General features: G+C 36.0%; 166 protein-coding genes, 2 tRNA genes, 1 other RNA gene, 4 pseudogenes, 2 riboswitches and 1 other annotated feature. Of the genes and pseudogenes, 102 read left to right on the top strand and 71 right to left on the bottom strand.

Annotated elements, in window-relative coordinates; translation table 11 throughout:
- From VIG73_RS01130 to metG, 10 genes and pseudogenes are all read right to left on the bottom strand, one after another.
- A pseudogene (locus VIG73_RS01130) lies at positions 1-220 on the bottom strand (pur operon repressor); the annotation flags it as partial.
- Between the two features lie 178 nt (positions 221-398).
- Positions 399-1,250 carry a 4-(cytidine 5'-diphospho)-2-C-methyl-D-erythritol kinase gene (gene ispE, locus VIG73_RS01125; RefSeq protein WP_331638511.1) on the bottom strand — a complete coding sequence of 284 codons (852 nt, stop codon included), beginning with the start codon at positions 1,248-1,250 and terminating at the stop codon, positions 399-401.
- An 88-nt stretch (positions 1,251-1,338) separates the two neighbouring features.
- Positions 1,339-1,515 carry a small, acid-soluble spore protein, alpha/beta type gene (locus VIG73_RS01120; protein WP_331638509.1) on the bottom strand — a complete coding sequence of 59 codons (177 nt, stop codon included), beginning with the start codon at positions 1,513-1,515 and terminating at the stop codon, positions 1,339-1,341.
- Positions 1,516-1,646: 131 nt separating this feature from the next.
- Positions 1,647-1,898, bottom strand: a complete 252-nt coding sequence (gene veg, locus VIG73_RS01115; protein WP_331638507.1) for a biofilm formation stimulator Veg — start codon at positions 1,896-1,898, stop codon at positions 1,647-1,649.
- A gap of 169 nt (positions 1,899-2,067) precedes the next feature.
- On the bottom strand, positions 2,068-2,943 hold the full coding sequence (gene yabG, locus VIG73_RS01110; RefSeq protein WP_331638505.1) for a sporulation peptidase YabG: 876 nt from the start codon (positions 2,941-2,943) through the stop codon (positions 2,068-2,070).
- A 313-nt stretch (positions 2,944-3,256) separates the two neighbouring features.
- On the bottom strand, positions 3,257-4,135 hold the full coding sequence (gene rsmA / locus VIG73_RS01105) for a 16S rRNA (adenine(1518)-N(6)/adenine(1519)-N(6))-dimethyltransferase RsmA (RefSeq protein ID WP_331638503.1): 879 nt from the start codon (positions 4,133-4,135) through the stop codon (positions 3,257-3,259).
- Positions 4,125-4,697, bottom strand: a complete 573-nt coding sequence (gene rnmV, locus VIG73_RS01100) for a ribonuclease M5 (protein ID WP_331638500.1) — start codon at positions 4,695-4,697, stop codon at positions 4,125-4,127. Before rnmV ends, rsmA begins: the two co-directional genes overlap by 11 nt.
- A 74-nt stretch (positions 4,698-4,771) precedes the next feature.
- A complete protein-coding gene (locus VIG73_RS01095; protein WP_331638498.1) occupies positions 4,772-6,034 on the bottom strand; it encodes a ubiquitin-like domain-containing protein in 1,263 nt (420 codons plus the stop codon).
- Positions 6,035-6,277: 243 nt separating this feature from the next.
- The gene (locus VIG73_RS01090; protein WP_331638496.1) at positions 6,278-7,066 is read right to left on the bottom strand and encodes a TatD family hydrolase; all 789 of its coding nucleotides are present in this window, start codon (positions 7,064-7,066) and stop codon (positions 6,278-6,280) included.
- A gap of 65 nt (positions 7,067-7,131) precedes the next feature.
- Complete coding sequence (metG, locus tag VIG73_RS01085; protein ID WP_331638494.1) at positions 7,132-9,081, bottom strand: methionine--tRNA ligase; 1,950 nt, start codon at positions 9,079-9,081, stop codon at positions 7,132-7,134.
- A gap of 367 nt (positions 9,082-9,448) precedes the next feature.
- Between metG and VIG73_RS01080 the strand changes: the two genes are divergently transcribed.
- Entirely contained in the window at positions 9,449-9,742 is a 294-nt protein-coding gene (locus VIG73_RS01080) for an AbrB/MazE/SpoVT family DNA-binding domain-containing protein (protein ID WP_331638529.1), read from the top strand.
- Between the two features lie 51 nt (positions 9,743-9,793).
- Here the strand turns inward: VIG73_RS01080 and rsmI are convergent, their stop codons facing one another.
- The 15 genes from rsmI to dnaX form a co-directional block, all read right to left on the bottom strand.
- Positions 9,794-10,660, bottom strand: coding sequence for a 16S rRNA (cytidine(1402)-2'-O)-methyltransferase (gene rsmI, locus VIG73_RS01075; RefSeq protein WP_331638491.1), 867 nt, complete (start codon positions 10,658-10,660; stop codon positions 9,794-9,796).
- 2 nt (positions 10,661-10,662) lie between these two features.
- Positions 10,663-10,926: a GIY-YIG nuclease family protein gene (locus tag VIG73_RS01070; protein WP_331638489.1), complete on the bottom strand. Its 264-nt coding sequence runs from the start codon at positions 10,924-10,926 to the stop codon at positions 10,663-10,665.
- Positions 10,916-11,656 carry a tRNA1(Val) (adenine(37)-N6)-methyltransferase gene (locus VIG73_RS01065; protein ID WP_331638487.1) on the bottom strand — a complete coding sequence of 247 codons (741 nt, stop codon included), beginning with the start codon at positions 11,654-11,656 and terminating at the stop codon, positions 10,916-10,918. The genes VIG73_RS01070 and VIG73_RS01065 overlap by 11 nt, the downstream gene beginning before the upstream one ends.
- A 79-nt stretch (positions 11,657-11,735) precedes the next feature.
- The gene (gene yabA, locus VIG73_RS01060; RefSeq protein ID WP_331638485.1) at positions 11,736-12,080 is read right to left on the bottom strand and encodes a DNA replication initiation control protein YabA; all 345 of its coding nucleotides are present in this window, start codon (positions 12,078-12,080) and stop codon (positions 11,736-11,738) included.
- Between the two features lie 14 nt (positions 12,081-12,094).
- Positions 12,095-12,922: a stage 0 sporulation family protein gene (locus VIG73_RS01055; RefSeq protein ID WP_331638483.1), complete on the bottom strand. Its 828-nt coding sequence runs from the start codon at positions 12,920-12,922 to the stop codon at positions 12,095-12,097.
- Positions 12,923-12,934: 12 nt separating this feature from the next.
- Complete coding sequence (gene holB, locus VIG73_RS01050; protein ID WP_331638481.1) at positions 12,935-13,915, bottom strand: DNA polymerase III subunit delta'; 981 nt, start codon at positions 13,913-13,915, stop codon at positions 12,935-12,937.
- Positions 13,916-13,932: 17 nt separating this feature from the next.
- Positions 13,933-14,376: a YaaR family protein gene (locus tag VIG73_RS01045; protein WP_331638479.1), complete on the bottom strand. Its 444-nt coding sequence runs from the start codon at positions 14,374-14,376 to the stop codon at positions 13,933-13,935.
- 18 nt (positions 14,377-14,394) lie between these two features.
- Positions 14,395-14,724, bottom strand: a complete 330-nt coding sequence (locus VIG73_RS01040; protein WP_331638477.1) for a cyclic-di-AMP receptor — start codon at positions 14,722-14,724, stop codon at positions 14,395-14,397.
- A gap of 3 nt (positions 14,725-14,727) precedes the next feature.
- Positions 14,728-15,378 (bottom strand): dTMP kinase, encoded by a 651-nt coding sequence (tmk, locus tag VIG73_RS01035; protein ID WP_331638474.1) that lies wholly within the window; start codon positions 15,376-15,378, stop codon positions 14,728-14,730.
- A 233-nt stretch (positions 15,379-15,611) separates the two neighbouring features.
- Positions 15,612-15,809 carry a sigma factor G inhibitor Gin gene (locus tag VIG73_RS01030; RefSeq protein WP_331638472.1) on the bottom strand — a complete coding sequence of 66 codons (198 nt, stop codon included), beginning with the start codon at positions 15,807-15,809 and terminating at the stop codon, positions 15,612-15,614.
- 77 nt (positions 15,810-15,886) lie between these two features.
- Complete coding sequence (locus VIG73_RS01025) at positions 15,887-16,153, bottom strand: pro-sigmaK processing inhibitor BofA family protein (RefSeq protein WP_331638470.1); 267 nt, start codon at positions 16,151-16,153, stop codon at positions 15,887-15,889.
- A gap of 112 nt (positions 16,154-16,265) precedes the next feature.
- Complete coding sequence (locus VIG73_RS01020) at positions 16,266-16,487, bottom strand: YaaL family protein (RefSeq protein ID WP_331638468.1); 222 nt, start codon at positions 16,485-16,487, stop codon at positions 16,266-16,268.
- 15 nt (positions 16,488-16,502) lie between these two features.
- Positions 16,503-17,099 carry a recombination mediator RecR gene (gene recR, locus VIG73_RS01015; protein ID WP_331638466.1) on the bottom strand — a complete coding sequence of 199 codons (597 nt, stop codon included), beginning with the start codon at positions 17,097-17,099 and terminating at the stop codon, positions 16,503-16,505.
- Positions 17,100-17,111: 12 nt separating this feature from the next.
- Positions 17,112-17,429 (bottom strand): YbaB/EbfC family nucleoid-associated protein, encoded by a 318-nt coding sequence (locus VIG73_RS01010; RefSeq protein ID WP_331638464.1) that lies wholly within the window; start codon positions 17,427-17,429, stop codon positions 17,112-17,114.
- Between the two features lie 96 nt (positions 17,430-17,525).
- Complete coding sequence (gene dnaX, locus VIG73_RS01005) at positions 17,526-19,211, bottom strand: DNA polymerase III subunit gamma/tau (protein ID WP_331638462.1); 1,686 nt, start codon at positions 19,209-19,211, stop codon at positions 17,526-17,528.
- 186 nt (positions 19,212-19,397) lie between these two features.
- Between dnaX and VIG73_RS01000 the strand changes: the two genes are divergently transcribed.
- Complete coding sequence (locus VIG73_RS01000) at positions 19,398-19,610, top strand: hypothetical protein (RefSeq protein WP_331638460.1); 213 nt, start codon at positions 19,398-19,400, stop codon at positions 19,608-19,610.
- A gap of 48 nt (positions 19,611-19,658) precedes the next feature.
- Here VIG73_RS01000 and ffs read toward each other — a convergent pair.
- From ffs to VIG73_RS00985, 3 genes are all read right to left on the bottom strand, one after another.
- An RNA gene (ffs, locus tag VIG73_RS00995) (signal recognition particle sRNA large type) lies at positions 19,659-19,923 on the bottom strand.
- Positions 19,924-19,984: 61 nt separating this feature from the next.
- Complete coding sequence (gene tadA / locus VIG73_RS00990) at positions 19,985-20,452, bottom strand: tRNA adenosine(34) deaminase TadA (protein ID WP_331638458.1); 468 nt, start codon at positions 20,450-20,452, stop codon at positions 19,985-19,987.
- A gap of 38 nt (positions 20,453-20,490) precedes the next feature.
- Entirely contained in the window at positions 20,491-20,628 is a 138-nt protein-coding gene (locus VIG73_RS00985) for a hypothetical protein (RefSeq protein ID WP_331638456.1), read from the bottom strand.
- Here VIG73_RS00985 and hmpA point away from each other — a divergent pair.
- Positions 20,624-21,808 (top strand): NO-inducible flavohemoprotein, encoded by a 1,185-nt coding sequence (hmpA, locus tag VIG73_RS00980; RefSeq protein WP_331638527.1) that lies wholly within the window; start codon positions 20,624-20,626, stop codon positions 21,806-21,808. The two genes, VIG73_RS00985 and hmpA, sit on opposite strands and share 5 nt — an antisense overlap.
- Positions 21,809-22,158: 350 nt before the next feature.
- Here hmpA and VIG73_RS00975 read toward each other — a convergent pair.
- A tRNA-Arg gene (locus tag VIG73_RS00975) sits at positions 22,159-22,230 on the bottom strand.
- 154 nt (positions 22,231-22,384) lie between these two features.
- Here VIG73_RS00975 and VIG73_RS00970 point away from each other — a divergent pair.
- On the top strand, positions 22,385-23,020 hold the full coding sequence (locus tag VIG73_RS00970) for a deoxynucleoside kinase (protein WP_331638454.1): 636 nt from the start codon (positions 22,385-22,387) through the stop codon (positions 23,018-23,020).
- Between the two features lie 23 nt (positions 23,021-23,043).
- Complete coding sequence (locus tag VIG73_RS00965) at positions 23,044-23,715, top strand: deoxynucleoside kinase (protein ID WP_331638452.1); 672 nt, start codon at positions 23,044-23,046, stop codon at positions 23,713-23,715.
- A 69-nt stretch (positions 23,716-23,784) separates the two neighbouring features.
- Here VIG73_RS00965 and VIG73_RS00960 read toward each other — a convergent pair.
- From VIG73_RS00960 to guaB, 5 genes are all read right to left on the bottom strand, one after another.
- Positions 23,785-23,877, bottom strand: a tRNA-Ser gene (locus tag VIG73_RS00960).
- A 159-nt stretch (positions 23,878-24,036) separates the two neighbouring features.
- Positions 24,037-25,311, bottom strand: a complete 1,275-nt coding sequence (gene serS / locus VIG73_RS00955; RefSeq protein WP_331638450.1) for a serine--tRNA ligase — start codon at positions 25,309-25,311, stop codon at positions 24,037-24,039.
- A gap of 60 nt (positions 25,312-25,371) precedes the next feature.
- Positions 25,372-25,586, bottom strand: a binding site (T-box leader).
- A gap of 57 nt (positions 25,587-25,643) precedes the next feature.
- Entirely contained in the window at positions 25,644-26,522 is an 879-nt protein-coding gene (gene pdxS / locus VIG73_RS00950) for a pyridoxal 5'-phosphate synthase lyase subunit PdxS (protein ID WP_414648347.1), read from the bottom strand.
- 13 nt (positions 26,523-26,535) lie between these two features.
- Entirely contained in the window at positions 26,536-27,858 is a 1,323-nt protein-coding gene (locus VIG73_RS00945) for a serine hydrolase (RefSeq protein WP_331638446.1), read from the bottom strand.
- A 246-nt stretch (positions 27,859-28,104) separates the two neighbouring features.
- Complete coding sequence (guaB, locus tag VIG73_RS00940) at positions 28,105-29,574, bottom strand: IMP dehydrogenase (RefSeq protein ID WP_331638444.1); 1,470 nt, start codon at positions 29,572-29,574, stop codon at positions 28,105-28,107.
- A 166-nt stretch (positions 29,575-29,740) separates the two neighbouring features.
- Here guaB and VIG73_RS00935 point away from each other — a divergent pair, with 166 nt between their 5' ends.
- Positions 29,741-30,697 carry a YaaC family protein gene (locus VIG73_RS00935; RefSeq protein WP_331638442.1) on the top strand — a complete coding sequence of 319 codons (957 nt, stop codon included), beginning with the start codon at positions 29,741-29,743 and terminating at the stop codon, positions 30,695-30,697.
- A 1,040-nt stretch (positions 30,698-31,737) separates the two neighbouring features.
- Here VIG73_RS00935 and gyrA read toward each other — a convergent pair.
- The 7 genes from gyrA to dnaA all read right to left on the bottom strand — a co-directional run bounded on the left by gyrA (position 31,738) and on the right by dnaA (position 41,035).
- Entirely contained in the window at positions 31,738-34,233 is a 2,496-nt protein-coding gene (gyrA, locus tag VIG73_RS00930) for a DNA gyrase subunit A (RefSeq protein ID WP_331638440.1), read from the bottom strand.
- A gap of 93 nt (positions 34,234-34,326) precedes the next feature.
- The gene (gene gyrB, locus VIG73_RS00925; RefSeq protein ID WP_331638525.1) at positions 34,327-36,231 is read right to left on the bottom strand and encodes a DNA topoisomerase (ATP-hydrolyzing) subunit B; all 1,905 of its coding nucleotides are present in this window, start codon (positions 36,229-36,231) and stop codon (positions 34,327-34,329) included.
- Positions 36,221-36,505: an extracellular matrix regulator RemB gene (gene remB / locus VIG73_RS00920; protein WP_331638438.1), complete on the bottom strand. Its 285-nt coding sequence runs from the start codon at positions 36,503-36,505 to the stop codon at positions 36,221-36,223. The genes gyrB and remB overlap by 11 nt, the downstream gene beginning before the upstream one ends.
- 16 nt (positions 36,506-36,521) lie before the next feature.
- Positions 36,522-37,634, bottom strand: coding sequence for a DNA replication/repair protein RecF (gene recF, locus VIG73_RS00915; protein WP_331638436.1), 1,113 nt, complete (start codon positions 37,632-37,634; stop codon positions 36,522-36,524).
- A 31-nt stretch (positions 37,635-37,665) separates the two neighbouring features.
- Entirely contained in the window at positions 37,666-37,884 is a 219-nt protein-coding gene (gene yaaA / locus VIG73_RS00910; protein ID WP_331638434.1) for a S4 domain-containing protein YaaA, read from the bottom strand.
- A gap of 502 nt (positions 37,885-38,386) precedes the next feature.
- A complete protein-coding gene (dnaN, locus tag VIG73_RS00905) occupies positions 38,387-39,523 on the bottom strand; it encodes a DNA polymerase III subunit beta (RefSeq protein WP_331638432.1) in 1,137 nt (378 codons plus the stop codon).
- A gap of 168 nt (positions 39,524-39,691) precedes the next feature.
- Positions 39,692-41,035: a chromosomal replication initiator protein DnaA gene (dnaA, locus tag VIG73_RS00900; RefSeq protein WP_331638428.1), complete on the bottom strand. Its 1,344-nt coding sequence runs from the start codon at positions 41,033-41,035 to the stop codon at positions 39,692-39,694.
- A 716-nt stretch (positions 41,036-41,751) separates the two neighbouring features.
- On the opposite strand from dnaA, the gene rpmH reads away from it, so the two are divergent.
- The 10 genes from rpmH (at position 41,752) to VIG73_RS00850 (ending at position 51,310) form a co-directional block, all read left to right on the top strand.
- Positions 41,752-41,886: a 50S ribosomal protein L34 gene (gene rpmH / locus VIG73_RS00895; RefSeq protein WP_146937224.1), complete on the top strand. Its 135-nt coding sequence runs from the start codon at positions 41,752-41,754 to the stop codon at positions 41,884-41,886.
- A gap of 68 nt (positions 41,887-41,954) precedes the next feature.
- The gene (gene rnpA, locus VIG73_RS00890) at positions 41,955-42,299 is read left to right on the top strand and encodes a ribonuclease P protein component (protein WP_331638422.1); all 345 of its coding nucleotides are present in this window, start codon (positions 41,955-41,957) and stop codon (positions 42,297-42,299) included.
- A gap of 95 nt (positions 42,300-42,394) precedes the next feature.
- Positions 42,395-43,162: a YidC family membrane integrase SpoIIIJ gene (gene spoIIIJ, locus VIG73_RS00885; protein ID WP_331638420.1), complete on the top strand. Its 768-nt coding sequence runs from the start codon at positions 42,395-42,397 to the stop codon at positions 43,160-43,162.
- Positions 43,162-43,782, top strand: coding sequence for an RNA-binding cell elongation regulator Jag/EloR (jag, locus tag VIG73_RS00880; protein WP_331638418.1), 621 nt, complete (start codon positions 43,162-43,164; stop codon positions 43,780-43,782). Before spoIIIJ ends, jag begins: the two co-directional genes overlap by 1 nt.
- 370 nt (positions 43,783-44,152) lie before the next feature.
- Entirely contained in the window at positions 44,153-45,529 is a 1,377-nt protein-coding gene (gene mnmE / locus VIG73_RS00875; protein WP_331638415.1) for a tRNA uridine-5-carboxymethylaminomethyl(34) synthesis GTPase MnmE, read from the top strand.
- A gap of 167 nt (positions 45,530-45,696) precedes the next feature.
- Complete coding sequence (gene mnmG / locus VIG73_RS00870; protein ID WP_331638413.1) at positions 45,697-47,580, top strand: tRNA uridine-5-carboxymethylaminomethyl(34) synthesis enzyme MnmG; 1,884 nt, start codon at positions 45,697-45,699, stop codon at positions 47,578-47,580.
- Positions 47,581-47,639: 59 nt separating this feature from the next.
- Positions 47,640-48,356 carry a 16S rRNA (guanine(527)-N(7))-methyltransferase RsmG gene (gene rsmG, locus VIG73_RS00865; RefSeq protein ID WP_331638411.1) on the top strand — a complete coding sequence of 239 codons (717 nt, stop codon included), beginning with the start codon at positions 47,640-47,642 and terminating at the stop codon, positions 48,354-48,356.
- 329 nt (positions 48,357-48,685) lie between these two features.
- Entirely contained in the window at positions 48,686-49,534 is an 849-nt protein-coding gene (gene noc / locus VIG73_RS00860; RefSeq protein ID WP_331638408.1) for a nucleoid occlusion protein, read from the top strand.
- 182 nt (positions 49,535-49,716) lie between these two features.
- Positions 49,717-50,490, top strand: coding sequence for an AAA family ATPase (locus VIG73_RS00855; RefSeq protein ID WP_331638406.1), 774 nt, complete (start codon positions 49,717-49,719; stop codon positions 50,488-50,490).
- Positions 50,471-51,310, top strand: coding sequence for a ParB/RepB/Spo0J family partition protein (locus tag VIG73_RS00850; RefSeq protein WP_331638404.1), 840 nt, complete (start codon positions 50,471-50,473; stop codon positions 51,308-51,310). The genes VIG73_RS00855 and VIG73_RS00850 overlap by 20 nt, the downstream gene beginning before the upstream one ends.
- A gap of 72 nt (positions 51,311-51,382) precedes the next feature.
- Here the strand turns inward: VIG73_RS00850 and yyaC are convergent, their stop codons facing one another.
- Positions 51,383-51,985: a spore protease YyaC gene (gene yyaC / locus VIG73_RS00845; RefSeq protein ID WP_331638402.1), complete on the bottom strand. Its 603-nt coding sequence runs from the start codon at positions 51,983-51,985 to the stop codon at positions 51,383-51,385.
- Between the two features lie 87 nt (positions 51,986-52,072).
- Here yyaC and VIG73_RS00840 point away from each other — a divergent pair, with 87 nt between their 5' ends.
- The 6 genes from VIG73_RS00840 to rpsR all read left to right on the top strand — a co-directional run bounded on the left by VIG73_RS00840 (position 52,073) and on the right by rpsR (position 55,916).
- Complete coding sequence (locus VIG73_RS00840) at positions 52,073-53,074, top strand: hypothetical protein (RefSeq protein ID WP_331638399.1); 1,002 nt, start codon at positions 52,073-52,075, stop codon at positions 53,072-53,074.
- 137 nt (positions 53,075-53,211) lie between these two features.
- Complete coding sequence (locus tag VIG73_RS00835; RefSeq protein WP_331638397.1) at positions 53,212-53,409, top strand: DUF951 domain-containing protein; 198 nt, start codon at positions 53,212-53,214, stop codon at positions 53,407-53,409.
- A gap of 167 nt (positions 53,410-53,576) precedes the next feature.
- Positions 53,577-54,677 carry a redox-regulated ATPase YchF gene (gene ychF / locus VIG73_RS00830; RefSeq protein WP_331638395.1) on the top strand — a complete coding sequence of 367 codons (1,101 nt, stop codon included), beginning with the start codon at positions 53,577-53,579 and terminating at the stop codon, positions 54,675-54,677.
- A gap of 146 nt (positions 54,678-54,823) precedes the next feature.
- Positions 54,824-55,114, top strand: coding sequence for a 30S ribosomal protein S6 (gene rpsF / locus VIG73_RS00825; protein ID WP_331638393.1), 291 nt, complete (start codon positions 54,824-54,826; stop codon positions 55,112-55,114).
- Between the two features lie 18 nt (positions 55,115-55,132).
- A complete protein-coding gene (gene ssb / locus VIG73_RS00820) occupies positions 55,133-55,639 on the top strand; it encodes a single-stranded DNA-binding protein (protein ID WP_331638391.1) in 507 nt (168 codons plus the stop codon).
- Positions 55,640-55,682: 43 nt separating this feature from the next.
- Positions 55,683-55,916 carry a 30S ribosomal protein S18 gene (gene rpsR / locus VIG73_RS00815; RefSeq protein WP_331638389.1) on the top strand — a complete coding sequence of 78 codons (234 nt, stop codon included), beginning with the start codon at positions 55,683-55,685 and terminating at the stop codon, positions 55,914-55,916.
- 63 nt (positions 55,917-55,979) lie between these two features.
- Here the strand turns inward: rpsR and VIG73_RS00810 are convergent, their stop codons facing one another.
- Genes VIG73_RS00810 through modA form a run of 3 tightly spaced genes read right to left on the bottom strand, consistent with a single transcriptional unit; the run spans position 55,980 to position 58,115 of the window.
- A complete protein-coding gene (locus VIG73_RS00810) occupies positions 55,980-56,606 on the bottom strand; it encodes an ATP-binding cassette domain-containing protein (RefSeq protein ID WP_331638387.1) in 627 nt (208 codons plus the stop codon).
- Positions 56,607-56,617: 11 nt separating this feature from the next.
- A complete protein-coding gene (modB, locus tag VIG73_RS00805; protein ID WP_331638523.1) occupies positions 56,618-57,301 on the bottom strand; it encodes a molybdate ABC transporter permease subunit in 684 nt (227 codons plus the stop codon).
- Positions 57,302-57,323: 22 nt separating this feature from the next.
- Entirely contained in the window at positions 57,324-58,115 is a 792-nt protein-coding gene (gene modA, locus VIG73_RS00800) for a molybdate ABC transporter substrate-binding protein (protein WP_331638385.1), read from the bottom strand.
- A 265-nt stretch (positions 58,116-58,380) separates the two neighbouring features.
- On the opposite strand from modA, the gene VIG73_RS00795 reads away from it, so the two are divergent.
- On the top strand, positions 58,381-59,298 hold the full coding sequence (locus tag VIG73_RS00795) for a substrate-binding domain-containing protein (protein ID WP_331638383.1): 918 nt from the start codon (positions 58,381-58,383) through the stop codon (positions 59,296-59,298).
- Positions 59,299-59,438: 140 nt separating this feature from the next.
- Here the strand turns inward: VIG73_RS00795 and VIG73_RS00790 are convergent, their stop codons facing one another.
- Complete coding sequence (locus VIG73_RS00790) at positions 59,439-59,921, bottom strand: DUF1189 family protein (RefSeq protein ID WP_331638381.1); 483 nt, start codon at positions 59,919-59,921, stop codon at positions 59,439-59,441.
- Positions 59,922-60,175: 254 nt separating this feature from the next.
- Here VIG73_RS00790 and VIG73_RS00785 point away from each other — a divergent pair, with 254 nt between their 5' ends.
- The 12 genes from VIG73_RS00785 (at position 60,176) to VIG73_RS00730 (ending at position 75,510) form a co-directional block, all read left to right on the top strand.
- Positions 60,176-61,120 (top strand): YybS family protein, encoded by a 945-nt coding sequence (locus VIG73_RS00785; protein WP_331638379.1) that lies wholly within the window; start codon positions 60,176-60,178, stop codon positions 61,118-61,120.
- Between the two features lie 80 nt (positions 61,121-61,200).
- The gene (locus VIG73_RS00780) at positions 61,201-63,165 is read left to right on the top strand and encodes a DHH family phosphoesterase (RefSeq protein WP_331638377.1); all 1,965 of its coding nucleotides are present in this window, start codon (positions 61,201-61,203) and stop codon (positions 63,163-63,165) included.
- Positions 63,162-63,608, top strand: coding sequence for a 50S ribosomal protein L9 (gene rplI, locus VIG73_RS00775; RefSeq protein ID WP_331638375.1), 447 nt, complete (start codon positions 63,162-63,164; stop codon positions 63,606-63,608). Before VIG73_RS00780 ends, rplI begins: the two co-directional genes overlap by 4 nt.
- Positions 63,609-63,653: 45 nt before the next feature.
- A complete protein-coding gene (dnaB, locus tag VIG73_RS00770; RefSeq protein WP_331638373.1) occupies positions 63,654-65,027 on the top strand; it encodes a replicative DNA helicase in 1,374 nt (457 codons plus the stop codon).
- A gap of 146 nt (positions 65,028-65,173) precedes the next feature.
- Positions 65,174-66,457, top strand: coding sequence for an adenylosuccinate synthase (locus VIG73_RS00765; RefSeq protein WP_331638371.1), 1,284 nt, complete (start codon positions 65,174-65,176; stop codon positions 66,455-66,457).
- 258 nt (positions 66,458-66,715) lie between these two features.
- The gene (gene yycF / locus VIG73_RS00760) at positions 66,716-67,411 is read left to right on the top strand and encodes a response regulator YycF (RefSeq protein ID WP_331638369.1); all 696 of its coding nucleotides are present in this window, start codon (positions 66,716-66,718) and stop codon (positions 67,409-67,411) included.
- 12 nt (positions 67,412-67,423) lie between these two features.
- Positions 67,424-69,271, top strand: a complete 1,848-nt coding sequence (gene walK / locus VIG73_RS00755) for a cell wall metabolism sensor histidine kinase WalK (RefSeq protein ID WP_331638367.1) — start codon at positions 67,424-67,426, stop codon at positions 69,269-69,271.
- Complete coding sequence (locus tag VIG73_RS00750) at positions 69,261-70,583, top strand: YycH family regulatory protein (protein ID WP_331638365.1); 1,323 nt, start codon at positions 69,261-69,263, stop codon at positions 70,581-70,583. The genes walK and VIG73_RS00750 overlap by 11 nt, the downstream gene beginning before the upstream one ends.
- Before the next feature lie 2 nt (positions 70,584-70,585).
- On the top strand, positions 70,586-71,518 hold the full coding sequence (locus VIG73_RS00745; RefSeq protein ID WP_331638363.1) for a two-component system regulatory protein YycI: 933 nt from the start codon (positions 70,586-70,588) through the stop codon (positions 71,516-71,518).
- Positions 71,515-72,300: an MBL fold metallo-hydrolase gene (locus VIG73_RS00740; RefSeq protein WP_331638361.1), complete on the top strand. Its 786-nt coding sequence runs from the start codon at positions 71,515-71,517 to the stop codon at positions 72,298-72,300. Before VIG73_RS00745 ends, VIG73_RS00740 begins: the two co-directional genes overlap by 4 nt.
- A 73-nt stretch (positions 72,301-72,373) precedes the next feature.
- Positions 72,374-73,561 (top strand): S1C family serine protease, encoded by a 1,188-nt coding sequence (locus VIG73_RS00735; RefSeq protein WP_331638359.1) that lies wholly within the window; start codon positions 72,374-72,376, stop codon positions 73,559-73,561.
- A gap of 233 nt (positions 73,562-73,794) precedes the next feature.
- Entirely contained in the window at positions 73,795-75,510 is a 1,716-nt protein-coding gene (locus VIG73_RS00730) for an ABC transporter ATP-binding protein (protein WP_331638357.1), read from the top strand.
- Between the two features lie 735 nt (positions 75,511-76,245).
- Here VIG73_RS00730 and VIG73_RS00725 read toward each other — a convergent pair.
- On the bottom strand, positions 76,246-76,791 hold the full coding sequence (locus VIG73_RS00725) for a GNAT family protein (protein ID WP_331638355.1): 546 nt from the start codon (positions 76,789-76,791) through the stop codon (positions 76,246-76,248).
- A gap of 150 nt (positions 76,792-76,941) precedes the next feature.
- On the opposite strand from VIG73_RS00725, the gene dacB reads away from it, so the two are divergent.
- The 7 genes from dacB to VIG73_RS00695 all read left to right on the top strand — a co-directional run bounded on the left by dacB (position 76,942) and on the right by VIG73_RS00695 (position 82,582).
- Entirely contained in the window at positions 76,942-78,504 is a 1,563-nt protein-coding gene (dacB, locus tag VIG73_RS00720) for a D-alanyl-D-alanine carboxypeptidase/D-alanyl-D-alanine endopeptidase (RefSeq protein ID WP_331638353.1), read from the top strand.
- Positions 78,505-78,725: 221 nt separating this feature from the next.
- Entirely contained in the window at positions 78,726-79,205 is a 480-nt protein-coding gene (gene rlmH / locus VIG73_RS00715; protein WP_331638350.1) for a 23S rRNA (pseudouridine(1915)-N(3))-methyltransferase RlmH, read from the top strand.
- A gap of 269 nt (positions 79,206-79,474) precedes the next feature.
- A complete protein-coding gene (locus VIG73_RS00710) occupies positions 79,475-79,735 on the top strand; it encodes a hypothetical protein (protein WP_331638348.1) in 261 nt (86 codons plus the stop codon).
- Positions 79,725-80,306, top strand: coding sequence for a hypothetical protein (locus tag VIG73_RS00705; protein WP_331638346.1), 582 nt, complete (start codon positions 79,725-79,727; stop codon positions 80,304-80,306). The genes VIG73_RS00710 and VIG73_RS00705 overlap by 11 nt, the downstream gene beginning before the upstream one ends.
- A 140-nt stretch (positions 80,307-80,446) precedes the next feature.
- The gene (locus VIG73_RS15675; RefSeq protein ID WP_414648346.1) at positions 80,447-80,614 is read left to right on the top strand and encodes a recombinase family protein; all 168 of its coding nucleotides are present in this window, start codon (positions 80,447-80,449) and stop codon (positions 80,612-80,614) included.
- Between the two features lie 1,034 nt (positions 80,615-81,648).
- Positions 81,649-81,879: a hypothetical protein gene (locus VIG73_RS00700; RefSeq protein ID WP_331638344.1), complete on the top strand. Its 231-nt coding sequence runs from the start codon at positions 81,649-81,651 to the stop codon at positions 81,877-81,879.
- 202 nt (positions 81,880-82,081) lie between these two features.
- Complete coding sequence (locus VIG73_RS00695; protein ID WP_331638342.1) at positions 82,082-82,582, top strand: NUDIX hydrolase; 501 nt, start codon at positions 82,082-82,084, stop codon at positions 82,580-82,582.
- Between the two features lie 318 nt (positions 82,583-82,900).
- Here the strand turns inward: VIG73_RS00695 and VIG73_RS00690 are convergent, their stop codons facing one another.
- Positions 82,901-83,317 carry a flavoprotein gene (locus VIG73_RS00690; RefSeq protein WP_331638340.1) on the bottom strand — a complete coding sequence of 139 codons (417 nt, stop codon included), beginning with the start codon at positions 83,315-83,317 and terminating at the stop codon, positions 82,901-82,903.
- 1,178 nt (positions 83,318-84,495) lie between these two features.
- On the bottom strand, positions 84,496-85,335 hold the full coding sequence (locus VIG73_RS00685) for a malate synthase (protein WP_331638338.1): 840 nt from the start codon (positions 85,333-85,335) through the stop codon (positions 84,496-84,498).
- A gap of 704 nt (positions 85,336-86,039) precedes the next feature.
- Between VIG73_RS00685 and VIG73_RS00680 the strand changes: the two genes are divergently transcribed.
- From VIG73_RS00680 to fdhD, 8 genes are all read left to right on the top strand, one after another.
- On the top strand, positions 86,040-86,774 hold the full coding sequence (locus tag VIG73_RS00680; RefSeq protein WP_331638336.1) for an SDR family oxidoreductase: 735 nt from the start codon (positions 86,040-86,042) through the stop codon (positions 86,772-86,774).
- Positions 86,775-86,911: 137 nt separating this feature from the next.
- Complete coding sequence (locus tag VIG73_RS00675) at positions 86,912-87,328, top strand: MarR family transcriptional regulator (RefSeq protein ID WP_331638334.1); 417 nt, start codon at positions 86,912-86,914, stop codon at positions 87,326-87,328.
- Positions 87,329-87,581: 253 nt separating this feature from the next.
- On the top strand, positions 87,582-87,806 hold the full coding sequence (locus tag VIG73_RS00670; protein WP_331638332.1) for a DUF2892 domain-containing protein: 225 nt from the start codon (positions 87,582-87,584) through the stop codon (positions 87,804-87,806).
- A 495-nt stretch (positions 87,807-88,301) separates the two neighbouring features.
- Positions 88,302-91,373, top strand: coding sequence for a formate dehydrogenase-N subunit alpha (gene fdnG, locus VIG73_RS00665; RefSeq protein ID WP_331638330.1), 3,072 nt, complete (start codon positions 88,302-88,304; stop codon positions 91,371-91,373).
- 3 nt (positions 91,374-91,376) lie between these two features.
- Positions 91,377-92,225, top strand: a complete 849-nt coding sequence (locus VIG73_RS00660) for a 4Fe-4S dicluster domain-containing protein (protein ID WP_331638328.1) — start codon at positions 91,377-91,379, stop codon at positions 92,223-92,225.
- The gene (locus VIG73_RS00655) at positions 92,218-92,904 is read left to right on the top strand and encodes a formate dehydrogenase subunit gamma (protein WP_331638326.1); all 687 of its coding nucleotides are present in this window, start codon (positions 92,218-92,220) and stop codon (positions 92,902-92,904) included. The genes VIG73_RS00660 and VIG73_RS00655 overlap by 8 nt, the downstream gene beginning before the upstream one ends.
- Positions 92,905-92,961: 57 nt before the next feature.
- The gene (locus tag VIG73_RS00650) at positions 92,962-93,180 is read left to right on the top strand and encodes a twin-arginine translocase TatA/TatE family subunit (protein WP_331638324.1); all 219 of its coding nucleotides are present in this window, start codon (positions 92,962-92,964) and stop codon (positions 93,178-93,180) included.
- Positions 93,181-93,457: 277 nt separating this feature from the next.
- Complete coding sequence (gene fdhD / locus VIG73_RS00645; RefSeq protein WP_331638322.1) at positions 93,458-94,294, top strand: formate dehydrogenase accessory sulfurtransferase FdhD; 837 nt, start codon at positions 93,458-93,460, stop codon at positions 94,292-94,294.
- A 57-nt stretch (positions 94,295-94,351) separates the two neighbouring features.
- On the opposite strand, the gene VIG73_RS00640 is transcribed toward fdhD, so the two are convergent.
- From VIG73_RS00640 to VIG73_RS00630, 3 genes are all read right to left on the bottom strand, one after another.
- A complete protein-coding gene (locus tag VIG73_RS00640; protein WP_331638320.1) occupies positions 94,352-95,386 on the bottom strand; it encodes an Rpn family recombination-promoting nuclease/putative transposase in 1,035 nt (344 codons plus the stop codon).
- Between the two features lie 171 nt (positions 95,387-95,557).
- On the bottom strand, positions 95,558-96,094 hold the full coding sequence (locus tag VIG73_RS00635; RefSeq protein WP_331638318.1) for a phosphoribosyltransferase family protein: 537 nt from the start codon (positions 96,092-96,094) through the stop codon (positions 95,558-95,560).
- An 18-nt stretch (positions 96,095-96,112) separates the two neighbouring features.
- Positions 96,113-97,183 (bottom strand): NCS2 family permease, encoded by a 1,071-nt coding sequence (locus tag VIG73_RS00630; RefSeq protein ID WP_331638316.1) that lies wholly within the window; start codon positions 97,181-97,183, stop codon positions 96,113-96,115.
- 78 nt (positions 97,184-97,261) lie between these two features.
- A riboswitch (purine riboswitch) is annotated at positions 97,262-97,363 on the bottom strand.
- Positions 97,364-97,594: 231 nt separating this feature from the next.
- Between VIG73_RS00630 and VIG73_RS00625 the strand changes: the two genes are divergently transcribed.
- The 3 genes from VIG73_RS00625 (at position 97,595) to VIG73_RS00615 (ending at position 99,178) form a co-directional block, all read left to right on the top strand.
- Positions 97,595-98,077 (top strand): DUF2975 domain-containing protein, encoded by a 483-nt coding sequence (locus VIG73_RS00625; protein ID WP_331638314.1) that lies wholly within the window; start codon positions 97,595-97,597, stop codon positions 98,075-98,077.
- 10 nt (positions 98,078-98,087) lie between these two features.
- Positions 98,088-98,309 (top strand): helix-turn-helix transcriptional regulator, encoded by a 222-nt coding sequence (locus tag VIG73_RS00620; RefSeq protein ID WP_331638312.1) that lies wholly within the window; start codon positions 98,088-98,090, stop codon positions 98,307-98,309.
- Positions 98,310-98,407: 98 nt separating this feature from the next.
- A complete protein-coding gene (locus VIG73_RS00615; RefSeq protein ID WP_331638521.1) occupies positions 98,408-99,178 on the top strand; it encodes a DUF817 domain-containing protein in 771 nt (256 codons plus the stop codon).
- A 51-nt stretch (positions 99,179-99,229) separates the two neighbouring features.
- Here VIG73_RS00615 and VIG73_RS00610 read toward each other — a convergent pair whose 3' ends face one another.
- Positions 99,230-100,177, bottom strand: coding sequence for an Rpn family recombination-promoting nuclease/putative transposase (locus VIG73_RS00610; protein ID WP_331638310.1), 948 nt, complete (start codon positions 100,175-100,177; stop codon positions 99,230-99,232).
- A 328-nt stretch (positions 100,178-100,505) separates the two neighbouring features.
- Here VIG73_RS00610 and VIG73_RS00605 point away from each other — a divergent pair, with 328 nt between their 5' ends.
- The 10 genes from VIG73_RS00605 (at position 100,506) to VIG73_RS00560 (ending at position 111,176) form a co-directional block, all read left to right on the top strand.
- Positions 100,506-100,859, top strand: a complete 354-nt coding sequence (locus VIG73_RS00605; RefSeq protein WP_331638308.1) for a virulence RhuM family protein — start codon at positions 100,506-100,508, stop codon at positions 100,857-100,859.
- Positions 100,816-101,013, top strand: coding sequence for a RhuM family protein (rhuM, locus tag VIG73_RS00600; protein WP_331638306.1), 198 nt, complete (start codon positions 100,816-100,818; stop codon positions 101,011-101,013). The genes VIG73_RS00605 and rhuM overlap by 44 nt, the downstream gene beginning before the upstream one ends.
- A gap of 312 nt (positions 101,014-101,325) precedes the next feature.
- On the top strand, positions 101,326-102,831 hold the full coding sequence (locus tag VIG73_RS00595; RefSeq protein ID WP_331638304.1) for a malate:quinone oxidoreductase: 1,506 nt from the start codon (positions 101,326-101,328) through the stop codon (positions 102,829-102,831).
- Positions 102,832-103,031: 200 nt separating this feature from the next.
- Entirely contained in the window at positions 103,032-104,843 is a 1,812-nt protein-coding gene (locus VIG73_RS00590; RefSeq protein WP_331638302.1) for a PD-(D/E)XK nuclease family protein, read from the top strand.
- 375 nt (positions 104,844-105,218) lie between these two features.
- Complete coding sequence (locus VIG73_RS00585; protein WP_331638300.1) at positions 105,219-106,217, top strand: ABC transporter ATP-binding protein; 999 nt, start codon at positions 105,219-105,221, stop codon at positions 106,215-106,217.
- Entirely contained in the window at positions 106,214-107,239 is a 1,026-nt protein-coding gene (locus VIG73_RS00580; RefSeq protein WP_331638298.1) for a dipeptide ABC transporter ATP-binding protein, read from the top strand. The genes VIG73_RS00585 and VIG73_RS00580 overlap by 4 nt, the downstream gene beginning before the upstream one ends.
- A gap of 32 nt (positions 107,240-107,271) precedes the next feature.
- Positions 107,272-108,885, top strand: a complete 1,614-nt coding sequence (locus tag VIG73_RS00575; RefSeq protein ID WP_331638296.1) for an ABC transporter substrate-binding protein — start codon at positions 107,272-107,274, stop codon at positions 108,883-108,885.
- Between the two features lie 122 nt (positions 108,886-109,007).
- Entirely contained in the window at positions 109,008-110,012 is a 1,005-nt protein-coding gene (locus VIG73_RS00570) for an ABC transporter permease (RefSeq protein ID WP_331638294.1), read from the top strand.
- A gap of 100 nt (positions 110,013-110,112) precedes the next feature.
- Positions 110,113-110,946 (top strand): nickel transporter permease, encoded by an 834-nt coding sequence (gene nikC, locus VIG73_RS00565; protein ID WP_414648348.1) that lies wholly within the window; start codon positions 110,113-110,115, stop codon positions 110,944-110,946.
- Positions 110,947-111,038: 92 nt separating this feature from the next.
- Positions 111,039-111,176 (top strand): hypothetical protein, encoded by a 138-nt coding sequence (locus VIG73_RS00560; protein ID WP_331638290.1) that lies wholly within the window; start codon positions 111,039-111,041, stop codon positions 111,174-111,176.
- Positions 111,177-111,539: 363 nt separating this feature from the next.
- Here the strand turns inward: VIG73_RS00560 and VIG73_RS00555 are convergent, their stop codons facing one another.
- The 3 genes from VIG73_RS00555 to VIG73_RS00545 are packed head-to-tail and all read right to left on the bottom strand — an operon-like array spanning position 111,540 to position 115,203.
- Complete coding sequence (locus tag VIG73_RS00555) at positions 111,540-112,694, bottom strand: Ger(x)C family spore germination protein (RefSeq protein WP_331638288.1); 1,155 nt, start codon at positions 112,692-112,694, stop codon at positions 111,540-111,542.
- Positions 112,691-114,130 carry a spore germination protein gene (locus VIG73_RS00550; protein ID WP_331638286.1) on the bottom strand — a complete coding sequence of 480 codons (1,440 nt, stop codon included), beginning with the start codon at positions 114,128-114,130 and terminating at the stop codon, positions 112,691-112,693. The genes VIG73_RS00555 and VIG73_RS00550 overlap by 4 nt, the downstream gene beginning before the upstream one ends.
- Positions 114,127-115,203, bottom strand: a complete 1,077-nt coding sequence (locus VIG73_RS00545) for an endospore germination permease (protein WP_331638284.1) — start codon at positions 115,201-115,203, stop codon at positions 114,127-114,129. The genes VIG73_RS00550 and VIG73_RS00545 overlap by 4 nt, the downstream gene beginning before the upstream one ends.
- A 247-nt stretch (positions 115,204-115,450) precedes the next feature.
- Here VIG73_RS00545 and hprK point away from each other — a divergent pair, with 247 nt between their 5' ends.
- The 4 genes from hprK to VIG73_RS00525 all read left to right on the top strand — a co-directional run bounded on the left by hprK (position 115,451) and on the right by VIG73_RS00525 (position 118,271).
- Positions 115,451-116,362: an HPr(Ser) kinase/phosphatase gene (gene hprK / locus VIG73_RS00540; protein ID WP_331638282.1), complete on the top strand. Its 912-nt coding sequence runs from the start codon at positions 115,451-115,453 to the stop codon at positions 116,360-116,362.
- A 191-nt stretch (positions 116,363-116,553) separates the two neighbouring features.
- Positions 116,554-116,880 (top strand): PadR family transcriptional regulator, encoded by a 327-nt coding sequence (locus VIG73_RS00535; RefSeq protein ID WP_331638280.1) that lies wholly within the window; start codon positions 116,554-116,556, stop codon positions 116,878-116,880.
- Positions 116,873-117,433 (top strand): HAAS signaling domain-containing protein, encoded by a 561-nt coding sequence (locus VIG73_RS00530; RefSeq protein WP_331638278.1) that lies wholly within the window; start codon positions 116,873-116,875, stop codon positions 117,431-117,433. Before VIG73_RS00535 ends, VIG73_RS00530 begins: the two co-directional genes overlap by 8 nt.
- Positions 117,426-118,271, top strand: a complete 846-nt coding sequence (locus tag VIG73_RS00525) for a DUF4097 family beta strand repeat-containing protein (RefSeq protein ID WP_331638275.1) — start codon at positions 117,426-117,428, stop codon at positions 118,269-118,271. Before VIG73_RS00530 ends, VIG73_RS00525 begins: the two co-directional genes overlap by 8 nt.
- A 96-nt stretch (positions 118,272-118,367) precedes the next feature.
- Here VIG73_RS00525 and VIG73_RS00520 read toward each other — a convergent pair whose 3' ends face one another.
- The 5 genes from VIG73_RS00520 to VIG73_RS00500 form a co-directional block, all read right to left on the bottom strand.
- On the bottom strand, positions 118,368-119,570 hold the full coding sequence (locus VIG73_RS00520) for a M20 family metallopeptidase (protein WP_331638273.1): 1,203 nt from the start codon (positions 119,568-119,570) through the stop codon (positions 118,368-118,370).
- A 13-nt stretch (positions 119,571-119,583) separates the two neighbouring features.
- Entirely contained in the window at positions 119,584-120,447 is an 864-nt protein-coding gene (locus tag VIG73_RS00515) for a MetQ/NlpA family ABC transporter substrate-binding protein (RefSeq protein WP_331638271.1), read from the bottom strand.
- A gap of 50 nt (positions 120,448-120,497) precedes the next feature.
- Positions 120,498-121,160, bottom strand: coding sequence for a methionine ABC transporter permease (locus VIG73_RS00510; protein WP_331638268.1), 663 nt, complete (start codon positions 121,158-121,160; stop codon positions 120,498-120,500).
- Positions 121,141-122,175, bottom strand: coding sequence for a methionine ABC transporter ATP-binding protein (locus VIG73_RS00505; protein ID WP_331638266.1), 1,035 nt, complete (start codon positions 122,173-122,175; stop codon positions 121,141-121,143). Before VIG73_RS00505 ends, VIG73_RS00510 begins: the two co-directional genes overlap by 20 nt.
- Positions 122,176-122,270: 95 nt before the next feature.
- A riboswitch (SAM riboswitch) is annotated at positions 122,271-122,380 on the bottom strand.
- A 141-nt stretch (positions 122,381-122,521) separates the two neighbouring features.
- Positions 122,522-124,000: an aldehyde dehydrogenase family protein gene (locus VIG73_RS00500; protein ID WP_331638264.1), complete on the bottom strand. Its 1,479-nt coding sequence runs from the start codon at positions 123,998-124,000 to the stop codon at positions 122,522-122,524.
- A 194-nt stretch (positions 124,001-124,194) separates the two neighbouring features.
- On the opposite strand from VIG73_RS00500, the gene VIG73_RS00495 reads away from it, so the two are divergent.
- Positions 124,195-125,055, top strand: coding sequence for a CvfB family protein (locus VIG73_RS00495; RefSeq protein ID WP_331638262.1), 861 nt, complete (start codon positions 124,195-124,197; stop codon positions 125,053-125,055).
- A 35-nt stretch (positions 125,056-125,090) separates the two neighbouring features.
- Here the strand turns inward: VIG73_RS00495 and VIG73_RS00490 are convergent, their stop codons facing one another.
- Positions 125,091-125,300 (bottom strand): hypothetical protein, encoded by a 210-nt coding sequence (locus VIG73_RS00490; protein WP_331638260.1) that lies wholly within the window; start codon positions 125,298-125,300, stop codon positions 125,091-125,093.
- 260 nt (positions 125,301-125,560) lie between these two features.
- Here VIG73_RS00490 and VIG73_RS00485 point away from each other — a divergent pair.
- The 4 genes and pseudogenes from VIG73_RS00485 (at position 125,561) to VIG73_RS00470 (ending at position 128,804) form a co-directional block, all read left to right on the top strand.
- Positions 125,561-127,107, top strand: a pseudogene (locus VIG73_RS00485) (BCCT family transporter).
- Between the two features lie 149 nt (positions 127,108-127,256).
- Positions 127,257-127,856 carry a class I SAM-dependent methyltransferase gene (locus tag VIG73_RS00480; RefSeq protein WP_331638258.1) on the top strand — a complete coding sequence of 200 codons (600 nt, stop codon included), beginning with the start codon at positions 127,257-127,259 and terminating at the stop codon, positions 127,854-127,856.
- A 117-nt stretch (positions 127,857-127,973) separates the two neighbouring features.
- Positions 127,974-128,411: a DUF6526 family protein gene (locus VIG73_RS00475; protein WP_331638256.1), complete on the top strand. Its 438-nt coding sequence runs from the start codon at positions 127,974-127,976 to the stop codon at positions 128,409-128,411.
- 105 nt (positions 128,412-128,516) lie between these two features.
- Positions 128,517-128,804, top strand: a complete 288-nt coding sequence (locus VIG73_RS00470; protein WP_331638254.1) for a hypothetical protein — start codon at positions 128,517-128,519, stop codon at positions 128,802-128,804.
- 9 nt (positions 128,805-128,813) lie between these two features.
- Here the strand turns inward: VIG73_RS00470 and VIG73_RS00465 are convergent, their stop codons facing one another.
- The gene (locus VIG73_RS00465; protein ID WP_331638252.1) at positions 128,814-128,993 is read right to left on the bottom strand and encodes an H-type small acid-soluble spore protein; all 180 of its coding nucleotides are present in this window, start codon (positions 128,991-128,993) and stop codon (positions 128,814-128,816) included.
- Between the two features lie 336 nt (positions 128,994-129,329).
- On the opposite strand from VIG73_RS00465, the gene VIG73_RS00460 reads away from it, so the two are divergent.
- From VIG73_RS00460 to VIG73_RS00420, 9 genes are all read left to right on the top strand, one after another.
- Positions 129,330-130,448: a VanZ family protein gene (locus VIG73_RS00460; RefSeq protein WP_331638250.1), complete on the top strand. Its 1,119-nt coding sequence runs from the start codon at positions 129,330-129,332 to the stop codon at positions 130,446-130,448.
- Between the two features lie 179 nt (positions 130,449-130,627).
- Positions 130,628-131,746 carry a response regulator gene (locus VIG73_RS00455; RefSeq protein WP_331638248.1) on the top strand — a complete coding sequence of 373 codons (1,119 nt, stop codon included), beginning with the start codon at positions 130,628-130,630 and terminating at the stop codon, positions 131,744-131,746.
- A gap of 253 nt (positions 131,747-131,999) precedes the next feature.
- Entirely contained in the window at positions 132,000-141,074 is a 9,075-nt protein-coding gene (locus tag VIG73_RS00450; protein ID WP_331638245.1) for a Cna B-type domain-containing protein, read from the top strand.
- Positions 141,075-141,296: 222 nt separating this feature from the next.
- The gene (locus VIG73_RS00445) at positions 141,297-146,210 is read left to right on the top strand and encodes a SpaA isopeptide-forming pilin-related protein (RefSeq protein WP_331638243.1); all 4,914 of its coding nucleotides are present in this window, start codon (positions 141,297-141,299) and stop codon (positions 146,208-146,210) included.
- A gap of 152 nt (positions 146,211-146,362) precedes the next feature.
- Positions 146,363-147,493 (top strand): response regulator, encoded by a 1,131-nt coding sequence (locus VIG73_RS00440; protein ID WP_331638519.1) that lies wholly within the window; start codon positions 146,363-146,365, stop codon positions 147,491-147,493.
- Between the two features lie 256 nt (positions 147,494-147,749).
- Positions 147,750-151,538 carry a prealbumin-like fold domain-containing protein gene (locus VIG73_RS00435; RefSeq protein ID WP_331638517.1) on the top strand — a complete coding sequence of 1,263 codons (3,789 nt, stop codon included), beginning with the start codon at positions 147,750-147,752 and terminating at the stop codon, positions 151,536-151,538.
- Positions 151,539-151,649: 111 nt separating this feature from the next.
- The gene (locus tag VIG73_RS00430) at positions 151,650-153,446 is read left to right on the top strand and encodes a SpaH/EbpB family LPXTG-anchored major pilin (RefSeq protein WP_331638241.1); all 1,797 of its coding nucleotides are present in this window, start codon (positions 151,650-151,652) and stop codon (positions 153,444-153,446) included.
- Between the two features lie 83 nt (positions 153,447-153,529).
- Positions 153,530-154,363: a class C sortase gene (locus VIG73_RS00425; protein ID WP_331638239.1), complete on the top strand. Its 834-nt coding sequence runs from the start codon at positions 153,530-153,532 to the stop codon at positions 154,361-154,363.
- Entirely contained in the window at positions 154,350-155,069 is a 720-nt protein-coding gene (locus VIG73_RS00420) for a class C sortase (RefSeq protein WP_331638237.1), read from the top strand. Before VIG73_RS00425 ends, VIG73_RS00420 begins: the two co-directional genes overlap by 14 nt.
- Before the next feature lie 59 nt (positions 155,070-155,128).
- Here the strand turns inward: VIG73_RS00420 and VIG73_RS00415 are convergent, their stop codons facing one another.
- Entirely contained in the window at positions 155,129-158,185 is a 3,057-nt protein-coding gene (locus VIG73_RS00415) for an ATP-binding protein (protein WP_331638235.1), read from the bottom strand.
- 170 nt (positions 158,186-158,355) lie between these two features.
- On the opposite strand from VIG73_RS00415, the gene VIG73_RS00410 reads away from it, so the two are divergent.
- The 5 genes from VIG73_RS00410 (at position 158,356) to yhbH (ending at position 164,294) form a co-directional block, all read left to right on the top strand.
- Positions 158,356-160,251: a PrkA family serine protein kinase gene (locus tag VIG73_RS00410; protein ID WP_331638233.1), complete on the top strand. Its 1,896-nt coding sequence runs from the start codon at positions 158,356-158,358 to the stop codon at positions 160,249-160,251.
- A gap of 234 nt (positions 160,252-160,485) precedes the next feature.
- Positions 160,486-161,595, top strand: coding sequence for a PDZ domain-containing protein (locus VIG73_RS00405; RefSeq protein WP_331638231.1), 1,110 nt, complete (start codon positions 160,486-160,488; stop codon positions 161,593-161,595).
- Positions 161,596-161,643: 48 nt separating this feature from the next.
- Positions 161,644-162,363 (top strand): response regulator transcription factor, encoded by a 720-nt coding sequence (locus VIG73_RS00400; RefSeq protein ID WP_331638229.1) that lies wholly within the window; start codon positions 161,644-161,646, stop codon positions 162,361-162,363.
- 129 nt (positions 162,364-162,492) lie between these two features.
- The gene (locus tag VIG73_RS00395; RefSeq protein WP_331638227.1) at positions 162,493-163,038 is read left to right on the top strand and encodes a hypothetical protein; all 546 of its coding nucleotides are present in this window, start codon (positions 162,493-162,495) and stop codon (positions 163,036-163,038) included.
- 92 nt (positions 163,039-163,130) lie between these two features.
- Positions 163,131-164,294, top strand: a complete 1,164-nt coding sequence (gene yhbH / locus VIG73_RS00390; protein ID WP_331638225.1) for a sporulation protein YhbH — start codon at positions 163,131-163,133, stop codon at positions 164,292-164,294.
- 524 nt (positions 164,295-164,818) lie between these two features.
- On the opposite strand, the gene VIG73_RS00385 is transcribed toward yhbH, so the two are convergent.
- Positions 164,819-165,166: a hypothetical protein gene (locus VIG73_RS00385; RefSeq protein ID WP_331638223.1), complete on the bottom strand. Its 348-nt coding sequence runs from the start codon at positions 165,164-165,166 to the stop codon at positions 164,819-164,821.
- Between the two features lie 129 nt (positions 165,167-165,295).
- Here VIG73_RS00385 and VIG73_RS00380 point away from each other — a divergent pair, with 129 nt between their 5' ends.
- Positions 165,296-166,690 carry a SpoVR family protein gene (locus VIG73_RS00380; RefSeq protein WP_331638221.1) on the top strand — a complete coding sequence of 465 codons (1,395 nt, stop codon included), beginning with the start codon at positions 165,296-165,298 and terminating at the stop codon, positions 166,688-166,690.
- A 169-nt stretch (positions 166,691-166,859) separates the two neighbouring features.
- Here the strand turns inward: VIG73_RS00380 and VIG73_RS00375 are convergent, their stop codons facing one another.
- Positions 166,860-167,489 (bottom strand): peptidylprolyl isomerase, encoded by a 630-nt coding sequence (locus VIG73_RS00375; RefSeq protein ID WP_331638219.1) that lies wholly within the window; start codon positions 167,487-167,489, stop codon positions 166,860-166,862.
- Between the two features lie 215 nt (positions 167,490-167,704).
- Between VIG73_RS00375 and VIG73_RS00370 the strand changes: the two genes are divergently transcribed.
- The 3 genes from VIG73_RS00370 (at position 167,705) to VIG73_RS00360 (ending at position 171,257) form a co-directional block, all read left to right on the top strand.
- Positions 167,705-168,871 (top strand): TraB/GumN family protein, encoded by a 1,167-nt coding sequence (locus VIG73_RS00370; protein WP_331638515.1) that lies wholly within the window; start codon positions 167,705-167,707, stop codon positions 168,869-168,871.
- A gap of 232 nt (positions 168,872-169,103) precedes the next feature.
- On the top strand, positions 169,104-169,529 hold the full coding sequence (locus VIG73_RS00365; RefSeq protein WP_331638217.1) for a DUF5392 family protein: 426 nt from the start codon (positions 169,104-169,106) through the stop codon (positions 169,527-169,529).
- Positions 169,530-169,994: 465 nt separating this feature from the next.
- Positions 169,995-171,257, top strand: coding sequence for an MFS transporter (locus tag VIG73_RS00360; protein ID WP_331638215.1), 1,263 nt, complete (start codon positions 169,995-169,997; stop codon positions 171,255-171,257).
- 254 nt (positions 171,258-171,511) lie between these two features.
- Here the strand turns inward: VIG73_RS00360 and VIG73_RS00355 are convergent, their stop codons facing one another.
- Both VIG73_RS00355 and VIG73_RS00350 read right to left on the bottom strand, forming a co-directional pair.
- Entirely contained in the window at positions 171,512-172,123 is a 612-nt protein-coding gene (locus tag VIG73_RS00355; RefSeq protein WP_331638213.1) for a hypothetical protein, read from the bottom strand.
- Between the two features lie 246 nt (positions 172,124-172,369).
- The gene (locus VIG73_RS00350; protein ID WP_331638211.1) at positions 172,370-172,732 is read right to left on the bottom strand and encodes a DUF2089 domain-containing protein; all 363 of its coding nucleotides are present in this window, start codon (positions 172,730-172,732) and stop codon (positions 172,370-172,372) included.
- A 228-nt stretch (positions 172,733-172,960) separates the two neighbouring features.
- Between VIG73_RS00350 and VIG73_RS00345 the strand changes: the two are divergent.
- The 8 genes and pseudogenes from VIG73_RS00345 to VIG73_RS00310 all read left to right on the top strand — a co-directional run.
- Positions 172,961-173,110: pseudogene (locus VIG73_RS00345) on the top strand (transposase); the annotation flags it as partial.
- Positions 173,111-173,125: 15 nt separating this feature from the next.
- A pseudogene (locus VIG73_RS00340) lies at positions 173,126-173,320 on the top strand (helix-turn-helix domain-containing protein); the annotation flags it as partial.
- Between the two features lie 253 nt (positions 173,321-173,573).
- On the top strand, positions 173,574-175,454 hold the full coding sequence (htpG, locus tag VIG73_RS00335; protein WP_331638209.1) for a molecular chaperone HtpG: 1,881 nt from the start codon (positions 173,574-173,576) through the stop codon (positions 175,452-175,454).
- Between the two features lie 432 nt (positions 175,455-175,886).
- Positions 175,887-176,432 (top strand): biotin transporter BioY, encoded by a 546-nt coding sequence (locus tag VIG73_RS00330; protein WP_331638513.1) that lies wholly within the window; start codon positions 175,887-175,889, stop codon positions 176,430-176,432.
- A complete protein-coding gene (gene bioB, locus VIG73_RS00325) occupies positions 176,432-177,439 on the top strand; it encodes a biotin synthase BioB (protein WP_331638207.1) in 1,008 nt (335 codons plus the stop codon). The genes VIG73_RS00330 and bioB overlap by 1 nt, the downstream gene beginning before the upstream one ends.
- 410 nt (positions 177,440-177,849) lie before the next feature.
- Complete coding sequence (gene cyoE, locus VIG73_RS00320; RefSeq protein WP_331638205.1) at positions 177,850-178,752, top strand: heme o synthase; 903 nt, start codon at positions 177,850-177,852, stop codon at positions 178,750-178,752.
- 177 nt (positions 178,753-178,929) lie between these two features.
- Positions 178,930-180,654, top strand: coding sequence for a methyl-accepting chemotaxis protein (locus VIG73_RS00315; RefSeq protein ID WP_331638203.1), 1,725 nt, complete (start codon positions 178,930-178,932; stop codon positions 180,652-180,654).
- Between the two features lie 222 nt (positions 180,655-180,876).
- On the top strand, positions 180,877-182,232 hold the full coding sequence (locus tag VIG73_RS00310; protein WP_331638201.1) for a sodium-dependent transporter: 1,356 nt from the start codon (positions 180,877-180,879) through the stop codon (positions 182,230-182,232).
- 51 nt (positions 182,233-182,283) lie between these two features.
- Here the strand turns inward: VIG73_RS00310 and VIG73_RS00305 are convergent, their stop codons facing one another.
- From VIG73_RS00305 to VIG73_RS00295, 3 genes are all read right to left on the bottom strand, one after another.
- On the bottom strand, positions 182,284-183,309 hold the full coding sequence (locus VIG73_RS00305; RefSeq protein ID WP_331638199.1) for a DUF916 and DUF3324 domain-containing protein: 1,026 nt from the start codon (positions 183,307-183,309) through the stop codon (positions 182,284-182,286).
- A gap of 65 nt (positions 183,310-183,374) precedes the next feature.
- Positions 183,375-184,070 carry a WxL domain-containing protein gene (locus VIG73_RS00300; protein WP_331638197.1) on the bottom strand — a complete coding sequence of 232 codons (696 nt, stop codon included), beginning with the start codon at positions 184,068-184,070 and terminating at the stop codon, positions 183,375-183,377.
- Positions 184,071-184,109: 39 nt separating this feature from the next.
- Positions 184,110-185,381 (bottom strand): Ig-like domain-containing protein, encoded by a 1,272-nt coding sequence (locus VIG73_RS00295; RefSeq protein WP_331638195.1) that lies wholly within the window; start codon positions 185,379-185,381, stop codon positions 184,110-184,112.
- A 417-nt stretch (positions 185,382-185,798) separates the two neighbouring features.
- Between VIG73_RS00295 and VIG73_RS00290 the strand changes: the two genes are divergently transcribed.
- The 4 genes from VIG73_RS00290 to pstB all read left to right on the top strand — a co-directional run bounded on the left by VIG73_RS00290 (position 185,799) and on the right by pstB (position 189,632).
- On the top strand, positions 185,799-186,815 hold the full coding sequence (locus tag VIG73_RS00290) for a PstS family phosphate ABC transporter substrate-binding protein (RefSeq protein ID WP_331638193.1): 1,017 nt from the start codon (positions 185,799-185,801) through the stop codon (positions 186,813-186,815).
- Positions 186,816-186,922: 107 nt separating this feature from the next.
- On the top strand, positions 186,923-187,864 hold the full coding sequence (gene pstC / locus VIG73_RS00285; protein WP_331638191.1) for a phosphate ABC transporter permease subunit PstC: 942 nt from the start codon (positions 186,923-186,925) through the stop codon (positions 187,862-187,864).
- Positions 187,865-187,886: 22 nt separating this feature from the next.
- A complete protein-coding gene (gene pstA, locus VIG73_RS00280; RefSeq protein ID WP_331638189.1) occupies positions 187,887-188,771 on the top strand; it encodes a phosphate ABC transporter permease PstA in 885 nt (294 codons plus the stop codon).
- Between the two features lie 21 nt (positions 188,772-188,792).
- Positions 188,793-189,632: a phosphate ABC transporter ATP-binding protein PstB gene (gene pstB / locus VIG73_RS00275; RefSeq protein WP_331638187.1), complete on the top strand. Its 840-nt coding sequence runs from the start codon at positions 188,793-188,795 to the stop codon at positions 189,630-189,632.
- The last annotated feature ends 255 nt before the right edge of the window (positions 189,633-189,887 follow it).

Below are 189,887 nucleotides of genomic sequence, written 5' to 3'. Positions count from 1 at the left end.
AAACAACTGGAACAAACATAACCCCACCAGTTGGGCCAATGACACGTTTTATATAACCAATCCCCTGTTTCATAAATATGTCATCGATGATATTGATATCTTCACTAATTGTCGTTTTACCTGAATTAAATTGCTCAGCGAAAAAAGCTAATCGCTTGAGTTTACGAGGGTTCTCCAGGAAAAAATTAACCATACCTACAATTCGCTCTTCTCTTTTCATACACACACCTCATAATAAATCCGAATGATATCTTCAAATATATCATTATTGTACGTGTTTCAGCAAGATTAACAAATTGACTTATCCATCACTTGCAGCTTTAAGGTCAGTTTGAAGTGGAACTCTTCTCGCTTAAAAGCGATAAAAAGGTCGCCCCATTTAATGATTAGGACAGACCTTAACTAAAAATTCGCACGAGAAAAACATCCTTACAAAATCCCCGCATGCCATTATAGATACGTTTAGCCTTTCTTTCTTGTTCTACCAAGCCATAAATGGTTGGACCACTGCCACTCATTAATACACCTGTAGCACCTGCTTTTATCATTTTTTCTTTTAATCGTTTCACTTCTGGGTACATTCGCATCGTTATATCTTCTAGCGCATTACCTAAATGCTGACACATCTTTATAAAATCACCTGTATGTAAAGCATGAATAACATCTTCCGTATTCGGATGATGAAGCTTTTCTAATTCGATTTGTTGAAACACCGTTCGAGTCGATACACCAATATCAGGCTTTGCTAAAATGACCCAACACGGTGGAGGATCAGGTAGTGGCTCAATTTTTTCACCACGACCTCTTGCAACAGCCGTTTTGCCGTATACACAAAAAGATACATCAGAACTTATCGTCGCCCCTAGATGAGCTAATTCTGCCATCGACACATTAACATTCCATAAGCGATTCAAACCACGTAGAACAGCAGCTGCATCTGCACTTCCACCACCAAGTCCGGCACTAACTGGTATACATTTATCAATTTTAATATGAACACCTTTATTAATATTATATTTTTCCTTAAATACTTTGGCCGCTTGATAGGCTAAATTCCGCTCATCATTTGGTACAAACTGACTCCATAATGTAACCTCAATTTGATTGTTTCTTAATGGAGTTAACTCTATACGATCATATAAATCAATTGTGGTCATGACCATTTCCACATCATGATAACCGTCATCACGTTTTTTTATAATATCTAGTGAAAGATTAAGCTTTGCAGGTGCTTTTTCATAAATAGCCATTAAGTTAGGTCACCTTCTTTTATCGTATTAAAATTGTACCATAATGATTTATTACAAGCGACCATCTTTATGAAAAAAGGCAGACCACCTAGGGTCTGCCTTTTTTCATACTTTCCTCAGCTATTTGGATTGCTCGCTTTACCATGTTCCCTGCATCACGCGCCTTAATTCCGCCCCAGCCTTCCTTTTGAACCGTGTCGTAAAATCCTAACTCTTTCGCTATTTCCTCTTTCAACTCGTTCGACATGATTCCACGTCGTGCCATGTGAAAGACCCTCCCTTTTATAATAAAGAGTATGTTACGACATGTTTAGTTTGGCTAGTGAATGAAAGCATATTCATGTTAAACATAACCAATTGATTTTTAAACAAAAAAAAGAGTAGTAAGTCGATCCACTACTCTGCAACTGCTTTATCATCAAAAAACAACTCTACTGTTTCTGTTAACACATCGGCATAGCTATATGAAACACGCTCAAAAGCGTTCTCATCTTGATCTAGCTCTACAACGAAAACAGATGGATAAATTTCCGCTAAAACGCCGTTGCGTTCGATTGTTCTTCTTCTACCGCCATTTGCTTTTAAGCGTAACGGTTCTCCAATCTTATTTTCTAAACCACGCTTGATTTCGAGTAATGTTTTTGCCACTACACTCCACCTCACTATACATAATATAACACAGCTACACAAAAAAGTCAAATAAAATATTATATTATAACAAACAAATGCTTAGTGGTGCAATAGATAAATCTATTATTTTGTTATTAGTATGGCTAATTGTTAACATTCTATGTATGAAAAAATCATACATCATGGTTTAATCTTTCTCTGATTGGATATAGGGCATACCAGTTCTGAGAAGTCCCTTTGTTTCAATTCCACCTAATCCTTTTTCACCCGATAATGTATTGCGTAAGACATCCCACACATTAATCTTATCCATAAATGATGTATATGCCACTTTAGCAACAATATATACTGGATCTAAAGCATGTATATTAATTCTCGAAGGTGAACTAGCAAAATTTGCTCCTGCACGAATAAGCGATTCAAAATGAGATTGACAAGCACCTGCAAAGATAACAAGTTGATCTAAAGAAGGAATGACTTTACGTGCTTCTCGTACCGCTTCTACAAAGTATTTGGAATTTCGATAAGCACGCAAGTCATTTTTATCTCCCTTATGCCTTGAAAAAGAATCATGGCCAGTTATCGTCATAATATGAGGTTGAATTTTGTTTATAAGTTCAGGGATTTGAAATGGCATATCTTTTTCTAGTAGGTGGAGTCCATGTACTTGAAGACCAAGTCGTTCGTAGAGATTAATACACTTTTTTAAATATATGGGATCCCCATCGATATGGAGCACACGTGGTGGTATTTGAAAAAAATCTACTTGCTTGTAACTGTCACTTGCCATATAATCACGTTTTTCTTTCATTAACAAATAATCTTGCTTAAATAATCGATATGAGTTTTCTACTTTTTCTTTAGCCTTTTTTCGGTGTTTCTTTAGTTCGCGTTCTTCTGTATGAACTAAATCTGTTAAAGGAGCATCTGCAATTAACCGAATCTCTTCTCCGTGTAAGGAGCCCTCCTCATCTTTCAGTGAAGCTATTCGAAACAACACATCATTACCATACGATTTTCTCGTCACGAGATCTCCTATTGAGAACCTACTTTTTGCATTCATCCTTCCACCTCATCATTGACATATGATCTATATCATAGCCTATGCGAGATTGTTTTTTTATGTACTTAAAAAGATAGAGCATTTTAAACATCATGCCCTATCTATATCACTTACATGACTGTATCAACTTTTTTATTGTCAGGCTTTGTCGCATCGATCATAAGGAAAACAGCTGAAAGAATATGCATGACCATGCCAACAAAAGGAATCCAACCAATGCAGTCAATATATCATTACTTTCCGAGGAATTCGATTTATATAAAAATAAGGAAGCTATCCATGATATTTTAACAAATAGAATAGCTTCCTACACTTATATTTCTTTATAAAAAGCATTCGCCAATAAGGCAAATTCTTCAATTGATAAAGTTTCTCCACGTCTGGAACCATCAATCTCGATTGTTTCTAGTACATTTGTGATAGCCTCTTTTGTAAGCGTCCCTTTAAATTTTGTTGTCAAGTTATTACGCAATGTCTTCCGCCTTTGGGCAAAACTTGCTTGGACAATTTCAAAAAAGAAATCTTCATTAAGAACATCAACAGGTGGCTTTTCTCTCTTTGTTAATTGTAAAATACTTGATTCCACATTTGGTTGTGGCATAAATACCGTTTTTGGAACAGACATGACAATATCTGCTTCTGTGTAATATTGAACGGCAATCGTTAAGGAGCCATAACTTTTCGTCTGTGGTACAGCAGCCATTCGTTCAGCTACTTCTTTTTGAATCATGACGGTTATTTGTGAAATCGGTAAATCTTCTCTTAATAATTTCATTAGAATCGGTGTTGTAATATAATACGGCAAATTAGCAACAATTTGTATCGTTTGTTCTTCTTGAAAATACTGACTTATGATTGCCTTTAAATCCGCTTTTAGAACATCTTCATGCACTATATGAACATTATGATAGTTGGCTAATGTGTCATTTAAAATAGGAATAAGACGTTGATCAATTTCTAAAGCAACAACTTGACCTGCATGAATAGCCAACTGTTCCGTTAATGCACCAATACCTGGACCAATTTCAATTACCCCTGTCGTATCATCAATACCCGCATGATAAATAATTTGATCGAGTATATTGACATCAACTAAAAAGTTTTGTCCTAAACTTTTTTTAAAGGCGAAGGCGTATTTTTGTAAAATCTCATTTGTTTTTGTCGGTGTTGCGATATATTTTTTATTCGGCATCAGCTTTTTCTTCCCTTTCTATATCCCGTAAAGCTTGTTCGACTTCTGCTTTGGTGATTTGAAACATCGATAAGCGTTTTAGGAGCTGCTTCCCATTAACATGCCCAATTTTTAAAATTTCTCCAAGGCGTTTACGACGTTTGTTAGCTCCTTTACCACCGATTAGTCCATATTCTAGTAAATCTTGTTGATCAAAAATGGGTGTATTTGTTTCAGTTAATTCATAGACATGCCGTAAAGCCTCTTGAATATCTTCAATAGATGCATGTTCGATTCCAAGGCTTTTGTTCTTTGGATGTTTCGCTTGAGCTTGTTCTCTTGAAAGAAAGGCATGTTTACACCCTGGAACAGCTTGATCAATAATATGGCGAATCCGTTTTCCCGGATAATCCGGATCAGTAAATATGATTACACCACGCTTTTCTTGGGCATGGCGAATAGCTTCTAATATAGCATCATTAATCGCAGAACCATTTGTTTCGATCGTATCTGCTTGGACCGCTTGGTTGACTTTGACTGTATCGTCTTTTCCTTCAACGACAATAATTTCTTTAAGTTGCAAGTTTTTCACCTTCTATAAATAAAACAATGCTCTTACCATAATAGCATGGTAAGAGCATTGTTTTCACTTAATAATTAATCAAGAACAATTACTTTTACTTTTTTTCTGCCAAATGCATAGGCCGCCTTTTTATTAGGGAAATGTAAATCGATACGATGGCCTCTAATCGAACCACCTGTATCTCCTGCAATTGCTTTCCCGTAACCTTGGACCCATACAGTAGAACCTAATGGAATAATGCTCGGATCAACAGCGACCACTTTGATGTGCGGATTAGCCTTTAAATTAATTCCTGTTGCTGTGTAACCTGAGCAACCATTACATTGTGCTGTATAAGCACTCGCATCCATGTAATAAACTTTTCCAGACTTTTTATCACTTTGAGATGGTTTTGCCTGTGTCTTAGTGTTAGTCTTAGTTACTAAAGTCGCTTTCGGTTTTGAACCATTTGTTTTAACAATTTTTAAAGGTTCTTTTGTTCCAACCTTAACGACACGATCGACTGGTTCTTCTTTAACCTTTTCACTTATGATCTTTTTATCGACAGTTTTACCATTTTCTTTCGTAATTTTAATCTTCTTCTGAAGGATTCCCTTTTTCCCCTCTTCTGATACTTCTTCTTTTCCTTTTTCAAGAGTATCATCTTCTTTTCTAACAGTTTTAAAATCAATCACTTCTTCTTTTTCAACTGTTTGAATGTCAACACGTGTCACTTTAATCGTCATCTCTTCAGTAACCGTTTTATTTAGTTTGTGATTGATTTTATCATCACTTTTCGGGTCAAAGGAAATATTTGCTTGTGCTAGGACATCTTTGACTGTACCACCAGTTGTCATCACATGCTTTGATTTTTTCTTCCCATCTTTTACTTTGACTTGAAATGCTTTCTTTAGATTGATTGTCATATTCTCAACGATCTTATCATTTGCTTGATGGGATAAATCATCATGTTCTGAAACTTCAAGTCCTTCTGCTTCTAGAAAATCGCCCACTGTTTCATGTACCGTATAATATTGTTTCTCAACATCATCAACGGTCACTTTGACTACCTTTGCTCGTGTATAGGCAATTTCCATTCCATTTTCTACTGTTGCGTTTATATCATGTGATAGTTCATCATGTTCTCCAACTATAATTCCAATTTCTTCTAGTAAATCTTGTATTGTATTAGCATGTGTTTTGATTGTTTGATTTTTGCCATTATCGGCAAATACTACTTCCACTTTTGATGTTTCGTAAAGAACCACGACTGAAAACAACGTTAGTGCGATAACACCAATTGTTGAAACCAATGGCCTTAATTTTGCAGATGGAAATAGCTTTGAAAAGTTTCGCATGCATCTTGCCTCCTTGATTCGTGATTGATTATATAAAGGGGCAAATGCAAAGTCAAAGTTATTCCGATTACGAATAAGTTACATTTAGATTACAAACAGGAATGAACCTTTGATTTGATATTTGATCAGCCGTTCAAGTCAATGGTATCAATATCAAAACAAGTAGTCTGAAAATTATTGAGATTAAAATGTGTGGGCTATTTTCCAATTTTCCTTGGAATAACTGAAAAAATAAATTCCTTTTTATTCCATTTCAAGCTTACTTTTATTAATTTTAAACAGTGAAAAGGCATTTTTTGTTGTGATTTCAGCGACCTCTTTCACCGAAATCCCCCGCAACTGAGCAATTTTCTCAGCAACTAATGTGACATATGCCGGTTCATTACGTTTACCACGATTTGGGTGTGGTGCTAAATAAGGGGCATCTGTTTCAATTAGCAAGCGGTCTAATGGAACGATTTTAGCAACTTCTTTCGGATTAACTGCATTTTTAAATGTTACTGGACCACCTAAAGAGATATGAAAATTCATATCTAAGATTTTAGGGACATATTCAGTCGTATCACTATAACAGTGCATAATACCACCAATCTCTTTCGCGTTTTCCTCTGCCAAAATCTGAAGCACATCTTCAGTTGCCTCACGGTTATGAATAATGATTGGCATGTTGACATGCTTAGCAAGTTGGATTTGCTGGCGGAATACATCTTTTTGAACGTTCTTGGGAGATTTATCCCAATGATAATCAAGTCCCATTTCTCCTAAAGCAACTACTCTCGGGTGTGCACTTAATGTTTCAATCCACTTTAAATCTGCTTCCGTCATATCAATTGCATCAACAGGATGCCAGCCAACAGAGGCATACATGTTTTCATATTGATTAACGATTTCAAGTGCTAATTCGATTGTTTCACGATCAAATCCGACCACATTCATATACTTGACCCCTGCATCATGGGCCCGTGTAATCACTTCATGACGATCTTCCTTAAATTGATGTGCATTTAAATGAACATGTGTATCAAATAACATAAAAATACTCCTTTATTAAAGTTAAGGTCAATCTCCTTGAAAGAGATTGACCTTAACTTTTCTAATTATTTTACAACTGAGCCATTTGGTAGTGATGAAGCAACAGATACTAGTGAAAGTTTTCCAGTTGTTTCATCTTCTCCTGATAAAATCATTCCTTCTGACCATTCACCACGTAATTTAACAGGTTTTAAGTTTGTCACACAAACGACCTTTTCCCCAATTAATTGTTCTGGTTTATAATATTCAGCAATACCAGAAATAACTTGCCGTGTCTCTGTTCCAAGGTCGAGCTGGAACTTCAGTAATTTATCTGCTCCTTTTACTTTTTCACATTTAAGAACTTCGGCAACACGTAAGTCCAATTTTACAAATTCGTCAAACGTTATTTCAGGCTTTTCTTCTTTTTCTTCTTGTGGTTCTGCTTTGGAACCGCCCATCATAGCAACAATCTGCTCCACTTCCTCTTCCATATCTAGGCGTGGGAAGAGTTGCTCACCTTTCTTAACCCTTGTTCCTTCTGGAATAATACCTTGTTCATAGATTGTATCCCATGCTTTATAACGATCATCTGTTAAGCCGAGTTGAGTGAAAATACCAGCCGTCGAATTAATTAAAAATGGTTGTAACATAACTGCAACAATTCTTAAAGAATCAGCTAGATGAGCCATCACATTACCTAGGCGATCCTTTTTCGCTTCATCTTTAGCTAAGACCCAAGGCTCGTTTTCATCAATATACTTATTTGTACGGCTAATTAACTGCCATATTTCAGAAAGGGCGACATGAAATTGCATTTTATCCATCGCTTGCTCTACTTTTTCCACCGTGTCATTAACAACAGATTCAAGGTCTTGATCAACTGCTGTTTCGCCTTTTTGATAAGGTGGGATAATTCCTGAGAAGTATTTATCAATCATCGCAACTGTTCGATTTAGTAAGTTTCCAAAATCATTGGCTAAATCATAGTTTACACGTTCAACAAAGTTTTCTGGCGTAAATACACCGTCATGACCAAATGGAATCTCTCGGAGTAAATAGTAACGTAAAGCATCGAGACCATAACGATCAATCAGTTTAACAGGATCAATCACATTCCCTTTAGATTTAGACATTTTACCGTCTTTCATTAATATCCAACCGTGGGCATACACTTTCTTAGGTAATGGTAAGTCAAGTGCCATTAAAATAATTGGCCAATAGATTGTATGGAAACGAACAATTTCTTTACCGATAAGATGAACATCAGCCGGCCAATACTTTTGATACTTTTCATCGTTATCAGTTGTATAGCCTAATGCTGTAATATAGTTCGTTAAAGCATCGATCCATACGTAAACAACATGTTTCGGATCATTTGGTACTTTAATGCCCCAATCAAATGTTGTCCGTGATACGGCTAAATCTTCTAAGCCAGGTTTTAAGAAGTTGTTTAACATTTCGTTTTTACGACTTTCGGGCTGAATAAACTCTGGATGATCTTCATAATATTGAATTAAACGATCGGCATATTTACTCATTTTAAAGAAATAAGATTTTTCTTTTACCTTTTCAACGCCACGGTGGCAGTCCGGACATTTACCTTCTTCTAATTGTCTTTCTGTAAAAAACGATTCACAAGGTGTACAATACCATCCTTCATATTCATCTAAGTAAATATCCCCTTGTTTAACAAGATGGTCGAAGATTTTCTGAACGGCTACTTTATGATGTTCATCAGTCGTACGAATAAAGTCATCATGTGTGATCTCAAGTTTTTTCCATAGCTCTTTAATAGACTTTACAATACCATCAACATATTCTTTTGGTTTCATACCTTTTTCTTCGGCTGTACGTTGAATTTTCTGACCATGTTCATCCGTGCCTGTTAAATACATGACGTCAAATCCACGCATTCGTTTATAACGTGCCATCGCATCACCAGCCGTGGTTGTATAGGCATGTCCTATATGTAATTTATCACTTGGATAATAAATCGGTGTCGTAATGTAAAATGTTTGTTTGTTTTCCGACATTTTCTTTCCTCCTCGGTTTATTTACATAAATCCGTATTAATCCTATTGTAGCGATTTTATTTCAAGATTTCCATTAACAGTCCATAATGTCAAATTATTTTTTGCCCTTATAACAAATGATATACTTGCTTCCTTGTTTTTATTAGCTGTATAATATAGTTAATGCTTCCTATAATTTTCCAAACAAAATGAGCAGAAATCCATTTAAAGGCAGAAAGTGAAAGGAAATGGATACCCTTCGTCATCGTGTTAATTTTTTAAATATTTGCATTTATCATTCGTGAATATTGATTAACGATGGATGACATGAGGCTAGTTCAAACAGTACGAATTTATTTCTGATTACCTATGGAGGGGAAGATTGAAAATGAAATCAATTGGTGTCGTACGAAAAGTAGATGAACTTGGCAGAATTGTTATTCCAATTGACATTCGCCGATCTCTTGGAATTAATGTGAAGGATCAAGTTGAAATTTATTTAGATGGTGATCATATTGTACTCAAAAAGTATCAACCAGAGATGGCTTGTCATGTTACTGGAAAAGTATCCGACCGAAATATTTCTATTGCGGGAGGGAATCTCGTTCTCAGCCCAGAAGGTGCAGAACTGTTAATCAAAGAAATACAAACCAGTTTCGCCAAAAAAGACGCTCAAAAATAACATAAAATAAAAACGCTTGTTTCTTCGTTAGATACAAGCGTTTTATTATCTTCAATTATGATACGCTTGATAAATCGTCCGTTTCGGTAATTGCCTATCAGAAGCAGCATGTTTAATGGCTTCTTTTGTCGAAAATCCCTCTCTAACATAGTGATCGACATGTTGTTGAATCGTTAAATTACTCCACCATAAAGACAACTGTTCATCTTTCGCCTGACCTTTTTCTACAATAATGCAATACTCACCTTTTAATTCTTGCGTTTCAATCCATTCCAGGACCTCACGAACGGTCCCACGTGTATATTCTTCAAATCGTTTCGTTAATTCACGCGCTAAAACAATGTGATGTGATTCGTCGAATACATCTTGGATTACTTTCACCGTCTGTTTGACACGAAAAGGCGATTCATAGAAAATCAAAGTCGTTGCATAATCGCGAAGACGTTCAAGCTCAGCCTGTTTCTCTTTTTTCTTTCTTGGGAGAAATCCATAAAATGTAAATTGATTTGTTGAAAGTCCTGAGCCAACCAGAGCACAGAGCGCTGCGTTTGCTCCAGGGAGAACGACGACAGATATATGTTCTTTTATTGCAGCTTGAACAATGTCATGCCCCGGGTCAGATATAGCCGGCATCCCAGCATCACTGACGATGGCGATGTCTTCCTTATCTTTAAGATGTTGAAGCAACATTTGTTCACGTGCGTTTTTATTATGCTCATGATAACTAATAAGAGGTGTATTGATATTAAAATGACGTAGTAGATTTTTTGTATGTCGGGTATCTTCAGCTGCAATTAATGAAACATTTTTTAACGTATTTATTGCACGAAAAGTCATATCCTCTAAATTTCCAATTGGTGTCGGGACAACATATAACGTACCGGTTTCTCTTTGCTCGAAACTCTTTTGGATATCCATGTTTACACACCTTCCTCTCGTTCATTAATGAGTTTGAATTTCTCCATTCGGGAAAGTTGCTTGATGGCATATTCACGACTCATCGCTTCCTCTTTTGTTGCAAATGTTTCTACATGCATCAATTGAAATGGTCCACGACCCCGTGTATATTTAGCACCTTTTCCAGCCTCATGAAGATGAATACGCCGCTTCAGATTATTCGTATAACCTGTGTATAATGTATCATCGTTACATTTTAAAATATAGACAGTATGCTCATGTACCATAAATAATATCCTCAGCTTCTTCCGTATAACTTCCATCCGCTTCATAAATATAAAGCGGTGGTAATAGTTTTAGATCCGCCTTTCCATCTCGGACACCTTCAATTAATAAAATGTTTGCTTCACGATCTTTTCTAGGATAAACAAGACGCACTCGCTTCGGTTCCAAACGGTATTTACGAAATAATGTGATGATATCAACAAGACGTCCTGGTCGATGGACCATAGCTACTTTACCACCTGGCCGGACATGTAATTTGCACGCTTTAACAACATCTTCTAATGTACAATACACTTCATGACGTGCAATCGTTAAGTATTTATTTTCATTATGTTCAGTTGAGGCTGGGGTAGGAAAATAAGGCGGATTACATGTCACCACATCAAACGTACTATGTCCTAAGATGGGTAACATTTCTTTTAAGTCACCATGAATCATCCCTATTTGTTCTGACAGACCGTTCAATTCGATACTACGCTTTCCCATTTCATAAATACGTTCTTGGATCTCGACTCCTGTTATCTTTGCTGCCGTTCTTTTTGATAATAACAACGGGATAACAGCATTTCCAGTACATAAATCGAGAATCTTGCCACGTTTAATCGGAATTCTTGCAAAATGTGCTAGTAACACAGCATCTAAAGAAAAAGAAAAAGCGGTGGGACTTTGAATAATCTGCATACTCTCATCAGCTAATAAATAATCAAGGCGTTCATCACCATATAAATCCATCAGCCTAAACCCTCTCTATCTCTATTTATTTTGTCATATAAAAACTGTCTCCTACCAAACCATGGGGAGACAGCTTTGTTCATTCATTTTTCTTACTTAATAAATCCAAACAGAAGATGCAATCCTCATCTCTCGGAGAACCAAATTCATAATTGCATATATGAAATCCTTCTTCATATATTCTCGCTAAATTATCGTATCCTTCTCCAGGTGCAAGATCTGTATCATCGTTGTCAGATTCATTTTCTATATCTTCTGTTTGCTTCTCAAGCCGTTGACGCAAGTGATGGTTTTCCATTTCCAAACGATGGTTTTCTTCTAATAGGGTACTTAAATTATTCTTTAGTTCGCCTAATTGTTCATAAAACTCACCGATTTGCTTCTTCATATCCATCACTTGATCAAATATTTGTCGTTTTTTCACGCTTTATCACCCTACTATTCTGTAGATTGCGTTATGATGATTCCTTGTTCCATCATTTCGTCTATCGTATATTCAACGACACGTTCTAATTCAAGGATTTCAATTTGTACTAATTTCTCTAATATATTTAAACCAACAACTTTACCTTTTCCGTATGGTGTTTCGATATATTCACCGATATCTGGTAAGTCACGTTTTGCCTCTTCATATTGATCATTTTCATATTTTAAACAACACATGAGGCGACCACATAATCCGGAAATTTTTGACGGATTTAATGACAGATTCTGATCTTTGGCCATTTTGATTGAAACAGGTTCGAAATCTCCTAGAAAGGTTGAACAACAAAGCATGCGGCCACATGGTCCAATTCCACCGAGCATTTTAGCTTCATCACGAACCCCTATTTGCCGAAGCTCAATTCTTGTTTTAAATTGAGCAGCTAAATCCTTAACTAAATTCCGAAAGTCAATACGTCCATCCGCTGTAAAATAAAAGATAATTTTATTCCGATCAAATGTATAATCAACTTCGATTAATTTCATTTCCAACTCATGCTTATCAATCTTATCAGCGCAAATTTCCAAAGCATCTTGGGCATATTTTTCATTACGATGGACGACTAGTTGGTCCTGTTCATCAGCAATCCGAATGACTTTTTTTAGTGGTAAAACAACATCTTCCTCATCCACTTTTTTATCAATCAACACGACCTGACCATATTCAATACCACGAACGGTTTCTACAATAACATAATCATGAAGCTCCATAGCAAATCCGTTCGGGTCAAAATAGTATATTTTTCCCGCCTTTTTAAAGCGGACACCTATCACTTCTAACAAACTTGATCACCTCTATATTTGCAATGTGAGCTGTTCCATCACGAAAGTGGGTTGCACATACTGCTTTAACTTTCGCTTCGCTTCCAGTATATTTTCTAGCATGACAATCACTTGTTCTTCAGTAAAATGTAGCATGTATTCCTCTAAACGTTGATCACCCTGCTCAAAAAAGACGATGTTATTTATTCCGATATGAACATAGAGTATATCTCGAAAAGCAAGCAACAATAAATCTAACGCTTGTTCTTGCTGTTGTCTTTCTTTAAAAAAGGGAATCCAATGTTGATGAATAAATAAATATGCATCATCAGAATCCCGACTAAACACTTCTATTAATTGTATCACTAATTTTCTCGCTTGTACAAAGGACTCGTCTTTATATAAGTCGATAGCTTCTTGTACATTATTGGTTAAGGAACCCATTAATACAGCCCCTGCTTTAGACAAGCCTTCTTTCATTAAATGCTCTTGGAACTGTTTAGTATCTAATGGTTTTAGATCCAATACCTGACATCGGGAACGGATTGTCGGAATAATCATCTGGCTATTTCCTGTTAACATAATCGCTGTTGTTTCTAGACTTGGTTCTTCTAAAAACTTTAAAATTCGATTGGCTGCATTAACCGTTAATGTATCAGCATCTTTAATAATATATATTTTCCGATTAGACTCTAATCCTGTGTAAGCAAATTCCTTTTGTAAATGTTCAATTTGGGCCATCTTAATTGATTGCCCATCTGGTTCAACCCAATGAACATCAGGGTGATTTCGGGATTCAATTCGTTTACACATAACACATTGATGACATGGTTCAACATTGGTCTTCTCCTTGCAGAACAACGTCTTTGCTAACAAAATCGCTAAGCTCTCTTTACCCGTTCCACGGCTCCCCTGAAATAAATAAGCATGTGAGAGTCTTCCTCTTTTAATACTGTTCATTAATATTTTACTAACAAGTGGTTGTTTTTCCAGAGCTCTAGACCATGTTTCCATTCATATCCACATTCCTTCTAAATATATAAATTAACGAGTAATCCTTTAATTTCACCAATCATCTCTAACAAATCGACCCCTCTTTGGCCTCCTTGTAGTACTTCTTCCGTTAAAAGAAGTAATTTAGCATCTACTTCTTTGACAATCGTTAACTGACGACTTTCACCAAAAGCACTAAAACTATGCGACTTCTTTAATTCAAGCCCATCTGACACCGCTTCTTTTAAAAACCCACGAACGAGTCTTTTAAAGATCGCCAAGTCGCGAAAAGAACGATGACGCACTAAACGATCGCCTTGTAGATTAATATCTTCCATTAACTTAGATAATTCATGTTGCTTTAATTGTTGTGCTTGTGACTGAACAAGTTTATGAAAAGATGAATGTTTTTGTTCAGTCATTAAACGCGTGTTTTTCTTAGTAGGCTCAATTTGTGATCGTAAGTCTTGTGTAATCTTCATCGATAGTAACCCCTATTATTAAAATTGAAAGAAAGATTCGATTGGTAAGACGAATACGGTTGCTCCACCAACTTCTACCTTAACAGGTTTCGGGATATATGAATCGGCATTTCCACCCATCGGCGAAATAGGTGCAACCATTTGTTCACGCTGTGAGCAATTATCACGGATGATATCTAATGCTGTTTCTACTTCATGATCCTCACATCCGATCATCAATGTTGTATTACCTTCTTTTAAAAATCCTCCAGTCGAAGCAAGCTTTGTTGTTTTAAAATGACGATTTCCCAAAGCTTGTATCAACCGATTTGAATCTTTATCCTGAACAACCGCAATGAGTAACTTCATGATTCAATCCCTCCCAATAAATGAATTGTTTTTTAAAAACGCTATAATCTGCAAAAGCGCCTCGTTTTCAACACGTTCTAAAGGTTGGTTAGCTTGAATGACTTTAATTCGGTCGGGGAATTTCTCCACCAATAGATGATATGCTTCATATACTTTTTCATGAAAAGATAGAACTTCTAAATCCAAGCGATTCCTTTCTCTATCTTTATTCGCCGCAATTCGCTTTAATCCTTCTTCAGGCTCAATATCAAAAAATAATGTTAAATCTGGCATCGCATCCTGAATCGCAAATTGATTCATTTGAAAAACTTCATCCATGCCTAGACCACGTGCATAACCTTGATATGCTAAACTAGAATCGATAAATCTATCACAAAGGACGATTTTACCCGCATCTAACGCAGGTAATATCTTTTCAACAAGATGTTGCCGTCTAGCTGCAGCATATAAAAGCGCTTCTGTACGACCATCCATTTCCGTATGTTCTGGTGTCAGTATAATGTTACGAATCCGTTCAGCAATCCGAATGCCACCAGGCTCTCTTGTTGTTAATACATCATAACCTTTATTGATGAGTTGTTTTCTAATGGTCTGAAGAACGGTCGTCTTTCCCGCTCCTTCGCCACCTTCAAAAGTTATAAATAGTCCTGCCACATTCCATTTCTCCTTCAGTACACACTAAACACTATTATCTATGTTCAATCGCAATGCTACGATTTTTATATTATTTCCACTGCCTTTTTGTAATGCTATAAAAGGTGGCTTACCTTCATTGTAGCATGTCTGACACTTAATTTTCACGAAACTTCTATTCCCATTAAATAACTTGACGGTTATTTAACATCATATAACAAAAAAGCCCTTGCTATAAAGGGCAAAGACTCATTCTATGAATAAAGTTTCGGTTGATTAATTTGTTCTAATTTTCTAAGATAATAAAGATATTTCTCATCAGTTGGGTCTGTCGTAATTATTTTTTGTTCACACGCAATACATATATACATCTGGTATAAGTAGTACCCTTCTGTTTTTTCTTGGTCACAAATGCCGCATGTTTCCCATTTTAATGGACGATTTTCCTTCATCTCCCCACCTCCGTTAGTATATTATCTCCTAGACTAACGGAAGATATACGGAAGTCTTTGAAACTTTTTTCATAGGATTAGGACAATATTAAGAGATGAATAGCTGTTAACGATACAATACCAAACAGCCCCAGAAATCCTGAAACAATGACCGTAAATAGATTAATTGGTACATGTAGTCCAATCCAGCCACCGAACAGATTAATAAAGAATAATAAGAGAAGACCGATGGCTACTTTCACCATGCTTTGTCCAATTAAATGCATGATGCGGAGTGGGGCACCAACAAAGAGTACTAAAATAATTAATCCTATAATAATTGAAATCACAAGTATCGGACTCACAGGACTCGCTCCTTTTCAATCTCGTCTTACCCATACATATGAAATGGAGCCAGAAAATATGTTATTTGATACCTTACTAAAAAAACGAGGAAATGACGATTTTCCTCGTTTTTTATGATTGACCATATCTTAGTGCATTAATCTGTCTGCGTTTAGCTTCGCGTAATAAAAACATATATTTTGCTTGGGCAATTGCTACTCTGTTTTGTCCATCAATAGTTGGTTCGATACTTTGCTCAACAATCGACTGGACGCGTTTCCATTCTCTCTCGACCGTAAAAATCGCCCCTAACAATTGTTCATCAACTTGACGTTTTCTCTTTTTTCGTCTCATGCTGTCACCTAAATTCTAAAGTTCTCGTCTGCCTTCCAATGCTTTTGATAATGTCACTTCATCTGCATATTCTAAATCGCCACCTACTGGTAACCCGTGAGCAATACGTGTCGTTTTTATTCCCGATGGTTTGACTAAACGAGAAATATACATCGCAGTAGCTTCTCCTTCAATATTTGGGTTCGTTGCTAAAATTAATTCTTTGACATGCTCGTCTTTTAAACGATTTAGTAAAGAAGGAACATTAATATCTTCTGGGCCGATGCCGTCCATTGGAGAGATGGCACCATTTAAGACATGATATTTTCCGTGATATTCCTTCATTTTCTCCATAGCAATCACGTCTTTAGAATCTTGTACGACACAAATAATCGATTCATCGCGTGATGAGTCTTGACAAATAGCGCAAGGATCTTGGTCAGTAATATGGCCACAAATCGTACAATGCGTTAATTTTCTTTTCGCATTAACGAGTGCTTGCGCAAATTCGATGACATCATCTTCCTGCATATTTAAAACAAAAAATGCCAGACGTACGGCTGTTTTTGGTCCGATTCCTGGCAATTTTGTAAAACTATCAATCAACTTGGAAATTGGTTCCGGGTAGTACATGATTTATGCCTCCTAGAACAATCCACCAGGCAATCCTTTTGTGAACTGTCCCATTGTTTCAGCTGTTTTATCATCAATTTGCTTCAAAACATCATTTGTTGCAGCAATAATTAAATCTTGTAGCATTTCAATATCATCTGGGTCAATAACTTCTTCTTCAATCTTGATATCTGTAATTTCTTTTTTTCCATTCGCAGTGATTGTAACCATTCCGCCGCCTACAGATGCTTCAAATGTCATTTCATGTAGTTCATCTTGTGCTTTCATCATTTTCTTCTGCATTTTCTGCATCTGTTTCATCATATTTCCCATATTTCCCATACCTCTCATGGAAAACGCCTCCTTCTTTTTAATTCAATTCAATGTCATCTCTTATTTTCAACTAATCATTATACGAGAGTTTATCTCAGTAATCCAATTATATTCTTATTCATGAACTTTCACAACATCATCACCGAACAACTTCTTCGCCTCTTCAACTACTGGCTCGGTTTCGGTTTCTGTTTCTTGGTTCGTTGCTGCGTGTTCTTGATTTTTCACATATTCTTGCCGTAATGATTTCCAATCCGCAGCCGGAATCGGAATGATAGTCATTTCTTTTTGCGTCACGCTCGCTAATACAGACTCGGCTAAAGACTGGTTATCCAAAAATAAGGAACAATGGATTTCATATTTAAATGCGACAACAACTGCCTTTGGTGATGCCGCTACTGGTTTAGAGTCCTGAATTGTCGCATGGGCTGGCGCGCTAGTAGCCTTTAATTGTGATAAAAACGTCGCCCAATCCGCTTGGACTTTACGAAGCATATCTTTTTGTGCTTCCTGTAATGTAAGACGAATACGCTCAAATGGCACTTTATAACTGTTCTTTGATGGCCTCATTTGCCTTTTTTGCGGTTTTTGAACGGCCACTTCTTGTTGTGGCGATGTCGTCGTTGTTTCCTTTAATGATTGAACTTCTTTTTCTAATTGGTTGATTTTATGAATGACTGGAGAAGCACTTGTATCTTGCTCTGTCGCTTGATTTTGATGGCGATTCGTAATAGAAATGAGAGCAATCTCAATAAATACTTTTGGATTATTCGTCCACTTTATTTCCTGCTGACAATCATTCATGCGCATAATAGCTTCTTGAATCCACGCTACTGATATAGCTTCAACTAGTGTCCTAAAAGTTTCATCGACCGTTGCACGTTCTAATAACGTTTCTAATGTCGGTGCGCTTTTATAAAGTAATAGGTCACGTAAAAAGTAAATCATATCGTAAACAAAGCGACCGGGGTCTTTCCCGTGCTGGATCAACTCATCAAAGAGTGACAAACTGGTTTGAATATCTTGCTCATACATCGCTGTCACAATATCTGTTAAAATATGTTGCGACACACCACCTGTGACAGCCAACACGTCCTCTAGTAACACTTCACCATCACTATAAGAAATGGCTTGATCGAGTATACTAAGCGCATCACGCATTCCACCTTCAGCCGCTAGAGCAATCGCTTGTAACGCTTCTTCTGAAACAGGTGTTTCTTCTTCACTTACAATATGATGCATACGCTGAACAATCGTTTGCGATGAAATGGGTTTAAAATCAAAACGTTGACACCGAGAAATAATGGTTAGCGGAATTTTATGTGGTTCCGTCGTCGCTAAAATGAAAACAACATGTTTAGGAGGTTCTTCTAAAGTTTTTAATAACGCATTGAACGCACTCGTTGATATCATATGCACTTCATCAATAATATAAACTTTGTATGGAACTGATGTTGATGCATACTTGACATGATCACGAATATCACGAACATCTTCAACACTTGTGTTTGAAGCCGCATCCATCTCGATGACATCAGAAATTGAACCATCTAAAATACCACGACATGCTTGACATTCATTACAAGGTTCTTCACTTGGTGCCTGCTCACAATTGATCGCTTGAGCGAAAATTTTGGCAGCACTTGTCTTCCCTGTCCCACGTGGGCCAGAGAATAAATAAGCATGCGAAAATTGATTATTTAAAATGGCATTTTGTAATGTTTTTGTTATATGTGATTGACCAACTACATCTGCAAATGTCCGTGGACGCCATTTTCGATATAATGCCTGATAACTCATTTCACATGTTCCTTTCCATCGTCTCTTCTTAAGTATATCTTAAACATTGGGTGATTGTGAACTATTATCGAATGATTTTCTGTTTTACTATTTTTAGATGATTCCTTTGATATAATAGAAATTAGAATTGTTAATGTGTGCGATTACAAAAAATTGATGAAGACTTATGATAAAAGAGGGGTCTAAGTGGATAAAATTGCTAAAACAATTTATTTAATTAGCTTTATGATTCTCTTTGCCATTCAATATAAAATTGTTGGTCTAATTAATGATGCTTTTCTTCATTTTACGGGTGTTTTTCTTTTTATTCTCATGTTTTGTGTTGTTCCTGGAATTGTATTAGTTTCTCTTACATTAGCACGGAAATTGACAGACCTGTATGTCAACCGAAAAAATTAACCCCTTACTACCAAACAGGTACAAGGGGTTTCGTTTTATCTATGTATGCCGTGCACCCGCAGTCGATGGAACGGACCTATGCGTTACTTAAGTTCATGGCTCAGCTTCGGTAACCCCACGGCACACAGAAATGACCACTTACTGCTGCTTCCTTCCGGACCTGACAGGGTTCATGGGTTTCTGTTGCGCAGGACCTAAGCGTCAACACCAATTCCTTAAGGCAGACCATAAATCCGGCCACCTCGATTGGGAATTCAGTCTCGCTATAGCGGATTGCGAGTACAGGGTGCCGCTAGCTCCCCACTTAGCACGGTAATACTCATTATACTTTTTTTTCTTATAAAATGCAATGGGATTTATTTATTTGGATAAATTTACTTAAGTTTCTTCTTAGCTTGACGTAAATGTCGGAAAAAACTTGTTAAAAGCATACGACATTCCTCTTCTAGTACACCATGTGTGACATCAACTTGATGATTAAAACGTTCTTCCTCTAAAAGATTCATTAATGTCCCGGCACAACCTGCTTTCGGATCTGTTGCCCCATAAACAACGCGATTTATGCGTGACTGGACAATGGCCCCAGCGCACATCGGACATGGTTCTAATGTGACATATAAAGTACAGTCCTCTAAGCGCCAACTCCCTAACTTCTTATTCGCCTCTTGAATCGCTATAAGTTCTGCATGTGATAATGTTCTTTGCGTTGACTCACGTACATTATAGCCCTTACCAATTACTTCCCCGTTATAAACAATCACTGCTCCAATAGGCACTTCATTCATTTGTTCTGCTTTCTTCGCTTCTTCTATCGCTAAAGACATATATTGTTCATCTGTCATATTTACCACCATCATTTATTTTTTATTAACTTGTAGAATTAATCGTCAAATCCCATTAAGGCAAGTAGTTCTGGTTCATTTACTATTAAATCGTTTAATGTATATTGATCAAGAACTTTATGAAATGCTCCTAATGCTTTATTTAAAACATGTTTTAATTTACAAGCAGATATCATTAAAGCGACTGTTCCCGTATTACAAAAACATGGTACTGAAATTACGGCTCGCTTCTACCAATTAATGTTCAAAAACCATCCCGAATTAAAAAATATATTCAATCAAACAAACCAACGTAAGGGCGATCAATCACGTGCACTTGCCAATACTGTCTATGCCGCAGCTCTTCACATCGATCGTCTTGAAGATATTTTACCACATGTCATGCCGATTGCTCATAAACACAGAAGCTTAAATATTAAACCTGAGCATTATCCAATTGTTGGAAAACATTTATTATTAGGAATGAAAGATGTGCTAGGGGAAGTAGCAACACCTGAAGTGATTGAGGCTTGGGAAAAAGCTTATAATGAAATAGCCAATGTATTTATCTCAGTTGAAAAAGGAATGTACCAACAAGTTGAAGATAAACCAGGTGGATGGGCAGACTACCGCGATTTCAAAGTAACGAAAAAGATAGTTGAAAGTGATGTTATTACATCATTCTATTTAGAACCTGCTGATGGAAATCCATTTCCTAACCATAAACCAGGTCAGTATTTAACAATTAAAGCGGAGATTGATGGACAATCATATACACATTTACGCCAATATACGATTTCATGTGCGACTGGAGAAGGGGTATATCGCATTAGCGTTAAACGTGAAGATGCGACAGATAATAGTCCACGTGGTATTGTGTCTAACTATTTACATGAATATGTTCATGAAGGAAGTATTATTCCGGTCAGTGCGCCAGCAGGTGATTTTATTCTTGACATCGATGACACAAGACCTCTTATTTTATTAAGTGGTGGAGTTGGGTTAACACCGATGATGAGTATGTTAGAAACTGTTATTAAAGAACAACCAAACCGCGAAGTGCTCTTTATCCATGCGGCAAGAAATGAGAAGGTACACGCGATGAAAGAACGCGTTCAAGACATTGTTAAAGAACTTAAACAAGTATCTAATTTTACAGTTTATAGTGAGCCGGAGAAAGCGGATCACTGTGATAACGTCGGTTATATTGATTACGATTGGTTAACGCCTATCTTACCAACAAATGATGCTGCCTTTTATTTCTGTGGGCCTGAAGGGTTTATGGAAGCAATGTACCGTCATTTAAGACAATTTCATGTATCTGAAGCAGATTGCCATTTCGAATTCTTCGGATCTGCAAAAGATATGACAGCTTAAATCAATCAAACTTAAAAAGAGTCTGAGACAAATAGATGCTCTATCAAAGAAAATCCGAACGTAGTGCATATTCATCGCTTCGGAAATATACTTCGCTTTCACCACTCCGGGTACAAGTGCGACATCTCCTTAGGCTCACTTTGTTCGCCTTCGGAGTGTCTTCTTTGCCGCTTAGCGGCTGGTGAGCCTCCAACGCACAGGACGTCCTAGTGTCGGTGTATGCCACAGGACGTGACCGTACCTAGCCGACCAGGAGGCTACGTATATTTCCTACGCTAAAATAGTACAATGTTCGTCTTTGAGTTGAGCATATTATTTTTGTCCCATCTCTTTTTTTAATGACACACTAACGTCCCTGACAGGAGTCGAACCTGTGCACATAGCTTAGGAGGCTACTGCTCTATCCACTGAGCTACAGAGACAAACAAATAATATTATACACTAGAATTGCCATTCGGTGAACTACATTTTTTTCGTTAATTAAGGACTAAAAGCCCGTTCATTTTACATGGTACAAGCCTATACTCTATGCTAGAATAATAAATTATAGGTAGCTTGAACAAGGAGGGATTGCTAATGAAAGATGTCCCTTTTATAGCCATAGAAGGACCCATTGGGGTGGGAAAAACATCTTTAGCAGAAAGACTGAGTTCCCATTACGGTTTCCATCTTTTAAAAGAAATCGTCGATGAAAATCCGTTTCTTGGGAAATTTTACGATGATATCAGAGAATGGAGTTTTCAGACGGAGATGTTCTTTTTATGCAATCGTTTTAAACAATTAGAAGATGTGGAAAACGACTATTTAAAAAAACAGAAACCAGTCATTGCTGATTACCATATCGGAAAAAATATGATTTTCGCCCAAAGAACATTACAAGGAGATAAATTAAATAAATATAAACAAATTTATCAGATTATCACAGAGGATATACCTCTACCGAACATGATAATTTATCTTCATGCTAGTCTAGATACACTTTTGGACCGTATCGAATGCCGCGGGAGAGAAATTGAAAAAAATATCCAACCCGACTATCTTGAACAGCTTTCTCAAGATTATGACGTGTTTATGAAGCAGTTTGGACAAAAGAATCCACATATCCCTATCATTCGAGTGAATGGTGATGAAATGGATTTTGTAAATCGAAAAGAAGATTTAGAAGCAATCATTAAACAAGTTGATGAAAAATTAATAGCTTACTCGCATTAATTTTTATACAGGAGGACATCAAGATGAATTTACGGGAAAAATATAATATCCCAAATGACAGTATCATTACCATCGCTGGAACGGTAGGGGTTGGAAAGTCAACAATGACCAAAGCCTTATCACAAGCTCTTAATTTTAAAACTTCATTTGAAAAAGTGGATAATAACCCATATTTAGAGAGATTTTATAAAGATTTTAAACGTTGGAGTTTTCATTTACAAATTTATTTTCTAGCAGAGCGTTTTAAAGAACAAAAAAGAATGTTTGAATATGGTGGGGGTTTTGTGCAAGATCGTTCTATCTATGAGGATACAGGTATTTTTGCAAAAATGCATTATGAAAAAGGAACGATGTCACCAGAAGACTACGAAACATACAAGAGTTTATTTGAAGCCATGGTCATGACACCATATTTCCCACATCCAGATTTACTCATATATTTAGAAGGATCATTAAAAGATATATTAGAAAGAATCGAAAAACGTGGTCGCGATATGGAAAAAAGTACCCCAACTTCATATTGGAAAGAAATGCATCGACGATATGATGATTGGATTAACAGTTTTAATTCTTGTCCCATTTTACGAATTGATATCAATGATTACGACTTGGTTCATGATAAACAATCGATTGAACCAATCATCGAGAAGATTAGCCATTCCATCAACCAAGCAAGAAAATGGAAAAAAAAATAAAAAAAATCGCTACACCCTGATGTAGCGATTTTTTTATATCTCCAAAATTTTATGCGCTAATAAATTAAATGGAGGAGGTAGAGGGATTCGAACCCCCGCGGGCTTTGACACCCCTTTCGGTTTTCAAGACCGACCCCTTCAGCCAGACTTGGGTATACCTCCATAATCAACATTATTAAATATACACGAATTCTTATGAGATGTCAATATAAAAATAAAAAAAACTTTACTTTAAATTAACATTTATACTTATGTCGAGTAATTAAGGGACTATCCGAAATAGTGGGATTGCCATTCAATTTCGGACAGTCCATCTATACATTATTTAATTACTTCCAAACCACCCATATAAGGACGTAAGACTTCTGGCACGATAACAGAACCGTCTTCTTGTTGATAGTTCTCTAAAATCGCGACAATTGTTCGACCAATCGCAAGACCAGAACCATTTAATGTATGAACAAATTCTGGTTTCCCTTTCGCACCGCGACGGAAACGAATACTTGCACGCCGAGCTTGAAAATCCTCAAAGTTAGAGCAAGAAGAGATTTCGCGATAGGTGTTCTGATTTGGTACCCATACTTCAATATCATATTTTTTTGCAGCGGTAAAACCTAAGTCACCTGTACACATACTCATCACACGGTATGGAAGCTTTAATAATTGCAATATTTTCTCCGCATGCCCTGTTAGTTGTTCTAAAGCGTCATATGAATCTTCTGGTTTCACAAACTGAACGAGTTCGACTTTATTAAATTGATGTTGGCGAATTAATCCTCGAGTATCACGACCAGCAGAACCTGCTTCAGAACGGAAACAGCCACTATAAGCAACATATTTCTGTGGTAAGTCCGCTTCTTTTAGAATTTCTTGGCTATGATAATTTGTAACAGGAACTTCTGCTGTCGGAATTAAATAATAATCCCATTCTTCAATATGAAAGGCATCTTCACTAAATTTTGGAAGCTGTCCTGTTCCTGTCATACTGTTACGATTAACTAAATAAGGTGGTAACATTTCTTCATAGCCATGATGTTCAGCATGGTAATCCATCATAAAATTCCAAAGTGCTCGTTCTAATCTAGCACCTAACCCTTTATAGAAAACGAAGCGACTACCTGCCACTTTTGCTGCACGCTCGAAATCTAAAATGCCAAGGTCTGTCCCTAAATCCCAATGTGGTTTAATTTCAAATGGGAATTTAGGAATTTCCCCCCAGCGACGGACTTCTACATTATCTTCTTCATCCTCACCGATTGGCACACTTTCATGAGGTATATTTGGGATAGATAACATCACATGCTTTAATTGCCCCTCAATCTCCCGTAATTTCTGATCTAATTCAGCGATACGATCACCAACTTCTCGCATTTCAGTGATAACAGGTTGAACATCTTTGCCTTCTTTTTTTAGAATCGGGATTTGTTTTGATACTTCATTACGCTTCGCCTTTAAATTTTCGGTTTCTACAATCAATTGTCGACGATTTTGATCTAATTCTCCAAATCGTTCTAAGTCAGATAAATCTTCACCACGATGCTCTAGTTTTTTTGTGATTTCTTTAAAGTTATTTCGCAAATACTTTATATCCAACATAATAATCAACCTCCTAATGATAAAATTGTTATATAAAGATTAAAAAACTCCCGTCCCTATAAAAGGGACGAGAGTTTGAATTCCCGCGTTGCCACCCAAATTGAAGTTACAATAACTTCCTGCTTCAAAATATAACGGCATTGTACCGGGTCTACTTACTGTCAATTCGGTAAACCAGTTCAAGGATGGATTCACAGTATTTCCTATCGGTTTGCACCAACCACCGACTCTCTTAAAGAAAATAAGCTGTTACTATTTCCTCTCATTACTTTTATGTTTGTTATTTAAGCTTATCATAACGAACTTTCTCATAAGTTTCAAGTCTTGAGAAATTATTCGCTACGATCTTGCATCATTTCATTTGGAGATAAAGTTTTCATATCAATACCTTTCATTGCCGTTCCTAAATTCTTAGATAGTTCAGCAATAAGGGCGTAGTCTTGATAATTCTTTGTTGCTTGAACAACTGCTTTAGCAAATTTCTCAGGGTTTTCTGACTTAAAGATACCTGAGCCAACAAAAACACCATCTGCACCTAATTCCATTAATAACGCAGCATCACTCGGTGTTGCTACACCACCTGCAGCATAGTTCACTACCGGAAGTCGTCCTTCCTTACGTATCGCTAATAACACATCATATGGAGCGGCAATGTTTTTGGCATATGTCATCACTTCATCTTCAGACATACTCATTAATTTACGAACATCGGCTTGGATTTGTCTCATATGACGAACCGCTTCCACAATATTTCCCGTTCCCGGTTCTCCTTTTGTTCTAAGCATAGAAGCACCTTCTCCAATACGGCGAGCGGCTTCTCCTAAATGACGAGCACCACAAACAAATGGCACAGAAAAATCGGATTTCTTAATATGATATACATCATCTGCAGGTGTTAAAACTTCACTTTCATCAATATAATCGACACCAATTGATTCAAGCACTCTTGCTTCAACAATATGACCGATACGAACTTTTGCCATAACTGGAATGGATACAGCGTTCATAATCTCTTCTGCTTTTAGTGGGTCAGCCATCCGTGCGACACCACCTGCCGCTCGAATATCAGATGGCACACGTTCTAGTGCCATCACAGCAACAGCACCTGCTGCTTCTGCGATTTTTGCTTGTTCTGCGTTAACGACGTCCATAATGACGCCACCTTTAGGCATGACAATTTGCTTTTGTTTATCTTGTTGCATCTTATTCATTCCCCTTTTTTATTTAGTTAAACCAACCTTTAATCATATCTACAATACTTGAAAATAAGTTAGAGAAAAACTCACCAATTGCTCGTAACATTAACATGAACCAATTGCTTTTCTCAACGGAATCCTTCGTAATGACATCGACTTGTTGCTTTTCAGATTCAACGATATAACCGAGATCATCACCATCATAAACAAGTTCGGCTGTACCTATTTTCTCACCTTTTTTCACGGGTGCTTCTAATTCACCGGAGTCCGTCAATTTCTTTTTATCCAGTTTATAAGTCAAACTATATTTATCTTCTGTACCTTTTTTAATTGGAATAACGATGGCATCTTTTATTTCGATATCGACTGTTTTATCTTTTCCTTTTATGACTGGTAATGTGGATTCATCTTTAATTTGGTAGCCTTTTGAAAATAGTTCTACATCTTCAAAATTATTGTAACCATAATCCATTAATTTAATTGTTTCTTTAAAACGGGTTGCTTCGCTATCTGTTTTCATTACAACAGAAATCAAACGTTTACCGTTTCTTTCAGCTGTTCCTGTGAAACAATATCCTGCAAGATCTGTATAGCCTGTCTTAAGGCCGTCGATTCCTTCATAATAAAATTGTTTAAAGTTTACACTATTATGTGGTAACATCCAATTCCAGTTCGTAATCATCTTTCCATCAAACTCGATTTCCGGAATGCTAGAAATTTCCAACGCTTCTGGATAATCATTAATTAAGTGATAAGCAAGTAACGCGGCAGACCGAGCAGATAAGAGGTTAACACCTTTTGGATCTGTCCCTTCAGGATGGTTTTTTCCTAATGATTCATTATCCAATCCACTAGAATTCACAAATTTAAATTCCGTTAATCCCATTTCCTCGGCTTTCTTATTCATCATTTTTACAAATTCGCCTTCTGAACCCGCAATCAATTCAGCAAGTGCAATCGTTGCAGCGTTATCTGAGTTAATAGCCATGGCATGATATAACTCTTCGACTGTATAATCTTTATCCTGTGTTAAACCGATTCCTGAAAAGCTCGGATCGGCTGAAATACTATAGGAATAATCACTAATTTGTGTTGTTGAATCCCAATTTATTTCTCGTTTATCTATCGCTTCTAAAACGAGATATTCTGTCATCATTTTTGTCATACTAGCAGGTGGAAGAGAAACATCGGGGTTTTTAGAGTACAATATTTTCCCTGTCCCGGCATCTACTAAAATAGCAGATTCTGCTTTTAACTTTAATGTTTTCGCTTCTGTTGAATGTGGTCCGACAAACGAAATAGTCAAGATGACCACAAAAAGTATAGCTATCTGTTTATATATTTTCTTCAACTTCTTCTACCCCTCTTTTACAGTTTGTATATATTAAAAAACGATTAAACTCAAGTTCATAGAATAATAGGCACCCTTGTATTTTATCATAAAAACAAATAAAAAAATAGATTAGTTTCGTTAATTACCTTTTCAAAAATTGAATATTTAATTAAAAAATTCAATGATTATACAATGTAAAAGTGGGATATAAAAAAAGCGGATACCACCGAATATGACATTCTTAGTATCCGCCTTATTATCATTTTATAAAGAATAGTTTGGTGCCTCTTTTGTAACTTGAACATCATGTGGGTGACTTTCGCGTAACCCAGCATTTGTAATACGAACAAACTGTGTCTCTTTACGAAGAGCTTCAATATCCTTTGAACCACAATACCCCATACCAGCACGTAACCCACCGATAAGTTGATGAATCGTATCAGCTAAGGCTCCTTTATAAGCAATGCGTCCTTCGATTCCCTCAGGAACAAGCTTTTTCACATCGTTTGAATCTTGGAAGTAGCGGTCTTTCGATCCAGCCTTCATCGCTCCTAGTGATCCCATACCGCGATATACTTTATAGCTTCTACCTTGGTAAATTTCCATTTCACCAGGGCTTTCTTTCGTTCCAGCAAGTAAACTTCCAAGCATAACAGCATTTCCACCAGCTGCTAATGCTTTTACGATATCGCCTGAGTATTTAATGCCACCGTCAGCGATAATAGCGACATTATGTTTCGCAGCCTCTCTAGCACAATCATAAACAGCTGTGATCTGTGGAACACCTACACCGGCTACAACGCGTGTCGTACAAATTGAACCTGGTCCAATACCGACTTTTACGACTGTTGCGCCAGCTTCAATCAATGCTTTTGTTCCTTCTTTTGTTGCAACATTTCCTGCAATTATATCGAGGTCCGGATAAGCTTGACGCACTTTTCTTACCTGGTCGAGAACACCTTGAGAATGGCCATGCGCTGTATCAATGACAATCACATCGACACCGGCTTCTACCAATTTTTCAATGCGTGTCATCACATCACTTGTTACCCCAACAGCTGCACCAACTAATAAGCGGCCTTGTGAGTCTTTTGCAGCATTCGGATATTCAATGACTTTTTCAATATCTTTAATCGTAATAAGTCCTTTTAAAATAAAATCATCATCTACAAGTGGTAGTTTTTCAATTTTATATTGTTGAAGTAGCTTTTTCGCTTCTTCTAAAGTTGTCCCAACAGGAGCAGTTACTAAATTTTCACTCGTCATCACTTCGTGGATAGGAATTGAATAATTTTCAATAAAACGCAGATCACGGTTTGTTAAAATACCAACAAGCTTTTGTTCCTCAATTGAATTAACAATTGGTACACCAGAAATACGGAATTTCCCCATTAAATGTTCCGCATCATAAACTTGATGTTCCGGTGTTAAGAAGAATGGATTTGTTATAACACCACTTTCTGAACGTTTGACACGGTCTACATGTTCTGCCTGCTCTTCGATAGACATGTTTTTATGAATAATTCCTAGACCACCTTGACGGGCAAGCGATATAGCCATTTCAGCTTCTGTCACTGTATCCATTCCTGCACTCATGATAGGGATATTTAATTTGATTTTTTCTGATAAAACCGTACTGACATCCACTTCCCTCGGCAAAACTTCAGAATGATCTGGTACTAGTAAGACATCATCAAATGTTAATCCTTCTTTAGAAAACTTATCCTCACGCATGGCGAACCTCCTATTTTAATATTTTACGTTAATTTGGCCAAGCTAAGCGGTAAATCTATTTCTAATTACAATACGTGATTAACTTTGAATTTTCAACAACATTGGGTTAGAAAAACAAAGTAATTACATTCCTAATTTTCTCATTTTTAGTCTTGAGGTGAAAAAATTGCATATAGATGATGAGACGATATTAATATATTTAACCTCTCAAGAAACTGCTCAATCCTTTCTCCACCGTGTATATGAGCGAAGTGAAGCACTCAAAGAAATTGCAGATGTCAAAAGCTATGAAAACTGTCATTCCTTTATGTATTATTTAGACCATGGAAGAAAATTATTCAATGCTGGTCATCAAGTTGATATCATTTTTCAGCCAACTCTCTATTTTTATGGTATGGGGCATTTTATGAAAGCCTTAATCCTTACTGAACGCCCTCATTATCCAGAATCCACCTCCATGATGGCCCATGGTGTTTCGAGTAGGAAACGAAAGAAAAAGGCTTATACTTTTTTAGATGATGAGGTTAAAATACAACATCAAGGGTTATTACCCTATTTTTCAGAGCATGTTTTGTCAATGAATCGATTGCCTTTTGAAAAAATCAAGATGCTTTATTTATGTTCTTTAGTCCCTGAATTACAATCACTTTTTTTATTAACTCAAGATCCTAAACTGGTGAAAATTCCATTTAAAAAACAAAAATTAACGTTTCCAAGCATGTTGTTAGACCGCTACCATATGACAGCACATACCTTTATCAATCGTATAAAACCTTTTCTACCACATATTTTAGAAACAAATATAACGAAATCAACGATAGAAATAACACTAGCCAAACAACTATCTGAGTATAATACGCCATTTTTCTTCGATAAAAATGAGCAAATATACTTTCCTGCTTCGCGAGATATTTTTTATCCAATTTCTGAGATTATTATACATTACTTATTATTGTATAATCTGAGTATGTTAAGTCGTTATGAAGCGGGCTGGTGGGGCGACTTAATAGTGACCAAAGCGGATATTGATTACCCTTTTATTGTTAAATTCCTTGAAATTACCGCCTGGAAAGTCCCCTACTTATTTGAAAAAGCACTGCAAAACAAATTCTTTAATCCATAATTTTACCTTCTTTAGAAATGTGGTAGGAAGAAAATGAATTGAACCTGCTTAGAGCGTCAGGGTTAGCAATAAAAGATAGTCATAAACAAAGAGACCGCGACAAAATAACATGAACTGCCCACTGTTAAGTAGACAGCGGAAATAATAAAACGGTTTTGGCTCTGTATTAAAGAAGGAGCTAAAGCCGTTTAATCATTCTTTAGACGAAAATATATGGATCCATTGTTTTGCGAAATGCTCAGCAATGGTGTCTTTTGATTTGTACGTTTATCCCTTGTCTTCTCTATAATATTGCATTGGAGTGGGTAATGATAGGTAAGTCAGCGTTGGGTGCGTGTGTTACTTCACATTGAACACGTCAATGGTAGGTAAGTCAGTCAGATTTGCTCGAGATACCTCGCATTGAACAAGTCAATGGTAGGTAAGTCAGTGCGGGTTGCTTGAGATACCTCGCATTGAAGCCGTCAATGGTATGTAAATCGGTGCGGGTTGCTTGAGTTAGCTCGCATTGCCCCCGTCAATGTTATGTAAATCAGTGCGGGTCGCTTGAGTTAGCTCACATTGCCCCCGTCAATGTTATGTAAATCAGTGCGGGTCGCTTGAGTTAGCTCACATTGAAGCCGTCAATGGTATGTAAATCGGTGCGAGTTGCTTAAGATACCTCGCATTGAACACGTCAATGATAGGTAAGTCAGTCAGAGTTGCTTGAGATACCTCGCATTGAACACGTCAATGATAGGTAAGTCAGTCAGAGTTGCTTGAGATACCTCGCATTGAACAAGTCAATGGTAGGTAAGTCAGTGCGGGTTGCTTGAGTTAGCTCGCATTGAACACGTCAATGATAGGTAAGTCAACTGAACCCTCATCTACTTAGCTCGCATTAAGGTGTCACTTTGACACAGGTAAAAAGAGAGACTCTTGACAGTAAAAAAACTATAAAGCATGTTTATTTGTAAAAAGTAAAAGCGCATGAAATCAAATGTAAAACCCTTGATTTCATGCGCTTTTATAATTTTTACTGGGTTTGTCCCAGTCTCTTATCATTTGTCATCATGATTCTCCTCAAGACTTTCTTCGTCATCATTCGTTTGTTCATCATCTTCATCAAGATCTTCTTCTTCAACCTTTGCAACTGTAGCCACTTCTTCATTATCTTGAATACGGATGAGTCTTACTCCTTGCGTATTACGACCGGTTTCTGAAATTTCTTCAACTGGTATCCGGATTAGTACTCCGTCGACCGTGATTAACATAATATCTTCTTCACCGTTTACGGCTTTAACCGATACGACATAATCCGTCTCGTCTGGAAGTTTACACGTAAAGATTCCCTTTCCACCACGGTTTGTGACACGGTATTCTTCTTCTGGGGTTCGTTTTCCGACACCTTTATTCGTTACGTGGAGAATTTGTGAATCTGCTTCTAAAATATCCATTGACACAACCTCATCATCTTCACGTAACGTAATACCTTTTACTCCAGCGGCTGCCCGCCCCATTGATCGCACTTGATTTTCCGAGAAACGAATAATATAGCCCTTTTTCGTCGCGATAAAAATTTCCTTGTCACCATCTGTCATTTTCACAGAAATTAATTCATCATCATCACGCAAATTAAGAGCAATTAAACCGCCTTTACGGATGTTGGCAAATTGGGAGATTTGCGTTCGCTTAGATATACCATGCTTAGTCGTAAAGAAGAAATACCAGTCATCACTAAATTCATTAACAGGCATGACAGCATTGACCCATTCATCTTGATCGACTTGTAACAAATTAATAATTGGTATCCCTTTAGCTGTTCGACTAAATTCTGGAATTTCAAATCCGCGTAATTTATATACCTTTCCTTTATTAGTGAAAAAGAGAATCGTATCATGTGTTGAAGTTGATACTAAATGTTCAACAAAATCATCTTCATGAGTTCCCATTCCTTGAATACCACGTCCACCACGACGCTGGGTCCGATATGTTGAAGATGGTAGACGTTTAATATAACCCCGATGTGTTAAAATGATGACAATATTCTCTTCCGGAATCAAATCTTCATCCTCAAAGAAATCGACACCACCTAAAACAATTTCTGTTCGGCGTTCATCATTATATTTTTCTTTTATCTCTGTTAACTCTTCACGAATAATGTCTAAAATCTTTTCTTCATCCGCTAAAATAGCCTTTAGTTCGGCGATTAGTTTAATTAAATCATTGTATTCTGTTTCAATTTTTTCACGTTCTAAGCCTGTCAAACGTTGGAGTCGCATATCTAAAATAGCTTGAGCTTGCTTTTCAGTTAGGCCAAAACGCTCCATGAGACCGACTCTAGCAATATCTGCCGTCTTTGAGTTGCGAATCAGTGTGATGACTTCATCGAGATGATCTAGTGCAATACGTAAACCTTCTAGTATATGAGCACGTGCTTCTGCTTTTCGTAATTCAAAGGCAGTGCGTCGTTTTATAATTTCTTTTTGATGATTTAAATAATGTGACAATGATTCTTTTATATTAAGCACTTTTGGTTGACCATCTACTAACGCAAGCATATTAACACCAAAAGTTGTTTGCAGAGACGTATATTTATATAAATTATTTAAAACAACATTCGCATTGGCATCGCGACGTAATTCCATGACAATTCGCATACCTTCACGGTCTGATTCATCACGAAGTTCCGTAATACCATCAATTCGTTTTTCACGGACGTGTTCAGCAATTTTTTCAATTAATTTTGCTTTATTGACTTGATACGGTAATTCAGTAACAATAATGCGTTCGCGCCCGCTTTTTTGTTCTTCTATCTCTACCTTAGCACGTAGCGTAATTGAGCCTCGACCTGTTTCATAGGCTTTACGAATACCGCTTCGTCCTAATATTTTACCCGCTGTCGGAAAGTCTGGGCCTGGTAAATAATCTTCCATAATTTCTTCGATTGTTAGATCTGGATCACGGCTTAATGCTAGGACAGCATCGATTGTTTCCCCCAAATTATGTGGTGGAATATTCGTAGCCATTCCTACTGCAATACCATGTGCACCGTTAACAAGTAAGTTCGGAAATCGTGACGGAAAAACGACAGGTTCACGTTCTGAACCATCATAGTTATCGGTATAGTCAATCGTATCTTTATTAATATCACGTAACAATTCCATAGATATACGTGACATTCTTGCTTCTGTATAACGCATCGCCGCAGCAGAGTCACCATCAACAGAACCGAAGTTACCATGACCATCAACTAACATATAACGATAGCTAAAATCTTGAGCCATTCTTACCATGGCATCATATACGGCAGAATCACCATGTGGGTGATATTTCCCGATGACTTCACCAACGATACGAGCTGACTTTTTATATGCCTTTCCAGCGTGCATGCCCAAGTCATTCATAGCATATAAAATTCTTCGATGTACCGGTTTAAGGCCATCGCGTACGTCAGGAAGGGCACGAGACACGATAACACTCATCGCATAATCTAAAAATGATGTGCGCACTTCTTGACTGATATTAACATCCTGTACATTTGGACGTTCATTCATATTGATAACCTCCTAAGGATAAAGACAGCATCATGTCTCTATGAAACAGTTCCAAATTCATCATATCTGTTCTTCTATTAGTAACAGATATAATTAAATATCTAAATTTTTCACCGATAAAGCATTCTCTTCAATAAAATGACGGCGCGGTTCTACCTTATCCCCCATCAATACGTCAAAAGTTTGATCCGCTTCAATCGCATCAACAAGTTCAACACGTAATAATGTTCGGCTTTCCGGTGCCATCGTTGTTTCCCATAATTGTTCAGCATTCATTTCTCCAAGACCTTTATAGCGTTGTAGGCCAGGTTTTGGTGATTTAGGTAGTTCGGCCAACATGTCCTCTAACTGACGATCATCATAGACGTAATAAGCCTTTTTACCTTGTTGAACTTTATATAAAGGTGGCTGAGCAATATAAACATAGCCATTTTCAATTAAAGGACGCATAAACCGATAGAAAAATGTTAATAATAATGTTCGAATATGAGCCCCATCAACGTCGGCATCTGTCATGATAATAATCTTATGATATCGAGCTTTTTCAATATCAAATTCTTCGCCAATCCCTGTACCAAGAGCCGTTATAATGGCGCGAATTTCATTATTTGATAAAATACGGTCTAAACGTGCTTTTTCAACATTTAATATTTTACCACGTAGCGGAAGAATCGCTTGGAAATGGCGGTCACGTCCTTGTTTAGCTGACCCACCTGCAGAATCCCCCTCAACAATGTAGAGTTCACTAATTGTGGCATCACGTGATGAACAGTCTGCTAATTTTCCAGGTAAATTTGAGACTTCTAGAGCATTTTTTCTCCGTGTTAAATCACGCGCTTTTTTAGCCGCCTCACGGGCACGTGAAGCCATTAATCCTTTTTCTACAATTATTTTTCCAATAGTTGGATTTTCCATTAAATACTTTGAAAAAACATCACTGAAAACGGAATCAGTAACTGCCCGGACTTCACTATTTCCTAATTTTGTTTTCGTTTGTCCTTCAAATTGTGGATCAGGATGCTTGATTGAAACAATCGCAGTAATCCCTTCACGAACATCATCACCTGATAAATTTGATTCGGTTTCTTTTAATAAATTGTTTTTTCGCGCATAATCATTAATCACACGAGTTAATGCCGCTTTGAAGCCAGATTCATGTGTTCCACCTTCATGTGTGCTAATGTTGTTTGCAAAGGAAAATATATTGCTAGTAAATCCCGTATTATACTGAAGAGCTATATCAACCGTAATATCATCTTCAATTCCTTCAGCAAAAAATGGTTCATGTAGGACTTCCTTATTTTTGTTAATGTATTCGACATATTCACTAATTCCACCTTCATAATGGAAAGTGACTGGCTCCTTATCAGAACGCTTGTCTTCTAGTGAAATTTGAATTCCTTTATTTAAAAATGCCAGCTCACGTAACCGCTGACTTAATATATCAAATTCATACACGAGTGTTTCTGTAAAAATATCTGGATCAGGTTTAAAGTGAACTTTTGTCCCTGTCTTGTCTGTTTCTCCAATGACTTTTAATTCATCAGTTACAATACCTTTCTCAAAACCGATGTAATAAATCTTACCATCTAAATGGACATATACATCTAAATGAGTTGACAAAGCATTAACGACAGCTGCACCAACACCGTGTAGACCGCCTGAAACTTTATAGCTGTCACCATCAAACTTTCCACCTGCATGTAAGACAGTCATAATGACTTCAACAGCTGGTTTACCCGTCTTCTTCTGGATGTCAACCGGGATACCACGTCCATTATCTGTTACGGTAATACTATTATCTTCTTCAATTGTTACCTCAATATGATCACAATAACCTGCAAGAGCTTCGTCAATACTGTTATCGACAATTTCCCATACAAGATGGTGCAATCCTCTGGAACTCGTTGAACCGATATACATTCCAGGTCTTTTACGAACAGCCTCTAGTCCCTCTAATACTTGTATTTGATCTGCGGTATATTTTTTATCTTCCATTCGTTTCTTCCACATCCATTTCTACCTGATAGTTAGGGAAAGTTTCCCCTTCATGGACACGCTTTGTTAATGTATCAACAGACAAAGCACTTAAATAAATCGCATCAGTTGCAAAGATAATTGATTTGGCATCTTTTTCTGATCCGACTATATTTCTTTTATGAGTCATCAACATGTCTTCCATCATATGAGATGATGATACAACATCATAATTAATGATCGAGATAATTTGTTCAGATTGAATCATTGATTCATTTCCGATATGAATAAACACAATTGCCTCCTATTTGTTAAGTCTGAATCTGACCTTGACTAACATGAAATATGGTTGCTTTATTTAATGTATCGTGATGAATCCCATCAACTGTTGTTGTCGTCACAAATGTTTGTACTTTTCCTTGAATTGTATGTAACAAGTGTGACTGGCGATAATCATCAAGTTCACTTAGGACATCATCAAGTAATAAAACAGGGTACTCGTTAATTTCGTTTTTTATTAATTCAATTTCTGCTAATTTAATGGACAAAGCGGTTGTTCGCTGTTGCCCTTGAGAACCATAAGTCTGAACATCTCTACCATTTACGATAAATGCAAGATCATCACGATGTGGACCAACGAGTGTTGTTCCACGTTCAATTTCCTGTTCTTGAATATCCCTAAATTTTTCCATATATATTGTTTCTATTTTTCCCTTATTCGCCTTTTCTAATACGTTGATCGTTGGGACATATGTGATTTCTAACTGTTCTTTCTGGCGACTGATTTGAAGATGAATTTCATGTGACCATTCTCTTAACCGTTCAAGAAATTTAAAACGACGCTCTAAAATAGTTGCGGCGTGTTCAACAAGTTGTTCCGTCAATATGGTTAACATCATATAATCATCATGTTTTCGACGTTGTAATTGTTTTAGGAGATGGTTTCGTTGACGTAAAATTTTTTGATATTGCCCTAAATGATAAATATAGGTTGGTTGAATTTGTCCTAACTCCATATCGATAAACCGACGTCTATGCTGTGGCGAGCCTTTAACAAGAGCTAAATCTTCTGGAGCGAACATCACAACATTCAGTGCCCCAATATAATCACTTAAGCGTCTCTGTTCAAGACGATTCCATTTGGCTTTTTTCCCTTTTGGTGAAATAACGATTTCAAGTGGCATGGATTGATTTCTTTTCCTTAATATTCCCTCTACTTTAGCAAATGATTTTTCCCACTGAATCAATTCCTTTTCCTTTGTCGTTCGATGTGATTTTGTAAAGGCGAGTAAATAAATAGCCTCTAATAGATTTGTCTTTCCCTGTGCATTTTCTCCAATAATCACATTAACCTCATTGTTAAAATCAATCGTTAAATCATCATAGTTTCGATAGTTTGTTAATTTTAACTGTTCAATTTGCATTAACATTCCTCATTTTTCTCTCACACTGAAACTACTTCTTTGTAACCTGAATCTTTAAGCCATCTTCAAATTCAACGATATCATTTGGATATATTTTTCTTCCGCGGCGTTTTTCTCTTTCACCATTGACAAGTACACCTTGTTCCTGAAGAAATTGTTTAATAACGCCACCCGATTCAAAAACATTTGCTAACTTTAACAATTGTCCAAGTGTTATATACTCAGTTGTTATGTCAATTCGTTCATGCATATGATCACCGTATCCTCTTCTTTTACCGTTAAAAGCCTTGTATATCTATTTTACTAAAGATTTCATGTTAATGAAAGGACGACCCCATATTTATCCTAAAAACGCATCAAAATGCCTTATTTTGCTTTTTATCGGGAGGTTTAATCAAGCTTTATTATTAAAATGAATCAATGTCATACTACTTCACTTAAAAATACATAGACTTACAATACTAACATAAATAATTTTTCCACTTTGAGTGTTGCTTCTAACCCGCAGTTGACATACACTTCGCTAGCCTCGCTTTTCCCGCTGGAGTCTTCATGTATGTTAACTGCTATGCAGTACCTTACCTTTAAGCTTGGTTTATCAACAAATTCTAAGATTTTAAGAAAGTGCTTTTTTCTTAGAATTACGATATTCTCCCCCGATAGCGACTATTAATTACGACATTCACTCAAATTAGCTCTAAAACAAGAAAAAGAACTGGCTACAAAGCCAATTCTTTCTCATAGGTTTATTATTAATACGTTCTTACCGGTAAAATTAATTGTAAAACTTCTTCACCGTCAATTGGTCTAATAATAAATGGACGCATGGCACCAGTAAACTCAATACTGACTTCATCTGAGTGAATAGCGCGTAAACCTTCTAACATATATTTCGAACTAAAAGAGATATTTAATTCTTCTCCTTGAAACGATTTGATTGGAATCTCTTCTTCTACATGACCAATTTCAGGTGAATTACTCATAATTTCTATTAACTGTTCATTAATTGTGGATAAACGGACAACATTATTTCGTTCATCTCTTGCTAATAGTGATGCACGATCAATAGCCTGAATCAGTTCTTTTGTATTTGCATTAATTGTCGTTTTACTCTGTGTTGGAATTAAGCGAGATGTCTCTGGGTAATTTCCTTCTAACAAACGCGACATAAAGTTCAAATGCTTAGATTTAAACAATATTTGATTAGCTGTCACACTGATTTCGACTAATTCTTCAGTTTCATCGAGTATTTTATTCAATTCATTTAAGCTTTTACCAGGGACAACAACATTAGAAAACTCTAGACCATTCGTATCAATTGGAATATGACGAGAAGCTAAGCGATGGCTGTCTGTTGCTGTAAAGTTCAATCGATTGTCTTTTAAGGTCATATTTACACCCGTTAAAATAGGTCTTGTTTCCATCGTTGAAACAGCGAATACGGTTTGACTAATCATATATTTTAATAAATCAATTGGTATTGTAAAACTATCTTCTGTTTGGACTTCTGGAAGTAGTGGATATTCGTTTGCGTCTAGACCATTTAAATTAAATTCTGCTTTACCTGAGCGAATCGTTACAAGCAATTGGTCATTGACTGAAATTTCAACGGTATTTTCAGGAAGTTTACGAATTATATCTGGAAAATAACGTGCATCAATAACAATACTTCCTTCGATAATCTGTTCAACATGTGTTTCTCCATCTTGTTCATTTGGTATATAAGATTCAATTGAAATATCTGAGTCGCTTCCTGTTAATGTAATGCCGTGTTTTTTCGCTTCGATTTTTATTCCTGTTAATATAGGAACTGCCGCGCGTGAGGAAATAGCTTTCATAACATCCTGGACACTATCAACTAAGCGATTTCGTTGAATAACGAATTTCATCTGTTTTCCTCCTGTATATTATGTATATTTATTATAAAAAAATAATAATAGAAATAATAAGCCTTGTGATTATGTGGATAACTACTCTAAACATAGATAAATAAAACTTATCCCCATGTGAATAGTTTGTTGATAAGTATGTTTAGTTGTGCACGATATTCACAAAGCCTAAGTCGATTTTAAAGTTTCTATTATGTCATCAATTTCTTTATTTAATAATGTGTCATCAATAATAAGCTTAGAAATTTTATCATGTGCATGTAAGACCGTCGTATGATCTCGTCCACCAAATTCGTCGCCTATTTTTGGTAAAGATAAGTCGGTTAATTCCCTTGAAAGATACATGGCAATTTGACGTGGGAATGCAATCGATTTTGTTCGTTTTTTGGCGAGAAACTCTTCCATTTTTACATTATATTTCTCTCCCACAACTTCCATAATTGTCTGGGTTGTAATCACTTTTGGTTTTTTACTTGGAATAATATCTTTTAAAGCATCTGCTGCTAAAGCTGCGTCAATATCTTGATTGACTAATGATGAGTATGCTACAACACGAATTAACGCGCCTTCTAACTCACGAATGTTCGTATCAATTTGGTTGGCGATATACATCATCACTTCATTTGGAATGTCAAGTCCTTCCGCTTTTGCTTTTTTGTTTAATATTGCTATGCGTGTTTCTAAATCTGGAGGCGTAATATCTGTGATTAATCCCCATTCGAAACGCGAACGCAAGCGATCTTCTAATGTTGGAATTTCTTTTGGTGGCCGGTCACTAGAAATGACGAGCTGTTTATTTTCTTCATGCAATGCATTAAACGTATGGAAAAACTCTTCTTGAGTAGATTCTTTACCAGCTATAAATTGAATGTCATCAATTAATAAGACGTCGACTGTCCGATATTTATTACGAAATTCGGATGTTTTGTTTTCCATAATGGCATTGATGAACTCATTCGTAAATTTTTCTGATGTTAAGTAGACAACTTTTGCATCTGGTTTATGCTCGCGAACATAATGACCAATCGCATGCATCAAATGCGTTTTACCAAGCCCAACACCACCATAAATAAATAGAGGGTTATAAGCTTTGGCTGGTGCTTCTGCTACAGCAAGAGAAGCGGCATGAGCAAACCGGTTGCCAGAACCAATAACAAATGTATCGAAGACATATTTTGGATTTAACATCGTCTTTTTATGATTCGTTTGTTTATCATTTTGTTTAATCTTTGATACTGCTTTAATGTTTTCTGTTTCAGATAATGTATCAGGTATAGCAAATTTTATTTTTAATAGGGAACCTGTAACTTCTTCTACAATGGACGCAATGAGACCAGTATATTGCTCTTCTAACCAATCTTTGGCGAATTCATTTGGTGCCATGACAGTTAATGTGTTATTTTCAATTTTTTCTGCTTCCGTATGCTGTAACCATGTTTCATAACTTGGTTTACTTACTTTTTCTTCTATTTTCTCTAAAACGACTTTCCAGAGATCCCCGATATTCTCCAACAGTTTCCACTCCTTCCTTATAAATTAATACATAAGGCTATCTATTTTTTAGAAATGAGTCTAAGCACAGTAAGAAATGATCATAATTTCCTGTTTTTCACATATGATTAGATGAAAAAACCTCTCCCGATCTATTTAAATAGAGAATAAATAGATGGAAAGGCGAATATAAAAATATAATATTGCCTTATCATTATCTGTGAAATTTTCCATAGAAATGTATGTTATAAAAGGGTGTTTGTAAGATGTTATTCGCATTATCCACAATCATGTTGATAAATGATTTAACAGTATGTGAAAAACATATACACAACTTATCCACAATCTGTGAATAAGTCAACTGAGGAAAAAGTTACCCACAGATTAAAACATAATAATTATAACAAAATAAAACCAAGCGTGCAATGGGTTTATCATACTTATCCACAAAATAAGCGTGTTGTAGATATTTAATGTCCACAATGCACGATTATGTGATTAACTTGTCGATAAATGTTGTGAATAAAAAAAACTAGAAAATTAATAATAACATAAGTTGTGCACAATATAAAAGTTAATGTGGATAAAATTTAAAGAATGGAAAAGAGGGCGGATTTAGTTTAAATGTTTAGGGGAATAATTTGGATGAGAATAAATTTGACAGCAGTCTCTATTCTTAAGTATAATGACAAAGACTGTTTACGGAGTGTGAATTCCTCAGGGGAGGTGCAATATAAATGAAAAGAACTTATCAACCACATAATCGGAAAAGAAAACGAGTTCATGGTTTTCGTGCACGTATGAGTACTAAAAACGGCCGAAAAGTTTTAGCTCGTCGTCGTCGTAAAGGAAGAAAAGTATTGTCTGCATAGGCCACTGAAAAGTCAGTGGTCTTTTTTAAAGTAAAGGTTTGATATTTATTACCTAGTAAGGTGATCCAATGAAAAAACAATACCGCGTAAAAGATAATCGGGATTTCCAACACATTTTTAAACATGGTAAGTCATTTGCTAATCGGCAACTCGTTCTATATTATCTGGAAAAGCCAGATCAGACCCATTTTCGTGTCGGGTTATCAGTCGGAACAAAAATAGGGAATGCGGTAAAGAGAAATCAGATTAAACGTTATTTACGTCAAGCATTTCATGAGTTAGAAAATGACATACAAGATACGTATGATATGATTGTGATAGCTAGACAACCGACAAAAAATATGGAGTTTCATGAGATTAAAAAAAGCCTATTACATCTATTACGCAAAAAGAAATTATTAAAAAAGAAGTAGATTAGGTAGTTATGAATAGAATATCTTATGGAATTCAGATAAAATAACAGATAAATCATTTTTTATACTCGGGTTTGTAGTTAGGAGGAAATAGGTTGCGTAATAAAAAGATTTTTTTGCTTGCGGCATTAATCGGATTGGTCTTCCTGCTTTCAGGATGTACACAAGTAAATGAACCAATTACCGCAGATAGTACAGGATTTTGGAATAAATTCTTTGTTTACCCGATGTCATCGCTAATTACTTATTTTGCGGAATTATTTGGAACGAATTATGGTTTGGCGATTGTTATTGTGACGATCATTATTCGAGTAGTTTTATTACCATTGAACGTGAAACAGATTAAAAGTTCCAGAGCGATGCAAGAGATTCAACCAGAATTAAAAGCATTACAAGAAAAATATAAATCTAAAGATGCGAATACACAACAAAAGTTACAGCAAGAAACAATGGCCTTATTCCAAAAACATGGGGCAAATCCACTTGCTGGATGTTTACCGATTTTTATTCAAATGCCGATTTTCATTGCGATGTATCATGCGATAATGAGGACAGCTGAAATTAAGAAAGGAAGTTTCCTTTGGTTCCAATTAGGAACACCAGACTATATTTTACCGTTTATTGTTGCTGGTGCAACATACCTTCAACAGCGTTTAATGATGGCAGGAAGTCCTGCAACAGCTAATAATCCACAATTTAAAATCATGCTATATGTCATGCCAATTATGATTGGGATTTTTGCCTTTATTTTACCATCTGCATTAGCATTATATTGGGTAGTCGGGAATATATTTATGGTTGCACAGACAATTTTCATCAATAAGCCAATGATGAAAGATGTTAGTACTGGGGGAGACAAATAGTGAGACAAGTAACTGCTACTGGAGAAACGGTGGAAGAAGCGGTCCATTCAGCAATAGAGCAGTTAAACACATCGAAGGACCAAGTTGAAATTGAAGTCATTGATGAAGGTAAGAAAGGAATTCTTGGTTTATTTGGTGCCAAACCAGCTATCGTAAAAGTTACATTACGAAAAGACCCCGTATTAGAAGCTGAGAAGTATATTCAAACAATCAGCCGTCACATGGGGGTATCAGATATTAAAATTGAAACTAATCGTGATGATCAACAAGTTACATTTAATTTAAGCAGTGAAAAAATCGCGTTATTAATTGGGAAACGTGGTCAAACTTTAAATGCTCTGCAATATTTAGTCCATCTAACGATCAATCGTGGAGGCGCCAAATATTTTAAAGTTATTCTTGATGCAGAAGGCTATCGGGAACGACGTCGAAAGACATTAGAAACGTTAGCACATCGTATGGCTGAACGCGCTAAACGAATTAAACGTAAAGTCGCATTAGAGCCGATGCCTGCTTACGAAAGAAAAATCATTCACACAGCGTTACAAGAAGAAGAAGGTGTGAAGACATCTTCAGATGGAAGAGAACCACATCGTCATATCATAATCGAACCTGTTTAATGATATTATAATTGATTAATAGTGGATGCTACGTGAAAGTTTATCGTTCATCCACTATTTTTTTATTTACAAATGAATCGAAGAAGTTTTATCGCGAAATGGTTATTCACATGTGGATAACCATTTTTATTTTTGGTAAATTAACTTGAAATTTCCACTGTGGATAAGTTTATTTTTGCTTCTTTTTATGGTAATCTATTTACTTAGGACACTTTTGTGGATAAAGTAGACTCGGTTCAGGTGAAGTAAAAACTCCACCTGAACTTTAGTCGCACTTATTTATAAGTTTCGCGGGAGTCTCAGTAACGCCGCGGTGATAAATAAAATGACGGATTTAAATAGATGAAAAAATGATTTAGGAGGTGGAATGATGGAGACAGATACAATTGCAGCAATATCGACACCGATCGGTGAAGGTGCGATATCGATTGTAAGGTTAAGCGGGCCAAAGGCAGTGTTAATTGCAAATCGTATATTTAGCGGAAAAAATTTACAAAAGGTTGATTCACATACGATTCATTATGGAAAAATTATTGAACCAGAGTCAGAAACTGTTGTAGATGAAGTGATGGTTTCTGTGATGCGTGCTCCCAAAACGTTTACACGAGAAGATGTTGTCGAAATCAATACACATGGTGGTATCGTGGCGGTTAATCGTGTATTAGAAATTGCACTTGAAAGTGGGGCTCGCTTAGCAGATCCGGGTGAGTTTACGAAACGTGCCTTTTTAAATGGGCGTATTGATTTATCTCAAGCTGAAGCGGTGATGGATTTAATTCGTGCTAAAACCGATAAAGCAATGGGTGTTGCTTTAAAACAAATGGATGGACGATTGTCACAATTGATTCAGTCTTTTCGTCAAGAATTGCTTGAAACAATTGCCCATGTAGAGGTTAATATTGATTACCCAGAATATGATGATGTTGAAGAGATGACTCATGAGTTAATGCAGGAAAAAACGAAAAAAGTAAGTGAACAAATTGAGCAGTTACTTCAAGTTGCTAAACAAGGTAAGATTTTAAGAGAAGGCTTATCTACTGCGATTATCGGAAGACCGAATGTCGGTAAATCTTCATTAATGAATACACTTGTTCAAGAGAATAAAGCAATTGTCACGGATGTACCCGGCACAACACGTGATATTATTGAAGAGTATGTCAATGTTCGTGGTGTTCCTTTACGTTTGGTGGATACAGCTGGAATTCGTGAAACAGAGGATATTGTAGAGAAAATTGGTGTGGAAAGATCACATCAAGTATTGAAGGAATCTGATTTAGTTTTACTCGTTTTAAATTATCATGAACCATTAACAGATGATGACCGAAATCTATTTAAAGCAGTTGAAGGTTTAGAATATATTGTCATTGTTAATAAAACAGATTTACAACAACACCTGGATTTAGAAGCGGTTAAAGAGTTAGCGAAAGATCACCCGCTTATTACAACATCTTTAATTAAAGAAGAAGGAATAGACGAATTGGAAGAGGCTATTCGTGATCTATTCTTTAGAGGCGATATTGAATCAGTTGATATGACCTATGTATCGAATGCCCGTCATATCCAACTTTTAAAACAAGCAAAAGACGCATTAGAAGATGCAAAAGCGAGTTTAGACATGGGTATGCCGCTAGATATTGTCCAAATCGACATCACCCGCACGTGGGAATTTTTAGGCGAAATCATTGGCGATACAGCGAGTGAGGCATTGATTGATCAATTGTTCGCTCAGTTTTGTTTAGGTAAATAGGAGAGTTAATTCTTATTCTTACAGGGCAAGTGTTTCAAAATATTAAAGAAGGAAGCAGCTCCCACGATTCGAAGCTACCTATAAAATTTTGTAGTTCTATGGCTTAAAAAAGCGAGATATTTACGAAATTGATTCGGATAAAAAAATTAAAGAAAGGATGAAACAAGATGACATATAATGCAGGACATTACGATGTAATTGTTGTTGGTTCAGGTCATGCCGGCGTTGAAGCGGGATTAGCAGCAGCGCGCATGGGTGCGAAAACCCTTATGCTCACATTAAACCTAGATATGATTGCCTTTATGCCATGTAACCCATCACTTGGGGGTCCGGCCAAAGGGATTGTTGTTCGTGAAGTTGATGCCCTCGGTGGTGTAATGGGTAAAGTCATTGACCAAGCTCATATTCAAATGCGCATGCTTAATACAAGAAAAGGGCCTGCAGTACAGGCACTCCGAGCACAGGCAGATAAACCTGTCTATGTTCAAAAAATGAAACATATCATTGAAAAAGAAGAGAATATTACCCTCCGTCAAGCGATGGTAAATGAATTAATTGTAGAAGATGGTGTTTGTAAAGGTGTGATTACCGAAACTAAAGCCGCCTATTACGCAAAAGCTGTCATTATAACGACAGGGACATTTATGCGTGGAAAAGTGTTGATGGGTGATTTAGAGTATGAAAGTGGTCCAAATAACCAACGTATATCTGTCAAATTATCAGAGAATCTTGAAGAACTTGGATTTCAATTAACACGTTTTAAAACAGGTACACCACCACGAGTTAATGGTCGCACAATTGATTATTCAAAAACAGAAATTCAACCGGGTGATGAGAAACCACAGGGCTTTTCTTATGAGACAACTGACTATATAACTGATCAAATGCCGTGCTGGTTAACGCATACGAATCAACACACCCATGAAATCATTAATGATAATCTTACTTTATCTGCCATGTACTCTGGTGCCAAACGTGGAACAGGTCCAAGATATTGCCCGTCTATTGAAGATAAAATTGTTCGTTTTCATGATAAACCACGTCACCAAGTATTTTTAGAACCAGAAGGACGTCATACTGAAGAATATTATGTTCAAGGATTATCAACTTCATTACCAGAATCCTTACAACATGATATCGTTCGTTCTGTAAAAGGATTAGAAAAAGCCGAAATTATGCGTCCAGGATATGCAATCGAATATGATGCTTTAGTACCGACACAACTTTGGCCAACATTAGAAACGAAAAAAATATCTGGTCTTTATACTGCCGGTCAAATTAATGGAACATCTGGTTATGAAGAAGCTGCCGCACAAGGAATTATGGCTGGTATTAATGCAGCTCAAAAGATTTTTGGTAAGGAACCTGTTATACTTGATCGTTCACAGGCCTATATCGGTGTGCTTATCGATGATCTTGTCACGAAAGGAACACGTGAACCTTACCGACTACTCACATCGCGAGCTGAATATCGTTTGTTGTTACGTCATGATAATGCGGACTTACGTTTGACAGAGCTTGGATTTGAGTTAGGACTTATTTCTGAAGAACGTTATCAAAAATTCACTGACAAGAAACAGCTTGTAAAAGAAGAAAAAGATCGTCTCTATAAAATTATTGTAAAACCGACCGAATCAGTACAAGACATGTTAAAATCAGTGAAAGGATCTTTATTGAAAGATGCTGTTCGTGCTTATGACTTATTAAAGCGGCCAGAAGTGACGTATGAATTATTAGAAACTGTGATAGATAAACAAGATTTACCACAAGAAGTAAAAGAACAAGTCGAGATACAAATTAAGTATGAAGGTTATATTAAGAAGACATATGAACAAGTTGAACGAATGAAAAAAATGGATGGAAAATTAATACCAGAAAATATTGATTATGATAAGATTAGCGGGATTGCAACAGAAGCAAAAGAAAAGTTAAAACAAGTACGTCCTCTATCTGTTGGTCAAGCATCGCGAATATCTGGTGTAAATCCATCTGATATTTCGATACTGCTTGTTTATATCGAACAAGGTAAAATTGCTAAATTAGCTAACTAGATTAAAAACCGACTCTCATGTCGGTTTTTAATCAAAATACATAAAAAAGGATGACATGCATGAATCGTGAACAGTTCAAGAGAGCCCTTGAGGAAAAAGGAATTGTTTTAACGAAGCGTCAATTAGAACAGTTTTCCATTTACTATCAAACATTAGTCGAATGGAATGAAAAAATGAACTTAACGGCTATCACTGATAAAGAAGAGGTTTATTTAAAGCATTTTTATGATTCGGTTTCTGTTGCCTTTTATCATGAATTTAAAAATGATAAGCATATATGTGATGTAGGGGCGGGAGCTGGTTTTCCAAGTATCCCCTTAAAAATATGTTTCCCTCATTTAGACATTACGATTGTTGATTCGTTAAAAAAGCGCATCGGTTTCTTAGAACATTTAGCAGAGAAACTGCAACTAGAAAATGTCTCCTTTTACCATGACCGCGCGGAGACTTTTGGGAAGAATAAACAGTTTCGTGAAACCTTTGACATTGTTTTAGCAAGAGCAGTGGCACGAATGTCTGTTCTTAGTGAACTATGCTTACCTTTAGTAAAAAATGGAGGCCTTTTTATTGCGATGAAAGGTGCACAGGGAAAAGAAGAGTTGCTAAAGGCTCAAAAAGCGATTCGCGTTCTTGGAGGGAAAGTTAAAAAAACATATCTGCTTACCTTACCTAAAGAGGGTAGTGAAAGAACCATCATTTGTATTGATAAAATGAAGTCCACACCTAAGAAATACCCTCGAAAACCGGGTACACCAAACCGTTCACCGATTGAATAATAGGAACATATGTACTATAATGTCATTATGATTTTATTTTTTTCTGTCAGTCATGTAAAAAAAGACATATAAAACAGATTTGTAGCCTATGGATAACATGCTGAAATATGATATTATGGTAATATGTGGTCAATCATGATACTCCATCCTAAAAATGTTTCACGTGAAACATTTTGGATGTTTATATATATGAAAGCATATGCTTTTTAGTTCATTGAATGATGTAAGGCATATGCGGAAACAAAATAGGTGGATCTAAAAAAATGAATGTTCATACATAGATCAAGCCATAATGATTTAGAATGAATAATGAAAAGGTGGGGTGAAACGTGTTGCAACCTTTCAACCGTCTCTTTGGTATGAAGGAAAAATCCGAAGACGATTCGATAACATATCGTCCTGATGAAGTGATTGAGCTCCCGGTCAACCAAATTCAACCTAATCGATTTCAGCCACGGACATTATTCGACGAAGAAAAAATCCGTGAACTCGCTCAAACCATACATACGCATGGTATGATTCAGCCCATTGTTGTTAGAAAGCTAGATGAAGATCAATTTGAACTTATAGCTGGTGAACGTAGATGGCGTGCTGTTCAAACATTAGAGTGGGAAAACATACCGGCCATCATTCGGGATATGAATGATACACAAACAGCTTCAGTCGCATTAATAGAGAACTTGCAAAGAGAGGAATTAACAGTGATTGAAGAAGCTGTTGCTTATGCTAAACTTTTAGAACTTCATGATTTAACACAAGAAGCATTAGCACAACGATTAGGTAAAAGTCAATCAACAATCGCTAATAAGTTACGTCTATTAAATTTGCCTGAAGAAGTACATCAAGCCTTATTAACGAAACAAATTACTGAACGTCATGCAAGAGCATTAATTAAATTAAAAAATGAAGAAACACAACTCAAGTTATTAAATGATATCATTGAAATGCATTTAAATGTAAAACAAACTGAAGAGAGAGTAACTGAGTTATTAGGATCGAAAAAGAAAAAAGCAAAACCGCGTCCGAAATTGAAAGGAATTAGTAAAGACGTACGTATTGCGATGAATACCATACGCCAATCATTAACAATGGTGTCAGATACTGGTATTGAAGTGGAGTCAAACGAAGAAGAATTAGAAGATTACTATCAAATAACGATAAAAATACCAAAAAAGTAATCATATTATTTATTTATAACTTTTTAAAGCCTTTACCTTATGAGGAAGGGCTTTTTATTTATTTTACTAGGTAAATTCGCTGTCTATATGCAAAAAAAATGATAGAATAGAAGAAGTAATGTTTTTTGCGAGGAAATGTTAATAAGAAAAGTGTTATTCAAACAAAACAGGTAGGTGTAATTATGGGGAAGATTATTTCCATCGCTAATCAGAAAGGTGGCGTAGGAAAGACGACGACATCGGTTAACTTAAGTGCTAGTTTAGCTAAATTAGGTTATAGTGTATTGCTTGTAGATATTGACCCACAAGGAAATGCAACGAGCGGTGTCGGTATTAATAAAGCAGATGCAACAAATTGTGTTTATAATGTATTAATAGAAGAGGTATCTGCTAAGGACGTGTTATTTCCTACTGAAATAGAAAATTTAGATGTTATTCCTGCTACCATTCAATTAGCTGGTGCAGAAATAGAGCTAGTACCAGTTATTTCACGTGAAATACGTCTGAAAAAGGCATTAGAAGAGCTGAAAGACGATTATGATTACTTAATTATAGATTGTCCACCATCATTAGGTATTTTAACTATCAATGCTCTAACAGCCTCTGATTCGGTATTGATTCCGGTACAATGTGAATATTATGCACTAGAAGGATTAAGTCAGTTATTAAATACGATAAGGTTAGTCCAAAAGCATTTAAATACATCATTAATGATAGAAGGTGTTTTATTAACGATGTTAGATGCACGGACAAATTTAGGTATTCAAGTGATTGAAGAAGTAAAAAAATACTTTCAAGATAAAGTGTACCAATCAATAATCCCGCGCAATGTTCGCTTAGGTGAAGCGCCTAGTCATGGAAAACCAATAACTGTCTACGACCCTAAATCCCGCGGGGCAGAAGTTTATCTTGAATTGGCGAGGGAAGTGGTGAATAGTGACACGAAGGTTGGGTAGGGGACTGGATGCCCTTTTTAAAGACGCCGAACAAAAAGAAGAAGAATCCATTCAAGAAATAGCTGTAACAGAATGTCGACCAAATCCATATCAACCGCGGAAAACGTTTGAAGCAGATGCGATTGAAGAACTAAAAGACTCCATTCTTGAATATGGGATCATTCAACCACTCATTGTACGTAAAAGTATTAAAGGATATGAAATCGTTGTTGGTGAACGACGCTATCGCGCAGCCAAGGAAGCCGGTCTTACTACAGTACCAGTCGTCGTGAAAGAGATGACTGATGAACGCATGATGGAGTTAGCTCTACTAGAAAACTTACAGCGTGAAGACCTTACTCCGATAGAAGAGGCAGAAGCATATCAAACATTAATTGAAAACCTTCAAGTAACCCAAGAGGAATTATCAAAAAGACTTGGGAAAAGCCGTTCACATATAGCTAATATGATTCGTTTACTTGCTCTACCAAAAGCCGTCATTGCCAAAATTAATACTGGAGAACTTTCAATGGGACATGGACGTGCTTTACTTGGATTAAAGGACAAAGAAAATGTATTACCTTTAGCACAAAAGATTGTTCGAGAAAAATTAAATGTCCGTCAAGTTGAGCGAATGATCGCGGTTTTAAATGACAAACCACTACAAAAACCTAAGAAACAAGCAAAAGATCCATTTATCGTAGCACAAGAATCTGTTTTACGTGAAAAGTTTGGTACAGCTGTTACGATTCAAAAAGGAAAAAGAAAAGGCAAAATTGAAATCGAATTTTATACAGATGATGATTTAAATCGGATTATTGAAATGATGGAAAGTGTTTAACATCTCAAGAAACCCAAAATGTTTCACGTGAAACATTTTGGATAGCCATCCTTTACTTTTGGTGAAGGATGGCTATTTATATTGATGAGGATATGAGGATTGCGCACACGTCAATTGATGATCGAGTTTTTCGAGAGCTTTTGCAACTGTTTTTGCCATTTCAACGACAACCGCAAGACGTGTATTTTGTAAGACAGCATATTCCATAAAACCACTCACATTAACAATGCCAGCTATATATAAATCCCCAATTGGCGGGAGCATCTTATTAAGAGCCGCACCTGGTTTTAATGCCCCTTTTTTCGCAACAAGTTGTCCGATTGATGTCTTCTGACCTAAAGAAGCGTCAACGGCAATAATAAAAGGCCGTTGATGTGATTGATTAATATGATTTATTGCGTCCCATAAATTCGTCGCATGAATCGGTTCTTGAAGCGTTCCGTAAACCGTGATTTGTTTTAAATTAATTTCATGCAAATATGTCCCTACAAATGGCCCTAAAGCGTCCCCTGTAGAACGATCCGTCCCGATACATGCGATGACATAGTCGCGTGGTGCTTTTGGCAACCAATTGGAAAGCTGTTGGTATAAGAGATGACTTGCATGTGGATGAGTATAATGTATGCGTAGAGAATCATGCTGGTCATTATGCTGGTTGTACAAACTTTGACTCATAGCTTATCCTCCAAAATCATAGTGTTATAGTATACGGTATTTATGAAAGTTTTATACATGATAAATTGGATATACTGGAGGATAATAATGTTAAAATCAGGAATGAAATGGATGTTCTTAATTATAGGGACAACCATTGGTGCGGGTTATGCTTCGGGTAGGGAGTTATGGGAGTTCTTTGGACCTGGTAGTGAGATTGCTATCATATTATTTGTTATTTGTTTTTCTATTGCAACCTTTGCAATCATGAACATTAGTTTCCGAAGACAGACAACCGATTACCGCCCGGTACTAGAGGAAATTGTCGGGAAACGGTTCGTTGTTTTCTATGATGGGATGATCTTTTTATATTTATATACAACAACCGTTGTTATGTTAGCTGGCAGTGGTGCAACTGGACAAGTATATCATTTACCTTATGGGTTCGGTGTCATATTTTTAGCAATCGTCCTGATCATGCTTTTTTATAATGGGATTCACAATACCCTAATGATCAATCTCGTTTTAATACCTATATTAATCATCGCTCTTGTTTATGTTCTTATCCTGTTTTCTATCGATGAACAGATTTCATTTCTTTCACAATGGACATATCAGGACAATTGGTTAGCGGCTTTTCCATTTACGGCATTAAATATCTTTCCCCTAATAGCAGTGCTAGGAGCAATTGGACAGCATATTCAATCAGAAGGAGAGATTTGGCTTGCAAGTCTAGGGAGCGCCCTCATATTAGGAATTATCTCCTACTTATATAATAATAGCTTAATACATATATCACATGAGCTTAATTTTAATGAAATACCGCTATTTGTCATACTAAAAAGGTATTCCATATCGATGAATATATCGATGTCAATATTATTGTGGTTTGCGATTTTAACAACTGCTGCTGCAGGAATGATAGGGATTGTATCACGAATAAGAAGACATACCTCCCTTGAAACAGGAGTCATTGTTAGTTTAGCTCTTTGTACCATTATTCCTATGACAGCTATCGGTTTTGGACCACTCATTCATTATACATATCCTGTATATGGGATTTTGAATTTATATGTTTTAACACGACTATTATTCTATCGTTCAACATAACAATCACGACTTTACTTTTATTAAGAGAAAGCATATCATAAATAGATATAAGGAGATTGTGTAAATATAAATGACATAATGACTGAATATTTATATAAGAGTCGCTTGAAATAAAGGGATAGAGGAGGAACATAAGGATGAATGAGAAGCAATTTGCATTGAAAGATGTCGTTGAAATGAAAAAACCCCACCCTTGTGGAGAAAACCGTTGGCGAATTATTCGCATGGGCATGGATATACGGATTAAATGCCTTGGTTGTGAGCATAGCGTCCTTATGCCACGGCGGGAATTTATTAAGAAAATGAGAAAAGTGATTGAACTAAGCGAAGAATAAGTGAAACAATATGGAAAATGAATTCTATCTAGATAGAAATGGAAAAATAGACGGTTACTCACTGTCTATTTCTTCTTTTCCATAACTTGTTTTATCTACTTATTAAAACTATAATTAGAGTGATTGATACATTCATATGAATGGAATCCTTAAGGAGTGAAAGTTGTATGTCTTTGACAGCAGGAATTGTCGGACTACCAAACGTAGGAAAATCTACATTATTTAATGCCATTACCCAGGCAGGAGCAGAATCAGCAAATTACCCGTTCTGTACGATTGATCCGAATGTAGGTATTGTGGAAGTCCCAGACGAACGTTTAAATCATTTAACAACATTAGTTAAACCGAAAAAAACTGTGCCAACAGCTTTCGAGTTTACAGATATTGCAGGAATTGTAAAAGGAGCAAGCAAGGGTGAAGGGCTTGGCAACCAATTTCTATCCCATATTAGACAGGTGGATGCTATTTGTCAGGTCGTACGTTGTTTTGATGATGAGAATATCACACATGTATCTGGTACGATTAATCCAATTGATGATATAGAAATCATTAATTTAGAATTGATTTTAGCTGATTTAGAAACAGTGAATAAACGTTATCAGCGTGTGGAAAAACTGGCTAAACAAAAAGATAAAGAAGCCGTTATGGAATTTGAAGTGTTAACGAAGCTTAAAGAGGCTTTCGAAAATGAAAAGCCGGCACGTTCAATCGACTTTAATGAAGATCAAATGAAAATCGTAAAAGGCCTTCATTTATTAACATCTAAACCAATGCTTTATGTAGCCAATGTGAGCGAAGATGATATTGTTGAACCTGATACGAATGAACATGTGCAAAAAGTACAAGAATACGCAGCTAAAGAAGAATCAGAAGTCATTGTCATCAGTGCGAAAATTGAGGAAGAAATTTCAGAATTAGATCAAGAAGAAAAAGAAATGTTCTTAAACGAGTTAGGTATTCAAGAGTCTGGACTTGATCAGCTCATTAAAGCTTCTTATTCATTGCTCGGATTAGGGACTTACTTTACAGCAGGGGAACAAGAAGTTCGTGCATGGACATTCAAAAAAGGAATGAAGGCTCCGCAAGCGGCAGGAATTATTCATACAGATTTTGAAAAAGGTTTTATCCGTGCGGAAACAGTATCATATGATGATTTAGTTGAAGCAGGTTCTATGACACAAGCAAGAGAAAATGGAAAAGTTCGTTTAGAAGGAAAAGATTATATCGTTCAAGACGGAGACATCATTCATTTCCGTTTTAATGTATAAAAAAATGACGTGGATCCCTTGATAATGGTTGTGTATTAAATGCTTTTTTGCTATAATTAACTATCGTGAGTAATTGAATTTATATTGGATTACTCCTTGCTCTTATGTTACATAAGGGCCGTAAAGACCAAAAGGAGGTGTAACGGATGAGAAAATACGAAATTATGTACATCATCCGCCCAGATATCGAAGAGGAAGCGCAAAAAGGATTGATTGAGCGTTTCAACACTATTTTAACAGATCGTGGTGCGGAAATCGAAAAAGTTGACGAAAAAGGCAAAAAACGTTTTGCATATGAAATTGACAACTACCGTGATGGATATTATGTCGTTGTGAACTTCAAAAGTGATGAGAATGCAGTTAGTGAATTCAGTCGCTTAGCGAAGTATTCCGATGATATTGTTCGTCACATCGTAGTTCGCGATGATGACCAATAATAAAAAGGGGTGGTTCTGATGTTAAATCGTGTCGTACTTGTCGGCAGATTAACGAGGGATCCTGAATTACGTTATACAGCAAGTGGAGTAGCCGTAGCGAATTTTACTGTAGCATGTAATCGACCTTTTACAAATCAACAAGGTAATCGTGAGGCCGACTTCATTAATTGTGTTGTTTGGCGTCGTCCAGCTGAAAATCTTGCTAATTATATGAAAAAAGGAAATCTGATTGGTGTAGATGGCCGGATTCAAACACGTAGTTATGAAGGACAAGATGGTAAAACTGTTTACGTCACCGAAGTGGTAGCAGACAGTGTTCAGTTTTTGGAATCACGCTCGTCACAAGGTAGAGATAGTCAAGATGCTTACTCACCAAGTGCTGGTTCAGGTTTCCAACAACAACACCAACAACAACCGAATCAGAACAACCAAATGAATCAAAACAACCAAAATAGAATGGATGAAGATATCTTTAAGGATAGTGGCGAACCAATTGATATCTCTGATGATGATCTCCCATTCTAAAGCACATATATAACTTAAACAATTGATAAAAGGAGGGATATATATGGCAGCTCGTCGTGGTGGTCGTGGTAGACGTCGTAAAGTGTGCTACTTTACATCAAATGGTATCACACATATCGACTACAAAGATGTTGATCTGTTAAGACGTTTTATCTCCGAACGCGGGAAAATTCTTCCTCGTCGTGTAACAGGAACAACTGCGAAATATCAACGTAAATTAACAAAAGCAATTAAGCGTGCTCGTCAAATGGCACTTTTACCATATGTATCTGAGTAATCATAAAACCCCACTAGTATACGTTACTAGTGGGGTTTTAATATGATAGGAATACTTTCCTTGTTAATGGACGATCTTTCCTTGATTTATTCTTAAAATTCGATGTCCCAATTTCCTAGCTTCTTCCAGATTATGTGTCACAATCAAAATCGGTATATTCCACATGTCGTGAATGCGTAAAAGCTCATCTTGACAATCACGTCGCGTTTTTTCATCTAATGCAGAAAACGGCTCGTCTAAAAGCAATGCATTTGGTCTAGTAGCGAGCGCCCGTACTAATGCAACACGTTGCTTTTCACCGCCAGATATGTTACTTGGATATTCTTGTAATAAATGCTCGATTCCAACCACTTCAATTAAATCTTTCACAATTTCTGAGTCCTTCATTCCATAAGCAATATTTTGTTTCACGGTCATATGTGGAAAAAGCGCATAATCTTGAAAGAGATAACCTAGATTTCTATTTTGAATAGGAGTTGGCTTATTTCTTTTTTGCTCAGAGTCGAAGAACGTTTGCTCTTTTAATCGAATATGTCCTTCATCAGGATGTAAAATACCGGCAATACAATTTAAAACAGTTGTTTTTCCAGAACCAGATGGTCCAAATAGGACAACCCGTTCTTGTTTTGTTTTTAGTTGGACGTGTAAATCAAAGTGGGAAAGTTTTTTATAAATATTGATATCTAACATGAATATTCTCCTCATGTCTTTCTTTTATGAGCATGTTGTAACATATGTCGTTTGCTCCACCAGTTTAACCAAAGGATTGCACTAAAGCCGAGTGAAACGATGATGATAACCCAAAATGTTGCCATCTCCATATTTCCAGATTCTACAGCGAAATAGATGGCTAGTGGGATTGTATCGGTCACATTTGGAATATAGCCCGCCAGCATTAATGTCGCACCAAATTCTCCTAATGCTCTAGCAAACGTGAGCACAAGACCAGCTAATAACCCAGGCCAAGCTAAAGGGAAAGAGATGGTCCAAAAGACGCGCCATTTTGAAGCCCCCATCGTATAAGCTGCATATTCTAAATTTGCATCATACTTTTGAAAAGCTGCAGAAGCGCTTTGATACATTAAAGGAAATGCGACAACAATTGCAGCAATAATAACCGCATACCAAGAAAAAACAACTTGTATATCAAACCATTTGATGAGGATTTTTCCAATCGGACCCTTTTTACCAAATAAGAAAAGCAAACCAAAACCAACAACTGTTGGCGGTAAAACAAGTGGTAAAAGGAAAACCGCTTCTATGACACTTTTACCGGGAAAAGATCGTCTCGATAAAACACGTGCTAAAAAGACAGCAATAATAAAGACAATCATGGTTGCTATGATGGCTGTTTTAAAAGATAACCATAAGGGTGATAAATTCATTTCATTCATACATAACACCTAATTACTTTTGAAATCCATATGATTGTAAGATATCTTGGGCTTGATCACTTTCAAGGAATTCTAAAAAATCTTTGGCGACATTTTCATGTTCTGTGTCGGTTGTCACCGCAGCTGGATAAATAATCGGATCATGCATCTTCGTATCAGCGGTTAATAAAATATCAATTTGATCAGATGTTTTTGCGTCACTTTCATAGACGAATCCGATTTCAGCATTGCCTGTTTCAACATATGTTAGGACTTGACGAACATCCTTAGCTAAAATAATTTGATTTTGTAATCCATCCCATTTTTCTAGATGTGTTAAAATCTGTTCGGTATATTTTCCAGCTGGAACCGTTTCAGGGTTTCCAACAGCAATTTGTTTAACCGAATCAAGTTGATCGATTTCTTCTAGTAAATTCATTGATAAATGGGCATCCTTAGAGGAAATTAACACAATCTTATTTCCTGTTATATCTTTTCTTGTATCCGTTTGAATGAGTTCTTCTTTTTCTAATGTATCCATCCAATCTTGATTAGCAGAGATAAAAACATCAACAGGCGCACCTTGTTGAATCTGTTGTGCTAACTTTCCAGATCCACCTAAATTAAATGTTAATTCAACATTATGCTCTTTTTCAAAAATAGGTTTCATTTCTTCTAGTGCATCCGTTAAACTAATCGCAGCAGAAATCGTTAACGAGGCTGTTTCATTTGCTTTATTATTGTTTTGTGCATCTTCTGTCGACCCACAACTAGAGAGTAAAAAAACAGCTAGTAATAGGACAATGACCATACGAAATTGTTTCATATAACCCCTCCTAGTTATAATTAAATATGCCTAGTTATATTTAGATATATTTAATTATATAATATTTCTATCTGTCTAGCATGGAATATAAGTAAGCTTTATAGGATTTAATCATAAGTTTTGTCATTTTTGTTAAAAGTAACATTGAAAAGTATATGATTTTCATTAAGCTTGGCAGTTATTTCATGAATAGTGAATGCAGTATAATAAGTTTCATCTATTAAAAGGATAAAAATGTTACAATATCATGAGAGGTGGTAGGTACATGCTTAATCATGATGAATCGTATACGACAGAAGAATTAGCGAGAATTTTAAAGGTTTCCAAATTGACAGTCTATGATTTAATTAAAAAAGGAGAGCTACAAGCCTATCGTGTTGGGCGGCAAATGCGGGTTGACCGAAGTGAATTAGAAAATTATAAACTTCGTCAAAAAGAGGGTAAGGTGATGAACTTACCATTAAACAATCAAATTAATAAAGCATCTCAGCAAGCATCACCGTCTATCGTTATTTGTGGCCAAGACAATAGTTTAGACTTATTGACACGCGAATTAGGACTTGCTTCACTACGCTCTCAAGTTGGTAGTTTAGATGGTCTTATGTCAATGTATCAAGGAAAATCCCATATTGTAAGTACACATTTATTTGATGGTGAAACAAATTCATATAATTTACCTTATATACGGAGAATTTTAGTGAGTCACTCATTTGTTGTCATACGTTTTATTAAACGACAAGCTGGTTTATATGTTGCTAAAGGAAATCCCAAAAAAGTTACAGGATGGAAAGACTTCAGTAGGCATGACCTCCGTTTGGTCAATAGAGAAAAAGGAGCAGGGGCACGTGTTCTTCTAGAAGAACAATTACGATTACATGGCATTCAGCGACATAGTATCAAAGGGTTTCATGATGTGCAGACGAGCCATTTAGGGGTTGCATCAACCATTTCTAGTGGAAAAGCAGATGTTGGTGTCGGTATAAAACATACAGCTAAAATGGCAAATATTGATTTTATCCCGATGATAAATGAAAACTATGATCTCGTCGTTACGAAAAATGAAGAGACCTCAGCTTTAATTGATCGCTTGCTACACATTTTAAGTCAACCAGCCTTTCAAGAGAAACTATTGGGTCTTCATTATGAAATAGATGGCATTGGTCAAATTATTTATGAACAATAACATCGGGTTGACGCGCCCCCATTCTCCGCCTAACCCGAAATGGGGGCAGATTAGCCAAATCGACCCTAAGCACTCGGCAGTTTAAAAGAATATCATTCCACCTAGCTTCCGTCCATTACGATTTTCTATATTTCATACGCTTAAGTCGGTCTTTTCGGATAGATGGTTATAATTTTAAATAAAAATATAAGTGTATATGGAATCAATACAAATAGCCAATGATCATCCAATGGATAAAACAAACTAACGATTGTATAAAGCAAAAACGGAATAGTCGAGATAAAAGCACTCATCTTCCATAAAATAGCATAGTGCAATTTCCGTTTTAGTAAACGAGTTAACCCTAGCCCGATATAAGCAACAAGGGACAATAATAAAAAGACAATAATCGTTAATGGTAAATAGGAAAAGATAAAGTAGTAAATGAGTCTAAAAACAACGTTCATACGTGCTGTTAACCCTGTATCAACTAATAGGAATTCGATCAGAGTTGGTAATGAAACAATTCCGAGCAAGATAAACAGATAAAAAACAACGATATCCATCCCCACGCGATTTAATTGGAAGACAGATTGTTTTTTTGGTAATTTAAGACTGTGGATCAGAGCTTGCCAAAATATCATAATGTCCATCCTTTGCCAGATTTTAATGAGTCTTTTCTGCGTCTATTATATATGAAATACATACGAATCTGGAGTATTATGCTGGATGGTGTCAAGATTGTCTTGAAATTTATAAGCTACTTTAGTTAATAAATTGTACTAAAACGTGAAATAAAGTTTAACAATCTTACTTCTAAGTGCCATATTTAATGAAATCATGTTATCATATGGTAATAGTAACAATTGATTAGTCGATTTTTGAAGAGGTGCAAATGATGAATCAATCGAAGCAAATTACAGACGGGGCTCTCTTGGCTGGCGTGTTTATTGTGTTGGTTCTAATTGCAGCATTTATCCCGTTTGTTTCACTCATTGCGAGTGTTTTACTACCTATTCCATTTATTATTTATGCCCATCGCTATAGTTGGCGCCCATCCCTTCTATTATTTGCCGTCATAAGTCTATTAACAATTCTTTTTGCAACATTACTTTCCCTCCCATTAGCAGTTATACCAGGGATTGGCGGTATCATGATTGGGGTTGCTATGCATAAACAACTAACCCCGTATGAAACATGGGCAAGGGGAACGGTTGGTTTTATGTTTGGCTTCTTATTTACGTATGTTTTTGCGCAACTGGTGATGGACATTAACTTGATGCAAGCCTATGAACAGATGATTCGACAATCTTTTGAACAAACTGAGCAACTGTTTAAACAGTTTGGCGTTGGGTCAGATGTCAATGAACAGATGAAAATGTTTGAACAACGATTGCCAATGATTGCGAATTTGTTTCCAATGCTGTTAATTATTGGTGCCTTGTTCATGGCTTTTCTAAGTCAATGGATTGGTTATAAGATCATTAATCGAATGGAGAAAATGGCGTTTCGTTTTCCACCATTTCGTCATTTAACATTTCCAGTAACGATTGTTTGGTTATATTTGATCGCCATACTCATTAGTTTTATGAATTTGGACCCAGATGGTTATGTGGCGATTAGTGCGCAAAACTTGATTGCCTTACTCGGCTTTTTCATGGCAATCCAAGGAATTTCTTTTATCTTTTTCTTTGTCTATAAGAGGAACATGTCAAAGGCATTACCAATTATTATAACTATCTTTATTGTTATATTATCACCATTTCTCGTTCCTTTAGTAAGGATTTTAGGTATAATTGACTTAGGATTCCGCTTACGTGAGCGAATGGACGTAAAAAAATAATGACATTCCAGAGAATTTTCTCTGGTCCTTACTCATGAAAGACGCGTTAAGCGTTTTTCTTTGTAGGAGCTGAATTAATTATGTTTAATCATCAAATGAAATCAAGATCACATCTCTTGTTTTTAAGTCTGGTCGCATTTATTATGCTAGGTATTATATGGTATATATCCATTATATTAGGATTATTGATGACCTTATTATTACTAGCTGCTATATTCCAAACAATCCAACAAGAGAGAAGAAATGAAAATGAAATCAAACAACATATTGCGTCTTTATCAGATCATGTAGAGGATGTCGGTGAAGAGGTTTTATTAGACATGCCCATAGGAATGATCATTTATAATGATGATTATTATGTGGAATGGATGAACCCACATATGAATCATTTTTTTGAAACAGATATGATTGGTAAACCACTTGAAGATATATCTGATCAGCTCATTCCGGCTATTAACGAAAATAAAGAAAATGTCACATTTAAGTACGGAGATTATGGCTTTCAAGTTATCATTCGTAAAGATGACCGTTTATTATATGTACTCGATCGCACAGAACAATTAGAAATCGAGACATTATATGATAATGAACATACGATTTTAGCTATTATTTATTTAGATAACTATGATGAATTGACGCGAAATATGGATGATACGCTAAAAAGTCAACTGAACTCAAAGGTGACTTCGGCTTTAAATGAATGGTCACGTCGGTTTGGTTTATATTTAAAGCGTACATCTCAAGAACAATTTTTAGCAGTGGGGACAAACGCGATATTAACAGAGCTTGAGGAATCTAAATTTGCTATTTTAGATGAAGTTCGAGAACTGGATACGATGCAAAACGTTCCTCTAACAATTAGTATCGGAATTGGTTACGGCAATACGTCACTTCCAGAACTCGGGGTGATGGCCCATTCGAGTTTAAATTTAGCACTTGGAAGAGGGGGAGACCAAGTCGCTATAAAAGATGAGACAGGAAAAGCACGTTTTTATGGTGGTAAGACAAACCCGATGGAGAAAAGCACCATGGTGCGGGCACGTGTTATTTCACACGCTTTAACTGGTTTAATAAAGGCAAGTGATCATGTTTTTATTATGGGGCATCAAGTACCTGACATGGATGCGATTGGTTCTGCGATAGGGATTCTCCATATAGCGCGTGCAAATGGAAAAAGTGGTTATATTGTCATCGATTCGAAAGATGTGCACACAGGGGTCTATCGATTACTTGATGCGGTTAAAGAAGATGAAGATCTCTGGCCCTATTTCGTTGAGCCAAAAGATGCGCATGAACGGATTACCCAGAACAGTTTAATTGTGGTCGTAGATACGCATCGCCCTTCAATGGTTGTTGATGAATCCTTATTATCAAAAACAGATTATAAAGTTGTCATCGACCATCATCGCCGAGCAGAAGATTTTATTGACAACCCAACACTCGTTTATATGGAACCTTATGCATCATCAACATCAGAATTGGTGACGGAGTTGTTTGAATACCAACCGAAAGATAAGAAATTATCAATTCTTGAGGCTTCTGCTTTATTAGCGGGGATTGTTGTAGACACGAAAAGTTTCACACTCAGAACTGGTTCTCGGACATTTGCAGCTGCATCATATTTACGCTCTAAGGGTGCAGATACTGTCTTAGTTCAGAAATTCCTTAAAGAAGATTTTGAATCCTATATTCACCGCAGTCGCTTAATTGAAACAGCGGAAGTTTACGAAGAAACGATTGCCATTGCTAAAGCAGCACCTGGACATACATTTGGGTCTGTATTAATCGCCCAAACAGCAGATACATTGCTAACAATGAGCGGTATCTCGGCATCATTTGTCATATCTGAACGTGAAGATGGAAAAATTGGCATCAGTGCCCGGTCTCTTGGTAAAATAAATGTTCAAGTGATTATGGAGAAATTAGGTGGTGGTGGTCACTTAACAAATGCTGCCACTCAAATCGAAGGTACAACGGTTGATGAAGTTGAACAGAAGCTTAAAACTATTATTGATGAATATATAGAGGGGAGAAATGAAACATGAAAGTTATTTTATTAAAAGATGTTAAAGGTCAAGGAAAAAAAGGCGACGTTAAAAAGGTGTCTGTTGGTTATGCTCGTAACTATTTATTAAAAAATAACTTAGCAGTCGAAGCGACACCTGGGAATTTAAAACAATTAGAAGCTCAGAAACGTAAATTAGATGAACAAGCACAACAAGAAAAAGAAGAAGCGATTGAGCTTAAAAAGGCACTAGAAAAGATTACCGTTGAATTGAAAGCTAAATCAGGTGATGGTGGACGTCTATTTGGTTCGATTACGAATAAACAAATTGCAGATGTATTAAAGAAAGATCATGGATTTAAAGTTGATCGCCGTAAAATTGAATTAGCAGAACCAATTAAATCACTCGGAGTTGTTCATGTACCAATTAAATTACATCCAGATGTTCAAGGAACAGTCAAAGTTCATGTTGTTGAACAGTAAAGTAAGGTTTATCTAATTAAGTATGATGGAGAGGAGGTATGGCTGTTGAGTGAGATGATGAACGACCGAATTCCACCACATAATTTAGAGGCGGAGCAATCTGTCATTGGGGCGATTTTTTTAGAGCCAGAAGCTTTTTCAACAGCCTCACAGATTCTCCAACCGGAAGATTTTTATCGTGCGGGTCACCAACGGATTTTTGAAGTGATGTTAAACTTATCAGACCGTGGTGAGCCGATTGATATTTTAACTGTTACAGCAGCTTTACAAGACCGTAAGATTTTAGATGAAGCAGGTGGCGTATCTTATTTAACAGAAATAGCAGGTAGTGTACCAACAGCAGCTAATATTAGCTATTATTGTAAAATCGTTGAAGAAAAAGCGTTACTCAGACGTTTGATACGTACAGCTACAGATATTGTGACGACATCGTATACACATGAAGATGATGTCGATGAGGTACTTAATGAAGCAGAAAAAGGAATCCTAGAAGTTGCTAACCGACAAAATGCGGGTTCCTTTAAAGCGATTAAAGATGTATTAATTGAAGTATATGACAATATTGAACAACTTCATAACCGTGAAAGTGATGTGACAGGGATTCCAACAGGCTATCGGGATCTTGATCGAATTACATCAGGATTTCAGCGTAATGATTTGATTATTATTGCTGCACGTCCATCTGTTGGTAAAACCGCTTTTGCTTTAAATATCGCACAAAATGTAGCTGTAAACACGGATGAAAATGTAGCAATCTTTAGCTTAGAGATGGGAGCTGACCAACTCGTTCAACGTATGCTCTGTGCAGAAGGGAATATTGATGCACAAAGATTACGTAATGGTCAACTCGAAGCCGAAGATTGGGGACGTTTGACAATGGCAATGGGGTCGTTATCAAATGCAGGTATTTTTATAGATGATTCTTCAGGTATTCGCGTGAGTGAAATTCGTTCGAAATGTCGCCGTCTCAAACAAGAACACGGACTTGGTATGATTGTCATTGACTATTTACAATTGATTCAAGGAAGTCCGAATTCAAGAGAGAACCGCCAGCAAGAAGTTTCAGAGATTTCCCGTTCATTAAAGGGAATTGCTAGAGAATTAGAAATTCCAGTTATTGCTCTATCTCAGCTGTCTCGTGGAGTAGAACAACGTCAAGATAAACGCCCGATGATGTCCGATTTACGTGAATCAGGAAGTATTGAGCAAGATGCGGATATTGTTGGTTTCCTATATCGTGATGATTATTATGATCAGGAATCAGAGAAACAAAACATTATTGAAATCATCATTGCTAAGCAACGTAATGGTCCAGTTGGTACAGTCGAACTTGCTTTCGTGAAAGAATATAATAAATTCGTCGACTTAGATCATCGTTATGATGATAGTCAAATTCCACCAGCCACAGCCCAAGCATAATGGGCTGTTTTTTTATTTTCCGAACGATAACAAGATTTTAACAAGAAATGTTCGCTTAATAATTGACTTGATCATCCATAATTGATAAACTAGCCTTTGTGATAATGAAAAACGTATTTAAAAGACAAACTTAACGGAGGTGCGCCATGTCCTCAGTAGTTGTAGTAGGGACGCAATGGGGCGATGAAGGAAAAGGCAAGATAACTGACTTTTTAGCAGAAAAAGCAGAAGTCGTTGCTCGTTACCAAGGTGGTAATAATGCAGGGCATACGATTAAATTTGATGGAGTAACTTATAAACTTCATTTGATCCCATCCGGTATATTTAATAATGAAAAAGCGTGTGTATTAGGAAATGGAATGGTTATTGATCCAAAAGCATTCCTAGACGAACTAGCTTATTTACAAGAACATAATATTTCAACAGATAATCTTTATATTAGTAATCGGGCACATGTTATTTTGCCATATCATATAAAATTAGACGTATTACAAGAAGAAGAAAAAGGTACCAATAAAATTGGAACAACGAAAAAGGGAATTGGACCAGCTTATACTGATAAAGCGGCGCGCGTTGGCATTCGTATGGCTGACTTGTTAGATGCTGACACATTCCGTGAAAAACTCGAACAAAACGTCAAGGAAAAAAACCGTTTATTTACAAAGCTATATGATGCAGATCCCGTTTCAGTTGATGAGATTTTCGATGAATATTTTGCATATGGACAGAAAATGAAACAATATGTAACAGATACATCGCTCATTTTAAATAACGCTTTAGATGAGGATCGCCGCGTCTTATTTGAAGGTGCACAAGGTGTCATGCTTGATATCGATCAAGGGACATATCCATTTGTAACATCTTCAAATCCAAGTGCTGGTGGTGTGACTGTCGGTGCTGGTGTTGGACCGACAAAAATAGAACGTGTTGTAGGTGTAACAAAAGCTTATACAACCCGTGTCGGTGATGGGCCGTTTTTAACAGAACTCCATGATGAAACAGGCGACCGTATTCGAGAAGTTGGCCGTGAATATGGTACAACAACAGGTCGACCACGTCGTGTTGGTTGGTTTGATAGTGTTGCTGTTCGTCATACCCGTCGTGTGAGTGGTATTACTGATTTGTCTGTGACACTTTTAGACGTCTTAACAGGTATTGACACATTGAAGATATGTGTTGCCTATCGTCATAAAGGGGAAATCATCGAAGAATTCCCTGCTAACTTATCTGTATTAGCCGAATGTGAACCCGTTTATGAAGAAATGCCTGGGTGGACAGAAGATATTACAAATGTAACAAGCTTTGATGAATTACCAAAAAATGCACAGCACTATTTAAATCGTGTTTCTGAACTGACAGAGATTCCGTTATCAATATTCTCAGTCGGTCCTGATCGTAAGCAAACGATTGTCGTAAGAGATGTCTATTAATTATAGTTATAAAAATAAAGGGCAATATCGTGTGATAAAGCACGGAATTGCCCTTTTTCCCATTTCCAAAAAACCCCTCTATATGAAGCGACACTTCATATAGGAATGAGTTTTCGTTATAATGATAGTAATGATTCACATAAGACATTTTGTTGAAAATACGTTAGAATAGACAGAAGGACTGGGCAAGAATTTTAATAAAATTAATTTTCTAATAAATATATAATCAAAATGTAAAGGGAAGGAATGAACGGATTTATGGCACAAAAAATATTGGTCGTTGATGATGAACAGCCGATTGCAGATATACTAAAATTTAATTTAGAGAAAGAAGGCTATGATGTCGTTTGCGCATATGATGGTGACGAAGCGATAGAAATGGCTAAAGATGAAAAACCAGATCTTATTTTACTTGATATTATGTTACCGAATAAAGATGGAAATGAAGTATGCCGTGAGATTAGAAAAACACAATCAATGCCGATTATTATGTTAACGGCAAAAGACGCAGAGATTGATAAAGTATTAGGATTAGAACTTGGAGCAGACGATTATGTGACAAAACCATTTAGTAATCGTGAATTAATTGCCCGTGTAAAGGCTAATCTTCGTAGACAAGCACATGTTCCTGATGTGGAAGAAGAGAATAATGATATTGAAATCGGTAACTTAATGATTCATTTAGATGCTTATACAGTAACGCGGGATGGGGAAGAAATCGAGTTGACACACCGTGAATTTGAATTATTACATTATTTAGCACGTCATGTTGGACAAGTTATGACACGTGAACATCTTCTTGAAACGGTATGGGGGTATGATTATTTTGGGGATGTTCGTACGGTTGATGTGACTGTACGACGACTCCGTGAAAAAATTGAAGAAGACCCTAGTGAGCCGACATGGATTATTACACGACGTGGGGTAGGCTATTATATGAGGAATCCAGAGTAGGGGTAGGTTTATATGAAGAAAGTCGGTTTTCGCTCCATCCAATTAAAATTTACAATTATCTACATCTTACTCTTACTTGTAGCTGTACAGGTGATTGGTGCCTATTTTGCTAGTCAGTTGGAGAAAGAGCTCTTAACCAACTTTAAGTCTAGTGTCAATGACCGTATTGAATTATTAACTTATAATCTTGAACAAGCATTTGAAAAAGACCGCTCTAAAGGAGAAGAAGAAGAGCTAACGATACAACAAGAAGTGCAAACAATCATTTCAGAAATTGATTCAAAGGATATGACAACATTAGAAGTCGTTAATAGCCAAAGTCGAGTTCTCGGTACAAATGATACCGTCAATAGTAGCGACATTATCGGGAAAAAGTCGACCCGTGAATTAGTACAAAAAGCACTCTATGGCTCAACGCCGGACCGAACATTATTTGACGGGAAAACAGGAAGCCGTGTATTTGTAAAAGCAGTTCCTATCCAAGGGAAAGGTGATCAAGTTGTCGGTGTCATTTATTTAGAAGCATCGATGGAAGGTGTCTATAGTCAGTTACAAAATGTGAATGAGATTTTCTTTAAAGGTTCGGTTATAGCCATTATTGTATCAGCTCTCTTAGGAATTTTGGTTGCTCGAACGATTACAAAGCCAATTAAAGAGATGCGTCGTCAAGCACAGACAATTGCACGGGGCGACTTTACACAGAAAGTTAATGTCTATGGCTCAGATGAAATTGGCCAATTAGCTGTATCGTTTAATGATATGACCGATCAGTTACGATATTCATATGCCATGATTGAAAAGGAACGCCGTAAAATGAGTCTCGTGTTATCCAATATGACAGACGGTGTGATAGCAACTGATGAGCGTGGAACGATTACACTGATGAATAAGGCAGCTGGTATTTTAATTGGAAAAAGCCCTGAAGAATGTCAGGGAAGATCATTATTAAACATCATTCAACTTGATGAAACAAATTTTGATATGACAACATTAACAGAAAGTGATTCAATGATTATCGATTTCGGTGATGAGGAGCTGGACTTTTTAATTAGCGCCACCTTTTCAACAATTTTGGATGACCAAGATCAAATCACTGGATATATTACAGTCCTTAGTGACGTGACAGAAGAAGAAAATTTAGAACGTGAACGTCGCGAATTTGTTTCTAATGTCTCTCATGAATTACGGACACCATTAACAACAATGCGTAGCTACTTAGAAGCATTAACAGACGGGGCTTGGCAAGATGAAAAGGTAGCTCCGCGCTTTTTACAAGTGACACAAAATGAGACTGAGCGTATGATCCGTATGGTAAATGACTTGCTACAGCTATCCAAAATGGATCACAAAGATTTTCGTTTAGAAAAGAAACGAACAAACTTTACAAACTACTTCCATTATGTCATTGACCGATTTGAAATGAATATTCCTGAACACTTAACCCTCGTTCGTAAAATCCCGAACGGAAAATACTTCGTCTGGATTGATCGCGATAAGATGATGCAAGTCTTAGATAACCTAATTTCAAACGCTATCAAATATTCCCCAGAAGGTGGTGTTGTGACATTAAAAGTTGTTCAACAGCGCCAAGAATTACTCATTAGTATTTCTGACCAAGGGGTAGGTATTCCGTATGAAAAAATTGATAAGATTTTTGAACGTTTTTATCGCGCAGATCAAGCGCGAAGTCGTAAATTAGGTGGAAGTGGTTTAGGATTAGCGATTTCGAAAGAACTGATTGAAGCGCATAAAGGACGGATTTGGGCAAGAAGTAGTGAAGGAAGAGGAACAACGATTTACTTTACACTTCCCCTAATGCCTTTAATGGGCCGGATGCGGAGGGATACGCATGAAAATTGAGGTTATTAAATCATATGCCCTATTCATCTTAGTCGGTTTAAGCTTAATTTTGACTTATAATATTTGGACGTATAAACCGGGCTTTGATGTTCATCAAGACAAAGACCGGATGTATGTTTCGGAAGACGATTTATTCTTAGCTGGTGATACACTTTTATTAGAAGATGTCATCATTCCAAATGATATGATATTCCATGACCAGGGTGATTTTTTTGGTTTTCAACAAGCGAATGATTTAAAAAGCCTTTATCGTGAAATAGGACGTTGGACGATTTATGAATTTTCAACGGGCGATTCAACTGGTCCGCCAAAACAAAAACGTCAAATCGAAATTCGATATCCAACTCCTCTTCCAATGAAAATCATCCCTCGGTTATTTACATTTGATAAGGAGTTAAAAAACCTCCCAAGCTGGTCATTTGATCGCGTGTTTATTACCTTTGATAAAAATCATCCGATGATAAATTTACAATTTCTGTCCATCGATGGTAAACAAAAAGCTACAGCGGTTATTCAACAAGCTGAAAAGTATGAACTTCTTCTGAGTTATATGGAAAATAAAGTGCGTCTACAAGAATATATTGCCTTTAAAACAAAGCCGGATTGGTATATATACATACCAAATGGAAAAGTAGAAAAGGCAAAAAAATCGTTCAGTGTGGACGTTGCAGCACTTAATCAAGCACCTAACAAATTAATTAATGCTTTATTTAGTGATCCGTCGATTGTAACGCGTAATTTAACAAAGGCAAATGTTGCTAATTATACAGATGGCCGTCAACAATTACAAATCGATTCACAAAGACTCAATATGGAATTTACGAATCCAAGCCAAATGGATATAAAAGAACCGCTCCATTCAGTTGAGTTACTTGAGAAAACAGTTGACAATATTAATGAACATAAAGGATGGACGGGTGAATTTCATCTTGAGTCCATCGATTCAGCTAATCAAAAAGTCACCTTTCTAATGTACCAAAACGGCGAACCTATTCTTAGCAATAACCGTGCTAGATTAGAACAAGAATGGCGTAAACAAGTATTATTTAAGTATGAACGACCATTGTTTCAAATAAGTGATTTAATTGTTGAGGAAATGACAGAACTACCTTCAGGGGAAGAAATCATTCAATTTATTAATCAATCTCAATATAATTTGAAGGATATCCAAGACATTCGTGTCGGTTATCGACTGAAATTTCAAGATATGTCATCTTATATCTTTACATTAGAACCAGCCTGGTTTATGAAATATAATGGTGCCTGGGTCGAGATACAGTCAGATAAAGATATTAGTAAAGAGGTGAGCTGAGGATGCAATGGAGTCAAATAAAAACATTATTTATCCTCTGCTTTTTGGTTTTGGATATTTATTTAATCTTTCAATTTATCGAGAAGCAACAAGCTGCCAATATCGGTTTATTAGAAAGAGAAGAGATTACGTTAGAACAGCAGTTAAAAGATGATGATATTACAATTGAAAATACGCCTAATCAACGCGTTGAAGAAGCGTTTATTAAAGTGAGACAAAAAGATTTTTCAAAAGAGGATCGTGACCGATTAGAGGGATTACCTAATCAAGAAGCAGTGATAACGAATGAAAATCACCTCATCATATCGCAATTCAAGGAAGGTATTGCCCTTCCAGATAAAGTCACAGAAGAACAGTTACAAGAAATTGTTCAAGCTAATATTCTATACGGGGATGAATATCAATTTGGTGAATGGAATAAAGAGAAAAATGTTATCTATTTCTTCCCGATTAAAAATGGACGCCCCGTTTATTTTAATCCAAGTGGTGTTGTTGTGATTTATTTAAATGAGAAAAATGAGATTATCTTATATACTCAAACGCGCTTGGATAAGGCGGATATAAATAGTGAGAAAAAACCCCTCATTCATCCAGTTGAAGCGGTTGGACGGCTCTATAATAATCAACACATCGTTTCTGGTGATACCGTTAATAAATTAACTGTCGGTTATCAAACAGTTGTCCCATTAGCGGATGGTGTCCAAGTATTCGTACCAACATGGAAAATCACAGTTAATAAAGAAAAGAGTTTTTTCGTAAATGCAACAGAGGGTATTATTTTTACGAGTAGCGATGAAGATTTCCTTTACGAAGAAATATCAAATTTACTGAGTCGGATGAGTTTAACCAGTCAAAAAGTTTCTTGGAAGAAAAGTGTTATCGATATGTTAGAAAACAAAATGACAGATTTAAAAAAGCGGAGTGAAACAAAGTGAGTTTACGTTTTAGTGTATTGGCCTCTGGCAGTACAGGTAATGCGTTTTATATTGAGTCTGATCGTACAAAGTTGTTGGTTGATGCAGGATTAAGTGGTAAAGAATTGGATCGTTTATTCGGTGAAATTGATGTTGATCCGGGTCAATTATCTGGTATTCTAGTCACTCATGAACATAGTGACCATATTAAAGGACTAGGCATCATCGCAAGAAAGTATCAATTACCCATTTATGCGAATGAAAAGACATGGAAAAGAATGGAGAACTCAATTGGTAAATTGACAATTGATCAAAAGTTTTTATTTGATAGTCATTCTGTTAAGACATTTGGTGATATTGATGTCGAATCATTCCGTGTATCCCACGATGCAGCTGAACCGATGTTTTACACATTCCATCAAGGGAAAAATAAAGTTGCTTTAGTAACGGACTTAGGTTATGTATCGGAACGGATAAAGAAAACAATTGAAGATGCTGATGCTTATGTATTCGAGGCTAATCATGATGTTGAAATGTTACGGATGTGCCGTTACCCATGGAGTGTCAAACAACGTATATTAGGTGATTCAGGACATATATCCAATGAAGATAGTGCATTAGCTCTAGCAGATATTATTTCAAATCGCACGAAACGCATTTATCTTGCACATTTAAGTGAAGAAAATAATATGAAAGACTTAGCACGGATGACGGTTGATCAAATGTTAAAAGAACGTGGCATCGATATCGAGCTTCATGACACAGATCCTAAACAAGCGACACCATTATATAAAGTTGGTTAAGTATGAATGGAAGCCGCTTTGTCGATAATAAAGATTGTAGTCTTATTTCTTTAATGAAAGAGGAGTGACCAACTTGGGCTACTATGATGACCATGCTTACCCAAGAAAACAAAAACGGAACTGGCTCACCCCATTATTACTAGGAATGATTATCGGAATTCTTTTAGTTGCCATGGTTAAGCCAGCCGTTTTTAGGACAGTTGATGAATCTTCAACAGACGAAGATGCGATTGGAATAAATCGTAATCCATCCGTAACGAATGTAAAACTTGATGTTACAACACAAATGACAGATACTGTTGAACAAGTAGCTCCTGCTGTTGTCGGAGTGACCAACTTACAATTACAAAGAGATCTTTGGAATCCCCAAGCAGAAGCAAGTGAAGCAGGTACAGGCTCCGGCGTGATCTATAAGAAGGACGATACATACGGCTATATCGTGACGAATCATCATGTCATTGAAGGAGCCGATGAAATCGAGATTATTCTACATGATGATACAAGTATTCGGGCGGAGTTATTAGGAAGTGATTTATTTTCTGACCTAGCCGTATTACGTGTTGATAAAAAATACATTTCCCACATTATTGAGATCGGGTCTTCTGAATCTGTTAAAGTCGGTGAACCTGTGATAGCGGTGGGAAATCCTCTTGGCCATATGTTTGCAGGTTCTGTAACACAAGGAATTATCAGTGGTAAACAACGAACCATTCCACAAGACTTTAATCGTGACGGACGACCCGATTGGCAAGCTGAAGTCATCCAAACTGATGCAGCCATCAATCCAGGAAATAGTGGTGGTGCACTCATTAATATTGCTGGTCAATTGATAGGTATTAATTCGATGAAGATTAATGAAGCAGCTGTAGAGGGTATTGGCTTTTCAATTCCGATTGATACCGCACAGCCTATCATGGATGAATTAGAAACAACTGGAACCGTTACACGTCCATATCTTGGTGTGGAAATTTATTCATTAGATGAAGTGCCCAGAAGTGAGTGGTATGATACATTAAAGCTACCTAAAGAATTAGACGGTGGTGTCTATATCTGGAGTATTGAACGCTTTTCTCCGGCTGACCGTGCCGGATTAAACCGATTAGATGTCATAACAGCCTTAGATGGTAAAGAGGTAAATGATATCATTCAACTTCGCAAAATACTTTATCAAGAAAAAAGTGTCGGTGATGAAGTTCTAGTCACATATTACCGCGATGGTAAAAAACAAGAAACAAAGCTTATATTAGGTAAGCAAGAATGAGACAAGCTATCTCTAACGAAGAGATAGCTTGTTTAAAAGGAAAAATGTAAAAGTTTTTCACAAATTCATCCACACTTTCACTTTAGTTATCCACAAACTGTTGATAAACGGTGGATATCCCTAGATTTAGTAGCGAACATTTTTTCTGCCACAAAATAGGAGGGAACATTTGTGCATATGTGGATAACTTTGTGGATATGTTGTGCTTTTAAATGGAAGGAAGTGAATACATCATGATTAAACGATTTTTCTCATATTATAAACCACACCGTCGCTTATTTATGATTGATTTTACGAGCGCGGTTATTGTTGCATTGCTAGAGCTTGTGTTTCCAGTTGCAGTGCAAACGTTTATCGATGACCTTATTCCAGGGGGCAATTGGAATATGATTATCGTTGTTGGGATATTGCTCTTATTTGTCTATTTATTAAGTACTGCATTGCAATATGTTGTCACTTATTGGGGGCATAAGCTCGGCCTAAATATCGAAACAGATTTAAGACAAGAACTCTTTTCACATGTTCAAAAACAAAGCTTCCGATTTTTCGATAATACGAAGACAGGAAATATTATGAGCCGGGTTACGAATGATTTATTTGAAATCGGAGAACTGGCACACCATGGTCCAGAAGACTTTTTTATTGCCACGATGACATTTATTGGTGCTTTTATTCTTATGTTTAATATTAACTTCCATCTTTCTGTTATTTTATTATTCATTGTCCCGATTCTCATTTTCCTGATGGCTTATAGCAATATTAAAATGAGCCGGGCATGGAAGAAAATGTATGAAGAAATTGCTGAAATTAACGGAAAAGTGGAAGATGCCGTTTCTGGGGCACGTGTTGTGCAATCATTTACGAATGAAGCATATGAAATGAGACGCTTTACAAGAGAAAATAAAAATTTCCGTAAAGCAAAGTTAGGCGCATATCGTGTCATGGCAAGAGTAAATTCGAGTATATATTTAATGATGCATTTAATGATATTAATCGTTTTAGTTTTTGGTGCTTGGCTAACATTCCAACAGAAAATGACATATGGTGAACTTGTCAGTTTCGTATTGTTTACGAATGTTTTATTTAAACCGATCCAAAAGATCACCGCCCTACTCGAACTATACCCAAAAGGAATGGCTGGTTTTAAACGATTTTGTGAATTGCTAGATCAAAATCCAGATGTCGTTGATCGTAAAGATGCGAAGGATGTCGATTTTCTACAAGGCTATATTTCCTTTCATAAAGTGACATTTGGTTATGAAAAAGCACAAGGTCCGATTTTAAAAGCGATGAGTTTTAATTTAACAGCAGGTGAAACAGTTGCTTTAGTCGGTCCATCTGGTGCTGGAAAAACGACCATTGCTTCGTTAATTCCACGTTTTTACGATGTTGACAGTGGACAGATTACGATTGATGGTATCGATATTCGTGATATGACAAAACAATCCCTAAGAAAGCAAATCGGGATTGTGCAACAAGATGTGTTTTTATTTACAGGGACGATTCGCGAAAACATTGCTTACGGAAATTTAAATGCATCTGATCGCGAAATTGAAGCAGCAGTTCGTCGTGCCCATCTAGATGAATTTATTCAAAAGCTCCCAGATGGCTATGAAACAGAAGTTGGCGAAAGAGGCCTGAAACTATCAGGTGGTCAGAAACAACGAATCGCCATTGCGCGGATGTTTTTAAAGAACCCACCGATATTAATTCTCGATGAAGCGACATCGGCTCTTGATACGGAAACAGAACGAATTATCCAAGAAGCACTTGAGGACTTATCGAAAGACCGGACTACGATTGTCATTGCGCACCGTCTGGCAACGATTCGAAATGCTGATCGGATCATGGTCATTACAGAAAACGGTATTGAAGAAGAAGGAAAGCATGATGAACTCGTTAAGCGCAACGGTTTATTTGCGCAACTCCATCATGTACAAATGAATTAGGAGCGATTTGATAGTTTCCGAAAATAAACAAGTGGAGGAGATAGCAGACTATTTCTTTCACTTGTTTTTGTGTTTAAGAGTTTTGTTGGAGGTCGTCTTCGTCCAGTTGATGCGGTTGTTTTGGTTATTTAAATTGTATATGAGTATGTGATCTGTGCTTAGGATGTCGTGCTTTATCGTTTCATCGTTTCAATGTGAAGTAAGTTTTCGGGCGGCGCTGGAGTACCTCGCATAGGGCCCCTTTAATGTGTAGTAAGTTTTTGGGGAGCGCATGAGTTACTTCGTATTGGGTCCTTCAATGTATAGTAATTTTTTGGGAAGTGATGGAGTTACCTCGCATTGAAGCCTTCAATGTATAGTAAGTTGTTGGGAGGTGATTGAGTTACCTTGCATTGGGCCCTTCAATGTGTAGTAAGTCTTTGGGCGGCGCAAGAGTTACCTCGCATTGAACCCTCCAATGTATAGTAAGTCTTTGGTGAGCGAATGAGTTACCTCGCATTGAACCCTTCAATGTATAGTAAGTCATCCGGAAACGGGGGACTTAATTCGCATTAACTCTAACATAAGCAAGTCTCTTACGATTTTCTTAAAAAAGCCACCCAATAGTCAAAAAGGACTTATTGGACGGCCGCTTATTATTTACAAAAATGATGTCGATATTTCCCGGGTAATATCTAATTATTTGAAAAGCGGAGAAATGATAGCTTTACTAGTCCGACATAATAAACAGTTCGATTACCTGTCTCTCCATTCGTGAGCAAGCATGCCGTAAACGACATGGTCAACATAATGGTCATAAAGCCACTCTGTTTGGCGAAGTAATCCCTCTTGTTTGAATCCGAGTCGCTCCGGAATAGCACGGCTCGCTTTATTTTCGACAGCGGCACGAATATCAATCCGATTTAAATTTAATACATCGAATCCATAATCGATTAACGCTCGAACGGCCCGTGTTGTAATCCCATTTCCTTGGTAATCTTGCCCCAGCCAATATCCGATATAACCGATCCGATTCGTCCAATCAAACTGATTAAAAGAAATGACGCCAACCAATTCTCCACGAAAAAAAATACCGGATATCAATGCTCGCCGATCAGCATGGAGCTGAAAAGCCTGCTCAATAAAGTGCTTGGAATGTTCGACCTTTGTTGTATGATTTAACCAAGGCAGCCATTCCTTTAAATAATCACGAGAACGATCGGTTAATTCAAATAATCGTTCTGCATTCATTGAATTCATCATCTTTAATGTAAGCTCTTCATCGACTTCATAAACAAACAACCCATTTCTCCCCCTTTAAAAACACCAGTTGAATTTTATATATTTTAACATATATATCATATAAAACATGCTTTTTCTAATAAATAATGGTATATTAAAATAAAGTAATAGTGGGACAATTAAAATATCTTCGGAAGGGGTTTTGTAAATATGCCATCATTCTCAAGGCATTGGCGCTATTTGATTGTTATTTTATTGTTTATTGGCCTAGCGTTACTCCCACACCACGAGAATTATCCTTCACATGCAACCGCAGCGAAATCATCAGAAGCCATCGCTACTAAAAAATCATCACGACATATATCACAAGCAAAGCAAACGACAGACGAATCACTAAAAGAAAAGATTAATCATATTTTAAGTGACCCACGATTAGACGGAGTCAGTATCGGTGTAAGTGTCCGGCGCGCTCAAGATGGTGAACTTATCTACACACATAATGGGCAACTACATTTACACCCAGCCTCAAATATGAAATTAATAACGGGTGTATCTGCACTCAACGTGTTAGGACCAGACTATCGGTTCAATACAACAATCGCAACAGATGGGAACATTAGAGGGCAAGTTTTACAAGGAAATCTTTATATGGTTGGTCAAGGGGACCCGACATTATTAAAAGAAGATTTAGATCAATTTGCTAAAGACTTAAAAGCGAAAGGTATTCAAAAAATTAAGGGAGATTTAATTGCCGATGAAAGTTGGTATGACGATGTTCGGTATTCACAAGACCTCAATTGGTCAGATGAAGAAAATTATCCAGGCGCGCCAATATCAGCTTTAACACTTTCACCGAATAATGATTATGATGCAAGTACAGTCATCGTCGAAGTATTCCCGGGAAATAAAATAAATGAACCACCAAAAGTTAAGTTAATCCCTGAGACAGATGTGATAGAAATTGTTAATCGCGCTAAAACAGTGGCGAAAGATGCTGATCGTAAAATAACAGTTGAACGTGAACATGGCACAAATCGTATGATTATTAATGGAACCATTCCAGTCGGGTCGAATGAAACACGTGTCTGGCGTACGGTTTGGGATCCAGCATTATATACATTAGACGTTTTTCATAAATCATTAACTGAAGAAGGAATTACAATGATTGGAAAACATCAACAGAAAAAAGGCGTCGCTCCAAAGAAATTAACAACATTAACATCTAAAAAATCGATTCCTTTAGAAGAGTTGATGATTCCTTTCATGAAATTAAGTAACAATGGCCACGGAGAAACCCTCGTCAAGGAAATGGGACGTGTCGTTTATGATGAGGGAAGTTGGGATAAAGGCCTTCAGGTCATGGAAGAAACGCTCGAATCATATGACATGGATAAAAAACATTTCTTACTACGTGATGGGAGCGGGATGTCACATAAAAACATTGTCACCACCGATGCGTTAACCGAACTTCTATATACCGTTCAATCGGAACCGTGGTTTGACATCTTTGAAAATGCCCAACCTGTTGCTGGTGAACCAGATCGCTTAGTTGGTGGAACATTAAGATTTCGTATGACAGAAGAACCAACAAAAGGCAATGTGAAAGCAAAAACAGGTTCACTAACAGGTGTTAATACATTATCAGGCTACGTGACGTCAGCCGATGGTGAAAAACTTATCTTTTCAATTTTAATTAATAACCAAATTGGCAGTTCTTTGACAGATATTCAAGACGATATTGCAACCGTGTTGGCGGAGCATGAATTTGAGTGATGGAGAAGAGATTATTTATCTATAAATTCTTCGGGAAACATCTCATTTTTAGTGATTTAGGCTAGCGAGATGACAAGAAAAATGACGATACAATTGTCGTTAAAAAGTATCGTCCTTTTTTGTGGACAGGCAGCTAAGGTTGGGTGTATATATCATTTAGAAAAACGCTATATGTTTGTTACACTAGATGAAAATACGAAAACCATAAAGGACGAACATATATGAATATCACGATTGTTTCTGTTGGAAAACTAAAAGAGAAATATTTAAAACAAGGCATTGTTGAATATTTAAAGCGATTAAGTGCTTACGCAAAAGTAAACATTATTGAAGTACCAGATGAAAAAGCACCCGAAACATTAAGTGCCAGTGAAGAAGCGGATGTGAAACAAAAGGAAGGCGATCGCATCTTAGCTAAGATCACACCCGATACCTATGTCATTACACTTGATTTACAAGGTAAAATGCTAACATCTGAACAATTAGCTGAAAAGCTTGAAGACCTCGCAACTTATGGAAAAAGCAAAATCGCCTTTGTCATCGGTGGTTCCTTAGGTCTAAGTGATGATGTTCGAAAGCGAAGCAATTATGCTCTCTCTTTTTCAAAAATGACCTTTCCGCATCAGCTTATGAGACTGATTTTGTTAGAGCAGATTTATCGGGGGTTTAAGATTATGCGGGGGGAACCGTACCACAAGTGATGGTAAAGCAGAAAAAAGAGTTTACAATACATATGGAAAGCTTAAGAGAGTTAAAGGTGAAAATATACTTGGGAGAAATGAACTACGCTAGCTAGTCTTACACTGTTGTTATAAACGTAAAATACTCGTACTAAAAACAAAGGAATTATATAAGAACATCTGAAATCTGTCTGTGTTAAAGTAAGTATAGTGATTCTTAAAAGGGCATGGAGTAAAAACAGGGAATTCTTACATAATAAATATTTATTTAAGGAGAGTGTTTTTAATGTGTGGGATTCGTAAATAAGCATGAAGAGAGAGACTTAGAGTTACCAAATAACCGAAATAAATTATTAGATGCAATTGCAAATGATTTATTAAGTGATGATAATGTTCTGTCATTTTTTTATGGTGGCTCAATCGGTAATGAAAATACAAATATTTTTTCAGATATTGACCTTAGAATCATTGTCAAACCTAACAAAATAAACGAATACATTGGAAATAAACAGATGCGTGCAAAAAAACTGGGGAAATGTATTGTATTTTGAGGATTTTAATCCTTCGTCAATCTATACTGTTGCCCATTATGACTGTTTTGTTAAAGTGGACATTTTTTATTTTACTTTAGACGATATTCAACCCTCTACTTGGTTACAAAATATTGAAATTATCAAAGATACCAATGAAGTTATGAATAATATACAAAGACAGTCCATGGAAATTATTTACAAACCGACCTTCGCTGAATTTGAAGCTTGGAGAACAAAATTTTTTGCATATTTACATGAAGCATATAGAAAGGCAATGACAGAAGAATATTATTATGCTTTGTATTGTATTGACAAATTACGACTATTCATGTCAACAGCTTGGTATATGGCTTCAGGAGTTCAACCAAATACGTTTGGTGATTGGTCTAAATACGAAGGTGATAGAAGTCAGTTAAAAGACAGGCAAAAGTCACTACTTGAAAGTTGGGAATGTGGAAGAGATACGATAGAAATTATTAATGTTATGAGAAGTATTGTACCTGAATTTATAAAAGTACATGATATACTTTGTGGAATATTGGAAATTGAGAATGATTCAGAGTGGGTAAATGTAATTGTAATATGGTGATATAAATTTATATACTTTGTATTACCTCTTTTCATAATCTAGATCGACTGTCGACAAAGAATTCCGAACTTGCTTAATCTTATCTATTGCTACCCCATCCTCCCCTACATCAACTCAAAACTGTTTCCACTAATTCTGAAGTGGAAACAGTTTATGGATATAAGAGAATTATAAATCTTGTAAATAAGAATGGTTTAAAGACTAAGAAGGGGAATCTTTTTGGTATTAATTCTATAAAGACTATACTTGAAAAACCGACTTATGATGGTTTTATAGATGTGGAAAACATAAAAATTGGAATGAAATGAGAAGAAAAGGTAAGCGAGATAATGTCGAATTAATAAAGGGACAACATCCTGCAATAATTGAAGAAGACTTACGGAATAGGGTTCAGGCTATAGCACCGTATTACAAATAGAGGCAAAAACTGTTACAGGTAAGGTGGTAATTCTTTGTCGGAAGCTGGTTTTAAAAATGTGTTTATGCGACTTGTTTTATGAATAATTAAGATTAATTAGCCGTTGATGATTTTACCAAAGGCTAGTTACATTTTAAATGGCTATGATGACTATACTGTTTGGGGGTTTGTCAATTAGGTTAGTTATCTCTCATCATCTTTAACTAGTTCTATACGTACTCCTGTTATTTTTTAACCTCTTGTAAACTATTCCATAATTCCGTTCGTTGTTTGTTAATAATGAAATCTAACAGCTTCTGCACTAATTGCGGAAGTGTATGAAGTTCAAATGTAACTACTTCTGTATCGATTAGGTATGTAGATTCCTAAAAATGATTTTGATTTCACTTGCCACTCTCGCCCATTAAAGTTATAACGATACTCATCCAGTTTACCTGTCTAATTGCTTCATTAATTCACACGAGATTCCTACATCTATCATATAATGTGTAAAATTATATCATAACAAGTCTATCTACTCATGCAATGTCTTAAATCACCACGGTAAACCGTATCACAAGTAATCGTAATGCAGAAAGTAGTTTACAATACATATGAATAAATTAAGAGAGTTAAAAATATACCTGTAAGAAATGAAGTACTTAGCTATTCCTACCGGTCCTATATTGTTATTAAAATGCAAGTTACCCTTACTAAAAATAATAAAAATATAGAAAAACATTTGAAACATGTCTATGTTAAAATAAGTATAGTGACTGAATCAGTAGCTTTTGATTCCAACAAAAAGGCCGAATTGCAGAAGATCTTATCTTGAAGGTAATAGGAATTTTATCTTAAAATATAATGAAAATAGTGTTTCGGACTGTACTTTAATTATGTATTTTGCCTGGCTAGGAAAACAACTCATAAAAATGGGGTGTGAGAATGGATTTGTTACCTTGGGTGACTGTTGGTTTCATCATAATCGGAATTGTTGTTCTTGCTTCTATGAAAAAAAGTATGGAAAGAAAGGTCGCTTTAATAATAGAAAATAAGGATAGTAAGGATAGTAAACAGATTTCAACTAAACCCGTTGTTTGGTGGATAGTGGGGGCTACAGTTTGGGGAGTAGTAAGTATTTTTTTAATCGTATGGTCGTTTTCCATTTATAAGTAAAAATGGTTGCGTTAGAAAATAGATTTAGGATGAGGAAATTCATTTTTATGAAAGACTGTAATTAAACAATCGGGCGCAATTCTGGAACAAGGAAACAGCGTCCAAATACTAAAGAATTGGGGCCAGATTATTTAATAACAAACTAAAGAAGATTTTAAATCTAAAAGAGAATTATTACAAAATTAAACAAGGGGGTATTTAGATGGGTATGTCTCATTATTATAAAAACCTTCGTGAAAAAGTAGGAAATGAATTAATACTTATGCCAAGTGCTGCAGGAATTATTCGTAATGAAAAGAGAGATATTTTATTTCAGAACAAAGGAAATGGAGAGAAGTGGAGTCTTCCAGCTGGAGCAATTGAAGTTGGCGAAGCACCTGCAGAAGCATTGTGTCGTGAAGTTTGGGAGGAAACAGGATTAATTGTTATTCCTAAAAAGTTATTAGGGGTATTTGGCGGTGAAGATTTTCGTTACAAGTATCCAAATGGTCATAAGGTTGAATATAACGTCTATGTTTTTGACTGTGAAATCAAAAGTGGTAAACTAAGCCGAATAGATAGTGAATCTGCTGAATTAAGTTATTTTAGTTTTGAGGATATGCCTGAACTGGCTTTACCATATCCAAACTCTTTATTTCTACAAAATGAAAATAAAGATGTATATTTTCAGTGGAATGAACAGTGGTTGAAAAATCTACGCTAAATTAATAATAAGGATATTTCGACAATCGGGCGCCTATCTGGAATAAAAGATAGTGACCCAATTGCCATTTCAAAATTCGTTGTGATATATGGAGAAATACTTAAATATCAGAGACTACAATGATCCAACTATATTTGTTACCTAACGCTCCGATGGAAGTTATACAAAGCCTATTAGGTCACGAAGAAAGCGAAGCAACTTGAATCTATGCTCAATTAAATGGGAGACTTCTGCAAGAATTTTACAGAAAATATATTTTTAAATAAACAAGAGTAAACGTCTAAGATATTAACGTTTTCTCTTCTATTATTGCACTCATTAGTTGAAATGTATTCTATTCAAATTATCATTAAGGACACCTACTTCTACATAATTTCTTACCAGTTTCCAATCATCAAAGTTATTTTTCTTGAACGTCTGAAAAAATAAATTCGAAGTTTCTAAACTCTTACCTTGAACAATCATAGTAGCTGATAAGATCACCGACTTCTCATCAATTCTTAAAGGGATAACTGAAATTTCGTTTAAAATCCATTGAGCATTATTTTCTTTAACAAAATTAAAACCCTGTTCCCAACCATTGATAGATTCTTCATAACCAAAATCAACTATATTTTCACCTGTTATTTCTCTTGCTTTATAATCCTTTGATATTAATTGTGATAATTCAGTCAAAGGTGAATTTCTCCATATGTCTAAATAAGTATCGAGAAATTGTCGAAATGAGTTATCCATTATGGAACCTCCTTATATATTGGTATGAGTACAGTTCTATATTTATATTAGTTGGATTATCCCTTTATTATGCTACTATTTCTTAAACGAGCATCCCTGGTTGAAATAACCTACCCAACAGTTTAACTGATTTAGAGGTTATTTATATAGAAAAGTGTTCAATTCTATCAAGCAAAAACTGTTGATTCTATTCTAGCAGTTACAATTATTGTTTAGCCTTTAGCAGAGATATGTAACCATTCTCCATTTTAAACTAGGAACATTTCGCATAACGATCGTACCAGTTAGTTTAATAGGATTAGACTCTCTCCCTAATTGTTCGTGTTATCCCTCAAAGTGCAAAACGGTATACAAATGCAAAGACAGCAAACAAAAAGGCAAATTCGAAAAGAGAGAAGGGTTCATAATAGATTAAATAAGAATTAATGAAAATTAACATTAAAGACAACAGCTCCATTAAAGAGTCCTTAAATTCGATTTTCTCGTACAAGTACCTAGTTTTGTTGTAATTAAAGACGTCTTTATATTCTTCGCTAAAAAATCCTTTGACAATGCCTATAAATATTAAATAAATTCCCATAGCAAGTCCATAGTCTATATTCACAATCTGTGTTATTAAACAATAAATTATGGTGAATATAAGTAAATACACTTTGCTATTCCCCTCTTCATAAAATAAATTAGGTAAATAAGTGGGTCACAATTTCTTACCATGCAATCTTGTCCGTTATGACAAGGAACGACTGTTCTTGTTGAACAATCATTGCCCCGTTAGTTCAGCCTCTTTAACAAATAAAGCTAACACTTTAGTTGTAAATATCTGAACTTAATAATAAATAAAAGATCAACATAGAGGAAAGTTAGCAGTACCATGTGTAGTGCTTTAATATTCTAAGAAAGATAGCCATCCAATGTGTGTTTATGCGATTTGTTTTATGAATAATTAAGATTAGCTAGCCTTTGATGATTTTACCAAAGGCTAGTTACATTTTAAATGGCTATGATGATTAGCCTGTCTATAGAGCTGGAAAAATTACTTCCTACAAATTTTACACAAAAAAATATAATCCCCCTTTTAATGATTGGGGATTATTTAGTCGTCCATCTTAAGTTAATAAAAAACGAATTCCTATCTTCGTTTCTATAAATGAAGCGGAGCCATTGCTATATGTCACTTATTATTGTTTTAAAGCTCCGCAAGCTTCTGGGATATGATCTATGTCGAGAAGGTTCATTTTCAAGAAGTATTCAAGAAAGTTTTGGACTTCTTTCATTTCTTCTTCATCCGTTTTTAATGCCATGATATCTTTTAGAATTTGAGCGGTCCAAATATTATCGAAATAACGATATTTACCAGAATTCCAAGTTGTTCGGTGAGGATAATTCTTATTTTTGTAATAATTCCAGAAAAGCATTTTCTCTGCTTCTTGATCTGTAAGCTTGATTTTAAAATCCGCATGAGCTGGGACCATTCCATCTTCACTAAGATCTCCGGCGAATGTTTCATTTACCATGTATAAACCAATAATTTGTCTTTCTGTCTCTGCTTGATTTTTTCCTCTTACCGTTAGAAGAGCTGCACTATTTGGGCGCAATCGAGCCGCCCGGTTAGGTTGACCTTTATTTGGTCCGCTCTGTACCTTACCGGTAGACACTTGCCATTCTGTAAAGATATTCTGTTGTTCATTTTCATCCAACCAAAAAACGATTTGTGAGCTTTCATGAATTTTATGGTTCTTTAATTGTTTTATACGCAGTAGTTCAAGTGTCTTTTGTTTCGTTTTCTCTTCCCGTTTCTTTTCGATCGCTTTCTCTTCCGTTTCTTTTTTTGAAATGATTTTTTTCAAGGATTCTGCAGTATCTTTATCCTTTAGTGAAATAAATGTTCCAATAGCATCGGGGTAAACGAATTTTTTAATATTTTCGTTGAAGTCAATGGTGATGATGGACTCATCCTGATTCACTATCTTTCCCTTACCAAAGACTTTATGAGTTACTTTTTCATTAAGTAAATTCATTAACCTACTCTCCTTATATATTCTGGCTTTTAGTTTGTGCCCATTTTTTCCAAAAGAGTTTGCATTGAATAAAATTATGATGATAAGATGAAATGTTTATATTAAAAAACGCATCTAAATTCTGTATAGAAAAAGATGCTGTGTTCGAAAAATTAAATATTACTTTAAAGTGATTATATTTACATAATATCATATTAAATAAAAAAAGTCAATTTTTGATTGACATTTCAAGAATATATGATGTATAATGTAAAGTTATTTTAATTAATTATCGTTGTAGAACTTCTAAATCAGTTTCGAATGTGGCATAAGGGTTTACTAGATACTCGTATTTTGGTTACCGATCGACAGATAGATTATGAATATTTGTATCAACTATAGATAAAGAGAAATTAAAACCACTCCTAATTTTCATCGCCATATTGTACTGTGTAAATAACTTTTATTTATGTTTAGTCAAACATGGTTCTACCTGGATAACCAAAATTATTATTTTTCTATACATACTACACGCTACATTATCAAATGCTTCCATATTTTCCCCTAGGCAGATGTTTTGCATGAGTACTAAAACCACTCTATAATTAAACTTGAAATAGTTAGATATCTAATCATTTTGTTTCAGTCATATTTTTTAATGAAAATTGTGATTAAGGGAATCAATAAAATTAACATAAATCATTAGGAAAAAGGAGCGATTTTTCATGGGTAAATTAGACGGTAAAGTTGCAATTATAACAGGTGGAGCTTCTGGAATTGGAGAAGGTATGGTAGATTTATTCCGGACAGAAGGAGCAACTGTCATTGCAGCAGATATTAATGAAGAAGCTTTAAACAAAGTTAGCGAAAAAGAAAATGTTTTTGGAATGAAATTGGATGTTTCCTCAGATGAGAATTGGAGAAAATTTGCTAAGGAAGTAAAGGAAAAGTTTGGCTCTATTGATATCTTAGTGAATAATGCTGGTGTTTCTTCAGAAAAAGCTTACACAGAAATTGATAAAGAAGATTGGGATTTCATGATGTCGATTAATGGGTTTGGTCCATTTGCCGGAATGAAGCATGTTGCACCTATTATGGCAGAACAAGGAAAAGGTTCTATTATAAACATTTCTTCATACACAGCACAAATAGGGCAAGGATTTAACCATTATTCAGCTTCAAAAGGCGCTGTTCGAGCTATATCTAAAGCAGCAGCGACTCAATTTGGTCGTCAAGGAGTCCGTGTAAACGCACTGTTTCCAGGAATCATTGAAACACCGATGACAAAATCTTTAAGTGCATCGAAGGAATTGTTAGAACGTCTCATACAAGCAACACCTTTACAACGATTAGGCCAACCAAAAGATATAGCAAATGCGGCTTTGTTTTTAGCATCAGATGATTCTAGTTACATCACAGGTGCTGAAATCATTATTGACGGCGGATTTTCGGCCCAATAAATAAAGTGTGAAGTTAAAGTATCTTTTATTATTCGGGAAAATGAGAATAATAACCGTGCTTTAACTTCTTTTTACATATTTCGGATTTGTAACTTCATCACGAACCAATTATTATGAATGTATAGAGGAGGGTAGACATGAAGGAGCAAACTGTTTTTGAAATCTTACATAATATGGATAAATTCACGAATGGATTAATTATTAAATGGAATAAAATGTTCAACGAGAATTTAGGCATTTCTCACGTCTTAACACTTGGATATTTAAATAAAAATCGCAAAGCCCGTCCATCGGAAATTGCAAAAGAACTTGGTCTTACTCCTCCAACAGTTACACACTTAAGTGAAAAGTTAGTTAAACGACAATTAGTTGTACGTCTATATGATGAAAATGATCGTCGAATTGTATTACTAGATATTACAGACAAAGGAAAAGAACTATTGAGTCGTGCTAATAAGGAAGGGCAACGATTACGACAAGAAATGTTTGAGAAATTAACCAGTGAAGAAAAACAGCAACTATTGCACATTTTTCAGAAGTTAAATGAATCATAAAAATAAACTTCGTAGAACTGTCTGACAAATCACTTTTCTACGAGGTTTTGCATTTAATAAAACCTTCCTAAAATAGCTTGAATATTGAGCTTTCGTTGAACCGTTTCTTAGATATCAGAGTCATTTAAATCCTTTCATAAATAAATTAACCTCAATGCAATGAACTAAATTAAATGAATAATGATGAAAAATACATAACCTTTGTATTTCTAACTATAAATATATATGATTAAATACGAATGGGGGTATTTATATGTTCGTAGTTAATGGTAAAAATTCGATCATTCGTTTTATGGCTGGTTTTTTTGTTTTAAGTAGTGTGATTTTAAGTCAAGTTCATCATCCATATTGGTTATTTTTCACTGGATTTGTTGGTTTTATGCTCATGTTCTCTTCTTTAACTGGCTTTTGTCCAATGGAACTAATTCTAAAAGCATTAGGAGTTAAAGAAAAAGCAATTTGTGATATAAAAAAATAATACAACGGTCATGAAGATATTTGTTATGATATGAGCGAGGAATTCTAAAAAAGAATATGAGTTAATGTAAAGGTTATAAAACACTTTCAAACATTGTAAAACTTGTTTGGAGGTGTTTTTTAATACATCACTTTTTGTTTTTAATGACATAAAAAAATAATTCGATTTAGTATGTTGCATATTCCTTCACAATAACATCCAAAACTGTTTACACCATTTCCAAAGTGTAAATAGTGTAATCGTCAGAATATATTGAAAACTGCATGCGACGCGTGATATAATCGTAATGTTAAAGGGAATCTATTATAATAACCGGTTTACCGGTAACTCTTTATCCCTTTGTACTAGCTATGAATTAGTTAGTAAATTTATCATATGTTTTTTCCTAGTTCGAATGAATAAAGAGAATAATAATATATCAATCTATAATAAATAGATTCTCTTGGGAACTGTATCATCAGTCAAGTTTTGAAAGGAATTAGAGGGGGAAGTATCATGGCAAAACTGTCAAGGCGATCTTTTATGAAGTTTACAGCAGCCTCTATTGCAGCTGCGGCACTAGCCGATAAGCAAAAGGTTCATGCTGAGAAGGGTGATGTTGACAAAGCCTTTCCAATGATGACAGCAGGAGCAACGACAGCTTATGGTTTATGCCACTTTTGTTCAGTGGGCTGTGGACTTGAGGTGAAAATTAAGAATAATAAGGTCATTTCAACTGAAGGTCATCCTGATCACCCAATTAATGAAGGTGCATTATGTCCAAAAGGGCGTTCTATGAAAGAAATGGCGAATTCTGATCAACGTGTGACACATCCGTTAATTAGAAAACCTGGAAGTGATAAATGGGAACCAATTTCATGGGATGAAGCATTTGGAAAAATTGCATCTAAGATTAAAGAGGTACGTGAGGAGACTTTTACAAAAACATCCGATATTGACGGAGAAAAGGTCACGGTTAATCGTACAGATGGAATTTTTAGCATGGGAAGTGCTGAAATTGATAACGAAGAGGCCTATCTTTATACGAAATTTAACCGCGCATTAGGCATTCATAATTTCACGCACCAGGCTGAGATATGACACGCTCCAACGGTGGCTAGTTTAGCCCCTTCATTTGGTAGCGGTGCAATGACAAATAATTTTAATGACATGAAAAATGCAAACGTTATTCTGATTGCAGGGAATAATACAGCAGAATGTCACCCATTAGCAATGCGCTGGGTTTTAAAAGCTCAGAAAAAAGGTGCAAAAATAATCGTCGTTGATCCACGGTTTAATCGGACAGCAAAAGTGGCAGACATTTATGCCCCTGTTCGACCAGGTACGGATATTGCATATTTAAGCGCCATTGTTAAATATATTTTGGATAATAGATTATATGATGAGGCATTCGTTCGTGAAAATACGAATGCGTTGTATAAAGTTAATCCTGATTTTAAATTTCATGATGGTTTATTCTCGGGATTTGATGGCAAAGGAACATACGATAAAGAAAGCTGGACTTATCAGCTCGACTCGAATGGCTTACCAATACAGGCAGATTCATTAAAGGACCCAGACAGTGTTCTTATGAAACTAAAGGAACACTTTAAAGATTACACGTTTGAAAAAGCAAGCGAGATTACCGGAATGCCAGTGGATAAGATGAAACTTGTTGCTGAGACGTTTGTGAACAACCGTCCAGGAACTATTTTATATGCATTAGGTATGACACAAAAGTCTGTCGGTACACAAGGAATACGAATGTATGCCATTATTCAACTATTGCTTGGAAATATGGGAATGCCAGGTGGCGGTATTAATGCTAACCGAGGTGAGCCAAATGTTCAAGGTTCAACAGACTTGGCTCTTATGGCGCATATTTTGCCGGGATATATACCGATTCCGACCGATGCTCATCCAACATTAAATGACTATATTAAAGCTGTTGGAGTATCGAATGGAAAAAAACTAATTGCGCTGTTAAAAGCATGGTACGGAGATAAAGCGACACCGGAAAATGAATTTGGTTATCACAATATACCTAAGCGTGATTCAAAACTTTCCAATGCTACCTACGTGCCGATTTTTGAAAAATTAAATCAAGACGCATTTAAAATGGGCATTATTTTTGGTCAGAATCCAGTCGTCAGTACACCTACTTTAGATATGGCATTAGCTGGTTTAAGTAAATTAGATATGCTAGTCGTGTCGGAGGTTTTTGAAAGCGAAACGACATCGTTTTGGCTACATCCTGACTTCAATCCAAAAGATATCAAAACGGAAGTTATTTTACTTCCAGCAGCGGTCTCTTTTGAAAAAGATGGAACAATGACGAACTCTTCTCGCTGGATTCAAGGTAAAAAGGCCGTCGTACCACCAAAAGGTGAATCTATGCCAGATGGTGATATGATTTATGAAATTATGAAGAAGCTTAAAAAATCTTATGCTAAAAGTAACGATCCAAAAGACAAAGCGATTCTTGATTTAACATGGGATTATCCAGTTCTTGACCATGGCATCGACATGGAAGCTGTTCTGAAGGAAATGAATGGTTATAATTTAAAAACGGGTAAACTATTAAATTCTAGTTCAGAGATACAGAGTCTAAAACCAGGAGAAACATCTTCTGGAATAGGTGGCTTATACACAGGTGTAATTACCGAAGAAGGCAACCATTCGTTGCGTCGTGATAACACTGACCCGAGTGGTCTAGGTGTTCATCCAAATTGGACATTTTCATGGCCTGGCAACACTCGAGTGCTTTGGAATCGGGGTTCTGCGGATAAAAATGGTAAGCCTCGTGATAAACACCGTGCAATTGTCTCGTGGAATGGCAGTCGCTGGGTCGGCCCTGATGTCTTACACATAGCGGCGAAGGACAAGGCACCTCATACGCCAGAGGGTAGTAAAGTCTTTTCAACTGCTGAAGGGAAAGGCGCCCTGTTCCGTGGCCCATTTACGATGTCACAACAAGGTGCACCTGATATCATGCTAAAACCGGGCTATGATCCAAATGTATTCAAAGTTGCACCAGTAGGTAAAGAAGCTGGTATTGGTGACGGACCACTTCCGGCTCATTACGAACCGTTAGAATCACCGGTTAAAAATCCGATGTTCAGTCAGCAGTCTAATCCGACAGCTGCTCCGGTACAATTACCTGAGTTCCAAAAGTATGGTAAAGCTAAGGATTTCCCATATATACTTACAACCTATATGGTAACTGAGCAATTTTTATCTGGTGCGGTTACACGCAACACACCACAATTAAATGAATTGATGCCATCCAACTTCGCAGAGATTAGTAAAAACTTGGCTAAAAAGCTTGGCGTCAAGTCGGGAGATCCAGTAAATATTTCAACTGCCCGTGGTGATGTGACGATTGAAGCAATGGTGACAGATCGCATGCAGCCTTTAAAGGTTGATGGAAGAGAAGTTGAAGTGATTGGTGTGCCATGGGGCTGGGGCTTTAAAGGTCTAGTACAGGGAGAATCTATCAATCATGTAACAAATTCTGGCTATGAACCAAATACTGGTACCCCTGAATATAAAGCATGTGCGTGTAATGTGACGAAGGGGGAGAAGTAATAAATGGCTAAAAAACATGATAAAGTCATATTAGTAGATACAACTCTTTGTACAGGTTGTAAAGCTTGTCAGATAGCTTGTAAAGAGTGGCATAATTTGCCGGCGACGGAATTTGAACATGTTTCTGGAACATATCAGAATCCAGCTGACCGTAATGCAAATACGCCAATGCTGATGAAGTTTATTGAGCAATACGATAAATCAACTGATTCAATGGACTGGATTTTCTGGAAGGATCAATGCATGCACTGTACAGATGCACCTTGTGTTGAGGTTTGTCCATCAGAAGCGCTCTTCACTCATGAAGATGGATTTGTTGGATTTAATCAAGATTCATGCATCGGCTGTACGTATTGTTCAAAAGTTTGTCCATTTGATATACCGCGCTTTGAAACAGATACACTAACAGGTAGTAAACGTATGAATAAGTGTGATTTCTGTCAAGATAGAGTAACAAATGGAGAAGTGCCGGCTTGTGTTCGAACATGCCCGACGAATTGTTTGGAATTTGATACGTGGCAAAATGCTGTTGATAAAGCATATCAACGGGTTGAGAAAATTAAAGATCAATTTCCAAATGCAAATGTGTATGGAGATACAGAAATGGGCGGACTGCACTATATTTACATTTTAACCGAAAAGCCTGACACTTATGGCTTGCCGGTTGAACCAAAAACCGACGAATTGGTAAGTTTCCGCCGAGATGTTGTGAAACCAGCAACAAAAGTATTAATGGGTGCAACAGCCGTGGGACTATTAACGAACTTTATTGTAGCATCAGCTAACTATGGAAAAGAAGAAGATAAAGAAACAAATGATGTCATGACTAATGGAGATGATAAACATGAGTAAGCGTAAGAAAACATTAGTCAAACGGTATAACCTTCCAGACATGATCATGCACTGGACAGTAGCTGCTGGATTTGTTCTAGCTTTACTGACAGGATATGCAGTCTTTTTTGAAGGTACATCAGCTCTATTAGTAAATGAAATTGGTGTTTTTATTAGACTCCTCCATCGTATTGGGGGCGTGCTATTTGTGGCAGCACCTATTCTATACTTTATCTTTTCCAAAAAACGGTTTGGCTTTTTAAGAGCTTTTAAATGGAGTAAAAGCGACCTTGGTTGGTTACTAGCAGCACCGAAACATTATTTTGTCGGAGGAGATAGTATGCCTCCGCAGGAAAAATACAACACGGGTCAAAAAATGTTTTACTTATTTGCAGTTGTATTTGGCGCTTTGTTGGCCATAAGTGGTTTTATCCTTTGGTTCAACTGGTTTTCAGCAACAGCCCAGCTTATCATGCTCTTTATTCATGATGTGTCAGCTGTCTTACTAACACTTTTCTTCTTTGTGCATATTTATTTGGTAATCTTTCATCCAGCTGATCGTATGTCCTTCAATGCTATGGCGACCGGTTATATGGATAGAGAGTATGCCAAAAATCATCATGAACTATGGTATAACGAAGTAAAAGCTCAAGAAAAAAAGGAAAATAATCATTCGGAATTGCACAAGAAAAACGCTTAGCTGGTTTCTGTTAGAAATGGAATAAAACAAATAATTGGGAGAAGGGAAGTAAGTTCTATGGCTAATATCGGTGTACCCGGCTTGATTCTAATCCTAGCTTTAGCCTTAATTATCTTTGGTCCGAATAAGTTGCCTGAACTTGGTAAGGCAGTAGGGCAAACATTGAGGGTGTTCAAGCAGTCGGCAAATGGTGTAATGGACGATGATGACGAGACAGCGGTTGCTGAAAAGAATGTTGAAAAGAGTAACAAAAAACAATCCTCAAGCGCTTCGTGACGCTTTAAATTGATTGTATTATATAACGTGCCCATGTTTTTAATGTAAAGGCAGATTGATTTGATGTTGATTCATAAGTCAACACTTGAACTAAAAGGAAGACACTTTAGAATGAGATAATAAGTTCTAGTGTCTTCTCTTTTTCAAAAAAATCCACTTTTACCATTGTGTAAACATATGAAAGCATAGATACAGGATATGCTATAGTTGAGAGAGTAAAACATGAGGGAAAGTGCTGGAAACTGAAACAAACGGATAAAGAAGAAGGTGGAAAAGGATGATTGAAACAGCTCGCAAAGGATGGGAAATTGTCCGCTTTGAAGGAGATACACCATCTGTAAGAGAAGAAGTAGTTACTGCTGAGTTCCCCTTAACAGTTATGCTGAATGGCAAAGAGTTTGCGACAATGGTTTGCTCACCAACGGATTTAGAAGACCTAATTGTCGGCTTTTTGGCATCTGAAGGAGTTATTCGTTTTTATGATGATATTGCATCACTTTCGATAGATGATGGACAGGGGTTTGCGTATGTGGACGTGAAAAATCCGCCTGACATGATTCAAAGCAGTCATTCAAAGCGGTTTATTGGTTCCTGTTGCGGGAAAAGTCGCCAGTTTTATTTTCAAAGTGATGTGAAGACAGCTAAAACCGTCACAAGCAAACACACGATTACGGTCAATCAATGTTACGCACTGATGGATCAATTGCAACAAAAATCCATGCAGTTCAAAGAAACAGGGGGCGTCCATAATGCAGCGGTTAGCACTGTCGATGACATTTTAACGATGCGAACAGATATTGGCAGGCATAATGCTCTTGATAAAGTTTATGGGGATATTTTAAAACAACGTATGCATTTAAAAGATAAAGTCATCATTTTTAGTGGGAGGATCTCATCTGAAGTCCTTTTAAAAGTATCGAAAATAGGAATTGGAATTCTTCTTTCCAAATCCGCTCCAACAGATCTTGCCCTTCAATTGGCCGATGATTTAGGGATTACCGCTATCGGATTTGTGCGTCATAATAGAATGAATATCTATACCCACCAGGAACGAGTTGTCGAAGCGAATGAATCAGTTTTTTATACACCTGAATCAATCACAACTACAAGTTAAAAATGAAATAGTTAGCACTCAAAAAGAAGAAGGGACAGGTTTTATCCTGTCCCTTTCTCAGATTTTTCTCCTCAATCCTTCAATTTCCTTCCGATCCAAGTGCGTGACCTTGGCAATAAATTCAATAGATGAGCCTTCTTTTAACATCTCGAGGGCGACTTCTTTTTTTCCTTCTAATTTCCCTTCCCTTTTCCCCTCAATTTTCCCCGCCTTAATGCCCTTTTTTAGGCCTTTTTCTAGGCCTTTTTCTAGACCTTTCTCTAGGCCTTTCTCTAGCCCTTTCTTAATCCCTCTCTCCTCATATGAAATCGGTAACTCCAATATTTTCTCCGCATCATCCATTTTCCTCACTTCTTCCATCAACTTTTCCTCCTCTTCATCGTTTAGTTTTAAATAGGTTTCAAAAAAGCCGTAGATTAAGCGTTGTTTGGCTGGGTTTAGCTCCATTTTAGCCATCATCCGTAAAAATTCTTTCTTAACTTGAATGCGTTCCTTTTCTGAATATCCCATCTTGCTTAAGAGAGCGGCTGCTGCAGGATTGTCTGATTTCAAATAGTCTCGCCAATTCTTTTTTCGTAAGTGCAACGTTAGGTAATTGAACGTGAAAACATTCAAAAAAGGGAGTCCCAGCGTAAATCGATTCTTCTCCCAATTTTCATCATAACTAAATACCGCGATTGGAATGATTGGTTTTTTGTATTTATTATATAAAAGTGTAGCGTATTGAAACATTCGTTCATGAAAATCTGTTTGTGTTGTACTTTGTGGTTCAATGTGGACGATAATCAAGGCATCATCTTGTTTTAATTTAACCTGGACAACGATGTCTAATCTTCGTGTATCGCCTTCAATTAAATCTGTGTGTACTTCTTCTGATAGCGGGGTGATGGTGTGAAAGTCAATTGCTTCATGTACATCTGGGAAAAACACCTCTAAAAACTCTTGGAAAAATGTGTGGATGAGTTCTTTAAAAAGTTGATCGTGCCTTGTGTACGTTTGCCTCCCTTCTTTTATCAGTGTTGGGCTTGGATCTTTCCGGTAATGAGAATACTTGATTGACATTTTTCTTTCACGAAGCTGTGTTGCTTGCATTTTAACACATCCTTTTGAGGTTTTGTAGAGGAAATATCTGAGGTGTTTATTCTATTTTTAATATACAACAATTCTTTATCGAGAACAAGCGTTCCTGTTATGTATTAAAAAACCAATCCTCTAGGAAAATTCACCTAAAAGGATTGGTTTTTATTGAAAAGTCATTTTTATTTACTTGAAAATCGGTAGTTTTTCTAAAAACATAATGTCATCTCGTTCTGCTGCATCTCCCTCAGCTAGAATGGCAGCTTTCGCGACAATATGTCCACCAGCTTTTTTAACAAGTTCCTCAAGAGCTTGAATGGACTCTCCAGTGCTAATAACATCATCAATTAGTGCGACTCTTTTCCCGCGAATGAGTTCAACATCTTGGTCATCAAGATATAACGTTTGTGGTTTTTGTGTTGTAATGGAATGGACTTCATGTTTCAATGGGTTATTCATATAATTTTTGATACTTTTTCTTGCTACGACATAGCGTTTCATATTTAATACGTTCGCAAGTTCATGGACGAACGGGATTCCTTTTGCTTCTGCTGTTACTAATATGTCTGCTTCTGGCAGTTTTTCAGCTAATAAAGGCGCTGCAGCAGTTACTATTTCTGCATCACCCAATATGACAAAACTAGCGATTTTTATATTTTCATTAATCGGGATAATGGGTAATTGCCTTGTTACGCCCGCAACATTTAACTCATATGTTTTCATATTCATACCTCCACTGTTCTAAACGCCAAAAATTCCTAATAAAAATTGCATGATAACACCTGCAAGCATCCCTAGAAATGGGTCAGCAATTGCCGTGACGACCATTGTTATACCACCAACAAGGCTAGATCCTGGTGTACCTCCTGTCAGTGCGGCTTCGGCATTTCCAGGTAGTGTTACGATGGCCCCTAAGACAAATAAAAAGCCAACAATAGAAGCACTCGGTACATATTTTCCAATCTTAGGTAAGAGCTTTAAAAATAAAATAACAGCCATTATACCCATCATAATCACACCGGCTAATACGGCATGTGGTGCACTTGCAGTAGCAGATATAACAACCTCTACTGGTCCACCACCGAATAATGCAGAAGCCATATCTGCAATACTACTGATGATCGTAATGGTATCTACGTTGACATTCGCATCGGCAATATCTGCATTGATTTTTCCAAAAGCGATGTTGGCACCAACGTTTAAACATGCCATGGCAAGCGCTCCGCGAATAACTGTAGGGGTTAATATTAGCTTTTGCAGTTTAATTTTGTCCTCTTTTACATTTTCCGTCACACCTGTTTTATCTTTTTCCACAAAGTAATAAATAATGCTAGATAGAATAACGGATATGGTAATCGTGTAGACGAGGTCTTTAGTAGCCATATAAACAATCAGTGCACTTAATAATGAAGTGATGCCAACAACCCGGTCTTTCTTTGACATGTCCCAGGCGACTTTAGAAAGCATAATCCCTACGCCCGCCATCATGCCGTTGGTAATGACTGGGCCGATCCAGGCAATGATGGATTCCATCAAACCAAATAAACCGATAACGAGCATAATAAGTGCACCAAAGAAAATCATAGATAATCTTTCTCGGATGTTTTTTCCCATTGTCCCGGCGACGGTAATGGTTTCTGCTTGAAATGAAATCACTGCAACATTACTAGTCAGGGTGTTCCCAAATGCTCCGATAATGAAAGCAAGAGCTGTAGGAACAGATGCAAAACCAAATGTCATTGCGAGCAAACCTTGTGGTAATCCGTTCAGGACACCACTTATTGCCGCAAGTAAGTCTTTAATGATTTCCATGCTGAATACGTCCTTTCTCCCCTGAACATGAAAGGTGCCTAGAAAAACAAAAAAAGCCCTTCGTAAAAAACGGCTTTTTTGGCATGAAGCACCGTCCATAGTAGAGTAATTTACGGTTACTCTGTAGAAACTCCCAGTCCATATTACTAGGATTATACGAGGTATGATTGATATTTAATTTACGACTAATCATAACACATGTTAATCAGATGTTCAATTTCGGATGAAAAATTTTTTGAGATATTTTTTGTCATGAATAAATCAAGTGAATACACTAAATTAATGTAAATAAAAATGCAGTTTGTTTTTACATAACAATAAAAAAACAACACAAAACAATAACTATTTATTGTAAAACGATAAACTGTGTGTTAAAATCAAATAGAAAAAAATAAGTGAGGTGCTTTTTTTATGGAAAGAGGATCAACACTCTTCTTAAAGCTAGCTGTTTTTCTTATTGGGGCTCCTGTTCTTGCTTTGTGCATATTTTTGGTACCTAAGATAGCGAATTATGGGGCAGAGCTGTATCCAGATTTTGCTTACATAAAATATCTTCTTCTAATGGTGATGTATGGAGCAGCGATACCTTTTTATTTCGCTCTGTATCAAGCTTTTAAACTTTTAAGTTATATTGATAGGAATGAAGCCTTCTCGCAAATTTCTGTAAAAGCTTTAAAGAATATTAAATATTGTGCAATCACAATCAGTCTCTTATATGTGGTAGGGATGCCACTCTTATATCTTATAGCAGAGAGAGACGATGCCCCTGGTTTCATATTAATAGGGTTAGTCATTATTTTTGCTTCAATGGTCATTGCTGTCTTTGCTGCTGTTCTTCAAAAACTTTTACAAGACGCAATTGATATCAAATCTGAAAATGATTTAACGGTATGAGGTGTAAACAATGGCAATTATAATCAATATTGATGTGATGTTGGCTAAAAGGAAGATGAGTGTTACAGAACTTTCGGAGAGAGTTGGCATTACGATGGCTAATATTTCTATCTTAAAAAATGGCAAAGCAAAGGCTATTCGATTTTCAACTTTAGAGGCAATTTGTAAGGCTTTAGACTGTCAGCCTGGGGATATATTGGAATATCGAAGTGATGTAGCCAACGGGGATTAATCAATCTGATGATTGAAATTCATCCCTGAGTTTGGGAATCTAAATTTATTCAGAGGGAGTTACCAATGAATTTAACTAAATCTTTCGAAACACAATTCATGAGGGTACTTAAACAACTCGTTCATTTTGGTTGGGAACAGGCCTTATCCTGTTTGTTTCCTGTCGTTATTTTTGCTTCTCTGGCTTTGACGCAAATGATACCACTTCCCTTCCTACCACGATATGACTGGTTACTTATTATTTTCCTTCTTATGCAGTGGTGGATGGTACGCTCTGGGCTTGAAACACGTGATGAATTAAAGGTAATTACTTTGTTCCACCTTATTGGTCTTGCTCTTGAAATTTTTAAGGTACATATGGGTTCGTGGTCTTATCCAGAAGAGGGCTTTTTCAAAGTTTTTGGAGTGCCATTGTATAGTGGATTCATGTATGCAAGTGTGGCAAGTTATCTTTGCCAAGCATGGCGGAGACTAAAGGTTGATTTAGTTAAGTGGCCTCCGTTCTTAGTCGTTGGTCCGCTGGCTGCTGCGATTTATTTGAATTTTTTCTTCCACCATTTTTGGATTGATGTTCGTTGGTGGTTAGCTGGACTTGTCATGATCGTTTTTTGGCAAACGTGGGTGATATACGAGGTTAATGGAACGCGTTATCGTATGCCACTCGTACTCTCATTTGTTCTCATCGGATTTTTTATCTGGATAGCAGAAAATATTGCTACATTCTTTGGGGCTTGGAAATATCCAAACCAAATCGATGGCTGGCGTCTCGTTCATCTAGGAAAGGTGAGTTCATGGGTCTTATTAGTAATCGTTAGCTTCCTTATTGTAGCGATGCTAAAGCAGATTAAGAGTAACATTGCGAGGGGATAAAATAGGCATATCTTAATCGAAAGGGACAGGTTTTCTCCTGCCCCCCTTTTCTCATTTTCGCCGCAAAGCTTCTATTTCTTCTCTATCCAAGTGCGTGACCTTAGCAATAAACTCAATAGATAAGCCCTCATTCAACATCTCGAGTGCGACTTCCTTTTTTCCTCTTTCTATCCCTTTTTTTATTCCTTTCTTAATCCCTCTCTCCTCATACGAAATCGGTAACTCCAATATTTTCTCCGCGTCATCCATTTTCTTCACTTCTTCCATCAACTTTTCCTCCTCTTCATCATTTAGTTTTAAATAGGTTTCAAAAAAGCCGTAGATTAAGCGTTGTTTGGCTGGGTTTAGCTCCATCGTAGCCATCATCCGTAAAAATTCTTTCTTAACTTGAATGCGTTCTTTTTCTGAATATCCCATCTTGCTTAAAAGAGCAGCTGCAGCAGGATTATTTGACGTGATATAGTCTCGCCAATTCTTTTTTCGTAAGTGTAGCGATAAAAAGTTAAATGTCAAAATTTGGAATTCAGATAATCCCAACGTAAATTGATCTTTCTCCCAGTTTTCATCATAACTAAATACAGCGATTGGAATGATTGGTTTTTTGTACTTATTGTATAGAAGACTGAAGTATTGAAACATCCGTTCATGAAAGTCTGTTTGTGTTGTACTTTGTGGTTCGATGTGGACGATGATTAAAGCATCTTCTTGTTTTAATTTAACCTGAACAACGATGTCTAATCTTCGGGTATCGCCTTCGATTAAATCTGTGTGTACTTCTTCTGATAGTGGAGTGATAGTGTGAAAGTCGATTGCTTCATGTATATCTGGAAAAAATACTTCTAAAAACTCTTGAAAAAATGTGTGGATGAGCTCTTTAAAAAGTTGATCATGCCTTGTGTACGTTTGCCTCCTTTCTTTTTCACGAATTAGCGTTAGCGGTGGGTTTATGGCTTGCGAGTAAATTGACACTTTTCTCTCACGAAGCTGTGTTGCTTGCATTTTAACACATCCTTTTGAGGTTTTGTAGAGGGAAAATCTGAGGTGTGTATTCTAATTTTAAGTATACAATAAATGAATTAACAGAACAAGCGCTCCCGTCCAGAGAAGTACCTCGGTTATTTGTTTTTTCCAAATTCAGTATCTACAACATCATCTCCTTAACAAAAGTTTACAATCTTTTTGAGCTATTGATTCACTCCATTTTAAATCGCTCGGACAGAAACGAGTGTTCTTGTTTGGTATAATAAAAGATGCTAATTATCGTGCGGAAAATCTGATTTCAATAGTTAGAATGAACTAGCTATAAAATTTGGGACGGTAATTTATAATGGAAAATCAATCAAACTTTTTGATGTATCAAACAGAGGATGGGGAAACGAAAATTAGTGTTCGTTTAGAGGATGGAACAGTATGGTTGACTCAGAAAACCATGGCAGAGTTGTTCCAAACTAGTCCTCAGAACATCGCTCTTCATGTGAAAAATATATATGAAGACGGTGAATTAAAGAAGGTTTCAACTTGTAAGAAATACTTACAAGTTCAAATTGAAGGCTCAAGAGAAGTTAAGAGAAAAGCAAAACATTACAACCTCGAAATGATCCTTGCAGTTGGTTATCGAGTTCGCTTAAACGAGTATTATGAAAGACTGGGTAGCGAAGTTAGATGCTTTTCTAGAATTTAATGAGCATGATATTCTCGAAAATGCTGGTAAAGTGAGTAAAGCTGTCGCTGATCAACTCGCACTTGAACAGTATGAAAACTTTCATCGACAAAGATTAGCGCAAGATACAAAAAGTGATTTTGATAAATTCATAGAAACTAAGCGGTTGAAATAGTAAGGGACGGGGTTACATACTCTCGTCCTTTTATTTTACATGCCTAGTAGGTATGTGATGTATAGTTGCAAACCCTCCTTAGCTCCGTATTAAAATCATAAACTTCACACTTTGAATTGTTTTCCGCTTTTCCCAGCTTTTAATGTGCCTAATAACGCCAATAAAATGGTATGTATTTTAATCTATAAATAATAATGATACAATATAATTAGGTTATAGGTATACCAAAAAAGGTGTAACTGTGGTGTATGTGTTTAAGCATAGGCATGGTTATCTTTTTTGCAAAACTTAGAGTAAGAAGGACGGTAAAAAATGAATAACAGAGAAACTTCAACAGACGTTATCTTAATTGGTGCCGGCATTATGAGTGCGACTTTAGGGACACTCTTAAAAGAATTAGTGCCGGATTGGCGCGTAACAGTATTTGAGAAGCTTGATAGTGCTGGAAAAGAAAGCTCTAATGAGTGGAATAATGCAGGAACAGGACACTCTGCGTTGTGTGAGCTTAACTACACGGTAGAAAAATCCGACGGATCACTTGATATTAGTAAAGCGATTAGAGTTAATGAACAGTTTCAAGTTTCAAAGCAGTTTTGGTCTTATCTTGTAGAGAATAATTTGATTCGTAATCCAGAAGACTTTATTATGCCTTTGCCTCACATGAGCTATGTAGAGGGCGAAGATAATGTATCATTTTTGAAAAAGCGTTATGAGGCGCTTACAGACAATCCACTGTTTCAAGGGATGCAGTTTTCTGATGACCCAGAAACACTGAAAGAATGGATTCCATTAATGATGGAAAACCGTACAATTAACGAACCGATTGCCGCGACTAAAATCGATACAGGGACAGATGTTAATTTTGGAGCGTTAACACGTGTATTATTTGAACATCTACAGAATAAAAATGTCGAGGTAAATTACAGTCATGTTGTTAAAGATATTAAACGGACTGATGATGGCACATGGGAAGTAAAAGTACATGATGTCGCTAAGGATATACTTGAATACCATACAGCTAAATTCGTCTTCATTGGTGCTGGTGGTGGAAGTCTGCCATTGCTTCAAAAAACAGGTATTCCTGAATCTAAACATATCGGTGGATTCCCAGTAAGTGGATTATTTATGGTATGTAACAATCCAGATGTGGTAGAAAAGCATCATGGTAAAGTATATGGTAAAGCTAAGGTTGGAGCACCTCCAATGTCCGTCCCACATTTAGATACAAGATATATTGACAATAAAAAATCATTATTGTTTGGACCGTTCGCTGGTTTCACACCAAAATTTTTAAAAACGGGTTCAAACCTTGATTTAATCGGTTCCGTTAAACCGAATAATGTGATGACCATGTTAGCGGCAGGCGTTAAAGAGATGAAATTAACGAAATATCTTGTAGAGCAATTGATGCTATCTAATGAAGACCGTGTTGAACAATTACGTGAGTTTATCCCGGATGCTAAAGCTGAAGATTGGGATGTCGTCGTGGCAGGTCAACGTGTTCAAGTCATCAAAGATACAGAAGCCGGTGGAAAAGGAACGCTTCAATTTGGTACAGAGGTTGTGAGTGCTGCAGATGGTTCAATTGCTGCATTGCTCGGTGCATCTCCGGGAGCTTCTACTGCCGTTCAAGTTATGCTTGAAGTATTAGAAAAGTCATTCCCAGAACATATGAATGAATGGGAACCAAAAATAAAAGAAATGATCCCGTCTTATGGCAAATCATTAACAGAACACCCAGACCTATTCGAAGAGATTCATAAATCAACAACAAAAGCACTTGGTTTAAATGAAGATACAACAGTAAAGATGGGGTAAAAAATAAATTTAGAAAGAAAAGGAAATTTAACTATTCGTGCTTTAATAGTAGTACAAATGACGATCATAATTTGTACTACTATTTTTATTCCTTAAATGCCGACAAATGAGTAAGTAAATACAGTTTGTTGCCATTTGTGGATACAATTTGAGAGATTAAATTAGTGGCAAATGATTACAAAACGTTGAGGTGAACGTATATGGAAGTTAGAGATTTAGTTGAGTTAGAAAATGATGCGATATTTCAACAACTCAATCAGCAAGTAAATTCGTTCAATACATTAAAAGTCCTAAAACTAGAGAACTATGAAATCCGTCATTCCAATATTTTAGCTTGGCTGTTAAATCCGATAGAAAATCATAATCTGTATGACTATTTTTTACGTAAAATGATTGAGCACCTCATTTTAATAGATGAAAACAGTGATAATCCGCAATATGAAGCAGTAGGTGAAATTGTCTCCCATTCATTAATGGATAGCCACGTATATCGTGAGGTAAAAACAAATAACAACCGATTTATTGATTTACTTATTATAAACCAACATTCGAAATTCGTTATTTTAATTGAAAATAAAGTTTATTCCACAGAATCGGAAAATCAGCTTGATGATTATTTAGATTTTATTCACCATACATTTAATGGTTTTACAATCATTCCTATCTACTTAACATTGAATGGGGAAAAGCCTTCTAATCAACAATACTTTATCCTTAGTTATGAGAGAATAGAATCCATCCTACAAGCAATTCTTATGGTATATAAGGATCAATTAAGCGAAGATGTTTATACATTTATAGAGGATTACAACCAGATATTAAAAGAAAAATACCATCCAAATCAAGATCAAATCTTACAAGCAATTGATATATATCGCAATCATAAATCAACAATTGATACACTTTTTGAAGAAGCAGCTATACTCAATAAGAAATTGCAATTTGAATCAGGGTATGAATTTGAATTCATGATGAAGTATAAAAGTACAATTGATTATATTTTCAAACATGGACAAAACATCTTATCGTATAGTTTTGAACAGTTCATCCAGCAACAATTTAATACAGAAGTTCTGTATCATGCACACCCGACTGTTCCGAATTTATTACCACCTGAGTGGAACCGGATTAATCGTTTTCACTTACGAGAACCAAATTATTGGTTAGGGAAAGGAATAATTGTTTGGTTTGAACAAACAAATGATAGTCGTTTACGTCTTATTGCTGAAATGGGACCTTTGGAATATGCTGATCGCCTTTCACTGCTAGAACAATTAGAAAAAATTGGCTTGTCATTTAATGAAAAAGCAAAACGAGAGAAATCGCGTTATACACGTTTTTTCACGAAGAAGATGGATGTAAATAAGTGGAATGATATGGCCGAGCTTACACAAGCAATGGCAGAGTTATATAATGGTCCTGAATTTACTTTATTGCGACATCAAGTAGCAGAAATTTTACATAATGAAAATCCAAATAAAAGCGAAAAAACTGAACAGGTGGTGGAGACTTTATCACTAAATGAAGCAAATACACAAGTCCAAAATGCATTTAAAAAGTGGATGGAATTAAGAAACGTCCCTGAAAATCATTATCGAGTGTCTAAGAAAAGTCTATCCTTTAAAATTCCATTGTTTGATGCTTTTAAAGAGCAATTAGGAGAAACCAGAGAAAAGTGGTGGTGGGATAATGGACCATTTCTATTTTGGATGAATATTAATCCAGATTCACTGTATTTTGTGTTAGAAGTTGGGCCGATTGAAGCAGACAAACGCGTCCTGTTAATGCAAAACATAAAAGAAAAAGGTATTACATTTAGTAAAAAAGGGCTGACACTTAAAGCTAAATATAATCGTATTTACACTAAAACAATATCAATTAAAGGGCAAAACGAATCAGAGCTTTTAGATGTTTTCGAGGCTTTATATAACAATAAGGATATACAAAAGATTATAGAAAAGCTGCAAATAATTTATGACGAAATATTAGAAAGGGAAAAATACAAAGCTTAGTACTATATACGGTGACGGGTAGATAAAATTGAAATCATCATTTAAACTCCATGAATTGACATGGAGTTTTTTCTATATATATAGAAAAGGAGAAAGAAGTTCACTATATTTCTAACTAGATATGAGTGAATGATTTTGTAAATCGTTATTGGGTAGCTGTTACTACTCGTATGTATAAGGCATTTTAACAATTCCTAGTTTTATAAATATTATTTTTCCCCGTTATACTTCCCCTTATCCTCTCTAAACATTACAAAAAATCTTTTAAAAAAAGTAAAAGTCATAAATCATTAATAAATATATATAATATCACTAACTAAAATTTTCCTCCAATTCACAAGTAATTGAGTAATGGAATATAAAAGGGTGAAGAATATGGGGACGGCTTTATTAGAGATTCGTAATTTACATACGCACTTTTTTACTAAATCAGGGACGGTTAGGGCCGTAGATGGTGTTAGTTTTTCAGTCAAACCTGGAGAAACACTAGGAATTGTTGGTGAATCGGGTTCGGGGAAAAGCGTGACAGCGATGTCAATTCTTAGGTTAATCCCATCTCCACCAGGGAAAATTGTGGCTGGTGAAATTTTATTCAAAGGCGAAGATCTACTGAAAAAATCAGAGAAAGAAATGCGTCAAATTCGTGGGAAAGAAATTTCAATGGTCTTTCAGGACCCAATGACATCACTGAATCCCGTGTTTACGATTGAAAAGCAGATGGTTGAAACCATTCGCGCCCATAAAAAGGTGAGTAAGAAGCAGGCCATTGAAAGAGCACTTGATTTACTTCATCTCGTTGGAATTCCAGATGTTAAGAAGCGAATTAAGATGTATCCACATGAATTTAGCGGTGGAATGAGGCAACGTGTGATGATTGCCATGGCGCTATCTTGTAACCCTTCTTTGCTCATTGCGGATGAACCAACAACCGCATTAGATGTAACGATACAGGCGCAAATTTTAGAGTTATTTAAGAAAATGCAAGCAGAGTTGAATATGGCTGTTATTATGATTACCCATGATTTAGGTGTCGTTACAGAAGTATGTGATGAAGTCCTCGTCATGTACGGAGGGAAACCAGTTGAAATGACGCATACAAAACAACTCTTTGATCATGGAAAACACCCGTATACACTTGGACTAATGAAATCCATTCCAAAAATAACACCAAACAAAGAAAAGCTAGAAGTGATTAAAGGACTGCCCCCTGATTTACGAAAACTACCGAAAGGGTGTAACTTTGCACCAAGATGTAAATATGCGTTAGAGCGTTGTTTGACACATGATCCGGTCATGACACAAGTTAATGGTCATCATGCTGTACGGTGCCTGTTATATGAAAAGAAGGAAACAAAGAAGGCGGTAACAAAATGACGACATTACTTGAAGTGAAAGAGTTAAAGAAGTACTTCCCGTTAAAAAGCGATAAACTTTTCTCACGGAAAAAGCCGATGCTAAAGGCTGTTGACGGGGTCTCCTTTTCCGTAAAAAAGGGCGAAACGCTTGGACTAGTTGGTGAAAGTGGCTGTGGTAAATCAACAACAGGTCGTGCCATTTTAAAGTTACTTGAACCAACAGCAGGGGAGATTTTTTATAAAGGGGAAAACATTACCACATGCAAAGATGAACGTCTTCGCATGTTGCGAAAGGACATGCAGCTTATTTTTCAAGATCCATATGCTTCATTAAATCCAAGAAAAACGATTGAAAAAATGATTGCTGAACCAATGGAAATTTTTGGAATACCAAAAGCAGAGCGTCTAAAAAAAGTAGACAAGATGATGAAGCTTGTTGGTCTGAGTCCATATCATAAACAACGATATCCTCATGAGTTTAGTGGCGGACAACGACAACGAATCGGCATTGCGCGCTCACTCGTTTTAGAGCCTGAACTCGTCATTTGTGATGAGCCTGTTTCAGCTCTTGATGTATCGATTCAAGCCCAAGTCATTAATTTGATGGAAGATCTACAAAAGGAATTCAATCTAACTTATATTTTTATTGCTCATGATTTAAGTGTTGTCCATCATATTAGTGATCGTGTGGCCGTGATGTATTTAGGTGAAATTGTTGAGATTGGCGAGGTCAATGAATTATACGCTGATCCGAAACATCCATATACACAAGCCCTGTTATCAGCCGTTCCAGCAGCAAATCCACATGTAGAAAAGGAGCGTATAATATTACAAGGAGATTTACCATCACCACAAAATCCACCAAGTGGGTGTAAATTTCGTACACGCTGTCCGTTTGCTGAGGAAATATGTCGCTTACACAAGCCGGAATTAAAACAGATTGCACCATCAGGACGAATGGCTGCTTGCCATTTTGTTAAGGAGGTGTTTGAAAGAGAAATGATTGAGATGCCAACAGACTATGAAAATAATCAGGTGTAAATGCAACAATTTTTATTTGGGAGGGGATAGCTTTGAAAAGGAAATTATGGGTTACCTTAATTAGCGTGCTATCAATTATGCTCTTCATCTCCGCATGTTCAAATAATTCAAGTTCAAGTACGAAAGGTGATTCCGCTAGTAAAGGAAGTGGTGGAGAAAAAACTTTAATCTTTGGACGTGGGGCTGATTCAATTCAACTAGATCCATCAAAAGTAACAGATGGTGAATCGATTTATGTTACAAATCAAGTTTATGATACACTCGTTCGTTATGAAGAAGAAAACACAGAAGTAAGGCCAGCATTAGCAGAGGAATGGAATGTCTCTGATGATGGTTTGACATGGACGTTTAAATTACGCGAAGGGGTCAAATTCCATGACGGGAATGATTTCACAGCAGAAGATGTCGTCTATAACTTCAATCGTTGGGCTTCATCAAGTGAGTTTATTTATTACGGCTATATGTTCGGTGCAACGGAAGATAATTTAAAAGGTATTATTGAAAAAGTTAGAGCAACAGGAGATTATGAAGTACAAATCACATTATCCGAGCCAAATGCACCATTTATCTACACGTTAGCGATGCCACCATTTGGGATGGCAAGTCCGGAAGCAATTGAAGAACATGGTGATGATTATTTTAAAAATCCAGTCGGGACAGGTCCATTTATTTTTGAAGAGTGGGTGCCAGATGACACGATTACGTTAGTAAAAAATGAAGATTATTATGACGAAGTTGCTAAAATCGATAAAGTCATCTTCAGGACGATTCCTGATAATGGGGCACGTTTTATGGAGCTACAATCAGGAACGATTGATATGATGAATGGTTTAAACCCACAAGATATCGAAACGGCAGAAGCAGATGATAAATTGGAAATTATTCGTCGCCCTTCAATGAACGTTGGATACTTAGCGATGAATACGGATAACGATAGCCCATTGTCTGAAAAGCTCGTTCGTCAAGCAATTAACCATGCCGTTGATAAAAAAGAATTGATTACGTTATTTGAAGGTATTGGAGAAGAAGCGAAAAATCCAATTCCACCATCATTATGGAGCTATAACAATGAGATTGAACCGTACGACTATGATCTGGAAGAAGCAAAATCCTTACTCACAGAAGCAGGTTATGCTGATGGTTTTGATGTTAAACTGCATATTTTCTCTAATCCAAGAGATTATATGCCACAGCCAAAAGTTACAGCGCAAGCAATTCAAGAAATGCTAAAAGAAGTGAACATTAATGTGGAAATTATTGAAAGTGACTGGGACTCACATTTAGAGGCTGTTGAGAATGGAAAACATGATATGGCATTTCTTGGTTGGACAGGTGATAACGGGGATCCGGACAACTTTTTATATGTCTTATTAGATAAAGACAATGCTAAAAAAGGTTCAGCAGGAAATATCGCTTTTTATAAGAGTGATGAAGTGCATGATTTATTAAAAGAAGCACAAGTGGAAATGGATCAAGATAAACGAACCAAACTATATTTAAAGGCCCAAGAAGTTATTCATGAAGATGCACCTTGGTTACCAATTGCACATACAACACCACCATTAGCAGCCCATAAGAAAATTAAAAATTACCAACCTCATCCAACAGGAAGTGAGCCATTTAACTTAATGGATATTGAAGAGTAAAACCTTCCTTTTTATATAAATTAAATTGCTGGAGGCTTATCTGCTTTGTCTGAGTCTCCAGCAGAAAAAACTTGCATGCACTTATGGTACATATTCTTCGTAAAAATGGAGGAATCGATACAATGCTTAAATATATTTTGCGGCGTTTAGCCATGTTGATTCCCGTGTTAATCGGTGTGTCGATTATTACCTTCTCCCTCATACACCTAATTCCGGGTGACCCAGCAAGAAGTATGCTTGGAGAAAAGGCTTCTGAAGCGCAACTCGAATTATTGCGGGAAGAACTCGGACTGAATGATTCATATTTCGTCCAATACGGGCGATTTATAAATAATATTTTACATGGTGATCTTGGAACGTCGATTCAATCGAAAGAGAGTATCGCATACGAATTAGCACAAAAACTTCCAGCTACGATAGAGCTAAGTTTATTTGCTATGATACTTGCCATGATCATCGGTGTTTTAGCCGGTGTTATTTCAGCGGTGAAACAGTATTCATGGTGTGATCATATGAGTATGACTGGTGCCTTATTTGGTGTATCATTGCCTATATTTTGGCTCGGTTTAATGTTGATTTGGTTCTTTTCTGTTCAATTTAATCTTCTTCCCCCATCTGGTCGTATCACAACAGGTGTCCATTTAGAAACGATGACGAATTTTTATTTAATCGATAGTCTTTTAACCGGAAACTGGGAAGCATTTAAAGATGTGTTAAAACATATTTTACTTCCTGGCATTGCTTTAGCAACGATTCCTATGGCAATCATCGCTAGAATGACGCGTTCTAGTATGCTCGAAGTGATGCGGCAAGATTATATTCGGACGGCCCATGCAAAAGGGTTAAAACGTTTTATCATTATTTTTCAGCATGGTTTAAAAAATGCCTTCTTACCTGTGCTGACAGTCATAGGCCTACAGTTTGGCACATTATTAGGTGGTGCTGTTTTAACAGAAACGATTTTTTCATGGCCAGGCGTCGGGCGTTATGTTTATTTAGCGGTCTTAGGTCGCGATTATCCAATTGTGCAAAGTACGATTTTAATCATTGCTATTATCTTTGTCCTCGTAAATTTACTGACTGATATTTTATATAAGTACTTTGACCCGCGTATTAAATATAATTAACGTATGAAAGGATGTGTATTATGTGTCATTACAGCCAAGCCCGTTTCCAGAACCACCTATAGATGACCAAAAAAGTATTCATGAACTTCAAGGCCAATCGATGTGGAAGAATACACTATCACAGCTTATAAAAAATAAAACATCGCTAATTGGCTTTAGCATCATCCTTTTAATTGTATTCACAGCTATTTTAGCACCACTCATTGCCACACATAGTCCTACAGCACAGTCGATTACGGACCGTTATTTAGCACCTTCACCCGCGCATTATTTAGGTACAGATGAGTTAGGGCGAGATATTTTTAGTCGACTCATTTATGGCACACGTATCTCGATTCAAATTGCGATTATTTCTGTCGGAATCTCACTTATTATCGGTGTTGCGTTAGGTGGAATTGCTGGCTATTTCGGGCGCTGGATTGATCAAGTTATTATGCGTATGATTGATATGATGATGGCTTTTCCAAGTATTTTATTAGCGATTGCACTTGTAGCAGTACTTGGACCAGGCCTTCGCAACGCGATGATTGCGGTTGGTATTGTCGGCATTCCCCAATTTGCCCGAATTGTTCGTTCGACCGTCATGTCTGTGAAAGAAACAGAATATATTGAAGCAGCTCGGGCGATTGGAGCAAAACATGGGAGAATTTTATTCCAACATATCTTACCGAATAGCCTTGCTCCGATTATCGTTCAAGTATCTTTAGGTATGGGGACAGCGATTTTAGATGCCGCTGGTTTAAGTTTCTTAGGCCTTGGGGCTCAACCACCATTACCGGAATGGGGAGCGATGTTAAGTGATGGTCGTGCTGCATTGCAGACGGCTCCATGGGTCGTTGCTTTTCCAGGATTAGCTATTTTTCTTTTTGTGTTAGGATTTAACCTTTTTGGTGACGGTCTTCGTGATGCACTTGATCCACGATTAAAAGAGTAAAGACTCGTTTGTTGGAAATAAAAGATTATAATCACAGATCGATAAATCGGTATCGATTATACTTTTGAAAGAAGAGCTAAGGAGATGAAATCATGAGTGAGATGTTACATCGAGCTCTCGCATTAAAAGCGTCGGGGCAATTGAAAGAGTCAAATAAGATGTTAGTGGCAGCAGTCAACCAGTTTCCCGATCATGCCATTATCAATGTGCCAAGAGTTATGATGCATTAGGCAAAGAACGACAAGTTTTTTTATGAGAAAGTGCTTGCATTAGGACTGCCTAATGATGGCTTAAAAGGGGCTATTATTGGGTTAGAAAGCATTTATCGCACGCTTGGTGATACGAAAAATCACGAGAAGTACTAGAACGTGGGTGTGTAGTATTTCCACATGACCGAGCGATTCAAGTATTCTATGCGTTGACGTTATATAATTTAAAACAATATCCCGAAGCGATGGAGCTTTTATTAACATGTTTAACCGAGACATCTACTGATGGGAGCGTTATGAAGTATAAAAGAGCAATTGATTTTTACTCCGATAGATTAGATCAAAAATGGAATTAAAAAGGAGGCTTTGTATCAAAGGCCTCCTCTATTCTATTGTTTCCTTTAATGATTTTCTTCCTATTTTCAGCTTTGTAATCGTAACATTTAATGAACGAATCGAGTCTTTTGTTAGTTCTACTTTTCCGTTTTTTTGTAGCCTTTTCCAATCTTTGATGCGCTTTCGGTAAACATGTTCCGATAAGCGAAAAAGATCGATATCTTTTTCTAAGGCTTCTTCATATGTCATAAGAATTTCAGCTTTAATCGTGTTCGCGATATGTTCTTGAAACTCCGCATCTGTGATTTTCTCTGTTACTGTACTAACAACGGCCTGCATTTTGACATCAATATCAAAGAGCACGGCGTCACTTTTGACAATCGGTTCTACCTTTACTTTTACATTCTTTAAAGTGGCAGATGTTATACTATTTTTATCTGATTTATCTAATAGAAAAGAAATTGTACCACGCTTTGTCTGATTGTTCATCCACTTTAGTCCCCTTGCTTGTTCATCTAATATGAACCCCTTAAACTCGTTTGGCGTAATAACACCAACACCAGCTAAATGAGCGATTCGTGTCTTTTTTTCAACGGTTTCCCAGTTGTGAATGACATTAATGGTTGGTATAATCATTTCGTGATTCGGTTCATTTAATCCAATGATTAGTTTTCGAAAATCGATTGGTTCAACAAATGACTCCTGTTCAAAGGAATTCATCGGGTCACTCAATTTCGATAAAGTTAAGGTTGTGCTAATAATTGGGACGGTAAGCAGGACATCTTTTACATGGTCTTCTGTGCTGTACACCCAAATACGGTACCGCGTCTCCGCAAAGCGGATAAATACATCGATAGCGGCATTGAAATGTTTATGTTCTAAAACATCTTTTGAAAATACAATATAAGTTAAATGCCCCCATAAAATTCTTTCATCTGCTGATCGATATAAATTGAATATAGCATCCTCTAATGTATCACCATTAGCATAACCAACTTCTGCTTGCTCAATATCCGTTTTCGGTTCTTCTGATTTTGCCACATTTGATAAATTAATGACCTGGGCATAGACTTCATATTTTCCATCTTTATAATCAATACCAAGACCGTGAACATATAACATCCGTTCAGGTTCATCAATATCCCAACATCCAGTTAAAAACATTAAACTTAAATAGACTAAAGAAAATTTAATATACTTCATTCTTCATCCTCATTAATTCGTGTTATATCATTTGTAGCTACTTCTACAGGGCGCGTTTTGTAAAATTTTTGTAATGGCCGAAAAAGTGTCTTTTTTATATTATCTGAGCTTAAATTGGCGGTGATATTTAAATAAGGAGCACCGAAGACACGGATGTTCGCAACATAAAGTAATGTGAAGTAAAAAACCATAAAAAAGCCAAATAAACCAAAAAAGGACGTTACAATAATGGCGATAAAACGAATAATACTAACAGCGGCTACGAGTGATTGATTTAATAATGTGAAAGTCGCGACAGTGGATACAGCAATGACAACAATCATTGCCGGACTTGTTACTCCTGAACGAATCGCAGCATCCCCGATAATTAACCCCCCAACGACACTTAAAGTACCACCTATTGATTCTGGTAACCGTAAGCCTGCTTCACGAAAGAGTTCAAATAAAATTAACATAATCAACATTTCAATAACTGAGGGAAAAGGAAGCCCTGTATTTGATTGGAAGACGGTAGCTAATAATAAGAGTGGTAATTGATTTTGATGATACGTTATTAAGGCTAACCAAAATGCGGGAAGTAAGGCACCGACAAAAACACCAAAGACGCGTAATAAACGTTCAAATGTACTATATATGGATGGATATTCATTATCTTCTGCGGTTTTAAATAACTGAAATAAACTAACAGGTGTAATCACACCATACGCTACACCATCAATTAGAATTAAAATGCGTCCTCTTACTAATGATTGAATGGCTAAATCCGGTCGTCCAGTATAGTCGTGTCGTGGAAATAATCTGGAATTTTTATCTATGTGTTCCATTAGAATATTACCGCTAAATACAATATCTACATCGATTTTATTTAGTTTATCTCTAATACCTTTTAATATTTCTGGTTTTGCTATATCGTCGAAATAAAGCATAGCTATCTTTGTTTTCGTTCTTCTACCTATACGAAAAGTTTCAACACATAATGAATTAGTCGGTAGACGCTTCCTAACAAGTGCAATATTCACAGACAAATCTTCAATAAAATTATCTCGTGGTCCCTTAACAGGGACTTCTGTTTTCGTTTCTTCTGGCTGTCTATTTGGCCGATCTGTAATATCACTTGCAAACAGCTCCCCCGTTTTTGAAAAATAAATTAAGACAAATCCTGAATATACTTTACTAATAGCATCTGTTTTATTCGTTATTTTAGTTAATTGCGGCAGGTGGAGATTATTATAATTGTTCTCCTTCTTTTCTAAAAACTTTTGAATCCGCTCAACAACAACTTGCTGAAACATTTGTTTATCCACCATCGCATCGCATGTAATAAATGTAATCTGCTGATTGTGAAAAGTGTAACTTTCGAATTGAATATCGCTTGATTTATTAAATAGTTCTTTTAATGTTTGTAAATTGAGAGCCTTCTTCTTTCGGTTTTTCATTGTGCGCTCCTCCTCGAATAAATAGCAAAAATAGTAAGGAATAGAGAGATGATAAAGAAGATAAAAAATGTAATTGGTAAGACATAATTGCCTTTTATATTAATAAACGTTTGATCGTCTAAAGAGATTAAGATGATACAAACAATGAAAAAAAATGGGACAATACGAATCCAAATGGCCTTTGTTCTTCTCTCAATGTTAAATAAAAGCGTAACGATATATAAAATGAATCCGACGCGTATAAACACACCGGTTAACCATTGATAAATAGATAGAAAATCTAGATGCTCAATATAGCGCCCAATGGAGACGAGCCCCCATTCTTCAAAAGCAGGATAACGTTGATTCGCTGCTTCCACAGGACCAAACTCAGTGATTGCCCCTATATACGGTCCTAGCGTAAGTGATGTAAGAATGCCGACAATAATTAAATAATGGATTGTCCGCATTTCCCCGTTGATTTTGTGCTGAATAAATAGGAATAAAATCACTTCTACAAAACCAGAAGCCGGATAGATCATTCCTTTTAATACCGGTTCAAAGCCATACTCAAAAAACGGACGCAGTAAGTTATAATCTTTCACTTGAATATTAGTAATCGCTACAAAAAAGCCAAAAACAACGACACCAAATAGTGTAAAAGCATTAGCAATGACAATTGTTTGTATATTTGTACATGCTAATAAAATACATAGCACAGTATAGATGATTAATAATAAGAAAACAGGTGTTTCGGTTAGAAATGTTGCATTAATCCACTGAAGTACTTCACGCATTGTAAAGGCTGCTAAAATAATTAACATCAATCCAAAAATAACTAGAAGCGTGTTAGCTATTCTTTTTCCTAATGTTTGTTTTAATAGTTCCATTAAATTTTCTTGATTTGTTTTTCTGTGTAAATAACTCGGAAGAAATAGCCAAGGTAAAAGAACAAAAGATGCCATCAATACGGAAATCCAGCCGTCTCTGCCAACATGTGTTAAAAGTGGTGGAATGATTGTAACGTGATTTTTTAATCCGATAAAGGTCATAGCTAGTAATATGACGTGCAATATACTTATTAAATGTCCCATCATCGCAACTCCTCATTACCTAGTTTTTGATAAATGAGGTGAAATATGTATAAAAATCAATTTCAGCGCCTATTTACTGTGTGTGATGAACTTTTTTATAACTTCAAAAGTATCTACAATTACCGCTACCACTTGCAATATTTGCTGTAGTCTTGTTAAAATCTGATTATGTTATAGGAGAAAGTAAACATGGAGATTTGGTTCATGTTTTTAATATAGGGGAAAGTTTAGGATGGAGAGGTTAGGCGTGAATACAATTACTGTAGAAGAACTAGTAAAGAAATTTTCATTAGAAGTTCTTGTTGGAGAGGAATACTTAGACCGAGTGATTGTTAAGGCACAAACTCGGCGTCCGGGCTTGGAATTTATTGATTTCTTTGATTTCCTGCCAACCCAGCATGTAAAAGTATTAGGTAAAAATGAAATTACCTATTTACGCATGCTTGATGAATCAGAACGGGATCTAAGAGTTGGGAATTTAATCAAATATGAGCCTCCATGTATTATAGTTACAGATAAACAAGAGAAATTAACGTATTTAACTAAATATTGTAAACAAAATAAGATTCCACTTTTAAGAACGGATCAAACGAACTATGAGTTTATTGGTAAATTAGATGCATATATGATAAAAACACTAGCACCAGAAATTGCGATTCATGGTGTTTGTGTCAATGTGTTTGGAATCGGGGTTTTATTACGTGGCGAATCTGGTGTTGGGAAAAGCGAAACAGCTCATACATTAATCGGCCGGGGACACCGGCTTGTTGCCGATGATATTGTCGTGATAAAAAAGCTTAGTCCACAGACGATTCTCGGAACACATAACGGAAAGAATAAGGAATTTCTAGCCCTGAGAAGTATCGGCTTATTGAATGTCACTCGTCAATATGGAAGAAAAGCATTTCAAGACGAAACACGTATTGCGATGGATATTGAATTAACGAACTGGAAGAAGCATTCGCTCAATAATGATTTAGAAGTCGAACAGCGTTATTCAGAATATATGGGTGTTAAGGTACCCCATATTCAAATCCAATTGCAACCCGGACGTGATGTGGCTGGATTGATTGAAGCAGCTGTGAATAATTGGTATTTAAAGCAACAAGGCTATAGTGCTGCAGAAGAGTTTATGAAACGGATTGAAGAAGATCACTAGGGTTAACACCAAAGTAAAGTCATGCCATTTCCTACTATGAGAGTGTGCATGACTTTTTCTATTCGTATTTTTAACTAAATATAAAGTAGTACCTTGTTATGTGCAGTACCATATGATATATTTTAGTTAATGGTATTATATATGTATAGGTACTGTATAATAGATAGTAGTGAAAGGAGTGTTATAGTGGCATGAATATTCAATTTAAAAAAGGGGTTCTTGAATTATGTGTACTTGTGTTGCTTAATCAGAAAGATCGATACGGATATGAACTTGTTCAGAAAATATCAAATCAGATTTCGATTTCAGAAGGGTCTGTTTATCCTCTATTAAGACGCTTAACGCGCGAGGGATACTTCACAACGTATTTAAAAGAGTCTACAGAGGGGCCACCGCGAAAATACTATAAATTAACAGATGAAGGAAGAGCTTATCTTCACCAATTGCTCAGTGAATGGGAAGAATTCACGAAAGGTGTTAACCAATTAATTAAAGAAGGAGTGAAAAAAGATGACTAAAGAGCAATATTTAAACAGGTTAGAAAAGGCTTTGAAAAATTTGCCAGTTGATGAAAGACAGGAAGTGATGCAAGATTTTACCGAACACTTTGCAATTGGACTTGAAGAAGGAAAGAATGACCAAATGATTATAAAGGATTTAGGTTCCCCTGAGCAAATTGCTAAAGAGATGATTGCTTCTTATCATATTGATCGGGTTGAAACGACTGCATCTGCTAGTAATATACTACGTGCTATCTGGGCGGTTATTGGCTTAAGCTTTTTTAATCTACTCATCGTACTTGCACCATTTGTCACGATCGTAGTGCTTGTTATAAGTGGTTGGATTGTAAGTATTAGTGCAGTTGGTTCGCCATTATTAGTTTTAATTAATCCCATTTTTTATCCAGGTACATTTGAGTGGTTTGACCTTTTCTTTTCATTCATGTTTAGTGGGGTAGGCATTTTAGTTGGAATAGGAATGTATTACGTAACAAAAGCGATTATGTCTGGTTTTGTTCGTTATTTAAAATTTAATGTAAGGTTTGTGAAAGGAGGACTAAACCATGGTTAAAAAATTATCGCTAATTGCTTTACTCCTACTCGTTATTGGGATAGGTGGTAGCATATACACTGGAAAATCACAGTTTAAAGAGGTAGAAAAATTAGAGGATAAAGTAATAAAAGATTCCCAATTTGAAGCGGTCGATATTTATACAGATAATGCTAAAGTGATTATCAAAGCAACAGATGATGAGTATCCTAAGATTGAATTAGAAGGAAATAATAAAAAGTATGATTTAAAAACGGGTGTCTTAAATCATACGTTATCAGTAGATTTGACATCAAGGGGAAAGAAACTTTTTTCATTTGGTATTTTTTCTAAACAATCAATACTCACTGTCCACATCCCACAAAAAACATACGAACAAATACGTATAAAAAGTAATAATGGACGGATTCATGTCAAGGAAATAAAAGGTGTAAAAATAGAAATGCTTTCGGATAATGGAAGGATTCAAGCACGTCAAATTGAAGGTGAAGAGGTAATTGTAAAATCAAATAATGGTCGAATTGAATTAGAAGATATCGCTGCACAAATGATTAAGCCAGAAGCAGATAACGGACGGATTAACATGAAATATATTGAAGGTGAAATCATTGGTAAGTCATATAACGGAAAAATAAATCTTGTTACAAAAGAAATGAATCATCCAATTAACCTATCGAGTGATAATGGAAAAATAGAGATTAAAACAGATAAAAAACCAACCAATGCGATTCTCGATTTAAAAACAGATAATGGAAAAGTAACTGTATTTGGAGAAGAAAATTGGGACACTGTCATTGGAAAGGGCGAGCACCTCATTAAATTAATATCTAAAAACGGTAAAATTTCTATCACACAGTAAATAGGTCATTTAATTAATGTACTCAATGAATTAATATAGAATGATTAGACTAAAAAAGCTCTTCCCGGAAATCCAGAAGAGCTTTTTATGTTTTTTCTATTTATTTTTTTCTTCTATTCGCCGTTTAAATTCATTCTTAATATCATCTAGTAACTGTTGATCTGTCAGTAAGCGGTGGCCAGTTCTTGCTAATGCTTTGGCACCAACGAGAAGGGCTTCATTTCCACGCTCTGATTTGGCTGCTTCACGAAATTCTATGGTGTGACCAATTAAATCGTCGGGGCCAATTTTAATATAGCCATGAACAGTTGGGACTTCATAACTAATATTACCAGCATCTGTCGAACCTTTGCCTTCTCCTCGTTCGGTAACGACCGTTTCACCAAGCGCTTCGAGTTCTTCTTTTAATACATTGTCAAAGGTGTCATTTAAAACAAAATCCTTCACTTCATTTTGGAAACGTTCGACTTTGACTGTTGCACCAGTTGCTAATGCTGCTCCATCCGCTATTGCTCTTACTTTGTTTGCGGCTTCTACTGTTTTCTTCCAAGTTGCCGCACGAATGAAAAAGCGTGCTGATGCATAATCAGGAACAATATTAGGGGCATCACCACCATGTGTAATAATCCCATGTATTCTTACATCAGATGGTAAATGCTCACGTAAAGCATTAATCCCATTAAATAATTGAATGACGGCATCAAGCGCATTAATACCTTGTTCCGGTGCTCCAGATGCATGAGCGGCTTTTCCATAAAAATGGAAATCTAATGGATCAACCGCTAATGATTCACCGGTAATACCTGTTTTTCCAGCTGGATGAAGCATTAATGCAGCATCGATGTCTTTTAGAAAACCATGCTTAACAAAGCTTCCTTTCGCACTGCCATTTGGACCACCTTCTTCAGCAGGTGTACCGAGAACAACGACTTTACCTCCTGTATTCTCAACTACTTCAGCTAAGGCAATCCCAGCAGCTACACTTGTCGTTCCAATAATATTATGACCGCAAGCATGTCCAATGCCTGGAAGTGCATCATATTCAGCAAGAAAGGCAATTGTCGGGCCCTCTTTTTCACTTCCTTTCTCTGCATAAAAAGCTGTTTCATGACCAGCTACCCCTATCGTTACAGTAAACCCAGCATCTTGTAAAAGCTTCGTATGTGTTTCACAAGCAAAGTATTCCTCATTACCGATTTCAGGACGTGCATGGATTACTTGACTCGTTTTAATATATTTATCTTTATGTGTTTCAACAGATGCAATAATCTTTTCCACTTGGCCTTGAACAATACTCATATATAAATCCCCCTTATTTTTTCATGTCTTCAAAGACTTTTTCCAATTGTTCCGATGTTAATTTGACAAGGAAAGCCCCATCATTTGTATCTTTTTTAATCGCTTCTTCAACATCTGCATCTTGATATAATTCTACGAGACGTAAATAGGTTTCATTGTTTTTATCTTCACTACGAACAGCAAGCACGTTAACATATGGATGTGTACTATCATCTGTTACTTCTTCTTTTAAGATTGGATCCTCATTTGGTGAGAAGCCAGCTTGACCAGCTATTCCATTATTAATGATTGAGCCTGCGACATCAGGTAAGACACGTGGTGTTTGTTGGGCTGTCATTGGAATAATCTCCAAGTTTAATGGATTGTCAACGACTTGTGACGGGTCACCAAACATACCGAAATCATCGGCTAATGTAATTAAATCGGCTCCTTCAAGAAGACGAAGTGCCCGCGCTTGATTTGATGGATCATCTGGAATGGCGATTTTATCTCCTTTTTGTAGCTCTGACACGTCTTTGATTTTTTCGGAATATAATCCCATCGGTGCTAACATCGTTGATCCGATGGGTACAATATCTTCGCCACTTTCTTTGACATACTGCCCAAGAAATGCAATATGTTGAAAAGCATTCATATCAAGATCCCCTTGTGCTAACGCATTGTTCGGGAGTGTGTAATCTTGAAATTCGATTAATTCAATTTCAATGTTCTCTTTGGCTGCTTTTTCTTTTAAAATCGGCCAAAGTTCACCATCTGCACCATTAACCCCGATTTTCACTTTCACTTTGTCTCCTGAATCCCCTGCATTGTCATCTCCTGAGCAGGCTACTAAAAATAATACAGCAATCATTGATAAAAAGACTAAAAACTTTCTCATGTTGATACGCTCCCTTTGTTTTTATGTTTTTTTAGTGTGTTTTCCGATAATTAACGTCGCATAACAAGTTTAGATAAAGTGTTTCCAATCCATTGGGCCAACTGAACCATGACAATTAGGATTAAGACAGTAACAAGCATGACTGTCCCGTCAAATCGTTGGTAACCATAAGTCATGGCAATATGACCTAGTCCCCCGCCACCGACAGTTCCTGCTACTGCTGAGAAATCAATCAAACCAACAGAAACAAAGGTTAGCCCTAAAATGAGTGGCCCTAATGCCTCTGGAATTAACACAGTAAATATGATTCGTAATGGACTTGCCCCCATCGCTTGTGCTGCTTCAATCACGCCAGGGTCAATACTAACGAGGTTATTTTCTACGACTCTGGCAATCGTAAAACTAGCTACAATCGTCATTGGAAAAATTGCTGCCACTGTTCCAATCGTCGTCCCGACAACAAGCCGTGTTAACTGTGAAATCGCGACAATGAAAATAATAAACGGGATCGGGCGAATGATATTAATAATGATGTTTAATACTTGAAAAACAAGCTTATTTTCTAAAATATTGTTTTCCCTCGTTACAAATAGTAAGAGTCCAACCGTAATGCCAATAATTGACCCAAAAATGAGTGTCATAACGACCATCGTAATCGTCTGTCCAGTTGCTTCAACGATTTGTGGCCAAAAACTAGACCAATCCACTTTCATCTTTTGTAACCTCCTTGATGTCAACGAGTTCTTCTAATTCTTGTAAGACTTGGTTAATGGCTTCTTTATTTCCAGTAAATGAAATCAATAAATTACCGAATAATTTATCCTGTAATTCTCGAACAGATCCATAAACAATATTGAAATCAACACCATGTTTCCTTGTAACTGTTGATAGAATCGGTTCGTTTGTAATGTCTCCTTTGAAAATTATTCGATATAGAGTTTCTCCACCATTTGACTGCCATTTTTCTAAAATATGTTTCGATGGTAAATCTTGTTGTACAGATTGAACAAAGCGCTTTGTCGTAGGATGCTTCGGATTAGTAAAGGTCTCAAACACATCCCCTGTTTCAATCACTTCCCCCTTCTCCATCACCGCTACTTTATTACAAATTTGCTGAATAACGTTCATTTCATGTGTAATGAGTAAAATCGTGATTCCAAGGTCGCGGTTAACGTTTTTTAATAATTTTAAAATGTCAGCGGTCGTATCGGGATCAAGTGCTGATGTCGCCTCATCACAAATGAGTATATCCGGTGAATTAGCGAGAGCACGTGCAATGCCGACACGCTGCTTTTGTCCCCCTGATAATTGATCTGGAAAGTCTTTCGCTTTATCTTCTAGTCCGACAAAACGGAGTAGTTCCATCACGCGTTTTTCGCGCTCCTGTTTTGGCGTACCCACTAGCTTCAATGGATAAGCCACATTCCCAGCAACTGTCCGTGCATTGAACAAATTAAAGTTTTGAAAGATCATACCGATATTTTGCCGGCGTTGTCGTAATTCTCTTTGCGATAACTTCGAAATATCAACCCCTTGAATATGGACAGATCCAGAAGACGGACGCTCTAACATATTAACGAGCCGTAATAACGTACTCTTTCCTGCTCCACTGAATCCGATAATGCCGAAGATATCACCTTCTTCAACGGTCAGTGATACATCGTTTACGGCATGTACTTTCCGTTTACCAGATGTAAATGTCTTAGATACATTTCTAAACTCAATCATCAACAGGTCCCCCTTACGTTCATTCATGTTGTTAATTAAAAATCCCCCTTTTCTTATCAAGTAAGAAAAGAGGGATTCTAGTAAAAGAATCATTCTTCTCATCTTTCAAATACGAACGTATTTGCAGGAATTGGCACAGTTTTCTTAAATAGAATCTGCTGCCGAGATGTCATCGGGCCTGTCCCTCAATCTCTCTTGATAAGAAATGATCAAGTATTTAATTTTATAAAAAGATTTATATGCTAGTCTAAGCCGAAAAGAATAGAAAGTCAAGGTCTTTTGTAAAATAAAATGATTGAGACAAGTCAATTAAATAAAAAGAGGAGGAAAAGCCTCCTCTTAAAACTTATTTATCTAAATTCACCCATACAGATTTAACTTCCGTATAGTTATCTAAAGCGTAACTACCCATTTCACGTCCGATTCCAGATTGTTTGTATCCACCAAATGGTGCCGCAGCATCAAAAGCAGTATATGTGTTAATCCAGACTGTCCCGGCCTTTAAGTTGTGTGCTAGGTAATGGGCATCGCGTAAATTCTCTGTCCAAATTCCTGCAGCTAAACCGAAATCTGAGTCATTCGCTTTAACAACTAAATCGTCCATATTATCAAAAGGAATAGCAGCTACAACCGGTCCAAATATTTCCTCTTGGGCTATCGTCATTTTATTATCAACGTTAGCGAAAATTGTTGGTGCAACGAAATAACCATTTTCAAATGGGATATGCCCACCAGTTACTAACTCTGCTCCTTCTTGGAGTCCTTTTTCAATATAGTCTGTGACTGTTTTTTGTTGTTGTGCAGAAATTAATGGTCCCATTGTCGTTTCTTTATCTAAACCATTACCTTGCTTAATTTGTTTGGCATGGTTTTCTAATTCAGCTAAGACATTGTCGTACATATCTTTTTGAATGAAAATACGGCTTCCTGCACTACATACTTGTCCTTGGTTGAACATAATACCTTGAAGAGCACCAGGGATTGCTTTTGATAAATCAGCATCAGGTAGAATAATATTTGGTGATTTTCCACCTAATTCCAGTGTGACACGTTTCATTGTGTCTGCTGCTGATTTCATAATGGATTTACCAACAGGTGTTGATCCCGTAAAGGCAATCTTATTCACTTGTGGATGATCAACAAGTGCTTGTCCAACAGAACGTCCACTACCAGGAAGAATATTAATGACCCCATCAGGGAAGCCTGCTTCTCTTGCCAATTTTGCTAAATATAAGACAGATAGTGGTGTATTCATCGCCGGTTTCATAACAACTGTACATCCTGTAGCAAGTGATGCACCAAGTTTCCATGCTGCCATCATTAGTGGGAAGTTCCAAGGAATAATAGACCCAATAACTCCAACTGGCTCATGCCGAGTATAGTTAAAATAATTCCCTTGTACAGGAATGGTTTGACCGACAATTTTAGTCGCCCATCCTGCATAATAACGGAAATGTTCAATGGATAGAGGAACATCCGCATTCATTGTTTCGCGAATTGGTTTTCCGTTATCTAGTGTTTCTAGTTGGGCGAGCTCAAGTTTATGCTCTTCCATTAAGTCAGCGAGTTTATAAATAATGCGACTTCTTTCGGCCGTCCCCATCGTTGACCAGGGACCGTTGTCGAAAGCTTCCCTTGCTGCCTTAACCGCTAGATCAACGTCTTCTGTACCTGCTTCAGCCACTTCAGCAATCTCGTCCCCTGTTGCTGGATTATATGACTTAAATGTCTTTCCTGAAACAGAATCTACGAACTTTCCATTGATATAAAGCTTTTTAACGCCTTTTAGAAAGTCCTGAAGCCTTGGACTAAGTTGTTCCGTCATCGAAATCGCTCCTTATAGCTAAATTTAATTACACAATAATTATAATACGTATAGTAGTATCCCTGTAAAGTAATTGAACTTGGAAAAAAGAACATTCATTTGCATAAAAATTTGGAAAAGCGACATGGATATGTTACTTTCAAAGAGATAAAGTAACAAGTAATCAATCTGTGAACATAGAAAGAAGGTTTAAGATGCATTCAATCCAAATTGGCACAATACAAATGATGACTGTTTCGCAAAAAGCTGAAACTGGATATGTACTCCAAAAAGGTGAGACAGAGGTCGTTCTTGTTGATCAAGAAGTGACGGAAGAGTTAGCAATAGGTGACAAAATAGACGTCTTTGTTTACCCAGATAAACGAGGTCAGCTCATGGCATCAATGAAGTTACCACAAATGGTTATTGGCACGTATGGTTGGGCTTCTGTCGTTGAAGTTATTCCTAATCTTGGTGTATTCGTTGATATCGGAAGTTCAAAAGAAATTCTAGTATCTGTTGACGATTTGCCAGTCATTGAAGCGGTGTGGCCGACTGTTGGTGACAAGCTATATGTAACATTAGGTCAGGATAAGAAAGGACGTCTGCTTGCGATTCCAGCATCCGAAGAAGAATTAAGAAGTGAGTGGGAACCCGCAAATGATATAGAGTTAAATGATCGAGTCAATGGTCATATTTATTTAACGAGTAAAGAAGGCAGTGCGTTGCTGACAGAACAAGGCTACAGAGGATTTATCCATCATACAGAAAGAGAAAGGGAACCACGATTAGGCGAGTATGTCAATGGTCGTGTCATTGAAGTGAAAGAAGATGGTACGCTTAATGTATCACTTTTGCCATTTAAGCATGAGCGGATTGATGATGATGCTGAGGTGATTCTCACTTATCTCAAACAACAAGATGGTGTCATGTCTTTTAATGATAAAAGTAGTCCCGAATCGATTCAAGAAACATTTCATATGAGTAAATCCGCCTTTAAACGTGCATTGGGTCGTTTAATGAAACAGCGTCACATCATTCAAGAAGACGGATATACGAAATTAGTTGATAAATGAAAGACACCGCGTCATTGGAACGTTTATGAATATACTCACCACATACCAAAAAGGGCTGAACGATATCGCAAAGCAAGCGACCGTACGGCCCTTTTCACTTTATTTTTTTCAATCGTGATGATTGCTAAGATGAATGCTACGATGATAAAAAAGATTGTTGTTAAAAAAATCATTATAGAAGTTTCAATCGTAAAGAAACGATCAATTAAAAAGGCAAAAGCTTTAAAATAGAGAAATGTCAACACAATAATGAATATCCAATCATTAAATCACCACTGACAAAGCATTAATCAAAATATAACCAATTATTCATCCCTTTGCAGCACAGAGAAATATTCAGTTTTCATAGATATCACTTGAATCATAAGTGAATGTTATGTACTTTCATATAAAGGCATAAACAAAGGGAGTTGTAACTATTATTGCTTGTAAAATCCCATAGCGATGTTTTTCTTTGTTAAAAAGAGGCAAACTAAAGAGTAAAATTATAATAAAGGAGACAAGCATGGGTAAAACGGTTTTTAGAAATCCAGTATTCATTGTATCATCAGTTATTTTGTTCATTTTAGTCATTATCGGAGCAATCTTTCCAAAATCATTTGGAAGAGTAGCTAGTCAGCTTTTTAATTTCACGACAACAAAATTCGGCTGGTTTTATTTACTCGCCGTATTTATTATTATTTTATTTTTAATCGGCTTAGCTTTTAGTAAATATGGGTCGATTCGTCTTGGTGGAAAAGATGAGGAGCCTGACTTTCCGTTCTTTACTTGGATCGGGATGTTGTTTTCAGCTGGTTTTGGTGCTGGTTTAGTCTTTTGGGGTGTCGCAGAGCCAATGAGTCATTTCTTTAATACCCCGTTTGCAGGCATTGAAGCAGAAACGGAACAAGCTGCTCGCGTTGCCATGGGTTACTCCTTTTTTCACTGGGGCATTAGCCAATGGTCAGTCTTTGCGATTGTCGGTTTGGTCATCGGATTTCTCCAGTTTAAAAAAAGCAAAGACGGTCTCGTATCAACAGCTTTAGAACCCGTTACTGGAAAGCGTCCAGGTGTTAAACATACAATCGATTCATTAGCTGTTATATCGACGGTATGGGTGTGGCAACATCTATCGGTTTAGGTGTTATGCAAATGAACGGGGGACTAACTGCCGTCTTTGGTACCAACCAATCGATTACGGTTCAAATGGTGCTGATTCTCACTGTCTTCTTAGCATATATGTTATCCGCAACAACAGGGCTTAATAAGGGGATCCGATTCCTCAGTAATTTAAATCTTGGACTTGCTCTAGGATTATTGTTATTTGTATTTTTTACTGGCCCAACCGTTTTCATTTTAGAAACATTCACATTAGCTATTGGTGATTATATCAATAGTTTCGTTTCTTATAGTTTAAGGTTAGAACCTTATGTTGGTGGTCATTGGGTTCGTGATTGGACAATTTTCTATTGGGCATGGGCAATTGCGTGGTCTCCGTTTGTAGGAGCCTTTGTCGCACGTGTGTCGAAGGGAAGAACAATCCGTGAATTTATTTTCGGAGTCATGATTGTACCGCCACTAATAGCCTGTTTATGGATTGCTGTCTTTGGTGGTACGGCACTGTGGAATGATTTAAATCAAGGAACACAGATCGCTCAAGCAGTAGACGCCGATTTAACACAGGCGTTATTCCAAACATTTGAGCATGTTCCATTTACACCGGTACTTAATGTCTTAGCCGTATTACTTATTTTTACATTCTTGATTACGTCGGCTGATTCAGCAACGTATATTTTATCGAGCATGACATCGTATGGAAGTTTAAATCCCCCACTTGTTGCAAAAATTGTTTGGGGTGTGCTCGTGTCAGCGATTGCTGCTGTCCTACTCTATGCAGGCGGTTTAGAGGCACTACAAACGGCATCACTCATCTCTGCATTACCATTTACGGCTATTTTGCTCATACTTATAATTGCGATTGTCAAATTACTAAAAAGAGAATTATTACCGATAAAGAAATCGGACTTACGACGTTTTAAACGTCTAGAAAAAGAAGCGAACAAAATGGATTAACATATTAAACAGCCTCATTTCATTATTGGAGTGAGGCTGTTTTTATCATATGTACTTGTATTCTTTTTTCTTAATAGTATGATAGGGGATTAGATAGTAGATTTATAACTATGAAAAATAAAGAACATCAAGAATAGGGGAAGAAGAAAGTGGTTGAGAGAAAGTTTGATCAGTTATTGGGGATTCGGACAGACGGAATCCGCGAATGGCGTGGCAATGTGCCGTATAATCGTTATGAACCGACACCATACGTCGCACTAGAAAAGCTGTTTCAAGCATATCGTTTAGAGGAAGATGATGAAGTCGTTGATTTCGGTTGTGGGCGTGGGCGTGTTTCATTTTATATTCATCACCGTTTTCAGGTTCCTGTGACAGGTGTTGAAAATAATGATAAAACATTTGAAGAAGCACTGGATAATGAAGCATCTTATCGACGTGGTCGCGAACATATCATGGCACCACTCGATTTGGAGTATGGACTTGCAGAAATGTATGAAATTGAAGAGACGGAAAACTGTTTCTACTTTTTCAATCCTTTTTCTGTAAAAATATTTCAGAAAGTTGTCCACAATATCATGACATCACTTAAAAGACATGATCGCCCTATGGACCTCATTCTCTATTATCCGTTACCAGAGTATAAGCAGTTTCTAAAACAAAAGACACCTTTCCGCCTGATTAATAAAGTTCGTGTACCTGAGGCGAATCACGGCAAACGTGGTAAATTTAAGATATATCGATACGCGTAAAAGGAGCTACCAAGTACCCCACTTACCTTGAGTACCATCTATTAACGATGGAATAGTATATAGTGTATGGGGTATTTCATTCTATGCTGAAAAGGAAGTTTAGAGGAGGCTAGGAGAGTGAAACAAGATCAAAACTATGAAAAACATGTCCGTTATGACCCTGTCCAGCATTTCGTATGGTTACCCGTTAGTTTACTCACGATTATTTTAACGGTTGTATTTACTGTTCAGTCAGTCCGTGCTGGAGAGATGACCGTGTCTGTGTTCATTTTAATCGGACTTGTCATCATGTCATTTCTAGCTGGTTTTCTGGCAAGGCGTAATCCACTGAAAACACAAGATCGCATCATCCGCTTAGAAGAGCAAATGCGCTACTACATGATAACAGGAAAACGAATCGATTCCCGTTTAACAGTACAACAATTAATCGCCCTACGCTTTGCATCAGATGAAGAATTTGCTGACTTAGCTAATCGCGCAGCAGAGATGAATATGAGTCCCAATGACATAAAAAAAGAAATCAAAAAGTGGCGACCTGATTTACACCGCGTCTAATCAATCGCCCATTTCGCTAGTAATGGAATGGGCATCTATCATTTTTTGAAACTTTTTACCATCCATTGACGTACACGTGGTATAAAGGATTTGGAGGAATCTTAAGTGACATTATTAGCTGTTCAACCATATGCCAAAGTTCAACGCGATGTATCGAGTGTCAAACAAGTTCAACGGGAAGAAATGCGCGAAATCCGTTTATATACTGACCGTATTGAAACGAAACATCACACATTTCCGATTCAAGATGTGTTAGACATGTCCTATTACGCATTAGGCAATAAAGGTGGCCTCCTTTATTTACATACCATTAGAGGGGTTTATTCGTATCATGTCTATCAAACACCACAAGCATTTATCGACTCCTTTAAAACACATCAAGATAGCCTCTAAGAGACAGGCTTATCGCTCTTCTAATTGATTAAGTTGCACATCAAACTCTTCAGTCGGATCATCCAGTAGATACACCCTTGCGATATCATTTGATTCATGAACATGCTGGATATAGACACGTTTTCCTTGATATGTGACATGTTTTAGATCTGGCGACTCTGAAATTTCAATGGCTCGATTCCGGTTCATTTTAACATCTCCTTGTTTTAAAATTAGATATCATTCAATAACTGTTCTTTTTCAGTTTATGCAGTTGTCATATTAGTATTCAGTTACAATAACTTCTTACTCGAGTAATGATGAACAAATATGAATATCATATTATAAGTGACGTTAAAAGTATATCGCTCATGATGTTGTTTTTTAGTAAATCTTATATTTTACATTTAATATCACTTTCTTTGTCTATCATATTCGTCTTCATTTGCCTAACTTAAGCTTAACTTTGGTATTAATTTGTTCTATAATGTCTATCGTTAGGAATTATATGAGTCGAGTTGATTGTAGAATTAAAGGAGAAGTGGTATGTCCATTCACTTATTTTCTGTTTTTACTTCATTAGCGGTGTTTTTATTGTTATCAAGTGCTTTAGCAACACCGTGGATTATATATCAATATCGTAAACATGGTTATTTTAACTTCTGGCGTTCATTCGTTTTAGTCAGTTTTTTATTTTATTTAATGACTGCTTACTTTTTAGTTGTTTTACCAATACCAGATGTGCGCAACAATTGTGCAGATATGGCAAATACTGTATATTCACAACTTAAGCCGTTTCAATTTATCCATGATATTGAACGTGAAACAGGTATCATTTGGAGTTCCTTAGCGAGTTATCATGTTTTGTTACGAGCACCAAGTGTTTATCAAGTGGTGTTTAACATTCTTTTGTTACTACCGCTAGGCGTGTATTTAAGATATTATTTTGTGAAGAAAAGTAAATGGTTTTATGCTGTAATGATTGGTTTTCTTGTTTCCTTATTTTTTGAAATCACACAGAGAACGGCTTTATTTGGCTACTTTGAATGTCCATACCGTTTATTTGATGTAGATGATTTAATAATGAACACATTAGGAGCAACAATAGGTTTCTTTATAGCGCCGATGATTCTATTCTTTATTCCGTCAAAAAGTAGAATTCGTGAAGTGGATATTAAACATCAGAGTGATAAGCACGCCACATATGGCATACAAGTGATAGAATTATTTATTAATATTTCTATTAGTAAATTTGTAACGGGATTGTTTACTACTAATGATGGACCAGCATTAATAAGTATAATCGTATTTAGCTTAATGCTTTTATTAACAATGGTTGTTATACCACTGTTTTCCAACGGCTTTACTATTGGTGGATTAATCTTACGTGTTCGGATAAAACAAAAGCCTAAATTATTTTCGTCTTTAATGAATCGGTATCTAATTATAGTATTACCGTATTTATATAGTCAGTTAGCAAATAGTATTTTACAGTATCCGAGTGAAGATGTGTTGGTTATTTTGCTAGGTATTCTTTTAGTACTTAGCTCGTTCCTTATTTGGTTTATTCTATTCCTTCATATTATAGTAAAGTGGTATAAAAAAGCAGCTCGTCCTTTCTTTAATGATTATGCAAATATAGAAATGGAAAGAGTTAATAAATAGAAGGTTAAATATAATATGACGAAATAAAGTTCTAGAAAAGCCCATTTTATAGAGAAAATGGGCTTTTCTAATGAAATATAAGGTTTAATAATATTTTTATATATATGATACAATGGTTCTGCCATCACTTTTATTTTTATATAAGTCTAACTATTACAAAAACAGCGGGAGGAAATTATGTGAGAGCAATCCTTGTTGATGATGAGCAATTGGCTTTGGATTTTATGGAAATTCAACTCGGAAAAATAGAGAACATAGATATCTTAGGGAAATATACGAATCCATTGGAAGCCATGGATCAGATTGTTAATCAAGAAGTCGATATTGTTTTTTTAGATATTCATCTGCCAGAGATAAATGGTATCGAATTAGCAGAAAAAATATTAGAAGAAAAACCTGAACAAACAATTGTTTTTGTTACAGCTTATGATGAATATGCTATAAAGGCTTTTGAACTTAATGCTATAGATTATTTAATGAAGCCCGTTCAATTAGAACGATTAAAAGAAACGATAAGACGGGTGGAAAGGAGACAACAACCATCTACCAGAACTCTTACAACACTTTCTATTCGTGTTCTTGGTGATTTTGCTATTGAAATAAACGGAGACAAAAGTGAAACGATAACGTGGCGCACAAAAAAAGCAGAGGAATTGTTTCTATACTTACTACATCATAAAGACAAGCTAGTCAGAAAAACAACATTAATCGATTTACTTTGGCAAGATGTTGAGCTTGAGCGTGCGAATTCGTTATTATATACAACTATTTATTATGTTCGAAAAACGTTGAGCCCCTATCATAATCATATAAGAGTAAAAAATTCTTCAGATGGTTATGTGCTTGAAACTAAAAATGTTGTATTAGATGTAGAAAAATGGGAAAAGGAGCTGGCGACACTTCCTGCTATTAATGAGATGACGATTGACCGTTATACAAATGTTATGAAGCAATATAAAGGACCATACTTACAGGATTATAATTATTTGTGGGCAGAAGCAGACCAATATCGGTTAGAACAGCAATGGTTGATAACCGCTTTAGAAATAGCCAACTCTTACCATTATAGTAAAAACATGTCAAAAGCAAAATTTTGGTATAACCAAATAAGTGAACACCGTCCAGATGTAGAAGAGGCTCATCTTGCACTAATGAAAATCTATGCAAAGGAAGAACATACAGTTCTTGTCCATCAGCAATACAACTTGTTGAAAGATTATTTAAGTAAAGAGTTTGGTGTAACACCAAACGCTGATATATCAAATTGGTATGATAATTGGAAGAAGGAAAAGACGTAAAACAAGAAGTGAATGTGATACTTCTTGTTTTTTTTGTTGTTGATTACACAATATATTTCTCCTTTTAACTAATAAACATCGTAGCATTAATAACACTATGAACGTGTTTATAAATTGTTTAGTTCTTAACATTATGATATAGAATGGAAAAATTATTTATAGAGTAGCTCCATTATTAGAAAGTATGTGCACATCATTAATAAATGGGGATGTAAGTATAAAAAAACTAAACAAAAGAAGGGAGAAATATAGTGTGAAACAACGAAGCATAAGGAAATTTCAAGCATTAGCTATGATATTTCTATTACTAATGAGCACAGTTACTTCACCGGTGATGATTCTCGCCGAAGGAACAATGGAACATCAGCAAGTCGTCGCTGATGAAGAAGCGGAGGAATCTAAACTAGGAAACGAAGAAATAGAAGTGCAAGAGGAATCTTCTGAAGATCTATCAGAAAGTGACTTATCGCCTGATGAGAGTGTTTCAAATGGCGTTGAAGAAAAAGTAGAAACAGAGAAATCAAACGAGTCTATATCTGAAGATAAAATTGATATTCAGAATAAACAAGAAGAAAAACAAGACATAATAGATAACGTAGAGAAAGAAGAAAAACAAACATTAAAGACAAAAGAGAAGCATGAAAAGAATCAGTTGAAAGAAGTCAATAGGGAAAACGACGAGGAAAGAGAAGTAAAAGAAGCTGTCGAAATAAAGGAAAATATCATTACAGATGTCAAGCTGAAACAAAAGTTAGATGATGGAACTGAACAAGAATTGTTGCCGGGAACAGAAATTATTGTTGAGTATCCATATAATGAATTTCAAGTAGAGATATTATATGAATTTGCACTTCCGGCTGATCATTCTTATGGAGCAGGGTCAACATATACAATTAATATTCCAGATATGTTTACCGTACAGCCAAATCCTGAACCTACTGAGTTAACATCACCAGACGGGACAGTTTTTGGTCATTTTATCCTAACTAAAAATGGCAAAATTGTTATAACATTTAATGAGAATATCGTAGGAAGAAAAGATATATCAGGACATATTAAAGCAGAGTCAAATTTTGATAAACATTACACAGGTCCTGCAGAAGGAGAAACACTTCGTTTCCCTGTTTCCGGAGAGGAATCTATTGATTTTCCAGTTAAGTTTATTCCAAGTGGCTCATCAATAGACAAGCAAGGAATGCCGAATAAAGTTTATAACACAGAAACGATTACGTGGACAGTAGATTTTAATAAAAATTTAAATACTATTGAAGATGCGACCCTTGAAGATGTAACTAAAGGAAATCACGCATTTAAAGAAGGCTCACTAAGAGTTTTCAAACTTCATATTAATGCAGATGGAACGATTGATGAAAGTAAGACGGTGGAAATGGAAAATCATGGATTCGGCGAGGAGTTTCCACTCCATATGGGAGAAATAGATTCTGCATATCGTGTTATCTATGAAACAGAGATACCGAAAACTGATAAAGGTGAAGTATATGAAAACGACGCGACATTGAGCGGGAGTAATATTGACCCAGCTAACGCAAGTGCAACCGTTTCTGTAAAGCGTGGTAAACCACTTGATAAGAAATCAGTTGATTATAATAATGTTTCACAGACGATTAAGTGGGAAGTAAAATATAACTATGATGAAAAAGATATTCCGCAGAACAAAGCGAAATTAAAAGACATATTTGGAAAAAACCAAGAATTTGTGGAAGGTAGCTTAACGGTTGTAGAGGTAGAAATTGATTCGAAAACCGGTGAAGAAATTAATACGATAGAAGTTAGTTCTGATAAATATACAGTGACACATACTGATAACGGTTTTGATTTTCAGTTTAATGAGAAAGTAGATAAAGGGTATAAAATAATTTATCAAACAAGAGCGACTGAACGAGTTAATGCAGATGGAAATGTAACTAATACAATTTCAGACGAATACGAAAATGTTATTAAGGGTGGACAGTTTATCAGTCAAGGTATTTTTATTAAATCACATGATGGAAAGCCTGATTATAATAAAAAAGAGACGAGCTGGACAATCTTAATTAACAGAGACGAACAACAGATGAAAGATGTTGCGTTCTTTGATACATTACCTAAAGGATTTTCACCGAAAAATTTACATGTCACTCATGACGGGATTGATTGGGAAGAAGGTAAGCATTACTCATATCATTACGATGAAGATAGTCGAAAAATAGAAATTGAATTTAATCAAGAGTTAACAAAAAGAGTTTATATCACATATGTAACAGAAATCGATTATGACAAAGTGGATTCAAAAGGTGTCAAATTTACGAATAAAGCTCAATTAGAATGGATTCCAGAAAATGAAACAATAAAAATCACCAAAGAGGGAACTGCAGAGTTTGATCCAGATAGTTTTACGAAAGCAAACGGATTTAAAAAAGGTAAATACAATCCTGTCACAAAAGAAATTACATGGACTATTGGCGTGAACTATAATAAAGCAACACTTGAAGATGTCGTCGTCGAAGACTTTATTACAGGGGATCAGAACTTTGATATAAATAATGTTAAAGTATATGACATGATATTGACAGGAACAGCAAATGGATTTAAAAAAGGTGAAGAAATCAAAGGTGTTGATATTAAAGAAATAGTTGGAATAAATGATGAGCCGGGTTTTAAAGTAGTACTTGGTGACATTGCGACACCTTATGTCATTGAATATACAACAGATTTGAATGAAAAATTAGTAGATGAAAAGTATGATAATATAGCGACAGTAAAGAGTAAGAATCAAGAAGATAATGAATTAAAAGCTACCGTAAAGCCAACACATGGTGGTGAATATACAAAGAAAAACGCAGAACAAGATAGTGATAACCCACGTATTGTCCATTGGAACGTTAATCTTAACTTTACACAGTCAACGGTATCAAATCTATCATTAACGGATACGCCTAGTATTAATCAAAAGTTATTAAAAGATACAATCAAGATTTATGAGACAACTGTTACTGAAAAGGGTATTACAAAAAACCCTGAAAAATTACTAAATGAGGGCGAACATTATACCGTAACAATTGAAGAAAACGACGAAGGACAAGAAACATTTACAATCGATTTTATTGCCGACAAGATCGATCGTGCTTATGTCTTAGAGTATGATACTTATATATTGTATAAAGGTGATGGTGATATATCTAATGAAGCTCGATTCAATGCTGAGGAAACAAAGGATTTAGAGACTGATCATTCCTTTACACAAAAGATTGAACTGAGCAATGTAAGTGGTGGAATTAACGGAGAAGTAGGCAGCTTACAAGTTAAAAAAGTTGATTATGATGACAAGTCTGTCACTTTAGAAGGTGCGATTTTCGAACTTTATGACGAAACAGGTGAAGTATTACTAAAAACGGCTACTACAAATGAAGAAGGAATAGCTACTTTTAAAAATCTTTTATATACAAATTATATTTTAAAAGAGGAGTCAGCACCTGAAGGATATGTTGTCGGTATCAAAGACGAACAAGTCGTAAAAGTAAACGAAAAAATAACACAATTAGAAGTGAAAAATAAAAAGATTAAACGCCACGTTCAGTTGAAAAAAATCGATGGTACAGATGACATACCATTAACAGGCGTTGTGTTCCAATTGTATAAAGATGACATCTTGCACAGTGAACATACGACGGATAAAGATGGTGCTATCATAGTAGAAGATCTCGAGCCTGGAAATTATTATTTCTTGGAAAAGACACCGCAAGAGTATTATCAAAAAAATGAAAACAAATATGATTTTTCTATTGAAGACAAACAAACAGAAATAGATAAAATCACTGTTGAAAATGAATTAATTCCAGGTAAAGTTACAATTAAAAAAGTTGACTTTGATCATACGGATCAACCTTTATCGGGAGCTGTTTTTCATATTATTAATGAAGCAAAGCAATTAGTTGATGTTATCACAACGGATGAAAAGGGCGAAGCAACATCAAAAGATTTACGTCCTGGTAACTATATACTTAAAGAAATACAAGCACCATATGGTTATAAACTTTCTTCTAAAGCAAAAGATGGTATAGAATTTACAATTAATCGAAGTGAAAAAGTTGAAACGCTTGCACTAGATACGATTACAAACGAAGTAAAAACAGCAAAAATCAAAGTAGTCAAAATGGATGCTATTCACCCTTCGAAAAAATTAGCAGAGTCTAAATTTAAGTTAACAGATGAAGATGGTAATGAAATCGAAACCGGAATAACGAATAATAGGGGTGAAATTCAGTTTGAAACTGAATTAAAACCAGGTACTTATTATGTAGAAGAAATAGAAGCACCTGAAGGATATATTAAAAAAGATGAGAAAATAATAATAGAAATTTCACTAGATGATGTACATGAAGGTAAGATTGTAACAAAAGAGATAAAAAATGATCCGTTTGCAGAAGTTATCTTGCAAAAACAAGATTCAGAAACAGCCTATCATAGGTTAGCAGGTGCTATATTTAACGTTATTGATGCGACAAGTCAAGAACCGATTGCTGGCTTTACGAACTTAAAAACAAATCAAGAAGGTAAAATAAGTATTACAGGTTTACCGGCTGGTACGTATAAGCTTAAAGAAATAGAGCCACCACACGGGTATAAGATTCAAGGTGACGGTTTAACGGAGTCTTTCACTGTTTCAGAAACAGTAGAAACGACACAATCCATTTCTGTTGGTCCTATTCATAACGATATAGTCAAAGGTTCAGTTGAATTAACTAAAATTGATGGCGATACAGACAAACCTTTAGAAGGTGTAGAATTTACTTTAGAACCGATTGAGCTAAAAAATGATGGAACATATGAAAAAACAACACATAAAACAGATGAGAATGGTCACATTTTTGTTGACAATTTACGTCCTGGAAAATATAAATTTAAGGAAGTAGCTCCTTTACCAGGGTATCAGCCATATTGGGGGACAATCGAGTTTGAAATTGAACTTGGTCCTAATAAGGTAGTAAATGTTCCAAATGTGAAAAATTATAAGCTCGTTGATATACCGGTAACTAAAAAATGGAATGATCAAAGTAACATTGATAAGAGACCTGCTCATATTGAGCTACAGCTCTATCGTAGCGATAATAAGCAACAACCCTATAAGATAGAAAAGATAAGTGCTGAAGACAATTGGTCACATATTTTTACAGAGTTAGATGCTGTAGATAAACAGGGGAATAAATACGAATACACTGTACAAGAAGCACCTATTGAAGGATATAAACTAGAAAGTATAACCGGTCATGCTAAAGACGGCTTTGAAATAATTAACGTACTAACAACTACAATCGAAGTTGAGAAGTATTGGGAAGATGATCATAATGCACTGAAAGATCGTCCATCTGAAATCACTGTTGAATTATATCAAGATGAACAACTTCTAAAAACCGACAAGATTAAAGCTATCAATGATTGGACACATGAATTTATTAATTTACCAATCTATGATGTAGATGGCGATAAATATAAGTATACAGTAAAAGAAAAAGATATTTCTGGTTACAAGCAGAAGAATTTTGAAACAACAGATAACGGTTTTAAAATCACAAATGTTCGTACAGGTGAAAAAGATATTAAAGTAACGAAAACATGGAAAGATGAAGAAAATACAGCTCAACGTCCAAATAGTATTTCAATAGAGCTTTATCAAAAGCTTCATGATGAAAAAGATTTTCCAGAAAAGTCATTCAAAGATAAGGTTATCAAACCAGATCAGAACGGTAATTGGGAGCATGTATTTACGGATTTACCAGCATTCGATGAAAATGGGAAAGCCTATAAATATAAGATTGTAGAACAGCCTGTACCTGGTTATAAATCGACCATTACTTCTAATGGTGATGAAGTTAAAATTACAAACGTTCGAACAGGTTTGACAACGGTAGAAGGTAAGAAAACATGGAAGGATGATCATAATCCGGACCGTCCTGAAGAAATAGAAGTCATGCTTGAGCGAAACGATGGAGAAACATTTACAAAAAAGGTAACGGCTGAAGATGACTGGAAATACTCTTTTACTGACCTTCCAAAGTATGATGAAGAAGGAATACCTTATGTTTATAAAGTAAAAGAGAACAATGTGCCAAAGGGATATCAGTCAACTGTAGATGGAAATGACATCATTAATACACGTATTGGTACGACTGATATTAAAGTTGTAAAAGAATGGTTAGATGATCATATTGCAGACAGGCCAGATGAGATAACTGTAAATCTTCTTCAAAATGGCCGTCCTGTAGATGCAGCTACTATTTACGCAAAAGAAGGCAAATGGGAATATATATTCAAGGACCTACCTAAATATGATGAAAATGGAAAAGCCTATGCATACAATATTGAAGAAGAACCAGTTAAAGGTTATAAGACGAAATCAATAGAAACAACTGAAAATGGAGATTATAAGATTACAAATGTCCGTAGTGAAAAGACGGAAATCGACATAACTAAAGAATGGCTTGATACACCTGAAACTGAAAGTCGTCCTGAAAGTATTACAGTCCAATTATTCCAAAAAGACGCTGAACAGAATAAACTAGTCGATACAGTGATTATTGAGCCAGATACGAAGGATGTTTGGCAACATACATTTACAGACTTAGAAAAGTATGATGAAGAGGGTAACATTATTAAATATATTGTTAAAGAACGAAATGTACCTGGTTATCAACCGATCGTTAAAGCAGTAGGTGATAAGCGTCCTGATCATATAACGGTTGAACTTTTTAGAAGTGACAACGAACAAAAAGCATATCGTACAGCTGTGATTAGAGCTACTGATGACTGGAAATATACTTTCGATCATTTAGAAATGTATGATGAGGAAGGATTACCATACTCTTATGAAGTGAAAGAGCTACCAGTTGCCGGTTATAAAACAAAGCAAGAGGAAACATCTAATGGTGTAAAAATCACGAATATCCGTGAAGATAAAACGTCTGTTGAAGTGACTAAGCAATGGAATGACAATAACAAAACAGATCGTCGTCCGGAAAAAGTCGAAGTCGAATTATATCGTAGTGACAATAAAAATGTTCCGATTAAAACAGCTGAAATCAATGTAAATAAAGACGGTGAATGGAAGCATATCTTTACAGACTTGGATGCATTTGACAAAGATGGCGTTGCTTATGAATATACAGTTAAAGAGAAGTCAGTTGATGGATATGAACTTGAAAGCATAACTGGTGATATGGAGAACGGCTTCGTCATAACAAACGTTCTAATGACATCTATTGAAGTAGAAAAAGAATGGAAAGATGAAAATTCCAAAGATCGTCCAGATTTTGTTGTTGTTGAGCTGTATCGTAACAATGAATATGTGACGGAAGCTAAAGTAGGGGCATTACAAGATTGGAAACACATATTTGAAAATATTGTCGCATTCGACGAAGAAGGAGCGGCTTATACGTATACCGTCAAAGAAAAAAATATAGATGGAAACTATAAGTTAAAAGGGATTACAGGAAATGCCGAAGATGGTTTTGTTATGACTAATGTTCGTACAGGTACGGTAGTGGTAGAGGGAACAAAAATATGGAAAGATGACAATCCACAAGATCGACCTGGCTCTATCAAGATAAACTTACTTCAAAACGGTGTCGTTGTTGACACGCAAGTAGTCACGGCTGAAGACGATTGGACCTACAGCTTCACAGACTTAGATAAGTATGATGAAGAAGGTGTCGTTTACGAGTATACGGTTAAAGAACATGATGTTCCAGGTTATAAATCTGATGTTGACGGATTTGATATCACAAATACGCGTTCAGAGAAGAAATCAATTGAAGTTACAAAAGGTTGGTTGGATAGTGAATCAACTAAACGTCCAGATACGATAATCGTTCATCTGTTACAAAATGGTGAAATCATTGAGACAGTCAAGTTAACAAAAGACGAAGGTTGGTCATATACTTTCGAAGATCTGGAAGCATATGATAAAAATGGTATGGCTTATGAGTATACGGTTGAAGAACAGTCAATCGAAGGTTACGATACAATAATTGATGGATTCGACATAACAAACCTTCGTGTAGGAAAGACAGAAGTATCAGGTACGAAAACATGGCTAGACGATAATTCAGAGACTCGTCCGGAATCTATTACAGTGAAACTCTTACAAAATGGTAAGGAGATAGACTCTCAAGAAGTGACAGCAGATGATGATTGGGAGTACAGTTTTACTGATTTAGATGAATTCGATGAGAACGGCGTAGCTTACAAGTACGCAGTCGAAGAAGAAACAGTCAAAGGATATGAAACAATAATTGACGGCTATGATTTAACGAACGTCCGAGCAGGTAAAACAGAAGTATCTGGAATGAAGACTTGGAAGGATGGAAATTCTAAAGATCGTCCAGAATCAATCACAGTGAAACTTCTACAAAATGATGAGGAAATTGATTCTCAAAAAGTCACAGCTGAAAATAATTGGGAATACATTTTCACCGATTTAGAAGCATTCGATGAAAGCGGAGTCGCTTACACGTATTCAATTAAAGAAGAATCCGTTAAAGGATATGAAACGACAATTGATGGTTATAATTTAACAAACTTACGTGTAGGCAAGACAGAAGTATCAGGTACGAAAACATGGAAGGATGAGGATTCAAAAGACCGTCCGGAATCCATTACTGTAAATCTTCTCCAAAATGGAAAGAAAATAGACTCTCAAGAAGTAACATCGAAAGATAACTGGCTATATCAATTCACCGATTTAGAAGCATATGATGAAAACGGTGTTCCTTATGAGTACACGGTTGAAGAAGAATCGGTTGATGGTTATGAAACAATAATCGATGGATTCGACATTACAAATATTCGAGTAGGTTTAATAGATGTCTCAGGTACAAAAACATGGAAAAACGATACACTTGCAGATCGTCCAACATCAATTACCGTTAACTTATTAGCAAATGGTAAACTAGTAGACAGCTTAGAAGTGACGGCTGAGATGAATTGGCAGTATAATTTCTCACGTTTACCTGCATATGACCATGAAGGAAAAACAATAGAATATACTGTCGAAGAAGTTGAAGTGCCAGGTTATACATCTGAAATCAATGGATTTGACATTACAAATACACTGATTCCTATCGAACCTAATGAGCCAGGAAAACATGAAGATGTAAACAAAGAAAATCAGAAGAAACCGGAAGAAGAAGTAAAAACAGCAGAAGACAATAAAACGGGTACACAATTACCTAAAACAGCAACAAATATGTATAACTTAATATTTGTAGGAACGTTAATTATTGTCATTGGTATTGTGTTAGCTTTAGTAAGAAGACGCAAAATAAATGAATAATATCGTGATTCGATTGTTACAAGATAAGAGTCTCTATTCTGAGACTCTTATCATTTTTTAATAGCGCTATACACTTACAGGTATTAGTGCCTTCGAAAGAGGTTTTCTACAAATAATAAACAAAATCTCATTTTTGTTTATTATTTGTAGAGAATAGTTTCGTATAATTATAATGCTCAATTTAAAAGCTCCATATTAAAAATTTCAGAAGGGATAGATTATGTGCGTAATAAGAGAATATTTACAGTAACGTTAACATTCCTTCTATTATTTAATAGTCTCGTACCGCCGTTAATGATCTTTGCCGAACAATTAGATTTAAATAAACCAACAATCACTGAAGATATAGAAATAATTCAGAAGAAGATTAGTTCTTTAGGTGCTGAAATAGAAGAGAAAAAGAGAAAACTCGAATCAAAAGAACAGACAGAATTTCTTCAAGAAGAAAAAGTTCCTTCAAAGGAGCAGCACCCAGAGCCAAACGAATCTAAGATAATAGAAGAACGAAGTAAAAGTCAGATAGAAAAAGACAAGTCTAAAGAACAAGAATCGATAGAGAAATCTCTTATTATAAAAGAGAATATCATTAAAAATGTAGAACTTACTTTAGCAAATGGAGATACATTACCAGAAAGAATGCCACATCCAAGTGAAAGAATTTTAAATTTATCAATTAAGTATGAATTCAAATTGCCAAAAAACCACAAATATGGTGCTGGTGCGACATACACTTTTAATTTACCGGATGCTTTCCAAATGCATCATCAAATAAATGGCGATTTGATAAACGGTACGGGAACCACTTTCGGTCAATATAAATTATTTACAGACGGCACCGTAACAATGACATTTAATAAAGAAATAGAAAAAGTCGATAACGTTTCCGGATTTATTAACATTCAGACAGAGATTAGGGAAGATTTAAGTGGTAGCACAAGTCAAGTAATTGAATTTCCAATTCATGATAACAAAACAGTGACGTATCCCATTCAATTTGAACCGAAGAAAGGATTAGCGATTGAAAAGAATGGGACACCGGATAAATCGTACAATGCTCAAACGATTACATGGGAACTCGATATAAATAAAAACTTACAACCAATCAAAAGTGCTGAATTGCATGATTCAATAGGGAGAAAACAAAACCTTGTAGCTGATTCTATAACGATTTACGAACTCGATGTTCAATTAGATGGTTCTGTTAAATTAGGAAAGCAAGTTACGGATTCTTTAAACAAATCATTTCCATTATTATTTGGTGATATAGATCAAGCATATCGTGTTGTGTTTGAAACGATGATAACGGATGAGACTAATAAAGAGTACCATAATGAAGCAACGTTGACAGGACAAAACATAGAAGCTGTGTCAACAAAAGCAACTGTTTCTGTAAAGCGTGGGGAACCTTTAAAAAAACATGTCGTGAACTATAACACGACAAATCAGACGATAACGTGGGAAGTAAAATACAACTATAATGAACAGTTCATTGAACAAGACAAAGCGTTTCTAGTGAATACATTTGATGATGAGCAGGCATTGGTTGCTAATAGTGTAAAGGTCGAAGAAGTCGAAATAAAAGAAGATGGTTCAGAAGGGAAATCTGGTCATTTTTCTAACTTTGATACGAATGTAGAAGAAAATATGTTGACACTTCGCTTTAAGCAAGATATTAACCAAGCGTATAAGGTAACATATCAAACGAAAATGACGAATCGCGTTGAAGAAAATAGATATGTCACAAACTGTGTGAAAGACGGAAATGGTCATGAAGAAAATGCTAGACAATGGATGACACAACAAGTGTTTAATAAGTATCACCTCTACAATTCAACGAACTATAAGGACAAAACGACAAAATGGGGCATTTACATTAATAGAGATGCTAAATCAATGCGACATGTCGTTATGACGGATGTTTTGCCAAAAGGATTAATATTAGAGGACTATACGGTATTGTACGATGGGAAAAGGTTGGGTGAAAATAATTATGTGTTTAAATATGACCGACAGACTGGTGAGATACGTGTTCAATTTGTTGGTCATTTAAACACAGTAACAAAACCAATTTATATTGAGTATACGACTTCATTTAATTTTAATCAGGTGATGGAAGGGCGTACCTCTTTCTTAAATAAAGCGACGTTGACATGGAGAGATACATCAGGTAAAGACAAGACTTTGCAAGATAGCGCCTTATTTACTCCTAATCGATATACACAAGAAAATGGTTTTAAAAAAGGTTTTTACAATGCAGAAAGCAAAGAAATCACATGGGAAGTTGGTGTAAATTACAATAATCACGAACTGACACAAGCAGCGATTGAAAACGTCATTCAACCTCAGCAAAATATAAACCTAGATTCGATCGAAGTGTATAAAGTTGATATAACACCATCAGGTCAATGGATAAAAAACAATAAGCCGTTAAAACTTAATCAAGATTATGAAGTAGATTTAATCAGTGATTCAAGTTTTAAAGTGGAACTAGGTGAAATAAATGAACCGTATATTATTGTTTATCGTACACATCTAGAAGGACAAAAAATCGTTCCGTATTATCAGAACAGATCTATTTTGAAAAATGGAGAAGTGAAGTTATCTGAATCACAAGCATTAGCTTCCATTCCAAATGGCGGAAAGTATACTTTAAAAGAAGCTACACAAAATAAAGATAATCCAAGAGTATTGAATTGGAAAGTCTCAATTAATCCAACGCAGTCAACACTCTCAAAAGTTCTATTAACAGATCAGCCGAGTGTGAACCAAATGGTATTAAAGGACTCCTTTCAACTGTTTGATACGATCGTTGATAAAAATGGTAATATCTCGAAAAATACGGCCCAATCTTTAATTAAGGGTAAAGATTATCAAGTTATCTTTAAAAAGAACGAACAAGGACAAGACTATTTCGAACTCATATTTGAAGAGAAAATAAACCGACCATATATTTTGGAGTATGACACGTATATAATGGCAGGGAATAACGAATATGTTTATAATAAGGCTTCTCTAGCCGCCCATGAATTAACCGATGAAGAAACAACGACAGAGCATCGCCACCGCATCAAATTAACAGATTCAGATGGTGGAATCGAGAGTCGTATCGGACATCTTGATATAACGAAAGTCGATGCACGAACGAAACGGCCTCTTAAAGGTGCTGAATTTACTCTCTTTGATCGTGAAGGTGAAATTAAAATCGGTTCGGTTAAGACAAATGATGAAGGAAAGGCCAGTTTTAAGCATCTTTTATTTGGGAGCTATATCATTAAAGAAACAGAAGCCCCAGAAGGCTATGTCCCTAATAAAGAACATAAAAAGATAACGCTTGATCAAGAGACTTATCAGCTAACGGTAGAAAATGAAAAAGTCATTCAAGCGATTGAATTTAAAAATATCGATGCAGAATCTAAGAAACCAATCGGTGGTGCAATATTTAACTTAGAACGAAAAGTCGATGGCCAATACGAATCAATCGCTCTATTAACGGCGAATCAAGACGGTATGATTTACAAAAATAACCTGAAGCCAGGCAAATATCGATTTCTTGAAAAACAAGCTGCGCCAGGCTATCAAACAAATAACAAACCAATCCCGTTCACCATTAAACATCATCAAACAAAGGCAACGCGAGTCATTTCAGAGAACCTGAAACTCGGATCCGTTGAATTAACGAAGTTTAATGCGGATGATAAAAGCGAAGTCCTTAAAGATGCAAAATTCAAGCTATTAGATGCAGATGGGACGGTCATACATGCGTCATTACGTACAAATGACGTGGGGAAAATAGTTGTATCTCATTTACAGCCTGGAATTTACCAATTTGTTGAAGTAAAGGCTCCGGATTATTTTATATTAGATCCGACACCGATTGAATTCGAAGTCAAAGCAAAAGAAACAGCCACAGTAAAAGTCAATGCACCGAACCATTTACTGACAGGAAAAGTTGTTTTAAATTTGGTAGATAAAGAAGATAATAGGATAAAATTACCGGGTGCCATCTATAAACTTGTTCAAGAAGATGGACAAGTGATTAAGAAACATTTACTAACAGACGAAAATGGACAAATTATCGTTAAGGACTTAAAACCAGGAAACTATGAACTGATTCAAATACAAGCACCTAAACATTATCAATCCAGTAAGGAAAAATATAAATTTACAATAGATAGAAACAAAACAGATAAGGATAAAAATACGGTAGAAATCAACGCAAAGAATAAACTTATTCCAGGTGCTGTTGAGGTTGTAAAGGTAGATAAAGCAAATCACAAATTAAAGTTACAAAGTGGTATATTTGAACTCCAAGATCAACAAGGTCACTTGATTAAAAAAGATTTAGTGACAGATCGTCATGGAAGATTGTTTATTACTAACTTAAGACCGGGAATATATCAACTCGTTGAAACAAAAGCTCCCTTTGGTTATCAATTAGATTCAGAGCCAATTCAGTTTGAAATTAATAAAAGTCAAAGGAAACCAACTGCTGTTATTGTAAAAAATGAGCTTATAACAGGCTCTGTTATGTTATCTCTCGTTGATAAGGGATATCACCACTTTAAATTAAAAGGAGCCGTGTTTGAGTTAAGAGATATTGACGGTCATCTTATTAAATCGGGCTTAACAACAGATCAAGATGGCGTGTTATTTGTAGAGGGCTTACACCCCGGAATATATCAATTGATTGAGGTGTTAGCTCCCTTTGGTTATCAATTAGACTCAACACCTATTCAGTTTGAAATTATTAAAGGACAAGTTAGCCCTCTAAAATTACGGGTTCAGAAGAGGCTAAGTAAAGAAGAACGTATTGATATACAAAACACCATTAAGTTACGTAAACAAAACAAAAGTGCACAAACAAATGATGAAAATCAACCTATAAAAGAACAAGATGTCATAACTAAGGATAAATTAAATGCTCATACACGATTTTCTGATTCACAAATATTAGATGTTAAAAAAGATAAAGATGTAAATCGAGAAAAATCAACTGATAATTTAGCAACAAAAAGCACCGATCATACAGAAGAGCAACAATCAATATTCGATGAAAGATCTATATCATATATATTGTTTAGCGGTTCTGTATTAATTATTTTAGCTGCTGTGTTCCTATATTTCAGAGTTAAATAAAAAACCTTAAGGATGTTAACATTCTTAAGGTTTTTTGTTAATTAGTAAAATTCATAGCATTTTATATTGGAAAATCTTAACAATTTAACGTAACAAGGTTATAATGAGAGAGAATATTAATCTAGTTTTCGGGGGCGGTTTTAGTGAGAGTAATGCTTGTAGATGATGAACAGTTAGCACTAGACTTCCTAAAACGGTATATTGAAAAGACACCTGAGTTTAATATTGAGATCGTCGGTACCTATACAAATCCTATCGCTGCTAAAAAGGCTATTCTTGAAAATGATATTGATGTTTTGTTTTTAGATATTCATTTACCGGAAATAAATGGAATTCAATTAGCTGACGAATTATTGGAGAAAAAACCAGAGCTAATTATTGTTTTTGTTACGGCATACAATGAATTTGCCGTTGAAGCTTTCGAGTTAAATGCCATTGATTACTTAGTTAAACCAGTGCAATTTGATCGTTTTAAAGAAACATTGGCTCGCTTAAATGAAAAAGTAGAATGGAAAGCACAACAATCTCAAATTATTCAAACTGAAGATAATTTACAAGTTAATTTACTCGGACATTTATCTTTTACATTACCTAGTCGTAAGAATGAAACGATTCATTTTAGGACAAAAAAAACACAAGAACTCTTTTTATATTTATTTCATCACCGTAATGAGCTAGTAAGTAAACATTTATTAATAGAACTACTTTGGGATGAATTAGAACCATCAAAGGCGTTTGCACAACTTTATACAGCGATTTATCATATAAGAAAGGCTCTAACACCTTATAATTATTATTTTCAGATAAAGAGTAAGACGGAAGGATATATTTTAAAGACTAAGAACATTACTTTAGATTATATAAACTGGGAAAATCGATTAAAACAACTTCTGGAATTAAATGAAAAAACAATAGACCAGTATCTAGAAGTAATGGAGTTATATACAGGATCATATTTACAAGATTATCATTATTGTTGGGCAGAGCCAGTAAGGTTTCATTATGAACAAGTGTGGATCAAATACGCATTAGAAATTGCTAGATATTATAATCTTAGATATGAATTAGAAGAAGCAAGAACTTGGTATTATAGTATTTGTCAACATAATTCATTGATTGATGAAGCCCATTTTGAATTAATGAAAATATATGCCAAACAAGAGAAACATGCATTAGTCCATCAACAATATCAAACATTTGAAAAAACGTTAAAGGCAGAATTAAATATCTCACCTGAAGACTATATTGTTGAATGGTATAAAAAATGGAGTATGAATTCATAACTCTATTGAATGTCAAAACCCCTGTTTAAGTCATTATTAGCGACTTAAACAGGGGTTTATTGTTTGTGAAATAATAAGAAAATATTAAATGTAGAGATTATGTATAGTCTGGATATTTATACTTCTATTTAAGTAACTTCAATCAGCAATAGTTTTTTAAATTAGACTACTTTATGTAAAGAAAATGTAAAGTTATGTCTAATATGCTAGAAATATACAAATATAATTAAAAAAGGGGGTCGTTAAATTGAGCAAAATGAGAAAGTTACCTTTAATATTTCTAATTATATTATTGACTTTCACTCAAGGGGTTCAACCATTTATGTTTGCTTCGGATAAGGAAATGGATAGCCAACCGAAATTAGATATTAATGTCGATCCTGAAGCAACAAATCACCATACAGTAGTCGCATTACTAACAGAAAACTCTATGGTAGATGAAGTACATATCAAATTACCAGTAAAGTCAACCTACGACCAAGAACAAACGTCAGAACTTAATCAACAAAACATAGACTTTCAATATGAGGAAAATAAACATTTACTAAAAGTAGCTTGGGAACCTGGTTCCCAAGAAAGTGAAATAAAATTCGTATTGATAGACTTAGAAACCGCAGAAAATAATATACAAGCCACAGGATTTATAGAAGATGAGAAGATTATAGAATTAGAAAAGACATTTCAAGTTAAATTAATAGAAGAAAATAATGAAACTGCTGTTGAAACGAATATTGAAGAATCTGAGCAGGTGACGGATAAACAAGTAACAGAAGAAAAAAATAATAACACATTCATTAATAAAGAAGATGAAGTTGAAGAGAAGAAAAAGACTGATAAAGAAAAGAAGGCAACCGATAAAAAGTTGGTAAAAGAGAATACCAGAGAAAGTACAACGACCCAAACTAAAAGAGCGATTCAATCTTTCGTAGGAGATTTAAATGTAGATATTGATATTTCTCCTTATAAGGAAGAAGTCGAGTCTGGAAAAACAGCGATGTACAACCTTGTATTTAAAACGACTGGTTCACAAAAAGAATATAACAACGCAAAAATTGTAGTAGATTTACCAATCAATGATTATACAGCGTTTAATCAAGATGTAAATGAATTAAAAATTGCAGGTGTAGTCCCAACTTATGATACAACGAATCATACATTAACGTACGAATTTGACAAATTAAAGACAGGTCAAACATATGATGTCATCATTAAAGTGGAGACGAAAAACGGGTACACACCGAATGGTACTAAATTAGAAGCAAAAGCCTCTTTTGAGTCAGATGAACGAGAAAAAGTACAAGGTGAAGCATTAGTAACAGTGATATCATCATCGGCAATTAGTGTGAATAAAATGTTTACAGGTGAAGTATGGAATGGTGTGGAAGGAGAATGGCAGAAAATAGCCCCATTTCCTGATCATATTACCAAATGGTTAATAGAAGTTGAGATTCCCAAGAATGATATAGGTCAGATGTATCTTAAAGAAGGAAGTAAGGTTGTTATTACAGATACGCTGCCAGATGGACTATCTTATGATTTATCATATGTTTGGGGTACTAATGATCTATCTTCACCTAGAGAAGAAGGGGATCAATTAATCTGGGAATTCGATGCACCTTCTTTGGAAGAGCAAGAAAGTACTGAAGGAAGTGTATTCACTCGAACAATTGAAGTATGGCTACGAGCCAATATGGATACTGAAAAAACTTATCAAAAAAATAAAGCAGAAGTGAAAGCAACATTTATAAATGATGTTAGCATCAGTGACGAGTCTGAAGATAGCATTTATATTTATGGAGCGAATGGAGATAGTAACTCAGATGGATTTCCATTAATACCACCTCATTTTGCACCAGCAAATGGAGAAGGACAAATGGGAGCTTCAGATGATTTCCTGCTAGAAGTTTATGACGATGCATGGTTAAAATTCGGACTAGGGATAGGAGCATTATATGAAGGTCAATATCATGATTTCGAAGAACTATCTTATTCATACACTATTGACCAAAATTTAATTCTGACGGGAATAACAACACCTGGTAAATGGAGATATTATCCTGATAGTGATTATTATCCACCGAATATAGATTTTAATGAATTGGAAAAGCTAGAGAAAAACCCTACATTCGATATTTATGCAAATGTAAACGGACAGGAAAAACGATTAGTTGAAAATGCGGAGTCTAGTAAATATTACAGCAGAGTAGATTTGAATTTGAATGAAGAAGATATCGTTACGAATATAGAATATAGATTTACCTACGCTCCAAAGGGTTTATTTGCAACAGTATTCGGTACTTTTGATTTTAGTGTAAAGAAAGGATATCTAGGACAGGTCGAAAACTATTTTACGATATCAGGCTACGGAGGGCATTATCAAAACCCGGAAGAATTCTATTATGATACACGAGATCAAAGTGACTTGAGTATACCCCCTTGGAGTTATCCTAGAAAAGTAACCATTATTGAAAAACCAGATAATGCATATCCAATAGCAACTGTAGGAGTTGCTTTACAGGACAATAATAATGGAGAAGTTATCTATGGTCCTAACCGAATGGAAGTAACATTCGATAATAGATCTACATCGGCTTATTCGATGCAGAAAGATTTAGAAGCTGTTGTTTTACTACCAATTGGAGTTAAGATAAGTGATACACCGAATGACGAGTATTCAAACGATAATGGTGGCACATATGAAGTCATTGATAATTATAATGAGACTGGTAGACAGCTCGTTAAATTTACATGGTCTGAGGAATACTTGCGTTATCAACAATCATTGAAAGCTTGGATTGATGTAGATATTATTGAAGGTCATGCTTCGTCTTTAAAATTTGATGTCTATGGTTTTTCGGGAGATAAAGAATTACGTGTTCCTTCCACGAATGGAACATCTATTACCGATACGATTTTACAAACAGATGAAGATGATTTAAATGGTGATGGTATAACAGATCAAACACGACTAAAGTCAGGAAACATTTACACAATTCGCGGAGAGTATAATTTACAAACAGAAAAATGGGTTAAAGGCGAGTTGGATGAAGATTGGACAGACTTTGGACAAACAGTGCCAGGTGGGACAATTGATTATAAATTAAACTTAACGAATACGACAGGAAAAGACATATCGACTATGACATTAATTGATGTGTTACCGTCTGTTGGTGATTTAGGCATAACAGATAACATTGCTAGAGGCAGTCAATTTACACCACTTATGACCGGTCCAATTCAATTACCGACTGAATGGAATGGAAAAGTAAGTGTCTATTACAGTACAGCGAAAAACCCAGAACGCGATGATTTAATAAAGAATACTAAATATCCGGAAACGACAACCCCTCTCTCTAATCCAGAAGGAGTGGAAGCTGCTAATTGGATGATCGAAGCAGATGTAGAGGATTGGAGTAAGGTACATTCATTTAAAATTGAGTTAAATGATGGGGAAACTTGGGTTAAAGGTGTGGATATGGATATTATATTTTCCATGGTAGCTCCAAATTGTGACGATGTGGACCCTTCATTACTTGATAAAGATGTCGATCCCGAAGCACGCGCTGCATGGAACTCTTTTGCTGTCGCAACTGATCATGGACAACCTGTTGAACCTGCACAAGTAGGGGTATATATGAATCAGTTAGGTTCAATTGAAGTAACTAAAGTAGATAAAGAGAGTAAGGAAGTTTTAGCAAATGCTGAGTTTGAACTTCGCAATGAAAAAGGAGAAGTCATTTCAACCGAAAAGACTGACTCGAAAGGTAAACTAACATTTGCTGATTTGAAAATAGGAAAATACCAACTAGTCGAGACGAACGCACCAGAAGGCTATCGATTGTTAACAAAACCAATAGATATAGAAATTACTTGTGAAAATCTGGATGTTCAAATTGAAGTGGAAAACTCTAAATCTGGTTGGGAATTACCTCGTACAGGTGGTATAGGAACAGCTTTATTTTATAGTTTGGGTGCACTTCTTATGTTAGGGGCTCTATTCTTAATGCTAAGACGAAAAAAACAAACTAAGCAAACGGAAGATTAACTTACACATATATCTTGTTTTAACGATTGAGGAGGTGATGCTAAAGCTTAGAAAGCTAGAAATATAGCATCACTATAAAAAGAAGTTTAATTAAGAGAGGGGAAATTAAATATGCAAATAGCTAAAAGAAAATCGCTTAATATTTTTTTAGCATTGACATTACTTGTATCACTCATATTACCAAATTTTGCTTTTGCTGAAGAAAACAAAAAGCCAATCATTAAAGGTGACAAAAACAATCCAACATTAACGATTCACAAATTTGAACAAGAACCAGGAGCAGATGAAGGTGAAGAAGGAACTGGACTTCCTGGACAAAATGCTAAAGGTGAACCAGTTGAAGGTGTTGAATTTACTTTAACACAAACACATAAGTACAATTCTGAAACAGATATATGGGAAGAAGTATCAGGTGGAAAAACAATTAAAAAACAAACAGGTGAAAACGGCCAAGTTGTTTTCACAAAAGGTGATGGATTAGAATTAGGTCGATATAAAGTAGAAGAAACAGACGGCCCTGATCACATTATCTTAAATCCAGAGTCATTTTACGTTGACGTTCCGATGACGAGTAAAGACGGAACATCATTGAACTATGATGTTCACATCTATCCAAAGAACGAAATTATTCGTGGAGATGCTGAACTCATTAAAAAAGGCGAAGACGGTAAGATTTTAGAAGATGTTGTTTTCGGTCTTTATGATGAAGATGGAAACGAAATCGAACAATTAACAACTAACTCAGAAGGAAAAGTTAGTGTAGAGAACTTAGACCAAGGAAAATATTATTTCCAAGAGATCAAAACAGTAGATGGTTATGCGATTAATACAGATAAAATATACTTTGAAGTTGTAGCAGGTGAACAAAACAAAGTAGAATGGACTACAATTGATGGTTTTGTTGATGAAAATGGCGTTGTAACAAACTATAAAAAGCCAGAGATTGAAAAAGATGTTGAAGAAAAAGAGCATCATGTTGTTGATCGTGATAAGGAATATGTATACAATATCACTGTTACAACTCCAGGAGATATTGAAAACTATAGTATTTTAGGAGTTACAGACGTTCTGGATGACCGTTTAGAGTTTATTACGGATGGTTCAATTGAAGAGGGTTGGACAGTAACAGGAACAACTAAAGACAATATTGAATTTACACAAAACGAACAAGAATTAGTATGGGAAGTAAAAGACTTAAGCTTATTACAACCTAACTCTGAAATTAAAATTACATTTACAGCGAAAATTAGACCAGATGCTAAAATAGACGTAGATGAGACAGGTATCGAAAACACAGCTCAACTGGATTTTAACAATGACAAGGGATCGTATACTAAACCAAATCCTAATGATCCGGAAGAACCACCAACACCACCAGAGGAGCCACCAACCACACCACCAGTAACTGTTGAACCAACTGAAGGTGGATTAAAGATAATTAAGGTAGATAAGTCAGATCATAACGTTAAACTCCAAGGTGCAGAGTTTAAGTTAACAACAGATAAAGAAGGAAATAATGTTGTTGATGCAACTGGAACGGTTGTTACAGTAAATGGTGAAGCTCATGAAGGTTTACTAGAAAACTTAGTAACGAATGAAAATGGTGAAATCGTCATTGAAGGTTTAACACCAGGAACATATTATTTACATGAAACAAAAGCACCAACATACACGGATGAGGATGGTACAGAAAAATCATACCGTCTCTTAACAAAATCGATTGAAGTAAAAGTTGAAAACAATAGCACTGAAAATAAAGGTGTTATTGTGGAAAACTCTAAATCTGGTTGGGAATTACCAACTACAGGTGGGATAGGAACTATTTTATTTACAATTATTGGTCTTGCATTAATGATGACAGCTTTTGTTCTTTACTTACGTCGTAGAAAAGAAGAACAAGTAGCATAAAGATAAATTGGGGAGAGAAGATTTTCTCCCCAATTTCTCATGTAAAAAAACAGAAGTTTATTTATGATAGGAAGGGAAAAAAAATGAAGAAATGGTTATTGATAATAATATTTTTTACTGGATTAGGTGTTTTTTCCTATCCTATAGTAAGTAATCTGTTATCTACCAAAGTTCATCAATCTGTTGTCGAAGAATATACAGAAACAGTAAAAGAAATGGACAAGGAAGAAATTGAAAATGAAAGAAAGAAGGCTGATAAACATAATGAAAAATTAGAAGATGCTCAGTTAGACTTCGTCGATCCGTTTTCAGAAGAGACAACCGAGGAGAGAAAAGCGGGAAATAAAAGCTACTATGATGCATTAAATATTGGACCAGCTATCGGTACACTTGAAATCCCCAAAATCAATACAAATCTTCCCATTTACCATGGATCAAGTGATGATGTCCTATCACAAGGAGTGGGGCACCTCGAGAATTCATCTTTACCAACAGGAAAGCCTGGAACACATAGTGTCCTAACAGCTCATAGAGGACTTCCAAGTTCTAAGCTATTTCGACATTTGGATGAAATGGAAGTAGGAGATGAGTTTTATGTTCAAGTACTAGATGAAACATATGCTTATCAAGTATTTGATGTTGAAATTGTATTGCCTCACCAAACGGAATGGCTTCAAATGTCAGAAGATGAAGAAATCGTTACATTACTCACTTGTGAACCGTATATGATTAATACGCATCGCATGTTAGTAAAAGGAAAACGTGTACCTTACAATCCAGCTGAAAAGGAAGCAGCCGAAGCTAGTGAATTACCTTGGTTGTATATTGTTGTTATCGCTATTGTTGTCTTATTAGTGCTTTTTATTTTATATCGCAGAAGGAAGAAGAAAGCGAGGATAAAGCATGAAGAAGTATAGGGGACTCATCATATTATTTGGGCTTGGTTTACTTATATTATTGTATCCACACATTGCTCAAATTGTAAATAATTATTTACAAAAGAATCAAGTCGCACAGTTTCAAAATGGATTAGCTGATTTATCAGAAGAAGAAATTAATGAATTGATGGCGAAAGCGCAACAATGTAATGAAGAAGTGTACTATAATATTGATGGTTTCCGTGACCCATTTGGTGATAATCAAGAGAAGTTAACGGCTTTTAATGAATGTTTAGGATTTGATGATGATGATATTTTTGGCGCGATTGAAATACCTAAGCTTAAACTCGTTATTCCAATCTATTTAGGATCTTCTGAGGAGGTTTTAAGTAAAGGAATCGGTCAAGTAGAAGGATCGTCACTTCCACTAGGTGGAGAAAGTACGCACACTGTTTTAGCTGGACATCGTGGAATGGGCACAAAAGCGATGTTTCGTAATGTCGATGAATTAAAAGATGGTGATGTCTTTTATATTCATACGATGAATGAAACATTAACATATCAAGTATACGGTCAGAAAATTATTTATCCTGATGAAACGGATTCATTAGAGATACAGGAGGATAAGGATTTAGCAACGTTATTAACATGTCATCCTTATCGGCATAACTATCAGCGATTACTTATCCAGGCTGAACGAACTGAACGAGAAGCAAATGATAGGGAAGAGAAGAAAGATGACTAACTTTCCTTAATAATAAAATCAGGCTCCCGATCTTATGGGGGAGCCTGATTTTATTCATTTTATTGTTTTGGTATGTTAAACAAAACTGTTGTCCCTTTATTCGGTGTAGATTCAATTTGTAATCCATTTCCAAAAAGCTTTTTCAATCGCTGATTCGTATTAGCAATTCCAATACCCCGCTTTGAGCTAGCTTTGCCACTTAATAGTTTTTCAATTTTTTTCGAATCTATTCCGACACCGTCATCATGTATGCAAATCATGACTTCACTTTCTTTTTCGCGGACTGTGATTTTCACAGTACCACCAGTCGCACGTTTTAATACGCCATGTTGAATTGAATTTTCAACTAAAGGCTGAATGGAGAGCGGCGGTACATTAATTTCTAGATGATCATCTAGATGCCACTCTACGTTCAAGCGATCACCAAACCGTTCTTGTTCTATATAGACATAGGAGCGGACAATTTCTAATTCTTCTTCCAGTGGAATAAGTTTTTCAGTATTTCTTACGTTAAAACTTCTGCGTAAATAGTTGCCAAAATGGTTTAACAACGTTGTCATTCTCATTGGATCAATTTCACTTAACGATGCAATTGTATTTAATGTATTAAATAAGAAATGTGGCCGAATTTGTGCTTGTAACCACGCAGCTTCCATCCGTAATTGCTCATGAATTGCAAGTTTCAAATGTATTAATGAATGAACACGTGCTGATAATTCGACTGCATCAACTGGTTTAATGACATAATCATTTGCACCGACATTAAAGCCGGTTTGAACGTCTTCTATTTGATTGCGAGCAGTTAAGAGTAAAATCGGTAATTCTGATAGTGTATATTGTTCGCGTATATGTCGTGTTAATTCGTATCCAGACATTTGTGGCATCATGACATCAGAAACAACTAAATCAAATTGATTGTCTTTTATATATTGTAATGCTTCATGACCATTTGTTGCTTTTATTAGATAGTAGTCCTTATCTAATATTTTACTAATGACCTTAAGGTTAACAGGGTCATCATCGACGACGAGAATTTGCGCTGCCTTGTGGTAACGCATTTGCTCTGATACAGGTTCCTCGGTTAATGTTGCTGCTTCTTCAAGAATAACGGTCGGTTTTTCCATTATGTTTACATGATTCATCATAGATTCATCGGCTAACGGAAGTGTAAATGAAAACGTGGAACCTTGATTTTGTTCCGATTTCACACTGACTTCGCCACCATGTAATTCAACTAATTGCTTGCAGACGTGTAATCCTAGACCGATACCACCACCAATGGCTGTCATACTTGAATCTTCTTGTTCATATGGATTGAAAATACTATCTATCGCTTCAGGACTAATTCCCACCCCAGTATCTTTAACATTAATAGTTGCCTTATCATTTGTATAATAAGCATCAATTGTAATAGATCCTTCTGGTGTGTACTTAACCGCATTATGAATTAAGTTAAACAGTATTTGCATGAGACGATTTTCATCAGCATATACTAGCGGAAAGTTATTTGGTATATTGAGATTTAATTGTAATTCTTTCTCATCTCCCATAAACCTCACTAAATCTAGTACGACAGATGTGACAGTATGAAGATTAACAGGCTTTTGATAAAACTGAATTTGCTTTTCTTGAATCTTGGATAAATCTAAAATATCATTTAACGTAAATCGCATATTTTCACCAATGCGAACAAGTAACTTTAAGTCATCTTTGTTTTTTTGCGTTAATGTTTCTGCATTGTGCTGCAACATCGTTTGCGCAATATTAATAATACCATGTAATGGATTGCGTAGTTCATGCGACGTATTAGCTAAAAACTCATCCTTCCTTCGATCGGCTTCTTTTAATGCTATTGTTTGTTGTTCATTCACTTGTAACATATTCATATATCGCTTTAATAAGAGTAAAGCGATGGCGACAACATATATAATAAAATCAAAGGGGTAAAATGGAATTTTTACTAATCCAGCATTAATTAAAGTCCCCCAAACCATATTAGACGTATAACCTGTAATGAAAAATAACACATAAATGCCCTCGTCATTCCCCTTTTGGACGAATTTGATTGTTAAGGAAAATAGTAAGTAAAAAGATAATAAATATAGAATGTTTTTACCGTTATGAACGAGATAAAAATGTTCAATCGGAACAATGATAATACCGATTACGATGACTATATATAATCCTACTAAAATAGAATGAAGTCTTGATTTAACATTAAATAAATATTTTATTGCAGTAACTAATGTAATAAGCACTGTACTAAAGAGAATGTGTAATAATCTATGGTAAGCTTCGGCATTAATTGGTAATTGAAGGACCATATCGTCATCAATTAATACAGTAAAGCCTGCAACAATAAGCATGAGACCATAAAACAATAGTTCTTTTTGATAATATTTGCGCGCCATAATATATAAAACAATAGCGTAAACACTATGTAATAAATAGACAATAAAAACAGCTAATTGGAAGTTTTGTGAACGATGGTCTTCTTTTATAATAGCAGTCTCTGTACCGATTTTAATTGAGTCTGTTATGCCACCACGAAATGGTAAATCATAGTTAGAAACATGTATGATAATATCTATTTCATTTTGATTAACTGGAAAAAAAGCTAATCTAGGACCACGCTTTCCAATCGATGTATCACGAGAAGTACCTGGTGTCCCATAATCAGAAATTTTCCTTCCATTTATATAAATTTGCGCTGCATTTGTAATTTCCTCTATTCTTAATCCGTGCATCATCTCACCATTATCTGGCAAGATAATTTTCAATCGATATGTCCCATGCCCTATATGACTGTCCAATTCATCTTTCCAACTTCCTGGAACAGTAATATACGATGGTTCTTCCGTCTTTACATGTTTAGCACTGTTATTTGGGTTAATAAATTTGTTCGGAAAGAATTCCCACTCACCATCAAGTAAGACTGTGTATTTGTCTGTAAATGTCCAATTACTTAAATCAAGCACACCTTTTTCCACATATGGTTGATCTGGTGTCTTATGAAACATAATCCAAGCGATTCTTAAACCCGTTAACCCAATAAATAATAGAGTAATCAGGAGTAATATTTTTTTCTTAGTCATTGGCTGATTACTTCGCATCATTATTTCCATCTTTCTATTTTTATTCTTAAAATTATAATTATGTTAATTATGAATGATTTCCTATATTGATACAAGTAGTAAATACTTTCTCTTAACATAATCCACCTGTCATGCTCTAGTCATTTTTTGCATACACTATAAGACATCATGAACTGAGGTGGGGGAGATAGATGGACATTTTACAAAAGGTAAAACAATTTCGTGAAGAAGAAGAGCGATTGAAATGGGAAGGGACGTTTCGTGAGTATCTGGACATTGTGAAGCAAAATCCCCAAGTTGCCCAAACTGCTCATTCACGTGTTTATCATATGATTCAAAAAGCCGGTATGACTGAAAAAGATGGAAAGAAAGTGTACCACTTCTTTGGTGACGAGATATTTGGTATTGAAGATGCTATCGAGAGATTGGTAGAGGAATATTTCCATCCAGCAGCAAGACGGTTAGCTGTGAGAAAGCGCATATTATTGTTAATGGGACCAGTTAGTGGTGGTAAATCGACGATTGTAACGATGCTTAAACGTGGATTGGAACATTATTCTCGGACAGATGAAGGCGCTATTTACGCGATAAAGGGTTGTCCGATGCATGAAGATCCACTGCATTTAATTCCGCATCATTTAAGAGATGATTTTTACAATGAATATGGCATTCGTATTGAGGGAAGTTTATCCCCTTTAAACATGATGCGTTTAGAGAAGGAGTACAATGGTCGGATAGAAGATGTACTGATTGAGCGTATTTTCTTTTCCGAAGATAAACGGACAGGAATTGGAACATTTAGCCCATCAGATCCGAAGTCACAAGATATTGCCGATTTAACAGGAAGTATTGACTTTTCAACTATTGCTGAATATGGTTCAGAGTCGGATCCACGAGCGTATCGCTTTGATGGAGAGTTAAATAAGGCGAACCGTGGATTAATGGAATTTCAAGAGATGCTGAAATGTGATGAAAAATTTCTCTGGCATTTATTATCATTAACGCAAGAGGGAAACTTTAAAGCCGGCAGATTTGCTCTTATTTCAGCTAACCTCCTTATTGTTGCACATACAAACGAAGCAGAATATCGCTCATTTATTACGAATAAAAAGAACGAAGCTCTCCACTCAAGAATGATTGTCATGCCGATTCCATATAATTTGAAAGTAAGTCAAGAAGAACGAATCTATGAAAAAATGATTAAAGAAAGTGATATGGCCCATGTACACATAGCACCACATGCATTAAGAGTTGCGGCCATTTTTACGATTTTAACAAGACTAAAGGAAACGAAGAAAAAAGGTATAGATCTCGTAAAAAAAATGCGTCTCTATGATGGGGAAAGTGTCGAAGGTTACAATCAAATTGATATAGATGAGTTACGTCAAGAATTTCCTGACGAAGGGATGGATGGGATTGACCCAAGGTACGTGATTAACCGAATTTCTTCGGCAATTATTCGTAAAGAAGTACCATCTATTAATGCATTAGATGTTTTACGTTCTTTAAAAGACGGACTGGATCAACACCCATCGATTACAAAAGAAGATAAAGAAAAGTATTTAAATTATATTTCTATTGCCAGGAAAGAATACGACGAAATTGCGAAGAAGGAAGTACAGAAGGCTTTTGTCTACTCTTATGAAGAATCAGCTAAGACGCTGATGGATAATTATTTAGATAATGTAGAGGCATTTTGTAATCGACATAAACTAAAAGATCCATTAACGGGCGAAGAGATGCAACCAGATGAAAAGCTGATGCGTTCAATCGAAGAACAAATTGGCATCTCAGAAAACGCGAAACGCGCTTTTCGTGAAGAAATATTAATTCGTATTTCCGCATATGCTAGGAAAGGTCAAACTTTTGATTACCGTTCCCATGATCGACTCCGTGAAGCCATCCAAAAGAAACTGTTCGCTGATTTAAAAGACGTTGTAAAAATTACAACATCTACACAAACACCAGATGAACAACAGTTAAAAAAGATAAATGAAGTTATTGCTCGCCTTATTGATGACTATGGTTATCATTCTATTTCGGCAAATGAACTATTGCGTTATGTAGGAAGTTTATTAAATCGTTAATTTATGAAGGGTGTTCTAATTTGAGCACCCTTTTCATAATTTAAATTAAGAAGAAAGGCTCGCATATTAATTTGGGAGTATAGTTGGTATTTTGTAGAGAAATTGTTGAGTTGAGCAAAATATAATAGATGTAAATAAAGTTACTCTTTTAGTCCAATTAGATCTATTGCCATTAGATAGAGTGTTAATGAAGAGCAGGTGTAACTATTGTTTCATGTAGAAGGATTTTCTTTTTTGAGTGTTTTACTGAATCCGCTATTGTATTGGTTTATCTTATTAATAATGATTTCTAGTTACATACGTGTACGTTCTGAACGAAGTAATTATGGAAGAAAAGTATTCCCGATGTTATCAGAGATAAGTCATACGTGGATCATAACTGTCGTAGCAAGTATTATTTTGTCGATATTTATTTATTTAACCGGTATTTATATAACATTTGAAACGGTTATGTTAATAAGTGTCATTACAGTTATTCTATCATTTAATTATAGCTATATTTTTTTATCACCGAGTTATACGTTAGGATTTTCATTTTTAATTATTTTATTATATGCAAAATTAGGAGTAGATAATAGTCGATTTCCAGTTGAGTCTGTATCTGGATGGCTCATCTTAATCGGCATGCTATTAATTGTGGAGGCATTTCTTTTTTACAGTGTTAAGAGAAACCAGCTATATCCAGAAATTTTCCCGAGTTATCGCGGCCTTTGGCTAAATCAATTATATATTAGAAGATTGATGTTTATGCCATTTATTATTTTCATTCCTAGTGGAACACTAGAGACAACTATCAACTTATCAACTGAGTTATCATCATTTAATTTAGCACTGTTTCCTTTTTTTATCGGGTTGAATGAGGCTGTAGAGAAACATCAAGGAGTATCTTTAGCAAAAAAGAAGGCCAAATTTATTGCCTTGTTAGGGGTTATAGTTATGGCCTTAGCGATTGTAAGTTATCTTATTCCATGGTTCACATGGATAGTGATATTTATTGCCATTATAGGGAGAATATTTATTCATAAGTATGTCAAGGCGGATACAATGAAATCTTATTATTTTGCACTAAAAGATAAGCTCAAAGTATTAATGGTCATTCGCGGCTCTTATGCTGAACGATTAGGGATTGAGAGTGGAGATGAAATTAAATGCGTCAATGGCGTTTCAATAAAGAATATGTCTGATTTTAAAAAAGCACTTAATATGGACGAAAAAATGATTCAAATTGAAGCATATAATCAAACAACTAAGATAAACAAACAGATTAAACGAGCAATTAATCAAAAGGATAAACAAAACTTAGGAATCATATTTATTACAACCCCTTTTATAAAAAGAAAGTAACTATAACAGAAGTCTAATAATATATTATTTTTAATGGAGTGATTAAACATGCAGCAAAAAAATAACTATATCAATAATAAGAATGGAAACAATTTGATAAGTGTTGCTCTTGTTGATAAAAGCCTATTATATAGGGACAGCCTTAAAGTATTATTTGATACCATTGGGTCACCAAAGCTTGTTGCATATGCACCTACTTTCGAACAGTTAAATGATTTATATAAAAAGGAAGAAAGAGAGCCATTTGATATTTTGCTTGTGGAAATTGGTGATAAACCAATTTATAGTATCCATTCGATTAAGCGAATGGTTGAGAAGAATCCAAATCTAAATATTATTGTATTAACAGAAGAAACAGAGGATATATATGCCGTATATTCCATTCGTGCTGGTGTTAAAGGTTATGTATTAAAGACGATGGGATTCTCTGCCTTACTTGAAGCTATTCAGCATGTCTATGATGGAAATTTCTATTTTAATGACGACATTTTAAAAAATGTTATTTACGATTATCAAGATAAATATTTGAATAATGGTGAGAAAGAGGAAGTAGAATCACACATGGCATCACCTATATTAAGTAGGCGTGAAAGGGAAGTTTTAGAACTCATTATTGATGGTAAAACAAATAGTGAAATTGCACAGGCACTAGCCATAAAAGAAGTGACCGTAAAAAACCACGTTTATAATTTAATGCAAAAAATGAATGTCGAACATCGAACAGGAGCTGTGTTAAAAGCGATAAAGCAAGGTTGGGTCGCTATTTGACTGAGCAATTTATGTATAAATGATTTATCAATAAATTATCAAGAATCATATTTCTAGGGAAGCAGATCCATTTTTTATTGGTCTGCTTTCATTTTTGTAAAATATTTCCTATATGAGGGGATAAAAAGTATGAGGCAATCCGTTTTTATTAATAAATACTATCATCTTAATGGTGATTCAATCAATTTAAAAGACGTCGAATCGTCATATCCTGAATTTTACGAGTTTTTATTAAATACTGGGGATATGAGACTCGTATTTTTAGTTGCACTTTCTGTTATTCTTATTTTTATATTATATATAAAAGGTAAGATGCGCTTTGTATTAACGATTCCCTTATGCGTGTTAGCAGTAGTTACCCTTGTTTTCGGTCACATTTACGTCGAAGAATCAATCTTAAAAAAGAAAATTGAAGTTTGGGAAGAAAATCAATTGGGCAGTTATATCGCTCAGTTAGACGTTAAAAAAGTAAAAAGAAATCATATAGAAACGTTTTCATTAAAAGATAAGACAATTAAATTCTTTCATAAGGAGAAATTGGTAACTATTGAAGAAATTGATATTGTTGATTCACCGAACAGTGAAACGTATGTAGAGTTTATTTACTTTGATAAAGACATAAAAGGTAAAGATGATTATAAAGGATATTATAATGTTGTGTTGTATAAGAAGTAATCGTGATTGAAACGAATAAATCCGTTATTGATGTAAAATTCCCACCATTCCCCGCATATTGTAAAGTAAAGAAGGAGAAAGGTGGGGAAGTAGTGGAAAACAAGGGTCGAAATTATGTTGTTTCTAAGGAAGACTGGTCTCTCCATCGTAAAGGATTTCGTGACCAAGAACGTCACATGGAAAAGGTAAATGAAGCGATTCGGAATGACTTACCAGATTTAATTACAGAGGAAAGCATTATTATGTCGAATGGCAAAGAAGTGATTAAAGTACCGATTCGCTCACTTGATGAATATAAGATCCGTTATAACCATGAGAAAACAAAACACGTTGGGCAAGGAGATGGAACGAGTAAACAAGGTGATGTGATTGCGCGTGCATCTGATGGTGACTCGAAAGATAGTGGGAAAGCTAGCGAAAAAGGTGGAAATCAGCCTGGTGTCGATTATAGTGAAGCAGACGTGTCAATCGCTGAGCTAGAAGAAGCGTTGTTCAGTGAACTTGAATTACCACATTTACAGGAAAAAGATGAAGAACAGTTATCAGTTGAAAGCATTGAATTCAATGACGTACGAAAAACAGGTTTAATGGGTAATTTGGATAAGAAACGAACGATTTTATCTGCCTTAAAACGAAATGCGTCAAAAGGAGAACCAACAATTGCTCCGATTTATGAGGAAGATCTTCGTTTTAAGACATGGACAGAAGTGACAAAACCTGAATCCAATGCCGTTGTCTTAGCTATGATGGATACGAGCGCATCAATGGGGACATTTGCAAAATATTTAGCGCGAAGCTTTTTCTTTTGGACGACCCGATTTTTGCGTTCGAAGTATGAAGCGGTTGATATTGTCTTCATTTCTCATCATACGGAAGCAAAGGTCGTTTCTGAAGAAGATTTTTTTTCGAAAGGAGAAAGTGGCGGAACAATTTGTTCTTCTGCATATAAAAAGGCACTCGAACTTATCAATCAGAAATATTCACCAACACGTTATAATATTTATCCGTTTCATTTTTCAGATGGGGAAAATTTCTATTCCGACAATCAGGAGAGTATCCGTTTAGTGAAAGAGTTACTTTCTGTTTCCAACCTATTTGGCTATGGTGAAGTCAATGAATATGATCGCTATTCTACGCTAATGCGTGCATTTAGTGAAATAAGCGAACCAAAGTTTAAACGCTTTGTCTTAAGGGAGAAACAAGATGTGTACTATGCAATGAAGCACTTCTTTCAGCGACAATCTATTTTGCAGTAGGTGAAGTATTTCAAAAAAGGGGTGTTTAACTAATATTTGTTAAAATATCACATAATAAAACAAATGTAATTGCATACTCACCATTTGTATTTTGTAGATTTAACTTTCATTTTTTATATGTTTTGAGAAAACCTTTGAGATGTGAGGTTTTCTCTTTTTTACTTAAATAACAAGCAGTAATCTATATGTATATAGAGTATTTGGTGCTTCCTTATTTCTGCCTTAATTCTGCTTTATTTACATTTTATAATGAAAGTAAGCTAGAAAGAGGCTAGCTGATTATGAATGAAAAATTCATAGTTTATTCACAAAATCAGATTAAATCCCTAATATTTATTGTTGTTTTATGTTATAATATAACATAAGTTAACTAACAAAAGCACATTATTCTAATTTGTGTGGGAATGTTCTCCCAAATTATTCGTAACTCCCTATACGAAAATTGTTGTCTTCTAAGTTCCCTTGAATATTCCTTACACATACCTTGTCTAAGTAAAAAACCCTCTCGTCCATGCGAGGGTTTTTTACTGTTTTAGGATTAACTTATATACGGCCCGATCATTTGTGATGGTCAGTTCATTTCCCTTTTTTTCATAGAGGGTGGTTGGCTCTAAAGGGATATCATACACTTCTTCTGGTAAAGTAGCCGACATCAATTCCCCTTGAACACTCCCCGGTCCATTCAGTTTTAAGGTATATCGTGATTCATAATCATCAAGGTTATGAAGATTTCTTTCGTAATGAGTCGATTGTAAAAATAAATCAACTTGATTATGCTGGTTTGTTTCGATTTTTTCAATGCGAATTTCGTTTCCTGCCCAATTTTGTAATACGTCATGAAATTCTTCGATAGATATAAAGGGAGAGGCCAATATCAATTCTCCTTTAGCTCATTATTTTATTTTAGTTTCTCCGATTGATTTAAAATCATACTTTGGCAGTTCAAAATTCAAGACATCTTTCATAAGCTGTATAAAGAACAAATGGAGGGATTGTCTTTTATGAAGGATTTAGAACGTGCTATTCATGATATTACGGAAATTGCAAAAGGATTTGGGCTTGATTTCTTTCCGATGCGTTATGAAATTTGTCCAGCAGACATTATTTATACATTTGGGGCATACGGGATGCCGACCCGGTTTACTCATTGGAGTTTTGGCAAACAATTTCATAAAATGAAATTGCAGTATGATTTAGGACTTAGTCAAATATATGAACTCGTCATTAATTCGAATCCATGCTATGCCTTTTTATTGGATACGAATACATTGATCCAAAATAAGATGATTGTCGCACATGTGTTGGCGCACTCTGACTTTTTTAAAAATAATGTTCGTTTTTCCAATACGAGGCGAGATATGGTCGATAGTATGACGGCAACAGCTGAACGAATTGCCCATTATGAGCATGTATATGGTTATGATGTCGTAGAGGAATTTTTAGATGCAGTGTTAGCGGTTCAGGAACATATTGACCCTTCGCTTGTGCGCACGTCATTAGATGATGAAGAGGAAGGACAGCAAGATCATATACGAGCAACACCTTATGATGATTTATGGTACTTGAATGAGCCAAGACAAAATAAAACTACTAAATTAGGTGATGGGCGAAGAAAAATTCCTAAACGTCCAGAGAAGGACCTGTTACTTTTTCTTATTGAGCATAGCCAAGAATTGACAGATTGGCAACGAGATATTTTAACGATGATGCGTGAAGAAATGCTTTATTTTTGGCCACAACTGGAAACGAAAATCATGAATGAAGGATGGGCATCATATTGGCATCAACGGATTTTGCGTGAGATGGATCTGAGTCCAGCTGAAACAGTGGAGTTTGCTAAATTAAATGCGAATGTGATTCAGCCATCGAAAACACATGTGAACCCATATTATTTAGGCTTGAAAATATTTGAAGACATAGAGCAGCGTTACAATCATCCAACTAAAGAGATGATAGCATATGGCGTTCAACCCAATTCCGGACGTGACAAAATATTTGAAGTGCGTGAATTAGAATCAGACATATCATTTATTCGTAATTATTTAACGAAGGAGTTAGTTCAGAAGGAGGATCTCTATTTATTTGAAAAGCAAGGGTCCGTATATCAAATCACAGATAAAGACTATGAGAATATTCGTAACCAATTAGTTTCTTTACGTGTGAATGGTGGTTTTCCGTATATCACAGTAGAGGATGGCGATTATTTACGGAATGGAGAGCTCTACTTAAAGCATCGTTACGAAGGCACTGAACTCGATATTCCTTATTTAGAAAATGTGCTACCCTATATTTATCAGTTGTGGGGAAGAGTTATTCATCTAGAAACATATCTAGAAGAGAGACCACTCCGTTTTACATACAATGGAAAAACGGTGATGCGAACGGCTTTATCGTAAAAGGTATAGCACTCTATTTTGATAAAATGCGGTCGTATTGGGTCTTTCAAAACCATCTTAAATCATGTAGGAATTATAGGACAGAGCACATTAGACCCTTCAATGTGCTCTAATCTCATAAAGTCATAAGGTATCGGGACGTATTGAAGCTAATAACATACCTACCTGATTATTTCTTCTTCGGTTCCGGGAATGTATTTCCCTTTTTATCGATTGTGATGGTTTTTATCTTTTGATCCTCAAATGGTTTATCCATTTCATCCCGCTCCGCTTGAACAATCTGATCAACAACATCCATACCATCAATGACTTTACCAAAAGCGGCATATTCTCCATCAAGATGTGTTGCGTTATCAGTCATAATAAAGAATTGTGACCCGGCTGAATCCGGATGAGTGCTACGTGCCATCGATACAACACCACGTACATGCTCGAGCTCATTTTCGAAACCATTCGATGAAAATTCTCCTTCAATTGCATAGCCTGGTCCACCAGTCCCATTTCCATTAGGATCTCCGCCTTGGATCATGAAGCCTGGAATAACGCGGTGGAAAATCAATCCATCATAGAACTTATTCTCAACGAGTGAAATAAAGTTATGGACGGTATTCGAAGCAACTTCAGGATACAACTCCATCACAATTTTTCCGCCGTCTTCCATTGTAATGGTGGCGACTGGATTGTCACCATTAAACTCTGAGTCGGCTTGTACATCTTTTTCTTTAGCGCCACCCCCACAAGCAGTAAGGACGGTAAATACAAAAAATAATCCAATGAACATAAATATAAGACGCTTCATCATTCATTCTCTCCCTTCTTTCCATATTATAAGGCTTTTAAAATGAATAGTAGTTATTTTTGATGATGGAAGAAAGCGTTGTGTAACATCATTTAAATAAAAGTCCTTTATAATAAATAAATCTGAAAACTTGACTGATTTTTTATTAAAAAATCATCCATTCCTCTGCATTTATGATAGTATAAGTGATAAGACTTTCTATGAAGGAGTATTTGATTGTGAATGAGAACATTACTAGGATTCACCTAGATGATAAAGAATATATTTTAATTGGAACCGCTCATGTGTCTAAACAAAGCGCGGAACAAGTGAAAGAAGTCATTGAAGAAGAACAGCCAGATTCCGTTTGCGTTGAATTAGATGAGCAGCGCTATCAATCGATTACTAATAAAAACAAGTGGAAAGAGATGGATATTTTCCAGATTATAAGAGATAAAAAAGCTACATTATTATTAATGAATTTAGCGATCTCTTCTTTTCAGCGTCGAGTAGCTAAACAATTCGGAATTAGCCCAGGTCAAGAAATGATTCAGGGGATTGAATCTGCAGAAAAGATAGATGCTGAACTTGTCCTAGCGGATCGAAATATCCAAATCACGTTTAATCGTATTTGGCGTAATTTAGGATGGAAAGGTAAAGCATTACTTCTTACACAAGTGATTGCAGGTATTTTCAGTAAGGAAACGATTTCTGAGGAAGAATTGGAAAAGATGAAGTCACGAGATATGATTGATTCGATGCTTGAGGATTTTACGGAAAACTTCCCTCGTTTAAAAGAGCCATTAATCGATGAACGTGACCAATATTTAGCACAAAAAATAAAAGATGCTCCCGGTAACAAAGTCGTAGCTGTTCTCGGCGCAGCACATGTACCGGGTATTACGAAAGAAATCCGTCAAGAACATGACCTTGAACAATTAACAAAGATTCCACCTAAATCAAACATACCTAAAATCATCGGTTGGTCGATTCCAATCATCATATTAGGTATTATCGTTTACACATTTTTAGCGAACCCATCAGCTGGTTGGCAACAAACACTTAGCTGGGTTTTATGGAATGGGTCTTTATCGGCGGTTGGTACCGCCCTTGCATTCGGTCATCCGCTTGCTATTTTAACGGCTTTTATTGCGGCACCATTAACATCGCTAAATCCGCTATTAGCGGCCGGTTGGTTTGCAGGATTTGTGCAAGCATACTTTAGACGTCCGAATGTGAATGATTTTGAAAATCTATCCGAAGATGTTTTCAGTATAAAGGGATTTTGGAATAATAAAGTCACGCGTGTTCTTCTTGTCGTGGTTCTTGCAAACTTAGGTAGTTCCCTTGGTACAATTATTGGTGGAGCCGATGTCATTCGTTTGTTCTTTCAAAATGTATAACAAATGGTGTGATGCATTCTTTGTACTTGACAAAATGAGTATGATACAATAAAGGTATAAAATGAGGGTTTTAAATGTGATATCACGAGACCTTTGCCACTTGTGTAAAGATCTCGTTTTTTACTCAAAATGGAGAATATTTATGTGTTCATTAGGGAATAATAGGTGAGTGAACTTATAAAGTCATAGTTTACTATAGTTAGCGTAAAATAGATAGAAGGGAAGTGATGACATGAACGTATTTATGACAAAAATGCCAAGTTTTATTAGAAGGGAAATTGAACAACTACAAAGAATCATTGGACCTGTAGCGAAAAAAGCATCGAAATATACATTATGGTCATTCCCGCTTATTATTATTTCTGTTGTAAACCTTGTCTTTCTATTATTCATCCTCCCTGAAGAGTATCGTAACACATTTACACTGATTCTCTTTGCGGCGATTGGAGCCTTTGGATTGGCTTTGTCGAAAGAAGCCAAACATCAAAAAAGAGAGATTCATAAGTTAAGTACAGATTATATGATTAAACGAATTAAAAAAAGTGAAATCGTTTCACAAAGCTCGCAAAATCGATATATTCGGTTAATCAAAGAACAACCCATTAATATGATGCATCACTTTGTTAAATTCTTAGAAGAAGAAAAAAGACAAGAATAGTATGAGCGTCCAATAAGCCATAGTGACTTATTGGATGCTTTTTTTTTAGGTTTATGGGAGGCTGAGCAATGAAGTGAGTATTTCAATGCGCTAAGAGTTCATCAGTATCGTTTCAGTTATATCACATAGAAGTGCCCCATATGCCATAAGTCACTCCCAGATAATGCGGTTAGATCTAATTGAAATGTCCAATGTTTTTGCATTACGTAGAATCAGTCAATGATTAAGAGCGAGGTTTTCCTACCACTCTAGTAATATTGGTCAGAATGTGTTGGCTGCTTTAGTTAATAGACGTTTTAGATTCTCCCCTCCTATTAAAACATATGAAATAATTATTCCTATCTGTAAGATCGTATTTATTTACATTTTCACAAATTAAGTCTAATATATTTAGGGTATCGAAATAATATTTTGAACAAAAAAATGATTTACTCTCACTTCAATATTTAAAGGCAGGGAATTAACTTGACGTTCATTCATGAATGGGCACGACAGTTTAAGTCATATAATAAAAATGTGAAATTAGCGATCTGGGCCAATGTCTTTTCTCAAATTGGCCTTGGCATGTTCATGGTTATTTATAATTTCTATATTCGTGCTCTTGGCTTAACTCAAGATGTTAACGGTCAAATCATTTCGTTGACCGCATTAGCGACGGCAATCATTCTAGTGCCAGCAGGGATTCTAAGTGATCGGCTCGGTCGGAAAAAAGTTATGGCATTCGGTGTTTTTTTGTCAGGCATTGTTCTTGTTTTACGAAGCATGGTTGAGCCACAGTCGCTTTTGTTGGTAACGGGATTTGCCACGGGATTATTTACGGCTTTTTTACAAGTTTCATCGATTCCATGGCTAGCAGAAAACTCATCACCAAAACAACGTGTCCATTTATTTAGTTTACATTCAGCGTTGATGATGGTTGCTAACGTGTTAGGCAGTATCGTTGGCGGTTTGTTAACAGATATTTTTTCAATGATGACTAGCGAACTTTTAAGTATTCGATATACATTATTTGTTGGAAGTTTTCTTTATTTGCTCGCTTTCTTTCCAATTATTAAAATGACTGAAAAAAAGAGAGAACAACCAGCCGTTCAGAAATCAGAAAAGAAGCGTCGATCAATCAAACAGTTTGTACAGAAGAATCAAACAGGACTCAAAATCATTGGTTTCTTTGCGGTTGCGCAATTAATAATTGGCTCAGGAAGTGGGCTCGTTATTCCGTATTTAAACCTCTATTTTGCTGACCGTTTTGAAGTATCGAACACGATGATAGGTGTCATTATTTCTCTCGGGCAAGCGGCAACAGCGGTAGCGATGTTTATCGGTCCACAAGTCGTGAAGAAACTAGGCGAGGTTCGTGCAGTCGTGACATTACAATTGTTGTCATTGCCATTTCTGCTTTTAACAGCTTACACACAAAATTTCTTATTAGCGAGCATTGGTTTTTTATTTCGGCAGGCTTTGATGAATGCTGGTAATCCAATCCAAGCCTCACTCGTCATGTCAAAGGTTAATGATTCGATTAAAGGATTAGCTAATTCAGTTAATCAAATGGTCTTTCAACTTGGTTGGGCTTTTATGGGACCAATCTCAACTTCAATCGTTTTACGCTATGGATCCTACTGGGGTTATGCACACGTCTTTACAATAACAGCCGGTTTGTATCTCATCGGATCTCTATACTTTTACTTTGTTTTCCGCTCACTATCATCAACAGATGAAGCCAAATAAAAAAGAGTAGCATGACGCTACTCTTAATTAGTTATATTTCCCTTCTTTTTATCTATTCTTATGGCAAGTTTATAAATGGAGTAGATACCTACAGCTATGCTGACTGTAACAATGACACCGATGACTAAGTTATAGCCAAAGAATTCCTCGAATACGTTGTTGATAAAAATGCTCAGACCACAGATAATGAGTGTTAATACAAAGTATTGAAGCGAATCTTTCACACATTCACCACCTTATCTATTCCGATTCATTTAACGTTTAAATGCACATTTGGTCGCGAACCATCCCATTTCTACAATTAAGACTGCTACACTCAGACGAAGTCCTGCTCGGGCTGCAGCTTTGACGAGAAGTTTTGCTGCCTTTTGATATTGTTTGTTCTTAATATAGTTTAAGATTGCTCCAGTGAAGAATGCTTTTATGACACTACCATATGCTTTGGCAAATTCATTCTTAATACAACCAAAGTAGCTGTTCAGTTCAATATCATTATATCCACTTTCGTATGAAATGTTGCTTAAATGATTAGGAAGACCAATTCTATGTGAGAAATCATTTGGGGTTACTTCGATACTGTTTTGATTGACAAATTCAATGAAAGCAACGACTTTTTCTACGTTTTGATATCCAAACCGTTCGCCAATTGCTTCTTTGTCTATATCGACATACACTCCGTTAACATTCTTTGAAGCCTCTTCAAATAGAAATTCAAAGTCTTCAGCAGTCTCGTCAACGAATGCTTGCTCTTCTTTGATGTGATTACTAGATGCAGAAACAGGGGTAGAAGCTATGAAAAAACTGGAAAAGCCTAGTACCAAAGCCATAAAACCTGACAGCCAACGTATCCATAATCTTTTCCTCATGTCATCCCTCCTAAACCTATTTTTGTATCAATACATGTATATTCGGATATTTCGGAAAATATTACAAAAAAGTATTTATGTATGATACGATATGTCATAGATTATGGATCCGAGGATACTTCTTTTCCAACATATATGCTCGATATCTGGTTATGTTGTGATGTGGATTGGATGGACGCTCAGCACCGAGCATATATACTATATATCATACTGTCTCAGGGTTGAAAAGTCTATAAAAATCAATTCCTATTCTTTCAATAATTCGATGGCTTCATCTGGAGAGATTTCGCCCTTTTCGAGCATTGAAACAACTTTTTCTTTACTAACATCACTTGGCGTATTTATTTCATAACCAAGAATTGAAATAATGTTTTTAAGTTTGTTTCGAACAGTGGGATATGAAATGCCTAATTCTTTTTCAACGACTTTAATATTCCCACGATTAACGAGGAAGGCTTCAATAAAACGTAGTTGCTCTTCATCCAGTAAAGAGAACTTTGATAAGGTAAATGCATTTTCGACCGTCGTTTGACATGTGTTACATTTTAATTTTGTGGCGATTAATGTTCCGCTACATACCGGACATTCCGATAATATAGGATATTCCATAACGAAATAGACCTCCAATAATAATAGAAAAAATGTTATAAATATTTATCTGCATTTCGACAGAATCCTCCCTCTTCCATGGTGCGAAGGGCTTTAGCCCAACGATAAGGGGGAGATGAATGTCGATTAGGCGATAGCCTAAAGACGTTTTGTTGTCCGCTTTATACCTTGTTGATATAATCAGTCTTATATAAGAGAAAGGCTAATGTTGTTATCAACGCTTATTAAAGTGCAAGTTCTCGTTTGATAAAACGTGACTTCCCATAAATAAGAAAAAAGTTATGGAAAGAAATGTTTTGGTCGAGAAGTTTTTGCTTACTCACGACTGGTGAAGCTCCACTCAACGTCGTTGAAGAGTACATTGAAAGTCAAGGTCAAAGTAAGGTGAAAACAATGTTAGTCAACAAAGCGTACAAATTCCGTATCTATCGAACCAAAGAACAGGAAATCTTAATTGCTAAAACAATCGGATGTAGTCGTTTTGTATTTAATCACTTTTTAGGGAAATGGAACGATACATACAAAGAAACTGGCAAAGGATTAACTTACCATTCTTGTTCGGCTGAATTAACACAATTAAAAAAGGAATCTCCCACATCAAACAACCCGAAAAGGTGTTATGTGGTGAGTAGTTCAAGTGTGACTTTACATTACGTAGTTATTTAATTTATTTTAACATAAAAATGAATGACTTGCTTAAAATAATGAAGTTTTTCTAACACGATGAAGAGACACTTCCTTTGACACGCTTCGCGAGATATGATAAAAAAATAATGGGATTATCACTCTTTACATGAGAGTGCTAATATAAACATACTAAACGTTGAAGGGAAGGAATATAATGACAAAAAAGCAATTCCAAGCCGAGTCAAAACGTCTATTAGAAATGATGATTAACTCCATTTACTCGCAAAAGGAAGTTTTTCTTCGCGAATTAATCTCTAATGCGAGTGATGCCATTGATAAAATTTACTATAAAACGTTAACAGATGACACTTTAACATTCGATCGCTCTAAATACTACATAAAATTAGAAGCCGATAAAGAAAATCGGACATTGAGCATAATCGACACAGGGATAGGTATGACCAAAGAAGAGCTTGAAACAAACCTTGGTACGATAGCTAAAAGTGGTTCCCTATCATTTAAAAAGGCTAATGAAATCGATGATGAATATGATATTATTGGTCAATTTGGGGTAGGGTTTTATGCTGCTTTTATGGTTGCAGATGTTGTCACGGTTAAGAGCCGTGCATTAGGTAGTGATGAGGCTTATAAATGGGAATCTTCTGGTGCGGATGGATATACAATTGAACCTTGTGAAAAAGAGGCTGTCGGAACAGAAATTATTTTAGAACTTAAAGAAAATCAAGACGAAGAAGATTATGACCAATTTCTTGAGGAATATCGCATAAAGGACATTGTGAAGAAGTACTCTGATTTTATTCGCTACCCTATTAAGATGGATGTAACGAAAAGTAAGCCAAAAGATGACGACAGTGATGAATATGTTGAGTATACTGAAGAAGAAACGATCAATAGCATGGTACCCATTTGGCGAAAAAATCAAAATGAATTAACAGACGAGGACTACGTAAATTTCTATAATGAAAAACGCTATGGCTTTGATAAACCTTTAAAACATATCCATATTAAAGCTGATGGAACGATTCGCTATGATGCGATTCTTTACATTCCAGAAACAACGCCGTTCGATTACTATACAGCTGAGTATGAAAAAGGCCTTGAACTTTATGCCAATAGTGTCTTAATCATGGACAAGAACGGGGACCTAATCCCAGATTACTTTAGTTTTGTTAAAGGGATGGTCGATTCAAAAGATTTATCATTAAATATATCCCGAGAAATGTTACAACATGATCGCCAATTAAAGTTAATTGAAAAGAATATCACGCGCCGAATTAAACGGGAATTATTAAAGATGTTACGTAATGATCGCGAGACATATGAAAAGTTCTATGACGCTTTTGGTCGTCAATTGAAATACGGGGTCTATAGCGATTTTGGTGCTCATAAAGAGACATTACAAGATTTGCTATTATTCTATTCGTCAACTGAGAAGAAATTGGTTAGCTTAGAAGAATATGTGGAAAGAATGCCAGAAGATCAGAAGTATATTTACTATGCGACTGGTGAATCAAACGAGCGTATTGAAAAGCTCCCACAAACGGAATTAGTTGCCGATAAAGGGTATGAAATTTTATATTTCACAGATGAAGTTGATGAATTTGCCATCAAGATGCTCGCAACATATAAAGAAAAAGAATTCCGCTCAGTATCAAGTGGTGATTTAGGCATTGATATGGAAGAGGAAGATAAGAAAGCCAAACAAGAAGCAGATGAAAACAAAGACCTCTTCGCTGAAATGAAGAAAATCCTTGATGGAAAAGTAAAAGATGTCCGTGTGTCTAAACGATTAAAAACACATCCTGTTTGCTTGGCTGCTGATGGGGATATTTCATTAGAAATGGAAAAAGTTCTCAATGCCATGCCAAATAATCAACAAATTGAAGCAGAAAAGATACTCGAAATTAACCCCGATCATGATGTATACCGATCATTAAAGAGCTCATTTGAAAAGGATAAAGAAAAATTCGCTCTATATACTAACTTATTATATAACCAAGCCTTACTCATCGAAGGTATGCCAATTAAAGATCCAGTCGAATTTTCCAATGATATTTGTAAAGTGATGAATTAACTTTAAAAACGCCCACCACATGTCATGCTGTGATGGGCGTTTTATTTAGCAGTTATTGTTTATCCATGATTTTCTCTAAATCGTCTAGCATTAAATTAGCAGCGATTACGCCACCTGCTGTATTCCAAATGTTATCGTTAACTTTATGAATATTTCCTGCTTTAACAACATTTGGGACTCCCCTTTGTATACCTCATGGGCGTGGCCGCTGTATTTTACAGAAATAACATATTTATTTTTTTAAAGAGACTATGAGAAACAAGTCTCTTTTTTTGTCACTCATTATATGTTAACCAATAAAATGTCAGGTTGACAAACGGTGAGAATATCATTTATTCTATAAGAAATAGAAACAATGGGGTGATTAATTTGAATTCTACAACAGTAGGAACGAAAAGTCGTTTTAGAGCATTAGACATCGCTTACATTGGGATGTTCTCAGCGCTCATGATGATTGGTGCTAATATTACATCATTTGCGCCATTTATGGTTGTTGGAGGAGTGCCGATTACACTTCAAGCATTTTTTGCGATATTAGCAGGTGTTATTTTAGGTAGTCGCTTAGGTGCTATTTCAATGGCGGTATATGCCTTTGTCGGCTTAGCTGGTGCGCCTGTTTTTGCACGTTTTACAGGAGGATTTGCTCAGTTGATGAGCCCGACGTTTGGATTTATTATCGCATTTATTTTTACAGCATATTTAACCGGTAAAATCGTTGAAGTATACAGTAGCCGCACGGCCTATATTACAGCGGCGCTCATTGCGACAGTGATTATTTATATTTTTGGAACGAATTGGATGTACTTTGCTTATCAAATTTGGGCAGTTGCACCACCTGAATTTACATATAAGTTAGCTTGGCTTTGGATGATGGCTCCACTACCAAAAGATATTATTCTTGCTATCTTCGCGGGTGTGTTTGGTTATCGGATGCGACATATCATTAATAAAACGTCGCAGAATAGGAGTGGAAAATAATGAATGTATATGGCCAATTAGCGGACAAAGTGCTTAATGGAGAAGAAATAACGGATGCAGAAGCATTATCGGTTTTGGATAGTCCAGATGAAGATCTGTTACCACTTCTTCATGCAGCTTATCAAGTACGTAAACATTATTTCGGCAATAAAGTAAAATTAAATATGATCATTAATACAAAATCAGGGCTTTGTCCTGAAAACTGCGGCTATTGTGCACAATCAATTGTATCAAAAGCGCCGATTGAGAAATACCCACTTCTTGATCAGAATGAAATTGTCGCTGGTGCACAGCGTGCCAAAGACTTAAATGTTGGCACATATTGTATCGTGATGAGTGGAAGAGGTCCAACACATCATGAATTAGATGTTGTTGTTGACTCTGTAAAAGAAATTAAAGATAAGCATGCAGATATGACTGTTTGTGCTTGTTTAGGAATTTTAAAACCAGGACAGGCTGAGCGCTTAAAAGAGGCAGGAGTCGATCGCTACAACCATAATATTAATACATCAAAGAACAATCACGAGAACATTACGACATCACATACGTATGATGACCGCGTCAGAACGGTCGATTATGCAAAAAGTATGGGAATCTCACCGTGCTCTGGTGTCATTATCGGAATGAAGGAAAAGAAAGCAGATGTCATCGATATGGCTCGGAGTTTGAAAGTGATGGACGCTGATTCCATACCAGTAAACTTCTTGCATGCCATTGATGGAACACCATTAGAAGGTACAAATGAGCTCGATCCACGTTATTGTTTGAAAGTACTCTGTCTTTTCCGTTTTATTAATCCAACGAAGGAGATTCGTATTTCTGGAGGGCGGGAAGTTAATTTACGGAGTTTACAACCGTTTGGACTTTTCCCAGCAAACTCCATCTTTATAGGAGATTACTTAACGACTGAAGGGGCCGAACGTAACTACGACTATCAAATGATGGAAGATCTCGGATTTGAGATTGATATGGAACCGTTAAACACCGAAAGAGCAACTGCCCATTAAAGAGAGGTGGGATGAAACTCGATAAAAATTTAAAAAGCGCATGAAATCAAGGTTTTTACATTTGATTTCATGCGCTTTTACTTTTTAGAAATAAACATGCTTTATAGTTCTTTTACTGTCCCAGGCTCACTTTTTTACCTGTGTTAAAGTGACACCATAAAGCGAGCTAAGTAGCGGGGTTCGGTTGACTTATCTATCATTGACGTGTTCAAAGTGAGGTAACCGGAGCAAGCCGCACTGACTTACCTACCATTGCCCACTCCAATACGATACCTATTTAAAAATAACGGTGACATATTATTAAATACGACCTTTCTTGACAACCATACCATGTAATATATACTCTAGTAAGTGTCTCATTTGGGAGTTGACAACAATTTTTTATTACTAAGTAAGGGAGAAGACGCGACGTGCGTAAGGAAGAACAAGTAACAACTTATCAAATCTTGGCCCAAACGATTAAAACGGGAATCATTAAATCAAACTTAATCCCCATGGTTGCCGGATTCACATTAGCACTTTATACATATAACGTGGGATATTCTGAGAAATTACCAGAATTTATTTTTGCCCTCATTGGTACCGCACTCGTCATTGGTGCAGCGGGAGCTTTTAATAATTTATATGACCGCGACATTGACAATATTATGCAACGGACGAAAAAAAGGCCGACTGTAACAGGGGAGATTAAACCTAAAGCAGTGTTGTGGCTTGGCATTGTGATGGCTGTAATCGGAATCGGTGTTCTTCTATTAACAACGCCACTAGCAGCTATCCTAGGATTTTTAGGCTTGTTTTTTTATGTTTTTCCATACACGATGTGGACGAAGCGATCAACCGTTTATAATACAGAAGTTGGTAGTATCTCAGGATCGATGCCTGTACTGATTGGTTGGGCTGCTGTTCACCAAGATATTACCCATCCTGCTATTTTAGGTCTTTTTGTTATTTCCGTTATCTGGCAAATGCCCCACTTTTATTCGATTGCCATTCGGAAACACGAAGAATACAAAGCTGCCAATGTCCCGATGTATCCAGTTGTTAAAGGGATTAAAAAGACATATATTCGCACAAATATTTATTTAGTCTTATTAATTGCAACTAGTTTCTTGTTTAAATCGCTTAGTCTTGGACTCATGTTAGTAGCACTTATTTTAAATGTATCATGGCTTATATTAAGCATTGTTGGTTACCAAAAAATGGACTCAGAAAAATGGGCTAAATCAATGTTTATCTATTCCCTACTTCATATGACGATTCTTTTTTCAACAGTTATTATTTACGCGTTGATTGGCATATTTTTTAAATTGTAAAAGGTGGAAAGAGAGCTATCGCTCTACTTTCCACTTTTTTAACTAAAGCCAACATTTATTAATCAAAAAGTCCCTTCATCCTATTAATTATTAAGTAAAACTTTACCTTAAATTTACAATATCTTAATGGTTGATTGGTAAAATTTAACGTGAGGTAGTACTTAAGGGGGAGAAAGTGTGGCCAGACAGACTAAAGATAAGCCAAAATACCTAAAAACATCATTACATAAAAAACTTCTAGAAAAAATGAGTTTGCAAACACGTTTGTTAATCCTGTTTATTTCACTTCTCGTTATTTCTGTCGTTCTTGTAGGAATCATTTCATATGAGAAATCGAGCACAATGACGGTAGAAAAGATAGAAAATCGTTTACAACGTGAAGTCGAATTAATGGACCAGATTGCGAGTAATTTAAAGTTTTTATATGTTGGTGACGATGCCTACTTTATGCAACAGTTAGAAATAAGCATTCGTTCACAAAGAGAGCAATTAAAAAAAGAGGGTATGGCATCGGATTATTTTTATATTGAAAATGGACAGGCCACGCCGTTTGAGCTGAGTAAAAAGACATTACCTGATATTCCGAAACAAATCATAGATACGATTGTTAAGAAGGAAAGTGGTATCCTTCATGAACGCTTAGGTGAAGAGGACTATACATTAGCCTTCCGTCCACTTCACGATATGGAAGGTATTTATGTGCTTCTTGTACCAACAATGGCCTATATGAGTGAAGTCAACGGTATAGCAACATTTATTATGTGGTTAACGGTCGGGCTTATCATCATGTCCACTGTGATTATCATTTTATTTGTAAGAAGTATGACGACACCACTGACTAAATTACGTCATATGATGCGTCATGTTCGTGAGGGTAAACTAGATGACCCAGAAGACATTCAGACAACGATTCCTGAAATAACATCATTACATAAAAGTTACCGGGCTGCTATTCACCATATGCGTAGTATGCTCCAACAAGTCAAAGCAACGACAGCACAGCTGAAAGTAACGGGGGATCGATTGCAAGATTCATCGGAAATTACGTTAGCATCAAGTGGTGATTTAGTAGATGCTGTTCATCTCGTTAAAGAAGGAGCTGAACAAACGGCGAGTAGTTCTGAAACGAATATTGAATCATTTAATACCCTAAAGGAAAAGGTATCAGCCATTCAAACTGATATGGGTATCGTAGCAATGAGTCGGGAAAATTTAGTTCATTCTGCCAGACGAGGTGAAAAAAGTACGTCAACATTAATTCAAATGGTCGATTCATTTGAAAGTGAATTTAATCATTTGACGATGATTATTAAACAGGTAGAAGATAGTATGGATTCGATTGGGAAATTTACAGGAACGATTCAGGAAATCGCTGAACAAACAAATTTATTATCGCTAAATGCAGCCATTGAAGCGGCACGGGCAGGAGAAAAGGGCAAAGGTTTTGCTGTTGTGGCGAACGAGGTAAGAAAGCTTGCTGATCAATCAAAACAAGCTGCAGAAAAAATAACGCGTTCTATTAATCATTTAAGAGAAACATCCCATACGGCAAGCCATGAATTTGATAGCATGCTAGCACGTACGAAAGAAACGTTGTCTATGTCGAATCAATCAAAAGAGTCTATTGATGAAATGATGGCAGGTATTTCGAAAATGGATGAAAATATCACAAGTATCGAGACAAGAATGAATGAATTTCATAAGATTATTCCAGAACTAGAGCGTGTGACACATAGCTTCTCCTCTGTCTCACAAGAAACCTTAGCTAGTGTGGAAGAGATGCTCGCAAGTGGGGATACACAAATGAAACAGATTCAAGGAACACATGAAATTGGATTAAAGTTATTAACCTTAGCCGAATCCTTAAATGAACATACGAATCGTTTTGTGATAAATCGATAGAATTTGGGAGCAATCCAAGAAACCATTTTGGTTTTTTGGATGCTCTTTTTTTATGTGGAACTTGTGGGATCGTTCATTGAATATAATTTATCTATGCCTGCCACCTTATATCTCAAAAACACAATAACGTAGTAACATACGTTGACAACTTCATCACATTAAAAGATAATAGAGGATAATTCTTTTTAACTAAACGACAATTATCAGAAAGGAGTAACGGCATTGAGTCAACGTGAACAATTTGCAACAAGATTAGGTTTTATTTTAACAACGGCGGGATCTGCTATCGGCCTCGGTGCAATATGGAAATTCCCTTATGTGGCTGGGCAAAATGGAGGGGGCGCCTTCTTTTTTATTTTTATCTTTTTTACGTTTGTTTTGGCACTTCCACTTATGATGGCGGAGTTTGCGATTGGGAGAACGGCTGGCGCTGATGCCGTTACTTCCTTTAAAAAAATAGCTCCAGGAACGAAATGGTATGGGGTTGGAATCTTGGGAATGGTTACAACATTTATCCTTCTATCATTTTATAGTGTCATTGGTGGTTGGATTATTACGTATTTAGGTAAAATCTTAACTGGTGAACTTGCCGATTTACAATCAGATGAGTATGCACTATTATTTCAAAAAACGATAGAAAATCCATGGTTGAGTTTATCGCTTCAGCTCATATTTATCTTGATTACGATTATTGTTGTCGGGCATGGGATTCAAAATGGAATCGAACGAGCCTCAAAAATCATGATGCCTGCCTTAGCGATTTTATTTCTGATTCTCGTCATTCGATCTGTTACCCTGGATGGGGCGGCAAAAGGAATGGCTTTCTTATTTCAGCCTGATTTTTCAAAGCTCACATCAAAAGCTGTGCTCGATGCGATGGGACAATCCTTTTTCACCTTGAGCATTGGCGTATCCGTCATGATTACGTATAGTTCTTACTTACCAAAAACAACGAACCTCCCGCGTTCAGCAATGTCGGTAGTCAGTATGAATCTGTTAATCGTTATTTTAGCGGGTCTTTCAATATTTCCAGCAGTGTTTTCATTCGGGCTAAATCCAGATGCAGGCCCTGTTCTCTTATTTAATGTGTTACCAACAATTTTTGGCCAATTACCATTTGGGATGTTATTCTTTGCTGCGTTTTTAATCGTGTTTTTATTCGCAGCCTTAACGAGTGCTTTTTCAATGTTGGAAATTATCGTATCCGTTCTTTCGAAAGGTCATCAAGATAAACGAAAAAGGTATGCCTGGATTGTGGGAATTGCCATTTTTATCTTCGGTATTCCTTCTGCATTGTCATATGGAGTATTAAGTGATGTGACAGTTTTTGGTAAATCCTTCTTCGATCTAGCCGATTATGCAGTAAGTAATGTACTCATGCCACTTGGTTCATTATCAATTGCGATTTTTGTTTCATGGAAAATGGAAAAATCTGCACTATATGAAGAATTAAAAAAAGGAAGCCAGCTGAAAAAGAGGATATTCCAAGCTTGGTATTATATTCTTCGTTATGTAGCCCCCGTTTTGATTGTAATCGTTATGCTCGATGTACTTGGTGTTTGGGAAAAAATACTTTAATACAACGATAAATCCTCGACCCCTTATTGTAGGGAGGAGGATTTTAATCTATTAAGAGCGTTTTTTTAACTGATTATTTTCCTTCTTTAGTTTAATTAAAATGATGAATAAAATGATAATGACTATGCTTAAACCGATGATCATATATATCGTCATGTCTTTGTTGTCTTGAACAGCTCCCTTATTTAGTTGTTTTGCTTCTGCTTTAGCGATTTCAAAAGCCTCTTCCCACTTCCACTCTTGTTTCCCATTACTTGCATGCAGGATGAGTGTGTAAGTACCTGGGTGAAATTTGTTATGATTCCAGTCCATAACAAACTCCATAGTAGAATTTGGAGCCATACGATAATCCTTCACATGCTGTTCATGAACAACTTGTCCTCTAGCATCAAGAACTTTCGCATCTATCTTTAAATGATCAATGATGACGGGATGCCTGTTTTGAATAGGTGCGATGATTGCATGGCGGTAATTAACAAGGCTTGGTTCTACTGATTTTAAATGAAGCTCTGGTTTCATATTTCGGTTTGTTTCTGTTAGTTTTAGCCCAATAACATAAGCATATTTATTAGTAATTTGTACGGAATCATCCTTTGTTTCCTTTTCGTCAACGTTTTTTTCAAAATAAATGCCACCTAAAATAACCCCATCAAATGGATCTGTAGGCATATTCAAATAAACAGGGACGACTCTTGTTTGACCAGCAGGAACAGAGACTTTATCTTCTTTGAGCTTAGCGATTTCTGTCATTGGATATAATAAAGTATCGTCTAATTTTGGATTAAGATTTGTATAATCAATTAAGCCGTTCCGATTTGTGACGGCATTTGTAATATGGCAATTTATTTCTATCGGTTCATTTGTACTGTTAAAGATTTCGATATAAAGTGTTTGTTTTTGTTTCGGCTTCATTTTTAAATCAAAATAGGTTTGATTTTTATCGATTTGGTTGTCAGGAATAATAGCTCTCACCGAGTAGCCAACAGAATTATCCTTAGCAAAAACAGGGATGATTGAGTATCCAATCGAACAGAAAACAAGAATAATAGCTATACATATTTTAATAAGTTGTTGCATCATACTCCCCCCTTACTTTTAGCATCAGTAAAAAAGCCCGTTCTTCAAACGGGCGAGTTATTAAATTAGGGTGCATCAGACAATGTCCATGTCAAGGTCGATTTATACACGCCTTCTTTTGCTACGCCTCCAGGTATTGTTAATGTCACTTTGTGATTTAACGGTTCTCCTTTTGCGCACCATTTTGTAACCCAAGAACCTCGTCCTTCGTTTTCACTAGCAGAAACAACTTTACTAGCTGTTAGTCCATCTGTAGCTAAATCAAATGTTTCCGGAATAGGCGCAATATACTGGTTATCGGTACTTGATAGACATTCTCCACCTGTAAAGTGTAACATCGCTCCTTTTAAAGCAGTTGTTGTCCTATCATCGAAAAATGGTGTTGCTTTTACTTCAACTTGCCAGCCTGTTGCATTTCCACGTTTATCTGTTACTTGGATAAATGGGGTAATTGTCGTTGATTGATATTCCTCTTCTTTTAGTGATAGTTTGTGATTACCAAATGCAATAGACGATACATAATCTAAACTTAATGGGCCGGCATGACCTGTTGCACCGTCATCATCGGGGTCTGGAATATACGGTTCATCAGGATTATCGGGATCAAGAATATCTGGAATATCGGTGTCTTCTTCAAATGTAATGGTTGCTTTTGATGTACCTGTTGATTGAGAAGCCGCGTCAGCGGACATAACTAAAGCAGGTAAGCATGGTGACATGATGAGCAGAATGATAACAATTAAATATTTATCAATTCTCATGATAAATTCCTCCTCTTTATCCTTAAATGGTTTGTAAAACTAAGGTGTATTCTCTAATGTCCAGTGGATCGTCGTAGAGTACTCTTGATCTGGTAAAGCATGAGACGGATTAACTTTCAATAGAATACCTTCGCTTTTTTTCCAGGTAACTGTCATCTCATTGTTTTCACCAGTTATACCCTCATAAATTAATACACCATCCTGCAAATAATACTCTTTGCTATCTTTTCTATATATTAGTGCATTCGGATTAAGCTGAAGTCCATTTTTGGTAGATAGCGGATTAGGAGCTTTCGCCGTAATCTTCCACTTCGCTCCCTGGCCACGCGTATCTTTAACTTGTACAGACCAATAATCATCTTGTCGTGGAATAAGTACCTCCTGAAGTTGAATCTTTGTTTTTTTAAAAGGTAATGTTTCAGGAACAGTTAATTCAAGTCTGACTCCTTTTACGACGATGGTGGCAGGTTGACTTTCATTACCAAAGCTATCCGTTACTGTAACTGAAATAGATGATTGAGCTTGCTGAATTGGAATTTGCACAGTGAAGTGACCCTGCTCATCCACTTTCCCTGTATAGCTGTTACCATCTTCTGTATAAACAGTTGCCGTCGTCTTTGGTTCTCCCACCCCAGTTACAACTGTATCTTTGTCCGTTACTTCATGAACAGTAGGAGCGTCAGGGAATTTGCTTGTTTCAAGTTGGGCAGAATCCCCTTCAGATATTAAAATTTCTAAATTAATGAGTGCATCTTTGGCAGCAAGCCCATAAAAGGTAAGTATCCTATCACGCTGAGGTGGTAAAGAAGAAATGCCTAGTTGATCTAAGTCAATCGTTAATGCGGCAGATAATGAAGAAACGAGTGATAAGTTTAGAACAGATGTTTTCTCTCCTGTTACCATCCCTAATGAAGGATCGACTACTAATGAGCTGCCTTTGATTGTCCCTTTAATTGGTAAAAGCCCTAATAATAGTGGAATCCGATAGTTAATCTGTGCTGCTTCCTTGAAGTGCGGGTGTTCCAATGCAAATTTAAGTTCGTCAGAGAGCTTGAATACAAATTTTTGCTTATTAATTAGGCCCAATTGTAGTATAGGAGTTCCTGTTAGTGTTAATTTGAGTTTTCCATTTTCATAACGAGCAGTTAATTTTTGATTTTCTAGCAAACTTATATTAGCGGCAGCTAGCGCTTTATGTTTATTTACAGATGGGGTAACAGTTGGATTAGAGCTAAGTGATAGTGAGAATGGTAAAAGAAGAAAACATAAAATAATGGTGACCATCATTAAGTTTTGCAGTCGTTTATTCATATGATTCCCTCACAATTTTTATTTAATGAGGTGAGTTAAATGAACTTCCTATCTTTATTATAACGGGCCAAAACGCTTGCAACAATAGGTTTGGCACTACTTTAACGAAGATGTCAGCATTCATAAATTTGACATTTCTATTTATTAAAAATTGCATGAACTATATATTGTTAGGAATGTTTATAGTCCTAAAGAACTATTGGTTTCTACTTATTATGTTATTTAAGAATCATTAATTAGCATCTGTATTGAACGCTAAGACGCGTGACTTATATCACTATTCATCCATCTCTTTCCTAAATTTACACAACCTTTACAATCGCTTTATACTTCCTTAATACTTCTTCTCTATACTTGAACTTGAAGGAGAGAGGCCTTCGAAAGACATATTTCCTAATAAAAAGGGAGGACATTTTAATGAAGTTGAAAAACATTTTCATGGCCTTGATGATTGCTGTATTAGCAATTGCACTTGTTGCTTGTCAAGGAGACTCAGAGAAAGAAAAAGAAGGGGAAGACAAGAGCAACACAGAACAAAAAGATAATGAGAATAATAAAGAAGAAAATAAAGAAGCAGCTGCCGACTTAGAAGGCAGTGTCGTCATCGATGGTTCTGGAACAGTTTATCCATTAATGGCGAAATTAGCTGAAGAATATATGAGTAACGAACAATCAGGTGTATCAGTAGAAGTTAGCCGTGCTGGTACAAGCGCAGGATTTAAAAAATTCTTAGTTGAAGACGGAACAGATTTTAACGACGCTTCTCGTCAAATTAAAGACGAAGAGAAAGCAGAAGCTGACAAGCTTGGTTTGGAAGTTAAAGAATTAAAGGTAGCACTTGACGGACTTACTTTTGTTATTAATAAGGAAAATGACTGGGCGACTGAAATGACAGCTGAAGATTTGAAGAAGATTTTCCTTGCTGACGGTGGCGTAACAAAATGGTCTGATATTAACTCAGATTGGCCAGATGAAAAAATCAACACATACGGACCAAATGAAAACCATGGAACATATGAATTTTTCTATGAAAATATTTTAGAAGAAAAAGATTTAGTAGATGATGTTGATTTACAACAAGAATATCCAACGCTTGTAAAAATGATTGAAGAAGATAAAAACGGAATTGCATTCTTCGGATTTGGTTACTATGTAAATAACACAGATAAACTACAAGCAGTAAGCGTTGACTTTGGTAATGGAGCCGTTGAACCTTCACTTGATACAATCGCTGAAGATGGTGACTATGCAGATTTCACACGTCCAGTATTTACTTACTTAAACGTGGATAATGCAAAAGAAAAACCACAAGTTCTTGATTATGCGATTTATGTTATGAACAATATCAATAACTTTGCTGGAGAAACTGGTTTCGCGCCTATTCCAGATGCTGAAGTTGAAGAAAGTGTTTCATTCCTAGAAGGTCTAAAGTAATTTACAGACAAGCATATAATCATACAAGATGAGGACAATTTACCGTTCTCATCTTGTTCCTTTAATTAGTATAGGTTGGAAATCATTGGTTTGAAAGGAAACTTATTATGCAGACAAATAATGAGCCTGTTGATGTACAGAAATTGATTGCTAAAAAGAAACAATCCAAGAATCTATTTCTTAAACTAGAAAAAGCCATCCCAGTTTTATTGTTTCTCATTGCAAGCATTTCAGTATTGACGACAATTGGGATTATATATACGTTGTTTTCAGAGACAATTGAGTTTTTTAAAGAAGTGTCTATCGTAGAATTCTTTACAGGAACGGTCCTTAAACCGCTAAGCCAAGACCCCAAGTTTGGTGTTCTACCATTAATCATGGGAACCCTGACTTCAACCGTGATTGCGATGTTCGTAGCTGCACCGATTGGGTTAATGACAGCTATTTACTTAAGTGAATTTGCCTCTGATCGTATTCGAAAAACATTTAAACCACTGCTTGAGATCTTAGCAGGTATTCCGACAATCGTATACGGGTTCTTTGCATTCACTTTTGTTACACCATTGCTAAAACATATTATTCCGGGACTTGAAACAACAAACATTCTAAGTCCAGGGATTGTTATGGGAATTATGATTATCCCTATGATTGCTTCGCTCTCTGAAGACGCGATGAGTTCTGTTCCAAATACAATGCGTGAAGGCGCGTTAGCACTTGGAGCAACTAAATTAGAAGTAGCGACACGTGTTGTTATTCCAGCTGCTTTTTCTGGAATTGTCGCTTCATTTGTTCTCGCAATTTCAAGAGCAATCGGTGAAACAATGATTGTTACGATCGCTAGCGGAAGCTCCAAAAATTTCACATTCGATCTTACTCAATCCATGCAAACGATGACCGCCTATATTGTAGAAGTAACAGGCGGAGATGCTCCAGCAGGATCGACCATTTATTACAGTTTATACGCTGTTGCGATGACATTATTTGTCTTTACATTACTCATGAATCTACTTGCTCGTTATGTCTCACGTAAGTTTAAGGAAGAGTATTGATATGACCCAGGAGGAATTTAAAATGAAGTATATAGATGCCGCACAAGTGCATAAACGCATGAGTATCCGGTTGTTTATTAATACACTTGCTAAAATAATTTTCTTCCTATCAACGATTTTCGGCCTTGTCGTTTTAGGAATCCTAATCTACCGTGTTTTTTCTGATGGAGTTAGTTGGATTAATATGGACTTTCTAACAGGGAAATTGTCGACTGATCCAGAAAAGGCTGGGATTTTAGGGGCGATTCTCGGAACGTTATGGCTAATGATTGTTGTGGCACCGGTAACGATGTTTCTCGGCGTCGGGACGGCAATCTACCTCGAATTATATGCTAAAAAAGGTAAATTCCAAGCGTTTATTCAAACAAACATTGCGAACTTGGCAGGTGTACCATCCATTGTTTATGGGATTTTAGGGATGACGGTTTTCGTCCGTGCATTAGACATGGGAAACATCGTTCTTGCTGGGGGATTAACTATGTCTCTACTCATTCTTCCAATTACAATCGTTGCCAGTCAAGAAGCGATTCGGGCGGTACCCCACCATTTAGGTGAGGCATCATATGGGATGGGAGCAACGAAATGGCAAACGATTAAAAACATTATTTTACCAGCAGCCCTTCCTGGCATTTTAACAGGAGCGATTTTGTCTTTGTCACGGGCTATTGGTGAAACAGCACCACTTGTTGTAATCGGAATTCCAGCTTTACTCATTCCGTTTCCAGGCAGTATTTTTGATAAATTTACTGTCTTACCGATGCAAATTTATTATTGGACACTAGATTCATCTTTAGTTGAAGAATATGCATATCTCGCATCAGCGACAATCATTATCTTATTACTTGTCCTTCTTTTATTAAATACAACGGCTATTGTGATTCGAAATAAGTTTCAAAAACGTTATTAATTATGAAAAGGAGTGTTTCTCATGGCAGGTGTAATGACAGCTATTCCACGCCCAGAAGTTAAAAAACGGGCAAATATTGAAGTGTTAAGAACACCAGGACAAGAGAAAGAAGTTGTTTTCGATACACAAAATTTAAATTTGTGGTACGGCGAGAAACAGGCGTTAAAGGATATTAATCTTGATATTCGTGAAGAAGAGGTCACAGCGATTATTGGACCGTCTGGATGTGGAAAATCGACGTATTTAAAGACATTGAATCGAATGGTAGAACTTGTTCCTTCAGTTCGAACAACAGGGGCTATCCATTATAAAGGAAAAAGTATTTTTGATAAATCTTTACAAGTTGAAGAGTTACGTACACAAGTCGGAATGGTTTTCCAAAAACCGAACCCATTTCCAAAATCAATCTATGAAAATATTGCCTATGGGCCTAAAATTCATGGGATCCGCAATAAAATGATTCTCGATGAAATTGTTGAAAAGAGTCTTAGAGGCGCATATATATGGGATGAAGTAAAAGATCGCCTTCACGACAATGCTTACGGTTTATCCGGTGGTCAGCAACAACGACTCTGTATTGCAAGATGTCTTGCAATCGAACCTGATGTTATCTTAATGGATGAACCGACATCAGCGCTTGACCCGAAATCAACTTTGAAAGTTGAAGAATTGATTCGTGAGCTAAAGAATGATTATGCGATTGTAATTGTAACGCATAATATGCAACAAGCATCACGGATTTCAGATCGAACAGCATTCTTCCTTGATGGAGAAGTGGTTGAATATGATCGTACAGATGTGATTTTTAATGAACCGACTGATCAACGGACAGAAGATTATATTAATGGACGATTTGGTTAAGTTGTTTCCTGTTACCCCTTTGTATTTTAATATAGATGAAAAAAGACTGTTCCCTAGTGGAGCAGTCTTTTTTGTTGAAAATGAGCGGCGTAGGTCTGAAACCGCGCGACCCCCTGCTATAGTACCTATATAGTAGACAATTTTAGAAAACCGCACAACCCAGATTGTATTATGATAGATAATAGGGATTAGGGGGAGTGGTTTATAAAATGAGTAAAAAAAAGAGATATGCATTTGAATTAAAGAAGCAAGTTG

It is taken from the genome of Cerasibacillus sp., assembly GCF_036516575.1.
Taxonomy (GTDB): Bacteria; Bacillota; Bacilli; order Bacillales; family Amphibacillaceae; genus Cerasibacillus.
Note: the sequence above shows the minus strand (reverse complement) of the source record. Positions and strands in the feature narration are given on the sequence as shown.

Excerpts from the sequence above, each read along its gene's own strand:
- dnaX (WP_331638462.1), bottom strand. The coding sequence starts at position 19,211 with ATGAGTTATCAGGCATTATATCGAAAATGGCGTCCACGGACATTTGCA.
- VIG73_RS00515 (WP_331638271.1), bottom strand. The coding sequence starts at position 120,447 with ATGAGAAAGTTTTTAGTCTTTTTATCAATGATTGCTGTATTATTTTTA.
- rsmI (WP_331638491.1), bottom strand. The coding sequence starts at position 10,660 with ATGGATATCCAAAAGAGTTTCGAGCAAAGAGAAACCGGTACGTTATAT.
- VIG73_RS00555 (WP_331638288.1), bottom strand. The coding sequence starts at position 112,694 with ATGAAGTATATTAAATTTTCTTTAGTCTATTTAAGTTTAATGTTTTTA.
- VIG73_RS00350 (WP_331638211.1), bottom strand. The coding sequence starts at position 172,732 with ATGGAATATCCTATATTATCGGAATGTCCGGTATGTAGCGGAACATTA.
- yabG (WP_331638505.1), bottom strand. The coding sequence starts at position 2,943 with ATGAATGCAAAAAGTAGGTTCTCAATAGGAGATCTCGTGACGAGAAAA.
- VIG73_RS00970 (WP_331638454.1), top strand. The coding sequence starts at position 22,385 with ATGAAAGATGTCCCTTTTATAGCCATAGAAGGACCCATTGGGGTGGGA.
- VIG73_RS01040 (WP_331638477.1), bottom strand. The coding sequence starts at position 14,724 with ATGAAGTTACTCATTGCGGTTGTTCAGGATAAAGATTCAAATCGGTTG.
- VIG73_RS00590 (WP_331638302.1), top strand. The coding sequence starts at position 103,032 with ATGGAAGTTAGAGATTTAGTTGAGTTAGAAAATGATGCGATATTTCAA.
- recR (WP_331638466.1), bottom strand. The coding sequence starts at position 17,099 with ATGTACTACCCGGAACCAATTTCCAAGTTGATTGATAGTTTTACAAAA.
- VIG73_RS00545 (WP_331638284.1), bottom strand. The coding sequence starts at position 115,203 with ATGGGACATTTAATAAGTATATTGCACGTCATATTACTAGCTATGACC.
- VIG73_RS00745 (WP_331638363.1), top strand. The coding sequence starts at position 70,586 with ATGCAATGGAGTCAAATAAAAACATTATTTATCCTCTGCTTTTTGGTT.
- VIG73_RS00500 (WP_331638264.1), bottom strand. The coding sequence starts at position 124,000 with ATGACGGAACAACTTAGTCCAAGGCTTCAGGACTTTCTAAAAGGCGTT.
- VIG73_RS01020 (WP_331638468.1), bottom strand. The coding sequence starts at position 16,487 with ATGAGACGAAAAAAGAGAAAACGTCAAGTTGATGAACAATTGTTAGGG.
- VIG73_RS00365 (WP_331638217.1), top strand. The coding sequence starts at position 169,104 with ATGAACGTATTTATGACAAAAATGCCAAGTTTTATTAGAAGGGAAATT.
- bioB (WP_331638207.1), top strand. The coding sequence starts at position 176,432 with ATGAATGTATATGGCCAATTAGCGGACAAAGTGCTTAATGGAGAAGAA.
- pstC (WP_331638191.1), top strand. The coding sequence starts at position 186,923 with ATGCAGACAAATAATGAGCCTGTTGATGTACAGAAATTGATTGCTAAA.
- VIG73_RS00375 (WP_331638219.1), bottom strand. The coding sequence starts at position 167,489 with ATGAAGCGTCTTATATTTATGTTCATTGGATTATTTTTTGTATTTACC.
- VIG73_RS00570 (WP_331638294.1), top strand. The coding sequence starts at position 109,008 with ATGCTTAAATATATTTTGCGGCGTTTAGCCATGTTGATTCCCGTGTTA.
- VIG73_RS00605 (WP_331638308.1), top strand. The coding sequence starts at position 100,506 with ATGGAAAATCAATCAAACTTTTTGATGTATCAAACAGAGGATGGGGAA.
- VIG73_RS00785 (WP_331638379.1), top strand. The coding sequence starts at position 60,176 with ATGAATCAATCGAAGCAAATTACAGACGGGGCTCTCTTGGCTGGCGTG.
- VIG73_RS00435 (WP_331638517.1), top strand. The coding sequence starts at position 147,750 with ATGAGAAAGTTACCTTTAATATTTCTAATTATATTATTGACTTTCACT.
- guaB (WP_331638444.1), bottom strand. The coding sequence starts at position 29,574 with ATGCGTGAGGATAAGTTTTCTAAAGAAGGATTAACATTTGATGATGTC.
- VIG73_RS00730 (WP_331638357.1), top strand. The coding sequence starts at position 73,795 with ATGATTAAACGATTTTTCTCATATTATAAACCACACCGTCGCTTATTT.
- VIG73_RS01120 (WP_331638509.1), bottom strand. The coding sequence starts at position 1,515 with ATGGCACGACGTGGAATCATGTCGAACGAGTTGAAAGAGGAAATAGCG.
- VIG73_RS00855 (WP_331638406.1), top strand. The coding sequence starts at position 49,717 with ATGGGGAAGATTATTTCCATCGCTAATCAGAAAGGTGGCGTAGGAAAG.
- VIG73_RS00410 (WP_331638233.1), top strand. The coding sequence starts at position 158,356 with ATGGACATTTTACAAAAGGTAAAACAATTTCGTGAAGAAGAAGAGCGA.
- VIG73_RS00550 (WP_331638286.1), bottom strand. The coding sequence starts at position 114,130 with ATGAAAAACCGAAAGAAGAAGGCTCTCAATTTACAAACATTAAAAGAA.
- ssb (WP_331638391.1), top strand. The coding sequence starts at position 55,133 with ATGTTAAATCGTGTCGTACTTGTCGGCAGATTAACGAGGGATCCTGAA.
- VIG73_RS00525 (WP_331638275.1), top strand. The coding sequence starts at position 117,426 with ATGGTTAAAAAATTATCGCTAATTGCTTTACTCCTACTCGTTATTGGG.
- VIG73_RS00700 (WP_331638344.1), top strand. The coding sequence starts at position 81,649 with ATGGATTTGTTACCTTGGGTGACTGTTGGTTTCATCATAATCGGAATT.
- VIG73_RS00460 (WP_331638250.1), top strand. The coding sequence starts at position 129,330 with ATGTCCATTCACTTATTTTCTGTTTTTACTTCATTAGCGGTGTTTTTA.
- rlmH (WP_331638350.1), top strand. The coding sequence starts at position 78,726 with ATGAATATCACGATTGTTTCTGTTGGAAAACTAAAAGAGAAATATTTA.
- VIG73_RS00420 (WP_331638237.1), top strand. The coding sequence starts at position 154,350 with ATGAAGAAGTATAGGGGACTCATCATATTATTTGGGCTTGGTTTACTT.
- VIG73_RS00440 (WP_331638519.1), top strand. The coding sequence starts at position 146,363 with ATGCTTGTAGATGATGAACAGTTAGCACTAGACTTCCTAAAACGGTAT.
- VIG73_RS00780 (WP_331638377.1), top strand. The coding sequence starts at position 61,201 with ATGTTTAATCATCAAATGAAATCAAGATCACATCTCTTGTTTTTAAGT.
- rpsR (WP_331638389.1), top strand. The coding sequence starts at position 55,683 with ATGGCAGCTCGTCGTGGTGGTCGTGGTAGACGTCGTAAAGTGTGCTAC.
- VIG73_RS00465 (WP_331638252.1), bottom strand. The coding sequence starts at position 128,993 with ATGAACCGGAATCGAGCCATTGAAATTTCAGAGTCGCCAGATCTAAAA.
- VIG73_RS00620 (WP_331638312.1), top strand. The coding sequence starts at position 98,088 with ATGGCAATTATAATCAATATTGATGTGATGTTGGCTAAAAGGAAGATG.
- VIG73_RS01080 (WP_331638529.1), top strand. The coding sequence starts at position 9,449 with ATGAAATCAATTGGTGTCGTACGAAAAGTAGATGAACTTGGCAGAATT.
- fdhD (WP_331638322.1), top strand. The coding sequence starts at position 93,458 with ATGATTGAAACAGCTCGCAAAGGATGGGAAATTGTCCGCTTTGAAGGA.
- rpsF (WP_331638393.1), top strand. The coding sequence starts at position 54,824 with ATGAGAAAATACGAAATTATGTACATCATCCGCCCAGATATCGAAGAG.
- VIG73_RS00295 (WP_331638195.1), bottom strand. The coding sequence starts at position 185,381 with ATGAATAAACGACTGCAAAACTTAATGATGGTCACCATTATTTTATGT.
- pdxS (WP_414648347.1), bottom strand. The coding sequence starts at position 26,522 with ATGAATAAGATGCAACAAGATAAACAAAAGCAAATTGTCATGCCTAAA.
- VIG73_RS00625 (WP_331638314.1), top strand. The coding sequence starts at position 97,595 with ATGGAAAGAGGATCAACACTCTTCTTAAAGCTAGCTGTTTTTCTTATT.
- VIG73_RS00530 (WP_331638278.1), top strand. The coding sequence starts at position 116,873 with ATGACTAAAGAGCAATATTTAAACAGGTTAGAAAAGGCTTTGAAAAAT.
- rhuM (WP_331638306.1), top strand. The coding sequence starts at position 100,816 with ATGAAAGACTGGGTAGCGAAGTTAGATGCTTTTCTAGAATTTAATGAG.
- VIG73_RS00835 (WP_331638397.1), top strand. The coding sequence starts at position 53,212 with ATGAATGAGAAGCAATTTGCATTGAAAGATGTCGTTGAAATGAAAAAA.
- ychF (WP_331638395.1), top strand. The coding sequence starts at position 53,577 with ATGTCTTTGACAGCAGGAATTGTCGGACTACCAAACGTAGGAAAATCT.
- yyaC (WP_331638402.1), bottom strand. The coding sequence starts at position 51,985 with ATGAGTCAAAGTTTGTACAACCAGCATAATGACCAGCATGATTCTCTA.
- VIG73_RS00750 (WP_331638365.1), top strand. The coding sequence starts at position 69,261 with ATGAAAATTGAGGTTATTAAATCATATGCCCTATTCATCTTAGTCGGT.
- rsmA (WP_331638503.1), bottom strand. The coding sequence starts at position 4,135 with ATGCCGAATAAAAAATATATCGCAACACCGACAAAAACAAATGAGATT.
- VIG73_RS00655 (WP_331638326.1), top strand. The coding sequence starts at position 92,218 with ATGAGTAAGCGTAAGAAAACATTAGTCAAACGGTATAACCTTCCAGAC.
- VIG73_RS00640 (WP_331638320.1), bottom strand. The coding sequence starts at position 95,386 with ATGCAAGCAACACAGCTTCGTGAAAGAAAAATGTCAATCAAGTATTCT.
- VIG73_RS00290 (WP_331638193.1), top strand. The coding sequence starts at position 185,799 with ATGAAGTTGAAAAACATTTTCATGGCCTTGATGATTGCTGTATTAGCA.
- VIG73_RS00985 (WP_331638456.1), bottom strand. The coding sequence starts at position 20,628 with ATGATATCTGCTTGTAAATTAAAACATGTTTTAAATAAAGCATTAGGA.
- VIG73_RS01045 (WP_331638479.1), bottom strand. The coding sequence starts at position 14,376 with ATGAAGATTACACAAGACTTACGATCACAAATTGAGCCTACTAAGAAA.
- serS (WP_331638450.1), bottom strand. The coding sequence starts at position 25,311 with ATGTTGGATATAAAGTATTTGCGAAATAACTTTAAAGAAATCACAAAA.
- VIG73_RS01090 (WP_331638496.1), bottom strand. The coding sequence starts at position 7,066 with ATGTTATTTGATACACATGTTCATTTAAATGCACATCAATTTAAGGAA.
- gyrB (WP_331638525.1), bottom strand. The coding sequence starts at position 36,231 with ATGGAAGATAAAAAATATACCGCAGATCAAATACAAGTATTAGAGGGA.
- holB (WP_331638481.1), bottom strand. The coding sequence starts at position 13,915 with ATGGAAACATGGTCTAGAGCTCTGGAAAAACAACCACTTGTTAGTAAA.
- VIG73_RS00355 (WP_331638213.1), bottom strand. The coding sequence starts at position 172,123 with ATGAGGAAAAGATTATGGATACGTTGGCTGTCAGGTTTTATGGCTTTG.
- VIG73_RS00670 (WP_331638332.1), top strand. The coding sequence starts at position 87,582 with ATGTTCGTAGTTAATGGTAAAAATTCGATCATTCGTTTTATGGCTGGT.
- VIG73_RS00650 (WP_331638324.1), top strand. The coding sequence starts at position 92,962 with ATGGCTAATATCGGTGTACCCGGCTTGATTCTAATCCTAGCTTTAGCC.
- VIG73_RS00395 (WP_331638227.1), top strand. The coding sequence starts at position 162,493 with ATGAGGCAATCCGTTTTTATTAATAAATACTATCATCTTAATGGTGAT.
- VIG73_RS00695 (WP_331638342.1), top strand. The coding sequence starts at position 82,082 with ATGGGTATGTCTCATTATTATAAAAACCTTCGTGAAAAAGTAGGAAAT.
- VIG73_RS00510 (WP_331638268.1), bottom strand. The coding sequence starts at position 121,160 with ATGAAAGTGGATTGGTCTAGTTTTTGGCCACAAATCGTTGAAGCAACT.
- VIG73_RS00680 (WP_331638336.1), top strand. The coding sequence starts at position 86,040 with ATGGGTAAATTAGACGGTAAAGTTGCAATTATAACAGGTGGAGCTTCT.
- VIG73_RS00790 (WP_331638381.1), bottom strand. The coding sequence starts at position 59,921 with ATGATATTTTGGCAAGCTCTGATCCACAGTCTTAAATTACCAAAAAAA.
- VIG73_RS00615 (WP_331638521.1), top strand. The coding sequence starts at position 98,408 with ATGAGGGTACTTAAACAACTCGTTCATTTTGGTTGGGAACAGGCCTTA.
- VIG73_RS00675 (WP_331638334.1), top strand. The coding sequence starts at position 86,912 with ATGAAGGAGCAAACTGTTTTTGAAATCTTACATAATATGGATAAATTC.
- VIG73_RS00430 (WP_331638241.1), top strand. The coding sequence starts at position 151,650 with ATGCAAATAGCTAAAAGAAAATCGCTTAATATTTTTTTAGCATTGACA.
- VIG73_RS00840 (WP_331638399.1), top strand. The coding sequence starts at position 52,073 with ATGTTAAAATCAGGAATGAAATGGATGTTCTTAATTATAGGGACAACC.
- pstA (WP_331638189.1), top strand. The coding sequence starts at position 187,887 with ATGAAGTATATAGATGCCGCACAAGTGCATAAACGCATGAGTATCCGG.
- VIG73_RS00635 (WP_331638318.1), bottom strand. The coding sequence starts at position 96,094 with ATGAAAACATATGAGTTAAATGTTGCGGGCGTAACAAGGCAATTACCC.
- yycF (WP_331638369.1), top strand. The coding sequence starts at position 66,716 with ATGGCACAAAAAATATTGGTCGTTGATGATGAACAGCCGATTGCAGAT.
- ispE (WP_331638511.1), bottom strand. The coding sequence starts at position 1,250 with ATGGCTATTTATGAAAAAGCACCTGCAAAGCTTAATCTTTCACTAGAT.
- tadA (WP_331638458.1), bottom strand. The coding sequence starts at position 20,452 with ATGACAGATGAACAATATATGTCTTTAGCGATAGAAGAAGCGAAGAAA.
- recF (WP_331638436.1), bottom strand. The coding sequence starts at position 37,634 with ATGCAAATTGAACAGTTAAAATTAACAAACTATCGAAACTATGATGAT.
- VIG73_RS01010 (WP_331638464.1), bottom strand. The coding sequence starts at position 17,429 with ATGAGAGGTATGGGAAATATGGGAAATATGATGAAACAGATGCAGAAA.
- VIG73_RS00630 (WP_331638316.1), bottom strand. The coding sequence starts at position 97,183 with ATGGAAATCATTAAAGACTTACTTGCGGCAATAAGTGGTGTCCTGAAC.
- walK (WP_331638367.1), top strand. The coding sequence starts at position 67,424 with ATGAAGAAAGTCGGTTTTCGCTCCATCCAATTAAAATTTACAATTATC.
- VIG73_RS01095 (WP_331638498.1), bottom strand. The coding sequence starts at position 6,034 with ATGCGAAACTTTTCAAAGCTATTTCCATCTGCAAAATTAAGGCCATTG.
- VIG73_RS00330 (WP_331638513.1), top strand. The coding sequence starts at position 175,887 with ATGTTCTCAGCGCTCATGATGATTGGTGCTAATATTACATCATTTGCG.
- pstB (WP_331638187.1), top strand. The coding sequence starts at position 188,793 with ATGGCAGGTGTAATGACAGCTATTCCACGCCCAGAAGTTAAAAAACGG.
- VIG73_RS00560 (WP_331638290.1), top strand. The coding sequence starts at position 111,039 with ATGAGTGAGATGTTACATCGAGCTCTCGCATTAAAAGCGTCGGGGCAA.
- rplI (WP_331638375.1), top strand. The coding sequence starts at position 63,162 with ATGAAAGTTATTTTATTAAAAGATGTTAAAGGTCAAGGAAAAAAAGGC.
- VIG73_RS00300 (WP_331638197.1), bottom strand. The coding sequence starts at position 184,070 with ATGAGAATTGATAAATATTTAATTGTTATCATTCTGCTCATCATGTCA.
- dnaN (WP_331638432.1), bottom strand. The coding sequence starts at position 39,523 with ATGAAATTCGTTATTCAACGAAATCGCTTAGTTGATAGTGTCCAGGAT.
- VIG73_RS00795 (WP_331638383.1), top strand. The coding sequence starts at position 58,381 with ATGCTTAATCATGATGAATCGTATACGACAGAAGAATTAGCGAGAATT.
- VIG73_RS00425 (WP_331638239.1), top strand. The coding sequence starts at position 153,530 with ATGAAGAAATGGTTATTGATAATAATATTTTTTACTGGATTAGGTGTT.
- htpG (WP_331638209.1), top strand. The coding sequence starts at position 173,574 with ATGACAAAAAAGCAATTCCAAGCCGAGTCAAAACGTCTATTAGAAATG.
- VIG73_RS01070 (WP_331638489.1), bottom strand. The coding sequence starts at position 10,926 with ATGGTACATGAGCATACTGTCTATATTTTAAAATGTAACGATGATACA.
- mnmE (WP_331638415.1), top strand. The coding sequence starts at position 44,153 with ATGGAGACAGATACAATTGCAGCAATATCGACACCGATCGGTGAAGGT.
- VIG73_RS00380 (WP_331638221.1), top strand. The coding sequence starts at position 165,296 with ATGAAGGATTTAGAACGTGCTATTCATGATATTACGGAAATTGCAAAA.
- VIG73_RS00520 (WP_331638273.1), bottom strand. The coding sequence starts at position 119,570 with ATGAGTATTGTTCAAGGCCAAGTGGAAAAGATTATTGCATCTGTTGAA.
- VIG73_RS01065 (WP_331638487.1), bottom strand. The coding sequence starts at position 11,656 with ATGGATTTATATGGTGATGAACGCCTTGATTATTTATTAGCTGATGAG.
- VIG73_RS00595 (WP_331638304.1), top strand. The coding sequence starts at position 101,326 with ATGAATAACAGAGAAACTTCAACAGACGTTATCTTAATTGGTGCCGGC.
- rpmH (WP_146937224.1), top strand. The coding sequence starts at position 41,752 with ATGAAAAGAACTTATCAACCACATAATCGGAAAAGAAAACGAGTTCAT.
- VIG73_RS00660 (WP_331638328.1), top strand. The coding sequence starts at position 91,377 with ATGGCTAAAAAACATGATAAAGTCATATTAGTAGATACAACTCTTTGT.
- VIG73_RS00415 (WP_331638235.1), bottom strand. The coding sequence starts at position 158,185 with ATGATGCGAAGTAATCAGCCAATGACTAAGAAAAAAATATTACTCCTG.
- rnpA (WP_331638422.1), top strand. The coding sequence starts at position 41,955 with ATGAAAAAACAATACCGCGTAAAAGATAATCGGGATTTCCAACACATT.
- VIG73_RS00690 (WP_331638340.1), bottom strand. The coding sequence starts at position 83,317 with ATGGATAACTCATTTCGACAATTTCTCGATACTTATTTAGACATATGG.
- gyrA (WP_331638440.1), bottom strand. The coding sequence starts at position 34,233 with ATGAATGAACGTCCAAATGTACAGGATGTTAATATCAGTCAAGAAGTG.
- yaaA (WP_331638434.1), bottom strand. The coding sequence starts at position 37,884 with ATGCATGAACGAATTGACATAACAACTGAGTATATAACACTTGGACAA.
- VIG73_RS00305 (WP_331638199.1), bottom strand. The coding sequence starts at position 183,309 with ATGCAACAACTTATTAAAATATGTATAGCTATTATTCTTGTTTTCTGT.
- dacB (WP_331638353.1), top strand. The coding sequence starts at position 76,942 with ATGCCATCATTCTCAAGGCATTGGCGCTATTTGATTGTTATTTTATTG.
- rsmG (WP_331638411.1), top strand. The coding sequence starts at position 47,640 with ATGAATCGTGAACAGTTCAAGAGAGCCCTTGAGGAAAAAGGAATTGTT.
- VIG73_RS00505 (WP_331638266.1), bottom strand. The coding sequence starts at position 122,175 with ATGATTGAGTTTAGAAATGTATCTAAGACATTTACATCTGGTAAACGG.
- VIG73_RS00610 (WP_331638310.1), bottom strand. The coding sequence starts at position 100,177 with ATGCAAGCAACACAGCTTCGTGAGAGAAAAGTGTCAATTTACTCGCAA.
- VIG73_RS00495 (WP_331638262.1), top strand. The coding sequence starts at position 124,195 with ATGCATTCAATCCAAATTGGCACAATACAAATGATGACTGTTTCGCAA.
- modB (WP_331638523.1), bottom strand. The coding sequence starts at position 57,301 with ATGAATTTATCACCCTTATGGTTATCTTTTAAAACAGCCATCATAGCA.
- VIG73_RS00765 (WP_331638371.1), top strand. The coding sequence starts at position 65,174 with ATGTCCTCAGTAGTTGTAGTAGGGACGCAATGGGGCGATGAAGGAAAA.
- VIG73_RS00585 (WP_331638300.1), top strand. The coding sequence starts at position 105,219 with ATGGGGACGGCTTTATTAGAGATTCGTAATTTACATACGCACTTTTTT.
- VIG73_RS01030 (WP_331638472.1), bottom strand. The coding sequence starts at position 15,809 with ATGAAGGAAAATCGTCCATTAAAATGGGAAACATGCGGCATTTGTGAC.
- VIG73_RS00810 (WP_331638387.1), bottom strand. The coding sequence starts at position 56,606 with ATGTTAGATATCAATATTTATAAAAAACTTTCCCACTTTGATTTACAC.
- VIG73_RS00685 (WP_331638338.1), bottom strand. The coding sequence starts at position 85,335 with ATGAATTTACTTAATGAAAAAGTAACTCATAAAGTCTTTGGTAAGGGA.
- mnmG (WP_331638413.1), top strand. The coding sequence starts at position 45,697 with ATGACATATAATGCAGGACATTACGATGTAATTGTTGTTGGTTCAGGT.
- nikC (WP_414648348.1), top strand. The coding sequence starts at position 110,113 with ATGTGGAAGAATACACTATCACAGCTTATAAAAAATAAAACATCGCTA.
- VIG73_RS00400 (WP_331638229.1), top strand. The coding sequence starts at position 161,644 with ATGCAGCAAAAAAATAACTATATCAATAATAAGAATGGAAACAATTTG.
- modA (WP_331638385.1), bottom strand. The coding sequence starts at position 58,115 with ATGAAACAATTTCGTATGGTCATTGTCCTATTACTAGCTGTTTTTTTA.
- VIG73_RS00580 (WP_331638298.1), top strand. The coding sequence starts at position 106,214 with ATGACGACATTACTTGAAGTGAAAGAGTTAAAGAAGTACTTCCCGTTA.
- VIG73_RS00535 (WP_331638280.1), top strand. The coding sequence starts at position 116,554 with ATGAATATTCAATTTAAAAAAGGGGTTCTTGAATTATGTGTACTTGTG.
- VIG73_RS00965 (WP_331638452.1), top strand. The coding sequence starts at position 23,044 with ATGAATTTACGGGAAAAATATAATATCCCAAATGACAGTATCATTACC.
- metG (WP_331638494.1), bottom strand. The coding sequence starts at position 9,081 with ATGTCGGAAAACAAACAAACATTTTACATTACGACACCGATTTATTAT.